Source organism: Paenibacillus foliorum, from assembly GCF_013141765.1.
GTDB lineage: Bacteria > Bacillota > Bacilli > Paenibacillales > NBRC-103111 > Paenibacillus_S > Paenibacillus_S foliorum.
The window spans coordinates 57,672-288,357 of sequence record NZ_WHOD01000055.1 but is presented as its reverse complement, the minus strand read 5'-3'; the positions used below and the strand labels follow the sequence as shown (position 1 = coordinate 288,357).

211 protein-coding genes, 3 pseudogenes, 2 riboswitches and 3 other annotated features (2 of these 219 only partly in view) are annotated in these 230,686 nt (G+C 42.6%); of the genes and pseudogenes, 42 read left to right on the top strand and 172 right to left on the bottom strand.

The window, feature by feature from the left end; translation table 11 throughout:
* Positions 1-1,677: the 3' portion of a cache domain-containing sensor histidine kinase gene (locus GC093_RS14530; RefSeq protein WP_171652584.1), read on the top strand. The gene continues 90 nt to the left of window position 1, outside the view; 1,677 of the gene's 1,767 nt are visible here — the last part of the coding sequence; its start codon lies off the left edge, out of view; it ends in the stop codon at positions 1,675-1,677.
* Complete coding sequence (locus GC093_RS14525; RefSeq protein WP_171652583.1) at positions 1,655-3,148, top strand: response regulator transcription factor; 1,494 nt, start codon at positions 1,655-1,657, stop codon at positions 3,146-3,148. The genes GC093_RS14530 and GC093_RS14525 overlap by 23 nt, the downstream gene beginning before the upstream one ends.
* Positions 3,149-3,260: 112 nt before the next feature.
* On the opposite strand, the gene GC093_RS14520 is transcribed toward GC093_RS14525, so the two are convergent.
* Together GC093_RS14520 and GC093_RS14515 are read right to left on the bottom strand one after the other, a co-directional pair.
* On the bottom strand, positions 3,261-3,410 hold the full coding sequence (locus tag GC093_RS14520) for a hypothetical protein (RefSeq protein ID WP_171652582.1): 150 nt from the start codon (positions 3,408-3,410) through the stop codon (positions 3,261-3,263).
* 76 nt (positions 3,411-3,486) lie between these two features.
* Positions 3,487-4,374 carry a LysR family transcriptional regulator gene (locus GC093_RS14515; RefSeq protein ID WP_171652581.1) on the bottom strand — a complete coding sequence of 296 codons (888 nt, stop codon included), beginning with the start codon at positions 4,372-4,374 and terminating at the stop codon, positions 3,487-3,489.
* 107 nt (positions 4,375-4,481) lie between these two features.
* On the opposite strand from GC093_RS14515, the gene GC093_RS14510 reads away from it, so the two are divergent.
* A complete protein-coding gene (locus tag GC093_RS14510) occupies positions 4,482-5,867 on the top strand; it encodes an MFS transporter (RefSeq protein WP_171652580.1) in 1,386 nt (461 codons plus the stop codon).
* Positions 5,868-5,907: 40 nt separating this feature from the next.
* On the opposite strand, the gene GC093_RS14505 is transcribed toward GC093_RS14510, so the two are convergent.
* Positions 5,908-6,471: an ATP-binding protein gene (locus GC093_RS14505; RefSeq protein WP_171652579.1), complete on the bottom strand. Its 564-nt coding sequence runs from the start codon at positions 6,469-6,471 to the stop codon at positions 5,908-5,910.
* A gap of 179 nt (positions 6,472-6,650) precedes the next feature.
* On the opposite strand from GC093_RS14505, the gene GC093_RS14500 reads away from it, so the two are divergent.
* Entirely contained in the window at positions 6,651-7,172 is a 522-nt protein-coding gene (locus GC093_RS14500) for a CBS domain-containing protein (protein WP_312886533.1), read from the top strand.
* Positions 7,173-7,287: 115 nt separating this feature from the next.
* Here GC093_RS14500 and GC093_RS14495 read toward each other — a convergent pair whose 3' ends face one another.
* The 14 genes from GC093_RS14495 to GC093_RS14425 form a co-directional block, all read right to left on the bottom strand.
* On the bottom strand, positions 7,288-8,151 hold the full coding sequence (locus GC093_RS14495; RefSeq protein ID WP_171652578.1) for a helix-turn-helix transcriptional regulator: 864 nt from the start codon (positions 8,149-8,151) through the stop codon (positions 7,288-7,290).
* A 98-nt stretch (positions 8,152-8,249) separates the two neighbouring features.
* Entirely contained in the window at positions 8,250-9,596 is a 1,347-nt protein-coding gene (locus GC093_RS14490; RefSeq protein ID WP_246314298.1) for an ABC transporter substrate-binding protein, read from the bottom strand.
* Between the two features lie 159 nt (positions 9,597-9,755).
* Complete coding sequence (locus GC093_RS14485) at positions 9,756-11,303, bottom strand: response regulator (protein ID WP_171652576.1); 1,548 nt, start codon at positions 11,301-11,303, stop codon at positions 9,756-9,758.
* Positions 11,300-12,988 carry a cache domain-containing sensor histidine kinase gene (locus GC093_RS14480; protein ID WP_171652575.1) on the bottom strand — a complete coding sequence of 563 codons (1,689 nt, stop codon included), beginning with the start codon at positions 12,986-12,988 and terminating at the stop codon, positions 11,300-11,302. Before GC093_RS14480 ends, GC093_RS14485 begins: the two co-directional genes overlap by 4 nt.
* Before the next feature lie 1,167 nt (positions 12,989-14,155).
* A complete protein-coding gene (locus GC093_RS14475) occupies positions 14,156-15,535 on the bottom strand; it encodes an NAD(P)-binding domain-containing protein (protein ID WP_171652668.1) in 1,380 nt (459 codons plus the stop codon).
* A gap of 113 nt (positions 15,536-15,648) precedes the next feature.
* On the bottom strand, positions 15,649-16,098 hold the full coding sequence (locus GC093_RS14470; protein WP_171652574.1) for a MarR family winged helix-turn-helix transcriptional regulator: 450 nt from the start codon (positions 16,096-16,098) through the stop codon (positions 15,649-15,651).
* Positions 16,099-16,203: 105 nt separating this feature from the next.
* Positions 16,204-16,647 (bottom strand): protein-tyrosine phosphatase family protein, encoded by a 444-nt coding sequence (locus tag GC093_RS14465; protein WP_171652573.1) that lies wholly within the window; start codon positions 16,645-16,647, stop codon positions 16,204-16,206.
* 3 nt (positions 16,648-16,650) lie between these two features.
* Complete coding sequence (locus GC093_RS14460) at positions 16,651-17,127, bottom strand: ArsI/CadI family heavy metal resistance metalloenzyme (RefSeq protein ID WP_171652572.1); 477 nt, start codon at positions 17,125-17,127, stop codon at positions 16,651-16,653.
* A 10-nt stretch (positions 17,128-17,137) separates the two neighbouring features.
* The gene (gene arsC, locus GC093_RS14455; protein WP_171652571.1) at positions 17,138-17,563 is read right to left on the bottom strand and encodes an arsenate reductase (thioredoxin); all 426 of its coding nucleotides are present in this window, start codon (positions 17,561-17,563) and stop codon (positions 17,138-17,140) included.
* A gap of 40 nt (positions 17,564-17,603) precedes the next feature.
* Entirely contained in the window at positions 17,604-19,016 is a 1,413-nt protein-coding gene (locus GC093_RS14450; protein WP_171652570.1) for an arsenic transporter, read from the bottom strand.
* Between the two features lie 13 nt (positions 19,017-19,029).
* Positions 19,030-19,341, bottom strand: a complete 312-nt coding sequence (locus GC093_RS14445; RefSeq protein WP_171652569.1) for an ArsR/SmtB family transcription factor — start codon at positions 19,339-19,341, stop codon at positions 19,030-19,032.
* Between the two features lie 577 nt (positions 19,342-19,918).
* Entirely contained in the window at positions 19,919-20,299 is a 381-nt protein-coding gene (locus GC093_RS14435; RefSeq protein WP_171652567.1) for a MerR family transcriptional regulator, read from the bottom strand.
* Positions 20,300-20,375: 76 nt separating this feature from the next.
* Positions 20,376-21,356 (bottom strand): aldo/keto reductase, encoded by a 981-nt coding sequence (locus GC093_RS14430; RefSeq protein WP_171652566.1) that lies wholly within the window; start codon positions 21,354-21,356, stop codon positions 20,376-20,378.
* 263 nt (positions 21,357-21,619) lie between these two features.
* Entirely contained in the window at positions 21,620-22,996 is a 1,377-nt protein-coding gene (locus GC093_RS14425) for an aminotransferase-like domain-containing protein (RefSeq protein ID WP_171652565.1), read from the bottom strand.
* A 200-nt stretch (positions 22,997-23,196) separates the two neighbouring features.
* Between GC093_RS14425 and GC093_RS14420 the strand changes: the two genes are divergently transcribed.
* Positions 23,197-24,063 carry a DMT family transporter gene (locus GC093_RS14420; protein ID WP_171652667.1) on the top strand — a complete coding sequence of 289 codons (867 nt, stop codon included), beginning with the start codon at positions 23,197-23,199 and terminating at the stop codon, positions 24,061-24,063.
* Between the two features lie 161 nt (positions 24,064-24,224).
* Positions 24,225-25,052: a helix-turn-helix domain-containing protein gene (locus GC093_RS14415; protein WP_216624630.1), complete on the top strand. Its 828-nt coding sequence runs from the start codon at positions 24,225-24,227 to the stop codon at positions 25,050-25,052.
* Here the strand turns inward: GC093_RS14415 and GC093_RS14410 are convergent.
* The 8 genes and pseudogenes from GC093_RS14410 to GC093_RS14375 form a co-directional block, all read right to left on the bottom strand.
* Complete coding sequence (locus tag GC093_RS14410) at positions 25,049-25,438, bottom strand: VOC family protein (RefSeq protein ID WP_171652564.1); 390 nt, start codon at positions 25,436-25,438, stop codon at positions 25,049-25,051. The two genes, GC093_RS14415 and GC093_RS14410, sit on opposite strands and share 4 nt — an antisense overlap.
* Before the next feature lie 472 nt (positions 25,439-25,910).
* A complete protein-coding gene (locus GC093_RS14405; protein WP_171652563.1) occupies positions 25,911-26,120 on the bottom strand; it encodes a hypothetical protein in 210 nt (69 codons plus the stop codon).
* 126 nt (positions 26,121-26,246) lie between these two features.
* A pseudogene (locus tag GC093_RS14400) lies at positions 26,247-26,417 on the bottom strand (GNAT family N-acetyltransferase); the annotation flags it as partial.
* A complete protein-coding gene (locus GC093_RS14395; RefSeq protein WP_312886532.1) occupies positions 26,418-26,954 on the bottom strand; it encodes a shikimate kinase in 537 nt (178 codons plus the stop codon).
* Positions 26,955-27,173: 219 nt separating this feature from the next.
* Positions 27,174-28,355 (bottom strand): CapA family protein, encoded by a 1,182-nt coding sequence (locus tag GC093_RS14390; protein ID WP_171652562.1) that lies wholly within the window; start codon positions 28,353-28,355, stop codon positions 27,174-27,176.
* Positions 28,356-28,539: 184 nt separating this feature from the next.
* Positions 28,540-28,896: a DUF6463 family protein gene (locus GC093_RS14385; RefSeq protein WP_171652561.1), complete on the bottom strand. Its 357-nt coding sequence runs from the start codon at positions 28,894-28,896 to the stop codon at positions 28,540-28,542.
* A 389-nt stretch (positions 28,897-29,285) separates the two neighbouring features.
* Complete coding sequence (locus tag GC093_RS14380) at positions 29,286-30,488, bottom strand: multidrug effflux MFS transporter (protein ID WP_171652560.1); 1,203 nt, start codon at positions 30,486-30,488, stop codon at positions 29,286-29,288.
* A gap of 392 nt (positions 30,489-30,880) precedes the next feature.
* Complete coding sequence (locus GC093_RS14375) at positions 30,881-31,534, bottom strand: FusB/FusC family EF-G-binding protein (protein WP_171652559.1); 654 nt, start codon at positions 31,532-31,534, stop codon at positions 30,881-30,883.
* 694 nt (positions 31,535-32,228) lie between these two features.
* Between GC093_RS14375 and GC093_RS14370 the strand changes: the two genes are divergently transcribed.
* A complete protein-coding gene (locus GC093_RS14370; RefSeq protein ID WP_171652558.1) occupies positions 32,229-33,569 on the top strand; it encodes an arsenic transporter in 1,341 nt (446 codons plus the stop codon).
* Positions 33,570-33,604: 35 nt separating this feature from the next.
* Positions 33,605-34,273, top strand: coding sequence for a YwrJ family protein (locus GC093_RS14365; RefSeq protein ID WP_171652557.1), 669 nt, complete (start codon positions 33,605-33,607; stop codon positions 34,271-34,273).
* A gap of 316 nt (positions 34,274-34,589) precedes the next feature.
* On the opposite strand, the gene GC093_RS14360 is transcribed toward GC093_RS14365, so the two are convergent.
* The 7 genes from GC093_RS14360 to GC093_RS14330 form a co-directional block, all read right to left on the bottom strand.
* The gene (locus tag GC093_RS14360) at positions 34,590-35,483 is read right to left on the bottom strand and encodes a DMT family transporter (RefSeq protein WP_171652556.1); all 894 of its coding nucleotides are present in this window, start codon (positions 35,481-35,483) and stop codon (positions 34,590-34,592) included.
* A 172-nt stretch (positions 35,484-35,655) separates the two neighbouring features.
* Entirely contained in the window at positions 35,656-36,780 is a 1,125-nt protein-coding gene (locus GC093_RS14355; RefSeq protein WP_171652555.1) for an NADH-dependent flavin oxidoreductase, read from the bottom strand.
* Positions 36,781-37,087: 307 nt separating this feature from the next.
* A complete protein-coding gene (locus GC093_RS14350) occupies positions 37,088-37,723 on the bottom strand; it encodes an FMN-dependent NADH-azoreductase (protein WP_171652554.1) in 636 nt (211 codons plus the stop codon).
* A 78-nt stretch (positions 37,724-37,801) separates the two neighbouring features.
* Positions 37,802-37,975: a hypothetical protein gene (locus GC093_RS14345; protein WP_171652553.1), complete on the bottom strand. Its 174-nt coding sequence runs from the start codon at positions 37,973-37,975 to the stop codon at positions 37,802-37,804.
* Positions 37,976-38,161: 186 nt separating this feature from the next.
* A complete protein-coding gene (locus GC093_RS14340) occupies positions 38,162-38,821 on the bottom strand; it encodes an alpha/beta hydrolase (protein WP_171652552.1) in 660 nt (219 codons plus the stop codon).
* Between the two features lie 29 nt (positions 38,822-38,850).
* Positions 38,851-39,876 carry a phosphotransferase gene (locus GC093_RS14335; RefSeq protein WP_171652551.1) on the bottom strand — a complete coding sequence of 342 codons (1,026 nt, stop codon included), beginning with the start codon at positions 39,874-39,876 and terminating at the stop codon, positions 38,851-38,853.
* 225 nt (positions 39,877-40,101) lie between these two features.
* Positions 40,102-42,051 carry a PAS domain S-box protein gene (locus GC093_RS14330; protein WP_171652550.1) on the bottom strand — a complete coding sequence of 650 codons (1,950 nt, stop codon included), beginning with the start codon at positions 42,049-42,051 and terminating at the stop codon, positions 40,102-40,104.
* A gap of 325 nt (positions 42,052-42,376) precedes the next feature.
* Between GC093_RS14330 and GC093_RS14325 the strand changes: the two are divergent.
* Positions 42,377-43,503: pseudogene (locus GC093_RS14325) on the top strand (L-dopachrome tautomerase-related protein).
* Positions 43,504-43,611: 108 nt separating this feature from the next.
* Here the strand turns inward: GC093_RS14325 and GC093_RS36405 are convergent.
* From GC093_RS36405 to GC093_RS14315, 3 genes are all read right to left on the bottom strand, one after another.
* On the bottom strand, positions 43,612-43,746 hold the full coding sequence (locus GC093_RS36405) for a hypothetical protein (RefSeq protein WP_281365239.1): 135 nt from the start codon (positions 43,744-43,746) through the stop codon (positions 43,612-43,614).
* Between the two features lie 140 nt (positions 43,747-43,886).
* A complete protein-coding gene (locus tag GC093_RS14320; RefSeq protein WP_171652549.1) occupies positions 43,887-44,753 on the bottom strand; it encodes an SDR family oxidoreductase in 867 nt (288 codons plus the stop codon).
* Between the two features lie 402 nt (positions 44,754-45,155).
* Positions 45,156-45,761: a histidine phosphatase family protein gene (locus GC093_RS14315; protein ID WP_171652548.1), complete on the bottom strand. Its 606-nt coding sequence runs from the start codon at positions 45,759-45,761 to the stop codon at positions 45,156-45,158.
* Between the two features lie 254 nt (positions 45,762-46,015).
* Here GC093_RS14315 and GC093_RS14310 point away from each other — a divergent pair, with 254 nt between their 5' ends.
* Positions 46,016-46,855 (top strand): metallophosphoesterase, encoded by an 840-nt coding sequence (locus GC093_RS14310; protein ID WP_171652547.1) that lies wholly within the window; start codon positions 46,016-46,018, stop codon positions 46,853-46,855.
* Positions 46,856-47,127: 272 nt separating this feature from the next.
* Here GC093_RS14310 and fsa read toward each other — a convergent pair whose 3' ends face one another.
* The 3 genes from fsa to zwf are packed head-to-tail and all read right to left on the bottom strand — an operon-like array spanning position 47,128 to position 51,315.
* Complete coding sequence (gene fsa / locus GC093_RS14305; protein ID WP_171652546.1) at positions 47,128-47,793, bottom strand: fructose-6-phosphate aldolase; 666 nt, start codon at positions 47,791-47,793, stop codon at positions 47,128-47,130.
* 20 nt (positions 47,794-47,813) lie between these two features.
* The gene (tkt, locus tag GC093_RS14300; protein ID WP_171652664.1) at positions 47,814-49,805 is read right to left on the bottom strand and encodes a transketolase; all 1,992 of its coding nucleotides are present in this window, start codon (positions 49,803-49,805) and stop codon (positions 47,814-47,816) included.
* Positions 49,789-51,315: a glucose-6-phosphate dehydrogenase gene (zwf, locus tag GC093_RS14295; RefSeq protein WP_171652545.1), complete on the bottom strand. Its 1,527-nt coding sequence runs from the start codon at positions 51,313-51,315 to the stop codon at positions 49,789-49,791. Before zwf ends, tkt begins: the two co-directional genes overlap by 17 nt.
* A gap of 189 nt (positions 51,316-51,504) precedes the next feature.
* On the opposite strand from zwf, the gene GC093_RS14290 reads away from it, so the two are divergent.
* Positions 51,505-52,383 carry a LysR family transcriptional regulator gene (locus GC093_RS14290; RefSeq protein ID WP_171652663.1) on the top strand — a complete coding sequence of 293 codons (879 nt, stop codon included), beginning with the start codon at positions 51,505-51,507 and terminating at the stop codon, positions 52,381-52,383.
* 111 nt (positions 52,384-52,494) lie between these two features.
* On the opposite strand, the gene GC093_RS14285 is transcribed toward GC093_RS14290, so the two are convergent.
* The gene (locus GC093_RS14285) at positions 52,495-53,973 is read right to left on the bottom strand and encodes an Lsa family ABC-F type ribosomal protection protein (RefSeq protein ID WP_171652544.1); all 1,479 of its coding nucleotides are present in this window, start codon (positions 53,971-53,973) and stop codon (positions 52,495-52,497) included.
* A gap of 1,011 nt (positions 53,974-54,984) precedes the next feature.
* Here GC093_RS14285 and GC093_RS14280 point away from each other — a divergent pair.
* Entirely contained in the window at positions 54,985-55,605 is a 621-nt protein-coding gene (locus GC093_RS14280; protein ID WP_171652543.1) for a GNAT family N-acetyltransferase, read from the top strand.
* A 247-nt stretch (positions 55,606-55,852) separates the two neighbouring features.
* Here GC093_RS14280 and GC093_RS14275 read toward each other — a convergent pair whose 3' ends face one another.
* From GC093_RS14275 to GC093_RS14215, 13 genes are all read right to left on the bottom strand, one after another.
* Positions 55,853-57,373, bottom strand: a complete 1,521-nt coding sequence (locus GC093_RS14275; protein WP_171652542.1) for an ABC transporter substrate-binding protein — start codon at positions 57,371-57,373, stop codon at positions 55,853-55,855.
* Positions 57,374-57,404: 31 nt separating this feature from the next.
* The gene (locus tag GC093_RS14270; protein ID WP_376768650.1) at positions 57,405-58,289 is read right to left on the bottom strand and encodes a carbohydrate ABC transporter permease; all 885 of its coding nucleotides are present in this window, start codon (positions 58,287-58,289) and stop codon (positions 57,405-57,407) included.
* 17 nt (positions 58,290-58,306) lie between these two features.
* Entirely contained in the window at positions 58,307-59,290 is a 984-nt protein-coding gene (locus GC093_RS14265) for an ABC transporter permease (protein ID WP_171652541.1), read from the bottom strand.
* Between the two features lie 192 nt (positions 59,291-59,482).
* Positions 59,483-61,855 carry a helix-turn-helix domain-containing protein gene (locus GC093_RS14260; protein WP_171652540.1) on the bottom strand — a complete coding sequence of 791 codons (2,373 nt, stop codon included), beginning with the start codon at positions 61,853-61,855 and terminating at the stop codon, positions 59,483-59,485.
* A gap of 156 nt (positions 61,856-62,011) precedes the next feature.
* Positions 62,012-62,860, bottom strand: coding sequence for an MBL fold metallo-hydrolase (locus GC093_RS14255; RefSeq protein WP_312886531.1), 849 nt, complete (start codon positions 62,858-62,860; stop codon positions 62,012-62,014).
* Positions 62,861-62,946: 86 nt separating this feature from the next.
* Positions 62,947-63,732 (bottom strand): SDR family NAD(P)-dependent oxidoreductase, encoded by a 786-nt coding sequence (locus GC093_RS14250; RefSeq protein WP_171652538.1) that lies wholly within the window; start codon positions 63,730-63,732, stop codon positions 62,947-62,949.
* Positions 63,733-63,796: 64 nt separating this feature from the next.
* Positions 63,797-64,567, bottom strand: coding sequence for an SDR family NAD(P)-dependent oxidoreductase (locus tag GC093_RS14245; RefSeq protein WP_171652537.1), 771 nt, complete (start codon positions 64,565-64,567; stop codon positions 63,797-63,799).
* A gap of 64 nt (positions 64,568-64,631) precedes the next feature.
* Positions 64,632-65,456 carry a sugar phosphate isomerase/epimerase family protein gene (locus GC093_RS14240; protein WP_171652536.1) on the bottom strand — a complete coding sequence of 275 codons (825 nt, stop codon included), beginning with the start codon at positions 65,454-65,456 and terminating at the stop codon, positions 64,632-64,634.
* 36 nt (positions 65,457-65,492) lie between these two features.
* Positions 65,493-66,548, bottom strand: coding sequence for an oxidoreductase (locus GC093_RS14235; RefSeq protein WP_171652535.1), 1,056 nt, complete (start codon positions 66,546-66,548; stop codon positions 65,493-65,495).
* A complete protein-coding gene (locus GC093_RS14230) occupies positions 66,545-67,294 on the bottom strand; it encodes a sugar phosphate isomerase/epimerase family protein (RefSeq protein WP_171652534.1) in 750 nt (249 codons plus the stop codon). Before GC093_RS14230 ends, GC093_RS14235 begins: the two co-directional genes overlap by 4 nt.
* Before the next feature lie 52 nt (positions 67,295-67,346).
* Entirely contained in the window at positions 67,347-68,456 is a 1,110-nt protein-coding gene (locus GC093_RS14225; RefSeq protein ID WP_171652533.1) for a Gfo/Idh/MocA family protein, read from the bottom strand.
* Positions 68,457-68,659: 203 nt separating this feature from the next.
* Complete coding sequence (locus GC093_RS14220; protein ID WP_171652532.1) at positions 68,660-69,610, bottom strand: phosphotransferase; 951 nt, start codon at positions 69,608-69,610, stop codon at positions 68,660-68,662.
* A 137-nt stretch (positions 69,611-69,747) separates the two neighbouring features.
* The gene (locus tag GC093_RS14215; RefSeq protein WP_171652531.1) at positions 69,748-70,293 is read right to left on the bottom strand and encodes a glutathione peroxidase; all 546 of its coding nucleotides are present in this window, start codon (positions 70,291-70,293) and stop codon (positions 69,748-69,750) included.
* 391 nt (positions 70,294-70,684) lie between these two features.
* Here GC093_RS14215 and GC093_RS14210 point away from each other — a divergent pair, with 391 nt between their 5' ends.
* Positions 70,685-71,905, top strand: a complete 1,221-nt coding sequence (locus GC093_RS14210) for a GNAT family N-acetyltransferase (RefSeq protein ID WP_171652530.1) — start codon at positions 70,685-70,687, stop codon at positions 71,903-71,905.
* Positions 71,906-72,103: 198 nt separating this feature from the next.
* On the opposite strand, the gene GC093_RS14205 is transcribed toward GC093_RS14210, so the two are convergent.
* Positions 72,104-72,670, bottom strand: coding sequence for a TetR/AcrR family transcriptional regulator (locus GC093_RS14205; protein WP_171652529.1), 567 nt, complete (start codon positions 72,668-72,670; stop codon positions 72,104-72,106).
* A 196-nt stretch (positions 72,671-72,866) separates the two neighbouring features.
* Between GC093_RS14205 and GC093_RS14200 the strand changes: the two genes are divergently transcribed.
* Positions 72,867-73,790, top strand: a complete 924-nt coding sequence (locus GC093_RS14200; RefSeq protein WP_246314295.1) for an ABC transporter substrate-binding protein — start codon at positions 72,867-72,869, stop codon at positions 73,788-73,790.
* A 222-nt stretch (positions 73,791-74,012) separates the two neighbouring features.
* Here the strand turns inward: GC093_RS14200 and GC093_RS14195 are convergent, their stop codons facing one another.
* The 9 genes from GC093_RS14195 to GC093_RS14155 all read right to left on the bottom strand — a co-directional run bounded on the left by GC093_RS14195 (position 74,013) and on the right by GC093_RS14155 (position 82,568).
* Complete coding sequence (locus GC093_RS14195) at positions 74,013-74,987, bottom strand: alpha/beta hydrolase (protein WP_171652528.1); 975 nt, start codon at positions 74,985-74,987, stop codon at positions 74,013-74,015.
* Positions 74,984-75,613: a TetR/AcrR family transcriptional regulator gene (locus GC093_RS14190; protein ID WP_171652527.1), complete on the bottom strand. Its 630-nt coding sequence runs from the start codon at positions 75,611-75,613 to the stop codon at positions 74,984-74,986. Before GC093_RS14190 ends, GC093_RS14195 begins: the two co-directional genes overlap by 4 nt.
* 103 nt (positions 75,614-75,716) lie before the next feature.
* Positions 75,717-75,815 (bottom strand): GntR family transcriptional regulator, encoded by a 99-nt coding sequence (locus GC093_RS36400; RefSeq protein ID WP_171652526.1) that lies wholly within the window; start codon positions 75,813-75,815, stop codon positions 75,717-75,719.
* 129 nt (positions 75,816-75,944) lie between these two features.
* Complete coding sequence (asd, locus tag GC093_RS14180) at positions 75,945-77,021, bottom strand: aspartate-semialdehyde dehydrogenase (protein ID WP_171652525.1); 1,077 nt, start codon at positions 77,019-77,021, stop codon at positions 75,945-75,947.
* Positions 77,022-77,105: 84 nt separating this feature from the next.
* Positions 77,106-77,368: a binding site (T-box leader), on the bottom strand.
* A gap of 96 nt (positions 77,369-77,464) precedes the next feature.
* Positions 77,465-78,391 carry a metallophosphoesterase family protein gene (locus GC093_RS14175; RefSeq protein WP_171652524.1) on the bottom strand — a complete coding sequence of 309 codons (927 nt, stop codon included), beginning with the start codon at positions 78,389-78,391 and terminating at the stop codon, positions 77,465-77,467.
* A gap of 21 nt (positions 78,392-78,412) precedes the next feature.
* The gene (locus GC093_RS14170) at positions 78,413-79,741 is read right to left on the bottom strand and encodes an ABC transporter substrate-binding protein (protein ID WP_171652523.1); all 1,329 of its coding nucleotides are present in this window, start codon (positions 79,739-79,741) and stop codon (positions 78,413-78,415) included.
* Positions 79,742-79,771: 30 nt separating this feature from the next.
* The gene (locus GC093_RS14165) at positions 79,772-80,605 is read right to left on the bottom strand and encodes a carbohydrate ABC transporter permease (protein ID WP_171652522.1); all 834 of its coding nucleotides are present in this window, start codon (positions 80,603-80,605) and stop codon (positions 79,772-79,774) included.
* A 19-nt stretch (positions 80,606-80,624) separates the two neighbouring features.
* The gene (locus GC093_RS14160) at positions 80,625-81,503 is read right to left on the bottom strand and encodes a carbohydrate ABC transporter permease (RefSeq protein WP_171652521.1); all 879 of its coding nucleotides are present in this window, start codon (positions 81,501-81,503) and stop codon (positions 80,625-80,627) included.
* Between the two features lie 39 nt (positions 81,504-81,542).
* A complete protein-coding gene (locus GC093_RS14155; protein ID WP_171652520.1) occupies positions 81,543-82,568 on the bottom strand; it encodes a tyrosine-protein phosphatase in 1,026 nt (341 codons plus the stop codon).
* 220 nt (positions 82,569-82,788) lie between these two features.
* Between GC093_RS14155 and GC093_RS14150 the strand changes: the two genes are divergently transcribed.
* Positions 82,789-83,445 carry a GntR family transcriptional regulator gene (locus GC093_RS14150; RefSeq protein WP_171652519.1) on the top strand — a complete coding sequence of 219 codons (657 nt, stop codon included), beginning with the start codon at positions 82,789-82,791 and terminating at the stop codon, positions 83,443-83,445.
* A 228-nt stretch (positions 83,446-83,673) separates the two neighbouring features.
* A complete protein-coding gene (locus GC093_RS14145; RefSeq protein ID WP_171652518.1) occupies positions 83,674-84,231 on the top strand; it encodes an NADPH-dependent FMN reductase in 558 nt (185 codons plus the stop codon).
* 187 nt (positions 84,232-84,418) lie between these two features.
* Here the strand turns inward: GC093_RS14145 and GC093_RS14140 are convergent, their stop codons facing one another.
* A complete protein-coding gene (locus tag GC093_RS14140) occupies positions 84,419-85,000 on the bottom strand; it encodes a TetR/AcrR family transcriptional regulator (RefSeq protein ID WP_171652517.1) in 582 nt (193 codons plus the stop codon).
* A gap of 258 nt (positions 85,001-85,258) precedes the next feature.
* Between GC093_RS14140 and GC093_RS14135 the strand changes: the two genes are divergently transcribed.
* Positions 85,259-86,518 (top strand): MFS transporter, encoded by a 1,260-nt coding sequence (locus GC093_RS14135; RefSeq protein ID WP_171652516.1) that lies wholly within the window; start codon positions 85,259-85,261, stop codon positions 86,516-86,518.
* Between the two features lie 50 nt (positions 86,519-86,568).
* On the opposite strand, the pseudogene GC093_RS14130 reads toward GC093_RS14135, so the two are convergent.
* The 3 genes and pseudogenes from GC093_RS14130 to GC093_RS14120 form a co-directional block, all read right to left on the bottom strand.
* A pseudogene (locus GC093_RS14130) lies at positions 86,569-86,769 on the bottom strand (GNAT family N-acetyltransferase); the annotation flags it as partial.
* 58 nt (positions 86,770-86,827) lie between these two features.
* The gene (locus GC093_RS14125) at positions 86,828-87,613 is read right to left on the bottom strand and encodes an arylamine N-acetyltransferase family protein (protein WP_171652515.1); all 786 of its coding nucleotides are present in this window, start codon (positions 87,611-87,613) and stop codon (positions 86,828-86,830) included.
* Between the two features lie 429 nt (positions 87,614-88,042).
* Complete coding sequence (locus tag GC093_RS14120) at positions 88,043-88,597, bottom strand: hypothetical protein (RefSeq protein WP_171652514.1); 555 nt, start codon at positions 88,595-88,597, stop codon at positions 88,043-88,045.
* Between the two features lie 167 nt (positions 88,598-88,764).
* On the opposite strand from GC093_RS14120, the gene shc reads away from it, so the two are divergent.
* Entirely contained in the window at positions 88,765-90,672 is a 1,908-nt protein-coding gene (gene shc, locus GC093_RS14115) for a squalene--hopene cyclase (RefSeq protein ID WP_171652513.1), read from the top strand.
* A 62-nt stretch (positions 90,673-90,734) separates the two neighbouring features.
* On the opposite strand, the gene GC093_RS14110 is transcribed toward shc, so the two are convergent.
* Positions 90,735-92,312 carry a type 2 periplasmic-binding domain-containing protein gene (locus GC093_RS14110; protein WP_171652512.1) on the bottom strand — a complete coding sequence of 526 codons (1,578 nt, stop codon included), beginning with the start codon at positions 92,310-92,312 and terminating at the stop codon, positions 90,735-90,737.
* A gap of 322 nt (positions 92,313-92,634) precedes the next feature.
* Between GC093_RS14110 and GC093_RS14105 the strand changes: the two genes are divergently transcribed.
* Entirely contained in the window at positions 92,635-93,486 is an 852-nt protein-coding gene (locus GC093_RS14105) for an AraC family transcriptional regulator (RefSeq protein ID WP_171652511.1), read from the top strand.
* Between the two features lie 140 nt (positions 93,487-93,626).
* On the opposite strand, the gene GC093_RS14100 is transcribed toward GC093_RS14105, so the two are convergent.
* The 5 genes from GC093_RS14100 to GC093_RS14080 form a co-directional block, all read right to left on the bottom strand.
* Positions 93,627-93,881 carry a dihydrofolate reductase family protein gene (locus GC093_RS14100; RefSeq protein ID WP_246314358.1) on the bottom strand — a complete coding sequence of 85 codons (255 nt, stop codon included), beginning with the start codon at positions 93,879-93,881 and terminating at the stop codon, positions 93,627-93,629.
* Between the two features lie 171 nt (positions 93,882-94,052).
* A complete protein-coding gene (locus GC093_RS14095) occupies positions 94,053-94,976 on the bottom strand; it encodes an aminoglycoside phosphotransferase family protein (RefSeq protein WP_171652509.1) in 924 nt (307 codons plus the stop codon).
* Positions 94,977-95,152: 176 nt separating this feature from the next.
* On the bottom strand, positions 95,153-95,923 hold the full coding sequence (locus tag GC093_RS14090; RefSeq protein WP_171652660.1) for a glycerophosphodiester phosphodiesterase family protein: 771 nt from the start codon (positions 95,921-95,923) through the stop codon (positions 95,153-95,155).
* Positions 95,924-96,092: 169 nt separating this feature from the next.
* A complete protein-coding gene (locus tag GC093_RS14085) occupies positions 96,093-97,187 on the bottom strand; it encodes an alcohol dehydrogenase catalytic domain-containing protein (RefSeq protein ID WP_171652508.1) in 1,095 nt (364 codons plus the stop codon).
* 86 nt (positions 97,188-97,273) lie between these two features.
* Positions 97,274-98,035: a DeoR/GlpR family DNA-binding transcription regulator gene (locus tag GC093_RS14080; RefSeq protein WP_171652507.1), complete on the bottom strand. Its 762-nt coding sequence runs from the start codon at positions 98,033-98,035 to the stop codon at positions 97,274-97,276.
* A gap of 215 nt (positions 98,036-98,250) precedes the next feature.
* Between GC093_RS14080 and GC093_RS14075 the strand changes: the two genes are divergently transcribed.
* On the top strand, positions 98,251-98,634 hold the full coding sequence (locus tag GC093_RS14075) for a DoxX family protein (RefSeq protein WP_171652506.1): 384 nt from the start codon (positions 98,251-98,253) through the stop codon (positions 98,632-98,634).
* An 89-nt stretch (positions 98,635-98,723) separates the two neighbouring features.
* Here GC093_RS14075 and GC093_RS14070 read toward each other — a convergent pair whose 3' ends face one another.
* The gene (locus GC093_RS14070; RefSeq protein WP_171652505.1) at positions 98,724-99,140 is read right to left on the bottom strand and encodes a VOC family protein; all 417 of its coding nucleotides are present in this window, start codon (positions 99,138-99,140) and stop codon (positions 98,724-98,726) included.
* Between the two features lie 404 nt (positions 99,141-99,544).
* Entirely contained in the window at positions 99,545-100,756 is a 1,212-nt protein-coding gene (locus GC093_RS14065) for a threonine synthase (protein WP_171652504.1), read from the bottom strand.
* Between the two features lie 180 nt (positions 100,757-100,936).
* Between GC093_RS14065 and panD the strand changes: the two genes are divergently transcribed.
* Together panD and GC093_RS14055 are read left to right on the top strand one after the other, a co-directional pair.
* Positions 100,937-101,350 carry an aspartate 1-decarboxylase gene (gene panD / locus GC093_RS14060; protein WP_171652503.1) on the top strand — a complete coding sequence of 138 codons (414 nt, stop codon included), beginning with the start codon at positions 100,937-100,939 and terminating at the stop codon, positions 101,348-101,350.
* Between the two features lie 54 nt (positions 101,351-101,404).
* Positions 101,405-102,148: a YheC/YheD family protein gene (locus GC093_RS14055; RefSeq protein ID WP_171652502.1), complete on the top strand. Its 744-nt coding sequence runs from the start codon at positions 101,405-101,407 to the stop codon at positions 102,146-102,148.
* A 44-nt stretch (positions 102,149-102,192) separates the two neighbouring features.
* Here GC093_RS14055 and GC093_RS14050 read toward each other — a convergent pair whose 3' ends face one another.
* Complete coding sequence (locus GC093_RS14050) at positions 102,193-102,843, bottom strand: phosphatase PAP2 family protein (protein WP_246314293.1); 651 nt, start codon at positions 102,841-102,843, stop codon at positions 102,193-102,195.
* Positions 102,844-103,129: 286 nt separating this feature from the next.
* Here GC093_RS14050 and GC093_RS14045 point away from each other — a divergent pair, with 286 nt between their 5' ends.
* A complete protein-coding gene (locus tag GC093_RS14045; protein ID WP_171652501.1) occupies positions 103,130-103,636 on the top strand; it encodes a C40 family peptidase in 507 nt (168 codons plus the stop codon).
* Between the two features lie 24 nt (positions 103,637-103,660).
* Here the strand turns inward: GC093_RS14045 and GC093_RS14040 are convergent, their stop codons facing one another.
* Positions 103,661-105,274 (bottom strand): sensor histidine kinase, encoded by a 1,614-nt coding sequence (locus GC093_RS14040; protein ID WP_216624628.1) that lies wholly within the window; start codon positions 105,272-105,274, stop codon positions 103,661-103,663.
* A 328-nt stretch (positions 105,275-105,602) separates the two neighbouring features.
* Here GC093_RS14040 and GC093_RS14035 point away from each other — a divergent pair, with 328 nt between their 5' ends.
* A complete protein-coding gene (locus GC093_RS14035) occupies positions 105,603-105,914 on the top strand; it encodes a hypothetical protein (RefSeq protein WP_171652499.1) in 312 nt (103 codons plus the stop codon).
* Positions 105,915-105,988: 74 nt separating this feature from the next.
* Here the strand turns inward: GC093_RS14035 and thrS are convergent, their stop codons facing one another.
* Positions 105,989-107,905, bottom strand: a complete 1,917-nt coding sequence (gene thrS, locus GC093_RS14030) for a threonine--tRNA ligase (RefSeq protein ID WP_171652498.1) — start codon at positions 107,903-107,905, stop codon at positions 105,989-105,991.
* A gap of 315 nt (positions 107,906-108,220) precedes the next feature.
* Positions 108,221-108,457 (bottom strand) — a binding site (T-box leader).
* A 205-nt stretch (positions 108,458-108,662) separates the two neighbouring features.
* Here thrS and GC093_RS14025 point away from each other — a divergent pair.
* Positions 108,663-109,856 carry an oxalate decarboxylase family bicupin gene (locus GC093_RS14025; protein WP_171652497.1) on the top strand — a complete coding sequence of 398 codons (1,194 nt, stop codon included), beginning with the start codon at positions 108,663-108,665 and terminating at the stop codon, positions 109,854-109,856.
* Between the two features lie 27 nt (positions 109,857-109,883).
* On the opposite strand, the gene GC093_RS14020 is transcribed toward GC093_RS14025, so the two are convergent.
* Complete coding sequence (locus GC093_RS14020; protein ID WP_171652496.1) at positions 109,884-110,861, bottom strand: aldo/keto reductase; 978 nt, start codon at positions 110,859-110,861, stop codon at positions 109,884-109,886.
* Positions 110,862-110,976: 115 nt separating this feature from the next.
* On the opposite strand from GC093_RS14020, the gene GC093_RS14015 reads away from it, so the two are divergent.
* Positions 110,977-111,213 carry a hypothetical protein gene (locus GC093_RS14015; RefSeq protein WP_171652495.1) on the top strand — a complete coding sequence of 79 codons (237 nt, stop codon included), beginning with the start codon at positions 110,977-110,979 and terminating at the stop codon, positions 111,211-111,213.
* A gap of 135 nt (positions 111,214-111,348) precedes the next feature.
* Here GC093_RS14015 and GC093_RS14010 read toward each other — a convergent pair whose 3' ends face one another.
* The 3 genes from GC093_RS14010 to GC093_RS14000 all read right to left on the bottom strand — a co-directional run bounded on the left by GC093_RS14010 (position 111,349) and on the right by GC093_RS14000 (position 115,697).
* Positions 111,349-111,783: a VOC family protein gene (locus GC093_RS14010; protein ID WP_312886529.1), complete on the bottom strand. Its 435-nt coding sequence runs from the start codon at positions 111,781-111,783 to the stop codon at positions 111,349-111,351.
* A gap of 76 nt (positions 111,784-111,859) precedes the next feature.
* Complete coding sequence (locus GC093_RS14005) at positions 111,860-112,030, bottom strand: hypothetical protein (RefSeq protein WP_171652494.1); 171 nt, start codon at positions 112,028-112,030, stop codon at positions 111,860-111,862.
* A gap of 105 nt (positions 112,031-112,135) precedes the next feature.
* Positions 112,136-112,280, bottom strand: a riboswitch (cyclic di-AMP (ydaO/yuaA leader).
* 87 nt (positions 112,281-112,367) lie between these two features.
* Complete coding sequence (locus tag GC093_RS14000) at positions 112,368-115,697, bottom strand: DEAD/DEAH box helicase (RefSeq protein WP_171652493.1); 3,330 nt, start codon at positions 115,695-115,697, stop codon at positions 112,368-112,370.
* Positions 115,698-116,065: 368 nt separating this feature from the next.
* Here GC093_RS14000 and GC093_RS13995 point away from each other — a divergent pair, with 368 nt between their 5' ends.
* Positions 116,066-116,314, top strand: coding sequence for a hypothetical protein (locus tag GC093_RS13995; protein WP_171652492.1), 249 nt, complete (start codon positions 116,066-116,068; stop codon positions 116,312-116,314).
* 131 nt (positions 116,315-116,445) lie between these two features.
* On the opposite strand, the gene GC093_RS13990 is transcribed toward GC093_RS13995, so the two are convergent.
* Complete coding sequence (locus GC093_RS13990; RefSeq protein WP_171652491.1) at positions 116,446-117,057, bottom strand: zinc dependent phospholipase C family protein; 612 nt, start codon at positions 117,055-117,057, stop codon at positions 116,446-116,448.
* A 352-nt stretch (positions 117,058-117,409) separates the two neighbouring features.
* Between GC093_RS13990 and GC093_RS13985 the strand changes: the two genes are divergently transcribed.
* Both GC093_RS13985 and greA read left to right on the top strand, forming a co-directional pair.
* Positions 117,410-117,829 carry a hypothetical protein gene (locus tag GC093_RS13985; RefSeq protein ID WP_171652490.1) on the top strand — a complete coding sequence of 140 codons (420 nt, stop codon included), beginning with the start codon at positions 117,410-117,412 and terminating at the stop codon, positions 117,827-117,829.
* A gap of 237 nt (positions 117,830-118,066) precedes the next feature.
* A complete protein-coding gene (gene greA / locus GC093_RS13980; protein ID WP_171652489.1) occupies positions 118,067-118,546 on the top strand; it encodes a transcription elongation factor GreA in 480 nt (159 codons plus the stop codon).
* A 96-nt stretch (positions 118,547-118,642) separates the two neighbouring features.
* Here greA and GC093_RS13975 read toward each other — a convergent pair whose 3' ends face one another.
* From GC093_RS13975 to GC093_RS13960, 4 genes are all read right to left on the bottom strand, one after another.
* On the bottom strand, positions 118,643-118,909 hold the full coding sequence (locus GC093_RS13975) for a hypothetical protein (protein WP_171652488.1): 267 nt from the start codon (positions 118,907-118,909) through the stop codon (positions 118,643-118,645).
* 179 nt (positions 118,910-119,088) lie between these two features.
* Positions 119,089-120,504 carry a HEAT repeat domain-containing protein gene (locus GC093_RS13970; protein ID WP_171652487.1) on the bottom strand — a complete coding sequence of 472 codons (1,416 nt, stop codon included), beginning with the start codon at positions 120,502-120,504 and terminating at the stop codon, positions 119,089-119,091.
* 241 nt (positions 120,505-120,745) lie between these two features.
* Complete coding sequence (locus GC093_RS13965) at positions 120,746-121,534, bottom strand: squalene/phytoene synthase family protein (protein ID WP_171652657.1); 789 nt, start codon at positions 121,532-121,534, stop codon at positions 120,746-120,748.
* Between the two features lie 337 nt (positions 121,535-121,871).
* Positions 121,872-122,201 carry an ArsR/SmtB family transcription factor gene (locus GC093_RS13960; protein WP_171652486.1) on the bottom strand — a complete coding sequence of 110 codons (330 nt, stop codon included), beginning with the start codon at positions 122,199-122,201 and terminating at the stop codon, positions 121,872-121,874.
* Positions 122,202-122,313: 112 nt separating this feature from the next.
* Here GC093_RS13960 and GC093_RS13955 point away from each other — a divergent pair, with 112 nt between their 5' ends.
* Positions 122,314-123,690: an MFS transporter gene (locus tag GC093_RS13955; RefSeq protein ID WP_171652485.1), complete on the top strand. Its 1,377-nt coding sequence runs from the start codon at positions 122,314-122,316 to the stop codon at positions 123,688-123,690.
* Between the two features lie 186 nt (positions 123,691-123,876).
* Positions 123,877-125,334: an amidase family protein gene (locus tag GC093_RS13950; protein WP_171652484.1), complete on the top strand. Its 1,458-nt coding sequence runs from the start codon at positions 123,877-123,879 to the stop codon at positions 125,332-125,334.
* A gap of 6 nt (positions 125,335-125,340) precedes the next feature.
* Here the strand turns inward: GC093_RS13950 and GC093_RS13945 are convergent, their stop codons facing one another.
* The 25 genes from GC093_RS13945 to GC093_RS13825 form a co-directional block, all read right to left on the bottom strand.
* Positions 125,341-125,745, bottom strand: coding sequence for a GNAT family N-acetyltransferase (locus GC093_RS13945; RefSeq protein WP_171652483.1), 405 nt, complete (start codon positions 125,743-125,745; stop codon positions 125,341-125,343).
* 36 nt (positions 125,746-125,781) lie between these two features.
* Positions 125,782-126,222: an NUDIX hydrolase gene (locus tag GC093_RS13940; protein ID WP_171652482.1), complete on the bottom strand. Its 441-nt coding sequence runs from the start codon at positions 126,220-126,222 to the stop codon at positions 125,782-125,784.
* Positions 126,223-126,250: 28 nt separating this feature from the next.
* On the bottom strand, positions 126,251-126,694 hold the full coding sequence (locus tag GC093_RS13935) for a GNAT family N-acetyltransferase (RefSeq protein WP_246314291.1): 444 nt from the start codon (positions 126,692-126,694) through the stop codon (positions 126,251-126,253).
* Between the two features lie 61 nt (positions 126,695-126,755).
* Positions 126,756-127,235 (bottom strand): NUDIX hydrolase, encoded by a 480-nt coding sequence (locus GC093_RS13930; RefSeq protein ID WP_171652480.1) that lies wholly within the window; start codon positions 127,233-127,235, stop codon positions 126,756-126,758.
* A 49-nt stretch (positions 127,236-127,284) separates the two neighbouring features.
* Positions 127,285-127,776 carry an NUDIX domain-containing protein gene (locus tag GC093_RS13925; protein WP_171652478.1) on the bottom strand — a complete coding sequence of 164 codons (492 nt, stop codon included), beginning with the start codon at positions 127,774-127,776 and terminating at the stop codon, positions 127,285-127,287.
* 47 nt (positions 127,777-127,823) lie between these two features.
* Positions 127,824-127,904: riboswitch (ZMP/ZTP riboswitch) on the bottom strand.
* A gap of 99 nt (positions 127,905-128,003) precedes the next feature.
* Entirely contained in the window at positions 128,004-128,381 is a 378-nt protein-coding gene (locus GC093_RS13920; protein ID WP_376768652.1) for a GNAT family N-acetyltransferase, read from the bottom strand.
* 63 nt (positions 128,382-128,444) lie between these two features.
* Entirely contained in the window at positions 128,445-129,251 is an 807-nt protein-coding gene (locus GC093_RS13915) for a GNAT family N-acetyltransferase (protein ID WP_171652474.1), read from the bottom strand.
* 13 nt (positions 129,252-129,264) lie between these two features.
* On the bottom strand, positions 129,265-131,154 hold the full coding sequence (locus tag GC093_RS13910) for an FAD-dependent oxidoreductase (protein ID WP_171652473.1): 1,890 nt from the start codon (positions 131,152-131,154) through the stop codon (positions 129,265-129,267).
* Between the two features lie 45 nt (positions 131,155-131,199).
* On the bottom strand, positions 131,200-131,790 hold the full coding sequence (locus tag GC093_RS13905) for a TVP38/TMEM64 family protein (RefSeq protein ID WP_171652471.1): 591 nt from the start codon (positions 131,788-131,790) through the stop codon (positions 131,200-131,202).
* Positions 131,791-132,037: 247 nt separating this feature from the next.
* Positions 132,038-132,535, bottom strand: a complete 498-nt coding sequence (locus GC093_RS13900) for a PCYCGC motif-containing (lipo)protein (protein WP_171652469.1) — start codon at positions 132,533-132,535, stop codon at positions 132,038-132,040.
* Positions 132,536-132,725: 190 nt separating this feature from the next.
* Entirely contained in the window at positions 132,726-134,219 is a 1,494-nt protein-coding gene (locus GC093_RS13895) for a response regulator (RefSeq protein ID WP_171652467.1), read from the bottom strand.
* Positions 134,216-135,949, bottom strand: coding sequence for a sensor histidine kinase (locus GC093_RS13890; protein WP_171652466.1), 1,734 nt, complete (start codon positions 135,947-135,949; stop codon positions 134,216-134,218). Before GC093_RS13890 ends, GC093_RS13895 begins: the two co-directional genes overlap by 4 nt.
* 132 nt (positions 135,950-136,081) lie before the next feature.
* A complete protein-coding gene (locus GC093_RS13885) occupies positions 136,082-136,903 on the bottom strand; it encodes a carbohydrate ABC transporter permease (RefSeq protein WP_171652465.1) in 822 nt (273 codons plus the stop codon).
* Positions 136,900-137,739 (bottom strand): carbohydrate ABC transporter permease, encoded by an 840-nt coding sequence (locus GC093_RS13880; protein ID WP_246314352.1) that lies wholly within the window; start codon positions 137,737-137,739, stop codon positions 136,900-136,902. Before GC093_RS13880 ends, GC093_RS13885 begins: the two co-directional genes overlap by 4 nt.
* 192 nt (positions 137,740-137,931) lie before the next feature.
* Complete coding sequence (locus GC093_RS13875) at positions 137,932-139,269, bottom strand: ABC transporter substrate-binding protein (protein WP_171652463.1); 1,338 nt, start codon at positions 139,267-139,269, stop codon at positions 137,932-137,934.
* 147 nt (positions 139,270-139,416) lie between these two features.
* Positions 139,417-139,863 carry an NUDIX hydrolase gene (locus GC093_RS13870; protein WP_171652462.1) on the bottom strand — a complete coding sequence of 149 codons (447 nt, stop codon included), beginning with the start codon at positions 139,861-139,863 and terminating at the stop codon, positions 139,417-139,419.
* A 351-nt stretch (positions 139,864-140,214) separates the two neighbouring features.
* Complete coding sequence (locus tag GC093_RS13865) at positions 140,215-141,369, bottom strand: serine hydrolase domain-containing protein (RefSeq protein ID WP_171652461.1); 1,155 nt, start codon at positions 141,367-141,369, stop codon at positions 140,215-140,217.
* Positions 141,370-141,429: 60 nt separating this feature from the next.
* On the bottom strand, positions 141,430-142,572 hold the full coding sequence (locus tag GC093_RS13860; protein ID WP_171652656.1) for a DNA alkylation repair protein: 1,143 nt from the start codon (positions 142,570-142,572) through the stop codon (positions 141,430-141,432).
* Between the two features lie 77 nt (positions 142,573-142,649).
* Complete coding sequence (locus GC093_RS13855; RefSeq protein ID WP_171652460.1) at positions 142,650-143,012, bottom strand: GIY-YIG nuclease family protein; 363 nt, start codon at positions 143,010-143,012, stop codon at positions 142,650-142,652.
* Positions 143,013-143,048: 36 nt separating this feature from the next.
* Positions 143,049-143,804 carry a DUF2087 domain-containing protein gene (locus tag GC093_RS13850; protein WP_171652459.1) on the bottom strand — a complete coding sequence of 252 codons (756 nt, stop codon included), beginning with the start codon at positions 143,802-143,804 and terminating at the stop codon, positions 143,049-143,051.
* Positions 143,805-143,964: 160 nt separating this feature from the next.
* Positions 143,965-144,360 (bottom strand): ArsR/SmtB family transcription factor, encoded by a 396-nt coding sequence (locus GC093_RS13845; RefSeq protein ID WP_376768649.1) that lies wholly within the window; start codon positions 144,358-144,360, stop codon positions 143,965-143,967.
* The gene (locus GC093_RS13840; RefSeq protein WP_312886528.1) at positions 144,329-145,603 is read right to left on the bottom strand and encodes an MFS transporter; all 1,275 of its coding nucleotides are present in this window, start codon (positions 145,601-145,603) and stop codon (positions 144,329-144,331) included. The genes GC093_RS13845 and GC093_RS13840 overlap by 32 nt, the downstream gene beginning before the upstream one ends.
* Positions 145,604-145,638: 35 nt before the next feature.
* Positions 145,639-145,935 carry a Rieske (2Fe-2S) protein gene (locus GC093_RS13835; protein WP_171652458.1) on the bottom strand — a complete coding sequence of 99 codons (297 nt, stop codon included), beginning with the start codon at positions 145,933-145,935 and terminating at the stop codon, positions 145,639-145,641.
* A gap of 127 nt (positions 145,936-146,062) precedes the next feature.
* Positions 146,063-147,199 (bottom strand): extracellular solute-binding protein, encoded by a 1,137-nt coding sequence (locus GC093_RS13830; protein WP_171652457.1) that lies wholly within the window; start codon positions 147,197-147,199, stop codon positions 146,063-146,065.
* On the bottom strand, positions 147,196-148,995 hold the full coding sequence (locus tag GC093_RS13825) for an RNA polymerase sigma factor (protein ID WP_171652456.1): 1,800 nt from the start codon (positions 148,993-148,995) through the stop codon (positions 147,196-147,198). The genes GC093_RS13830 and GC093_RS13825 overlap by 4 nt, the downstream gene beginning before the upstream one ends.
* A gap of 283 nt (positions 148,996-149,278) precedes the next feature.
* Here GC093_RS13825 and GC093_RS13820 point away from each other — a divergent pair, with 283 nt between their 5' ends.
* Complete coding sequence (locus tag GC093_RS13820; RefSeq protein ID WP_216624626.1) at positions 149,279-149,575, top strand: hypothetical protein; 297 nt, start codon at positions 149,279-149,281, stop codon at positions 149,573-149,575.
* A gap of 189 nt (positions 149,576-149,764) precedes the next feature.
* Here GC093_RS13820 and GC093_RS13815 read toward each other — a convergent pair whose 3' ends face one another.
* The 9 genes from GC093_RS13815 to GC093_RS13775 form a co-directional block, all read right to left on the bottom strand.
* Positions 149,765-152,425, bottom strand: a complete 2,661-nt coding sequence (locus GC093_RS13815; RefSeq protein ID WP_171652455.1) for a family 78 glycoside hydrolase catalytic domain — start codon at positions 152,423-152,425, stop codon at positions 149,765-149,767.
* 138 nt (positions 152,426-152,563) lie between these two features.
* The gene (gene glpK / locus GC093_RS13810) at positions 152,564-154,054 is read right to left on the bottom strand and encodes a glycerol kinase GlpK (protein ID WP_171652454.1); all 1,491 of its coding nucleotides are present in this window, start codon (positions 154,052-154,054) and stop codon (positions 152,564-152,566) included.
* Positions 154,055-154,066: 12 nt separating this feature from the next.
* Positions 154,067-155,005 carry a transketolase family protein gene (locus GC093_RS13805; protein ID WP_171652453.1) on the bottom strand — a complete coding sequence of 313 codons (939 nt, stop codon included), beginning with the start codon at positions 155,003-155,005 and terminating at the stop codon, positions 154,067-154,069.
* Positions 154,998-155,837, bottom strand: coding sequence for a transketolase (locus GC093_RS13800; protein WP_171652452.1), 840 nt, complete (start codon positions 155,835-155,837; stop codon positions 154,998-155,000). The genes GC093_RS13805 and GC093_RS13800 overlap by 8 nt, the downstream gene beginning before the upstream one ends.
* A gap of 55 nt (positions 155,838-155,892) precedes the next feature.
* Positions 155,893-157,332 carry an L-fucose/L-arabinose isomerase family protein gene (locus GC093_RS13795; RefSeq protein WP_171652451.1) on the bottom strand — a complete coding sequence of 480 codons (1,440 nt, stop codon included), beginning with the start codon at positions 157,330-157,332 and terminating at the stop codon, positions 155,893-155,895.
* 4 nt (positions 157,333-157,336) lie between these two features.
* A complete protein-coding gene (locus GC093_RS13790) occupies positions 157,337-158,827 on the bottom strand; it encodes a DUF5605 domain-containing protein (RefSeq protein ID WP_171652450.1) in 1,491 nt (496 codons plus the stop codon).
* A gap of 22 nt (positions 158,828-158,849) precedes the next feature.
* Positions 158,850-159,692, bottom strand: coding sequence for a carbohydrate ABC transporter permease (locus tag GC093_RS13785; protein WP_171652449.1), 843 nt, complete (start codon positions 159,690-159,692; stop codon positions 158,850-158,852).
* A 1-nt stretch (position 159,693) separates the two neighbouring features.
* Positions 159,694-160,605: a carbohydrate ABC transporter permease gene (locus GC093_RS13780; protein WP_171652652.1), complete on the bottom strand. Its 912-nt coding sequence runs from the start codon at positions 160,603-160,605 to the stop codon at positions 159,694-159,696.
* A gap of 64 nt (positions 160,606-160,669) precedes the next feature.
* Entirely contained in the window at positions 160,670-162,016 is a 1,347-nt protein-coding gene (locus tag GC093_RS13775; protein ID WP_171652448.1) for an ABC transporter substrate-binding protein, read from the bottom strand.
* Positions 162,017-162,459: 443 nt separating this feature from the next.
* Between GC093_RS13775 and GC093_RS13770 the strand changes: the two genes are divergently transcribed.
* Positions 162,460-163,524 (top strand): LacI family DNA-binding transcriptional regulator, encoded by a 1,065-nt coding sequence (locus tag GC093_RS13770; protein ID WP_171652447.1) that lies wholly within the window; start codon positions 162,460-162,462, stop codon positions 163,522-163,524.
* A 203-nt stretch (positions 163,525-163,727) separates the two neighbouring features.
* Here GC093_RS13770 and GC093_RS13765 read toward each other — a convergent pair whose 3' ends face one another.
* From GC093_RS13765 to ybiA, 36 genes are all read right to left on the bottom strand, one after another.
* Positions 163,728-164,426, bottom strand: coding sequence for a PIG-L deacetylase family protein (locus GC093_RS13765; RefSeq protein WP_171652446.1), 699 nt, complete (start codon positions 164,424-164,426; stop codon positions 163,728-163,730).
* 150 nt (positions 164,427-164,576) lie between these two features.
* Entirely contained in the window at positions 164,577-164,777 is a 201-nt protein-coding gene (locus tag GC093_RS13760; RefSeq protein WP_171652445.1) for a copper ion binding protein, read from the bottom strand.
* A 96-nt stretch (positions 164,778-164,873) separates the two neighbouring features.
* On the bottom strand, positions 164,874-166,016 hold the full coding sequence (locus tag GC093_RS13755) for a VanZ family protein (RefSeq protein WP_171652444.1): 1,143 nt from the start codon (positions 166,014-166,016) through the stop codon (positions 164,874-164,876).
* 357 nt (positions 166,017-166,373) lie between these two features.
* The gene (locus GC093_RS13750) at positions 166,374-166,559 is read right to left on the bottom strand and encodes a hypothetical protein (protein ID WP_216624625.1); all 186 of its coding nucleotides are present in this window, start codon (positions 166,557-166,559) and stop codon (positions 166,374-166,376) included.
* Positions 166,560-166,614: 55 nt separating this feature from the next.
* The gene (gene bioB, locus GC093_RS13745) at positions 166,615-167,613 is read right to left on the bottom strand and encodes a biotin synthase BioB (RefSeq protein ID WP_171652442.1); all 999 of its coding nucleotides are present in this window, start codon (positions 167,611-167,613) and stop codon (positions 166,615-166,617) included.
* Between the two features lie 1,008 nt (positions 167,614-168,621).
* Positions 168,622-169,794, bottom strand: a complete 1,173-nt coding sequence (locus GC093_RS13740) for an iron-containing alcohol dehydrogenase (RefSeq protein WP_171652441.1) — start codon at positions 169,792-169,794, stop codon at positions 168,622-168,624.
* Positions 169,795-169,816: 22 nt separating this feature from the next.
* On the bottom strand, positions 169,817-170,830 hold the full coding sequence (pdxA, locus tag GC093_RS13735) for a 4-hydroxythreonine-4-phosphate dehydrogenase PdxA (RefSeq protein ID WP_171652651.1): 1,014 nt from the start codon (positions 170,828-170,830) through the stop codon (positions 169,817-169,819).
* The gene (locus GC093_RS13730) at positions 170,830-172,158 is read right to left on the bottom strand and encodes a four-carbon acid sugar kinase family protein (protein ID WP_171652440.1); all 1,329 of its coding nucleotides are present in this window, start codon (positions 172,156-172,158) and stop codon (positions 170,830-170,832) included. The genes pdxA and GC093_RS13730 overlap by 1 nt, the downstream gene beginning before the upstream one ends.
* A 148-nt stretch (positions 172,159-172,306) precedes the next feature.
* Positions 172,307-174,124: a PrpR N-terminal domain-containing protein gene (locus GC093_RS13725; protein WP_216624623.1), complete on the bottom strand. Its 1,818-nt coding sequence runs from the start codon at positions 174,122-174,124 to the stop codon at positions 172,307-172,309.
* Between the two features lie 129 nt (positions 174,125-174,253).
* Positions 174,254-174,676 carry an SRPBCC domain-containing protein gene (locus GC093_RS13720; protein ID WP_171652438.1) on the bottom strand — a complete coding sequence of 141 codons (423 nt, stop codon included), beginning with the start codon at positions 174,674-174,676 and terminating at the stop codon, positions 174,254-174,256.
* Between the two features lie 22 nt (positions 174,677-174,698).
* A complete protein-coding gene (locus GC093_RS13715) occupies positions 174,699-176,414 on the bottom strand; it encodes an ABC transporter ATP-binding protein (protein WP_171652437.1) in 1,716 nt (571 codons plus the stop codon).
* A gap of 48 nt (positions 176,415-176,462) precedes the next feature.
* Positions 176,463-176,921, bottom strand: coding sequence for a GNAT family N-acetyltransferase (locus GC093_RS13710; RefSeq protein ID WP_171652436.1), 459 nt, complete (start codon positions 176,919-176,921; stop codon positions 176,463-176,465).
* On the bottom strand, positions 176,918-177,349 hold the full coding sequence (locus GC093_RS13705; protein WP_171652435.1) for an HIT family protein: 432 nt from the start codon (positions 177,347-177,349) through the stop codon (positions 176,918-176,920). The genes GC093_RS13710 and GC093_RS13705 overlap by 4 nt, the downstream gene beginning before the upstream one ends.
* A gap of 31 nt (positions 177,350-177,380) precedes the next feature.
* On the bottom strand, positions 177,381-177,923 hold the full coding sequence (locus GC093_RS13700; protein WP_171652434.1) for an HD domain-containing protein: 543 nt from the start codon (positions 177,921-177,923) through the stop codon (positions 177,381-177,383).
* Positions 177,924-177,996: 73 nt separating this feature from the next.
* Positions 177,997-179,628, bottom strand: a complete 1,632-nt coding sequence (gene metG / locus GC093_RS13695) for a methionine--tRNA ligase (RefSeq protein WP_246314289.1) — start codon at positions 179,626-179,628, stop codon at positions 177,997-177,999.
* 46 nt (positions 179,629-179,674) lie between these two features.
* Positions 179,675-179,935: a binding site (T-box leader), on the bottom strand.
* A 72-nt stretch (positions 179,936-180,007) separates the two neighbouring features.
* Complete coding sequence (locus GC093_RS13690; protein WP_171652432.1) at positions 180,008-182,434, bottom strand: beta-N-acetylhexosaminidase family protein; 2,427 nt, start codon at positions 182,432-182,434, stop codon at positions 180,008-180,010.
* 41 nt (positions 182,435-182,475) lie between these two features.
* Complete coding sequence (locus GC093_RS13685) at positions 182,476-183,288, bottom strand: HpcH/HpaI aldolase family protein (protein WP_171652431.1); 813 nt, start codon at positions 183,286-183,288, stop codon at positions 182,476-182,478.
* Between the two features lie 169 nt (positions 183,289-183,457).
* A complete protein-coding gene (locus GC093_RS13680; RefSeq protein ID WP_171652430.1) occupies positions 183,458-185,077 on the bottom strand; it encodes an extracellular solute-binding protein in 1,620 nt (539 codons plus the stop codon).
* A gap of 53 nt (positions 185,078-185,130) precedes the next feature.
* Positions 185,131-186,015, bottom strand: a complete 885-nt coding sequence (locus GC093_RS13675; protein ID WP_312886527.1) for a carbohydrate ABC transporter permease — start codon at positions 186,013-186,015, stop codon at positions 185,131-185,133.
* A 15-nt stretch (positions 186,016-186,030) separates the two neighbouring features.
* A complete protein-coding gene (locus tag GC093_RS13670; protein ID WP_171652429.1) occupies positions 186,031-186,933 on the bottom strand; it encodes an ABC transporter permease in 903 nt (300 codons plus the stop codon).
* 149 nt (positions 186,934-187,082) lie between these two features.
* Positions 187,083-189,116: a helix-turn-helix domain-containing protein gene (locus GC093_RS13665; protein ID WP_171652428.1), complete on the bottom strand. Its 2,034-nt coding sequence runs from the start codon at positions 189,114-189,116 to the stop codon at positions 187,083-187,085.
* A 188-nt stretch (positions 189,117-189,304) separates the two neighbouring features.
* A complete protein-coding gene (wrbA, locus tag GC093_RS13660) occupies positions 189,305-189,919 on the bottom strand; it encodes an NAD(P)H:quinone oxidoreductase (protein WP_171652427.1) in 615 nt (204 codons plus the stop codon).
* Positions 189,920-190,016: 97 nt separating this feature from the next.
* Positions 190,017-191,228 carry a niacin permease NiaP gene (locus GC093_RS13655; protein ID WP_171652426.1) on the bottom strand — a complete coding sequence of 404 codons (1,212 nt, stop codon included), beginning with the start codon at positions 191,226-191,228 and terminating at the stop codon, positions 190,017-190,019.
* 205 nt (positions 191,229-191,433) lie between these two features.
* Positions 191,434-192,294: an aldo/keto reductase gene (locus GC093_RS13650; protein ID WP_171652425.1), complete on the bottom strand. Its 861-nt coding sequence runs from the start codon at positions 192,292-192,294 to the stop codon at positions 191,434-191,436.
* Between the two features lie 144 nt (positions 192,295-192,438).
* Positions 192,439-193,191, bottom strand: coding sequence for a 3'-5' exonuclease (locus GC093_RS13645; protein ID WP_171652424.1), 753 nt, complete (start codon positions 193,189-193,191; stop codon positions 192,439-192,441).
* Between the two features lie 168 nt (positions 193,192-193,359).
* A complete protein-coding gene (locus tag GC093_RS13640; RefSeq protein ID WP_171652423.1) occupies positions 193,360-196,065 on the bottom strand; it encodes a DUF5054 domain-containing protein in 2,706 nt (901 codons plus the stop codon).
* 56 nt (positions 196,066-196,121) lie between these two features.
* Positions 196,122-196,952: an endonuclease/exonuclease/phosphatase family protein gene (locus GC093_RS13635; RefSeq protein ID WP_171652422.1), complete on the bottom strand. Its 831-nt coding sequence runs from the start codon at positions 196,950-196,952 to the stop codon at positions 196,122-196,124.
* A 26-nt stretch (positions 196,953-196,978) separates the two neighbouring features.
* Positions 196,979-198,265, bottom strand: coding sequence for a CehA/McbA family metallohydrolase (locus GC093_RS13630; RefSeq protein WP_171652421.1), 1,287 nt, complete (start codon positions 198,263-198,265; stop codon positions 196,979-196,981).
* 31 nt (positions 198,266-198,296) lie between these two features.
* Entirely contained in the window at positions 198,297-199,160 is an 864-nt protein-coding gene (locus GC093_RS13625; RefSeq protein WP_171652420.1) for a carbohydrate ABC transporter permease, read from the bottom strand.
* A 1-nt stretch (position 199,161) separates the two neighbouring features.
* Entirely contained in the window at positions 199,162-200,046 is an 885-nt protein-coding gene (locus GC093_RS13620; protein WP_171652419.1) for an ABC transporter permease subunit, read from the bottom strand.
* Positions 200,047-200,172: 126 nt separating this feature from the next.
* Positions 200,173-201,624: an extracellular solute-binding protein gene (locus tag GC093_RS13615; protein WP_171652418.1), complete on the bottom strand. Its 1,452-nt coding sequence runs from the start codon at positions 201,622-201,624 to the stop codon at positions 200,173-200,175.
* A 165-nt stretch (positions 201,625-201,789) separates the two neighbouring features.
* Complete coding sequence (locus tag GC093_RS13610) at positions 201,790-202,803, bottom strand: LacI family DNA-binding transcriptional regulator (protein WP_171652417.1); 1,014 nt, start codon at positions 202,801-202,803, stop codon at positions 201,790-201,792.
* Between the two features lie 342 nt (positions 202,804-203,145).
* Positions 203,146-203,496, bottom strand: coding sequence for a ribosomal maturation YjgA family protein (locus GC093_RS13605; protein ID WP_312886526.1), 351 nt, complete (start codon positions 203,494-203,496; stop codon positions 203,146-203,148).
* Between the two features lie 238 nt (positions 203,497-203,734).
* Positions 203,735-205,120, bottom strand: coding sequence for a protoporphyrinogen oxidase (locus GC093_RS13600; RefSeq protein ID WP_171652415.1), 1,386 nt, complete (start codon positions 205,118-205,120; stop codon positions 203,735-203,737).
* A 473-nt stretch (positions 205,121-205,593) separates the two neighbouring features.
* Complete coding sequence (locus GC093_RS13595) at positions 205,594-207,531, bottom strand: hypothetical protein (protein WP_246314280.1); 1,938 nt, start codon at positions 207,529-207,531, stop codon at positions 205,594-205,596.
* Between the two features lie 84 nt (positions 207,532-207,615).
* A complete protein-coding gene (ybiA, locus tag GC093_RS13590) occupies positions 207,616-208,359 on the bottom strand; it encodes a riboflavin biosynthesis intermediates N-glycosidase (RefSeq protein WP_246314278.1) in 744 nt (247 codons plus the stop codon).
* Positions 208,360-208,450: 91 nt separating this feature from the next.
* On the opposite strand from ybiA, the gene GC093_RS36390 reads away from it, so the two are divergent.
* A complete protein-coding gene (locus GC093_RS36390; protein ID WP_281365238.1) occupies positions 208,451-208,573 on the top strand; it encodes a hypothetical protein in 123 nt (40 codons plus the stop codon).
* Positions 208,574-208,921: 348 nt separating this feature from the next.
* Here the strand turns inward: GC093_RS36390 and GC093_RS13585 are convergent, their stop codons facing one another.
* Both GC093_RS13585 and GC093_RS13580 read right to left on the bottom strand, forming a co-directional pair.
* Positions 208,922-209,263 carry a DUF1801 domain-containing protein gene (locus GC093_RS13585; protein ID WP_171652414.1) on the bottom strand — a complete coding sequence of 114 codons (342 nt, stop codon included), beginning with the start codon at positions 209,261-209,263 and terminating at the stop codon, positions 208,922-208,924.
* Between the two features lie 66 nt (positions 209,264-209,329).
* Positions 209,330-210,265 (bottom strand): hypothetical protein, encoded by a 936-nt coding sequence (locus GC093_RS13580; protein WP_171652413.1) that lies wholly within the window; start codon positions 210,263-210,265, stop codon positions 209,330-209,332.
* Between the two features lie 847 nt (positions 210,266-211,112).
* Between GC093_RS13580 and GC093_RS13575 the strand changes: the two genes are divergently transcribed.
* The gene (locus GC093_RS13575) at positions 211,113-211,364 is read left to right on the top strand and encodes an NUDIX hydrolase (RefSeq protein ID WP_171652412.1); all 252 of its coding nucleotides are present in this window, start codon (positions 211,113-211,115) and stop codon (positions 211,362-211,364) included.
* Between the two features lie 424 nt (positions 211,365-211,788).
* Here GC093_RS13575 and GC093_RS13570 read toward each other — a convergent pair whose 3' ends face one another.
* Positions 211,789-212,229: a NucA/NucB deoxyribonuclease domain-containing protein gene (locus tag GC093_RS13570; protein WP_171652411.1), complete on the bottom strand. Its 441-nt coding sequence runs from the start codon at positions 212,227-212,229 to the stop codon at positions 211,789-211,791.
* 148 nt (positions 212,230-212,377) lie between these two features.
* Between GC093_RS13570 and GC093_RS13565 the strand changes: the two genes are divergently transcribed.
* A complete protein-coding gene (locus GC093_RS13565; RefSeq protein ID WP_171652410.1) occupies positions 212,378-212,668 on the top strand; it encodes a DUF3817 domain-containing protein in 291 nt (96 codons plus the stop codon).
* Between the two features lie 181 nt (positions 212,669-212,849).
* Here the strand turns inward: GC093_RS13565 and GC093_RS13560 are convergent, their stop codons facing one another.
* From GC093_RS13560 to GC093_RS13525, 8 genes are all read right to left on the bottom strand, one after another.
* The gene (locus GC093_RS13560; protein WP_171652409.1) at positions 212,850-213,788 is read right to left on the bottom strand and encodes an aldo/keto reductase; all 939 of its coding nucleotides are present in this window, start codon (positions 213,786-213,788) and stop codon (positions 212,850-212,852) included.
* 159 nt (positions 213,789-213,947) lie between these two features.
* A complete protein-coding gene (locus GC093_RS13555; protein ID WP_171652408.1) occupies positions 213,948-214,190 on the bottom strand; it encodes a hypothetical protein in 243 nt (80 codons plus the stop codon).
* A gap of 127 nt (positions 214,191-214,317) precedes the next feature.
* Entirely contained in the window at positions 214,318-214,575 is a 258-nt protein-coding gene (locus GC093_RS13550; RefSeq protein ID WP_171652407.1) for an HPr family phosphocarrier protein, read from the bottom strand.
* Between the two features lie 246 nt (positions 214,576-214,821).
* A complete protein-coding gene (locus GC093_RS13545) occupies positions 214,822-215,100 on the bottom strand; it encodes a hypothetical protein (RefSeq protein ID WP_312886534.1) in 279 nt (92 codons plus the stop codon).
* Between the two features lie 57 nt (positions 215,101-215,157).
* Complete coding sequence (locus tag GC093_RS13540) at positions 215,158-216,039, bottom strand: methyl-accepting chemotaxis protein (RefSeq protein ID WP_171652405.1); 882 nt, start codon at positions 216,037-216,039, stop codon at positions 215,158-215,160.
* Between the two features lie 109 nt (positions 216,040-216,148).
* Positions 216,149-217,474: a hypothetical protein gene (locus GC093_RS13535; RefSeq protein ID WP_171652404.1), complete on the bottom strand. Its 1,326-nt coding sequence runs from the start codon at positions 217,472-217,474 to the stop codon at positions 216,149-216,151.
* A complete protein-coding gene (locus tag GC093_RS13530) occupies positions 217,471-218,598 on the bottom strand; it encodes a DUF58 domain-containing protein (RefSeq protein WP_171652403.1) in 1,128 nt (375 codons plus the stop codon). Before GC093_RS13530 ends, GC093_RS13535 begins: the two co-directional genes overlap by 4 nt.
* Positions 218,599-218,609: 11 nt before the next feature.
* On the bottom strand, positions 218,610-219,572 hold the full coding sequence (locus GC093_RS13525; RefSeq protein ID WP_171652402.1) for an AAA family ATPase: 963 nt from the start codon (positions 219,570-219,572) through the stop codon (positions 218,610-218,612).
* Positions 219,573-219,820: 248 nt separating this feature from the next.
* On the opposite strand from GC093_RS13525, the gene xerS reads away from it, so the two are divergent.
* On the top strand, positions 219,821-220,900 hold the full coding sequence (gene xerS, locus GC093_RS13520) for a tyrosine recombinase XerS (RefSeq protein WP_171652401.1): 1,080 nt from the start codon (positions 219,821-219,823) through the stop codon (positions 220,898-220,900).
* A gap of 106 nt (positions 220,901-221,006) precedes the next feature.
* On the opposite strand, the gene GC093_RS13515 is transcribed toward xerS, so the two are convergent.
* On the bottom strand, positions 221,007-221,963 hold the full coding sequence (locus GC093_RS13515) for a DMT family transporter (protein WP_171652647.1): 957 nt from the start codon (positions 221,961-221,963) through the stop codon (positions 221,007-221,009).
* Between the two features lie 142 nt (positions 221,964-222,105).
* Between GC093_RS13515 and GC093_RS13510 the strand changes: the two genes are divergently transcribed.
* The 3 genes from GC093_RS13510 (at position 222,106) to GC093_RS13500 (ending at position 224,463) form a co-directional block, all read left to right on the top strand.
* Positions 222,106-223,470, top strand: coding sequence for an aminotransferase-like domain-containing protein (locus GC093_RS13510; protein ID WP_171652646.1), 1,365 nt, complete (start codon positions 222,106-222,108; stop codon positions 223,468-223,470).
* Between the two features lie 194 nt (positions 223,471-223,664).
* Complete coding sequence (locus GC093_RS13505) at positions 223,665-224,006, top strand: hypothetical protein (RefSeq protein WP_171652400.1); 342 nt, start codon at positions 223,665-223,667, stop codon at positions 224,004-224,006.
* Positions 223,996-224,463 carry a hypothetical protein gene (locus tag GC093_RS13500; RefSeq protein ID WP_171652399.1) on the top strand — a complete coding sequence of 156 codons (468 nt, stop codon included), beginning with the start codon at positions 223,996-223,998 and terminating at the stop codon, positions 224,461-224,463. The genes GC093_RS13505 and GC093_RS13500 overlap by 11 nt, the downstream gene beginning before the upstream one ends.
* A gap of 169 nt (positions 224,464-224,632) precedes the next feature.
* On the opposite strand, the gene GC093_RS13495 is transcribed toward GC093_RS13500, so the two are convergent.
* A complete protein-coding gene (locus tag GC093_RS13495; protein WP_171652398.1) occupies positions 224,633-225,196 on the bottom strand; it encodes an FAD-dependent oxidoreductase in 564 nt (187 codons plus the stop codon).
* A 251-nt stretch (positions 225,197-225,447) separates the two neighbouring features.
* On the opposite strand from GC093_RS13495, the gene GC093_RS13490 reads away from it, so the two are divergent.
* Positions 225,448-226,371, top strand: a complete 924-nt coding sequence (locus tag GC093_RS13490; protein ID WP_171652397.1) for a DMT family transporter — start codon at positions 225,448-225,450, stop codon at positions 226,369-226,371.
* Positions 226,372-226,458: 87 nt separating this feature from the next.
* Positions 226,459-226,944: a hypothetical protein gene (locus GC093_RS13485; RefSeq protein ID WP_171652396.1), complete on the top strand. Its 486-nt coding sequence runs from the start codon at positions 226,459-226,461 to the stop codon at positions 226,942-226,944.
* 245 nt (positions 226,945-227,189) lie between these two features.
* Here GC093_RS13485 and GC093_RS13480 read toward each other — a convergent pair whose 3' ends face one another.
* From GC093_RS13480 to GC093_RS13470, 3 genes are all read right to left on the bottom strand, one after another.
* Complete coding sequence (locus GC093_RS13480) at positions 227,190-228,356, bottom strand: iron-containing alcohol dehydrogenase (protein WP_171652395.1); 1,167 nt, start codon at positions 228,354-228,356, stop codon at positions 227,190-227,192.
* Positions 228,357-228,409: 53 nt separating this feature from the next.
* The gene (locus GC093_RS13475; protein WP_171652394.1) at positions 228,410-229,189 is read right to left on the bottom strand and encodes a metal-dependent hydrolase; all 780 of its coding nucleotides are present in this window, start codon (positions 229,187-229,189) and stop codon (positions 228,410-228,412) included.
* A 237-nt stretch (positions 229,190-229,426) separates the two neighbouring features.
* Positions 229,427-230,686 carry the 3' portion of a response regulator transcription factor gene (locus tag GC093_RS13470; RefSeq protein ID WP_171652393.1) on the bottom strand. 516 nt of this gene lie beyond the right edge of the window, so 1,260 of the gene's 1,776 nt are visible here — the last part of the coding sequence; its start codon lies off the right edge, out of view; its stop codon occupies positions 229,427-229,429.

The following is a 230,686-nucleotide window of genomic DNA, read 5'->3' as shown; positions in this document are numbered from 1 at the left end:
ACAACCTACATCATGGCCCGTGTATTTATCGATAGGAACAGCAATGATACCGGCATACTGATCGACAACACGCTGATTTCCTTGTCTCAGAGCTTATCTGGTTATCTTAATGAATTGGACCAGCTTACGCTTATTCCTTATTATAACGACGATTTCATCTATGCGCTTAAAGTAATGGCATCCGAGTCGTACGAGAGCATGAGTAAATATCAAGTCCTCAGCATAACCAACATGCTCGATTCACAGCTGCGGTTCGTTAGACATACACGCAAGGATATTATGAGCACCCTAATCGTCTCGGACAACAAACCCTTGTTTTATTCGACTAACAATCCGTTAAACGATGTTGTTTCCAACTATGAGTTTTTTGATACGAGCTGGTACCGTAAAGCGCTGCTGGCGGGTGGGAACGCAGTATTCATCAAACCTCATAAGCAGGACTATTTTACCCGCACGAAAAATGAAACGGTTTTTTCCGTTGCAAGGACGATCCGGGAAATCCCTTCCCAACGCCCGATCAGCGTCATTATCGCAGATGCCAACACCGTCGTTTTGCAAAAAATGTTCCAGGACATCGATTTCCATGTTCCTTCCCATATCGTACTTCTGGATCATGAACGAAATATCGTTTATGCAAATCATGAGGTGACCCCGGCACTTTTCAACCCGATGCCCGAAAATCGTTCAATTATACGTGACGGCAGCTCCTCTTATATGGTTGTAAGACGAACGGTCGCCCCTTACAATTGGGAGCTGATCGTGCTCCTTTCCTATTCGCATTTGGAGCAAAAGACGATGTGGGTGTATCTAAACTCCGCTTTGCTCTATATTATTTGTCTTGTCGTGGCTTTCTTGTTCTATCAGTGGCTGTCTCGCAAGGTGATGGGGCCGGTTAAGGAGATTATTAAAACTATGCGTAAGGTCGAACAAGGCGATTTTAGCGCCCGCTACCATTACCAAACAAAGGACGAATTCGATGTGATTGGCCGGTCGCTCAATACAATGGTTGAGGAATTAAAGCTGAAAATAGAGATGGAGTACGTGCTTGTACTAAAGCAGCGCAATTCCGAGTACAAAGCTCTCCAGTCCCAAATCCAGCCCCATTTTTTATTTAACATGCTGAACGGATTTATCGCACTTAACCAAATCGGCGAGCGGGAGCTGCTTGAGAAGTCCATTATCGATCTTACGGTGCTGCTGCGCTATATTCTTAATCAAACGGACATGACTACGCTCGAGGAGGAATTGCATCTGATCGAAAAATACGGCTCACTCCAGCAGCTCCGTTTCGGACAACGTCTGCAGGTCCATGTGTCGTGCGAGGACGGTATCCGCCCGTACAAGGTTCCCAAGCTGCTGCTCCAACCGTTGGTTGAAAACGCGATTATCCATGGCATTGAGCCGTTGAATTGTCCGTGCCGACTGACGGTTGCAGCAGATACCGTGCTAGAAGACGGTGTGTTGTTTGTGCGAATCCGCATCGAGGATGACGGAGCCGGTTTTGACACAACACAGGCGGAAGGACTGGGACAAATCGGCTTGGCCAATACACGTGAACGGCTGCTGCTCTGCTTTTCCGACAGCTTGTTTCAATTGGCGAGTTCATTAGGGTCGGGTACACGCATTGTCATTATGATACCGGAGGCTAATTTCCTTGAAAATAATAATAGCGGATGACGAGCATCTGATACGGCTGTCGATCCGGCACAATCTCGAAAAGCTAAATATCCGCGGTCTTCAGACTTACGAGGCTACTGACGGGTTAGAGCTGCTGCGCGAACTGGAGCAGTTGAAGCCTGATATTGCTTTTGTAGATATCAAAATGCCTCTTCTAAGCGGTCTGGACGCTATCGAAAAAGGCAAGCTGCTATCACCGCATACAGAATTCGTCATTTTGACCGGCTTCTCAGAATTCGACTATGCCCGTAAGGCCATCGCACTACGGGTCAATGAATATTTGTTGAAGCCTGTGAGCCTTGATCAATTCAAATCGGTTATGAATAACATAAGTGAGTTGTTTACCCGTAAAACCGCCGAAAGTAGTCGGTTGTTCGCTTTGCAAATTGCTGAAGCGGTTGCGGATAAGGCGTCTGTCGAGGATACCCATTTGCCTCCGGAGGGATTGAATTGCAAACTTCTCGCCGTATGCTTTGACAGCTTCAAAGATACGAATCTTACAGACGCTGAAGCCTGGCTCGATAATGCCCGAAAATGCATAGAGCCATACCTTAGCCGCCATTTCCGTATAACTATCTTAAAGCCGCGGGATAATGAACGGGTTCTAGTGTTCGGCATTGACAAAGACGAGCACAACAGCAATGCAAACCTGTTGTCTTGCCTTTCGGATATACGTCATATGACAAAGACGTGGCGCAAGGAAAAGGGGTCCGTAACTCTAGTAACGGGCAGTACTTTACCGTTCAGATTGTTCTTCACCTCATACACCGTGCTTCTGAAGGCAACTTGCTTGAGAGCTTTATTAGGAATTTCCGTCGATTACTCACAGTCATTCCTGCAATTCATAAGTGTTGATAAACCTCAATTTATGCAAGTTTGCGCCTTGCTTATTGAACTTCCCCGGTATCAGCAGACTCAACGCTATATCGATTTTACTACTGCCATCGAACAAATCATCGCACTGATAGAAGGTGAACGTCTCCATGAAAACATCCGGGTAATCCGCCCAGCAGCCATCTATATGCGCTGTGCCATAGGACTGGCCGTTGAACCCGATATTTCATATTCCCTCTTGAAAAACGAATTGCTTCTTTATTGTAAACGCATGTTAAGCTCCCGAACGGACCGGAGTCATATTATCCGTTCTGTCATTGCTTATGCCGATGCCCGTTACGCGGAAGAAATAAGTGTAGCCAAGGTGGCTGAACGCTTTGAAATCAGTCCCAATTATTTAAGTGCGCTATTTCACAAAGAAACAGGAAAAAGATTCGTCGAGTATGTGGCTCAGTTGAGGATGAAGGAAGCGCAGAGACTGCTGTCGGAGACTGATTTATCGGTCCATGAAATCACAAGAAAAGTCGGACTGTACAGCACAAGTCATTTCAGTAAATTATTCACCAAATATTACAAGGTTTCCCCTCAAGAATATAAGAGAAACACGAACCCTCAACCGTATGGCGAATTAGATTAATTATTTAAGGTCAATTTGAATTTCACGATGAAGAGTGGTTTAACGATACCTTGGAGGAAGAACAAGAGGAAGAAAACCATGAGGTGGAGAATCGGAAAATTTATTATGAATCTCAGCTGATGCTTGCTTTGACTGCGTGGATGCCCAGTGGGAACGTGGAAAAGCCGTTTAATGAGAACGAGCTTTCAGTTTTTCCATTATTATCGTTAAAAGTGTTTCCATCATTATCGATATCCAATATTTGGAGGTAATGAATCTCCAAGAACTTCCCTCCAAATATTTTTAATACACATAACTGCCAGTTTAGCAGAACGAGGCTGCCAATCCATGCCGGCAAATTAAATTGTCTGTTTGGATATCGCCCCAAAATATTCTAAAACGACCTCACGGAATTCCAGAGCAGCCCGCGAAATGTACCGACTCCTGTGCCATAATAAAGCTATCTCCCGTACCAATTCGTGATTCTCAACTTGGAGATATTTGATATGTTCCTGTGATAGCCTTGCCGTGCTTGGAATGAAAGCTATGCCAATTTCGGCTTCCACAAGAGTATTTAGCCTTGCAGGTTCATCACCCTCATATACATATCTAGGTACAAATCCAACTGATTTGCATATAGAGTCCACTAGATCGCGAGTACCGTAGCCTTTCTTTACACCGACAAACCATTCATCCCTTAGTTCTGTCAAGGATACACTACTTCGGTCTGCCAGACGATGCCCTTTTGGAACAGCTACAAGGATAGGGTCTATGAACACGATTTGACATTCAATGTCATCCCCTTGTATAGGAGGTGAGGACAAGCAGAAATCAACCTCTCCTCTATGAAGAAGCGTAACCATTTCCTGCGTGGTCAGCATTTGCACATGAAATTGGATATAGGGACGCCTTTTCCGAAACTCTCGAAGGATATTTGGTAACGTGCTTGCAGTGGTCACCGCCAATTCAAGCGTGCCATGTTCTGGGCTGGATAAATCGCTAAGCTCTTGCTTCCCCTGTTCCAATTCAAACAAAGCTCTTTCTGCACGTTGAAGGAATCTGTTTCCGAACTCATTCAATCGTAGCTTCCTCCCTATTCGATCGAATAGAGGGACCCCTAGATCCTCCTCCAAGCGTTGAATTGTTTTGCTTAGTGACGACTGAGTAACGTGCAGACTTCGTGCAGCTTCGGTCACATGTTCCAATCGAGCTACCGCGAGAAAATATTGTAGTTGAAGAAGTTCCATTTCGCACCCTCATTCCCTCAAGTCAATGAAATCATAACATAAAATGCGTTGGAATGAATAATTAATTTCAAGTACGATGAAATCAATACACTATAGGGGGACCACAAATGAATACTCGCAGCAGGTGGTTGATGATTTCCGTTGGCCTTGGGATACTATTGAATCCATTAAATTCCTCGATGGTTTCTGTTGCTATTCCAAGGCTGCAAAATGTGTTCCAACTTGACTTTACAGATGTTTCCTGGATTATTTTTTCTTTCTACATTGCCAGCGCTATCGCTCAACCTGTCATGGGAAGGGCCAGTGATGTATTCGGTCGCAGGAGGATATTTCTTACCGGGCTTGTTGTAGCCTTCGTTACATCATTATTAGCTCCACTATCACCAAGCTTTGGGTGGCTCATCGTGTTCCGCATTCTGCAATCCATCGGAACAAGCATGATGGTTGCGGTTGGAATGGCCATTGTACGAATTCATATTACGGAGAACCAAGCGACTGCGCTGTCTGTTTTATCCATATTCCTATCTGGAGCGGCAGCAATTGGACCCTTTATTGGCGGGGTCTTGATTCACTGGTGGGGTTGGCCAGCTATCTTTTTCGTCAATATTCCGTTCGTGGTGCTGAGCTTTCTATTATCTTGGAGGAATATTCCTAAGGACGAGCCGACAACATCCGTTACACGCAACATGTCCATTCGTAAATGGTTTGAATTGATTGATGCGTCAGGGATTCTGCTCTTCACAGTAGGTCTGGTTGCCCTACTCATTGGATTACTATCAGCAAAATCATCAGGGCATATCTCATCTGGGCATGTCATTGTCGCGCTGATAGGCCTCGTTGCAATGGGGGCTTTCGTACGACACGAGTTAAAGGTGACGTCACCCTTTATTCCTTTGCGCACATTTGCTAAATATCCTGCGATGACTTATGTCAATATCGAATTCTTGCTAGTTAACGTACTTTTTTACTCGCTCTTTTTTGGGCTTCCGTCCTACTTGCAAATGGTACGTCATGTCAGCGAATTCGATACAGGGATTCTCATGCTAAACTTAGGCTTGTGCTCGCTCGTTGCTTCTCCAATTGCAGGACGATGGATCGATAAATCAGGACCTCGACCAGCATTGCTAGTATCTGGAATACTGATGACACTTGGGTCTGTATGGATCGTGACATTGAATCAAACTTCACCAGTTGTCAGTGTGTGTTTGGCTTTAGCTGCATTCGGTATTAGCAATGGCTTGAACAATGTCGGGATGCAAGCGGCTTTGTTTAAAAGTTCTCCAAAAGAAATAATCGGTGTAGCATCTGGATTATTTAATACATCAAGATACTTGGGAACCATTCTCTCTTCATTGTTGATAGGCATTGTAATGGGAGGTAACTTCAGCTTCGGTGGATTTCGAGTTCTTGGGATTATCCTCACGGTAATTGCATTGTCCTTGGTATTTATGAGTTGGTGGCGCCGGGAGTCAGGGCAATTGGCAGAGTCTTAGGTCCACCATTTGTAGCAAACAAACTTCGTCGTGATCCGTATTATGCTAAACCTTGAGCAATATTGACGATTAATTCAATAACTGACTGAACATCATCAGCGCTTTTGATTACAAATAAGTGGTCAGCTTCTCCATCTGTTGGTGCTAACACTTCAATTTTATGAGAATCAGCTTGTTGTCGAATAAGTACTTCCTCAAAAGTAGAAGCACTCCTAAATACATTTGTGTTTCGCTGACTATTAGTAACTCTTGCTTGAAGAACACAATCTGGAATGTCAAAATTGACAAGGATGCTGATAAAGCTTTTATTTTCAAAATGTGAGAGTAGCTCCAGCCGACCTTTGCGAGAGCGATTTGAGTTGCAAAGAATTAGATGAAATTGGGTCTGATTAATAGCATAATCTACAATTGTTTGAGTAATGGCGTATTTAATAGTATTAGGTCCTTGTCTTGGTAGTAAAGTTTTGTAATACGTGTTGATGAAATCGGCATGGTTATCTTGGTCAATCACAAGTGAGTTGTGTAATTGTTGCTCTAATGCTTTAGCAAATGTAGTTTTCCCGCTGTGGGTTTTACCGACTGTAATGATCACTAACCTTTTCATCAAGGCAACTCCTCTTTCCAAGGTGGTTAAGGCTTTACAATAAATCTTACCATTAAATTCCTACTCTCATTACTAACTTTCACCTGATAACTTCATCATAATTACCTGATAATTAGCAACAACCACGAATAACTGCCAGTTAGCGAAAAGAGGTCAATCCCCTAAGAGGAATGACCTTTTTGTCTTTCGACAGAACTTTTAGCATCCATTATTCGATAATGTTAGGTGTGCCCCATTCACTTCCACATGCGCCCCGCGACGAAATGTGCTTTAATATACAAAAGGAGCGTGATTCAATGGACATCAAATCGTTTCTATATCCCAAGAACGAGGTCTCATACCTCATGACATCCTCTAATATGAAAGAAGCCATGGATAAATTAGAGGCGAGCCACTATACGGCCATTCCGATCTTGGACGAAAATGGCTTATATTTCGGAACGCTATCCGAGGGAGATTTGTTATGGAAGCTGAAAGCCACACCCGGCCTCGGCTTCGATATGATGCACGAAATTCCTGTCGTCTCCATCAAAAAACGGACGAAAGTCGAATGCGTCGCGATCAGCGCCGATTTGGACGATATGCTGGCGCTGGCGGCCGATCAGAACTTCGTTCCGGTCGTAGACGCCGATCGCGTCTTCCTAGGTATTATTCGCCGCAAGGATATAATCGAATACTATACCCGGAATATTGCTGATTAGTTGGAAAGACCTGATCTTGCGATCATGAAGGCTGCCGTTCGCCGGCAGCCTTATCTTTGTTCTTAATGTTATTGAGCTATCTATATTATCCCCATAATAGGGTATAAGTTAATTATCATCTACTTTGGTTTTTGCGATATTGGCTTGGCGTGATCCCCATTTTTTTTCGGAATAGCGCATGAAAAAATTTCATATCCAAGTAGCCTACTTGATTGGCAACCTGATAAATGGGTATATCCGTAGATATCAAAAGCTCGCAGCTCTTTTGAACCCTAATATTTTGCAAATACTGGGTAAAGGTTGAATCTGTCGTTCTCTTGAACAACCGTTGGAAATGACTCGAACTTAAATAGAAATTTTCGGCAACTTCTTGTACGGTAATGTTCTGGGTAGAGTTGCATTTGATGAATTGAATAATTTCTTCCATTTTATTAATTGTTGTGGGATTCTCTGAATTCATAGCAGCACGCTGAAGCATAACCAGTATTTGAACAAGACTCGAAACAAGCAAAGCTTCATATCCGGTGTAACGCTTCAAATATTCCGAATACATCTTTTGAACCATCTCAAAGAAAATATTGTGTCTATCCTCATAATGAAGCCAGCGATCCGTGCATTTATCAGGCTTGTAAACGATTTCAACCATTTTAGACCCAACCGGTAAAAGCGCTTTCCAATCTCTAAGGATTTCAGCGTTGAATAGACATTTGTATACAACGAGCGCATGATCTTGTCTTCGGGAATGAGGCCGATAAGTATGCGGAATCCCACTGGGAATGATAAACATATCCCCATGCTTAACTGGAATTACTTGATCCTCAATATGTAGATGACCTGAGCCTTCTACTACCAAGCTGATACTAGTAAATTCAAGTATTTGCTGAACATCTGTAAACGCTTTCTCATAACTGTTTAAACTAATAGTGATGTGGCCCTCATCGGAGGAAACCTCATTCATATGCTCTATTTTTTCGAACAAGTTCTATACACCTCACTCTCGTAAATCCGGCCAGCAGATTTCCCTATATTAACCTACTAGCCTTTATGTTATTTTCAGAGATTAGCAGGATGTTAACCTCAATCGTACTCGCTAATCCCACCTTCCTTCTGAGTTTTTGTTGCCTCTTCTATGTTCTTGTTCATGGATTCATTGGTCTTTCTTAATGCTGTTTGAGTGTCAATTGAATCCGATGAAATCATTCTCCACATCAGATACGTATCTTCGTTTATAAAGGTCAGGCCTGGCTTACGAGAAGGCGGCTTCGCACTATTCAGAGCAAATAATGATTGTATGTGCTTTCCTTGCCACTCTGGTACAGCTTGGCCAAAAGCTTGTTGAGCTGCAGTATCCTTGAGCGGAACCATGATCCCTTGCTTGGCTATCTCCACTTGAATCTCAGGAGATAACAGATAAGCGATAACCTGGAAAGCCAAGTCCTTATTATTGGATTGATTTGTGATAAACATGCCGTATGTATTTGGCTGAAATCTGGACTTCAGAGCTTCCGGAAAAATCGGAGCCGAAGCGAAATCGAAATTCAAGTTTTTGTTTTCGGTCACAAATTTCGTTACATTTTCCATCGAGTCTATGACCATTGCAACACGACCTCTGGAGAATTCATTCGTATTGACCAAGGGATTGCCTGGAATTTCGTAGAAACGTCTAAGATTATCAACAATTTTCGTCCATTTATCAGAAACCATGGAGGCTTGATTTTCGTTCGGATCAAGCCCTGGCTCCGACAGTTGATTGAATCGCAAGTAAGCGGCAGGATTCATTTGGAAGCCTCTATAGGGAATGTCTCCCTCTTGTCGGGTTAGCTTTTTGGCTAACTCGTAAGCATCGTCCCAAGTCATTCCATCTTTCGGATAATCTAATCCTGCCTTATCAAAAATCTCTTTATTGTAAACCATCACATATTCATTAGAATTATAGGGCAACGAGTATAGTTTACCGTCCGATGAGTTGATTGAATGCTGCATAAAGGCCGGATTCAACGTACTCGTATCGAAATTATACTTTTTGATTAAATCTGTCATATCAAATTCCATTTTGAACCTTCGTACCTGCCTGTATGTATTACGGCGAACATCGTCGAAGATAATATCAGGAATGGTACCGTTTGCAATCATGTCTTCATATCGTTTACCCGGATTATCCCAGGCAACATGCTTGATTTTGATATCCGGGAACTTCTTTTTTATAAATTGACCGATTTGCCTCTCAAAAATTTCTTTCTTTGCGAAATATGATGGCCAAGCTGTGAAGATGAACAATTCCTTATCTGGCGTCTGGGCTACAGCTTCAGAAGACGGTGTGCCTTCCGTAGTTCTGACCGATTCCCTATTCGTCTCGCCAAAACATCCCGCCAAGACAACTAACATGGAACCGATCAAACATGATTTCCTTATAACCTTCTTCAATTTTGGACCAGACCTCCTGTAGTTGAACACATACTCATCATAAACGCTGGTGAGCGTTGTGATAATTCTAATATTTTAAGAATAGTGGACAGTTTTAATATAGATTAACCTCTATATATAGCCTGATTGCGCTGTCTATAGGTCATAAAAGCTTTTCAGCTAACGATAAAGCCTTTGAAACTCTCCTGGCGTATGCCCCGTAGCCTCTTTAAACACACGCGAGAAATATTTTGCGTCCGAGTACCCTACTTGTTCCGCAATTTCAAACGCTTTCAGCTTATTCAAAATCAACAGCTCTTTTGCCTTCCTAATTCTCAATTCTTTGATAAATGATGTAAAAGAAATGCCCAGCTCTTTTTGAAATAATGAACTCAAATATTCTGGTGTTATGCAAAATAAATTCGCTAGCTCCTCCAGTGTAATCCCACTTTGATATTTATCCTGTATCATTTTCACCGCTTTATTGATTACAAGACTATGCGATTTAGGCAACGTTATAAATCCTTCAGCAATCTTGTCAGTGGTGTCCCGGAACACTTCCTTCAGCTCATAGGGCGTCTGCACAAGCGAAAGCCGATTATATATATCTTTCTGTTCTTTTGCAATTTTGACTTCCCCAAGGATAACTCCCGCCACGTACAGAATCGCAGCTGCAAACTGAATGCAAGCATCAATGACATGCTGCGGCTCGGCAGCCTCTCTTATGCAATACTCTACAAAGAGCTCCGCCTCTGATCTAAGCCTTGCCTGATCATGGCTTGATACCGCTTCTTTTATTCGCTGTTCCCACTCGGTTGAGTAATGAAAAGCTCCTCTTGTCACGTTGCTAATCATATGTTTATCCAAAGCTTTACGAGTACCGATAATCAGAGCCCACTTACGCATGGACCTGACATTAAGCATTTCGATTTTTAAATTTTTGATATGAGGAAGGATCGTCCAGGTAATGACGAAATCGTCCAACTGCAAGGAATAAAGCTTTGTAATCAGATGTTCCCACAGGCTGCTCATATTTGGCTTTGATGACTTCATATGGAGTAAAATATTGATTTCAAATAGCTCCGGAATTTCAACTAACGTAAAATCATTGATCCTGCTGTCCTGCCCTAAAATGTGATGAAGGGTGCTTTTTACTTCCAACAGCAATTCCTCGGAAGATTTGCCGATATAGACGGATGCGATATAGCGAGTCGAAGAATCGTCTTCTCCGATCCATTGTTTGACGTGCTCAGGTATACGTTCAACATCAACGTCCGCTTGTGTGAGCATGAGTTTGACCACTTGCTCGCGATCCATACTGCTTTCAGTTGCGGGTATTCCATTCTGCAGATCGTTGGTCATATCTTTCTCCGCATTCAGGAGCACTTGCTTTAAATCATCTGCTGTAATCGGTTTCAGTAAATACTCGATGACGAAACCGATCTGCAAGGCTTTTCGCGCGAATTCAAATTCGGAATAACCGCTTAAAATAACCGTTCTCGGTGTGATGCCTTCTTCCTTCAGAGCCTCCAACATTTCAATTCCACCCATTAAAGGCATTCTAATATCCGTAATGACCAGATCTGGCTTCATTTGTTTAATAGAGGCTATACCTTCCAGGCCATTCTCGCATTCTCCGACAACTTGGTACACATCGCTTAATTTGTGGATCAATCGAGAAATGCCTTTACGGATTCTGTCTTCATCTTCAACTACTATAATTCTCATGCATTTCCCTCCTTCAGCAGCGGTACAATGATACTGACTTTGGTGCCTTGACCCCGAGTGCTCTCAATTGTGCAATTCGCTTGATCTCCGTAATATAAATACAATCTCTCCATCACATTCCGTATTCCTATTCCAAAGCTTGTTCCCGATGTATCCTTGGTTGTGCTTTCCATCATACCTTTAACAACGGTTTCTTCCATACCGCAGCCGTTATCTTCTATTTCAATGCATAAGAAGCTTTCGTCCAAAATATAAAAGTGAATGTGCAGCTCGGCGCCAGCTTTCATTCCTGCGAAACCATGTATGATCGTATTTTCGACGAATGGCTGGAGTAACAGTTTATAGATTTTAGCCTTTTTCAGCTCTGGATCGATATGTATGTAGTATTGAAATGAGTCGTTAAATCGATTTTTTTGCAGAAACAAATATTGCTCCAACCACTCGAGCTCTTGAGCTAGCAGCACCATTTGATTGCTGTAGCTCACGCTATAACGCAGAATAAGGGCAAGCCCCTTTAACATCCGACTGATATCATGCTCTTCTTTGTCGATGGCCATCCAATTGATTGAATCCAATGTATTATATAAAAAATGCGGATTGATCTGAGCTTCTAAAGATCGGATTTCTGACTCCTTTTGTTTTTGAACAGCTATCTTCGTTTCTTCCATCAACTCATTGATAGTCGTCATCATCTTATTGTAACTAGAAGCAATAATTGAAATTTCATCGCTTGCATTATCCTCTAACTTTACTTTAAGGTTACCTTGCTCGGCTATCCGCATCGCATTCACAATTTTCCGTATGGATTGGGTAAGAAGGCCAGAGAAATATATAATGAGTAGAATCGAAAATGAAAACACTATAATTGCCATCCAAATATTAATTTTCTGCATGGAGTATATCTCCGAAAACATTTTCTCTTCGCTAGTTACATTTACAATAGTCCAACCTGTCTGCTCATTTGGGTAGTAGTTAATGATGGATGACTGTCCCATAACCACCGCCTGCTGGGGAAGATTTTCTAAAGATGAATTCTTTGTGTTCAATAGGTTGAGAAAGCTCGTCCCGATCTTTTCTTTCTCCGGGAATGTCACAATATTTCTAGTGCCATCTATTAAAAAGTTAATGCTTGTAATTCGGTCCGCTTGGTTATCCATTAACGAAATGCTGGATGCCTTAGAAAGAATGGATTCATCCAAATCCATGATGAGGTATCCCATTATTTCCAGTTGCCCTGACGATATGCCAAACACCTTTCTAGCGATATGAAATACGTTGTGCTCCTTAATATCGTCAGCCTTCACTTTTTCTGTTACGGTAATGAGAGGACCCTGTTGTAAGTTTTTCAACTTCAATAGGTACGGCGCAGCATCCCTATTTTGATTCCATGATGAACCAGTTTTTTTATCATAAGACACTAGAACTACTCCATTATTATCAAAAAAGGTAATGCCTTGAATCCCTTCCTTAGAGTTTGAATATCCGGAAAACACCTTTTGAACCACATCTGAGTGAATAAGCTTATCAAAATCAGAGCCGTGAAGCAGTTTATCGGTCGATTTGGCAAAGTCTGTATCAACAATTAATTGATATAAAGTATCATCATATTCGGATAAGCTTGCGTTGAGATTTTTATTCGTCTGGATCAAATTATAGTTAACCAATTCGTTTATTTTTGTTTTCATTGCTTTTGTTGAATTCCAATAAGTTATGTAATGCATGAAGATTGACGGCAAGAAAGCGACCAGCACAAAAGTAATAATTAACTTATTCTTGTAGTTTATCTTAGGTTTCTTAAAACCCAACATTCAATCACCCAATTTTGGTTTATTTTGTTCTATAATAAATCTTCTCCGATAATCTTGCTATAGAAATTACGTATATTTTAGTTTTCTAATATCCTGAGCCCTATTATTCCCTCTTCCTCAACAACCTCGAGATACAAATAATTAGCCTCCTTCGTTGCGTCATACATATAATGGGAAGCGAATATCCAACCAGCAGATAATCTGATACTAAAAAACGCGATTCACGCGGTGATTAATGAGATAAAGTTCTTGTCACTCGATATTTTTCCGCTACCGTCAAAAAGTCCCCGCCGTAAATTGGCGGGGACTTTTGATAAAAGCAGGACCAAACGTCCCTTTAACTTCCTTGCTGCTCATTCATAGCGGCCAGCTTTCTCTATCACTCCGAACGGGATAACGCCGACTCATGAGAATGATCGATGGACGCAGCTTGATGTTCTTAATCGCCCAGAGTTAAATCCTTAAAAGCGTTTTCGTTATGCATTCTGAGTTTGTCTGCTCAAAATTAAAAAAGCCTACTGTTGTAGGCTCTTTAAATGTTACGTATATAACAAAGTGATTACAAGCAGCTCATAAAGGACTAAGGTAAGAATAAGTTCGTCATTGTTGTGATAAGGATTAAAGAAAGCACGATTTGCCCCTTGATTTGGAACTGCTAAATACAATAAGCCCCTCTCGCACTTTACGATCCTCCCCATGAAAACTTGACCATCAATGGTCTCAATTCTTACAAAATGATTCGCATGATGTCTGCAAACATTGTGTAAATGGGTTCTAATGGATTTTAGAGTTTGGATTGAATTACTGTCTGCGTGATATAAGACTTTTTCTTGATGTAGTCCCATTTGATAACTCATTTTGTGGCTTCCTTCCATTGGAATTTATATATCATATGCCCAATATGTTTCTTTGCTCATTGGACAATATTAATTGGGCTTGACATACTAATTCCGATAAGTTTACTAATCAAAAGAACCTCCAATAATGGAGGCTCTTGGTAAACATTCACACGCTTAGTGACGTGAAAGAATTCAATCAATACCCCTAACCTACGCTGGGGGTACAACAACTTTCGGGGCTCTCCGAAGGTGAATTAGTTATACTACATACACCTGTTTCTGGTAAATCCAGTTCTACCTTCAAAGCTGCTTCATAATCCCCTGCCAAATAGGCAACTACGGATCTAACTTGTTCATAACCGGTTGCCATGAGGAAGGTTGGTGCGCGACCGTAGCTTTTCATTCCAACGATATAAAATCCCTTTTCTACATGACGTAGCTCTTTTTCACCATGTGGACGCACGGTACCGCAGCTATGAACATTGGGATCGATAAGTGGCGCTAACGTATCTACACTTTCCGTAGCTTGATCAATGCTTAAGCGCAGCTCCCTCAGGAAGGAGAAATCCGGCCGGCTTCCTGCATTTACAATAATTCCGTCCACTTCAGTTATATCCATAGCTGTCTGATTAAGCATTCCACTTATTGTAATTTTTGATTCTTTGGATTTTACTTGTTGGATTTTGAACGGAGTCATGATTTTGATTTGTTTCGAATCTACCAGATGATGAATGCGCGTTCCAAGCTCTCCTCGCGCTGCAAGCTGATCGTTCTCTTCCCCGCCGTATGCATCCTCCACTTTGTTTTTTCGCATAAGCCATATAATTTCCGTTTCTGGATAGGATTCCTTTAATTCCGCGAGCTCTAGTAGCGTATTTAAAGCCGAATGGCCTCCACCGACAACTGCAATACGCTTACCAATATACTTATCCCCGTCTTTCCCTTTTATATCAGGAATACCATAGAAGATATTGTTACTAAGTAATTGTTCTTCTTGCGTCCATACACCACTTGCATAAAGTGGATTGGAATGTCCCCAGGTTCCCGAAGCATCAATTACTGCTTTAGCCTCATAAACCTGAAGCATTCCATTAACTTCTGCATATAGCTCAAAAGGATTACTCTCGCGATTCGTAGATTTCATTTTATCCGTATCTTTTCTACTGACTGCTACTACTTTCGTGTTTAGAATAAGTCGAGATTCGATATCTGGCAGCTGTGAAAGTGGCAATAAATATCGCTCCAATAATTCATATCCTGTAGGCAGTTCATCAGGTTCAGGAGCTACCCCACCCTGGGAGGTTAATAATCTTTCGGCCGTTTTATCAACATTGTATTGCCATGGAGAGAATAAGCGAACATGGCCCCACTCTGAAACATTATGACCAACATGTTCACCTGACTCTAGTAGAATGAATTTCTCCCCTCTCTCCACTAAATGAGCTGCAGCCGCTAGACCGATTGGACCAGCTCCGATAATGACCACGGGCAAATGATTCAAGGTTCGTTGATCGTTTCCTGATTCTTCTTTTCTTATCGGTGATGCACAGCAAGATCCTGTTTGAGTGATTTCGATGTTTTTCATCATGGGTACAACCTCCTGTTATTTCATACGAAAAGAGTAAAAATAATATTATTTGAAAGAACCCTACTAGCAGCTTATTATAGTTGCAATTTACAAGTATTAAATGAAAAAAATTACCCCAGAGGGGTCGTGCAACATTGGCTGGATTTTGCCATAGCCTCATTCAAAAGTTGAATGGAGCGAATAACCGTTTCTTTTTCGAAGTCGTTCATGTGAGAAAAGACTTCATTTAAATAAGCATTCATTTGCTGGTCAATCGTCGCAGCCACATACTTACCTTCTGTTGTCAGCGAAAGAATATACACCCTACGGTCGTCGGGATCAGGAACTTTTTTTATTAAATTCATTTTGATTAACGACTGAACTTGCCGACTAAAGGTCGTAATATCTGTACCTAATGCGTCCGCTACCTGTTGGATGGAAGGTTTATGTTGATGGTCTATCTCATATAGAATATGGCTTTGAACTAAAGAAATATCGAAGCCTCCTGCAGAACAACAATTTTTATTCAGAAATCCAAAACGGCGTGTCATGATTTGAAATAGTTCGCGAACATTTTCCACTGTGGTTTCACCTCATACCTTAGTTATACAATATTTATTTGCAATTTGCAAGTGTATTGATCATAAAAAGAAAAACCACTCGGCTGAGTGGTTCCTTTGAGCAATTTATTTACCGGGATATAATTTATTCAGGGATTCTCTCTGAGATGGCTTAATATCAATGATGTTGCGAATGCTCTTTGCCTTGGCCTCGGCTTCATCGAGCTTGTCACTTAAGCCCAATGCAAGTAAGGTGCCTGCGGCTACCGTCCCAGTTCTGCCTTTTCCTCCACCACAATGAAAAGCAATTTTCTTGTTTTGCTGGTAAGCTTCGGTGACAGCCTCGATCGCTTGCTCAAAGGCTTTTTCTTGTGGCACGGCAGAGTTGTCCGCTAACGGGATTTGAATCCATTTCGCTTTCGCCTCCAGATACGCACATTCCGTTGCTTCGCCGCGAAGATCCACAATCACTTCGATACCTTCATTTTTCACCATCGATTCTACGTCAGCTGCCGAGCCCATGAAAATTTTATTCGGAATCAATGCGTGGTAGTTTTTTTCAGTCGACATGGACTACACTCCCTTCTTAAATGATCCAAATGTTATTGGTATCGGTATCGGTGCCGCTGGCGGCACGCAGCATAAGGACAAATCCCTGCCTTCTCCGGCTGATTCGAATTCAGAATCTTCTTTTGTGCAGAAAATTTCCCAAGCGTTTCCATCCGGGTCATACACCCAAACTTTATCCTGCACCGCATAGCAGCATGTCGTATTCATCTCGTCAATCAGCAGCAACCCGCTTTGACGTAGCCGCTCCCCCATCGCCAACACTTCTTCGGTGTCATTGACTTGGAATCCCAAGTGATTCAGCACGCCTTTTTGTTCAAACGGCCGGACATTGAGCGAAAAATGCAGCGCCGGATCTTCTAATTCAAATTTCGCGTAATTATCTTTAATCTTACTCGGTTCTGCTCCAAAAAAAGCACGATAAAAGTCAAGGGACTTGTTCAGATCCGTACAGTTTAATGCGACATGCATTCTTTTGATCATCGAATCCACCTCATTTCCCTTCTTGGACGAACTGCTCTATCCGGCTCTTGATCGAGTCGCGAACAGTGCGGAACTGGTGCATGATTTCGTCTTCCGTTCCGGTCGCCTTCGCCGGATCGTCAAACCCCCAATGCCATTTAGTTACATTTTTGTTGGAGATCACAGGACAATGCTCGTCGGCGTGACCGCATAGGGTAATGACATAATCGGTACGATTCAAAATGTCCGGATCGATCACATCGGAGGTGTTTTTGCTAATATCCACACCAGCTTCGTTCATGACTTGAACCGCACGCGGATTGAGTCCATGCGCTTCAAGCCCCGCACTTTTCACTTCGTATTTATCGCTGCCCAAAGCCTTTAAAAACCCATCTGCGATTTGGCTTCTGCAGGAATTTCCTGTGCACAAAAAGTAAATTAATGGTTTTTTCTCCATGATTAAAAAATCTCCTTTGTTAGTTCAAATATAGAATCAGTTAAGCACCTTGATGTCCTCTTTTTGTTTGTTTGCTGCCCAAAAATGACTTCATGATCATCGCAATCACTACAAGGACAACCACAATCACCGTAATACATAGCCATACATTCACCTGTAAAGTTTGAAGAACATACAGCCATACATAAAGACCGATAAGAGTAATGAACAATGTGGGAATAGTTAACAGGATACCGACTTTAAAATAATAGCCCCAGCTGATTTTCACGTTTTTCGTCGATAACACATGCAGCCAAAGAAGGGTTGCCAGGGACCCGATTGGGGTAATTTTCGGTCCTAAATCCGAACCGATCACATTGGCATAAATCAGCGCTTCACGAATAAATCCATCGGTCTGTGTTCCCCGGATGGCCAGTGCATCGATCATGACCGTCGGCATGTTATTCATAATGGACGACAGGATCGCTGCGATAAAGCCCATGCCTACCGTAGCCGCGAACAGTCCATTGTCTGCGACTGCTTGAATAATGCTGCCTAACGCATCGGTCAATCCGGCGTTCCTTAAGCCATAAACCACCACATACATGCCGATGGAGAAGATAACAACAGCCCAAGGAGCGCCCTTCACCAGGTTCCATGTATGAATGGCAGGGCTTTTTCTTGCGGCTAAAAGAAGTGCAATTGCCGTGATCCCGGCAATAATGGATACGGGTATCGAGAATAATTCACTAACGAAATAAGCGACAAGCAATGCCGCTAAAATGACCCAAGATAGTTTAAACAACCTCATATCCTTGATGGCTTCCCTCGGCGTTTTTAGTTGGGTAAGATTGTAGCTTTTCGGAATGCTTTTATGAAAATACAGATACAACACAATAAGGCTGGCAATGATGGAGAAAAAATTCGGAACCATCATACGGCTTGCGTATTCCGCAAAACCGATGTTGAAATAATCGGCCGATACAATGTTGACCAAGTTACTGACGACAAGCGGCAAAGAAGCCGTATCGGCAATGAATCCACTCGCCATAATAAATGGCAGGATCATCTTGTCATCAAATTTAAGCGCTCGGACCATGGCGAGCACAATCGGTGTAATGATCAACGCCGCGCCATCATTGGCAAACAGGGCAGCAACCGCCGATCCAAGCAGAATGATAAATACAAACATGAGCAGACCGTTTCCGCGTGCAAGCCGCGCCATATGTAAAGCCGCCCACTCAAAAAATCCGATTTCTTCCAGCACCAGGGAGATTAAAATAATGGCTACGAATGCCAAGGTTGCGTTCCACACGATGCCTGTTACAGTACCAACGTCTGCGAAGCTGACCACGCCGAAAGTTAAAGCGAGGATGGCTCCAGCACTTGCCGACCAGCCGATATTTAATCCTTTTGGTTGCCAAATGACAAACGTTAGAGTTACTAAAAAAATAAGGAACGCAGTAATAGCCATGTAATCCTCCACACTATTCACAGTCATTTTTTAACTGATCGATTTTTTCTTTTAAGGATGGGATATATCCTAATACTGCCTGAATGTACGGCTTGTCATCAATATTTAAGGAATAATATATCCATTGACCTTTACGCGTTTCGTTCACAAGTCCGGCTGATTTTAATTTGCGCAGATGCTGGCTTGCGTTGGGCTGTGACGTTTCCAATAAATCCACAATGTCACAAACGCAAAGAGCTCGCTCTTTCAATAAAGCCAGCATCGTGAGCCGAGTCTTGTCTCCGAGCAGTTTAAAATTTTCTGACATTTCATTGATTTGTTCCATATCAACCCTCCCTTGAATGCTATAGGACCTTATGCACTAGAATTCATTTTATCTCCAACAAAATCTCTAGCAAACGCTTCTTCAGCCATTTGACTTCTACACACATTATGAACACATAAGAAATACATACGCCAAGGCTTATCCATATACTCACCTCTCACCAAAACGAATTACTTAATAAATATATACGAATGCACTTATATAATCAATTAGTTATATTATTAAAAAATTGTAAACGATACATAGATTAAAGGCTAGCTGAACGACCACCAGGGGCATCCGTTACAACAAAAAGCCAAAAGAGGAGCTTCTTGATGCAAGCTCCTACCTTACATTCTATTTTAGACCTCATAGCAACTGACTGGATTTATAAGTTATGTTTTTTTAGTGGCTATTTATTGCAGGTTTTTTTATGCATTTCAAAAAATTCTGCTCGTTAGCTGACGGATGTTATCCATCAACTTTGAATGTTACTTGAACCGGCTTATATGTTAGCTCAAGAGAACTCTTGCTCTTTTCGTTTTTGCTACGTGGGTTATTCAACCATTCATCAAGAATCAGAACCAGACGTAAATTCTTACGATCTATTCAGTGTTTTTTCTTTTTCAACTATTGTCTGATCATATCTGGAAATTTTATAATCCAAGCGTTCCAACACTTTCTTCATATCTTCCATTCTTGTTATGAGCAGCTTACGCTGCTGGATTAGAAGTTCTTTTCTAGCTTCCATGGTTGCATCCCCGTGTTGAAACAACCCGACATATTCAATCAAAATTTCAACTGGAAGACCTACGCTTCGCATACATTTGATAAATTCAACCCACCTGCAGTCTTCTTCCGTATAATCCCTGATTCCGCTTTTATTGCGGTTCACCCGCGGAATAAGTCCGATTCGTTCATAATAGCGGAGTGTATCCTGTGACAAATCAAATTTTTCACTTACTTCTGCTATCAACATGAAGATTTCACCTCCCAAATTCAGATCAAGAACACCCCGGTGTAAATAGCTAGGGGCGTTCTTGTCGTTTCTTATATCAAACTGCACCAACTACCGGATGAGGAACATACGGATCTTCCAACGAGGCAACTTCTTCCGGTGATAACGTAATCGAAAGAGCATCTACCGCATCTTCGAGATGAGACAATTTCGTAGCGCCGATAATGGGAGCTGTTACTGGTTCTTTCTGTAACAACCAGGCAAGTGCAATTTGAGCGCGGGGAACACCATGTTTTTCTGCAATTGCTGCTACACGCTCCACAATCAATCGATCAGTATTAGCAGTCGCATCGTATTTGGATTTCTGAACTTGATCGGTTTCGGAACGATGCGTTGTTTCCGACCAATCACGCGTCAATCTTCCTGATGCGAGCGGGCTGTATGGAATCACACCGATTTTTTCTTCCTTACAAAGCGGCAGCATCTCCCTCTCCTCTTCACGGTATATGAGGTTTAAATGATTCTGCATCGACACAAACCTAGTCCATCCATTTTTCTCGGCTACATGTAATGCCTTTTGGAACTGCCATGCGTACATGGCTGAAGCACCAATGTATCTGGCCTTCCCAGCCTTAACAACATCATGCAATGCTTCCATCGTTTCTTCAATAGGAGTATTGTAATCCCAGCGGTGGATTTGATAAAGGTCTACATAATCTGTTCCCAATCTCTTAAGACTCTTATCAATTTCACTCATGATTGCCTTTCGGGAAAGACCAGCACCATTTGGACCTTGATGCATGCGGAAATGAACCTTTGTCGCGAGGACAATTTCATCACGATTAGCATGATCCTTTAAAATCCGTCCAACAATTTCCTCGCTTGTTCCGTCTGAATATACATTCGCCGTATCAAAAAAATTGATACCAAACTCCAGAGCTTTTTTTATAATAGGACGACTGCGCTCTTCATCAAGTACCCATGGATGAACCCACCGTTCTGCTACACCAAAGCTCATACAGCCAAGGCAAATCCGAGATACATCCAAGCCAGTATTTCCAAGTTTCACATATTCCATTTGATTGTTCCTCACTTTCCAATATATATTGTTTCCTTTAAATGAAGTTTACACCTTGGAGTTAACTCCAAGTCAAGCGATTTTGTTATGCAGTTCGTGTTTAATTATCCTGCTCGTTTGGTGAGTATAAAACTGCTGATTGTTGCCGGCAGCCTCGTCCTGTGTTTGTTGAGCATTCGTTCTTTCATGGTAGTTCAACGGTGAACTGCCGTTCTTGGTGATCATTGAGATCTCGTTTCCCGTTTTTTTTGTTGTTTTTCTACTCATAATCGAAAGAATGGCTTAGGGGAGCTGCTTGTATATTGGGCGCGCTCAAATTCTTCGGCAATGATGCGGATGCCCTCTTCAATAACTTGCTCATCGGTCCGAATGATGCTAAGGCGCAGCAAGTTAAGCTTGGGGAAAGATGAAAGGAATTGCTTATCGGTTGCCAGTACATCAACGCCACGATTTTCCAATCGCTTGACCAAATCTTCTGTATCAATGGATTCCGGAAGGTGTATTGAAGCAAAGAGCCCCCCGCAAATTCGGGTGGTATATAAGCACTCTTTGGGCAATAGTCGCTTTGAAATTTCCCCTAGATGTTTAATGCGGTGATTGTACATGGATTTCATTTGCTTCGCATGATGAGCATACATCCCGGACTTCATATAAATCTCGAGTACACCTTGAGAAAGCACCGAGGTGCTCAGATCCGCCGCATGTTTATGCCATTGGAGCAAAGGAATTAACGATGTTGGTACTGCGGCCGCGGCAATCCTTAATCCAGGCAACATCACTTTGGAAAAGCTTCTGAGATAAATGACATGACTAGCGCCATTATAAGCGTGAATAGGATCTGCTTTACTGTCTGTTTCCAAATCAGCAAGATAATCATCCTCAACTATGTAAACGTCATTGGCTTTGGCGAGTTCTGCAAGTCGCTGCTTGTCTTCCGCTGTGTAAGAAGTGCCTAACGGATTATGGAAGCGCGGAATTGTATAAAAAAACTTGATCATATTACTTTGAAAATAGCGCTCCAAAGCTACCCAATCAATCCCGTCAGGAGTTCTTTCGATGCCGATTACGGTTTGTCTTTGTGTATTAAGCGCAGCCAGCATTCCCCAGTACGTTGGTTGCTCGACCAGTATGTTTGTTTTTCCGTTTGGAAAAGGCATCCCGGCTAGAAGATGAAGAGCTTGCTGGGCGCCAGAAAATATAAAAACTTGCTGAGCCGAAGGAAAAACCTGTTGCTGCTGAAAAAGCTTCACGATCTCCTGGCGAAGAGAAAGCAAACCCTGTGGATCGGGATAAGTGAATATCGACGTCTCAAATAATTCCATCGCTTTGTTCAAGCATTGACGAAAGTCGATTTGCGGTATCGATGCGGGATCGGGAGCCGCTGATGCAAAATCGATTCGTTTTGTTTGCAGCAGAGGAAGAAGCGCTTCTTTGGCTACGACAAAATAACCACTCTTCGGACGTGAATAAATGAGATATTGATTTTCGAGTTCCTGATAAACACCAATAATTGTGTTGAGACTGCAACCGAACCTTTGGCTCTGCATACGGATGGAAGGCAGCTTCTGACCGGGTTTGATGAGACCATTGACTATGTCCGAACGGATGATTTGCTGAATGGATTCCTTTTTATTTTTCATAAATATGCCTCCAACTTGAATAACTTGATCATCTATCTGTACCCTTACAGATACACAATTGATCAATATACACAGTATTTTGTATCTACTATAATACAAAGAATCATACAGAAGTGCATTTAATAAATATTTTCGTACCTTGACATCTCAACGTGTCGAGTGCATTTTTGTATAAAAAATTTTTTTTTGAGGTGATTGTAATGAACAAAACGACAAGCGGCTGGATCAATGGTTTCCTGGGCGTGCTCATCTTCAGTGGCTCGCTACCCGCAACACGGTTGGCTGTGATGGATTTTGATCCGTTATTCCTCACCGTATGCCGTGCCGCTATTGCTGGGGTGTTAGCTGGAGTGCTTCTCCTCATCTTCCGGCAACAACGGCCTGTCCGAAGCGACATCATTCCGCTATTGTTAGTTGCACTCTGCGTGGTAGTAGGTTTCCCACTGCTGACAGCCTTGGCGCTTCAGTATGTCACATCCGCGCATGCAATTATCTACATTGGGCTTCTACCGCTTTCGACAGCGATCTTCGGCGTACTGCGGGGCGGTGAACGCCCGCGACTAACTTTTTGGATCTTATCAGCTCTAGGCAGCTCCCTTGTAGCAGGATTCGCCCTAACACAAGGGGCTACATCTTCGCCGGTCGGTGATGCGTTAATGCTGGCTTCTATCATCGTGTGCGGTTACGGTTATGCGGAAGGGGCACGACTCTCACGGAGGCTAGGGGGCTGGCAGGTGATCTCTTGGGCGCTCGTTCTCTCTCTTCCCGTTATGTCGCTGCTCTCGTTTTATTACATGCCGATTTCGTGGGCGGGTATCAGTGGTTCCGCACTCTTGAGCCTTGCTTATGTCTCCCTGTTCAGCATGCTCATCGGCTTTGTGTTCTGGTATCGTGGTCTTGCCCAGGGAGGTATAGCAGCGGTTGGGCAGTTACAACTCCTCCAGCCTTTCTTCGGCCTGCTACTTTCGGCTCTCGTTCTGCACGAGTCAATTGGTTGGCCTATCTTTATAGTAAATATCGGTGTCGTACTGTGCGTGGCGATCGCACGGCGATTTGCAGCAAAATAGTTTTCAACGTCAACTCCGATATCGCTATTAACGCCAACAGGCTGTCAAGAAACCTCGACAGCCATTTTTTATGTTTAATATATTTATTACGGCACTTCTCTAAGGCTATGTTATAATATTCGTACTAATACTCCTAAAACTGTTCTGCACTGGAGTGACCTATGATGCAATCGAAACTAGGCAAACCCATTGGACTATTAAATGTAAATATGGATTATCCTAAATTTTCAGTTTCCCGGTACTTACCCTCCGCCGATCTCAGCCATTTCATTGAGCATTACTGGGTTGTCTGCTGGGATCTTCGAGGGCAGGAACCGCACCTTCAGGAGACCTTGCCTCATCCTTCCGTTCATCTTGTGTTTGAAAGAGACAACTCGCGAATTGTGGGAGTTGTTAAAGGTAGATTTTCTGTGCTTCTTCAGGAACAAGGAGCCGTTTTCGGCGTCAAATTCCGGCCTGGAGCCTATTATCCCTTCCTGAAAAATTCCGTTTCAACCATAACGGACCGTACAATACCCTTCCTTGAAGCCTTCGGAATGAGCAGCCAAACGTTGGAACAACGGCTTTTTTCCATGGATACCGCAGAACAGATGATTCCTCTTGCAGAATCTTTTATTCGGGAACGGCTCCCTGAACCAGACACCAATGTCGAATTCATTAATACCATCGTTCAAAGCATTATCTCCGATAGAAGTATCGTTAAAGTTGATGACATTGTGCGCCGCTTTCCTATTCACAAAAGGCAGTTTCAAAACTTATTCCGTCAGTATGTGGGGGTCAGTCCCAAATGGATCATTCAACGCTACCGACTTCACGAAGCGGTAGAAAAAATGGCCGACGGCGATATTCCCGACTGGTCAAGGCTTGCTTTGGATCTCGGCTATTACGATCAAGCACATTTTATTAAGGATTTCAAATCAATCGTAGGTAAATCCCCAGAAACCTACACGAAATTGTTAAATGAACTAAACTCGGGCCACGACCGTTAAAGCGGGTGTTTATATAGTTCGATCACGTTTCCATCGGGATCGCGTAAATGGGCAACTCTGGCATTCCACGCCTGCCGATCATGAGGTTCGTTAAGGAGTACTACCCCTTTATCCTTCAAGCGGGCGCAAACCTCATCGACTTCATCCACTGCAAATGTAAGTAAGAATTTCGATTGTGGTTCTGCGCCGGTTGGAAGATACTCTTCCTCGATTACTTCAGCCATATTTTGACGCGAGAAAATTTCGATTTTGGTTTCGCCGGTATTAAAAGATGCGAACTGCATCTCCTCTGCGAAAAATCCCAGTGGAAACTCCATCACGTCTCTGTAAAATGCTACACTTTTATGAATATCCTTCACCAACAGTCTGATTTGCGACAATTTCATTTGTTCCACTACCTCCCTATACAAATATTGGCCAACCTGATAGTTCAAAGGTCTCCTAAACCCAATATAGCAAAATCACGGAAACTAGTATTGTAAAAACACGATAATAAATTGCCGCTACTTGTGGTATGGTTCAGCGCGTGTGATCATAAACTATTCTGCCCTTTCGTATAATGAGGGTGCCATCTTGGCGGGAGCCAGCTTGCAATGGTCAGAAAAATTTATTCCTGGTTTAGGATTTTATTTACCAACTATTACAAACACATTTCTTCTGGTGCCTTCATTAGACTGCCGTTCATCGGACCCGTTAAATCATTTTATTTTTTTACACCAATGTGTAAAAAGAAAACCACAAAACGACGATTAGTCGAATTGTGGTTAATAAGTTCTTACCGTGGGAGCTTCACTTCGAGCTTCGGATGCTTCTTAGGTGTACTTTTGCAGCACTCTCACTTGGGGGTGCATAAAGTGTTTAGGAAGTCGTGTCTTTACTATCTGATACTTTAGCCTGCAAATGCTCTAGTTGGGCTTTGTATAGCTCTTCTTTTGCTTCCTGAACGTCTTGCTCTCGATTGACATTACTATGTGTGGCTTCATTCAGCGTGTGGAGTGCATGATTCAGAGAATTTTGGGCTTGTGTCCTTTTACTTTGGTCTTGTTGGTTCGATTGTTGGTCAGTCATTGAGTGTTCCTCCTTAAAATTTTACAGCAAAGTTAATATGGTCAGAATGTTCATTTGTAATTCATATTATTTGGCTTTTATGCCGAATTGTTTATTAAGTGTAGCTGCTCTATATGCATTAAACGTCTCTGTCATCAGACGCACGATGCAATAGCAGTCGTCTGCGACTGACGGGAGATCGTATCCGGTGATTCCACATGTCAGCATAACAAATCCGACAGGCTGCTCATCCGCGTAAATGGCAAACGGAAATGGATGTCCCCCATTGGTTGCAAGGACATAACACGAAGCCACGTTTTACTTTCCGTTAGTTGAATTATCGCAATCACTTTCTTGTATTTTCTCAATAATTTCACTAACACATTGTTCTATATCCTTATTTGAGCAATCAAGAGTTTTATCACTATACTTAATATACAGAGGGACTCTTTCCTCATAAACGTCTTCAAGACTATTCCCTTTTTTTATTACAATGCCTCTGGTTGTTATGTTTATTAGTCTTCTTTTAATTTCTTCATATGGGACATGTAAATAAATAATCTGTCCACCCTGTTTAAGGACATTCATAGCTTTTTCTGAGTATATAACACTTCCACCAGTAGATATAATGCAATTTTTTAGTTGCAATTCAGACACAATTTTTTCTTCGACTTCCATAAATTTTTCGATACCATCATTATCAATTATATCTTGTAACAACCTACCTTCATGTTGTTGAATAACATTATCTGTATCCACGTAATCCATGCCTAAAGCTTTTGCAAGCCATACACCTAAAGTACTTTTACCAGCTCCAGACATACCTATAAGAACTATATTCATATTCTTCCTCACTTTTGTGATGCCTCCATTTTTCCCTTTAATTAATTCGAACTAAATTGCCCTTTAGCATAATGGGACTACCTATTTTTCGCGGCAGTCTTGTTCACGAAACTATTTTACCAGTATATAATAGTTACGTATGTAATTCAGAATATTCTCATAGCAGGATGTGATCCTTGAATAGATTTATATCTTCGATAAATTCATTTACCAGTTTATAACATTTCAGTATCATTTTGGATTCCTTTGATTGACGATATTTCCGGCTTCATCGATCGCTACGTCATAGGATATCGACATGAGGTAATGATACCTGTCCACCTTCGCTTGTTCATCCACTTTGATTATCTGGTCATTTTTTATGAAATAAGGAGAAAAGGACATCTTGATTTCTTTTCCTTTAAACGTCATATGTAAGATACCGGTCTCCGCATCATGCCCTCGGACATAGGAAGGAAATAAGAAGTTTCCGAGTGAATATGCCACGGGCTTCTCGTTATAATACTCAAAGCCTTGGAGCCAGTGTGGGTGCGACCCTACTATCGAATCTGCGCCTGCCTCAACCATTTGCTTCACATATTCTTTCTGATATTTCGCAGGAGTATTGGTTTTCTCCACGCCCCAGTGCAAGTACACAATCAAATAATCCGCATCTTCCTTTTGCTCAGTTATGGTGGAAATCACTTTATCTAATTGATAACCGGATGCCATTCCTGGTCTATTCTCACGGGCGTACCATTCTTCCGAGGGTAAGAAGCGGGAGAACGCGAGAAAACGAAACTTTTTACCTTTAATAATGACCTCTTTAGAAGAGTATGCAGCATGGGCATCCACCCCCGCGCCAACATAAGGTATGCCCTTCTCATCCAACGCTTTCATTGTATCCATTAAACCTTCGACTTTGTAATCTAAGACATGATTATTCGCAATGCTAACCAAATCAAAGCCCGCGACCTTTATACCATCCAATGTGTTTGCATCACTTTTTATGTAGAACAGTTGGCCTGGGAATTTATCCGTTCGGTCGGTGATGGCTGTCTCTAAATTCATGAAGGCAAAATCCGCTTTTAAAATCTCATGTTTGACTTGTTCAAATGGATAATGTACTCCGTGTTTCTGGAGGGTATCCCGAATGGACCAGTCGAACATGACATCACCGGCAAAGGCAATATCTATAGCGGGCTCTTCATACGAAGCAGTAGAAGGCTCTACATCTTCAGGTGAATCTGATGGTTTATTCACTTCAGTCAAGATAGAGCTTGGAAGAGGGAACGGAGATTGCTCTAAAGTAGATGGTTTAGCCGGTTCAACCGCTGTTGTTTTGCTTAAGGAAATAGCATCAGGCTGATTACAACCTCCCATGAGTGTAAAAACAAGGGGAATAAATAAGTAACAAACTGAACGACCAAACAACAAAACCCCTCATCCCATATGTGTGATAGGGAATTTATATTCGCCGCCTCCTAATAAATCACTAAAATTTCCTTTATATGATTACAAAATTCTTGATAAATAGGCTCAATTATCCTTGATTCATTAATTCTGACCAAAAGAAAAACCGCTTTCTCATTAGGCGATTACTTCTGAACTATAGATCTTACCTGCGTATGATAACGACTGCTTGCGGAATGACGAGCCAGAAGCCGGATACCGGCATAAAAAATACACCAATCAAGCTAAGTACTAACAGGTGAACGCCGACGAATTTGGGTACATCCGTCCCCTTGACCCGAATAAGCCAGTTCATTAAACGGGCAAGCATAAACAAAAGAAGACCAAACGATAAAAACCAGAAAGCGGCAGCTCTGTTGGCGTGAAGTTGGGGCTCAATCGCGTTTATAAAACCGTCACTCGCTATATCAGCGATCTGCTTCCAGTAAACGACAATTCCAACTACCGTATGTAACGCAGCTGTCCAAGCGAGCATCTCACCACTATATTTTTTTAATTTCACCTTATTCGTTGCTCCTCTGTTAATACAATGTAATGTTCACACCAGGGAAATAGGAATAATTACTTGAATTATAACATCGCGCAATGGTATAAATTTAGACATTAAGCCTTTAAAATAAGTCAAATATCGCATATGGTGGGTTAATTAATGTTACCTTTTTACGAGATACAAGCTAAGGATTTGAGGTTAACGGGTTTGACAGCCAACGCACATTTAATCGCATTTTCCATGCCAAATACGAGATGTCCCCAAGAGACTTCAAGACTAATTTTCGTAAATATATCCAATGAATCTTATTTATAAAATAATCTTATTGTCAAAAAATCAAAACCAGTCGGTCACTAAGCTAAAGTGCCAGACTGGTTTTCCATTTACCACATGCTACTAATTTAAGCTTCTCCACTTTGGCTTCTTCTTACTAGAAAGAAGTAAGCCAGCATGGCTGCGGAGCTCGTCAATAAAATAATTACGCCCAGAGGCACGGCAGTATCTTCACCCGCGATGCCGACTAGCGGAGAGACGACCGCTCCAAGCAAGAAGGGAATGACACCAAGTAGCGCAGCAGCGCTGCCTGCCATGTGCCCCTGGCTCTCCATTGCAAGCGGAAATGCTGCCGTTGATGTAATCCCGATTGCCGCTACGAAGAAAAACAGCGGAATTACCAATGCAAAAAGCGGTCCATGGACGATGGCTACCACTAAGACAGCGACGCTAGCAAAACAGGCAAGCCATAGGCCGAACAACAAAAAGGCGTGTTCGGATACGCGATGTGCCATCCGCCCGACCAGTTGGGAGCCGATGATCAGGCTGATGCCGTTCGATCCGAACAAAAGAGCGAATACGGTCGGCGAAGCCCCGTAAATATTTTGATAAATAAAGGGCGTTCCCGAAACATACGCGAAGACCCCCGCGATCATAATGCCCTGAGCCAGCATGTAGCCGACAAACTGGCGATCTCGCAAGAGCGATCCGTAGTTCCGCAGCTGCTGCACGAAATTACTGGGCCGGCGGCGATCAGATGGCAGAGTCTCCTGTAGCCTCCATTTTGTCATCGTCAATAGATAGATTCCCAGCAGTGCCAGCGCGATAAATACGCCGATCCAAGTAGTGAAAGAGAGAATCCCACTACCGGTAACCGGTGCCACCAGCGGACCCAAATTTCCGACAAGCAAGAGCAACGAGAAAAATTTTGTAAGCTCGTGACCGCTGAACAGGTCGCGTGCGATCGCGCGGGAAATGACAATGCCTGCCGAAGCGGCAAAACCCTGCACGAACCGGAATGCTATCAATAGCCCGATATTCGGCGAGAATGCACAAGCTAACGAGGCGGCGACATAAACGGCCATGGAAATAAGCAGCGGATTGCGTCTACCGTAGACGTCGCTCAGCGAACCCATGACGAGCTGGCCGATGCCGAGTCCGAGTAAACAAGCGGTCAGACTGAGCTGCACCAGCGAAGCTGTCGTATCGAATTGCTTTACAATCTCCGGGAACGCTGGTAAATACATATCGATAGTAAAAGGCCCGAGTGTCGAAAATAAACCGAGCAGCAAAGCTAGTCTAAACACATGCTGATTGTTCTTGTTGGTCATAATAAAGGGAATCTCCTATTCTTCATTCCATATCCAAGACTCTTGATCTCTATTTGTTGCTTTCGAATATGCACAAGATCCGGAAGTCGGCTTGTGCGTTTCGAAGCAGAGAGTCTGCTTTTCATCCTATCACAACTGTACGGATTCCGACAACAAAATTAGTGTGCGAACTGAATCCTAATATACGTTTATCCGCATTATCCATCATCCATATATCTATTAAATTTCATACAAAAAGCTCCAAATTCATCTATTTGTCCTAGATTTACTTGAATTGGGAGGTTTTAATATTAATGGTTATTTATTTGGCCATTCTTTGGTTTTCTAGGCTCGGAGCGGATAAAAAAAGAGGCGGCCAGAGCCGCCCCTTGATTTGCGTTGTGATCACGATTCTACCCTATAACCGAGTGAATAAATTTTTCCAACGAAGAAGCATCGGTCATGTTCTTGTTGCACTCATGGCCGTTCATGCATAAATAGTTGCCGACCGACTTGTAATAGTCAGACGAAGCATGTGCCGGCCTTTTTTTGGATATCGCCGAAAATAAGGCCAGCTCTTCGTATCTGTTGCATACGAAGCAATAGCTTTTCTTATTGATCGCAGTATATCTTCCTTCTACGCCGACGAATTGTCCCCCCAAATGATACACTATGAACATTTTATTGGTCGATATATCAGTCCAGCTCAGAAAGGAAACATAGCGAAAGTCGATCTGTGCGAGATCGGGCAGCTTCAGCTTCTTGTTTTTCGGGAAAAGCTTCCGGATCTGATTCTCGGTAATTTGCGGAAATTCGATCAGATTCGGCTCGAGCGCCTGCAAATATTTTTGAAAATCGTCTGACGTTTTCAAACCCGAATTCGGCTCCAACATCGTTTTCTGGTTGTCCGTTATCTCGGGAAACAGCTCCGCCACCTTGGTTTGTGCGCTGAAGCGGACGGATTCCAATATTTTTGGATCACTAACCGTTCGTAGAGCATGAAGCACGGAGTCTGCCTGGTTTTTGATAAGGTTATATTGATGGTTTCTAATAAATGGTTCGCACATGGACGTCAGCCCCTTATTTTTATTTTGGAAAGAAAATAAGGTGCAAAGCCAATATTAGAAACGATAGATGCTTATTCGGGCGATGTTTGCGAATCCTAGTCCAGCCCATACAAAGTATCGCCTCCAATTCAGGCTTTGCATGAGGCTTTGCCAATCCGGCAATCTCTGATTGCCATGAGTATCACATCCCGTTCTCAGTAATGTGAATATTATACCCGAACCGATGGACAAAATAAAGACAGCCACTGGGGATGGGAATTTTTTATATAATGTATATAAGTATCTCGCGAAAGAGACTCTTCATCGCACGAGCACCTAAAGGAACTCTGGGTTCTCCAACTTGTTAGAGGACGTAATCCATTAAGTTTATATGCGGCGCTCAGGGATCAATAGACCGATAGTATTTGAAACGAGTTTTCCTAAATTAGGAAACTCGTCTTTTTTTGTTTGAATGTTAGATGAAAAGAAAGGATAGGTCATTATACCAGGTTAATAGTGGAAAATTATAGAATTGGTTAGTCGGCTAGTCCCCTCTATGTTATTTAAACATATTATGCAAATGACACTATAAGTCATCTATAAGGGGAGGAAAAACAACTATGAAACCTAACCCGTAAGCAGTTCGTTCCGCTCACTAGAGAGATAGTAGAGATGATATTTAGGATCTTACTTTATCGAAAAGAGGTTGAATTAAATGCTGCAAGATTTCATGATTCCTATCACCATTCTGTCGTTTCTATGTACCATTACTTTTATTTTCTTGCATCCGAATATAAATGAATCTATTCCAGCAACAGTTGGCGCCCTATTGGTCCTCCTTAGCGGAAGTGTTACTTTATCTGATTTGGGTAAAATAACTGAAACCATAGGTGGAGCAGCCGTAACCATTATGGCAACGATTGTTATGGCCATTGTTTTGGAAAGTTTTGGATTCTTCAATTGGTCTGCTGAGAAACTTCTGGAACGGGCAAGAGGTTCAGGGATACGCCTTTTCTGGTACACAAACTTATTTTGTTTTCTGATGACCCTTTTTGTTAACAACGACGGAAGTATATTAATAACAACACCGATCTTACTCATGCTGCTTCATAAATTAGGTTTAAAAAACCATCAAAAAATTCCTTATCTACTATCCGGTGCTTTAATTGCAACAGCTTCTAGCGCACCTATTGGCGTAAGTAATATTGTAAATTTAATTGCATTAAAAATTGTTAATATGGACCTCTATATGCACACAGCGATGATGTTTGTTCCTGCTTCACTTGGTCTTGTAATCCTTACACTCCTTTTATATATCAGTTTTTATCGCGTAATACCTCGTAAACTACCAACAATTAATGCGGAATCCATAAATCAAACACATCCGCTGAAAGAAGTTTTGTCACCCATTCCGAGAGAGAATCAAGCCAAATTTATGCGGAATATCTTAATCTTTGTATTCAGCGTTCGTGTAAGTCTATTTGTTGCCTCTTTCATTCATTTTCCAGTTCCGTTGATGGCTGTTATCGGTTCTGCATTCCTGCTGGGATGGCGTTGGTATTATTTGAGAATTACACCTGCAGATATGATTAGAAAAACACCTTGGTATATACTCATCTTTGCCTTCAGTATGTATGTGATTATATACGGTTTGCATAATATCGGATTAACCCAAATGCTCATCCATATTATGCAACCTCTCATTTCTGGCAGTCTACTTCATGCAAGTGTAATGATGGGTATTCTGGTTTCTATTTTATCAAATTTATTTAACAATCATCCTGCTTTGATGGTAGGAACGTTAACCTTGACGAACATGGGTCTTGATCCTCTTACCTTAAAAATTTCTTATCTGGCAAGTGTAATTGGTAGTGATATCGGCTCCCTTCTTTTACCAATTGGAACACTTGCGACCTTGATGTGGATGCACATTATCAAAAAAGGAAAGGTGAAATTGAGCTGGCTCCAATACTTGAAGGTGACTTCTACGGTCATCCCAATCACTGTTATTTTCACGTTAGTCATTCTAGCGTTTTGGGTATCATGGATTTTTTAACTTGGTAGATATAATCATAACTGGAGGTTTTTTATATGCGTGCGCTTCAACAATTTGTTGGTCAACATGTGATCGTTGATATTTCAGGAAATAATATTTGTAAAGGTAAATTAATCGATTTAGGGTTGGATATTATGGTCATTGTCAACGAACAACAGTTTTATTATATCCCCTTAGTCAACGTGCAGAATGTAAAATTGAATTCAGAGTCTAGTACGGAACCAGAAAATAGATCTGATGCAACGCCAATCGATTATCAAGCCGATAGTCTCTCATTTCGGAAGATATTAAATGCTGCAAAAGGACAATTTGTAGAAATTTATGTAACTGGCAATAAAACGATCCATGGTTATTTAACCAGTATTATGAATGATTATTTCGTCTTCTACTCTCCTGTCTATAAAGCCATGTTTGTCTCTATGAACCACTTAAAATGGTTAATCCCGTATCACTCAAATCACACACCCTATTCGCTTAATAACCAATCACTTCCTTTGAGTCCTATCAATATAACTTTATCAAGAACTTTTGAAGAACAGTGTAAAAAGCTTGAAGGAAAAATAGTTGTTTTTGATCTTGGAGATAACACGAAAAAAATAGGCTTCCTTCAGAAAGTGGATAGTGATTTCATAGAGCTAATAAATGCCAATGGAGATAAAGTATTTTGGAATCTTCAGCATTTAAAAACGGTATATACAACATGATTGTTGAAGTATCTTTCTTTGAAATAAAAAAAACGACCTTCAATGGGAAGGTCGATCGAAAAAAGGTTGAATAATGCAATAATGCACATTTCATATTATGAAACTATGGACTTAAAAGTTTGGGTGTCTAACTAGACGTAAAAAAGGTGGCTTTTGTTTCCTTTTTTACGTCTAGTTAGACATTGCTACATACACTCTCCCACTAGGAATGCTTCCCGCTAGCTGAGAGAAGTGCTAACATATGAAAGCTACCCCTTCCAAATAGTCAGGACGCAAAAAACTGGAGCTTGTAAGCTCCAGTCGCAGTACAACACTATTATTTGTTCTTTAAATAGAGCTTATTTGGTGTCCGGTTTACGAAATAAATACTGATCAGAATCAATACCAAACCGGACAGAAGCGTAAAGGTCAACGGTTCATGAAGAAATAGGCTGCCAATCAGGATGGCCACAATCGGAATAAGAAAGGTGTACGAAGCGACCTTACTGGCCTCTCCGGAATCAATCAGCTTATAGAACACAAGCCAGCCGATCGCGATGACAAACAACGAAATAAACAACAGACACAGGACAAAAACCGGCTTCCAGACGATAGCGGACCAGCTCTCCACACTAGAACCCACGAGCGACATAAACAGTCCACCGGCAATCAGTTGAAACGTCACGAGCCAGATCGGATCCACGCGCGTACTCTTTTTTTTCACATAAACCGTTCCTATCGCCCAACTGAGCGCTGAGCCTAAGGCAAGCACAATTCCCGTCATCGAAATATGACCCGATAAACCGCCTGAGGATATAATACCGACGCCGGAAAAACCGAGGATGAGTCCTACTATTTTCAAGCCGTACATCGACTCCCCAAGCCATATCCATGAAAAAATGCCTACCAGCACAGGCTGCAGAAACACGATCGCTGAGAACAGTCCTGCCGGCAAATAATTCAGACCGATCGTCTGCAGACCATAATACAACACCACATTAAATAGAGCGGACAGCAAATAAATGCTCCATGTTTCTTTAAAATGCAACTGTTTATATCTCGGCAGGGCGACAACCAACAAAAAAAGGCCGCCTAGTAAAGTTCGGAGTCCCGAAAAGAGCACCGGTGGCGTGTAGGTCAGCGCAATTTTGGATAAAGGCCAATTCACTCCCCAGACAGTGACTAGAAAGATGGTTAAAATAATCGTTTGCGTCCGCGACAGTTTCCCCAAGATGGTTTCTCTCCTTAAGAAACGAATGTTTCTCTCTATAATTAAAAAAAGCTTCTGATCGAAGCCGCATTGCATCATTATATCAAAATCCGGATTGAAGTCCTTTAAAAGTAACAAAATAAGCTAAGTCGGGCTATATGCAGCTCCCTTAGCTTATTCGCTCCTGATTAGCTTATACGACTGGAAACCAGCCTGGGGTATGGATGATAGCCTGCCACAGAGGATCCGGAATGACTAGACGCTCCTGATCATCTTTCGTTAGCGTAGTTTTGATTTCTGATTCACGTCCATCCGCTACTTTCTTGACCCAGTCCGGTTCTATGATGAGTTCGCGGCCCAGCGCAATCAGAGGAACGCCCGTTTGCATGGCTTTCATTGCATCATCTGCCGTGTGAATCGAGCCTACGCCCATCACCGGTACCCGTTGTCCGACACGTTCTTGAATCCACTCGATACGGGTTTTGCTGTCGTCAACACCGCGTCGTCTCGGATTGGACCAAAAATCCATCAACGATACGTGGATGTAGTCGAGATTTTGCTCCGCTAAAGCATCCACCAGCTTTAATGTATCGTCCAAATCAATTCCCGGCGTTTCAACCTCTTCCGGAGAGAACCGGTAGCCAACAACAAACGGTTGTTTAGCGTGTTCTTTCACAACCCGTTTAACTTCTTCAACAACGGCTAAAGGAAAGGCCATCCGTTTTTCCAAGCTGCCGCCCCAGCGGTCTTCACGGCGGTTAGAATGCGGCGAGAAAAACTGCTGAATCAGGTAACCGTTCGCGCCATGGATTTCAACGCCATCATATCCAGCTTCAATCGCCCGTCTTGTCGTTTCCCCGAAATCATGGATGATCGCTTCAATCTCCTGCTCCGTCAACGCTCTTGGAAGGATACTTCCTTCCTTTTCAGCAGCAATGGCGCTTGCGCTCACGACATCGCCGTTGGGCACTAGAGTTTCCGGCGCCATACGGCCGGCATGAAATATTTGCAGAACCGCTTTTGCTCCTTGTTCCTTGATCGTTGCAGCCAAACGCTGCAAGCTTGGAATCATTTCATCACTGTCGCCCGCGAATTCACCGGGAAATCCTTTGCCGTTCGGGGTAACAAAGGTGCAAGCCGTAATGACCATGCCTACACCACTCGATCTGCGTGCATAGTACTTCAATTCTGAATCCGTAACCGTTCCATCTTCGTTTGAAGAAAAGTTGGTCATCGGAGCCATCACGATTCGGTTTTTCAGCTGAACCCCGCTTCGCAAGCTAAACGTATCAAAAAAAGGATTGTATTTGTCATTCATGAATGTATTCCTCCAAAGTCAATAATTGTGCAAGTCCTTATAAAACCATACCTTAAAATGCGCCGTTCAAATGAATTCAATCACACTACGTTTAACTGGAAGAAACTAATCTATAATCTTTTTAGTAACAGTTACTCCAAAAAAATAATCAACGCATTGCTTGAATACTGTAATTATAATGATAACAGTTTGAAAAATCAACCTCTTTTTTTCAAGCTTCTCATAAAGGTCGCTTAGGCGACATCCTATCAACAACAAAAGACCAGGTGTTGGTAACGACCTGATCATTTCCATTTAAACCTGACTATTAGAAACGCTTTGCCGCCTCTTTTGCTTTTGCGATGGCTTTTTCTTTAATGGATTCCGCTTGGTCGGGCTTAGCCGCCATGCCTTCAACAAAGATGCCTTCAAAGGAAGGAACACCGTGGAATTGCATGATTTTATTTAAGTAGCTGTGACCACTTTCAAAACCGGCAGCAGGTCCCTCGGAGTAAACTCCGCCGCTGGCTTGAATATGAATGGCCTTTTTATCCGTAAGTAAACCGACAGGCCCGCTTTCCGTATATTTGAACGTTTTACCGGCAATGCAGATCGCATCAATATATGCTTTTAAAATCGGTGGAAACGAAAAATTCCACATGGGAGAAACGAAAACATATTTATCTGCAGCCACGTATTGATCCACAATCTCATTCAGTCTTCCGATTTTGGTTTTCTCCGGCGCCGAAAGCTGATCGAACGAAGTACCCGATCTCAGTTTTCCCCACCCGCTAAACACATCTGCATCAATATGAGGAATATCCTGCTTGTACAAATCCAGCGTAATGACTTCATCCTGCTGATTAGCTTCACGGTAAGCTTCAATGAATTGTTTTCCTACCGCCATACTGAACGACGTTTGATGATCATGAGGATGTGATGTGATGTAAAGTACAGTAGCCATTCGTCGGTAACTTCCCTTCTGTATCCATGATGTTCAATCTATTTATCAGCTTCTCGAAAAAATAAACAAGCCCTCGGTTCAGGCATTACTATGATCCCCGAAAGGATTCATACTTATGAAACGGCGCCATTCGTCCTTATTAACCGGTACTTCTTGAGGCCCTGCCTGCATACCCTCTGCGATTTCTTCCGCAAACTCGGCATGGGTGGAGCCGTCGAAATATTGGGGAACATCATTTTCACGCTTCTGCATATGTCTTCACCTCCTTGCATAACTCAAGTACGCTAAGCTATATCATTTACATAAAAATTTATGATCATTCCTACAGATGAGTATGCGGCAATCGATTTTTATATTTGGCTCTAATCGAAATAGTTTAAAACAAATAAAGCTGCAGGAATACCGGATCATCTACGGCATTACTGCAGCTTCCCTCTTTTATTTTCCTTCCTGACGAAGGCCAGCGTCCTCATACAGCCAGTTCACGAAATCGCTTTGGTTTTCCTGCGACACCCCATGATCCGTCGGATAGGTGTGAAAGGTAACGTGTGGCGTCCTGCTTTGCATATAAGCCGCCGTTTCTTTTCCGATCCGAATCGGAAATACCGAATCATACTCTCCATGGGAAACGAACACGGACACATTTTGTATGCTTTGCAGCGGGTACTCGGTCTTCACAAAATCTGGAACGTATCCGTTTAGAGCGACAATCCCTTTGATTTGCTCTCCCATGATAAGAGCCAGCGTCACGGAAAGAATGGCCCCTTGGCTGAAACCGAGCAAATAACGCCGCAACGGATCAATCGGGTATTTATCCGTTGCGTATCGAATCATATCTTCTAGCTGCTGTATGGCCTTGTCAAACAGCTCACGAATCGGATTTCCAAGACTCTTCAGTTCATAATATTGAAATCCTGTACCTAATCGAAGATCTCCCCGAATGGCGATAATGATAAAATCATGGAGAAGCGGCTCTACCAAAGAAAGCATATTTTTTTCATTTGATCCTTTACCATGAAGCGTGAAAATGGCCGGGTAGTTCTTCTTAGGGTCGAAGTCAGGTGGCATGTGAATTTCATAAACATAAGACGGCTGCATATTTATTCTCCTTCAAGTTGACGTTATGGCTATTTTGCTCTGTTCCTATTTGATTCATTTAAGTGAACTAGAGGGGGTTGTGGCAGATTAAGTACTTTCGCAGCCCATTCAAGTGCCGGTCCTAGCTGCAAACACTGGACTTTTCTGAGCCTAGGGAGAGCTGGTATAGGTGGTTTCCCCGCTCGGCTAGCGAAGAATCCAGCTATAGCAGCTGCAGCGGCTCGTTCGGCATATGCAGGAAATCTTACGCCCTCACCATCCATAACCTCTTTGTATACAGGCAGAAGAAAATCTGCTGTGGGTCCTCCTTCTGCCGTCACACTCGGAAAGAAGAACAGAACATCGAGTATTAATGGACCTCTACACACTGAAGCCCAGTCAAATAAAACGAGCTTACCATCCTTGAATCGAAGATTGTCCGAACGTATATCTTTATGAATCAAACCCCAAGGCTGATTAGGGTTTATCAATTCTGACTCAGCAGTAATAAGTCTATCCAGCGCATCATTAAGCCAAGCCTCAGCTCGGCTTCTCTCCTGTCGGAACAGTCCTAAGAAGTAGTCTGCTTCGACGGGATTATTTCGAATAGTCTGCCAGTTGTCAGTTAAACCTTTAGTCTGTATCTGTTCAACCTCCCCCTCCTCGGCCATACCACGCAGATGAAATTGTGCAATATCATGGACAGCCTGAACGGCTAGTTTATCGGTCCAGGGCGGGACCTTAATGACTTTTCTTAAGTCCTCTAGCAAAAGGAGGTGCCAATCGTTAACTATAACTGACCCCAAATATGCTGGTGATAGGGGACGGATCGCATTAATATTTCGATACGCCGATTCTTCCAGTGGAATAGCTTTCCTAATTTCTAAGTTTGCCCCCTTTCCAGCCCCCTTAGCAAAAATAGTCCGGCCGTCTTCAAGATAGAGGCGAAAAGTAGCACTAGGCCCGTATCCACCAAAAACGCGATTTGCTTTGCGTATCGGGGAGCCTACTAGCGATTCGATCTCCTTTCTCAATTCGATTGATGTATCCGTCCAAAATGGTTTAGGTTCACGCAAAGAACCCACCTCTTCCTAAGATGTTTTTGGAAAATCAGGGTGCAATCCGATCGTTTATCAGATTAGAAAATGCGGAGGTGTATATTGCTAATCTGACCACTCGCTGAGCAAAATGAGCAGTCTGCCGTGGTGGCACCTGCTCATTTCAACTCCTTATAGCGCTATCTTCTTGTCCTCTTACATGTTTGTTGTGGTGCCATCTTTCCGATGACTGAACTTCTCCAACTAATTGTTTCTTAGTTTGAACTTATCTATTATTCCTGATATTGCATGAATACTCACAGGCTTGCTTACATATTCATCCATACCTTCGGCTATATATTTCTGGCAATCGCCTTTAATGGCATGTGCAGTCACCGCCACGATATACGGCCTTTTCTTATTAGAACTAGTAGCTGCAATCTCCTTAATGGCCTTAGTGGCTTCTAATCCATCCATCCAAGGCATTTGAATATCCATAAAAATAATATCATATGGATACTGCTTAACCGCCTCTAAGGCGTCTTTTCCATTGTGGACTAAGGTAGCTGTATAACCAAGCTTCTCAACCATTTTCTTCAATACAACTTGATTCACTTCATTATCTTCCGCTATCAGAATTTTTACGGAGTGTTCTGCAGGGTTTTCCATGGAATTATCCTGCTGGATCGACATATCAAATTGCATTGATTCTAAGTGAGGTTGTATTTGAAAGTTAGCTGTAAATAGAAAGGTTGATCCCGTATGGTCTGTTGAGGATTCATGCCAAATTTCGCCGTCCATTAGATGAACAAGCTTTTTGCAAATAGCTAATCCTAATCCGGTTCCTTCCGTCTTACGTGTCATAAAATGATCCACCTGATAAAAGGGTTCAAATAAGTGGATAACCTTTTCTTTAGGCACACCGATCCCTGTATCTTTGATCCCAAACTTAAGACGTACCGTATCTAGTTCTTGCGAGATGTTCTCCACTGAGATCGCAATCGCTCCATTAGGTGTAAATTTTATGGCATTGCTAAGTAAATTCATTAGCACTTGTCTCAGCTTAGTAGCATCGCCATGAACTATGTTTGGAACATAAGGACAGACCGATGTGGTAATCTCCAAATTTTTCTCAAGAGCTTTTGACATAAACATATATAGTGATTCTGATAAAATAGCCCTCACGTTAAATGGTTCTTCAATTAATTCGGTCTTTCCTGATTCAATTTTGGAAAAGTCTAAAATATCGTTGATAATCGTAAGCAGCGTATCGCCGCTTTGTTTAATAACTTGTACGTATTCAATCTGCTCTTTATCTAAATTCGTTTCTAAAAGTACATCTGTCATTCCAATTACGCCGTTCATAGGGGTTCGAATCTCATGGCTCATCATGGCTAAAAAATCGCTTTTAGCTTTATTCGTCTTTTCAGCGGCTTCTTTCTCAATAATCAGCTTCTTCTGTTCAGTCATGTCCTTCGCGATAATGTAAAAACCTACAATCTTGGCTTGTATAATAATAGGAGCTAAAGTAACGAGGACTTCAACCGTACAACCATCCTTATGTTTGATATCATTTATATCTTTTTCAATTCGTTCAATAGTTGTATGATCTTTTAAGGTTAAAAGCAATTTGGCAAGATTGTTTTCCCCAATTAATTTGGAAATAGTCCCTCCGATCATTTCTTCAATGGTATATCCGGTTAGATGCTGAGCCATATTATTCCCATTTATAATTATGCCGTCCAGTCCAAAAGAGATGATGGCATCATGATTGTATTTTTTTAACGAAGTATAACGTTCTATACTTTCCTGAAGTTTTAGCTCTGCAAGCTTATTTTTTGTTACATCTATAATTTGTGTAATGAAGTACAGAGGTTGTCCATCGTTTTCATCACGGACTAGTGAAACATGTAATGAAGTCCATACTATATGGCCATTTTTATGAAAGTATCGTTTTTCTATTTCAAAAAAGGAAATAGCTCCATCCAATAAGTCTCTTATTAATCGCTCGGTATTGCCTACATCGTCAGGATGACTGAATTCATCTGCCGTTAATATCAAGAATTCTTCTTCTGAATATCCAAGAATATTACACACCGTAGGATTAACATGGGTCCATTTTTGTTCCAACGATATTAAGGCTATACCAATTGGGGAATTTCTATAAATATGTTCAAATAAAGTTTGGGAATTGTACACCTTAAACTCCTGCAACCTTAACTCCTCCTCGTCATCCCATCTTTCGATTTTCAATAGGCGCATAGGCTTTCGTATACTCTTACTCTAGTTTAACATAAAAACTATGTAATTTATTAACAATTGATATTACTGGTGCCTTTCCCTGAAAAATGCTTCTATACTGGAATCGTCACCTACTATCGCTATAGGCATATATTTATTAGATCATTATGATCACTTGTAGCTAATTAGCGGGAGGAAGTATATGCAATATTTGTATGGTCAAGCTTAGTGTCAGCAATCTCCTTACCAGCTGGAGAATCACATTACAAAAGCTGCCTGCCGAATCGGACACTATCAAATGATCTTTCATTGGAACCGATTGGACTGGAACTTTCCAGACCTCAACATGAAGCAAAATTTTGAAACGAACCAATATTGGAAAAAGGCAATGCCTGCCGGAGTAAAAGTAGACCAGCAAGGCCATTATTATGTCTCGGTGCCTCGCTGGGCTGAGGGTATTCCTTCCACCATGAATCGAATCGTTATTAAAGACGGGAACCCATTACTGGAAGCTTTCCCGAGTTGGGAATGGAATCAAGCGGGGAAAGTAAATGTTCTCCAATCCGTTTTAGGATATGAAATCGATGAATATAACCGGATGTGGTTGCTGGATCAAGGAAAGATAAACTACGCCCCTTCCCCGGAAGGGTATCAGAAGCTGATCGTCTGGGATTTGAATACCAATCGCATGATGACTCCATTGTTATTCCAAATGAGATTGCACCGTATCGGGCCTCTTTTTTAAATGATGTGGTTGTGGATAATAAGAACGGTTTTGTCTATATTACCGATTCTGGTTGCGGTTGGTCGGATTACCCGATTGACGGCGGAATTATTGTGTACAACATGAGAACGAGGACACTCCGGCGGGTACTTGATCGCCATTTCAGTACACAGGATTTTCCAGATTTTCAATTCGATATTGGCAATAAGCCGGTATTCAGAAATAAGCCCATTCGTATTGGAGCCGATGGCATCGCTTTATCCGCTGATCGCTCTACCTTATATTATTGCCCGGTATCAGGGCGTAATCTCTACGCGATAAATACTTCGTTGTTAAGGAATTTTAATATGCCCCCGGAGGAAATTAAGCAGGCTGTTAGGGCCGTCGGCAGTAAGCGCACGACAACCGATGGAATGCACGCGGATAATAAGGGGAATGTTTTTTACACTATGCTCGAAGGCAAAGGTGTGGGCTTCCATAGACCATTCGAAAATACATTCCGTGATTTTATATCTGATGATCGGATGCTTTGGGTGGACGGGGTCGCATTTGATCAACAGGGATCTATTTACTTTAACAACAACCGGCTTCACGAGATGTTTGGGGACTACGAGATCGATTGGACTTATCCCTACAATCTAATTATTTGGAAAGCGTTTGTTGGACACGGAGTAAAGTCGTATTTATACGCAGACTCATAGCCTATGGGTGACAATCTCTAAATTAAGCATAGAAGAATAGGCTTGAAACAAAATGGCCCCGCAGATGACATGATCGTCTTGCGGAGCTATTTTTGTTCGCACGTAAGGTTACGGCTTAACAATATCAACGACAATTTCGTAGGAACGAAGGCGTGCCTTATGGTCAAACACCTGGGCGATGACCATCATTTCGTCGGCCTGACGAAGACAATTACTGTAATGAAATCTATGCCCTTGACTCATTGTAAGAATCCCATTGATCTATTCATATTAAAGTAACATTCCAGTTCACCGGGCTTTCTATTCTCACATAAAAAAGTGGCTGTCCCTCTGGTCACTTTAGACCTTCTGGGACAACCTCTTTGATTGTTTCGCGAGCTAAATTAAGACTGAATTTCGTTTACGATTTGACGGAGAGCCTCTTCAATAGGCGTAGTCGGACGTCCTAGCAACTTCTGAAAATCATTACTCTCGACTTCCAATGCTCCATCGCGAATCGCACTCTGAATCCCAACCAGAATCGGAACGACCGGTTCTGGTACGCCTGCGCTGCTCATGATGCTGGCATAAGTAGCGTCATCCACTTGTTGAACCGGAACTTCCCGGTCCAAGACGCCGGCAAGGATCGATACCAACTCTTCTTGCGTTATAGGCTTACCGGACAGCTCATAAACGGTATTCTCGTGGCCTTCGCCACCCAGAACCGCTGCAGCTGCTTGTGCATAATCGCGGCGGGTCGCCCAACCTACTTTGCCGGGTCCGGCAGACGTCAACCAAGTCGCTCCTCCAAGGACCGCTTGAATGCTTCCGGTCTCGTTCTCCAAGTACCAGTTGTTGCGCAGGAAGGAATAAGGAATCCCCGTGGTTTTAATGGCTTCCTCAGTGGCACGATGCACCGGTGCAAGAAAAATCGGATTTTCGCTTGCATTTCCTAGGCTGGTATACGCAATAAAACCGACTTTAGCGCGCTGAGCTGCTGCTACGGCAGTGGCATGCTGGCGAATCCGAGTTTCGTTATCGCCGTCCGTGGACACAATCAAGATGCGGTCGATACCCGTGAACGCTTTGTCTAGCGTTTCCGGTTGGTCAAAATCCCCATGTCGTACGTCCACGCCACGGGCACGAAGGCTCTCCGCTTTCTCTGGGTTGCGTACGCTGACGGCCAGATTCTCGGCTGGCACGGTTTCTAATAAAGTCTCTATTACAATCGATCCAAATTTCCCTGTTACGCCTGTCACCAAAATTTTCATCGTAATAATTCCTCCAATTTGTTTAATTTATTATTACCATGTCGTTATAACCACTTCGGTTACAACAACGGCATAAAAAAGCTCTATGAGCTTATTACTACCAATGAAATCGCCGGTACAATCTTTGGAGCTAATGCCGACTAGAGAAAGGATGTGACGGCAATGGAATATCTGCTACTAATCGGCTTCACTTAGTACCATCACCGTTGTAACCATTGTAGTTACTACAGATCAAAATGTCAACACATAACCCGCAGGAAATTAATTAATACGAAGTGCTTATCCCGAATTAATTAACATCAACTCAAAATTCTTTTATAGGTTATGAAACAAGCCTCTAAGATAGGTATGTCATTCGGCAGCACTTTTTTACAATGTTTCTTGTTAACTTACTAAGCATCCTTAAGATTTTAAATGTTCTACTGATGCAAAGACATCTAATTTGTAATTTCCGCTTTCATAAATTAGCTTTGTTATCGAGCACTCACGAACCAGGTCGCTTTGTACTGCAACAAAATTAGGGTGCCATACATTTAGTTGGTTCTCGGTAAATGTATTAACCAGAAAATCAGTTATTAAACCTCCATGAGTAACTATTACAATGTTACTTTCATGCGGATGTTTCTTTGCCATTTCTAATAATAATGAGGATAAGCGTGCACCTGCCTGCTTCGCAGAATCACCTACGGGTGGTATAAAGTCGGGATCACGTGTACATCGCTCCCACATCGTGACAAATTCATCAAATGTTTGTTCAGGTAAATCCCCCCAGTTAGCACGTTCACGCAAACGACTATCCTCTGAAATAGCTGATTTCGTTTTTAATGCAATACATTCGGCGGTTTCTTTCGCCCTTCGGAGTGGACTCGTGACTATGGTTGTTATTGGTAAGTTACAAAAACTTTGAGCTGTCGATTGTGCTTGTAATATACCTTTTGGGGTAATTGAGACATCTCCAATCGCCCTTACTTTTATAGCATGCCTTACAAGAAAGAATGTTGTGCTCATTCTACATGCCTCCTTTTGTTTTTTCAAAATCAATTCGATAAACATCTAATTATACATTGATCTAAATTATATTTTACTGCTCTCTCTACAGCATAAGCTACAGGTAGTTTTATTATAATAATTTTGTCGTAGGTTCTTCTCTATTTAGGTTTACGGACCGTTAATTGGCCAATTACCCTATACATAACAAGATGTGTTGAATATAAATGTTAATACAATCAACGCTTCCAAAAATGGTAAAAGGGTGAACTAAGATGAAAAAAATTGTCGCGCACAAAATGACCAAAAGACTCAAACCCCGCACTAAAATCCAACCAGGACGCATACGGGCGGCTATTGACCAAGTAATCCGATTTGCTGTTGTTGGCGATAGTCATGTTGGGTACGGGAATAGCATAAACACATTTAAAAGCCTATTGCCCAAAGTTGTAAGCAGCGGTAATAAAAAGTTTGTTATTTTTGGCGGAGATAATGCTCAAGCGGGAGCTAACCACGGAAAATTCGCCCAACAGCGCTATAAGGATTTCAAGACTACGGTTGATGCAGTTTTGCGAACAAAAAACATCCCTTATAAGGCGTCTATCGGAAATTGGGAAACAACCACACGAGGTTTATTTAGACAAAATTTAGGCAGTGTTGCGGGACAAATGAATTTTCCGGGTACCCAAGGGAAGGTGCAATACGTCTGGTTAGATAATGCTCCTGGCCAATTCAGTACCGAGAGTATAAATCTTTTAAATAAATTAGATGCCAACCATTACTATATTATTGATTTTCATTGGCCGCTGAATGTTAAAGGGATTACCATCACCGATCCTTCCCATGTTCTGAGTCTTGCTGAAACAAATAAATTTTTTAAAGCTATCCCGTCTGCAGCTAGAGATAATGTATTAGCTATTTTCACACACCATGCACATAAATTTTATCAGAAAAATACGAACATCTATCCTGGTTTTACGAAAACGAAATTTTTTGTATGCGGATGTTCCGGGGATTATAAATGCAACCCGACTGGCGGGCGTGGTTATTACGATGCCACCTTAACCATCCACAATAATCAATACTCGGTAAAGGCTCTCGCAGTACACCAATGAAATAATCGTGCGCGGCTGCAAAGTAATGCTACTTGAAAACAGAAAGACGGTACTGCAGGAGCTATTTAACGATTCAGATGATAACAATGGCTACAATAAGTAGAATTTATTATGGAGACTTGGAAACGTATAGGTGAAGGCACTTATTCTCTTTTCCACCGGAGGTTGTCAATAGTAATAAAACAAACAGGCAGTCTTGGACGCGTTAATATCCTAGACTGCCTTTATATTATATTTTTGAAAATTTGTATATCGTGGTTAAATTGCTACTATTATTGGACTGCTTTTTTCCAATCGGCAGCGAATTTTTCCATGCCTTGATCTGTTAATGGATGCTTAGACATTTGTTCGATAACTTGAAATGGAATCGTCGCAATATGTGCTCCTGCCATCGCTACACGAGTCACGTGATCCGGATGACGGACAGATGCTGCGATAATTTGAGCGTCCAGGTTATGAACACGGAACAGCTCTGCAATTTTGGCTACTAACAGAACTCCATCTTCGGAAATATCGTCCAAGCGGCCAAGGAATGGAGAAACATAAGTTGCACCAGCACGTGCTGCTAGCAAAGCTTGGTTGACGGTAAAGATCAAAGTAACGTTTGTTTTAACACCTTTTTTCGTCAAGTAGCGGCATGCTTCTAGACCTGCTAAGGTCATTGGAAGCTTGATCGTGATGTTTTTGTCTCCTCCGTTGATTTTGATTAACTCATCAGCTTGTGCGATCATGTCTTCTGCTGTTTCAGCCTCTGGAGTAACCTCAGCAGATACTGATTCAACATCTGGAACAGCTTGCAAGATTTCAGCAATACGGTCTTCAAACTTCACGCCTTCTTTGGCAACCAGGGAAGGGTTTGTAGTTACACCAGACAGAAGTCCAACTTTATACGCCTTTTTAATATCCACAAGATTAGCCGTATCGATAAAAAATTTCATGATTGTATTCCTCCATTTTTTTAATTAGTAAGTAATTCTTTAGACTGTTGAACCACATTGCTTATTGAAAAACCAAAGTATTCCATTACCTCATTACCGGGTCCAGAAGCGCCGAATGTATCAATAGACAAAACCTTGCCGTTTGGACCTGTGTAACGTTCCCATCCTAACGAAATGCCAGCTTCAATAGCTATCCGCTTCGAGATGGAAGACGAAAGAACAGTCTCCTTATACGCTTCGGATTGACGATCAAATAACTCTCTGCTTGGCATGGCAACCACACGTACGGAGATGTTATCCCGCTCAAGCTCCTCTTTGGCTCGCACAGCTAGAGAAACCTCAGATCCGGTTCCGATAAGGATGATATCCGGTTTATTGTTGGTTTCCGTCAAGACATAAGCTCCCTTGGTTACCCCTTCAACATTGGCCTTAGTCGCTTCATAAACAGGCAGGTTTTGTCTACTAAGCACAAGGGCTACCGGACCTTCTTTTTGCTGCAAGGCATATGCCCAAGCGCTTGCCGTTTCATTCGCATCAGATGGTCGAATTACCGTAAGTCCTGGGATTGTTCGAAGTGCAGCCAGATGCTCGATCGGCTCATGAGTGGGTCCATCTTCTCCAACGGCAATTGAATCATGGGTGAACACATAAATAACAGGCAACTTTTGGAGAGCAGCCAAACGTATAGAAGGTCGCAAATAATCGCTGAATACGAAGAAGGTGCTCACAAATGGCTTTACACCTCCATGTAATGCCATGCCGTTACCAGCCGCACCCATCGCATGCTCACGGACGCCAAAATATATATTACGTCCAGAATAGGATCCAACGGCAAATACTTGCTCACCTTTTATAGTGGTCATCGTGGAATGCGATAAGTCTGCACTGCCTCCAAAAATAGAAGGAACTGATTTAATAAAGTGATTGATTGCCTCACCACTTGCTACACGGGTTGAAATAGATTTGGAAGAATCAAACGTAAGTACGTCTTCAGTATCAATCACGACAGAACCATCGATGACTTGCGTAAGCTCCTTGCCTAGCGAAGGATAATGTGCAGTATAGGAAGCTACTAATTGGTTCCATTCTTCTTCTTTTGCCGCACCTTTAATTTTAAGCTGGTTAAAGTGAGCTTTGACATCTTCTGGAACTGTGAATTCTTCCTCATACTGCCAACCATAGGCATCTTTTGTTGCCTTTGCCTCTTCTTTGCCAAGCGGATTTCCGTGTGCTTTGTTAGTTCCTGCTACCTTACTGCCATACCCAATGATCGTCCGTATTTCGATAAGCGTTGGTTGCGAGTGGTTATTCTTAGCTGCTTGGATCGCTTCAGCAATTTGCGAAACGTCGTTACCATCCTCAACTCTTAGATATTCCCAATGAGCCGATTCTGCTCTTTTTTGGATATTTTCGCCAAAAGAAAGGTTTAATTCCCCATCCAATGAGATGTCATTAGAATCATACAATACGATCAATTTGTCAAGTTTCATATGTCCCGCCATTGACATGGCCTCGTAAGAGATCCCTTCCATTAAACATCCGTCTCCAACAAGCGCATACGTATAATGATCGATAACCGGGAAATTGCTTTGATTGAATTTTGAAGCCAGATGAGCTTCAGCCATAGCCATTCCAACAGCCATGGCAATCCCTTGTCCCAAAGGCCCTGTTGTTGCATCTACACCATCCGTGTGACCAAATTCAGGGTGCCCAGGTGTTTTGCTATTAAGTTTGCGGAACTGCTTTAAATCATCAATTGATACCTGATACCCTGACAAATGCAGGAGACTATAGAGTAAAGCCGAACCGTGACCTGCAGAAAGCACGAAACGATCGCGGTTAAACCACTTCGCATGGCCTGGATTATGATTTAACAATTTGGCCCAAAGGGCATATGCCATCGGCGCAGCTCCCATTGGGAGTCCTGGATGACCTGAATTTGCGCTGTTTATTGCATCAATAGACAAGGTTCGAATGGTATCTATGGCTAACTGTTCAATCGTTTGTGTGATAGGCATATTTTTCTCCTTTTATAGTTTCTACTTCTTGTTCAGGTTTGGAATCAAACCACCAATGATAACCGTCTTTAGCCAGTAACTCATCGGATTCGGCTGGTCCGTAGGTGCCCGCCTGATAGTGATGGAGTGGAACTAGATTCTCCTCAAAAGCATGTAAGATGGGTTGAACCCATTTCCATGACAATTCAACCTCATCCCAATGCGCGAAGAACGTCGGATCTCCATGCAAAGCATCGTAAAGCAAATTTTCGTAAGCCTCAGGCATATCTTGACGACTCGTATGAAAGTCGATATGAATGGGCTTGAACTCACCTTTATGCTGAGGATCTCTCGTATTTAATTGCAACGTGATACCTTCATTAGGACTAATTTCAAACACCAAAAGATTAGGTATATTACTTTCATTGTTTGCTGAGGATTGCTGCTTTAACGGTTCTTTGAACTCAATAACGATTCGTGTAGATTTCTCCTTCATTCTTTTACCTGTTCGGATATAAAAAGGTACTTCGCGCCAAAATGCTGCATCTATTCGCAATTTAGCAGCGATAAACGTATCATTCATGGATGTTTCAGCAATATTGGGCTCAGAAGTATAACCGATTACTGGATTCCCTTGTATGGTCCCTGCTTTGTACTGGCCACGGACTACATTGGAAATTACATCTTGCTTTTGCAGAGGTTCGAGTGATTCCATAACCTTCTTCTTTTTAAGTCGCACCTCTTCAGAGGTACTGTTCTTCGGAAGATGAATGGCCAGCATCATAAGCAATTGCAGCATATGATTTTGGAACATGTCCCTTACAGCACCCACTTGATCGTAATAACCTGCTCTTTCTTCAACACCAACGGTTTCGTTTGCCGTTATCTGTACATTGGCAATGTAACGATTGGTCCATAATGCATCAAGGACTGAATTATTCTGCTGCAGAATTCCAAGCTCCTGCACCATCGGTTTCCCAAGATAATGATCAATTCGAAAAATTTCTTCTTCCGCAAAGGCTTTGCTGAGCTTTTGATTTAAATCCCGAGCAGACTGTAAATCATGACCGAAGGGCTTTTCTATCAATAAACGCTTCCAGCCTTTCGCAGAGCCCAGCCCACTTTCTTTGATATTGGATGCTATGACGTCAAAGTATTCAGGTCCAACGGATAAATAGAATATTCGATTCGGTGGTAGTGCCAACTCATCTTCTCGCTGTTCAATCCGTTGCAGCAGCCTTTGATAATCCTCTTTATGGCCTATATTTAAAACATTGTAATGGAATGAGCTTATGAAGTTTTTAATTAACACAGGATCGTTTGCTTCACGTCTGGAATAATCATGAAGAGATTGCTCGACTCTTGCCTGAAACTCTTCATCAGACAGCTCTCTCCTTCCCAGCCCTATTACAGAAAATGATTGCGGCAGCTTCTGATCAACAAACAAATTATACAAGGCAGGATAAATTTTTCTTTTAGCTAAATCCCCTGTCGCTCCAAATAAAACAAATGATGTAGGCTCCATTTGCATTTCTCCTTCCAGCCTAGCTTCTTAACTAACTCTCATGATCAAAGGTAAGCAATCAAAGCCTAAAATCGACATATTTCGCATCCCTGAACTGAAAGTCTGGCATCTCTTTCTTAGTTCAACTATAATACAAATATCAATCATACATGTAATTAATATATTTTACAGGAGCTATAGACCGTGTCTATGATCAATTATGAGCTATATAAGGTTTTTTATTGGGCTGCGAAGACTGGCAGCTTAACTCAGGCCGCCAAAGCCTTGTACCTCACCCAACCGAGCGTCAGCCACGCTATCAAGCAGCTTGAAGACAGCTTTGGCATCACCTTGTTTTACCGGAATTCCAAAGGAGTTTCTCTTACGCAAGAGGGCACCATACTCTATTCCTATATCGAGCAGTCTCACATCTTAATTTCGTTAGCAGAAAAGAAAATGGCCGAACTTAAAAATCTGGACAGCGGCGAGCTGAAAATCGGCGGAAGTGATTCGTTGTTTAAGCATTATTTGCTGCCTTTCTTAGAAGAATTTCATCAACAGCATCCTGATGTAGGCCTTTCTCTGATTCATGGAACTACGCCTGAAATCATTACTTTCTTAAAGGAAGGCAGAGTCGACCTGGGCGTGGTTCGTATGCCAATTATCGATTCTCAACTCGAAGTGAGGGAAGGTATTCAGCTGCAAGATTGCTTTGTAGCGGGGGCGCGTTATGCTGCCGAGCTTAAGGACAAGGTGCTATCGCTGAAGCTGCTGCTTCAGTACCCTATCATTCTGTTCTCAAGGAATAGCCGCGCACGAATGGCCATTACGGAACTATTTCAAGACTACGGCTATGAACTCAAGCCTGAGATTGAAGTTGGAAGCGTGGATCTTCTCATCGAGTTTGCACGGAAAGGTCTCGGAATCTCTTACGTAACTAGAGAGTTCGTTTCTCAAGAGCTCGAAGATGGCTCCCTATTTGAAATTCAATTAGATGTGCAGCTGCCGCCGTCTCAAGTCGGGATTATGATCATGCGTAACACGCCACTTTCAAGTGCGGCAAGTAAGTTCATTGAGCGTATTAGATAGGAAAAAAGACATTAAAAATCGGATCAAGCTTGTGTCGCGAGCTGTACACATAAACTTGATCCGATAAAGGATTGTTTGCAGTTCATTTCTGCCTTCCATTACGAAATATCATCAGAGTTCAATGAACTTTGTAGCAATATTTTTGCAAAATTCACTATCATGCTCCACAAAAAGAATGGTTGGTGAGTATTCAAGTAGTAAGTCTTCAATTTGCATGCGAGAAATAATATCAATAAAATTAAGCGGTTCATCCCAAATATGCAAATGAACTTTCTCACAAAGACTTTTTGCAATCAGCACTTTCTTCTTTTGGCCGCCGCTAAAAGAAGAAATATCCTTTTCAAATTGAACTCTAGAAAAATCAAGTTTTCTTAAAATAGATTTAAAAAGGCTTTCATCAATCCCATTGTCTCTAGCGTAATCCGTTAAATTGCCTTTTAAATGTGAGGTGTCCTGTGAAACATAGGATATTTTAAGCTGACTTCCCTTTCTGAAAGTGCCAGTATAGTTTATATTCTCACCGCAAATAAGCTTGATAACACTTGATTTTCCTGAGCCGTTTTTACCTGAAAGCGCAATTCGCTCACCTTGCTCAATAATAAAACTTACATCTGTGCAAACCATCTTGTCACCGTAATAAATTGAAACATTTTCAAGCTCAGCTAGTTGGCTTTTATGAAAAGCAAGCTGTGAGATCTTTAAGCTATCAGAGCTTTCAATATTTTTAAGGAGCTTAGACCTTTCATCAATAGCAGATTGCTGTCTTTGTTCAATCACTTTAGAGCGTTTCATCATTTTAGCAGCCTTGTGACCAACATACCCTTTATCTACTTTGGAACCGGAATTTCTTGTGCCGTTTTTAGTTTTTTCCACTTCGTGTGACCAGTTGCTCGTTTGTTTAGCAGAATCGGACAAGCGTTTAATATCTTTTCTTAGCTTTTCGTTCTCTGCAAGCTCATAGTTATCTTGTCTCTTTTTATTTTCCCACCAATCGGAGAAATTACCTTTTTGAATTTCAACATTGGTCATATTAATTGAAAGTATATGATCTACGCAATTATCAAGAAATGATCTGTCGTGAGAGACCAGAATAAACCCGCTTTTGGTCTTGAGATAATCACTGACAATTTTTCGTCCATTCATGTCAAGATGATTGGTTGGTTCATCAATTAACAGAAAACTATTTTCCTTAAGAAACAATGTAGCCAGTAACACCTTCGTTTGCTCTCCGTTCGACAATGAATCAAAGGGCCGATACAAAACATCCTCAGAAACCTTAAGCAACGAAAGTTCACGCAGTAATTTCCAGTGAAGATAGTCTGGTACAATGTCGTTGATTACATCGAGTGTATTATTATCCTTGTTTTCGACATGAAAAGGGAAATATTCAAAACTGACATTAGCAGAAATATTTCCACTGTATTCATATTTACCAAGCAATAAGTTGAGAAATGTTGTCTTACCTCTGCCGTTCCTTCCTGTAAACCCCAATTTCCAATCGGTATCTATTTGAAAACTTACGTTTTCAAATATGTTATCGTAACTGCCATCATAGGCAAACGTCAGATTTGTAACATTTATTAAAGACATGAGATTATCCTCCTATACGAAAAAATCGCTTTTATAGTGGCTAAACCTCAAAATCAGTGCTAGCCCCTCTCTCGATTATCTGCCTGCACAGAAGCCTGCAAACATACAGTTATTTTCGATTAAAATATGCTGTTGAGATGAAAAACTGCAAAAAATACAGCAATTTTCATGTAAAATGATCCGATTTCAACTAAGTATGAAAATAGATGTAAATTTGCAGGAATTTATGACGGCTGCCGATAAAACCTCCAAAAGGCTGTATAAATGCAGGTTTAGGGAGTAAGCACTGGCTTTGAAAATTGTTTTGTATGTTATATGCTGATTCTAGGACCTTCTCAATACCCCTTTTCTCACTTCCATTAAAATTGTAATTAGATAATAAACATAAGTCATTATCTAAATGTGCGTGAAAGAACTCCGCGAATGAACTCTTTTCTCCAACCAAAGTGTCCGTAATCATTCACACTATTTCCGGGTATCTCTTCGACAATCATTAAGGAGAGCCCTACTAAATCGTTTTTATGTTCAAAATAGATGACTTTAGGAACACAAAGACCCTGTTTTCATTCAAATGAGGATTCTTTCCTCTATTATGGTTTACCTCATTTTACAACATTTATTCTTTCGTAAAATATGACAGTCTTATTATAGCTAAACTATCCTGACCGCTCGTATCAATGATCAATTCGCTAAAGCTCCTCGTCATCATTTAATCTAGAATTAATTTTTACACGGGAATCCATACAGGTTCTTGTGTTCGTATGGCAACTATGTTCTATTGTCGCTACTGCATTGTCGCTACTGCAAAATCCCTACTGACACCCCATACCCTATTTAGGAAGTTAAGTGAAAGGATTGAATGACTCCTATCAAGTTACTATGTAAATATCCAATTCGCACAGTAAGTGGCCTAGTAAAAAATTAGTAAATTGGTACTTTTCAATTGTCAATTTCCCTTGTATCCTAATTTACTAGTTACATGTACATGGACAACAAAAGGAGACAAAGGCAATGAAAGTTGAATCCGTTATATTGCAAGGAGTAAGGATAACCCTTATTCCCATGGAAGCTTCTCATATCACCTCGCTTTATGAAGCGCTGAACGATCCAGAAATATGGACGTATTCCCCTCCCGGCATGCGAAGTGTAGACGATATGAAAACTTATGTGGAGACTGCTTTAGAAGAACGAGTCAGAGGAGTTGCTATGCCTTTTGTCATTCTTGATATGGAAACAGATCGTCTAGTAGGGACGACTAGATTTGCTGACATTTCCACCCATCATAGACATCTCGAAATCGGTTGGACTGCTCTTGCCCGAGAAGTGTGGAGAACCCGCGTAAACACCGAGTGCAAATATTTGCTGCTGAAACATTGTTTTGAGACTTTAGGTACAGTTCGTGTACAGCTTAAAGCCGATTCCCGCAACACCCGTTCATTAAGGGCGATTGAGCGCATTGGCGCTATTTCGGAAGGAATACTTCGTAGTCATCGAATTTTGAGCGATGGCTACATCAGAGATTCAGCTTACTATAGCTTTATAGTATCAGATTGGCCGGATGTAAAAATGAGGCTAGAAAGCATGCTTGCTGGGTCAGATAGCCATACGGAAGGTGTGAACCTGAGGCCGTAAGGAAGTTGAGTACCGCTAGCCAGCGACTTTGGTAACTATCGGTGCTTGAAGGGCGATGAACTGAAAGCACCGACGACACACCTCTGATGTTAAGTCTCCACACTTCTGGGGATATAAAGTTAGTCCGGCTCATCTCTTGCATGAGCTAAAATCCCTTATGACATAACTAAAAAAAGCCGCATTTAAGCGGCTTTTAATATGAAGTAACCATAGTAGTATACTTCTGCTTCTGTCCTGGATCAGCAGCCTATTTCCCCTGTTTGGCCTTCCATGCGTCCAGCTGCTTCTGCACTTCGGCCATCACTTTAGGCTGGCCCGCCTTTTTGTATTTCTCGATAAATTCGTTGTATTTTTGCGCAGGGTCGACGGTACCCGTACTTAACGACGGCAAATATTCATCCTCCACCGCTTTCATGTTGGCGATTTCGGTCTTTACCGGATCGAGATTAAAGACGAAGCCCGTCAGGACAGAAGGATTTGCCGATTCATTGAGCTTTTGAGTTTCCTCCCATGTTCCTGAAGGCTGCCCTTCCTGCAAATACGAGTTAAAGACGTTGCCGAACACCCATGATTGGTTCGGGGCATAGCCGCCATTCGGAATACTTTTTACATGATCTGCATCAACTTTGTTGTAATGCTTGCCATCGATTCCATAGCTGATCAGGTTGAACAGCTCCTTATCCGAATTCAACAACTCCAGAAACATCATGGCTCGATCGGGATTTTTCGAGTTGCGGCTAATTCCCATCGCGGAAGACAAATTGATCGCCGGCAGCGTTACACCCGATGTATACAAGGCTATAACATCGTTGCCGCCCATCGTCACCCTTTCCTCGCCTTCCCGTCCCGGCTTGAGTACGTTATGGAAGATTGCGGCGACTTTTCCTGTCATTTGCAGCTCAGTAATCGATTTAGAGGTAGCTGCGTCCTGATTGATGTAACCTTTTTTAAACCAGTCATGCAGCTTGGGCAGCAGATCTTTGTATTCAGGCGTTTCGTAGGTCGGTACCAGCTTCAGCGATTTGTCTCCTCTGTATATCGATACCCCTGACGTAACGCCTTCCAAAATCGGATTTAACATCCCACCGGTCGCGCCAAGCCGGCTTATACCGTATGGAATAACATCCTTTTCACCCGCCTTCAGCTTGGCAAAAAACGACTCCATATCGAAAGGATTTTTAATATCCGCCGGATTCAAACCGTATTTATCGGCATACCGCTTTTGCACCAGAAAGCCCGATCTTTCCGTCACTGTCTGGTAGCTGAGCACGGCATATGTTTTTCCGTCGATTTTTGAGAAGTTCCATACCGATTCTGGACGGCTCTTTTTTAGCTTGGGCGCATTTTTGTCAATCAGGTCGTCCAGCTGCAAGAAAGCGCCTTTGGCCACGTTTTGGTCCATTTTGAAGTTCCAGTGCGACGTCCAGATTATATCCATCGGTTCATTGGCCGCTACCATCGTATTCATCTTTTGCTCATAACTGCCGATGTCGATCGGACCCATCTTGATCGTCGCGTTCAGCTTCTCTTTGGTTATTTTGTTTACCGCTTCTTCGATCGTTTTTTGGTCCTGCTGCATTTTGTTCATCGGATAGTACCAGATCAGCTCCACCGGCTTCAAATCAGGCTTGCCATTATCGGCCGGTTTCCCCGGCTGTGCTTCCGGCTTGGCTGCTCCACCACCGCCGCTGCATGCGCTCAACATCGCCGCACAGAGCAAGCCGGCCATTGTAACCCTCAATCGATTTCCATTTGATAGCGCTGTCATTTTTGTCGAAACCTCCGCCCTTATTATAGAATTAACCCTTTAACGAGCCTACCGTCAATCCTCTCACAAAATATTTTTGGAAAAACGGAAAAATAAAAAGCATCGGCCCTGCTCCTAAAATGGCCATCGCCATTCGCGCCGACAAATTCGGGAACTGTGACATATCGATGGTCATTGTGGACATAAATTCAGTATTCGATCGCAAAAACTCAATTGAGTTCATAACTCTGTACAGCAGCAGCTGCAAAGGCACCAGCTTCTCCGCATCGATAAACAGCAGCCCCAGCCACCAATCGTTCCAATAAGTGAATGAAATAAACAGTCCTACAGTCGCCAATGCCGGCGTGGACAGCGGCAATATGAGGGTAAAGAAGATCCGAAACTCGCTCGCTCCGTCCATTTTGGCCGATTCGATAATCTCCAGCGGGATTTTTTCGAGAAAGCCTTTCATCACCATCACTAGAAACGGGCTGATCAAATAAGGCAGAATAAGCGCACCGAGCGTGTCTTTGAGATGCAAATACTGCGTCACCAAAATGTAGAAGGGTACGAGTCCGCCGTTAAACAGCATCGTGAAAAATACGAAAAGCGTTGTTATCCGTCTGTAGCGGTAATCGGGCCGCGAGATCGTATAGGCCAGCATGGTGGTCAACAGCAGTCCGCAAGCGGTTCCAAGAACGGTAACTAGAATTGTGATGCCGTAAGCATTGAGCAAAATGCCAGGCGCTTCAAACAGTGTGTTGTAGGCACTAAGACTGAATTTGCTTGGTATAAACCGGTAGCCTTCGGAGCTGAGGGTCAGTTCATTAGTAAACGATACAGAGATGATAAGTAGTAGAGGAAGCAGCATAACCAGGGTAAGCGCGATAAAATAAGCATGAATCAGCCACTGCAGCGGCGAAATTTTGGAAAGCACGGTAGCTTACCCCCTTCCTACCATAAGGCGTTTTCGTGGTTGATTTTTTTGATGATAGCATTGGTGCAGAGCACTAGTACAAGCCCGACAACCGATTGGTAGAGTCCGACCGCCGTCGACATGCCCAGGTCGCCCACAACCTTCAACGAACGGAACACATACGTATCGATGACATCCGTGGAGGAGTAAATCATGCCTGAGTTGTTCGGAATAAAGTAAAACAGTCCAAAATCGGCGCGGAATATTTTGCCGATATCCAATATGAATAAAATCAGGATAAGTGGCGTGAGCAGCGGTATAGTAATTCGTGTAACCACCTGCCATCGTCCGGCGCCGTCGATTTTCGCGGCCTCATAATAGCTGGAGTCCAGTCCGATAATGCCGGCATAGTAGATCAGCGTGGCAAAACCAACATTTTTCCATAAATGCACCAGGTTCAAAATGACCGGCCAATACTGCGCCTCTTGATACCATTTGACCGGATCCATACCATACTGAATTAACCATTGATTAATAAATCCTTTCTCATGATCGAGAAAAGCGAGCGCAATATAACCTACAACTACCCACGATAGAAAATGGGGCAGAAACAAGGCTGTCTGGTATACTTTCATGAACCGTTTGGTTACCTCGTTCAAGGCGATAGCAAGAGCCAAGGCGATAACCGTTGTCAGCAAAATAAAGCCCACATTGTATAAAATCGTATTTCTCGTAATCCTGAACGCATCCTCAGAGGTGAAAAAAAACTCAAAGTTTTTGAAGCCAATCCAGTTGCTGCCAAGAATACCTTTGTCATAGCGAAAATCTTTAAATGCCAAAATCAAACCGATCAACGGCAAATAAGAAAAAATAAGCTTGAACAAAACCCCCGGAAGCGATAGAGCCAGCAGCTCCCGGTTTTTTTTGAATGCTCCGCGCTTTCCCGGTGCTTTGCCCGTATAAAGAGCCGAGGCCGCAGTGCTTGACTGGCTGACGGATGGAGCCGTGTTCTCCGGGTTCAATCGTTTCACCTCTTTTCCATAAATTTGATTCTTTCGAGCATGGAGTGCCTCCCCCGCTTCTCCAACATAATACGGTATTAGGTCAGCGGGCTACTGCCAGTTGTATAGATTTATGCAAGAGCCTATACCATTTTTAAACTTTACTGCCTAGTGAATACATGGCTGCGAGTCACGGCTCTGATATGAGAACTTTCAGTTGAAATCCAGCAGCTGCTTGACCCGGTATTCCTTTGGCGTGACGCCGAATTTCTTTTTAAACTGCCGAAAATACGAGCTTTGATTGCTGAAGCCAACCCGATCCATAATGTCGGTGATGTTATATTGCTCTTTGCCGAGCATCTCCAGTGTGATGTTTAACCGAACCCCGTTGATATAGTCCGCCACAGACATGCCGACACAGCTTCTAAACATCCGCCCCAAGTAAACAGGCGACATTTTGACCATCGAGGCAATCTGCTGCAGATTTAAGTTTTTGTCCGCATAATGTTCTTCAATAATTTCCTTTATCGCATCGATCAAAATTGCATTCTTATTTTCTTCGCACTGCTTCATCTGCTCAAGAAGGCGCTCTATGAGCGAATCGAAGGCTTCTCTGATCTCGTCCAGCTGTTCCATTTCCATAATTGTCCTGTTAAATTCCTGCAAATCGAGGTCAATCGGGATGAGCCTGTGCTGATTCATTTCACGCATCGTGTTTGATACAATTAAGGAAAGCCGCAGCATATTGAACAGCACGTGATCTGCATGTAACCCAGCGATACAACCGAATATCCGGTCCAGTACCGCGGCTATTTGCTGCCGGTTGCCCGCCTTGAGCTCCTCAATAAATTTCTCCTCCACCTTCTCCGGCAGGTGCAGCTCCCGGTTGTTCAAATTGTGCTTCACCCGATCCGTCGTAATAATCTGGCCGGTTCCGCAAACCATCCGGTATCGGACAAGACTTAATGATGCCCCATAGTACCGGGTAATGTCCTCATAGCATGGAATCGGATCACTTAGCGCCACAGTGGAGGAAATCCGATAAAACGCCAGAATCGTATCCTGAATTTCCTGCAGTCGGATAGCTGCCGTCTTCAGAATGGTATCCCAGTCAGAGTCATCGACCGAAATGAGCACCGCCAAATGGTCGCCGCGCATATCGACAGTCTCGTTACAGAATGATTTGTCCATAATCTCTTTAGTGATGTTTCTAATAGCGAACTTGTAAAGTCTGAGGTCGGCTTGCTTCGCCTTATGCGACAGTGCCGAATAATGTTCGATGTGGAGAACAGCCAGCAGATAGGGGCCGTCTGTCTTTAATTGAAGATGGTTCTGATCGATGCATTCCCTCATCTCCGATGATGTAATCGAGGTGCTGTCCATAATCAGCTTACGCACGTAATAATGCTTCACTAATGACATTTTGGCATGCGAATCGCGCTCGATTCCCCGCATTTTTTCCAGCACATGCGTATAGACCGAAGACATGTACAGCAGTTCGTCCTTTTCACTGAACGACGCCTTGTCCTCACGTCGCGTATTTTTGCGGAATTGCTCCATCATCGTTTCGATAGGGCGGTACAGCTTATGAGAAATGAACAGCGAAAGGAGTGCCGCAAGCGGTAGGAACAGTAACGTTACGACAATCGATGTATTGCGCATCCGGTCCAGCTTGCCGATAATGTGCTCGTAAGGCTGTACGATAACCAGCTTCCACTGATAGGTGTCGAAATTCAAGTGGGTGACAATTGTTTTTTCACCGTTAAACGTACCGATGAAGGTGGATGAGACATTGTTCGATAGACGGTTCCCGCCTCGCTTATCGTCCAAAGCCGCAGAGAGTGCATTGCTGTAGCTCTTCGGTTCACGGTTCGGAGTAAAAATATTACCGCTTTCATCCATTATGAAAATATGGTTTCCCGGCTCGGTGCCAACCCCGTTTACAGTCTTCATATTGTCGAACAGCCATTCTGTCTTTACATTCAAAATTAACGCATTATCCATTACGCCTTGATCGGAATCTTGACTGATCTTCTCGTCGTAAATAAAAAAAGAAAATGCGTTGATTTCATTACGATCATCAGTTCCCCGGCTCATGCGCATAGGAATTAGTTTCAGCTTGGGGACTTCGCTTGTGGAACCGATATAATCTTTCAGCAACAGCACGTCGGGGTCGGTATTTGCGGCCAAGCCGGATGCCGTAGAGTAATAACAGCCGCATTTACCGTTATAGATGACGATCGATTTCAGGAAGGTTGTGGAATCTACGATTTTCTCCAGCCGGCGCAGTTTGTTAACCACGTCGAACGTTTCTATTTCGTTATGGGTCATTAAGGGCAGGATTTGGTTGTCGGAGTAGGTTGACGTTGCCAAGTTTTTAACCAGTTCGTTCATGTACTGAATATTGAAATTCATTTGAGTCAACACTTTTTTGTTCGCATCTTCCTGCATATCAAGCAAGACGGATTCTGAGTTATAGTAAAACGCAAACGAAAAAAAAGCCATGAACATAATCATCAATAAGGTGATGGAAAGCAGCATTCGTTGAAAATATTTCCGCGACTTGTACAGTTGAAAAAATTTCATTTTGCTCACCCCACATTCAAAGCATCCTTTGATGCTTGAAAGGACTGCCTCAAGCAGTTTAACTTACCGCTTATGACAGCCCCGACTGTTAATCGATGTTCAAGCATATTGCAAATTGACATTATTGAATTAGCATTCCGATAATACTCATCCGTCCTACTTCGTTAATGCTGCAGCGGAAACATAAACGAATCGTTCAAATCTGGCCAGAACATGGAATTTCTGTTCTGGATAATGTTCATATAAATAATCGACGAAATACCCGGGCTTCTCGCTGTTTCCCGCAAACATATCGTAGTGCAGCGGAATCACCGTCTCTATTTCCGCCGCAACCGCCAGCTCGGCAGCTTCCCGGTAGTTCATGTTGCCAACCAGCCCTCTAGCCCACCTAAACGCATCGCGTCCGTTAATTGGCAGCATGCCGAGATCGATATGTTCGGCCTTCAGGCTGTCGATCAGACCGGGATAAATAACCGTATCCCCGGCATGATACAGGGTGACGCCGTTAAGCTCCAATAAGTATCCTACATACCGATGATCACGTGCCGGGTCGTAGTCCAACTCCTCATGCGCGGCCGGCACCGGCTTGATCCTGACGCCGTCGCCTTCCCACCATTGACCAGTTGCAGCATCCAGCAGCTTCCCAGGTGATACACCCAAATCCAGCATTTGACTACGGCAAAAACCTGGAGCAATAAATAGGGTGCCGTTGTCTTTTTGAGCCAGCACGCTGATTGTAGATGGGTCCAAGTGGTCGCTATGCTCATGCGTAATTAAGCAATAAGCTGCGTTAGTTACATCCTCCGGCCGAAATGGCGCTTGGAATACTCTGGCCTTCTGGGCTGCCAAATAAGGGTCAATATAAATGATCGTATTCCCACCCTTGATGACGACGCTCTCCTGGCCAAGAAACCAAATTGCCAGCATGCCATATGGCATATGCGTTTTATCCATTTCACGAATCATTGCGTCACTGGTGCGTCTCTTGTCAGTTTGCTTGTTCACGGTTATATCTCCTTCCATTTATAACTGTCTTGACTTATTCGACGATCGTCATTTAGAGTCCTTCCAATAAAAATAGATATAACCATTTAATTCCAACAAACGATCGTTTCGCCTGTCAATATATCGGATTGCGGTCCACATAAGAACAATACGATTTTCGACATATCCTCTGACTTAGCAATCCGCTGTAACCTGGACCGTCCTTCTTCACTGGCCACGGTTCTCGTCGCCAAAAAACGGGCTGTATAGGTCGGAGCTGGAGAAATGCAGTTGACATTGACGTCAAATGGCCTAAGCTGTTCGGCAAGGCAGCGTGTATAATGGGTAATTCCCGATTTCGCCGCTGCGTATATCATTCCTCCGCGAACGGGCATATGTGCGGCGGTAGAACCGACATTGACGATTTTGCCGGAGTGGCGCTCGCGCATATGCAGCCCTGCAAATTTACACGCGAACATGGTGGATAGCAGGTTGCGGTCCACAACAGCTCGAATATCTTCTACGGAAATGTCCAGTGCATCGTTCGGCTCCGGGCGCGGCGTATGAAGTCCGATGTCCCCGCCGGCGTTGTTGATCAAGATATCAATCGAGCCGAGAGTTTCGATTGACTGGCGGATTAGCGCTTCCACCTGATCCGGATCCCCCATATCCGCTGCAATAAATTTAGTTCTAACGCCATTCGCAGAAGCGATTTCATCTGCTACAGCGCTGCCCGAGGCCGCTTCGTTGAATCGCGCCGCTGCTTCTTCATTGATATCATGGATAATGACATTGGCTCCCGCACGAGCCAGTGTTTCGGCATATTGTCTTCCGAGCCCCCTGCTGGAACCTGTTACAATTGCATTTTTCCCTCTTAAATCTATAGCTGTCATATTCATCACCTCATCGGATTATAGGTATTACTCGCGGTTGCGATCCTGTATTATGCTTTACCATTCATAACCCTAGTCCTCCATTGATGTGCAGCTCAGTACCGGTTATTTGGCTGGCTTCTTCGGATAGCAGGAAGACCGTTCCATGAGCTATATCTTCCGGCGTCTGCATACGGCCGCTTGGGATGTACGACTCAGCTCTTTTTCGCAATTCATCGGGACTTAAACCTCTGTTCTGATGCAGCTCAATTTCTCCTTCGGAGGCTACCCAGCCGACTGTAATCCAGTTGGACCTGATACGATCTCTTCCATAATGACCTGCGATATGACGGTTTAAAGTCAGCATCGCTCCCTTTGAGCACGAATAAGCGGCCAGTTCCTTCCCACCTTTGTAGCCGTTCGTGGAGCCTATTTGGACGATGGAGCCGCCCCCTGTCTTCAGCATGGACTGAATCGCGTACATCGAACAGAAAAAAGAGCCTTTGATGTTGACTGCAAAAATGGAGTCGAACATCTCCTCTGGAGTATCGGTCATCGTTCCGCGCGGAAATATGCCTGCATTGTTGACAAGACCGTCAACCCTTCCGAATCGGGCCTCCGTTTCATCGATCAGCTGCTTGCAAGCCGGCTCCCTGCTGATATCTCCTTTTATAAAAAGGGCCTCCGTCCCGTATTTCTCCTGGATGTTATGAACAACCCGCTCACCGTCGCGCTCATTTCTTCCATTAATCACGACCCGTGCCCCTTCGCTGGCCGCCATCAACGCAATGCCTGCTCCGATTCCTTTGGTTCCTCCCGTAACGACTATAACCTTTCCTGCTAATCGGTTAGCCATCGACTTCATGCCCCTCTCCTGCATTTATAATGCGTGTTCAGATGGTGACTTCTTGAACAACCTCTTACAAACGGTACGTATTGAAGATCGACTCCAAACCTGACTTGGCGACTTCAAGGGCACTCTTCTCACCGTAACTTTCGATAAACAATTCCAGTGACAAATATCCGTTATAGCCGATATCGTGCAATGAGGTTGCAAGCTGACGTGACGGAGCGCTGCCTTCGCCTGGAAATACACGGTCACGATCAACAATCGTCTCTCTTGACCGCTCGGCAGGGTAATCGTTCACGTGCACAATGCCGATTCGCTCCCCGTTCAAATACTGCAGACCGTTCATATTGCTGCCCCCGGTATACATATGAAACGGATCGACGAGAAGCCTGGCGTCAGGCACACCGCTTGCCATAGCCACATATACAGCTTCACTAAGTGTGGAGAGCGTCTTGGCCCTCCCCCAAAATTCCACGTAAGGCTCAATCCCAATTCGTATCGCTATATCCGAAAGCTCCGCATAATGTGCCGCCATCCGCTCCAACGAAACAGCCCCAACGTTCCCAAACGGGGGTGCCGCCACAGCCGTGCAGCCCAATTCTGCAAGCATGATCATCTCGCGCTCCGCCTGCTTAAGACCCTTCGCTCGTTCAGAATCATCCGCATCCGCCCATTTAAAAAACGCAATCGCATTAACAACCGGGATGCCGACGTCAGCAATATACCGCTTCAGCTCTTGGAGCATCCCTCCGTTGGACAGATAGGTATCCACATCACGGATCCAAATTTCAATGCCTTCATAGCCGGCCTCCGCGGCAATTCGTACTTGCTGCTTGATATCTAGCTTGAAAGGGAATAAGGTCGAAGTATTCAATGCCGGTTTAAATGGAAACATCGGACTAGTCCTTTCTATTCTCGAAATACATACTATTTATAGCTCAACCTGTATCGTCTTTTGTTTCCGACTGCTTTGCAGTGCCAGCTCTATCAGGCGAATAGCTGATCGCGCTTGCTCCGGCTTTACCTCGAGCTCGCTAATCCCCCTGATATGATCCGCGATATTTTGATAATAGGACGTATAAGAGCCTTGAAGTGTCTCGATGCGACCTTCCACATGAAGGCCTCCTATGTACGTATTCAGCTTGCCCCATAGCTCCGCTGGCTCCATCCCCCAGCCTGACGACGCAGGCGTCAATCCCCGCTTTAATGCTTCCTCCTGCGGATCGATGCCGTATTTGATGAAAGAACCTTTCGTTCCATGTAGAATATAGCGCGGGCTCGGCTCGCGAACAAGCTGCGACGATTGCAGGTTCACCTTCAGCCCGCTTTCGTAGCCAAGCGTCACATCGAAATAATCGTCCGCCAAGGAGCTTTCCCGCTGAATCCGGATGTCTGCGCGGATCGTCTGCGGGAGCCCAAATAAGCAAAGCGCTTGATCAAGAAAATGCACACCGAGATCATAAAACACACCTGCTCCTTGTGAGTCGCTGTTTCGCCATTTGCCCATCGCTGCAATCGGATTGTAGCGGTCCCAATGAAACTCGCATTCGGTCACATTACCGAGGAGCTCCTGCTTAAGCAGCTCGTGGATAGTCAGAAAATCACCGTCCCAGCGGCGGTTATGGAATACGCTCAATACTTTGGCTTGTTCTTTCGCCAGAGCGATCAACTCATCGGCTTCGGCCGAAGTGGTAGTAAACGGCTTCTCTACAATAACGTGCTTTCCCGCCAGAAGCGCGTCCTTCACAAACAGATAATGATCGGTGCTTGGTGTCGTGACTACGACCAAGTCAATGATGTCATCCTTATATAAATCCCGGACATCGGAAACCACCTTGACCCACGGGTACCGTTCTTTGGAATTGGTTGTATGGCGCTCCACCACTGCTGCCAGCATCAAATCGGGCACGCATGTAATGACCGGCGCATGGAAGGTCCGGCCAGAGAAGCCGTATCCGATCAATCCGACCCGAATGTGTTCGTTCATTCAACAACACCCATTTTTCTTAAATTTGTGAAGCTGATTTCCAGACTTTCGAAGGGCGATCGGCGGGAGCCATCCTGCTCGACCACCAGCCAGTTTGTACCGATTTCCTTCGCCGCCTTAACGATGTCGGGGAAGTCAAGGACACCTTCTCCGATTTCCGCGAAAAACTGCTCCTCGCCTGGCTCCATATCCTTGATGTGGAGGAGCGGACACCGATTCGACAGCTTACGCAGGTAATCCGCCGGATCTTCGCCGCCTCTCTTTACCCAGTATGTATCCAATTCCATCTTGACCAGCTCGGGGTCGGTTTCGCGAAGTAAAATATCGTATGCATATTCACCGTCATATCTCGTAAACTCCCAATTATGGTTATGATACAAAAATTGGATGCCCCGTTGTCTGCAGCTTTCACCGATTCGATTGAAAAGTGCCGCAGACTCGATGACCGCTTGCTTCGAGTCAAATCTGGAGGAATGCGCGATCCAGCCCCCGCCCACTTCCTGCAAATAATCGATTAACGCGTCAAGACCGTCGGTCAGCACATCGATTCTTGCGTGCGCACTGATGACCTGAAGTCCCAGTCTTTCCAAATGGCCTTTCTGCTGACCGATCGTCATGCCTTCTGGGGGCGGCCCCAATTCAATTCCGTGATAACCGATCTCCGCCACCTTTTCCAATGAACCCAAGTAATCCTGCTTCATTTCTTCGCGTATCGTATACGGCTGTACAGCAACCGGAAATTTCATGATCTCGCACATCCATTCATTATTATGATTTAGTGAATTCAGATAGCTTGGTCTACGTATCCAGCAGATTGTGTTTCAAACTGAGCGGTAATGGTGATGGGCGGTCGCAAGTAGCCTTAACAGTGACATGCCTTCCTGTTTCCGCAGATTCATGGATTCCAATCATTACGTCGAGCACATGCCGAGCCAAAATACCGCTAGCGCGATGAGCTCGTCCTGAGCGAATCGCATAAGCCATATCGGCAACACCGATGCCTCTACTGTTTTCGGTAAATCCATGTGAATACGGAAACTCCTTGACTTCACCGTTTTGCTGCTTGATCATTAGTGGGCCGCTGAAATTGTTCGGGTCGGGGACGTACAGGATGCCTTCCGTTCCGTAAACTTCCATACGCGGCGTATATTTGAAGCCCTCCTTCGCAGCCTGCAGCCCTGCAATGACACCATTGTCAAATTGGAGTGAGGCCGCTATGTTCGTCGGCGCTTCTATTGGTACGGTTTTGCCATAGTGTGGGGATGCCGGATTGTCGATTGTAATCTGGTGCTTCAGTTGAGCCGCGAATCCGCTGACACTACTGATAGGACCGAGCAGAAATACCATGGCTGTAAGGTAATATGGTCCCATATCGAACAATGGGTCACCGCCCAATCGAAGGAAGTTTTGAAAGTTTGGATGCAGGCCGCCGGATCCTCCGCCCATAAAAATTGTCCCATTTGCGGCATACGGGGTGCCTATCCAACCATCATCAATCAGCTTCCTGCATGTTTGCAGACCTCCTCCGAGAAATGTATCCGGAGCGCACCCGACACGAAGACCTTTGGCTTCGGCTAGGGCAAGCACTTGGTCCGCTTCTTCCCGATTTAAGGCAAACGGTTTTTCCGTATACACATGCTTACCGGATTCAAGCGCTTTCATATTGATCTGCGCATGAACCTTGGGGGCGGTCAAGTTGATAACGATTTCAATTTCTGAATCAGCTAGCAGCTCCTCAACCGAACAAGCCCTCGGGACCCCAAATTCGTCGGCCTGTTTGCGTGCCAGCTCAGGGACTATATCCGCGCATGCGACTACCTCCAAAATGTCAAACGTTTGTGTGCAGTTTTTCAAATAAATGCCACTGATTTGGCCACAGCCGATCAAGCCTACCTTCACTTTATTCATTCCAATGATCGCTTCCTTTCTGACATTAGTCTATTAGAATAAATACATCGTTATGAACGAACATTTGCAGCAGTCAGCACATCTGCCCACTTCTTCAGCCTAATACAACCGGTATTCCCGTGACTACTGTCAGTTGTATAGTTTGGTGCAATTACAAGTATCATTTTTAAACATTACTGTCTGTTCTCTTCCCAATTCACCTGCTACTTTATTTTCTGGCGAATGTTAAATAACGACTCTAACGCTGACATTCTTTTTTTGACTTTGCTCATGTTAAGAACTCCATTGTGAGTATCGTTCAATATAGGTCCCATAATTCTAAACATACAGGCTTTTAACAAATAAAGAAAAAGACCTTCGTAAATTTCCTGAGGTACATCCTCATTGAAATAGATCTTAAGAGTTGAACGGATTCTATCTAATGAAGTTGATTCTGAAAAATCCCACAAACAGGTCCAATATAAGAACTGAGATAATGAATACAATTCATTTTCGTACTCTGGTGTGAAATCAATGATGGTTTGTATTTTATTATTACAAAAGACGATATTCCCAGGTCCCAAATCGGAATGTATTAGTTGTTTATTATTTCGGTTAAAATAGTCAGCATGATCCGATAAAACTTTTTTTGCATTCTTCAATAAGAATTTGGACTTCTCTTCAAGCTCAAACTCATTCAGTATCTCTTCGACCTTATGACAAATGAACACGACTGACTTAACCTTATCCCAATTGTTGACTTCTTCTATCTCGTTTGCTTCAAAAGGAACTTCTCGAAGGATTTGATTATACTTATATAGATACTTAATAATCGAGATAAATTGCTCATCGTTATACTCTTCTAAAGCCTCGCCCGGGACATATTCGATTAAAGAGTAACCAGTTTTGGACATTAACTCATTTTCCCTTGTGGGAATAAGCCTTCCTTGAAGCAGTCCTTGGTTGTTTAAAACATTTTGTACCTTATGATATGTTTTTAGAAAGTCTAACCTTTCAACTTGTTTCAAAACATAGCTGGTTTCAGCCGTAACTATCTGATAGCAAGGGCTGCTTTTTGACATGTCTTGCAGCTCTAAGATTTCACAAACATCATATTCATTTTTTAATATTTCTTGGATGGACATGTAATTTTCAACTCCCTCTGTATTAGTCATCTAATTAATGATTCGTGGGCATCAGCATTTTCTCCTTCGTTTACTGCTCTACTCTTTACTTCAATGAAGATCAGAAAAGAGCCGCATATGGCGGCTCCTCAGTAAAACATCATGCCTAAAAGGGAAAAACTGAAACCTCACAACAGTGATTCGATGGCAGAATCTATGTCAAAGGGTTCCACCGTTGATTCAAATCTTTCTTTTACATGACCATCACGCTCGATTAGAAACTTGGAGAAATTCCACTTCACCCCGTCACCAGCGTATATTTCAGGATACTTTTCCTGCAGAAAATCCTCCATCCATTGACCGTCCTTGGTCTGGATATCGAAGCCTTGAAACGGTGCTTGCTGAGTTAGATATTGAAATAAAGGATGAGGAGATGAACCTATTACTTCCGTTTTCTCAAATAATGGGAACGTAACTCCATGGTTAATATCGCAAAATACTTGTACTTCCGAGTTGCTACCCGGCTCTTTCTCGTTGAATTGGTTGCAAGGAAATGCAAGAATTTCAAATCCCTGTTCCCGTCGCCGTTCATAAAGCTTCTGCAGATCAGCGAATTGACGAGAAAAGCTACATTTGCTTGCTGTATTTACGATTAGGAGAACTTTTCCCCTATAGTCTGACAATTTGACCTGCTTCCCGTTAATCAAGGTTGCTTGAAAATCGTAAATTGACATGTTAATATTCCTCCTTTGTATTTAACTATTGTATTTTCTTCAATAACTCCTACTTTTGACGCCATGTTTAGTTGTTCCATACATCTTATATCCAAACTATCTATAGGTCTAATATATTATATGAATGACCTTTATAGGTAAACATAATAAAATTCTCGCATGATTGATACATAGTTAGAAAAAAATTGGGGGAGACGTGGAAACTTCCGCATATGGAACACCAGTCGGAAATCAGTTTCTCTTCTTGGAAAAGTTATTGTTTGTTTTACAGTCAACTCAATAGTCAATAATGATAAATATGGAGCGACAAACGTTCCCTACTGTTTCATTCATAAAATCGTTTCGTTCTACTAAATAATAACGGGTAAGATAAGATATGGAGGAAAAAGCAGTGAGCAGGCAGAAGCTTCAAGACAGATTGAAAATGAAGAAAGTCGAGCCTAGGCATGGAGAGCAATTCAACGATCTGCTTCGCTATGTATTCCAAGTGACGAATCACGATCTGCATACGTTTGGATGGGAAAACCGCGAGATTGCAAAGGCCAAGCTTCCCGTACTGAAACAGGCCGATGTACTAGGCTGGTTCGATAACGATAAGTTGATTTCCCAGTTGGCGGTGTATCCGTTCCAGGTTAATATTTTTGGGGAGATCTATGATATGGGCGGCTTAACCGGTGTCGGAACCTACCCCGAATATGCCAATCTAGGATTGATGAGTCAATTGATGCGCCAGGCACTCGCAAATATGCGCGAACGGCAACAGTCGATCTCTTATCTGTATCCATATTCTATTCCGTTCTACCGCCGCAAAGGCTGGGAAATCATTTCTGATAAGATCTCATTCGAGGTTAAGGATACGCAGCTGCCAAAGCTGAAGACAGTGCCCGGCAATGTGGAACGCCTGTCAATCGATCACCCGGATATTCGCGATGTGTACCGCCGCTTCGCTCAGTGTCATCATGGTGCAATGCTGAGGAGCGAGTTGGCATGGGAGGAATATTTGCGCTGGGATTTAGATGATCTGACCGTAGCGGTCTACTATGATGAGGATCAGCAGCCGCAGGGCTACCTGCTCTATTGGATTGCGGAGGAAGTCCTCCATATGAAGATAATGGTGTATCTAGATGGTGAGGCGCGAGCGGGGCTGTGGAATTTCATTAGCGCTCATTTCTCGATGATAACGCGTGTCAAAGGCCATATTTACACGACAGAGCCTCTTGCCTTCTTACTGGAAGACAGTGATATCAAGGAGACGATCTCACCCTACTATATGGCGCGGATCGTCGATATTCACCGCTTCGTGAAGCAGTATCCATTCCTGCCACAAAACGCAGAATGCCAATTGACCTTCACACTTCACGATCCAATGCTGGAGTGGAATCAGGGCAAATTCACGCTGAAGGTGGATGAGCAGGGTCGAGGGCAATTGATGGAGGGCGGCGGTAATCCGGAGGCGGCCTTCGATATACAGACGCTGACGACGATGCTGATGGGTTATAAGCGTCCAGCATATTTGGCACGGGCAGGTCGTTTTCAAGCACGGCGAGCTACGATCGAGCTGCTGGAAAATCTGATAGAACGCCAGACACCGTATTTCTCTGATTACTTTTGATACATGCTATGGTGGCCCACTCTTTTCCCTAAGGAAAAAATGCTTAATTTTGACAAGCTATTAGCTAGCATAGAATAAAGAGGCTGCCGATAGTTCCCGCGGCAACCTCTACTCCTTGAAGGGTCTTAATAAGTCCTTGCGACTCTTTTTTTGTCCTTACACAAAAAACAACGCCCTTTGTTAACTTCAGGTTCTTTTTCACAAATACGATCGTATCGAAGCGGTCAAGTCGCTAACCATTCCTCCGATCTCTTCAGGTGTCATTTGAAAATCGTTTAGCGTCCATTCAATTAACATCAAATGTACGGTCGCGGATAACGATTTATGAGCATACAATCTGTATGTATCGTCTGCGCTTTCCTTGCGATCTTTCTTTATATGGACGAACAGCTCATCGAAGGAATCACTAATGCTTTTATGAATGAGCTGCCTGATCTTCCGATCTTTTGTAACAATATTATGGATCAGTGAGGAAGGAATATTACTTCTCCAATTGCGAAACAGTGCTACGAGTATTTCTTCATTAATCACAGAGGTCTCCTCAAGATCTTGCCATAAACCTTTCATGAGTTCTTCCAAATAGTTCAGTAAAATCTCATCCTTACCTTGGAAATTACGATAAAAGGTTTGTCTTGCAAGCCCCGCCCTATCCGCGATTTCGGTTATTGATATGTGTGAATACTCTTTCTTCTCCATTATTTGAAATAACGCCGTTCTTATCCATTCTTGTGATTGTAAAGCTAGTTTGCCTGACTGCTCAGCCAAAGTGTGACACATCCTCTTATCTGTCTATTTTCGAGAAAATCGCCTCAACAAGCATTGCATGGAAAAAGCTTTTATATTAGTATAACAAACATAGCTTTTATTGATAATGATAATCATTTTTGAATCTAGGGAATTGAAAGGGGAACTACTGTTGTTAAGATCAAAAATAGGAATGGCCTTAACCTTACTAATCATCATGTCTTTATTCATCTCGGCTTGTGGTAGTCAAAATACAGGGAAGAAAACCGAGGAGAAGAGCGTTGATGCTCCCGCTCGAATTATCAAACATGCTATGGGTTCAACTACAATTACTGGAACGCCTCAACGCATCGTGGTTTTGACTAATCAAGGCACTGAATCATTGTTAGAGTTAGGCATTAAACCTGTCGCTGCAGTTAAATCTTGGATTGGTGAGCCGTGGTTTGATCATATCAAGGATAAAATGACCGGTGTACAAGTAATCGGCAACGAGACGCAGCCTAATCTTGAGCTCATTGCCAGCTTGAAACCGGATCTCATATTAGGTACCAAGGTTAGACAGGAGAAAGTGTATCCGCAGCTGTCCAGCATTGCGCCTACTGTATTTACAGAGAATCTTGGCGACAGTATGCTGGAAAATTTCAAATTGTATGCTCAAGCTCTCAACAAAGAATCCGAAGGAGCAGCTGCTCTGGAAAACTACAACCAAGCCATTCAACAAACCAAGGCAGCTCTCGGTGATAAAACCAAATTGCGTATTTCATTGGCTCGATTCCAGCCTGGGAAAGTGCGTGTATACTACAAAAATAATTTTGCAGGTGTCATCCTTGATCAGATAGGATTTGCTCGCCCGGAGGCACAAAATAAGAACGATTTCTCCGCTGATGTTGCAATGGAACAAATAACTGTGCTTGATGGAGATGTATTTTTCTATTTCACTTCCGACCGCGAAGGTGAAACCGGTGCAACTAAAACGACCGATGAATGGCTTAAAAGCCCTCTAGGACAAAACCTGAATGTGGTAAAAAAACAACGGGCCTTTAACGTGAACGAACCGATATGGAACACATCAGGCGGTATCATTGCTGCAAAGCTGCTAATTGAGGACATTAAAGTTCGGTTCGATAAATTGAGTTTATAATATGGCTTTCATCTGGTTCATCGCTATTGGTAAAGTGTTGGAGAAACACGTCTATTTGTCGATCCTGAATAACCTAGAAAATGATTAATCAGCAGGTGTGATGTATTTTCATTTAAAACGCAAATAAAAGCTGTAGTGGTTTTCTACACTACAGGCTAAAAATGCTTGATATTATTGGGTATTTTTACTTCGTCAGGACTAGTTGGCTCTCTTGGATTGAATTTATTTTCCTACATACTCATCCAAAAAGCGATCTACTCTTTGGAAATATTCAGTGGGGTAATGGTTGATGGCATCGATATGCTCCGTATTTAGAGGGTACCATACTTCTGCACTTGCATTATCTCTTAAGGACTCGTAAATAATTTCTGTATTTTTATAACTAATTTGCTGATCTCCAGTACCATGAATGAGCATAACTGGCTTGTCTTGCATCTTTTTTACCGCATCCATAGGAGATATGGAATCAAGATCAACCTTAAAGACCCAATTTGCCATCCATGTCGATGTATAACTGAATGGAAACGCAGGTAAACCTGAAAAGAAGGGCAAACCCTCTCTCAGAAATAGACCAGCATTACGAAAAGGACTATCCGCAATTACGGCTTTGATGTCATCACTTTCACTTGCGGCTAGCAAAGAAGTAACAGCACCCATTGAAAAGCCGATAACTCCAATGTTATCACCCGTATGGTCTCTGGATTTTAAATAGCTTACAGCTCCTAGCAAATCGTATTTTTCATTGAGGCCCAGTGTAATCAAATCACCATCGGATTTTCCTTGCGAGCTGAGGTCAAATGCCAATATATTGTAGCCTTTCGGAACCAAATGCTCTATTAACTTTTGGGTCCGCCCTTTGACTAAACGATTGCTCGTATATCCATGGACGACAATAATCGTCTTATTACTTTCTTTACCAGAAAGACTACTTGTAGGAAAGAAGGAACCTCTAATCGTATTATTATTTTTCAAACCCTTGAACTCGACCTCTTCGTAGGGAGTTTTATCGATATTCAATTCGTAGCTGACATTAGTGTCTCTAGGATGGTGCAACAAGGTGTCTATTACTTTATAAGATATAAAAAATACAAGAGCCATCACAAGCAAAAGCACGATTCCTAGGCTCCATATAATTTTCTTCCGTTTTTTCACACGAACATTAAATGTCAGATCGGGTTGTAATGATGTTTGACTCATTCAGACTCCTCCAGTTTTTCTTTGGGTTGTATGGGTGCGAACAAATAAAAGGCATGCCCCTTCAGATTTTCCCACTCGGGATGATGAATAATACTTTCTCCAAGAGTTAAGCCCACTCCATTTAACAAAGAGATATAGGCACGAGAGATCATTGCTGGAGAAAAGCTTTTGTTGAATTCTCCCATTAACTGTCCTTTGGTATAGACGCGTTCGATCGCATCTGTCATTACCTTTATACTTTCAAGGACCTTCTGTGTAAGTTCAGGGAATCTTATTCGTTGTCCTAAGACAGATTGAACAAGCCGCAATTCATTTGTATAGAAGTAGATATGGTTGAATTGTTCTTCGACCATGTTCTGAATTAATACGCCAGGCGCCCCCTCTTGTTGTAGACAAGCAAGCGATTTCACCTGAATATCAGCAAGCGGCTCAAGGACAGCGGCGTAGTATAAAGCTTCTTTGCTAGGGAAATATTGAAAAATGGTTCCAGGAGTCACTCCCACACTCTGCGCAATGATAGCCGTTGTGGTATTAGAATATCCACTTTCTGCGAACAGGACAACAGCTTCTTTTAGGATACTTTTACGCCGCTCCAGTCTTTTTTCTTCATTGATGGGTCTTGCCAAATGTATTCCCCTCTCTTTAAACTAAACTTTAATTAATTAAATGATCATTCATTTAATTAATAATATATCTTTAATTACGACTTATAGCAAGAGTGAATTTATTTTACTTACGAGCACTTACACCATATTGTGCCGCTAATTCCATTTCCGTTGGCAATTTGGAACCTGGAAGGAAATCACCAGCTTCAATCCTATGTAACAATCACAAATTAGCAGTTATTATCTCCGGCATAATAAAAAACCACTCCCTGACAACTGTCAATGGAGTGGTCTTAAAAACTTTGCTAAGGAACCGGGCCTTTTTATGATTTAAATAACATAACCGATTGTGTTACTTGTGCAGTAAACCCCGTGCTAGCATTGACTCGGCGAGCAGAACTGCACCTTTTCCTGCACCCATCTTCGTATTGTGTGAGACCAATACATATTTTAACCCGCCAAGTACAGGCTCCTCTTCCAGTCTTCCCATACTTGTTGTCATCCCGCCTCCGAGCTCACGATCCAAGCGAGGTTGAGGGCGAAAAGGGTCATCAAAGATATGAATCATACGTTCAGGAGCTGAATGTAAACTATTATAGTCGTCGAAGGGATTATAACTATTTATTGCCTCTTTAATTTCAGATAAACTAGCTTGTTTCTTCAGACCGACAAACACGGATTCCGTGTGTCCATCCAACACATTCGCTCTCGTACATATACAATTTACGTTAATCTCAGCCGGAATAACGCTCTCACTAGAATATTCGCCGAGTATTTTTAAAAGTTCCTTTCTTACCTTCCCCTCTTCGTTCGGGATGTAAGGGATTATATTATCTAAAATATCTAATGAACGCGTCCCGGGACTTCTTCCAGCTCCGCTTAGCGATTGCATGGAAACCATCAGAACATTTTGAATTCCAAAATGCTCATGCAATGGTTTTAAAGTTATCGCCAGTCCGGTGACCGTACAATTGGGAACAGGTAGAACGAAGCCTTTCCAGCCGCGTTCTCGCTGCTGTTTGCGAATTAATTCCGCGTGATCATCATTAACTCCTGTAATGAGAAGTGGAGTGTCATCGAAGTAACGAAATGCAGATGCTGTCGAAAAAGTTGGAGTCGTTTGTGCAAACCAAGGCTCTAGCTCTTTTGCAAGATCGGATTCAATCGCTGTGAAAATAACATCAACAGAGTCGGGTCGGAATTCCTTGGAGGATACTACCGGAACTTCCAACATGTCTTCAGGAACAGGTGTACTCTGTGTCCATCTCGATGATCCATTAGATTCCAATAAGGCTTCTTTGTAAGTTTCCAAAGTTCTTGATGTAACCATAATGACAACTTCAAAGTTCGGATGATTCGATAATGCCTGCACGAACTGCTGTCCGGCCATTCCCGTTGCTCCAACGACTGCCGCTTTTAACCTAGACATATTGCTCACTCCTTGTGTGGTATGAATAAACTTTCCGTATATCGATCATACAAATAAAAAAAATCCCACCCCCAAGACTATAGTCTCAGGGACGAGATTTGTATGCTCGTGGTACCACCCGGATTCGCAAATATGTCGCCATATCAGCCTCTTCGAGTACGGCATCTTTATACAAAGATGTTTATACTCTAGCTCTATAACAGGAGCTCCTGTTACACCATCCCCTCTTGGGTTCCGATGTACTGCTCAGAGGCTTTCTTCAATAAAAAATTCTTCACTCCTTTTCAGCAACGCCGGAGCTCTCTGTGGAAGAATGCTTTACTTACTTTTCTCATCGTCGCATTTCGAAATATTGCAAACAGTATACTAAATAATTGAAATAGAGTAAAGATATTTTTGACACTAGTGCACGTAGAATTAATTTATACGTTACAGCCAAAGAGCTAATCTAACACCATAGCACCTTCCAACTTAATGGCCGTAAAGCTAGGCAAGCCATTCTTCACCGCTACCCAAATAATGTGATGAAATTCATCCAGTCCCGCTTTATGCTTGTTTGCGCCAGTTCTCCCCATTTGGATATGTTGATTGTCAGCTATATGCTTAACTTCCAGCTTATGAAAATGACCTGCAAGCATAGTATAAGGCCTTGAATTCAAGGCTCGGACCAATCGTTCGAATACGGCATCGTCCGTTTTCCATATTGGCCGATGTGTCAGGACAAAGGTCCAATCCGCATCCTGATGCTCATTCAGCATTTTTTCGATGAAGGCAAACTGCTCCTCCCCGATACAAGGATCCGGTAGATGCGTGCTTGGTTCTTCTGATTGTTGCTTGGCAATGGTAGACAGCAGCGCTTGGATAACTTCTTCGGCCTTTTCCGGGTAGCGCTTGCTAAGCATTTCCGTCTCGCGAAATGCGAGTTCAAGCTCTTGCGAAAGAATATGCTGCGGTTCTTCCGTATTCAGAGCCAAAAACAAAACATTTCCATAACGAAAAGCATAGTAATCGATTCCCTTCCGTTCCTGCCAAACCTGTTTCATAACCTCACTGCTATAATCATGATTGCCGGCAATTGGCAAGAACGGTATCCCTGTACTTTTGATATGGGATTCAAGCTCCTCCCATTCCCGATGAGCACCTTCTGCCTGCTGCCAGTATCCTTCGATCAAATCGCCAACAGAAACGATAAAATCTGGATTCAATTGCTTTACCAACCGAAGCGCTCCTTCAAATACACCTTCTATCGCAAAGCCACTACGGTCACCCATGATGGCAAAGTGGAAATCATTCGCAGACGTCTGTGGTAAATCCCCTATCCATGGCCGCTTGTTTGTTTTGAAAAGCAGTTCGTCATAGAATGTATTCATACTTTAGCTCCCTTTTTCCAGTTATTTTTGGCCATCCAGCAGCTGCTGAACCTGTTTCGCTGCCGATTTTACAGCATCTTCCGGCGCAATCGATGGATCCAACAAAGCTTTCTTGATTTCATCCTGAATTTTAATCGATATTTCTTTGTATCCTCTCATCGTTGGCCTTGCGCGAGCGAAATCAAGCTGGTCGTACGCAACACGATATTGTGGTATTTTATCCCATAGCTGCTTCATTCGATCGCTTTCTTTTGCTTCCTTCGTTACTGGTATATACCCCGTTAATTCGCTCAATTGAGCGACATTTTCCTTTTGCGCAAGCCATTTAATAAAAGCTACAGCAGCCTTTTTTTCTTGTACGGATGACTTCGCAAGAACTGTCAGGTTAGAGCCGGTTGTACTTGCCGCATACTGCTTCCCTGCTGGCAAAAAGCCGACGCCTAGCTCGAATTTATCCTTAGTTCCCTCAAGCATAGTTGGCAATGTCGCCGATGTAGTTAAAATGATCGCGGCTTTTTGAGATACGAAGTCGTTAATCGCTGATAAATGCGCGTTGGAATCCTGACCGGAAGGTATTTTCATGGAGCCTTCCTTCATCATGTCTTGGTACAGCTTGACAGTCGCATATCCCGCTTCGTTATCGAAAGCGACCTTCTTTTCATCGGCAGAGAACATCTCTCCTTTTTGCTGAAACACACCGTCTTCAAAGAAAATGACGTCAATAGGCATCTCAAAGCCGACAACCGATTTGTTTTTATCCGTCGTTTTTAATGCGAACGATTTTAGCTCCTCCCAATTTTTCGGTCCTACGTCCGGAAGGCCGGCATCACGCAGCATATTTTTGTTGTAGTACATGACGAATGTGCTTCGATAAAATGGTATTCCTAGCAATTGATCCTTAATTAAGGCATTATTCAGCATTCCTGGATGAAAGGCAGCTATTTCTTCTTTCGAAAAATAGTTTTTCAAATCGTCCAGAGCACGAGATAAACCGAACTCCGACGTTTGTGTTGTAGCAAGCATTGCAATGGCTGGCTGATTCCCCGCTAGAATGGCAGCTTGGAGCTTGGTGGCAAGGGCGCTTCCATCCCCTAGGTTTACTCCGGTTACTTCAATTGCGGATTGACTGGCATTAAATTTGCTTATCATGTCTTCAGTTGCCTTGCTTAGGTGAGCGGCTTGAGCATACCAATATTCGATTTTCGTCTTAGTTGCAGCAGCGTTTTCTGATTTCGTACCTCCCGAGCCTGCTTCACCTGCAGCGTTATCCGTCTTGGTGTTTCCCCCACATCCTGCAATCCATAACATTGTCATGCATAAGACAATTAAAATAAATGAAAGCTTCCTCATCAAATTCTCTCCTTTAATTGAGTCAATTATCTATTTGATGCCGCTGTAAGTAAAAGCGGACTTGATGTGTTTACTCGCGAACAAATAGATTATAACTATCGGCGTTACAAGAATAACGTTACCAGCCATCAACAATTGCCAATGCGTTCCTTCGGTATTGGTCAATTTAATCATTCCGACTGTCAGAGTATGCAGCTTCTCGCTACTCGTCATGATTAGTACCCAGAATAAATCGTTCCAATGCGTAATAAATAGCAGTAAAGTGACAGTAACAATGATTTGCTTGATCAATGGCAGCATCATACTCCATATGAGTCTTACTTCAGACAGTTGCTCCAGCTTCGCCGCATCGATAATGTCATCCGGTAATTGCTTAAATGATTCGGTTAGCAGGAAAATCGCAAATGGCGAAACCATATAGGGGATTGTTAATGCTGCATAAGTATTGATCCACCCCAATTCACTAAGCAGCAAGTAGATTGGAATAATCACAACCTGCATCGGTAGCATCATACCGGAAAGAATCAGACCGTACGTAATCTTAGATCCCATGAACCGTTTCCGTGAGAACGCATAAGCTGCTGGTATTGCGACAACCAATTGGAGTGCGGTAGTTAAGATGGCAACGAGAAAGCTGTTAAATACATAACGGGGAAACGGCCCCGTTTTCCATACTTCCAGATAGTTCTCAAACTTCAATTGCTTCGGGAAAAACGTTGGCGGAAAAGCCAATGTTTCCGGCAGTGTTTTGAGTGAGGTAACAATCATCCAATAAAACGGGAACAAATAGATCAGTCCTATCGCAAGCAGCAAGAATAACCCTGCCGTTCTAGGGATGGTTTCACCCATTAAGCGTTTGTTCATTTTTTGATCCGCCTTTAGTTTAATGGTAATGAATTCGGGAACGAAGTATCAAGAAATTCGCGATAGTGACTATGGACACGATCACAAAAAGGATAACGGCCCCAGTCGAGGCTTCACCAAATTTATAAAACTCAAATCCCGATTGGTAAATCCAGTAGACTAATACATTTGAAGAGTTGGAAGGCCCGCCGCTTGTCAAAACTTTAACGGAATCGAATACTTGAAATGAAGCGATGATATTCACTGTCAGCATAAAAAAGAGTGTTGGCGATAAAAGTGGAATGAAGATTTGGGTAACCATTGTAATCGGATTCGCATTATCCATCCGTGCAGCTTCTATCACGGGCACTGGAATGGCGTGCATACCCGCGATTATCAGCAATATGTTAAAGCCGAGGCTTTTCCATATGGCTACCAAAATCAGCGACATCAATGAGGTGGCCGGACTATCGATCCACATTAGCTTAGGTAAGTGAAGCGATTGAAGCACCATGTTCAAAAGCCCGTAATCCTTGTCCATCATCCACATCCATAATAAAGATACAGAAACTAACGGGATGATATGGGGCGAAAACACCGCTGATTGAACAAATTGATGGAGCCTTCCTGGACGGTTTAATACAACAGCAAGCACAAGCGATAAACAGCAGGATATAGAGACTGTAAAAAATGAATAAATCACCGAATTTCGTAAAACCTGCAAAAAATCCTTTGAATGACCCAATTCTAAATAGTTTTGTATATTAACAAACTCCCATGTATTGCTTAACAGATCGACTTTGTAAAGGCTAAGGTAAAATAGATAGATAACAGGATATACGGTAAATACAAGGCAACCGATAAACGCAGGTAAGATGCACAGATAGGGTAAATAGGCGAGACGATGACTCCGCTGCATGAATTCCTTCTCTCCTTTGACATAAGAGTAATAAGCCTATTAAATGTCGGTTAGCAGCATGTCTTGTAGCTGTTTCCGATGAATAGGTGTTAAGCCGACCGCTACCTCTAAATACAGCTCTATACTCCCATAACGCAATTGGATTTCATCAAACGCTGCTTGTAGATATTCCTGTCTAGCTTGCATCATAGCCCACAAAACATCCCAATCTTCATCATTCGTAAGCTTCGGTCTAATGGAGGCAAGGATTTTACGGTCAGTCTCTTCTCTCAACGTATTGGTAAGCAGGTAGTCTTCCATGATGGTTTGTTTTGAAACACCCAGAGCTAACAGAAGAATCGCTGATCCAAAACCGGTGCGGTCTTTTCCAGCGGCACAATGCTGTACCATGGGCAAGTTACCGGGCGTTAACAGAAGATTGAACAAGGTCGTAAATGACTTAGCAAAATCAGAAACATACCGCTGATTGGCTAAAGTCAACATCTCACCTGAAGGTCCGAGTAAATGAAGCATATTCTTGTCAATCATATCCATATAATTCATTCGTGAACGATGCCTCGACGATTCCACTTCAATAGGAATCCCAATTTGCCTCGCATTTCCTATGGAAGGGTTTGGCTTCAACTCCGCTTCGTATTCAGCACGATAATCGCAAATCAACTTTAGTCCGCAGTTTTGCAAGTAACGTCGGTCAGATTCAGTTAAACCAATCAGCTCTTCCGAGCGATATAACAATCCCCATTTAATATAACGTCCATCGACCGTTTCATACCCACCCATATCTCGAAAATTTACCGAGCCTTCGAGCGGCAATCTCCTCTCGGCTGCTAGTCGAGTTCCACCGTGTTCTGATTTCAGTACATAATAAGTTCTTAGTCCCGGATTCGGGTCGTCGAATGACAGGGATGAAATACCGACACCCGTTTCGGCCAGTTGAACTTTCGTATCAAGTGGGGACAACCCTATGAATACTTTTACTTTTCCTAATGCTTCATCCTTGTTCCATTGAATGTGAATTCGGTTGCCAATACGGTTCACTGCTATCTTGGATAATTGAATCTTCATTTCTGTTTGTTGAACCCCTCTCCTATGTATCCATTAGTGTATACAATAAAGTGTACAATTGATTTGTTAAATAGATATCATCTTTACATGAAGAATTTATTAACGAAAAATGCCGAAGCACCTGTGATCAGCAAGTGGATGCGTTTCGTTTTGTTATTGCAACCTTGTGCCAATCCGTGTAGAATTCAATTGAAATAACGTTGAAGGGAACATTTTGAGAATGCCCAAATTATCCTTAGAATCCATTGCCTATACAAATATTCGAGAAAAAATTATCTCCTGCGAGTATTTGCCTGGAACGGTTTTATCCGAAAACGAACTTGCCATTGAATTTAATATGAGCCGCACTCCGATTCGGTCCGCACTTTCGCATTTGGAATCGGAAGGATTTATTGTTTCATTCAACAAACGGGGCATCTTGGTGAAGGATATCTCACATAAAGAACTTATACACATTTATGAATCGATATTGGCCCTGCAGCTGTACGTTCTGGATCAAGCCGAATTGCGTGAATACTCATTTGATACGGAGAAATTGAAAACGTATCTGGATATTCAATTAGAAGCCAGTCAAAAAAACGATTATAAGGTATACATCGAAAATTCCGTTTTGTTTAGACGAACGGTCATTTCTGCAGCCAACAACGATACGATGCTGAAGATGATCGATTCCTACAAAGACAAAGTGATTATGAAATCATTGCTCCATTGGAAGCAAACGCCTCATCTCCAGCATTACTCTGCCAATCGGATCAACGAGTCGGTATACGAATCGATTATCAAAGGCAATTATGGGGATGCCAAAAAGTCTCTGATCGAAGCCTTTGAAAGGATCCTATATCGGACTGCGATGGATGTTCCAGGGTTTGATAGCTAGGGAAATACGAATAAAAAAGACCTTCAAATTCACACCATCATAGTGGAATTTGAAGGTCTTTTTTATTCTCCCAATATTGATGCTACGCACACCCCTCCTCTGCCCTTAAGCAGCACCGGAAACTTTTGTTTTAACGGTAAATTAATTTGAATGAAATGGATCGTGCTGTTATAATTTTCCAGGTATAGCTATAGGAAAAATACTATCAACATAATGGAGGATACTATTATGCTAAAAATCGCAATCATAATTGGCAGCACGCGTCCAGGACGAAGAGGCGAAGCAATTGCTCGATGGGTACACCAGATCGCACAAAAACGCAGTGATGCTGTATACGAACTGGTGGATATTGCAGATTTCAATTTGCCACTATATGATGAACCCAATCCGCCTGTATTAGGTAAATATACAAAACAGCACACACTCGCTTGGTCGGAAGCCATTAAATCATTCGATGGTTATATTTTCGTAACACCTGAGTATAATCATGCCATTTCCGGGGCGCTCAAAAACGCAATTGACTTTCTTTTTAACGAATGGAAAGATAAGGCCGCAGGCATCGTCAGCTACGGTGGTGGCACGGGCGGGGCTCGAGCAGCAGAAAACCTGAGACTCATCTTAGGTGAGCTGCATATTGCTGACGTACGTGCTCAGGTCACCCTCTCCATCTTTACGGATTTCGAAAACTATAGCATTCTAAAGCCCGCACCACGTCAGGAAGCCACCGCCAACACAATGTTCGATCAAGTCATCGCCTGGAGCGGCGCATTAAAATCGTTGCGATAACACTTCAGTCAAGTGACATCCTTGGATTAATACGAACCATTTCGCGAACCAGAAATCCATATTTATACCAATCATACACAAACTTGCCTTAAAGCAAACGGCAGTCTAAACCCAATGGGTCTAGCTGCCGTTTTGGTATTTTTTCTATTTTACGAACCATTCGGCTACCAAAACGGTCACCTCGATTCTACTTAAGCAAGGTAAGTATGACTTTTACAGAATTATCTACAAATGATCGTTCAGGACGAGATTTCATCATCACGGTAAGCCCTATTAATGATACGACTAAAGTCTGTGCTAATTTTTTTGTGTTTACAAGGGTACTAAGCTCACCTGAGCGCAAACCTCGTTCAATCGTTTCTTGGAATAGTACCGAAAGGTACATCTGATGTTCCCTCGTAAGGATTTCAAATTTCTCATCATGGGGTGAAAGTTCTACCATTGTATTGATGCAAAAGCATCCTCGGTTTTGATTTTTTTCATATTCTTTGGCCACTATATTTTCAAAAAAGGCACGGAATGCTTCTTTAACCGAAGAATGGTTTTGAAGACTAGCGCGAACATAGGCAGCATGGGATTGTGTATATTTACGCAATGCAGCTTCAAATAGTTCTTTCTTATCTCCAAAAGCTGAATATATGCTAGGTCGCTGTATGCCCATTCTTGATGTCAAATCACTTAAAGAGGTAGATTCGAAGCCCTTTTCCCAAAATAATTGCATAGCTGCATCTAATGCCTTTTCCTCATCAAATTCACGTAGTCGAACCATAACAACCCTCTTTTCATATCGAACGGTATGTTATGATTTTACTACTTGAAGATTATTATGTCAATATGATTTCATTTCCACAGCCCAATCAACGGAATGAATGGCATAAGTAAGACCTTTTTATTTTCCATCAACTTAAATATTAAACTATTGGGTAAATTATTGACAGTTCCTATTTTTTAGAGGTATATTGATCAGGCATCATATTGTACCATTCGGTATGTTATTAAATTTGATTAAGGAGGTGTTCTCTGTCATATGGGGAAGTTCGTTGATAAACCGATAAATATCACTGAGGATTACGCCAGCATAGAAGTTGAAACGAAACAAGAAAAGCAAATAGCACCAGAATCGCCCTCTTTAATATCTCGAAAAGTGGCACTTTTATTTGCGATCGCATGCGGACTGGCTGTCGCTAACATCTATTACGCACAGCCATTGTTGGACGCTCTTTCGAACGAGTTCAGTATTACTCATTCATCCGTTGGCATTATTATTACTATTACTCAAGCTTGCTACGCATTGGGACTGCTGCTGTTAGTGCCGCTCGGCGATTTGGTAAATCGACGTTTGTTAATCGTTGGGCAAATGCTATTATCCGTTATGGCTCTGATTGTGGTTGGTACTGCCCCTACCAGTACGATATTGTTCATAGGCATAGCTGCCGTTGGGCTTCTCGCAGTTGTGACACAAGCACTCGTAGCGTTCGCGGCGACTATGGCTGCTTCAACAGATCGTGGACGTGTCATCGGTATGGTGACAAGCGGAATAGTCATTGGGATTCTACTTGCGCGTACTTTTGCTGGCATATTGACCGATTTAGCTGGATGGCGTTCCGTTTATCTTGTATCCGCAGTATTGACGCTAATCATGGCAGGCGCTTTATTTCGAGTGCTGCCGCATGATGAGCGTGAAAGGGAATCACTATCCTACCTACAGTTACTTCGTTCGGTTTTTACACTGTTTGTACAAGAGCGAATTCTGCGCATACGGGCTGCATTAGCTATGATGATTTTTGCTGCTTTCAGCATATTATGGACTTCCCTCGTGCTACCTCTCAGTGCCCCACCACTTTCTCTTTCGCATACTGCTATTGGGGCGTTTGGTCTTGCTGGTGTTACTGGAGCGTTAGCGGCAGCACGAGCAGGTAGATATGCTGATCGAGGCTTAGGGCAGAGGACCACTGGCGTTGCATTAATTCTGTTGTTTGTTTCGTGGTTGCCAATTAGTTACTCGCAGTATTCGCTTCTCAATTTGATTGTTGGCATTGTTCTCCTTGACCTTGCTGTACAAGCCGTGCATGTCACCAACCAGAGCATGATCTTTACTGTGCGGCCTGAGGCACGCAGCAGGCTTACCGCCGGTTATATGGTTTTCTATTCCATTGGCAGTGCCTTCGGATCAATCGCATCTACCAGTATCTATCATTACTCAGGTTGGTATGGAGTGTGCTTGTTAGGGGCAAGTGTCAGTGCTTTGGCTCTTCTATTTTGGTTATTGACCCGTAACGGGGAATAACATGATCGATCAACGAGCAGCTATCTTTTTTAACGCATTTTATCGAATAATTACTTATTATTAAGCTCTAAATGAAGTAAAGGAAAGGGTCGTCCTGAGCCATCTAGTTCTGATCTCCCTTTCTGAACAAAACCATATCTTCTATAGAAAGCGTAGGCTCCCTCGTTTTGCTCATTGACATCAACTCTGAGATGACTACCTTTTATTTGTTCAACATGCTGTATCAATCGACTACCAATACAAAAGCCGTTTTATTATAATAAATCATTCTAGCTTTGCTCATCCGTATACATGCTCTTCATCTGCCCACTATAGCACATGAAAACCAAAATGCTCTTTTGCAAGCTCTTTGAATTTAATGTTGTCAATCTGTTCCTTTTTCGAGTTTCCATTAGTCCAGTGTGTGAAAGAAGTATCAGTTAGTGTTATATTCCCATCGCTTTTAACTTGAGTAATTAGGGGGATTTTGTTAAATCGCGAATCTTTGTGCTCAACGATGAGTCCCTGGACCTCATTCAATTCAGATAAATTTTCTAATGTTCGTTTAGTATTAAAAGCATAGCCTATATTCCAATCTGTATCCTTATATTTTAGTTTCAATTCAAGCAGATAATCCCCAAAATCACTTTCCAGTGCTTTGACTCGAAATTCACCATTCATTGAGGAGGTTATTTCTCCATTAAGCGGAACAGGTTTTAGTGGCAAGTTTCCTCCAAATCCAGTATCAATCAAATACGTTTGATCTTCATGCTGCAAAAGAATAGCTACATGAGTTCTCCTAAGTCTCGACCACTCCTTCGTTGCTTTATTGTATACATCCCCTCGCACCAACACGGCATTAAACCCATTTTCAACTAAGAAAAAATAAAGCAGAGGGTTCAAATGATAGCATAAACCACCTTCATGGTTTACAAGAATTTTGTTAATCAAATTCTCTTTTGTAATAGCTCTTGTATTATTTGAAAGGATGCTTAAATTCTCAAAAGGAATCGTTGTAGCAACTTTTTCTAGAATGGTATCTAGGGCTTCAAATGTAAGTTTCTCATTCTCTGGAATGCCCATTCTTCTACGAAATAACCCATTCAATTGATTCATTTTATAAAATCTCCCTTTCCATGGTTTTGACTCCATATGCAATTCAGACGGTTAAGATCTGAAATCAGTGATTGACGAAATTATTCGATTTCGGCTCCTTTTACTTAACTCAGCGCTTGATCAAACCTTATGCACAGCAATGGCAGAGGACAAGAAATTACTAAGAAGCTGTTGCTTACCATCAAAAACCTGCAGCTATACAGCCTTTTGGCCATTTTATTGACAGTCTTGATGAATTCATGCAAATGTGCAGTTCTTTTATCGTTCTTGTCTTAAACAGGACGGCTTGGCATAAAATTGCTGTACTTTTGCAGTTTTTCCTCTCTCAAGCAAATTTCAGCAGATAATAACTGCATGTTTGCAGGATTATGCAGGCTGGCTGATGATCGAGGGAAGATAACCACTAATTTTGAGGTCGTTTTACTTACATTAAATTGGCAATTCTCTCCGTAAATCTTTAATATATGTATAGACATTACCTATGGATTTAAGAATAAATAATTGCTGTAGTTTCTCTGTTATAACCTCCATTTCCTCTTGCTTATCACTTATTTGTTCCAGATAATTGTCCTTGTAATCAATATTAAAATCATCCTCAGTCTCATACCAATCGAACCCTTCAAGCACATACAATTCCTTCAATTTAAGAAATAAGGACAGAAATTCAATAATATTCCGAGCTACTAACTTTACAGGTTTCTCTGAATCCATGGGTTGCACAAAAATTATAGGTGCTTCATCAAGACGACTTGTTGAATGGTTGGATAGGAAAAATGCAAAATGATCTCCCCCCATACCCGTCGCGGCAAACACAATTGAACCCAGCGGAGTACAATCATAACGGTACTCTTCTTCCTCGTTCAGATCTATCAGAGAGATTCCTAAATAATTGTCAAGATCATTTCCATAATCTTCTTTCAATGAAAGGTTAAGTGAGACTAATTTTTGCAGCGTTTCTGAGGTTTTATAATGATGTTTAGTCATTGTTTACACTCCTTTGTAAGAGTTAATAATTCAGAAAGTTTGAATAGTGTCTTCATCACATATATTACCATTATTCGGAAATATTTTGTCGGGTATGGATGTGCAAAACGGTTCATATCATGTAGGGATGCGTTTATTTTGTTCGAAAATGGCAGGTGATTCAGATAATGAGTGTATGGAGCGAGACGAATGAAGAAGTACGACGCCTGACAGAAAGACTCCAAAACTTGCAGCAGGAGGATGGATCTTGGCGATTTTGTTTTGATAATGGAACTTTGACCGACGCCTATATGATCATCGTCCTTCGGATTTTGGAGCTGCCTCATGAAACATTGATTCGGCAATTACATGATCGAATTGCTTCAAAACAGCAGAACAATGGCGCCTGGAAGGTTTATCCTGATGAGGATGAAGGTAATTTATCAGCTAGTGTGGACGCTTATTATGCGTTGTTGTATTCGGGCTACAGCAAAAAAACAGACGAGGCGATGAAAAAAGCAGCGCATTTCATAACTTCTAAGGGTGGACTCAATCAGGTAAAGACCATGCTGTCCCAAGTATTCTTGGCGGCCACCGGTCAGCATCCATGGCCCACCTCTCTGAGCATCCCCCTTGAATTCCTTCTTCTCCCCCCCTCCTTTCTCATCAGCTTCTATGATTTCTCTGGGTTTGCGCGAGTGCATCTAGTTCCTATATTGCTCATGGCGAGCCGCCAGTTTACGATAGAAACAACCGCCACACCGGATCTGTCGGACCTACATAGTGGTGACAGAATTATCGAAACTGAAGAAGAAGCAGAAGCTCAGCGTTCTGCTTCACACAACTTTCAAAGGCTGTTGGATGAGATTCAAAGCGGTGTAAAGCTGCTTTCAAGCCTCCCTGGGCATGTTCACGAAAATGCTGTGGTTCGGGCAGAACAGTACATGCTCGAGCGAATCGAACCTGACGGAACCTTATACAGCTATGCGACTAGCACGCTGCTGATGATTATGGCGTTATTGGCGCTTGGCTATGATAAACGTCACCCGATTATTAAAGCAGCAGTGCATGGTCTTTCATCCATGCTTTGGAGTTCAAATGGAAAGATTCATCTTCAAAATTCTCCATCCACAATCTGGGATACCGCCTTAGTGTCTGATGCTTTACAAAAAGCAGGAGTTTCGCCTGAGAATACAACGATTCGTAAATCAGTCGCCTATCTGATTGCAAAGCAGCAACACAAGCTGGGAGATTGGAGCCGGCGTATTCCCAATCCGATTCCTGGTGGTTGGGGTTTCTCTGAGTCTAATACGATCAATCCCGATGTGGATGACTCCACTGCAGCGCTAAGAGCGATTCGTCAAACAGCATGGCGTGAACCTGTTTATCGAGATGCCTGGAACCGCGGACTCAATTGGGTATTGTCTATGCAAAACAAAGACGGAGGCTGGGCCGCTTTCGAGAAAGATGTCAACAACGAGCTGCTTACGCTGCTTCCTATCGAAGGCGCGCGTGAGGCAGCGATTGACCCCTCCACGGCCGACCTTACAGGTAGAACGTTGGAGTTTCTCGGGAATACGGCCGGTCTTGGCAAGAGCCATGCTTTCATTCGGAGGGGGACCGACTGGTTAATAGGGAACCAGGAAAAGGATGGCTCTTGGTACGGTCGTTGGGGTATTTGCTACATATATGGCACATGGGCTGCCTTAACGGGCATGATGGCCGTCGGGAATAGCCCTGAGCATCCAGCTGTGAATAATGCTGTCCGTTGGCTTCTTAGCATCCAAAACGCTGATGGAGGCTGGGGTGAATCCTGCACCAGCGACCGCAAGAATCGATATGTGCCGCTTGGTGCAAGCACTCCTTCGCATACTGCGTGGGCGATGGATGCCCTTATCGCCGTGCATGTTAAACCTCAACCCGCCATGGAGAAGGGTATTCGACAATTAATCGCTCAGTTGCATAAGGAGGATTGGACGACTCGATATCCTACGGGCGCTGGACTGCCTGGGAGTTTTTACACCGATTACCATAGTTACAGGTATATATGGCCTCTTTTAACGCTTAATCATTATATTAAAAAATACGATAGCTGATGAGTTTGGATAAACATCCATAATTGAAAAGGAGCTTGCCAAGTGGCAAGCTCCCCCTATCCTTATTTCCACTTCTGTGCCTCTGGTCCTCTCAGCTTAATACCATTTTTCTTCTGGTAGAGATCATTAGCTTCCTTCAATGCATCGTTACCACCCTTGGACTTCCACTCTTCAATGACTTTCGGCCAATCAGAAATTGGTTCTTTGCCATACACCATTTTGACCATGTGACTGAGCAGAACTGGTGGAGCAGTATCCGATAATGGCGTGATGTCGGGATTTTTTTGCATAGCTTGAAGAGCTGGATCGAACTCGATACCGCCGCGTCCTTCGTTAGGTAAAATAGTCTCGAAAGTTTGGAGCAAAGCCTTGCCTTCTGGTGTGGCGCTCAAAATTTGCTTTCGATACGCATCATCCTTTACCATATGCAGGAATCCACTCAAGTAACGCTGTTCGGAAACCTCGGCGTCAGTTTTCGGATTAATTGGCAAGGTCAAGTCAAACCACTTGTCAGCCTCCTCAGTGACTTGCCATTCGAAGAACTTAAGGATACCCGGGATTTTGTCTTTATTCACCTTAGAGTTGATGAAGTAAGCACGGCCTCCGGATGAGTACAAATATCCGCCGCCTTTTCCGTCAGAACCGACTGGAGAAGGAATGATCTTAATCTTCCCATCGGGAACCAATTGCTTCAATTGAGTTTCCCACTGCAATAGCTCCTGCGCATTCATTTCCCACATACCTGCTTTACCAGACAAAATAATATTTTTGAAGTTCGTCGGGTTAATCGTCACGAATTCTTTGTTGATCAAGCCTTCATCAAACATCGTTTTGTAGGTCTGCAGCGCCTTCTGCATGTTCTCATTATCAAAAAACTTCGGCTGTACAGTTCCATTGACCACCTCAAATTGGCTAAGGTACGGGTATACATCATAAGCACCGAAGAAAATATCAGCGTATTTAAAATCCTGACGGCCCATAAAAGGATGTTCCACGCCAATTTTTTTAAAGGCACGCAGCATCTCTAGGTATTCATCAACCGTTTTAGGATCCTTTGTAATGCCAGCTTTCTTCATCAAGTCTTCACGTACCCAAGTCGCTCTACGAGAAGGCTGTGAAATAAACTCAGGAATCGCATAAATCTTGCCGTTTAGCGTTACTTCGTCCCAAGCTGCTTGCGGGATTGTCTTCAGCAGATTTGGAGCATGCTGCTTGAGCAGATCGTTAAGCTCTAGGAATACCCCTGCTTGCACAGATCCGGCTAGTTCTTTGCCGCTTGTGCCCGCGCCAGCTTGAACGACATCGGCTATGTCACCTGTTGCGAACATTTGGACCATTTTCTTCTCAAATTCTGCGTGAGGGACAAGCGTTATGTCAAGGTCTGTGTTGGTCTTTTTCTCAAGCTCTTTAACCCATTTGTCGTCATTCAGGTTAGCGGACTTTTCTACGTAATCAAAATTGAGGGTGCGCAAAGAGATGCTGAATTTGGTCGGTCCTTGCTGGACATTTGCGGCTTTTGCAGTGTCGTTCCCAGATTTCGCCGTCTCAACGGATTTACCGTTGTCACCATTAGTGCAGCCTGTCGCCACAACGGTCATTGCTACTACCAATGTACCTGACATCCACTTCCACTTTTCCATAGTACTCCTCATCCCCTCATCATTTATGAATCGAAAGCGATATTCAATTAAGCGCTTTCATTTCACTCCTAAAGTCGTAACAAATACTGTGTTGGTAATAACGCAGGCAATATTGTAAGCGCTACCAACATATTCGCCTTCATCTTATCGTTATTCGACATACCCCACTATGGAATCCCTTTAGATTCTGTAGTGTTTTTTTTAGGTTTTTTCTTTTTAAATTATCGACACCTGACTATATCTCTGTCACCTGAGACTGTTAAAAAATAGGACTATGTTGTTATAATATGAACAGGGATATGTCACCTGGGAGGTTTGGACAATGCCGATTTCAGATAATATTTTGCGAAACAACCAAATAACTGTAAAATTCCGCCACATTTCTACCCACAACTTCACTGATTTTTACCATTATCACCGAGGTATTGAAATATTATTTGTTCATCAAGGCAAAGGGCATTTGGTATTGAATCGAAAAGTGTATACGTTGGAGGCAGGCTGCATTCATTTGATCCAGCCCTTTCAGCTTCATCGCGTGCATTTTGAGGTAAGTGAGAATTGTCCCTATGAGCGTTCGGTTATAACCTTTGAGCCAACCTCGTTTCTTACTTTTTTCAAAGGATTTCCATCGATCCTTCATTTTTATGAGCATATGTGGAAAGATGAACTGTCCAATCAGGTGTTTCATATGAGCAACGATTCTGTTTATATCTTATCGATACTCGAACGCTTGAATAAAAAGCTTTCTGAACGGCATGGAGAAGATCACATCGAAGCCGCACTGATGATCGTTGCAGTATTCGATTATCTGCATTCATTGAATGAAGTCAGCACGCATCAAGCTGTTCCACGGCCCGAACGTTATGCGGAAAAAATTATGCAGTGGGTTGAGGATCATTATACGGAACCGTTTAATCTGGACGAACTGGCCAAGGAGCTGCACATTTCAAGGCATCATGTTTCTCATCTGTTTCAGACCGAGACCGGGAGCAGCATTAGCGATTATGTAATTGCACGAAGAATCAGACAAGCATGTTGGCTGCTGAAAACTGAATCATTATCCATAGAGTTTATTGGTTTGAGTGTAGGAATCCCCCACTTTTCATACTTTTGCCGTCTTTTCAAAAGGATTACAGGCCTTACTCCGAAGCAATACCGAAATAGCTCCATTTAATGATGGAATGTGTCATTTGAATAACGGGTAGATATGCAATAATCAGAACTAGTAACGTTATCGAGTGCAAAAAACAACAACAGCTGCCAGAAAAAGGATCATGCTTAGAGCTTGCCGATTGAAATACAGACCTCCTCTCTTTACCCTGGCTGGTACGTTACCCCTACCACCCCATTACTGTAGATTTCCGAGTCTACGAGTTTGAGATTCACTTGATTAATCTCGTCGAAGAGGTGCATTCCTGAGCCGACCACTACCAGACAAATATTAAGACGGAGCTCATCAAGCAGTCCTTCACGTAGTAATGAACGAACTAACCTGGGGCTGCCTGGAATCTGAATGTTTTTGCCTGACTTCTGCTTAACAAAGAACAGCTGGAGCTGATAAGTGATCATTTTCGTCAAAATACTGAGATCCATGATCACATTGGGTTATTCAATACGAATAAACGGATGACACTGACATACGGGGAACAATACGGCATTCAAATTCGGAGCAAGCCGGGATTGGGGACGGTTATAGACCTGAACATCCCTTTTTAGACCAAGAAACTTCCCTTACAATTGTCATATCTTAAACCACTTAGGTTTTTCATGTTCAAAATAACTATGGTCATCTAATACCCTATTAATTTTATCCATCATAATAGCTGTCTCTTCAGGCTTCACTTTTAGTATCCATACAACAGATGAAATGATACACATCGCAAGATAGAGCGAATATAGCTTCCAGAATAATTCAGTTGGATCTTGATTATCATGATAACCCATTATCTGACCTATTGAAAAAGGAATGCTCACTTCCGCACTAAACATCCCGACCTTTAAAAACTCGTGTACGGGGTCTCCCCAATCATATCTATTAAAATCAATAACTCCAGACAACTCTTTATCTTTAATAATGAGATTTCCTACATGAAAATCATCGTGCTGAAATAGATTGGGTCTATTTTTCATAAGTTGAAGGTTATCGTCAATAAAAGACATGATTCTAAAATCATTCTTAACCCTAACATCCATTTTGTAATACTCTTCGATATATCGTTTATGCTTTTTCGCCTTCCTGTCATACCAAGAAGAAATAGGATCCTGAGCCTTATATTGATGTATCTTAAGCAATTCAATCCCAGCTTCAAGCCCAATATTGTATTGTTCATTACTTGAATATATAGGAAGTTCTTCTGATGCATCGTTTCCTTCGATAAATGTCAATAGCATATATCCAACACCATGTTCTCGGATGCTTCCCATATGTAAGGGGCGCGAGCACTTCACCTTATATTCCTTCATTTTCATTAAGGCATCATATTCAAATTGTTTCTCTTGATAATGTTTACTATTAAAAGATCTCAGAAGATAGGTTTGATTATCTTTAACAACCTTATACTTTTTATCGCTTGAATATCCCTTATCTATGGGGACAATTTGAACATTGCCTTGAAGAAATGGAATATGCTCTCTAAAAATGTGGGTATTATCGATAGGTTCCATCCAAATAAACACCTGCTTTGTTGTAGAATTTGTATAAGCTACATTGTAATACTACCAAGTTTTTACAACAAAACACAACATCAAGTTGTAACACCTGATGTTGTGTTTTTCAGTTGTCCTATGCATTTATTAGCAACCAGATGTTACCAAGTAAATCAATGCGATAAACTCATGCTTCACCTTCCATTCTGTTCGATTTGATACCTAATTTCTTGAGCAGGCCTCGGGTTGTTGCAGGTCATTAAAGTAGCGCCACATCCAAGCGCATAATATACTTGCTGATCAACGTCCGGGCAATAACACCAAGGCAGGATGTCCTTATCCCGAAAGTCCTGAACCAGCTCCGGTGTCAACAGCTTCATACTGATTCCAACAGCCCACATCTTAGAATAGGTCCCATCAGGGCCGGAATCAAAATTATACATCAGCTCTGCCGGGAAACCCTGTGTCTTTAATTGATAAGTATCATAAATATAGGCGATAATTACGGCATCAAAGCTGGTGAATACACAACGTGGAAGATAGCCGAATTCGTCAAGCATGGCTACCGCCTTATCCACAACCCATTTTGCATTAGGGCTCGGTTTAATTTCTACATTTAAGAGTATCTCGGGATAGGAGGCAATCAGGCTGCATAACTCATCTAAGGTGGGGATTTTCAATCCCTCAAAAACGGGGCCAAACCAAGCTCCCGCATCCAATTGTTTAAGCTCAGCCAAAGTATAGTCCATCACTTTACCGGAACCGTTCGTCGTACGCTCCAACGTTTCATCATGTATGACCATGACCACGCCATCCTTGGACAGCCGAAGATCGAGCTCCAGCATATCTACCTTTGATTCCATAGCCTTTTGAAAGGCAAGCAGTGTGTTTTCCGGATAATCGCATTTCAAGCCTCTATGTGCTGCCACAACGATGGAGTTATTATTTTCAAGACGTCCAATCATATAAATCAACCTTCCTTTCCACCTATTTTTTATAATCGGCTCGCTACATATTTTTGTTGTCATACATAATGGCTTCTGACTGCGATAACATTTCCGTTCAGCTATACAATTTACGATTATTAACAATTGAATGGTTTTATGATACAATCCTTTTACGACTTGCACTGTGTCACCAGTGAAAGTCCAGGATTGTTTTTTTCCAGTCCCTGTGAGTCATGGCAGATTCCATAGCGCCAGCGAGGTCTTCTGCCGTGCTCACCACTGTGTATGTCTCGGGTAGCAATTTTCTTAATGTGTCCTGACAATCTGTGCTTTCCATAACCTTCAACACTTGTTGGAAATCCTTTGCCGAGCTGCGGCTGCTTCCATGGAGTGTAATCCCCTTCTCCAACACATCACGCGTATTGATCGGTACAAGCTCCTCACTAACTCCCATTGCAATGAGATGGCCTCCGGGTTTTAGAATATCAATTCCTTGATTAATTGCACTCTCGCTAAATCGCCCACCTGTACATTCCACCACAATGTCAACTTTCTCACTGGATAAGAAATCATAGTTCTGTACCATTTCAGTCGTTGCAAATGTGAACTGATCCAGCTTCTCTCTTATTGCACCGAAGACAATTAAGCGCTCCCTGCCAATTTTATATGCGTGATGCAGCATGGCTGCGGTCAAATATCCTACGGGGCCATCGCCAAATACTGCGACCCGAGAACGATCCAACAAATGACTTACTCCCCTTATTGCTCTGTACGAAACACTGCATAATTCTGCTAACACGGCTATCTCATCGGGTATGGATATAGGAATCGGAATTGCACACTCGTCAGGAAGCACCAATCTGCTTTGAGCTATCCCATCGGTACCGCTCCCCAAAAACTCAGAGTGATAACAATAGTTATCTTCAATCTCATTTCTGCAAGCCGGACAACAAAGCTCTGGTTCTATTCCCCTAAGACGGTAGCCAGGTAAATTCGGAACGATGAGCACTCGCTGCCCTTCGGACAGCTTAGATGAATTACTTTCGACTACGGTTCCGATTCCCTCATGTAATAAGGCCATCGGTAGTTTTCTAGCTAATACCTCTGGTTTTCTCTGACCGCTGAAGTAACGCAGATCAGCATGGCAGATACTGGCAATACTTGGCTCTACTGCAACTTCATTCTTCCGAAGTTCCCTAGTGACTTCCAACTCTTGAATTTCACTCGGCTTAATCAGGCGTAAAGTACGTGATTTTACTGTGCCGGTTCTACTTCTGTCCACTAATAAGAACACCTCCGTTAATAATTTTCAGTATCTATATGAAATTTCAAGGATGCAGGAAGCAGCCATGAAAATATCATCGCGTATTAAACAAGAATTACGTTCAAACCGGAATCCTGAAATTGATTTTTATCGAATTCGGTAATCTCCTTAGCCGTAATCAAAGTTTGAATGGCTGAATTTGGGGCAACCGTATGAAGAGACAACTTGCCGATTTTTGTGTCATCAGCTACAACAATCACTTCCTGTGCCGCATTAATCATACCCTGCTTTGCGAGCACTAGCTGTGCTTCTGGATGCATCAATCCATGTATAGGATGAATCGCAGGTGTACCAATAAAAGCTTTGGACACATGAAGAGAACGAAGCACTTGATCCGTAAACATCCCATTAAGCATAAAGCTTGAAGGATACAGATCTCCTCCAGTTACTGTAACCCTCACGCCAGGAGCATCTCTCAATTCCGCAGCTATATTAATATCATTCGTTACAACAGTAATGTTCGAATGATGTATCAAATTCTTCGCAATGTGAAGTGTAGTAGTACCAGAATCAATAATGATATGATCTCCGTTTTCCACCATACTTGCAGCCATCTTCCCTATACGCATCTTTTGTTCAAGCTGCACATTGTACCTGTCATTAAAAGAAGGCTCATTATGGGTCAATTGCTCCACTATGACTCCACCATGAGTTCTCTTTAGCAAGCCTTCTTGTTCAACCTCCGCTAAATCCCTGCGGATTGTTGCTTCGTGAACATCAAATTCCAAGGCTAGTGCTGCCACAGAAGCCACACGATGCTGTCTTACATATTCTACGATTCTCATTTTTCTTTCAGCAGCTAACATGGTTACGCTCCCTCTCAAAGAAACACGGTTTTGCACTTAAATGTTCATTATTGTTTATATTTGCTCTTTTAAATTATCACTGGTAAACATTTCTGTCAATGCCATTTATTAATTTTAGAAAAGCAATTCAGAAGAAATCCCAACATCTGTTATATGCTAGTATAGATCTATGATAATTTGAAATAGAATCATAAACAAATGATAGGAGATCAGACATGAAAACCAGTAGAATGAAAACTATCGCATACTGGGTAACCACCCTATTGGGCCCTGCGAGTTTTGTCATCGGCGGTTTCCTCTTCTTCACCCACGGGGAGCAGCAGGTAGAAGTAATGACTCACCTCGGCTATCCGACTTACCTCCTCACTATTCTAGGTTTGTGGAAGCTTCTTGGGGTGATAGCCATTGTCATACCGCGCTTTCCGCGCATAAAGGAGTGGGCCTATGCGGGATTTTTCTTTGAACTCACCGGCGCAGCTGCATCACACGCTTTCTCGGGAGATAGTCTAGCTCTAATCGCCCAGCCGGTTGTATTCCTTGCTTTGGTCATCGCATCGTGGGCCTTGCGTCCGCCCAGCCGCAAGCTATCGAGCGATTGAATTTTAGTTTCAGCAAACGTTCTCATAGTTCAATAACCAAATAAAACCATCGCAAATTATGCGATGGTTTTATTTGGTTAACGTGGAGATTAATTTTGATTAACTGCACTTTCATCCATATAAATGATTTCCCAGAGATGACCGTCAATATCTTGAAAACTCCATGAATACATAAATCCATGGTCCATAGGTTCATTGGAAGGCGTCCCTCCAGCTGCTAGAGCTTTGTTTACAATCTCATCAACTTTTTCCCTGCTTTCAGCAGATAAAGCTACAATAGCTTCTGTGCTTTTTGTTGCATCAACAATCTCTTTCTTGGTAAAAGTTTTAAAAAATTCTTCAACTAGCAACATGACAAATATATGTTCACTGATTACCATACATGTTGCATTTTCATCGGTAAATTGAGCGTTGAATTCAAATCCTATTTTTGTAAAAAAGTCGATCGTATTGTTCAGATCTTTAACCGGTAAATTAACAAAAATTTTATCAGCACGAACAGCCATTATAGTACACCCCATCTTTTAATAGTTAACTTCTACACCTCCTATAATAGCATACAACATGGGCTATAATTTCTTCTCGATTGCTGTTTTGGTTAAGCTCGGCAAATGATTTAAGTGAGCTAATCATCAACTAATGTCGACTGCACCTGTTCTTTTTCGGAACAATTGAAACAAATTATTGATTTATCTTCTAAGACTATACCGTTAAGAAATCCATCATCGCACATAATTGATTTGTTACATTGTTTACAATAACCAACAAGTTCCTGCAATTGCTCTACCTCCGAGGTTAATCTGCTAACCTATGTTTATCTTTAACTTGTAAGCGAGCTACATACCAACCTAGCGCCGGGTTCTAACTTACTTTATATCGATATTAAAAATTTGTACATATCAACACATCTTTAGGATGGTTTAAGGGTTACCCAGTCCTGATACGATTTCACAATAGGCAATTTGCTTTGGCTGCTGCCGTGCACATATTTCATCGCATGGGAAGTATTAAATAAAACAACCTCATCTTGTCGACTAATCCACCCTTGATCGAGCAAACGAATTAACCCTGCCCATGTGGCCGCTCCCTCTGGTGATGAAGATATCCCTTGTTTGCCCAAAATTAACTGTGCTTGCCGTATTTCTTCCTGAGAAACAGCCAAAGCGGTGCCGCTTGATTGACGTATAATCGAAACAAGGAGTTGTCCATCGGGTGGCTGAGGCACTCTCATACCCGTCGGACTTGAACTCACTTCTTCGCTTTGGGGAGAAAATAGATCATTATTCCTAAGTGCATCGACTAACGGCTGGCAGCCTGTCTCTTGTATGCTGACTATGCGGGGAAGATCTCCTTGAATAAAACCTAATTGCTTCAACTCCTGAAAGGCCTTCCACACACCGATAACTCCAGATCCGCCCCCAGTAGGGTAAATAATGACATCAGGCAGCTTCCAATGTAACTGCTCCGCTATTTCCAGTCCCATAGTCTTCTTTCCTTCAGCTCTCCCCGGCTCTTTCAAGGTACCTACATTATACCAATTTTGTTCTTGCTCTCCTTCTCTAATCAATTTACCGGCATCCTGAATTAATCCATCAATTAAGCATGTATGGGCTCCATAATGAATGCATTCCTCTATAATCAGACTTGGACAATCCTTGGGGAGAAAAACATACGCTTCCATTCCAGCGTAGCCCGCATATGCGGCTAATGCTGAGGCTGCATTACCATTAGAGTTGACTGCTACCTTGCGGATTCCATATTCATTGGCAATCGAGAGAGCGACTGAAAATCCCCTAGCCTTAAAGCTACCCGTCGGATTCTGTTCTTCCCGCTTCACCCAAAGCCTTTTAAGAGGAAACGCTTGTTCAGCTCTTGTTAGAGAAATTAGGGGGGTAAAGCCTTCTCCCATAGACACAATATGTTCTTTGCTTTGCACAGGCAATAGCTCGGCATATCGCCACAACGATGTTGCGCGATCTCTTAAGTTTTCCTTAATTAAGGTATGTTTAACAAGCTCCAAATCATATTCCACCTGCAAAGTCCCTCCGCATGGGCATGATCCTGATTTTATGTTAAAAGGAGTTGGTTTGCCACATTTTCTGCACCCTAACCAAAATCTCATGAGCTGTACGCCCTCCTGTCGTCAGGTTTCTTTTACAGCATATGAGGTTTTACTTATCCCGATAGGGGCATCTATAGGAAGCCTTTGTTAATTTACACGAATGCCCAAACATTATTAATTTTTACTCATAAGGTGAAAGAGAGTCTTTATTTCAAATCAAGAAAAGAGGGATGATCCCCCATGCAAAGATTGATGTGTAAAGGCAAAATTCACAGAGGAACAGTAACTGAAGCGAACTTGGAGTATGTGGGTAGTATTACAATAGACTCGCTCCTTTTGGAAGCAGCTAATATTCACCCCTATGAAATGGTTCAAGTCACGAGCTTGCGTAACGCAACCCGTTGGAAGACTTATGCACTACCAGGACAACAAGGCTCCGGGAAAATATGCTTAAATGGCCCGCCTGCTCATTTATTTCAACCTGGAGATTTGGTTATTATTCTGAGTCTCGGGTTATTCAACGAAGCAGAGTTGAAAACTCTGGCTCCAAAAGTCGTTTTTGTGGATAAGGATAATCAGATTACTAGCTGCGAAGAGCATCCTCTGTTTAATGAAGCCAGTGAGTTGAATTGGCATGACTTACAGCCGCGGTGAAGGTACATGAATCCACGTATATCACGAATTCGACGCAAAGGGGAATAATGAATAATGGCTTACAATTTAGACAAATGGACGAAACATAAAATCATGAGCGGCTCCTCTGAGCTTGTGTCTGCTCTTCCTGTCACACGTATATTGGGTTATAAATCATTTGCTGCTCTTTTAGAAAAGTATAGGAAGATAATTGTCAAACCATCTGGCGCTTATGGGGGATTAGGAGTTATCCAAGTTTCTTCAATAGGAGATGGACAATATGAAGTGCATTACGGGCAAAACAAAAAAAAGATCACCGGAATCCAGTCAACCTACAGCTTCGTTCGAAGTAAATATAAACCTACATTGAAAGTAGTTCAACAAAAGATCGCTTTGGCTCAGGTAAAAGGAAAGCCGTTTGACGTTCGAGTGATGGTGCAAAGAACGAACAAGTCAAACTGGACTGTCACGGGTAAGTTGGCAAAAATTGCTGGAGCTGGTTTCATTATTACCAATACGGCCCGCAGTAAAGGCAAGGTCGTTCCCATTGCGTCAGCCATCCGGAATTCAACTATTTCTGGCATCTCTGAAGAAATAGTACTACGCGGAATAGACCGAATTGCTCTAAAAGCGGTAAAACAGCTGCATTCCTCATATCGATGGATCCGTATCGTTGGTATGGATATTGGTTTGGACAGCCATGGTAAAGTATGGATTATTGAAGCGAACTTCGAACCGTCCAAATCACTTTTCTTAAAATTAAAAGACAAGTCGACATACAGGAAAATTATGGATTTTGCCAGAAAGCGTGTAAAATAAGAACAACTAGGCCGAAGCTCCATGCTAATCTAGGCTCTTCGGCTTTATTCTTTACTAGGTTGTTTTGACTGCCCAAATCTTTGAAAAAACCAGATAGAAATCGCTAACCAAAAGCCGCTTGCTAAATATCCACCTACCACATCACTAGGATAATGAACTCCCAGATAGATCCTACTTATCCCGATCGCAACAATCATCAAACTACTTATAATAATAAGAACTACTCTATTTATCGCAGGAGAGGTGTGACGCCATAGTAAAAAAGCTGTCACGCCATATAAAGTAAAAGCTCCCATAGAATGACCGCTGGGAAAGCTATACCCTGCTTCCTCTACAATTTGATGAATGGTTGGACGAGCCCGCTGAAATACAGTTTTAAGAGCTTTATTCAGTAAGCCGGAGCCAATGTTAACCCCAATGAATAAAACAAGCTCCCTCCGATGCCCTAAACCTTTATATAAATAAACAGCAATAATTATAACAAGAATCGCAACCACATTACCTGAACCAATGAATGAAAAGAACTTCATTATGTTCGTCAACAATGGCGCTTCTAAATTTTGAACAAATTGGATGATGGATCGATCAAAATTATCGATTGTAGTTTTTTGAATAAACATGGCCATAATGCCAAAGCCTATTGCGCAAATTAAGCTAATAATGAAAGCCAGTACTAATTGCAGCTTAAGATTCAACCAGAAGTCCTCCCTTGCTCCTATCGTTTATAAATGAGAATAATTTCTTTATTAGTATGCCTCTTTTTCCATAAAATCATGATAGCCTTATGGTATGAGCACGACTTTATAGCTCTTCCATGTCAAGGCTATTTACATTAGATATTTCTAATGAATTTCTAATAACAGCTGCTTAGGTCAACCGGTGTAAAGGTTTTATCCCAACCAGGTAAATCGTGGATGTTTTTCTTATGGTATGGTGTTATTAGGCAAACGCCTAAACCAGACAAACCCATAGGAGGAAGCTATGAACAACACGAAGAAAAACCATTTTGGTAAAACACTAGTGGGAATCACTCTCAGCCTATCGGTTGCTTTTTCGGGAAGTATGCTGGTAGCACCTCAATCTGCTCACGCAGCTACCGTATCCGGTACCTCTGTAGCAAACAAGGTAATTGCAACAGGAAAACATTTTCTTGGAGTCCGTTATCAATTTGGAGCTTCATCAGGAAAAACGAATGCTTTTGATTGCTCATCATTCACCCAATACGTTTTTAAGCAAAATGGAATTAGCCTTCCACGCTCGTCCAGACAGCAAGCCAAAGTCGGCACTGCTGTATCTAAAAGTAAACTGCAACCTGGCGATTTAGTTTTCTCAGACACAAACCATGATGGAGTCATTAACCATGTAGGTATTTATATGGGCAATGGAAAAGTTCTTCATACCTATAAAGTCGGAGTTGGAGTTACGATTTCCAATTTTTCTGGCAGCGCTTGGGATCGGACTTTCGTCACAGCTCGCCGCGTCATTTAACACGGCAGGGACAATACCCTATGATCAAAACAAGGAGAGGGTAATCACAAATTCAGTGATGCCCTTACTGCTTTTCACTTGAATCGTGCCTTTATAGCGAATAATAAGCTGCTTCACTATATGGAGCCCTAATCCGCTATTCCTACCGTTAGTTTTACTAGAGAACCCGGATTCAAAAATATGTTCAAGCCATTTCTCTGGAATAGTCGGACCTGTATTTCTTATTGTGAAACGAAATTGGTTGTTGACTACATCACCTATAACTTTGACATTGCGATCCTCTGCCTTGAGCTCCATCGTAGCATCGAAAGCATTATCTATTAAATTACTAAGAATTTTCACGACATCTGTAGCTTTAATCGGACTTAGCTTTAATTGATCCATATGTTTAAATTCATATTCACACAGAATGTGCAGAGATTCAGCTTGTGTTAATTTGGCCTGCATTAAGGCAATAAGAGCTGGGTCATTAATATTTATTAAATCATTAATTATCCGTATTTCTCCCACAAGAGAATTCGTATATTTTTGTAAGTCATCATAACGTTTGAGAGTTAGAAAGGCATGAATGGTTTGAATATGATTGATAAAATCATGCCTTTGCTCTCTAACGGATTGAAACAACATCTCTATATTTCCAACATAGGCATCTTGAACATTCAGAAGAGCAAGCTTCTTATTTCGTTTGAAAATCCATAAAATAGAACCCATAATTGCTAGAGCCACCAATGTACAGACGCCCATAAACCATACCGTATTCATTAATTGCTTATTAAGAAGCTTATTAATTTCAGTATAGTCTGATGTGATTTGGATTAAGGGTACACTGCCAGAGGGGTTATATTTCAAATAATCCGTTGGAATAGGAGCAAAGCTTTTCATTACAGATTTCCCATTAACCTCAGCTATATAGAAAACCATTTCATCGTTCACCATAGACAACGAAGCATATTCTTTCTCACGAGGGTCACGTAATTGATAAGATCCAAAAAACACTTCTCTTTCTGAGAACCAGCTGCTCGGAGTCGGATTATTGCCTGGGAGAACGCGACCAAGAAATGTATTAGAGTTTAAGATGGACACTTCTAGAATCGTAGGGCTATTGCCCTTCATCAATCTTTGAATAGCTTCTTCTATTCTTGTTATTTCTTGATAGTCTTGAAAATTCTTTTTATGTAAAAAGGGATTAATTATATAATTGGTAGTACCATCGTAATAGTACCCCCACTTATTAATTTCACTCTGGTTTGTAGTTGAAGTATCGATAGGACAGCTCCAATAATTTGGCAAGGTTTGACCCATGCCCACATTAACTTCCTGCAGCTTGAACAATTGGTGAAAAGCAACATATATCGTATCCCAGCCTTTGGAGCTTACGTTGATCTCTTTGGGATCCGATGATCTTACTCCGATAATATCGTCATTGGTTTTAGCAAAAAGCGTAATCTCATCGACCCCAAGCTCCTTGGCTAATTTCTTAAGTTCATTATTATCGATGTTATTGTAATCAGGATCTAACTTATTTTTTGCTGCAATCGCTACAGTCCGAAGATTCAGCCCAATTAACTCCTCGAAAACTTTTTCACGATCTACAGTCTGTTCAATGTTCGAGTTAATACTGTTGTATAGAAGGTTCATGACTCCCTTCTGATTGTCTATGAGCAGTTCTTTATAATGCATATAATAGGATGTATTCAATAAAATTAATATGATTATAAACAATAGAGATGTTTTTAGAGGTATATGTTTTAATAAACCCACAGTATCACCTTCGCTTCATTCTCATTCTTACCTTCATTATAACAAGGAAATAAAATAATTGTAATATTTTGTCGAAAATAAGCGCGTTATACTAAGAAATTATTAAGTGCGAAAGACCTAATTCGGCTAATTATCAGACTTATTATGCAAAATACTGTTATAATATAGCCTAGTAAAATCACCAAATTAAATACGGAGGTTTAGAATGAATGCGAAGGTTGAACAGACGTTTATCACCACTTTAAGAAACTGGAAGTCTATGTCGGGAGCGGATAATGCTGATGCGGAGGAAGCTGCAAATGCATTTGAGGCCTCATTTTATATATTCATTGATGCTGTCCGTGAGTGGTTTCATGAGTTAGATCCACAGCCACAAACACTGGAGATCTTTTTAGAATTACCCCTGATCAAAGATATTATCGACAGGCTTCCAGGGCCATTGTATCTGAATTTCGAGACCGAAGCAGAGCTGATCCTTGAAAATAAGCATAGAATCGATGACGAAAAGTATGACTAATAGGTTCGCTGTCGGGTTATAAAAGAGAAGCTCCCAAACTCCTTGGTTTGGGAGCTTCTCTGCTTATCAGCGTCTTAATGCGATTTGTCTCGAACTTCACGGGCGATTTGCTCCGTTATCTGAGATAAGCTTTTCGAACCAAGATCACCTTCTCCCCGCTTACGGACAGCTACCTCGTTTGCATTTTTTTCATTCTCGCCTACCACAAGCATGTAAGGTACTTTTTTAAGCTGTGCCTCGCGAATTTTGTAGCCAAGCTTCTCGTTTCTTACGTCTAACTCCACACGGATTCCTGCATCCTCTAATGATTTTTTGACTTGAAGCGCGTAGTCGATATAGTGATCAGATACCGGTACAATTTTCGCTTGCACCGGTGCAAGCCAGATCGGGAAAGCTCCACTGTAATGCTCAGTTAAAATACCTATAAAACGGTCTATTGACCCATAGGCCGCACGATGAATGACGACAGGACGGTGCTTCTGGTTATCTTCTCCAATGTAAGAAAGGTCAAACTTTTCAGGCATTTGAAAATCAAGCTGGATCGTAGCACACTGCCAACTGCGTTTGAGTGCATCAAGTATATGGAAATCGATTTTCGGTCCGTAAAAGGCCCCATCTCCTTCATTGATGCGATATTCAATCCCCCGGTTATCCAGCACACTCTGAAGTGCCGCTTCTGCTTGATCCCAAAGCTCTTCAGAGCCCATCGAATCTTCGGGGCGTGTAGACAGCTCGATTTTATAATCAAACCCAAAAACACGGTAAATCTGATCAATAAAAGCAATTACACGACCGATCTCTTCTTCAATCTGATCAGGTCTTGCAAATATATGAGCATCGTCCTGACAGAAGGTACGTACGCGCATCATCCCGTTTAAAGCACCCGAAAATTCATGACGGTGCACTTGGCCAAATTCGGCTATCCGAATGGGAAGCTCACGATAGGAGTGGAGTGTATTTTTGAAAATAAGCATATGCCCGGGACAATTCATTGGTTTAAGAGCATACTTGATATCATCCACTTCAGTAAAGTACATATTTTCATGATAATGATCCCAATGTCCGGACTGTTCCCATACCCTCTGGTTCATCATAAGTGGTGTGCGTACTTCTTGGTAGCCTTGCTTAACCTGTATTTCGCGAGAAAAGTTCTCTAGCTCTGTACGTATTGACATCCCTTTGGGCAGGTAGAACGGCATTCCAGGAGCTTCTTCTGAAAACATAAACAACCCAAGCTCTTTACCCAGTTTACGATGATCACGTTTCTTGGCTTCCTCAATTAATAATAAATGTTCGTCAAGCTGAGCCTTCTTAGGGAAGGAAGTTCCGTAGATACGCTGCAGCATTGGATTATTTGAATTACCGCGCCAATACGCACCAGCTACATTCAAAAGCTTGAAGGCCTTGATTCTACCTGTTGATGGAAGATGTGGCCCACGACATAGATCGAAGAACTCTCCCTGATCATATATCGTAATTACTGCATTCTCCGGCAGATCATGGATTAGCTCCAGCTTAAGTGTGTCACCCAGCTGCTCAAATGTCTTGATGGCCTCTTCACGGCTTACCACACGTCGTTCAATGGGACTGTTCTCTTGAACAATCCTTTCCATTTCTATTTCAATTGCAGCTAAGTCCTCAGTTGATAAAGGCTTTTCAATATCGATATCGTAGTAAAATCCATCTTCAATGACAGGGCCTATACCGAGTTTGACGGCTCTCTGCCCATAAATGCGCTTAATTGCCTGTGCCATCAAATGCGCTGTACTATGACGATAAATTTCAAGCCCCTCTTTACTTTCAAGAGTTACAATTTCAACTTCACAATTCTCCTCAATTCTCCGGCTTAGATCGACCATTTGGCCATTGATTTTCCCAGCGACCGCGTTTTTCTTCAATCCAGTACTAATGGATTCCGCCACCTGTTCAATAGTCGTACCTGAATCATAACTCCGTATAGATCCGTCAGGCAGCTTCACTTTAATTTCCATGTCCATTCCTCCATAATTTTATTTTTTGCAAACACAAAAAGCACAGTTCCTCCCAAGGGACGAATGTGCTCGTGGTTCCACCCTAATTATGACCCCCTAAATGCTGGGTCCTCATTAATTTCTGTAACGGGAAATCCCGGCGAAGTTTACTCTCATAACGATTTCAATATCGCAGCTGCAAGGGGGTAAATGCCTAACGATCTCTGAAGGGGCTTTCAGCCGGTGACCCCTCTCTCTGTGCGAAACCTATTTGGATTCATGTCCTTGGTTATAGCTTTTTAAAGTATGAATAGACGCAAAAAACACACTAGTCCGAAAAGGGACGAGTGCGCTCGTGGTTCCACCCTGATTATAACCTGCTATTTAAAAAATAACAGATCCTCATTAGTTTTCTGTAACGGGAATGCCCGGCGAAATTTACTCTCATGACGATTTCAATATCGCAGCTACAAGGGGGTAAATGTCTTACAATTTCCGAAGGGGTTTTCAGCCGGTGGCCCCTCTCTCTGTACGGTATCTATAAGTATTCATGTCCTTGATTTGAGCCTTTATTTGTAGATCATAATAACTAATTGAACCATACTTGTCAAGACATGATATGGCCAAGTGGATTATTCGTGAGCCTGTTTTTTTAACCTCTTGATATCTTTTCGTTAACCCTTGTCTAAATTCGAAGCATACCCGTTAAAAAAAAGGCATAAAATTCTTGAATGAGTAAAATCCCCTATTAATTTAAAATAGTGAAAGGAGTTTTCGGATGGAAAATCCTAAGCAGAATCAAATCAATGAATCAGGCGTGCCGCAACCCATAAGAAGCGATGGGACAGGTGCAACCGATTACGGACCTCGCGACGTTATGAGGGATATAGAGAACCCTGATATGCTGGTGCCACCTGTCACGGATGCAGGATTAATCCCGAATCTTAAATTCTCATTCTCGGACAGTCACATGCAGCTTAATCACGGGGGTTGGTCTCGGGAGATCACATCGCGGGAGCTGCCGATCGCAACCACACTTGCAGGCGTAAATATGCGCTTAACACCTGGAGGTGTACGTGAGCTTCATTGGCATCAGCAAGCAGAATGGTCTTATATGTTATTAGGACACGCCCGCATTACTTCTGTAGATCAGAATGGACGAAATTTCATTGCTGATGTAGGACCTGGCGACTTGTGGTATTTTCCCCCTGGACTTCCACATTCCATACAAGGCTTGGAGGATGGCTGCGAATTTTTGCTTGTATTCGATGATGGAAGCTTCTCTGATCTTAATACCTTATCTATATCTGATTGGTTTGCACATACGCCCAAGGATGTGCTTTCAGCTAATTTCGGTGTACCTACGAGTGCCTTTGAGCATATTCCATCCGAGCAGGTTTATATATATCAGGATACAGTGCCTGGTCCACTAGAAAGTCAATTCGTCGAATCTCCATATGGCACGATTCCCCAGAGCTTTAAGTATCAGCTGCTGGCACAGAGCCCCCTTAAAACCCCTGGTGGAAGCGTGCGGATAGTGGATTCCTCCAACTTCCCCATTTCTAAAACTATCGCAGCAGCTCTCGTTGAAATCGAACCTGGTGGTATGAGAGAACTGCATTGGCACCCTAATAACGATGAATGGCAATATTACCTCACCGGCCAAGGCCGTATGACGGTTTTTGCCGGCAATGGCGTAGCAAGGACTTTCGATTACAGAGCCGGAGATGTTGGCTACGTACCCTTCGCATTTGGACACTATATTCAAAATACTGGCAAGCAATCTCTGTGGTTCCTTGAAATGTTCAAAAGTGACCGATTCGTTGATGTATCACTCAATCAGTGGATGGCTCTAACGCCTTCTGCTCTGGTTCAAGACAATCTTCATGTTGGCCCTGAACTTATAAATGCGCTGCGCAAGGAAAAATGGCCTGTAGTCAAATACCCTGGGTTTTCCTACTACCCCAAATAATATTACTTTGTATGATGACTTTTGGTGCTACAAACTAAATGCCTGCTCTAGCTTAAGTACTAGCTCCTCAGACAATTTCCAACCCGTTGCTCCCGCATTTTCTATAATTTGTTCCGGCCGCGTTGCACCAATGATGGCTGAAGAAACAGCAGGTCGGTTAATTAGCCAATTCAAGCTAACCTGGGATGGTGTTTTTCCAAGCTCTTGAGCTACGTTTCTTAGAACCGAGAGCGCATGTTGAACCCGTTCAACTTGTGATTTCATTCGGATTGCTCTTTCAAGCGTTAATGGATTATTATCACCGACACGGCTATCCGATGGTATTCCTTGATCGTATTTCCCAGTTAATATGCCACCTTCCAAAGGACTGTAAATAATCATTCCGATCCCTTGATCCACGCATAGTGGTTGAAGCTCTTTCTCCACCTCACGGCTAATTAAATTATATTTAGGTTGAGCGGAGCTGAAGCTGACTAGGTTTTTTACATCACTAATCCATAAAGATTTGGTGAGCAGCCAAGCAGGGAAATTAGAGCTGCCAATATATCTAACCTTCCCCTGACGAATAAGATCATCAAAGGCACGAAGAGTTTCCTCTAAAGGAGTTTCCCAGTCAACATCATGCGCTTGCAGTAAATCGATATAGTCCGTATCAAGACGCCTTAAAATATTATCAACCTCTTGCATAATATGTATACGGGATAAGCCCTCGTCATTAGGGCGGTTACCTACTCTTTTCATCAATTTTGTAGCGACCACAAAATCAGAACGTCTGCCTTTCATCGCGCGTCCTTGAATCTCTTCAGCCTCTCCGCCTGTATACCGGTTAGCATTATCGATTAGATTGATACCTATATCATAGGCTTGGTGAATGAGTCGAATCGAATCCTCAGGTGAAACTCTACCCGGAATACCAAAAGCAGGGTTCGAACTGCCGAAATTCCAGCAGCCTAAGCTAATTTTCGAAATTTTCAAACCACTTTTACCCAATTTACCGTATTCCATCCTTACCCTCTCCATTCACAATAAAAATTTAGTTGGTTTTATTCGTTGAAAGTGTATACCTGTAAGATATTTTACAAATCCTTTCAAAGAGGACTTATTAGAAAGGTGTGATGACATGGCAAAACAAGATGCATCTAATCAAGATCAAGTTCAGCAGCAAATTCAGCAGGCCGCACAAGAAGCACAGCAGCTTGCTGAACAAACCGACAAAATAGCCCAACAAGTCAACGAGCAACAATTACAGCAAATCCAACAACAAGTAGATGAAAGCTCTCAACAGCTCCAAGAGCTTCAGCAAACTTTGCAAGACTCAGAAAATTCAGGAGATCAGCAGCAGCAGCAACAACAATAATCAAGCATAGATTGAAAGACCAGTCTTATGATTGGTCTTTTCGTCTATAGAATTAATCTAGACAGAAGGAATAACAATGTTGAAAATATAGTTATTTTATAGTAATTCAATTGTAATCTTCCCTTTGTATTAGTTCTAGCACTTGCAAATCATTAACATATTCCCATCGGGATCTTTAAAATTAAACCAATGTCCATGCTCAATATCACTAATCATTTCAACCCCTTGATCCTTCATGAAATTAAACGATTCTTGTATATTATCCGTATTAAAATGAAACATTGGTGTTCTAAAATACGAATCCTTCGTATAGATTTTGCTGTCTAATACAAGATTCAGCCCGTTATTATCCATTGGGATACAACAAAGATGACCCGCAATGATATCAAAGTTGGGTTCAAGACCAAGTATTAAGCAATACCAATTTTTTGCTTTTTCGATGTCACATACAGGTATAAAAATAGCTCCAACTTTACTCATTATACGCTGTGGCTCCAACATCATCCCTCCCAATATGCCATTATGTGTAAAATTCGCTCTAGAATCTAGCTTTTCCTCTTTTTTTCTCAACAAAAAAGGGACTAACTGTAATGAAACAGTTGTCCCTAACACTTGTTTGTATCAAGTTGCGTTGATTTAGTAATAATTAATCAGGCACTATGAAGTAGTTTTTACCAAATAAATCGACTACCTCTTCAGACTTTAATTTATTGCCACCATTCCGATGAGCCAGATACTGAATGAATTCATAAGCTGTTCTTTGATCAAGTTCGTTTAATCCATCCAACAAGTTAAATATTTTTTCTTTGCTGACCATAAATAAATCCTCCTCTCAAATTAAAAAAAGTAGAGATGGAAAGATTTTTTTGCTCCATATAACACAGTAAACACAAGGCTAGACCTTGTGCTTAAAAAGCAAATCTATCCTTCCCACTTCCGCTTACGAGGTTAGCTGTCGGATTTGGGCGGTGAGAATTCGCCCTACAACGTAGAAGATATACGTTGATTCACCCCAATAGATTTGGTTCCCCCGTTTTTCTAAAAAGAAAACTCAGCGTGCTAAAGTGATATTAAGTTGTACTATATTCTAACCCCTAAACATCCTTCTTGTAAAGTCCATTTTTTACCAATAAAGAGCTTGACAGACGTATTTACTAAATCATTAAGATCTCTCGGATCTCATGCTCTGTTAGAGCAGATAATGCCTCTTGTCCCGGCTGAATCACTTCATCGATCAGGTTTTTCTTTTTCTGCTGGAGCTCGTACATTTTGTCCTCAACGGTGCCTTGAGATACCAGTCGAATTACTTGCACTACGTTCTTCTGCCCTATTCGGTGTGCACGATCGGCTGCCTGCTGCTCTACTGCTGGGTTCCACCATAGGTCATACAAGATAACCGTATCCGCACCGGTTAGGTTCAATCCGGTACCGCCGGCCTTAAGTGAGATGAGGAATAATTCGCGCTCACCTTCATTAAATCTATTGCACAGCTCAACACGCTCAGAAGTTGGGGTTTTACCATCCAAGTAAAAGTGAGGCACCCCTTGATAGCCGAGCTCCCGTCCAATCAGTCCTAACATCTCAGTGAATTGTGAGAATATCAGCATCCGCTTACCTGCACTCCGGCATTCCTCTACAATTTCCAATAGCTGCTCGAATTTAGCCGAGCTTCCTGCATAGTCTTCAACGAACAACGCTGGATGGCAGCACAGCTGGCGAAGTCGGGTCAAGCCGGCTAATATTTTGATCCGGTTTTTCTGAAAGCTTTCTTCGTTCAGATGCTTCAAAGTTTCCTTCTGTAGTTTGGCCAAGTAGGCCAAATACAGCTTCTTCTGATCAGGCAGCAGCTCAGAGGCTTGCAGCGACTCGATCTTATCCGGCAGCTCCTTCAACACTTCAGTCTTCAATCGACGCAGCAGAAACGGACGTATACGCTTCGCAACGATTTCGCGAGACAGCTCATTGAATTCCTTTCTCCTTGGAAACAACTCTGGAAAGACCGCATCGAAGATGGACCATAATTCCTCCAGCCTATTTTCTACAGGAGTCCCTGTGAGGGCAAATCGATACTGTGCCTGTAGCTCTTTCACCGCATGTGCGGTCTGAGTAGCATGGTTCTTAAATACCTGTGCCTCATCCAAGATAAGCGTATGGAACGATTGATTGACATACAGATCGATATCCCTGCGTAATAACGGATAAGAAGTGATAACGACGTCAACCTGGGATAGGTTCTTCAGAACTCCGCTGCGCTCCGTTCTGCTGCCGTCGGCGATGACAGACCGAATCTCTGGTGCGAATTTCTTTAGCTCGTTCCTCCAGTTATAAACAAGAGAAGCGGGAGAAACAATTATCGCAGGCTGTTCCCGATTTCTAATCTCGGGAAGCACTGAGACGATAAAAGCGATGCTTTGCAGTGTCTTCCCAAGGCCCATATCATCTGCCAGAATACCGCCAAAATGGTAATGCGCCAGTGTCTTCATCCATTGGAAGCCATACTTCTGATAGTCCCGTAAAACAGAAGTCAGACTTTCGGGAACGACGAAATCCAGATTGTCGGGGTTACGCATATTTTCCAAGAGCCTTCGGTATGATTTTCCTAATTTAACCGCATTGCCTTGTCTTTGAGAATCTAACAGATGTAGGCCGCGGATTACCGGAAGATGGAATATCGTTCCTTTAATATCGTCCTTGCTAATGCCCATTTCATTCATGAAGCTGATAATTTCTTGAAACTCCGTACTTTCCAGCGGTAATAACGCCCCGTTAGGCATCCGATGATAATTGCGCTTCTCCTCAAGCGATTTCAATAAATTGCGAATTTCCGATTCTGGAATCCCCTCCATATCGAACTGGCATTCCAACCAATCGGTTCGTTCATCCACATCAACAGATATCTTCGGTGGAGTATTTCCCGTATAAAGCCTTGCTTTAACGGCAGAGGTGGCGTATACCTTCAGAAGCTTCTCTAGCTGAGGAACGATATGATAGAGGAAATCGTATTCCGCTTCCTCGTCTTCCATGAAGTATCCGCCTTCTGTTTTGGCAAAGAGGCTTTGCTCCATGAGGTCCATGATTTGTCTCTCCTGCTCACCATCCCGCATGAGGATGCGATCATTGCCCCGCTTTTGACTGGTTCCTTCTAAAGGATTAATTACAATATCACCATATTGAAACTCTAATCCAGCAAGCAATCGATCCCTTACCCTATCTAAATACAGCATCGCCTTTAAAGGTGTATGCTCAATTCGTTCAGAGACAGATTGAGCAATGCTCACACTACCCAGCTTCATCAGGCCAGGGACTACCTTTTCCATAAAAGGCTCCATTTGTTCCTGCGGTATCTGAATTAGATGCTTGCGGGAAGATTCAAGCATTTGCTTAAGCTCCGTTAAACGTTTGCATTGATCAGGCTGAAGCTTCAACAACTTCCCTTCAAAAAGAGCTATCCCATAAGCTTCCATTACAATAATCTGTTCCAAGCCCTGAATGTCCAATTGATAGCCATCGGAATGTGCGGCTTGGTCAAACTTAAAGAAGAGAGGGATCGACTCATCGGATAGATGGATTCCATCGAAGGAACGGTCTCCCTGCATTAGCTGCACCGACGGAGCCTTGATAAGCAAAGGAAGTAGAGCTTCCCAAGAAACGGCTGGAATTAGAAGCATTCGATCGCCGCTCAGACTGTTACTGTTAATGGAATAATGGCTCGAGGTTTCGCGATACATCTGTTCATTATTATAAATTTGGGATAATTGCCGAATTACTGCATCATTTTCCTTTTGAAAACTGTGGAGCTCTGGATCATAAGTGAAATTTTTGGAAAACACATAGGATTCTCTATGTTCGATTCGATCGAGAAACTCTCTTATTTTCTGTACAATATAGAGTCGCTTCTGGCCGACCTTCATTTCAATGCCGAACAGGTACTTCCTATATCCGTAGGGAAATGTTCTACAGATGAACTCCACTTCAAGAGGAGTTCTAGCATCGAATAGAGCTCGGGTGCTGCTTGTACGATGCGGCTTGTGATCAAACAGCTCTAGCATTCCGTTGGTTAGTTGAACATCCCCTGCCGAATCAGAAGCTCGTCCGGCTCTGGAAACAAACCGGGGTTCAACATGCCCGGATCGATTGGGGTACTCGTCTTCTGGCTGCAGCAGTGAAGCATATGAACGAACCGGCATTTCCCCTTCCTGCTGTATATCATGGATATTCAGTAAGACAGCGGCGATATGTTTACAATACTTGTCACTTGAAAAAAATGCAGGACAAGTACATTCCGCATCCACATCACCGTTTCGATCAATTTCCGTTGTAATGTGATAGCTGCTGCCCCCTTTGATTACGGCTTCATAGAGTGAGGGATTAGGGTCACTATTTATAAAAGTTACTTTTTTAGCGTGATAATAAGCTTCTCCTTGTTCATAAGAACTCGGACCACATAACAACTTAATGACCCGCTTGGTCAACTGAAAGCTCATTGCCTTTATATCCTTCCTTTGATTCCATCCATTGTATATACCGGATTAGTTTTATTTCCTATGATAACAGAATTAATAATAAATAAAAGAAACGAACTTGAACACAAAACAATTTATAATGAAGCTCCATAAAGAAAATGTATCAGGGTATGAATATTCATCACCATCTATTCATACCTTTTATGGTAATGACAACCATGCTGGTATTTCCAATGCTTTTGTTTCATAAATAACCTTCATGGTTAATAATTACCAGCTAGATAATTTACCATAATTTGAAAGTACATAACAATAAAATAATAAGGATGTGGTATTAAATGAATTTATTAAAAACGAAATTTTCTGCACTAATGGTATGTTCAGCCTTAATGCTTACAAGCGTGGCTGGCGTCGCGGCGGCAGCTGATCCAGCAACCCCGTCGACCCCAACTTCCACTGTAAAAACTCCACCCCTAATCTTCTGGTCCATAGCTCAAACGATGGTTAATGGTACATATGTTCCTGGTAATTATGTAGTAAATAAAGATTCAAAAGTTGCCTTTATTCCGGGTGGAGTAGGTCTGGTTGTAGTCGATAAGTCAGTCGCCTTGCCCGTAGGATCCTATTACGTAAAATAAAAGTAAGCCGCATCACTCATAGTTATGAAGCCGATGTGCATCTAAGGATCCCAACCGGATCTCATAGATGCACATTTTATTTGACGTTGGTCTATGCCGTTGATGGGTTCTTTCTTTTCGAATTGCTCCCATCATTGTAACTTTTTAAACAGCTCTTTAAGCTCATCAGCTGTATTTGCTATAAAATTTTCTACAACATTCTCCGTAAGATAGTTTATTGGAATATGCGGTTCATTACTTGGTTCATCAAACCAATCAAAAACCTGCCTCCTCCACTTTTGAAGTTCATTTGTAGTGTAGAGGTTGGTTAATTCATATAAAGGTGCTCGTACTACTTTTTCAATGACACTGTCTCTCCATGGCACTGTCCGAAATATATTAAAATCATTCTGGTTCTCTTCATCCCACAATAATTTATTGATGGATTCAGGATACACTTCTTCAGAAATAGCTTTCTTAGTATTTCCCCAATTAATGTCTGCGACGACATGACTTATATAACCCAAGAGAAACGGTTTAAAGTTTTGATCAGTGCATAATTTACTGTGTGATTCGTAGAACGTAAAGAAATCCTCTGTTTGGCCAGTTGTTTTATTTAATAAATGCGATTTAGATTTACTTACTTTACCGCGTTCTCTTATCATTACAGCGTCCGGTGCTATACTTCCCAGCAGAAAACTTGGATTTACTTGGGTACCAAATACCCGGATTGCTATCGAGAAATGGATCATAGACCATGGCAAAACTATCACATCCTTTGGTTGTTATCAGATATCAAATGAGGACTGAATGATTGACTACCCTAATAGTAATCGTAAGACGTGGAATATGTAAAATATGTAAAATTGAATAAACCAATCTAATTTTGATATAATTAAAACAAATGTCATACCACTTATAGATGAATCAATCTACAATTGAGAGGGATAATATTCTGAACATTTTCTAATAAACTAGACTTGAGACGGGGGAGAAACACTGCTTGAGTCTAAAGCCAGGCGTAAAAGCTTGTGTTAGACTGAATATATCAATCACTATCAATCTAGTTTCCGCATATTGGGTATGCATTATTTATAAGAAAAGAGGAAGTTCTCGATGAATCCCAAACGAATTCTAATGATTAGCACCATGACACTCAGCATCACCATTATTGGAGGGTTGTGGAACGAGGAAGCGAGAGCCAAAGCTTCTCACGGCCAACCGGAAAACTTTGAAGCTCAGAGCGTGCAAGTTGCAGCTAAAGATGAATTCTTACAAGTGCTCGGTGCTTCTTCGGATGAGGATGTTTATAATTCCCTGTTGGAAGGCAAATCACTGGCGGATATAGCTGATAAGAATAACGAAGATGTAAAGCACATTATTAATTTACAAATCGCTGAATTGACCAAACAATTGGACTCACGATTCGCAAATGGAAGTATATCTCCAACCGAATATCAGTTACAAAAACAAGAATTTGCAGACATCATTAAGAAAAGCGTATTTGGAGAAGCGAATACATATCCAACGGTTTGAGTCATCTTGGCTCATTCCATTTCTGTATTTCTTAAAACCATATGTATGTGATCTTCCCAGCTACCATTGATCTTTAAATACTTCAATGCTGAACCCTCATTATAAAAGCCATGGTTCGGGTCTATAACTTATATGTTGTTTAAAATAAATGTCCTTTTCGCATGATTCCCTGTTATAGTGTAGAATAGATTAATAAATGTTGCATAATAATCGTACTGATACTTAGGAGTTGTAGAAATGTCAAAGGATGAAATTGTTTTAACACAAGAGGGATTAACTAAATTAGAGCTTGAATTAGAAGATCTTAAAACAGTAAAACGCAAAGAAATAGCCGCTCGTATTAAGACAGCGATTAGTTATGGCGATTTGAAAGAAAATAGTGAATACCATTCTGCCAAAAATGATCAGTCTTTTATGGAAACCAGAATTCTTATACTAGAAAAGATGTTAAATAAGGTTCGTGTTGCTGATCTGGATAGTTTAGATTTATCAACCGTCAAAGTTGGATCCGTTGTTATCCTAAACGACATAGAAGTATCAGAGAAGGTCGAATATAGAATCGTAGGTGCGGCTGAAGCAGATGTTATGGAAAATAAAATATCGTACGAAAGTCCTCTTGGGAAGTCTCTTATGGGAAAATCAGTTGGCAATATCATAAGTGTAAACGCACCTGTTGGGACGATCAAATATGAGTTACTTGAAATAAAGGCGATGTAAATTTTTTATCATTTAATTAAAAAGAGAAGCCAATGAGTTGGCTTCCCTCTATATTTTTTAATCTGTACTCCGCTTTATCTGCTTATGCAAGTAATTTTAGCTTTCATCTTCAACTTTATTTTCGTCAATCTTAGTATCTTTGCGAATCACTCGAGCGGGTCGGACTACCCAGTTTTCCCGATTCATCCGTCCTACTCGATTTATCGGATTATCTGTATCCACGATATGGCTTACAGTGGAAGCTTCCCCTGTTTGCTGAAGATTATTCTCCTTAGTGCTTGCCGCTGCTTTACTTTTACTACCTCCTGGCGGTCCGCCCCCTCCATTCCGTTTTCCTTTGTTCCATACTCTTCCTTTACTCATCTTAACACTCCATTATTATGTTTATTTGTATGTCCGAACTCTGAAGCGGCAACTAATTTACATATAAAATATCATCTAACCATATCACACTAATGTTAAGGTTTCCAGAACCTAAAAAAAACCTCATCCTATGCAAATCGCAAAGGAATGAGGTCAAATGCATTAAAAGTTAAAGCAGCTTAAGGATAGAATGTGCTTTGAGGAGTGGTCGTTGGGCACCAGCGTGAATTTAACAAGAACTCGATGAGCACCTTTTTAGCTGAGTCTGTACCAATGTAGTGCAGCGCTTCTGCAGCATGTCCACGAACATAACGGTTGTCGTCCTCTAGTGAAATTTCGAGTGCCGGCACTGCTGCATCAGCAGCTGCCCCCATACGGCACAACGAAAGTCCAGCTATGAAACGGACCTGCACATCCTCGTCCTTAAGGCATCGGATGAGTCCCTCAACAACTTGATCTGTCGGAGCTCCGATTAAGGCTATAGCCTCTGCAACCGTTTGTCGAATGACAACATTCGTTGATGGGTCAAGCAGCTCTAGCAGCTTAGGAACAGCAGAAGTTGCGAAATGCCTAAGCTCGCCTAGTGCAAAAACTGCATGAACCACGGTTTCAACACGATCCTCAGCGAGTGCAGCTTCCAGACCAGCCACAGCCCCTGAGCCTGCTGCTGCTAACCCGTAAGCTGATGTGCGTGATACCTTCACGTTATCGTGTCGAAGTCCTTGTAACAGCGCTTGTATACCCGCTTCTCCCATTGTTGCAAGGTTGTACGCGGCATTCAAGGTGTTAGGCTCAAAAGCATCTTCGAGCTGCGCCGCGGCTTCTTGTACATGAGACGTTACATCCTTCTCGCTATCTGCCAAACTGCCTACCTGACCAGAAAGCCAGTTCCATGTTTCCTTCCACATGGTTTCATGCTCGTTAATTTTGGTACTGAAGGATGCCGGTTGTTTCCATTCCGGTTCCAAGCAATCCCAGCTAGGAGCTGTAGGTGCTTCTGTACGCATGAATTCGAATTTCAGCATATATCTGGGTTGACCCAGTACATTCGGTGTCGAGCGATGCCAGATGTCATAATGAATCAATGCGAAGGTACCTGCATTTCCGCTGGCAACCGCTTCTCCTTCCGCATCATCTGAAACGAATGTTCTGCTTTCATAATTTTGTGTGCCTGGCATAACGCCTGTTGGTCCGAGTTCTACCGGCGTATCTTGTGGGAAATACATAATCATGGCCCACCAAGGGTGATGGTTGCGCATCTTTTTATAACCCCAATAGCTGTCTTTGTGCCACCCTCCTGCTGTAGGAGACGCATTAAAATGACCATGTCTATGGGTATGCATTAAATAGTTGGGTCCGAGAACACTAGTCAACGCACCGGTTATAATTGGATTATCAAAAACCTTTTGCAAATCTCTAATGCGTGGCAGTAGATTATTGCCTGGGTTACCTTCTTGTTCGTACACTTGATTCAATTGTTCCATAAGCTTTTGATGAAATTCATTCGAGAAATCAGTTTTAAGAATTAAAAATCCTTCTGCTACAAACTTCCTCATTTGCTCATCATTTAATAATACTGGAACTTCACGACCCATGTCTCTACCTCCTAATGTGATCTTGATTCAAATTATAATAATTCAGGAGGTTTGAGCATATACAGAATGCTAATTCAAGTTTGCACAAAAGTAAGGTGTTTCGATCAAACATTATATTTATATAAAAATAACCCATACCGGAGTAGGTAATGGGTTATCTGGGAGGTACGAATACTTTTTATATTAAGGGCTGTTATATGAGATACAAAATCAGGTTTGTTCCTGTTATCGGGTACTAATTTTAATCTTCGCCTGTAATTCTGCTTACAATTTGAAGCACTGCTTCTCTATTGAGCTTACTTTCACCGTTTGACAAAGCAAATAATGTACCATGTGCCAACGCCAAAGGAATGCTGCAGAAATCAAGGATTGGACCGGGTTTAATATCAGCTATGTATTCGTTAGCCATTTCTAGGTTACGGGTGGTGTAGGCAAACATATCTTCAATCCCCCAATGAGGCGGGAAGAAATCGACTCCTCTTGTTGAATCCTCAATACGGTTACGAACAATATTTACAGCTTGAAGGCCACGACCAAAAGCCACCGCCTTAACTCGATCCGTTTCTGTACCATCAAACCACTTCCACAGGTCTGACAGCAGTTCTCCCACAGCACCAGCAACGCAATAAGTATAATAATCAAGATCCTCTTCCGTATTAATCTTCCACTCTCTCTCTACCCATTCAGCCATCTGTTCAGCCATAATCGCTGTGCTCTGAATGACACGAGGAGCAATTGAAGTCGGACAAAGATTTACCCAATCATTAAGGCGTACAGTTACCTCACAAAGCGTATCTTGGTAAGGCTGAAAAAGCGTACGCAGCTCTGCTTCTCTTGACGGCACTTGGATGAGCTTGCTTACTCCTAATAACAGCTTGGCCTTTACCTCTGGCGGTAGATCAGTGTGGTCTTCGATCTCATCAATAGCTCGCATACAAAGATACGCAGAGGCCACAGCTTCCTTAATTCCGGGTACCAAACGACTAATCGGAATTAAGAAAGTCCTACTTGTCTCCGCCAACATATCCATTGCGTCGCTCAATAAATCATTTGTCTTATTCACCAAAAGCCCTCCAACATAAATCGATTCTCTTTTGAATAGATACTTATCATCATCGTAAAACAGGAATTATTTTATTAGTTCTTTTCTTATTTTACTGTCCTCTACTGCAATATGCAAAAAAAATAAAGAAAAAAAGCAATCTAGTATAACATATTCTCCAATATAAGCATTTCTTAACGATTTATACCTTGTTTATGGCAAAAAAGGATAGGTTGATCGTTCATTTATAATATGTATTAAAGTTAATATTTACACATTTATACAGTACAACAAACCGCCAGATAGCGACGGTTTGCCATTTAAACTATGAAGAAAGAGTTGATTCATCTGAAGAGGCATACGCTTGTAAAACCGCCATTAGCAATCCGGGGAAACGTGACTCTAAATCATCAATTCGAATAGAAAGGAATCGCTGGGTACCTTGAATTCTGACTCTGAAAATACCGGCTTCCCTAAGTGTACGCAAGTGATGAGATACGGTCGATTTGACGACAGGAACTTGTAATTCACCACATGCTCGCTCTCCCGCTTTATAGAGTTCAGCGACAAGATGCAAGCGAATGGGATCACTCAAGGCATAAAGTACGGAGGACAAGTGGATATCTGCTTGATCTGGATGGTGCAGGACTTTCATGAAAGTGCCTCCTTCATACGATAAAGCTTATGATTGCATTTTATCATATTGGATGTTATATTTCTATTGTTCGATTATAATCGAACAATAGAAATAAAGTGAGGTGTAATTTATGTCAAAGCTCGATAATCAGAAATCAGACCGTATAGCAGAGCCAATCACTTTGCGCGAAGGAAGAGTCGCCATCCTTCTAGGAATCTCCATTGTGCTGGTTATCATGAATACGATGATGTTCAATCTGGCGCTTCCAGAAGTATCTCGTGCTTTCAGTATGTCAGCTTCTTCTGCATCATGGGTCGTTACAGGCTACTCCATTGTATTTGCGATCTCATCCATAACTTACAGCCGTCTGTCCGATTTCGTTCCCATTCGACGGCTATTCATCATTGGGATTCTTTCGCTTGGCATCGCCGCTATTGCTGGATTCTTCAGCAACAGCTTCATTCCCTTGCTGATTGCCCGTATTCTGCAAGCATCAGGGGCTGGCTCCATTCCTGCTTTATCCCTTGTGCTAATCACTCGTTATGTCCCGCTGGAGAGGCGGGGTAAAGCAATGGCAACAGTCATGTCCGCGGCTTCACTAGGGTTAGGTCTTGGGCCTGTTGTCGGTGGGGCTATTGTTGAGTACCTAGGCTGGCATTTTTTATTTGCTGTAACGGCTGTCACTCTGCTATTGGTGCCTTTCTATACATCACTTATTCCCAAAGAAACCCCTGCCAAAGGATCTTTCGACGCTCTTGGTGCCCTATTAGCCGGTATCGGAACAACGGGGATACTTCTGTTTTTGACGAATCAATACTGGATTGCACTTGCTGCTGGGATACTAACTCTTATCCTGTTTGCAATTAGGATTCACCGAGCAGCGGATCCATTCGTGCAGCCAGCCCTGTTCCGCAACCGTCCTTATTTAATGCTGGGCTCAGTTGGGATTGCTGCCTATTTGTGCAGCTTCGCAACGTTATTCCTAATGCCTCAAATTCTAGTGCATCAGTACAACTTGAGCGCAAGTGTATCTGGACTTATCATATTCCCCGGATCCTTACTAGCAATGTTTGTCTCTGGTCAAGTAGGCAGAACTATCGATCGATATGGCAATGGTTCTATCATTCGTTACATTCCTCTGCTCGTACTCGCGTCCGTCACCTTGTTTGCCTTGTTTGCCGGTACTTCATATATAGCTATTCTGTTCATTTATATGCTGTTAAGTGTTGGCTTTACTTTTCTGACGAGCAGCATTTCTAATGAAATGTCCCGCATATTGCCCAGGGCCCAAATCGGCTCAGGATTAGGACTATTCCAGCTGCTGCAGTTCTTCAGTGGGGCATTCGGAGTTGCAGCAACAGCCAGCGCCCTAGTCTGGCAGCAAAAGCTGCCCCTCTCGGAAGCTTATGCGAATATTTATTGGGGGCTGTCGATCATTGTTATGGCTTCAATTGGATGCTCCCATATCTATCTCCGTTATACTTCAAGGTCGATTCAGCAAGCTTAGAATGCATACAAAGAGTCCTCTCTTCCTTTTATCCAGCTAACCTGGTTGCTTTCTTTAAGTGATAAACCTAGATTCTACTAATTTATTTTTTCGATGAAGAAGATTCATGTCATGTAAAAATTAGGAGATCCGTTTATACTTAAGTAGATCAGATGATAAGCTGGATATAAAGGGAGAGGGAATAATATGAGTTTTGAAATAGTAGAAGCAACAATCCCTAACATTCAGGCAGCACTTGATTCAGGCGAAATTACTTCTAAAGGTCTAGTCCTTATATATCTCAATAGAATAGCAAGTATGGACAAATTAGGTCTCACCATCAATTCAATCCTCGAAATTAATCCAGATGCCTTATTTATCGCTGATTCCTTAGATGTAGAACGGGCTGCTCAAGGTCCCAGAGGACCGATGCATGGAATTCCTATTTTGCTGAAGGACAACATTAATACCGCTGACAAAATGCACACCAGTGCAGGATCACTCGCTCTTGCCAACTCTTACGCAGGAAAAGATGCATTTATTGTGCAAAGGCTCCGCGATGCCGGCGCGATTATTCTAGGAAAAGCCAATATGACAGAATTTGCTAACTTTATGACCCAAAATATGCCCTCCGGATACAGCTCACGCGGGGGACAGGTTTTGAATCCCTACAATATCTCAACACCGACGGGTGGCTCCAGTGCAGGGTCTGGTGTTGCTGTTGCTTGTAACTTTTGTACCGTCTCTGTTGGCACAGAAACTTCGGGCTCTATTCTAAACCCAGGGAACCTAAGCTCTACTATTGGCATTAAGCCTACGGTTGGATTAATCAGCCGCACAGGAATACTGCCACTCTCTAATAGTCAAGATACGGCAGGACCTATGGCTCGAACCGTTACTGATGCGGTTTTACTGTTGAATGTTCTTGTAGGGATGGATGCAAGCGACCCTGCAATGGGTACCAGCTTAGGGAGACAGTGCGAAGATTACACGGAGTTTTTGAACAAAGATGGGTTAAACGGAGCAAGAATAGGGATTCCAAGGGATTATTACTTCGAAGAATTAACAGATGAGCAGCTCACCCTCTTTAATCATTCCGTTGACATCATGAGGCAGCATGGCGCAGTCATTATTGATCCTGCTGATATCAAAACGGCACGAGAAATTAAATATTCCTCCGTGGTACTCAACGAATTTAAAGCATCTCTTAATGCCTATCTATCACAATTGGGCCCTGACGCGCCTGTTCGCACTCTAAAAGACATCATAGAATTTAATAATAAGCACCCTATGGAGACTTTAAAGTACGGACAAACCTTACTTATCCAAGCCGAATACAACACCTCAGGGACATTAACCGAACCCAATTATATTCAAGATCGCGCTTTGGATTTAAAGCTGTGTCAGCAGGAAGGAATCGATGCTGTTATGAAGGAGTTCAACCTCGATGCGCTTCTCTTTCCAGCTGATTTTGGATCAAGAATTACTTCAAGAGCCGGGTATCCATCGATCGTTGTACCCGCTGGTTACACTGCGGCAGGCGTACCGTTTGGTGTTACCTTCTCAGCTCAAGCCTACTGTGAACCGATGCTCATTAAGCTTGCATATTCATTCGAACAGCACACCCAATTTCGCAAAGCACCTTCATTAAAAAGCTTCGTGTAAGTTAATCTAATTAATCATTCGTTTTATTACAAAGGCTTTGTCCGCTCTTTCAAACCCAATCTTCTCATAAAATCCTACTGCTTTGGGCGCCGAGGTTAGGATATACTGTATTTCTTCATCTCCTAGTCGGTCCCTTAGCATTTTAATTAATTGTTTTCCAATCCCTAGTCCTTGATAGCTTTTATCTACAGCAATATCAGAAATATAGCAGCAATAAGAATAATCTGTAATAGCTCTTAAGAATCCAACTATTTTATCACCATCTCTTGCTGTAATTATTTCATCCGCATGATCTATCATCTTCTGAATTCGAACAGTGTCTCCAACAGGTCTCCTGATACCGGATTTAATATATACCTCTTGCACATCCTTAACGCTACAGCATTCATTGAATCTATATTCTAGTTCCATAATTCACCCCACATTATACTTTGCATTCGGGTCCCTCTATTCCTTTAAGTGACCCGATAAAATACCTGCTTTCCTTATGATCGCAATCCTTTCTTCTCGTCCTTCAATTTTTTGTATCATGTCTATTGCCGTTTCGAAATTCGTTATGATATAACCCGTTGTTTCGTATTGTTTGGGCATATCAATAAAACGCATAACTTTAGTTAGAACATATACTCTATAGGAGTCAAACTCTTCCCAATACCAGCTAGCAAAAGGAATTACTTCATCTGCCAGCTCAATTCCCGCTTCTTCCATAGCCTCTCGGTTCAATGCTTCAACTAATGATTCATTCTCTTCCAGCCTTCCTCCAATGGTCGTTAATACTTGTTCCTCCCTATCCCAAACCATTACTAAGTTTCCATTATCTAAAATAGGTACGCAATGCACACCACTAATTGGTTTATCGATCGGTATTTCAAGGATAAATGTCAGCAACTTCGACCTACCTCCTATTGATAGCTTATTAAAGTGTCAAATAGTAATGATAAAATGCTTGATCCTTCTCATATCCATTTCGTTCATACAATTGTTGAGCTCTTACATTATCCTGTGCTGTTGCTAACTCTATGCCCTTGGCAGAGCAAGCTCCAGCATATTTCTTGGCTTCATCTAATAATTGTTGAGCTACCCCTTTCCCCCTATATTCTTCTGCAACATATAAATCATTGAGTATCCATGAGCGTTGGAGTGAGATAGACGAATATGAAGGATATAACTGCATAAAGCCTACCGCTTTTTGGTTAGTTCTATCTTTTATAATAAAAATGATGGACTCCCTAGCAACTAATCTGTCAAATAAAAACGCCCTCGCGCTTACCACATCGGATTCTTGTCCATAAAATACTCTATATTGATCAAACAATGGCGCGGCATCCTCAACATCGTGAACAGTTGCTTGAACAAGCATGAAGTTATTAATCATTCTGGATAAATTCCTCTCTTACAATTGATTTTCAGTTATTCTTTATTTAGTTTCTAATATGTAGATAGTGATTGATAATTCCTTGTGTTAGCCAATCAAATTGATCCACATTTTCTTGAAACATTTGTTCTAATTCCTTAACTTCGATCCATCGGTGTCCGTATGCTTCATCACTGCTGTATGCTTCGTAATCTTCAACTTCACATCTAAAAATAAATCCAATTGAATCAATCGGCCCTTTCGTAGTTTGATATACAAAATAAGGGCTTAACGTTTCTAATTCTATCTGATTATTAATGTGAATTTGTTTATTCGTATTATCGATTATGTATTTCACCTTCAATCCGGTTTCCTCAAACACTTCTCTAACTAATGCCTGCTCAATGGATTCATATTCTTCAAGTCGTCCACCCGGAAATTCAAGTGCTTTGGCTTCATTGGGTTTATTTCTAACCTGCATTAAAACTTCCACTTGATCGTTATCATTATTTGTTCTTTCGATTATAGCGCGAGCATTTACATACATGGCAAGACCTCCCTAATATTAGCTTCGTCCCCAAAAACCGTGATCACAGTTAAAAACTAGTACTTTTACAAAACTCTACTTTTTGATGTACAAAATATTCTTTATAGAAATCATGTAGTGATCTAGGAAACTTATACGGTCTCATAGATTCGTCATCTCGGTTTACGGTCTCTTTAATTTTATCAATGGGCAACCATTCAATCCCGATCTGTCCGACATCTGCTTGAATGCTCTGCAAGTCAGTAACCATGGGTTCAATACTACATAGATAAATAAAATCAATACAATGAACTTCCTTCATTATAAAGGAGTATTCGTGGTTGTTAGATAGGTATTCTCTAATACAAATCAATTCGCTTTCTACAATATTAACCCCTAGCTCTTCTAAGCATTCACGTTTTAAAGCTTGCTCCAAGGTTTCATTAGGCTCTTGGGCACCGCCAGGAAGCGCATAATAGATACCAATCCCTGGTCTCTCTTTCTTTATGGAAAGTAATTGATCGTCCTGGATTATCAAAGCTCTGACTGTATTTCTAATCATCTAATCATCTCCCCAAAAATAATAAAAAGCATTTGATCAATGACCAAATACTTTGCCCAGGCGAACGGCTATATCCTATATGTGCTCCCTCGTAGTCTTCTACGTTATCGCCAGTTACACATACCCATATATTTACTTATAATCATATCTGAATATTTCGAAAAATCAATATTTTTCTATATGTAAAACACGAAGTCTATTCTTTCAATCTGTCCTTATGTATTGTCCTATGTATTAGATGAGTACAATAAAATGCCGTCTCTCTTCATCCAGCCTGACTTGTTCCAGAAATGATTTCCAATTTCATTGTCTTCGATCACCATGATATGGCATTTGTCAATTCCTTTTAATCTAAGCTTATCTAAACTGCTAGCTACTAATTGCTTACCAATTGAATGACCGCGATATTCCAGATCTACAGCAACATGATAAATGTAACCCCTTCGTCCGTCATGCCCACATAGGATGGTGCCAACCACTCGTTCCTTATCTACACATACAAAACTCATTCCGGCATTTCTGATTAAATAATTATGGATAGACTCCCTTGAATCAGCATTGCTTAGTGCCATTCCCTCTGTTCGTTTCCATAATTCTATTGACATTTCGTAATCGTCTATCGTCATTTCTCTTAATAAATACATGTGGAAGCTCCATTCTGTTCTTGTTTATCCCTTTATCCAAGTCGCTCTCGTATAGCCGAGCCTCATACCTGACCTCTCCATATTCCTGAAGCTAGTAGAAGCATACGCCGCTTGACTAATGATAAACTTGCAGTTGTTCCTGCTTGCTTCCGTAATTCTTCTCTCTAGCAATGCTTTTTGCACACCTTTATTTCTGTACTCATGCAAGGTTGTAGCAAAGGTTAGAGAGGCTAGTCCATCATTCATGTACATGACCCCAACACCTGCGGGAGTGCCTTCAACTAACGCAACAAAAAACCTCCAGCCTTCTCTATTAAGAAGAACCCTATTATTATCTGCTACATAGCTCATCCCTGAAAGTGATAATCCAGTTCCAAGGCAATGGATTTCGGCATACAAATTAATTTCATCTGCTTCTAGTTCGCGAATTGTGATTGGACCGTCAGACATACTCATTTCGAAGGGGTGTCCGTATAACGTAGCGTGAAAATCAGATTGATAGAAAGCTCTCTCGAACAGGACCTTCATTAGTTCTTTTTTGGCCTTGGTTGGGATAATTTCGAATTGTAATCGACTGCCTCTGCTCCTATAAAATTCAATGATTTCATCCAAAACATGAAGATCGTCCAAACTAATCCCTTTCACCGTATTAAACTGAGGCCAGGGCATCTCTTTACTGAAAAATGCTGTTGCACCGCCGAACTTCATAATCTCAATACCCATTGGATTGCCAGGACGCTCTCTAATTGCATGCATTCGATCAACCATATAATCGATTTCTGTTTGTTCCATGGTTTCAGCAAACTCATAGCTTTGTATTTGAAATGACATAGGTTAGCCCCTTTTAATTGTAATCTGAATGATGTATCTTTTGTGCAATAACCACCCGCTCTGCTTCACTCCATTGCCAATGGTAGCCTAGTGCCTTCACAGCTGTTTCCCAATCCACCATAACAAAATTATTCAATACATGGACTGGAGGCGACTCAATGGTTTCCTTCTCTCCTCTAAGGGTATAGGTAATTCGTTTGTTTTCGGCGTCATATCGCACATTTTGGGCTCCCAGCATTTCAAAAGTTTGATTTAGTGGCACCCAAGGTAACCCTTGAATAACAATTGGCTTGATTCCGTTGAAGGATAACTCTCGACCATCGGCAACAATACGGATAAAAGGCAAATGCTTAGCCACTGAATTCCCAGCTAAAAGCGTCAGAACTCCCTGATCCAGATCCGTCTTTTCCTGCTCGGAAAGATGAGTGATTTTATTGGCAGACTCCCGCGGCTGAAGCTTGATGTGATATTTTTTATCCATATAACGATGAAGTCTATCTAATTCTTCCTTGCTTGCACTCCTTAAGCTCCTTCCCTGCATTTGCGCCATAAGCACTCCTATAGATTCGGCAGCAACTGCACCATTGGGTTGGATCCGCGTACTTCCATAAGCAACTGCTGTTGAGCCAACCAATTTCCCCGCTGTTACGACATTATCGGTGCCTTGCAATAAATAGCTGCGCAGAGGGATGCCATATTTATCTGGCCGTCCAATTGCAAGGCCCTCCCTGTTGGATCGAGATCCCTGAATGTCCAGAAAATATCCGCCTATGCTGACATTATCCCAAAACATCTTACCACTCATCAGGTCAGACGCCTGCATCACATACTCGGTGGGATAATGATTATACTCCCGGATATACAAATAGTTAGGGTCCCCATTAAGCTCTAAGCCTTCAAATCCGATGATTTGTTTACGCAAATGGTCTCTAATAGAAGCCATTTCCTCCTTGGCCAGCTTCATTCCCCTGTCTATGGTTTCTCCTCTGCTCGGATCTACCCCATACACCTGAAGCGCATTAATGATAATCTCACCATTGCCTTGATTTAAGATATTGAGTCCACGCAGATTAAGCCATTCCTTATTTATCAACTTGTAAGCTGAAACTACAGGAGGAAAGCCGTACGAGATATTCGAATCCACATACGTTTCCGGTCCGTACATATGAGACCGCTCCACCTTATCCATTTTCCAAAAGTGACTGTAAAATTTATGCCAATCGACTCCCTTGAACCTCATTATGTAGGTGGCGCTCATATATTCCTTCTCCTTAGCGCCGTAAAGCGCTTCCAATCCTTGGAGCGGCTCCACGTTCAGCTTTCGAATCAGAGCGGCATCATCGGAATTGTCAACCACATAATGAGGATATACGGTTCTCGTTTTTCCAAACCGATTTACATATTGGATGGAAACAACCTCGCCTCCGACAGTATGTACGTTCTTTAATTCAACCTTTTTTTCAAGCGGGATTCGATCGATCAAATGATGAAAATATTGGGCAAACTGCGGCTTATTCCGAATCGCTCCCGTTTCATATTGATGAAACAGCTCCTTCATGCCACCTTGTACTAATGAATTGCCCTGATCATCATAGGTTCCATCCAAGTAGAGCATCTCACCTTGAAGAAGCTGTCCTCCCAAGTTATTTTTAGGTTCTAGAATGAGGACATTAAGCCCTTCCTGCTTCGCTTTTTGGGCCAAATACATCCCTTCTAGCTCTGTACCGATTACAACGACATCCGGATCACCAGAAAAATTGGGATATAATGTAAAACTTCCGTTGCTGTCACGATGAAGCCCATAATAACCAAACACACCTACAGTAACTGCTGAGGCAGCAAGAAGTGTGCTGGTTAATAAAATGCTATTTAGCGTTCTGGGTATCCATTTGTTTATCTTCACTTCTGCTCACCGTTCATTCTCCTGATTTTTGGCCATGCCTTGTTTTTATCTCGTATATCTCGATTCCAGCTTACGGCCCATGTACCAAATAGATACTAGGAGAATGACGATAGCGATCATTTTCCACGGTTGGTTGAATAGGTTGCCAAGATCATGTCCCGCAATCGATACAATGAGGATCATAACAGCCTTTCCCATGGAGGTAGCGATCAGAAAAACACTCTTAGGCAGCTTAGATATGCCAGCTACGATATTCACGAATGCAGAGGGGGTAAACGGGAAGCAAGCTAACACAAAAATCGGCGTGAACCCATGCTGCTCTACCCAAACAATGAACTTCTGTGACTTAGGATGTTTACGTTCAATATAGCCGCGGAAGCGTCCTCCGAATTTTCGAAAAAACAGAAACACACACGTTGCGCCACTAACAACGCCGATCCAAGAGAACAAAGCGCCTTCCCACATGCCATAAGCATTCACATTTGCAATGATGATTGCGATTAAAGGTAATATGGGTACAAATGATTCGATAAACGTTGCGAGAATACCCGGAACTGGGCCGAGTGCTTCGTACCGGAATAAAATAAGTTCAATGTCCTCCCATGTCAATCCGGCTAGCTTGTCTATCCAGCTCATTTGTATTTGGCACCTTTCTTATTTAACTCTTTGTATTTTATGATTCGAGCTGCCTAGTCATAGTAAAAGCATATTCAGGCTCACGATTAATCATGTTCTCACAAGCTGAATTAGTAATACGTACAATATCGTGCCTGGTTGCTAGGTTCATGACTTTTTTTTGAGCGAATGGCCAACTGCTTTATTATCGCTTAATTATATTTCCTTATGTTCAATTGTTCTCCAAATGAAATCATTTAAAACCATTTTATAGAGGCATTGGCGTAGGGGTTGGTTTTGCAAAGCCACTTTTGTATTTGCCATCGATATAGGTACGGATATCCTTATCGGCTAAACCGTCTTTCTTGAGCTTGGCCGATTCTAAAGCAATATTAAGACATACTCCGCATCTTGTGCCATGATCATCCCATACAACGGACCCATCTTTATTAATCTCTTTAATAAAACAATTTTTATTGCTTTGGTGGCCGACGCTTTCCCCGCAACCGCAGTAGCAAGGCATCCACTGCAGCAGGTCTGCGTTGGCAGCAGCTATCTGATAAATCATACGAATCTCTTCGCGTTGGTTGGTCAAAAATTTAGGTAAAACTTCCAGGGAAGTTGTTTTCTCCTGTAAGTCCTTCTCTACATGCGCCGCTGCTTCATGACCTTCATGTTCTTTGCTTGTAGTCTCTTTATTGGAGCTACAGGCTACTAATGCCGCCAAGGAAACTCCAATAATTAATGACTTTGATAACAGCTTCATAACTCACCTCAAATAAATAATAGTTAATAGTTGTATTATATAACTCTTAGCCTATTATTTCATCTTTCGCTATTGAAGAGGTTATTTCTTTGACAAGTCTTTGAATTCAAATAAAGGATACTTAATTCTGTTAATAATTTCTAACAGAATAGCATCCCCATTTCATTATTTATGATTGTATCAGCGATATTTAGCTAAACCGTTTCTTGTATTCAGAAGGATAGCAGCCGACAAATTCGGTAAACAGCTTCGTGAAATGCCTTGTGCTGTAATAACCTACCCTTTCTGCTGCCTGCTGCACCTGTACGCTAGGCATAGCCAGCCATTCCTTAGCCCGGATCATCCGATATTCGGTTAAATATTTCATGAACGTCTTTCCGATCCGCTTATGGAAGAGCGTGCTTAAGTAATTGTGAGTGACATCTAATTGTTCGGCTATCTGCGAAATGCTGATGTCTTGGTCATAATTTTGTTCTATAAAAGCAATGGTAGCTTGAACCAAGCAGGTGGCGTTGTCGGCTCCTTGGTGTTTGGATAATAGCTCTTCCCCTTTTTTAATAAGAGGCTCATACCAGTCTGGAAAAGGCTGATGGGCATCCATATGACAACCTAGAGCTACGTTCAAAAAACGGCTTAGTTGGGCTTTATACGATGAATTGAATCCCTCTTTGAGACTTAAGATATGCATTTTGAACACAGCCAAAGCTTTCATGTAATCCGTGTGAGCATGTTTGCTGTAAAAATGCTGCAGCTCCAGAGTCTTTCGAGCTAGCTCGGTTAAAGCGACCTTGGGTTTCCATTCCTTTAAACGACTGAGCTCCAAAGTGTTTCCATGTTCATATAAGCAGCGAAGCGCTGAGATCTCATGAAGAGAAACCCACTGCCTCTGTAAATCAGCAATGCTGCTGCAAGGCTCCAGGATAACTGATGTGACGGCATAATGCTCCGTTTGGAAGAGCTGAATCTGTTCATTGATTTTGTTAATCATGTTAACAGATTCCAAAGCACCTCTTCCATAATTAACCGGATCCCAAGAGCAAATAAGCGCCAGTTCACCTTGTGGAAGAACTAATTTAGCCTTGCGAAGCCCGCCATGGACAAATTCATCTGACATGTCACGAATCTTCAAACATAATTCCCGCTGCCTCTCTCCTCTGTACGATTCCTCTAAACAGCTGTCCGTATAAAATACGATGGATCGAAAGCAAACCTCGGAGATCACGGCTTCAGGCGATTCAGACTCAGGTGTAGTCATTCCAAGCAATAGAGAATGCATTGTAGACTCAAACTGCCTACTAAGCAGAATCTGCTGCTCCTTTACACGTTTGCTTACTTTAATCAACGAGGCCTCCAGATCATCCGGACTTACAGGCTTTAATAGATAGTCCTCTGCACCTAGCTTTAGAGCTTCTTGGGCAAAGCTGAAATCGGAATATCCGCTGATCACAATGAAAGAAGTTTTGGGAGACATAGTATGTGCTTGTTGAATCGCCTGTAGACCGTTCATTAACGGCATACGAATATCGATAAGTACGACTTCTGGCGCCTCACTTTTCAACAATTCCAGCAGCTCCAGCCCGTTCGTCGCCTCACCCACAACTGCCCAAGTGGAACCCATGTCTTCGATCATACTCTGCAAACTCAAGCGAACTAACACTTCATCATCAGCAATGACAATTCTCATAGTCTCACTTCCCGTAATGGTATGGTGATCGTAACATGGGTACCTTGGTTTATTTCACTCCATATGTGAAAAGTCGCATGCTCGTAGGCCAGCTGAAGCCGGTTTCTTACATTCGCGAGACCAACTGCTATGGATTCATCTACTCTATGTGAAGCGAATCCCGCTCCGTCATCCTTAATAGTAATAATCAACGCTTCAATATCCTGCGCGTGATCTACGATGCATGACATTACTAGCGTACAAGGGCGATTTAAAGGCTCAACCCCATGAATGATAGCGTTTTCAACGAGTGGCTGAAGCAGCAATTTAGGAAGCAGATAGTTGTTTGTAGCCGGATCCGTATAGATATCCAACGTCAATCGGTCTTGAAAACGAAGCTGTTGGAGCTCACCATATTTCTTTAAAAATAGCATTTCTTCAGCTACGGTTGACCAGTCATTATGCTCTAATATATATCTCAGCATGCCGCTGAGTGATAATATCGATTTCTCTAATAAACGCCGGTCCCCCATGCGATTTAATCCAATAAAGCCATTTAGTGTATTATATAAAAAATGGGGTTGAATCTGCGACTGCAATGCCCTGTATTCGGCATCACGTTGGTTTAAAACCGCTTTGTACTCACTATCGATTAATTCTTTGAGCTGGTCGATCATCGTATTGAGCGCTTTTCCAAGCTCAGCAACCTCGTCCTTTCCCCGAACAGCAAAACGGGTATGAAGCTCTCCCTTTTGCACCCTTTTCATAACAAAGGTCATTTCTCTAAAGGGCTTAACAATCCATCGGGATAAGGTAAAAAAGACGAGCAGTGTCAGAACAATTCCGCCCCCAGCGAGCAGCAATCCGACCATATAGATGCCCTCAAGCTTAGCTTTGAGCTCTGAGTTGTCGAGTAGTACAACAATATTCCAATTGGCTTGCGTGACATTCTTGGATACGACCACATAATCATCGATCGTTTGACCATTGGGTGCAGGGAAAATCAGCTTTTGCTGAAGCTCCAGCGGCAGGCTGGCTGTGGAATAAATCAAATGATGCTGCTCATCAAATATGGCTACGATCGAGTTCACATTAAATCTGATGTCATTGGCGATTTTTTCGAGAATAATGGTATCCGCATCGGCCTTCATCACGGCTAACGGCTGTTTGGAATCGGGGTCTTTAATCAATCTGGCAACGGAAAAAACCTGTGTGATAGTGGGCTTTTTTAAGTAGTCTTGCGCGTGGGCGCTTATAAAGCTTACCTTGCCATCAGCCTCTACAGCTTGCTTGTACCAGCCCTGTTCTGTAAATGGGTAATTGTCCACGGGTTCATTTTTGAAAGCAGAGGTTACATATACAGAACCGTCATAGGAAAGCAAAATCGTACCCAAAATGTCATTACGGGGGTTTTTCAAAAAGTTGGGCAATGTCACGTTCAGCGCTTTATCCGTTAAAAATTGTGAATAAGCATCGGTTGTCTCATATTGCCCATTTGCTTTTACCTTTAAGGCGCGCATAACCTCTTCACTCCAGTAAGGAGTAACCGTAAGCCGTTCCAAATCCTCCAGATACGTTTCGATATTATGTGTCAATGAAGTTAAGCTGCTCTCGGTCAGTGTTGTCGTGTCTGTGGTAATGAGCCTTTGATAATAGGAAGGCATAACAAAAACGATAATAAATAGAGGCACGATGAGCGTCAGAAAGAACAAGATCGACAGTCTCATTCGTAGAGAATAGGATAGTTTCATCGGAAGTCACCTTCTCTATAAGCTGGCGTCGTATCACCGGTATAACCACTTCTAACGAAGCAGTGAATTGGGTTGTCTCCCCCGTGCAAATCATACCTCTATTATAATATAACTTGGTAAAATGTGGTATCCTCAAGCCTTAATGGCTCCTGCTGCCATACCTTCAATAAAGTACTTTTGCAAAAAGAGGTAAACTAGCGTAATCGGCAATGCTGCCATTAAAGACCCCGCAGCAACCCAGCCTACATTGTTATTGAACTGGCCGAAAAATGCGGATAACGCAACGGTAATTGTGTGAACCTCGGTCTTTTGCAGAAAAAATACAGAAAATTGGTAGTCATTCCAAACCGCCACTCCAGAAAGAATAACAACTGTAGCTGTAGCCGGCTTTAATAACGGTAAAATAATGCGGAAGAAAAGCCCGAGCCGCGATGATCCATCCATCATAGCCGCTTCGTCAAGCTCTCTTGGTATTGTGCTTATAAAGCCCGTGTATAAGAAGATTGTAATCGGAAGATTAAACGTAACATGGAGCAGCACGATTCCCCAGAGGGTGTTAAGCGCACCTAAATCCACATATACCTTGTACAAAGGCACGAGAATAGTCAACGGTGGCACAATAAGTGCAGAAATAAATACGGTGTACATCAACTTATTCCATGTTGTTCTGTATCTGGCCAGAGGGTAAGCGGAAACTGCTCCTAGTACAATAACCAGTATGACTGAAGCAAGCGTAATAAAAATATTGTTCTTGAATGAAGTGCTCAAACGGGCCTGATCCCAAGCATTCATGAAATTGTCCAGATAAAGATAACCAGGTAAGATCCATTTGGAGCTGGGATCGTCGATTGCTTTTAATGAAGTGGTGATCAGGATATAAAAAGGGATGATATGAATGATCGCAATTATAATAGAAATAACAACCGGCCATTTGGGATGACGATTACGGTTCAATGCGCCACTTCCTTCCGCCGCAACAAATACAAGGAGGTTATACTAATCACGGAGATAATTACAAACATCAGGTTCCCTAGCGCCGCAGCATATCCCGCGTCCTGTCTGGCAAAGTAAAGCTGGTACATCAAGGTAGATAACGACGCAGAAGCATACCCTGGCCCCCCACCCGTCAATGATGTAATGACATCGAACAGCTTAAGGCCTCCTATTAAATTCAACACAATATTTATCGTTACGGAAGGCGCGAGCAAGGGCCAAGTAACATGCAGGAATTGGGAAAACTTACTTGCACCGTCAATTTGCGCCGCTTCATAATAGTCCTTCGGAATGACCTGCAGCCCTGCCAAGTATATGATCATCGCAATCCCCAGGTACTGGTAAGTGTTCACTAGCGTTATTAGCCATACATTGATTTCCGGACTGGCAAGTAAGTTAACAGGCTCATCTCTGAATAAAAGGATAATATCGTTTAAAGCACCACCGTAATATTGAAAAATAAAATACCAAATATATCCCATAATCAACGGACTAATGATAACCGGCAAATAAATAATGGTTCTTGTGATCCCCTTGCTACGAAAGCTTTGATTCAAGAGCAGTGCATAGAGCAAGCCCATCAAATTCTGAAGAACCGTACTTCCTATACCATAGATAAAGGTGTTTTGGATAACGTTCAAGATTTGCGGGTCCGAGAACATTCTTCTGTAATTATCCCATTGCACCCATGAGTAGTCTTGATTGTATCCATCCCAATTCGTATAGGAGATCTTAATCCCCTCTACAAAAGGAAAGAAAATAAAGATGACGAATAGCACTAAGGCAGGAATATACATCACATTCAAAATGGCTGGTGAGTTGAGAAGCTTGCGTATGGCGGTATGCTTTGGATGCTGATGCGTTTTCTGGTAAAGCTTCGTTTTTTTGGGGGTGGTGTAAGGCATATCCTTCCTCCATTCTCTGGGATAAGGTAACCTATATCGAAGAAAGGGGGATAACACGAAACGGTTTATCCCCCTTGCGAGCATCTATTTTTTACGCAGCCGTTCCACTTCTTGCTTCATGATTTGAGAGAATTGTTGAGTTGTAATCCTCCCTGCAATCAGCTCGGTACCTTGTTTGCACATAACGTCCCACATCCCATTCGGCAAGTAGACGCGGTCGAAATACGGGAACACTCGGATACTTTCGTATTTTTTGTAATAATCCGAGAACTCATGATTGGAGCTTATGCCCTTGAGGCCGGGGGGCAGCTTGGTTGCATTTGCGATCTTCTCCATGCTTTCTTTCTTGGCAAAATAGGCGATAAGCTTCTTCGCTTCAGGTAAGTGCTTCGAATCTTTCCAGGCTCCCATTGTATAACGCTCACCTCCGGAGAAGTTGGGTTCATCCCCGGCTACCATAGAGGGAACTGGCATATAGCCGATCTTAAGGTTTGGCGTGATTTTGTGTACTTCGTCTGCAAAGGAAGGACTGCCGAGCGCAAATGCCAATTTACCGTTCGCAAACATTTTCGGCAAATCACTGTATTTGGCTGTTAATGCATCCTTGTTGATCAATCCCTTTTTCTGCAAGTCAAGCATTTTCTGGGCAAGATCTCCCCACTTATTCCAATCAAACGTGTTATTCAGAAAGGCTTCCGCTTGATTATCCTTTGGACTGATGAACAGAGATGTGGCGAAGATATCCAGGTAGCTTCCGAACATCCAGGAGTCAATACCTGAGAAATAGAATGGAACGATATCTCCCTTGCTTTCATTCTTGATCTTTTCGGCTGCTGCAATTAGTGCGTCATAAGTTTTTGGAGGTTCAATATTATATTTCGCAAGGATATCCTCACTATAGGTGATACCATCCTTGGCTTCGCTCATGACAAGAGCATGGACCTTTCCATCTTTATCCGTCACGACATTTTTAATCGTATCAGTCTGCTGTGATGCCCAGCTTTCGTCGCGCAGATCGGCCAAATATTTGCCATAGCGGATTTGTGCCCAGCCATGGGTATCGAATACGTCAGGCATATCGTTCGCTGCCATCTTGACCTTCAGTATGTTCTCATATTCAGAACCTGGAAACTGAAGCTCAACATCTACGCCTGCGTTTTCTTTCTTGAAGCCCTCGACTACCTCTTTGTACACGTTTTGGATTGGCGGATCATTAACAGTACTGTAAACGGTGATCTTCATCTTCGCTGCAACTGTTGCAGGAGCGGGTGCCGGAGCAGGGCTGGTTGTGTCCTTTTTCTCTGGAGGTGCGGGATTGGCAGGCGCAGGTGTGGTAGTCGTACCTGTACGACTGGAACAACCGGATACTATGAGCAGCGCCATGAGGAGAAACGAGAGTGAGTTGATATACCACCTTTTCATTTACATATTCCTCCCATAATGTTTTATAAAGCGCTTGCCAATTAACCGGAAAAGTCTGGATGATTGCGCTTACATTAAAATCATAGCCGAAATTACTGTATTTTCATATACAGTAAAACTACACTCGGCGCGCTCATTTTTAATGTGTTACAGTCCGATATTGCTTTTAAGTCCCTTATAGGTTCCGCTTTCCGGGAAGTCATGTCTAAGAATATGAACAAATGTGTCTGAAAATCCCAATTCACCTAATTGCTCAAAAGGGACCATGCGAACATCTGTAATCGGATTTTTATCGAATTCGTTAGTTGGCAGGGTAAGCTCCCCTTCCATTCGCTCCATTAAGAACGAAATATGGATTAATGAAGGATTGGCCTGTGGAACGTCGCAAAGATAGAGCAGCCTGACAACTCTAGTATGTAATCCCGTCTCTTCCAGCAGTTCTCTCACTATTGAGTCTTCCAACGTCTCCCCTTGCTCTACCCGACCGCCTGGCAATGACCAAGCTCTGGAATTCGATACCTGTTGTTTCACTAGCAGAATTTGTTCGTTCTCAATTAATATTCCAGTTACACGTACCTGCAGCAAATCATTCATTTTCATTCTCCTCACGAATTAGTTAATCTAGCTTTAGTTTACATTACAATTGGGTATTTTCTACAATAAAAAATGATCCTGCAAGGTATGCAATACCTTGAGGATCAACTAACCTGTTTTTATCTGTGATGTCATAATTACTGAGAAACAGGAGATGAAGTTGTCAAAACGATGCAAATTAATTAAAAATTATAGTCTGCAGCGCATCGAAACCCAGTATTTCCCGATGAGCTGTCCGGTGTATTGGCCGTTCTGGCAGCAGCACGACGGTTTATTTTCCATAAAGAACGTCCTCCACAAGTTAGGCTAACTTAGATCGCTACGCATGTCACTATTTATTCAACCGATTATCTATTCTATCGATCCATAGATGACGGCACGCATTCGTGGGTGAATATAAGGCTCGAGACTTGGCAGCATCTGCTGCATATAAACGACGGTTAGTTGCTCCTTCGGATCGATCAATACCCACGATCCGGCTAAACCGGCCCAGCCAAATTCGCCTAGAGATCCATTGATGCCTCCATCTGCAGGATCCGTCATGACACGGACACCCAAACCATAGCCATAGCCTTTCTGTTGTGGCCAATTGTAATCTTTGATCTGCTGTGGCCCCAAATGATTTGTTGCCATTAATTGCACCGTCTTCCGGCTAAGAATCTGCACTCCATCCAACTCTCCACCTCTCGCCAGTGCCTGCGCAAAACGACTGTAATCACCGACCGTTGACAGAAGGCCTCCTCCGCCACTCTCATAGTTACAGCCTGGCTGATAAGGGACATCCATATTGATATTAGGGGTCAGCACGCCGTCTTCTGTACGATCATACATCTTACAAAGTCTTTCACGTTTATCTTCGGAGATGTGGAAAGAGGTATCGGTCATCCCCAATGGTTCGAAAATTTCCTTACTCAGAAATTCACCGAATGTTTCACCAGACAGCACCTCAATCAAAGCTGCAAGGACATCATGACTTGTACCATACTTCCAATGTGTACCGGGATCGAATGCAAGTGGATTGGTAGCAAGCGCTTTGGACAAAGCTCGGATATCCATCGTTTTAGCAGCATTCTCCATAACTATACGAGTCAACCGTTCCGTTTCTGTACTGTCCCCGCCGTATGTAAGCCCCGAAGACATGGTGAACAAATCCTTGATCCGAATGGAAGCAGTTGCCGGGGATGTCGATCTTACACCGAATTCATTATACCTGTAAACCATAGGATTTTTGAACTCCGGCAAATAATCCTCGAGCGGATCGTTTAGAAGAAAAAGTCCCCTCTCATACAGCATTAACGCCGCTACGCATGTAACCACTTTGGTCATAGAATAAATTCGGTAGATGGTATCAGGTTGAAGCTTTGTTTTCTTTTCTAAATCCAGATACCCAAAGCTTTCCTGATACATTAATTCTCCATTTCTGACAATAGTGCAAGCACATCCGGCAGGTCCTTTTTCCACCCATCCCTTAAGCAGCGGAGTTAACCGTTCTTGTAAATATTTCATTAGCCTTCTCATCTCCTTTCATAAATTAATTATACATACTCTTGTTTATGTGTATACCGCTTACAATCCCAATCGCTCAAATTGTTCGAGGGGAGCATCATTTCCAACAAGGTTAATAACACTATTCGCAACCTCTTGCCCATTCACCACCAAGGCAATCTTATGCTCGCCTGGATAATGACGGCGTGTAGTCAGATTGGCCCAGCTGTGGTTACGAGTGCCATTAAGCCTTGTTCCGCCTGGTACGGTTTTGTCAGATAAGAGGAATAATTTGCGTGATGCAGATCCATTGCTCTTCACGAAGTCGATTCCGTATTCAATCCGAACTCGTACCGGTTCGCCTTCACGGGTCCGAAGCTCATACCTCAGCTCACATTTCTCACCAATTGACAGCTCAACAGGCTCAATGGATAAAGAAGCGGATGTTACAAGAGGTGTCTCTACTGCAGATTCTGCATAACCGAATAAGGCAAGAATTTCAGGGTTAGCTTTTCTAATCAAGGATCGGCACGCATGCCGCACGATCCAATCCGTGTCCGGGTGTGTGCCTTTCCATCTACGAGCGGTATCAAGGACAAGAGAAGGATGATCCTTGGTAATATCATTCAGATTGTTAGCTACGCTTTTGCGTACATACAAAGACGGGTCTTCCTTCAACTGCTCCAGCAATGGAAAAATAGGAGAAGGATCTCGCTTGAACATTGGAAGCGCCTGTCCCCACGGTAGCCGCGGCCGGCTGCCTTCACTTGCAAGCCGCCTCACATGCTCACTCGGATTCTTAGACCATTCCAGCATCTGAAGCATCATTCGCTCTGGATCGCGCAGAAGGAATGGCCTTACAGCAAATTCAGCAGATGACCTTCGTGTAAACCGTTCCAATGCTTTCATGGAAAGCGCCCAGTGCTTATCCTCCTGACCGTATACCTCGATAAAATCAGGAAAGAACAAGTACGGAAAGCCGATACAGTCCTCATCAATTTTAAACAATACTTCTAACGCATCTTCGTACCGAGCAGGCAAATATTCCCCGAGAGTTTGAGAGATTCGACGCATACGGGCTTTTAGTTCTAGATTTTCCCAGCTCTCGTCCATCACCTTGCTGATGAATCCCTCCGTGTCAAAAGCGGAATAAACCTTATAAACTTTTTGTCCGAAGAGTCGCAGGAAATCCTCATTATACATAGCTTTCAATGGCTCCGCCACCGTTAATCTCCTCTTTTCGACTAATTTCATTGATTATACAGAATCTATCTTTAAACACATCCAACTTATTATTAATATCATTTATTATTAATGTTATTTATTTTATTGTAGCCCCTATTATCAAAGGGTTGAAGATCATGGAGCCACTTTTCTTCTAATTTCTTCAATTCATCCTTCTCGTCAAAATATCCCTCTTTTTTAACAAGAACCTCTAATACTTCAATTACAAAAGCAGCTTCACCAAATTCATTCCATTCTTTTTGGAGCTGTAGATTACGGTGTGAGCCCAATTTCAGCATGAGAGTTTTTCCATTCAAGGATTTTAAATTATTCGTGCTAGCAATAAGAATCTTTTGATTGATGATATTTTTTATCTGATAAATTCCAGCTTCTGTTTTGAGTTCTTTATATTGCTGTACGAGTTCTTTTCTGCGATCCATGAGCATCCTCTCCTTACGTATTTTTCGATTATTCGATTATTCCTTAATCCAATATTCGCTACCGTCAGACTTTCGATCCATGAAGCCATATTCGATCAAATATCTTCTCAGCGTGACATAATCTGGATATACTACCTTTAAAATGTGATTGATCTCTTTCTCGGTATAGATTTGCTCACTGTTGAAGCGTTTGGCAATTTCCCGTAGCACCACAAGCTTATGCTTTTCCTTCTTGGAGAAGGCTTTAATGGGTCCGTCTGTGCCCTCAGGAAAATATTTCTTCAGAATGGTTTCATTTTCTTCCTGAGTAATATTGTACCTCTCATCTACCATCTTTGCTGATTTATGAAGCTCCACGAAGGCAGGCGCATAACTATCCTTTTCCTTTAACAATTCCATCATGGCTAAGAATACCTTAGACTGCCGTTCCTTCTCCTTTAAGGCAAATCGATGATTTCGAATTGTAGACGCGCTGCCAATCCCCATTTCCTTCTGAACCTCTTGGTCACTTTTCCCCTGATGAAACAGCCTCAGAAGATTATTTTGATGATCGGTAAGACCCGTCAGCTTTTTATCAAGCTGTATCAAATACTCAAACACAGATTGGTGAGACTTCTCAATGTGAACACGCATAAATCTCCCAGCCTCGTATAAAATACCATCGTCAGGGTAAATGATCCCTTTCTCAAGCTTTTTCCCGCATAATAAGCAGACAACCTGCTCCCCTTCTTCACAGTAGCCGTTTTTCAGCTCTTCAAGGGTCGCATTCCAAAAACGTTCTGAAACTTCCATTTAACAAACACATCCTTGTAATGTTTACTTTATACCAGACATATTACATCTCTGTTTATAAAAAGTCAATCTGCGACAAGATATTTGTACACAACAAAAAAAGACAGAGATACTTGCTCTGCCTTCCCTCAGCACTTCTTGTTGGATTGAAAAACAACTGTTATACGTGCTTGATATGCTGCAGCATTTGGACAAAAATTTGCTCGATATGCTCGTCATCTAGAGAATAAAATACCGTCTTACCTACCTTACGGCGCTTAACAATTCGCAAATTACGCAAATACCTTAGTTGATGGGAAATAGCCGATTGTCCCATATCCAGAACGACAGTCAAATCATGTACACAAAGCTCTGTTTGCAATAAGGTATAGATGATTTTTACACGTGTTGGGTCCCCGAGCGCTTTGAATACATCAGCTAAACCCGCCGCTGTCGTTTCGGGTATTAAATTTTGCTTTAAAGTGACAACATTAACCGTACCTTCGCAGGTCTCATCACATTGATCTTGTAGCACCTTTTCCAACTCAAGCACCGCCTTCTCTATGTACCGTTGCATCAAGTCCGTTATTCCGACTATTATAACTGCTTTTCCGTTCCTTCATTCGGTGCCATCCCCAAACAGTAAATGCTATTAGAACCATACTCCCCCCTACAGCACTCACACCATTCCAGTGCCATAAGCTCCAAGCATAGCTGCCAAGCGCAGACCCTACTGCTCCGAACAAAAAGGTAGACACCATATAAACGGTATTTAGCCTGCCGCGTGCCTCTGGAGCCAAGCTGTAAATCCGTGATTGGTTAGCAATTTGTCCCCCCTGCACTCCCAGATCCAGTAAAAGCACACCGATAACTAAACCCCATAAGTGGTTGCCAAACAGCCAAAAAAACACAAAAGCGAGTAATGTAATAACGATAGAACAGCCTACAATGTATTTGGTATTATAACGATCTGACAAGCGTCCTGCAATTGGAGCAGCGAGAGCGCCGGCCACCCCTATTAGCCCGAACAAGCCCGCAATTTCACTGCCATAATTATACGGAGCCCCTTCTATGTAAAAAACAAGAGTGGTCCAAAAAGCGCTGAAGCTGCCGAACATCATTGCAGCAATTAGAGATGCTTCACGAAGCGTCCGATGCTCGATAATTAGCTGTCCTATGGATAACATCAACTGACGGTATGATATTTTGGACTCTGGGTAGCTTTTAGGCAAGTATACTCTTAATATTACTGCCAGAAGCAGCATCATCACGGCAGCAATTCCAAACATCGTCCGCCATCCTAAAGCTCCGCCAACTATTCCAGAAACAGTTCTAGCCAACAGGATGCCTATTAATAAACCACTCATAACTGTGCCTATTACTTTGCCTCTTTCTGAGGGGGCGGCAAGCTGTGCGGCAAGAGGAACCATCATCTGCGGTATAACCGTTGTAACTCCAACGAGCAGGCTGGCAATACTAATCCAAATTAAGGATTGCGCTGTAGCAATTCCTACTAGAGAAACGGATACGGCAATGAGCAGGATACATAGCAACTGTCTCCTTTCCCGCATATCACCTAATGGGACAAATAAGAACAAGCCGACTGCATATCCGATCTGAGTTAGCATAGAAATGATTCCAATCTGATTCGCATTCACTTGAAAGGTTCGCCCAATATCCGCAAGAAGCGGTTGATTATAATAAAGATTCGCGACTGTCATACCGCATGCAATAGCCATTAGTAAAATGATGCCTTTAGATAAGCTCTGCCTTTGCCCAACTTGTCTGTGAAGACTGCTCTCTGCTAATTTACTGCTCACGCAACTTCCTCCAGTTGATTCATTTGAGTAAAATTTTAATCATTAAACTGAACAAATAATTGCCCGTCTCTAGCTAAAACGGAATGTTCAGCTAATCGTTTGCTAGGTACATTTATACAAGCTCCAGTATGCCTGTCAAAACACCAACCATGCATGAAGCAGACCAATTCTCCGTCTTCAAATTCAACTAATCCGCCTGCATGTGGACAAACTTGAGATACCAGACGATAGGTATTCCCATCCTTCAATAAATAATAGGACCTCCGCTCGATCTGAATCTCTCTCGGCAGCTCAGTCCAGTTTTCTACTAATCCAAGCGAGATTTCTTTCATCCCCTATAACCTCCAATTAGTGAAATGGCAGTTAACTGCCAGAAATTGTCTTAACCAGAATAGCAAGTTTACATTAATATAGCCAGTGTTTTCTTTTATGAAAACACTGGCTAGTTTAATTATTTCCCTATGCGAATCGAGTCCATGACTTCATTAGGTGACGGACATCTGCACCCTCATTAATCATTCTATGGATGTCCTCATTAATAAGCTGACGAGACGTGTTCCACTTTTCACTCAAATAAAACCCGCTAGGCTGCACAATCTCAAGCTCCATCAAATACCGCTTCCAAAGTCGATGCGAGTTCATTCCACTGCGTTCTGCAAGTGTTCGAGTAATTGGTAAATTCCATGGCATGAGGAAGCTCTCTTGACGTTCCAGAATATAATGTCGTATAAATTCCCAAGCCAAGCGGGGGTGCTTGGATTTCGTTGTAACCCCACATCCACCCATGTAAATCATGTTTGCTTCTTCGCCACCCTGCATTCGCGGCAAGCCTACTATTTCAAATTGCTCTTCCCGGCCCTTCTCACAAATACCTCCTACAAACCAAGTAAATCCGAATATCATAGCAAAACCATCGGCTAGCTGCCCTGCTTTGAATGGTTCTCCAGGCTTTCGAGTAACCTGATGAATGCGGTACATATCGATGATTTTTCTGAATGCATCCATTGTGTTCTCTGAGTCTACGTAACCTCGTGCTGTAGAACCATCTGGGGAGAGATATCTTCCTCCATTACGCATTACGAACGGTTCGAAATTTTCAATGTCCGCACCAGTAGCAAATCCAAACTGATGAGCAACACCATCCTCATTGCGAAGCGTTAACCTTTGCGCTAGCCCAATCATGTCATCCCAAGTCCAATCTTCTGTTGGGTAAGCTAAGCCCTGTCGATCGAACATAGCCTTATTAATTAATATTAAAGGAAGCGAAACATCCATTGGAAGTCCAGGTAATGTACCATCCCTGCCAACTACCCTTATGATACCTGGATATAAATCTTCTTCCAGTCCCTCTATTTCTTTGATAAATGGTATTAAGTCAATAAAAACACCCTCTTGATTGAACAATCCCCAACCTCCCGAATCCATGATGTCCGGCGGATGGTCAGACTTAAACTCTCGCATAGACTCAAAGTTGTCGGATGCCTGTTCTACAACAATCCGGACATTGGGATTGGCTGCTTCGAAGGATTCCTTTGCTTGCAATAGATGATGCATTTGCTGAAATTGCGTAAGCAATCGAATCTCGGTCATACTCATTTTGATCTCCCCTGATCCCATAAGATTAAAGCCTTCTCTAAGTAACCAATAGCGGCTGTTTCGAACTCTTTTGCCAGACGCAAATAATTGCTGCAAATCTCCATTGTCTCTTGTGAGAGCACCTCGGTAGTACGAATAAACGGAACGTGCCCACTCACCATTTCGAGAGCCTCCGCTGTCTGCTCGTAAGCTTCGGATGAGAGTAGAATAAGCCTCATTGCTTCCCCTGTCTGAGGCACACTGCGTAAATACTGCGCCGCATGTCGCTTAGCTTCAGAATAGACAGCTGCAAGCTGCCCCATTCCATAGCGGTTAGCTGTAATCGAGCGGTTGCTTAAGAATCCAATCCAGCGGTCATAAGCTGCTAAACCCGATGTATAACTTAAATACATGGTCATAGGAGAATATCGGCAGCCCGTCCTTGCGTAGCTAACTGCAAATTCCAGAATTTTTCTAGCCTGCTGCTGACTCGAAATACTGAAAACGGTTGATTCAGCTCCCTTGCTGTCGATTCCCGCCAGGAACCGCAGCGGATTCCCCGCAATTTCTTCATACGGTAATGCCTTACCATCCGGTCTCATAGCATCAGTCATATAAACGATACGTTGCTCATCATCATATCCGTAGAGAAGCGACCATTCATGGACATAAGGTATATTGGCAAGTGTATCAAAATATAGAACAGGTTTTCCATTGTCTATATATTTACGAATAAACGGAAGTATCGCTTCTTCAATAGGTAACACGACGGGAAAGCGTTCGGACGCCGCTAAAAGTGGAACCGGCGCATCAGGCAACTGACCGCATAGAATACTTACATCGTATCCCAAATCGTTCATGAACTGCTTGAGGGTATTTCTCCAATCAAAGATGTAAATCCCATCTGCGAAGGTTGTTCTATCCGAAATTTTCATACGGAAAGCAAATCCGGATATACCCATTAATTCCGATATAGGCCGGTTATCACCTAATGCTGCCAGCATATGGCCGACACGGTCAACTAGAGTTGTTTTCACAGCTTGATGCTTCAGCCATATTGGCAATTGCAGCACATTTTGTTTGACCATCCCGCTCCCTCCTTTATCTTGCTCATGACCACCCATAAAGACTCGAATGTGCTCCTTACGAAGCTTTTTACGGGAACGATGGATATAGGTATATACAGAGCCAATAGTAGTGTTGTACAATTCTGCAATCTCATCAGGAGCAAGCTGCCTGAAGAAATGAGCTTCAAATATATTCCTCTCCTTACGGTTCAAACAATGTAATAGTGTATGGATCGTCCCGAACAATTCTTTACGAAGCAAATGTTCCATCGGATCCTTTTGCATGTCTGCCGCTTCTGATGCTGAACGGGTTAAATGATGCAAGATGCTATCCAAATTATCCCAATCCATTGAGCCGCTAGTTCCTGAAGGACGTGTATTCCGCAAGCTCGTTATGGGCTGCTCCCTCTTATAAGGGCCGCCTCTCCTGAGACGCATGTTCGCCTGATTCTGCACAATGCGATGCAACCACGGCAAGAATCGACTAGTATCCGCTAATGATCCCAAATGAAGAAACGCGCGAATTAACGCATCTTGTACGATGTCATCAGCTAAGTAGGGGTCGCGTGTCATTCTCTCAGCCCAGCTTCTTGCTTTATCCTGGTAAGTGTGGATTAGCTGCCCAAAAGCTTCCGTATCCCCTTGCTGCGCACGCTCCACTAACTCTTGATCATGATCTTGCCATTTGGCACCTCCATCGTCTTGTGATGAGGCAGGTTCCGTTCTTTGCACATAGTCATTTACTTTCATTCTTCTCCTCCTACGACTTCTCGCCTGCCTATATGAGATAAGATGCCATGAGTGATAAAAATTTGAACAAATAATATCAACAAATTTGCATGAAACCTTACACTTTTATGAAAATTTACCATATAGAACGAAAAACTGACACTCTTTCATAGCGATATCCTATTAGCACCTAACTCTATTGAATAAATTGATAGAATATTCAGCCAAACTCTTGACTACGAACAAATGTTTGCTATAATAGATTTATAGAACAATTGTTCCTATATTGAGAGGGGTGTAGACGATGAAGGTGAAGAATGTTAGATTTATTGAACGCGATTATTATAAAAATTTGATGGTAACGAACAGCGAATTTATTACAGACTGTCAAATTGAGAAAATTCTTGATACAGCTGACAGCTATTGGCTTGATTTAACCTTTAAATGTTTTGATAACGGGTCGATGATCATCATAGATAACCACACCGAACTACAAGTCTCTCTTCATGATCTTAAAGGGGCCGCCTATGATTTCTATGTTAAACAAAGAATTAGAATGATCAGAGAAAACCTGGAAGCCAAGATTCTGCAAAGCGCCTAATTTTATTATCGATTCTGCTGTCAGTCATACTTGGGCTGCTGCAACTTATATAAACGGCATAGAACCGCCCTATTGCTATAATTAACAATAGAGCGGTTCTATGTTGTTATCACCATTATTTCATTTGAATGAAATCGAAATCTATAGAACACGGTCACAGCCACTAAGTATAAACCGTTATTCCATAGGCTAGGTTACCTTCATGACTTTCTCTATTTGACTAATGAATTCGTAATTTCCCGATCCGATCTGATAAGTATGTTTACCATTTTCCATACCCATTTTTACCGCTTCATCAGGAACACGAACACTTGTTCCATCCATGTGAATCGTTGCCGTTGTATTCACTGGAATAGATACTTGGAGAGAGAAAAGTCCATCATTAAGCTGCCATGAGGAAGAAATTAGACCATAACCGCTCTCTACATTTGCCTTTACATAAGTCAGCTTGCCTCCAGGACGCGGATGTATGACTATGTGCTTGAATCCTGGCTGCTCCGAATCAACATCGATGCCTGCCATATATCGATACATCCATTCGCCGACGGATCCAAGCGAATAGTGATTGAACGAATTCATACCCGGGTTTTGAAAGCCTGCCTCCTCCGTCCAGCCATCCCATCTTTCCCAGATCGTAGTCGCGCCTTGCTTTACTGAATACAGCCATGAAGGGAATGTGTCTTGATGCAGGAGTGAGTAAGCCAGCTCCTCTAGCCCATTCTCCGTCAAGACTGGAAGTAAATACCCTACTCCCAAGAATCCGGTAGACAAATGATTTCCATTCTGCTGAATAAGCTCTTCGAGACGTTTAGCGGCAAGCGGCTTCATTTCTTCAGACAACAGCCCGAAATATAAAGCCAGAACATATACGGTCTGAGTATCCCCCTGGATGATACCCTTCTCATCCATATAGGTACGGACAAAGGCTGTGCGGATTTCTTCGAATAATGCACTATATTCAATTACATCATCTGCATATCCCAGAACTTTAGCAATTCGAACAAATATAGCGGTACTGTAAGCAAAATACGCCGTGGCCAGAACATCTTTTGGTGTATCTGCATTTATGGACAACCAATCTCCATAGTTGGCATAATCAGGACGAATCCTATCCGTACTATTAGCCTTTAAATATTCCACCCACCGCTTCATCGCATCGTAGTTGGTTTCAAGTATTGTCCTATCCTCATACATCAAGTAAAGCGTCCAAGGTATGATAACTCCTGCATCCCCCCAACCTGCATTATCAGGCGCAAACCATTTGACGACCTTTTGCTTAAATTCAAACCATCCTGCGTCAGGCGCTACATCAGGGAACGCGCCATCCGGCGTTTGGCCGTCCGTCATGTCTTCCATGAATTTGGCAAAAAAGCGCGACACATCCATATTATACGAGGCCGTACGAATAAATATTTGAGCATCACCGGTCCAACCAAGCCGCTCATCACGCTGTGGACAATCTGTAGGGACGCTCAAATAATTTCCGCGCTGTCCCCAACGGATGTTGCTGATAAGACGATTAACCATGTCGTCCGAGGTTTCCAGTGATCCAGTACTAGGAGTGTCAGAGTGTACAACCCGACCCGTAACGCTTCCTAAGGTCAGTTCACTGTCAAGTAAGCCCTCTACTTCTACATACCGGAAGCCGTGAAATGTGAAATGCGGCTCGAAGGTTTCTATTCCTTCTCCTTTTAATATGTAAATATCCTTTTGATCTGCTCTGCGTAAATTTTCGATGTATAGTGTATCTTCATCTTGGAGCATCTCAGCATGGCTAACCGTTATTTGCGTACCCGTCAGCCCCTGTACCTGCAGCTTTACCCAACCTACCATATTTTGCCCCATATCGAATAGATAGGTTCCTTGTTTGGTCATCCACATTTTTACAGGATTAATCGATTCCGTAATCCTTATAGGAGGATCAATCTGGGAGACTAGCTTACCGACATACCTTTCGAATCGGTACACTTTCTGCCAATCACTTTCATTAAAGCCAGTTCGATCCCAATCCGGCGTTTCTTTGCGAGCATCATAAGACTCACCTTTTAGCATATCCGAATATTGAATAGGCCCGGTATTCATGGTCCATGTTTCATCTGTAACTATGTGATGGTTAGAGCCATCTTCAAATTGAATATGAAGCTGCAAAAGCAATGCAGGACTCGTACCGTATATTTCTCTCCCCATCATCCCAACTTGACCCGCATACCATCCTGTACCTAGAATGGCGCCTATAGCATTCCCGCCCACTTGTATAGAAGCAGTAATATCAAACGTTTGGTATTGAGTCCTTACAGCATAGTCAGTCCAGCCTGGGGCAAAGTATTCGTCACCTACCCGACTGCCGTTTAAATGTAATTCATAGACGCCTAATGCTGTACCATATAGAGTGGCTCGTTTAACTGGACGGTCTATCACAAATTCTTTACGTAGGTACAAGCTAGGAGGAAATTCGATTTCCGGGTCCAACGACTGACCGATCCATTCCCCTTTCCAATCGTTCTGGTCAAGTATCCCCATGGTCCACTGCCCAATAGAACTCCATTCAGAAGCTGCTCCCGTTTCGTCCCATACTTTGACCTTCCAATAGTAACGAAGTTCAGCTTGCAAGGGATTTCCTTGATATATAACCTGTACGGAACGGTCAGATACCACCTCTCCACTATCCCAGTACTCCCCAATATCCTGCTGAAGCAGATCCGTATTGGAGGCTACTAGAATTCGATAAGCGCTTTGCCGTTGTGATTGCAGTTCTGAATCCAATAACCAACTGAATCGAGGCTGTTCGGTATCCAGTCCTATCGGTTGATCCAGGGATTCAACACGCAGCCTTTTTATAACAATACTCATGACTTATCCTCCAGTGCATCATAATTGAATTCAAGGGTTGACGTGCCCTCAAGGTTTTTATAATCTCCTGTTTTTCGATAAATTCGATGGCCAACGAAAGCAAGTAAATCGTACTACACGCTATGTCAAATTATTGCATCAGGAAATGATAGTCTGAACGGCCTTCTTCCATCCCTCATAATAGTCATCGATTATTGTGGCATCCGCCTGACAGCTATAAATGGTTTCAGATGAAAAAAGATCGTATAGTTCTTCTAAGTTATTCCACGTTCCAACACAGAGTCCTCCCAATAGTGCCGAGCCTACAGCAGATAACTCAGAAATAGCGGGTTTAACAACGTTAATTTGCAGCATATCCGATTGATATTGCATTAAAAATCGATTTTCAGATGCCCCGCCATCCACGCGCAATCCTTGAATACGGATACCTGATTCGGCTTCCATTAATTCTACCGTATCACGCACCTGATAGGTTATACTTTCCAGCGCTGCTCGGATAATATGCCTTTTATCACTGCTTCGGCTCATACCAATAATCGCTGCCTTGGCATTAGGTTCCCAATAGGGTGCACCGAGACCGACAAAGGCAGGAATCAAATAGACGCCTTCGTTATCGGTTAGAGAAGCTGCTTGCACTTCTGCTTCCGAATAGTCATTGAATAGGCCCATTTGATCGCGTACCCACTTCAAACAATCACCTGTACAGTGAATAATTCCTTCAAGCGCATAATCTACTTTGCCATCGATTCCCCACGCAATAGCGGTAACTAATCCATTAACCGGCTGTGCTGCTCTGCTCCCAATGTTCATCATTACGGAAGTGCCGGTGCCGTAGGTTGCTTTCGCCATTCCCGGGCGATGGCACAACTGTCCAAACAGCGCCGCTTGGGAGTCCCCAATAACCCCTGAGATGGGGATTCGCTCCGAAAACAAGGCGGGCTCATTGGTATAGCCGAATAGGTCATTGCTCGATTTGACCTCCGGCAAGGCTACACGACCCACGCCGAACATCTCGATTAATTCCGAATCCCACTGTAAAGTGTGAATATTAAACAGTGATGTCCGGCTTGCATTCGTATAATCGGTAGCATGAACGGCTCCGCCCGTCAGCTTCCAGATCAACCAGCTATCTATCGTACCTGCGAGTAGTTGACCTTTGACACCATTATGCAAAGCATTGGTATCAGCGTGATCTAGAATCCAGCGAATTTTACTCGCGGAGAAATACGGGTCCAGCACTAATCCCGTTTTAGCTTTCACCCCGGCTTCATGCCCCTTAGCCTTCAGGTCTGCACATTGCTCACTTGTTCTGCGGCATTGCCATACAATGGCATTGTAAACGGGTTGCCCGGTTTCTTTGTCCCAGACAACAGCCGTTTCCCGCTGATTTGTAATGGTAATGACCGCTACTTGCCTCGGGGTCGTACCCGTAGTATGTAGCACCTCTTGAATCACTTGGACAACATTACAATAGATAACTATCGGATCATGCTCCACCCACCCTGGTTTCGGATAAATTTGAGGATGCTCAATAGAGCAGCGACCCTTTATTTGCCCTAGTTTGTCAATTAATAAGGCCTTGGTACCCGAAGTACTCTGATCCACTGCCAAAATATAGCTGGTTTCCATATCGGTTACTCCTCACGATGGCCTTATCATAATATGGGCAATGGAGCGTATATTTTCTACGCTTAATCCATAGTGATTAAATACCTCAGTTGAATTTCCAGTAATAGCCGGTTCATCAGGAATACCTATGATACGCATTGGAACCGGATGGTTTTGGATAATTACCTCAGCTACGGCAGCTCCAAGCCCCCCATGGATGCTGTGCTCTTCCACGGTAATGACATGGCTGGTTTCAACAGCAGCACGAATAATCGCCTCGTTGTCCAACGGCTTGATCGTATGCATGTTGAGCACTCTGCAGCGAATACCATCCTGCTCCAGAGCATCTGCCGTATCGAGCGCGACTCGAACCGTTTCCCCTGCGGCTATAATCGTGAGGTCAGTTCCCTCACGTAAAGTCACCGCTTTTCCGATTTCGAACGGATAATCATCTGACGGATATACGTCTCTCACCGGATTTCGACCGATTCTTACGTATACGCCACCTTCATGCTCTACCAGTGCTTCCGTCATCCGTTTCGTTTCATGCCGGTCTGCCGGCAAAATAACCGTCAACCCGGGAATCGCTCTTGTAACCGCTATGTCCTGTAGGGAATGATGAGACATGCCCAATGCACCGTAGCTTACTCCTCCACTGATACCAACCAGCTTCACATTGGTAGCTGAATAAGCCACATCTACCTTCACTTGCTCTATGGCCCGCATACTCAGAAAGCAAGCGGGTGAAGTAACCCACGGCTTTTTCCCACAAGAAGCCAAGCCAGCTGCAATACCAACAATATTTTGTTCAGCAATACCTGTTTCAACAAATTGGTCTGGTAGCTCTTTAACGAAGGGTAGCATGGATGCCGAGCCTCTCGAATCACTGGCTAACACCAGAATACTGCTGTCTTCTTTAGCTAAATCCAACAGTGTATCGCAAAGAACTTGACGGTTGGCGATTTTATTCATGGATGACCACCTGCGCTTCCTTCGATAATTGTTCAATGGCTTGAGCTAGCTCTGCATCGCTTGGTACATGATGGTGCCAATGCGGAACATTCTCTGCGAAGGAAACCCCCTTGCCCTTTGTTGTATAGGCCATTAACAAAGTCGGCTTGCCGGATGACTCTGGTGCAGCATGAAGTGCAGCTGATAATTCAGCAACATCATTACCGTTCACCGGAACGACATGCCATCCGAAGCTGCTCCACTTATCTTCCAAGGGCTCCAGCCCCATTACATCCTCGGTGCTGCCGCTTATTTGCAGCTTGTTGCGGTCAATGATGCCAACAACATTGTCCAGCTTGTAATGGGAGGCAGCCATTGCCGCTTCCCATATAGACCCCTCCGCTTGCTCTCCATCACCCATTAATGTAAATACGCGATAGCTTCTGCCATCCATCTTACCTGCCAATCCCATACCTACAGCCACAGAAAGACCATGACCAAGAGCACCTGTATTCATTTCGACACCAGGTATTTTATTATTGGGGTGGCCTATTAAGCGGGAACCGAATTGACTGAACGTCTGCAGCTCCTCTTTCGGAAAGAAGCCCTTGTCAGCCAAGATACAATATAAAGATTCCACCGCATGACCCTTGCTCGCAATAAATCGATCCCGGTCCCCCCACTTCGGATTGGTCACATCCAGCTTCATCACATCATAGTACAGCGTAGTCAGTATATCGGCATTGCTTAGTGAAGAGCCCGTATGCCCCGTCTTCGCATGATGTATCATTCGCAATAAATCGATTCTTATTTGAGCGGCCTTTCGTTTAAGCTCATTAGTATGTGTGTTCATCCCTGTTTCCTCCTATTCTAAATGCTCTAATGTCAGAGCTTCTCTCTAGTGTGCATTAACGCTGCCAATCCTTGCCCCGAAGCCAAGCTTGGATTTCACTTTCCGATGGATCTACCGGATCGGGTTTAAGCCCTGGAATGTAAGTACAGGCTTCATATAATGCAGGAATGACATCCTGATGAATACCAACGGAATGATGCACATAAGGCCCTTTCACCAGCTTTTCTTCCCATAACGGCCAATCGTTAACTTCAACCCACACATAGGAGCCTCTTGTATAAGGTCCTTGTATTCCTTTAGCACGGCCTAGAAAAATCGAATATTCACCATGATCGCCATCAAAGCGGGCAAGTGTCATCTCACCACCGCGTATCTCACCTTCATGAGTCCCTGGTGAATGATCATCGAACAGGAAATGCTTACGCAGCTGAGGCTTTTCCTCTACGCTCAAAGAAACCGGGAAATTTCCACAATGGAACAACAGTTCGCCGTTCGGATTATCCGGATGACGAATAGTCAAATCGGCGAAGAAAGTTGGCTTCGTATTCAGTGACGCAGCCTGCACCATGATCGATGTGATAGCTCCGTGAATATCCGTTTCACAAGTAACCGGAATCTGCTCATCCGTCAGAATTGCGTTAGCTAAGCATGGCATGATACCCATCGCATCTTGCAGCGAAGACCAGCATTGAATCGCAATAGCGGTACTGGCCGTCTTAGCGGCATATTGCTTCATCGCGACTTTAAGTGCCGCAATTTTGTTAACAGCTTCTTCCCCGACCTCTGAATAATCCAAATGCTCCTTTATATAGCTAACAGCTTCATCAAACTCGGGTCCGCCTTTGGCCCCAACCTTTTTGGCTGCCGTCTTGATATCTTCCAATGTAATCGGGTAGATTTCGATACCGAACTTTTCCAGAAGCTCTCCTTCATTACACATCATGGTCCAAAAGGAAGAAGGTCTAGGAGCAATTTGCAAAATGCGCAGTCTGCGGAATTCCTTCACCACATTCGCAGCCGCTACAAAGTTACGGAAGCCTCGTTCAAACACGGGATCATCCACCCGACTATTGGTGATATAAGTGAACGGCACGTTAAATCGGCGCAGCACCTTGCCTGTCGCGAACAATCCGCACTGCGTATCGCGCAAGCGCATACCATCCTCAAGCGGTGCTTCATCGCGTGGACCCCACAGAAGAACCGGCTTTCCTAGCGCTTTGGCGACACGGCCGACCATATCCTCTGTACCGAAATTACAGTGCGGGAAGAAGACCGCATCCACCTCATGATGCTGAAAATGCTTTACAATTTCTTCTGCATTGTAGAGGTCATCATATAATAACCCCTCATTATTCAAGCCTTCCAAATCAACGATCTCAATGTCGAGTCCGAAGCTATCCATTTTCTCTCGAATCAGCACCTTATACTTAAATGCATCCTCTGCGCTAAAAACAAATCTTCTAGTCGGCGCATAGCCGAGCTTTAACTTTCCCATCGTTTTATACCTCCCCTTTTTCTATTACACATGCTCTTATTGCAATATAAGGCGTTCCGGGCATGTCAATCCGCGTCATACCGCTAAAGGTTCCTTCCAACGTAGTAACCGTCATACGCCAAGTATCGATCACATCAATCTTAAAGCTGCGGTCGCTCGGCAGCGGAAGCTCGCGGTAAGCTGGACGATGGATCCCGAAATATTGCAGGTAATACTCTCCCTCGACTCCAATCGTTGGAGCATCCCGCAGCCTGTCGATCGATTCCATGCAAGCTGGGGCTTCATTAAGAATTTGCTGCAAGAAAGCAATTCTTGCTGGGCTCTCCCCATACAGCTGCCCTCCCTTGGACCACCAAACTACCTCTTCCGCATGCAAAAAGGTTTCGCCATGCCCAACATATCCGCCACGGGTAAACCCATCCCAGAAACGCGCGGTCATATCCTCACCTGTAATATTTCCCCAACGCTGCGGCAAATTGCCTTCATAGCAGCATTCATCAACTACAACAGGCTTGCCATATAGCTTGCGCCATGCGTTCGTTGGGGTTAGCTCCCAATACTGCATGCTCACATGCGTTACCCATGGTTTTGTGTGATCGTAGACGATCAGCGTTGTAGGGTCATACATTTTCGTTCCATTATGTATCGATCTCAGGTGCTGGTAAGGGTCGCTTTCCTGTACGATGCGAAATGACCTATCCCAGTCATCCATTGTTTTCTCCGTCATAAAATCAAATTCATTAGCCAGGGACCACCAAATATTACGGAAGGCCCCAAGTCGGGCAATGATATAGCGCAAATAGTAAGCATCCGTCTTGGCATCCATACGGTCAAAGCCCCATCGGCCTTTATCGTAAGGATGAAAAAGGATTAAATCGGCTTCGATCCCGAGCTTTTGCAGCTCCATAATCTTTTGCTCCAGATTGGCAAAGTAATCGGGATTAAAGCGAGTCCAATCGAAGCCTTCTACACTAGAACCAACGAATGGAAAAAAATCCGGCTCATTCAGATTGAAGCTGTAATTTTTAGGAAATACACACATCCGGATTTTATTAAATGGCGAGACGCTTAAGGTTTGCAAGGTTTGCTGCTGAAGCTCCTCATCCTGATGAGTCCATGCATAACAAGTAGTTCCGAAAGGCCGGTAGGCCTTCCCATCCTCATATACGAAGTGAGAAACATCCCTAATCCGCACCGGACCGTGATTCTCGGAAGAAGCGGGAATACAGGAGAAGCTTCCTGCTGCTCCATCAAGCTCAGCAGAATTGCTGCTGACTGAATAGGTCCATGTTCCTTCAGTGTCAGGCATGAAACGAATCTTAAACACACCATTTCCATCATAGAAACCTTCTGCTTTAACAATCCGGTGTTTATGCTGAAACTTTGCTTCCAATTGGATGTCCAAGAACGGATTGCCTTCACCAGATCCGCTTAGAGACAGTTCAAATAATCCCCAACGCTCTACTTCCTTAAAATTCTGTATGGCTTCTCTCATTGAAATCGCTCCTTTTCTGTATCTATCCTTTTATTCCTGAGGTCGAAATTCCTTCGACAAAATATTTCTGGCAGCTGAAGAAAATAACTAAGCTTGGTATTAGTGACAGGACGGACATCGCAAACATAACGCCCCAGGCAGAATCGCCTGATGAATCCATAAACAATCTTAACCCGAGTGGAATCGTATAAAGCTTGGCTGTATTGATGTAAAGCAATTGACTGAAGAAGTCATCCCAAGTCCAGATAAAGGTGAATATAGCCGTCGTAATGAGGGCCGGAACTGCCAACGGCAGAATGATCCGCCAGTAAATCTGTGCTTTGCCGCAGCCGTCAATTGTTGCCGATTCATCTAGCTCTTTAGGCAATCCTCGAATAAACTGGACCATTAGAAAGATGAAGAACGCGTCCGTGGCAAGCCACTTCGGTATAGTCAACGGATAATAAGTATCGATCCAATTCAATTGTTTAAACAAAATGTACTGAGGTATGATCGTCACATGATGAGGCAGCATAATCGTTACTAGCATGAGAGCAAACCAAACCTTTTTCCAAGAAAAATCCAACCGACCGAATGAGTAGGCAGCCATAGAGCATGACAACAGGTTCCCAGCAACACAAAGTGCAGAAACGATGAAGGAATTCGTGAAAAAGGTTGAGAACTTTACTCGTGCGATGCCCGACCAGCCTTTCAAATAGTTATCCAGCGTCACTTCCTTGGGCCATAGGCTCAAATCACTGAAGATCAGATTAGATGGTTTAAAGGAGCTGGAAACTAACCACATAATAGGATAAAGCATAAACATCCCTACTCCGAGGATTAAGATATGAAGCAGCAGCCGGTTGAATCCTTTAGCCTGTGCCATCTCACTTCCCCCCGTCCGCATAGTGCACCCAATATCTGGATGAACCGAAAATTATGGCGGTAAATATACCTATAATGACCAGCAGTACCCATGCCATCGCTGATGCATAGCCCATCTCATAGAAAGAGAAGCCTTTCATATACAGATACAAGGTGTAGAACAGCGTAGAATCCATAGGACCTCCCGTGCCTCCGCTAATTATGAAGGATTGAGTAAATGCCTGGAACGCGCCTATTAGTTGTATAACTAAATTAAAGAAAATAACAGGTGTTAGCAACGGAATCGTAATGTGGAAAAATTGCTTCATTTTGCTGGCTCCGTCCACTTGAGATGCCTCATAATAATCCTGTGGAATTTGTTTAAGCCCCGCTAAAAAAATGATCATAGACGAGCCGAACTGCCATACGGACAGAGCCACAATAGAATATAAAGCATAGTCAGGATTAGCAATCCAGTCCGGAGCTTGAATGCCGAAATTGAGCAGAAACTGGTTTACTACACCTGATCCGCCAAAAATCTTTCGCCACAATACAGCAATAGCCACACTGCCACCAAGAAGTGTTGGGAGATAATAAAGCGTCCTGTAAAGACTTATTCCACGCAACCCCCTATTCATGAGAGTAGCAATGATCAGTGCGGCCGTCAGCTTCAAAGGCACCGAGGTAAAGACATAAATAATGGTCACTTTTAAAGAAGCAAAAAATCTAGGGTCCCCAGTAAACATAGTTTTATAGTTTTCAAATCCGATATACTTCGGTGGCGAGATAACGTCGAACTTCGTTAATGAATAGTAGAATGAATTGATCATTGGACCGATCGTCAGGGCAAGCAGACCAATAAACCAAGGCAATAGAAATAAGTAAGCAACCGCATTTTTCTTCCAAAGTTTGGTCAAATAAATGCCTACCGTCATTCTGGATCTACGCTTGTTCTCCAAAGCAATTCGGTTCATAAGCACAACCCTTTCTGTTGTCGACTTACTTTTTAACAACCTTCTCAGCGGCAGACAACAGCTCTTGGGCAGCGTTAGGAATGGTTTCTTTGCCAAAGAGAATCTTCTGGCTTAAATTAACAATGCTTGTTTCAAATTCTTTGCCGTTAGGAATTTCCCGGTCCAGCACTCGTGAGTTTTTGGCTGCCAAGTCGATATAGTCATATACTTTCTTATCAACTGGCGTCGCTTTCGCCTTCAACGCTTCACGAACCTTGGAGGAACCTGGTACGCCGCGTTCGCTTCCTAGAATCATCGTAGCTTCCGGGTCGTTAACCATAAAGCTGATAAACATAGCGGCTTCCTTCGGATTTTTCGTTTTGGCATTTACCGACATGAATTGGCTCGGCTGCAGCCACAGACCTTGTGCTGCACCTACTCCTCCGTTTGGTGGAAGCACAATGTTAATTTCGTCCTTCATGCTTTTTTGGTACGCATTAACTTGGTTGGACCAGATCAAGTGCATGACTGTTTTTCCTTCAACGAATGTGGAGTTATCCGGGTTTTCCGTATAAGCGGTAGTAATTTCCGCCGGAGGCGTGCTGCCCTGCTTGCGGTAGCTATCCCACGTGGTAAACCATTTGGCGATCTCTTCTTTGCCGAGTCCAACCTTGCCGTCCTTATAAAGTGTTTTATTGCTTTGCCGTGCCATATAATTCAAATACAAAGGAACTTTCGATTCATCTACTGCGCCATAAAAGCCTTTGCCCAATGCCTTTGTTAAGTCCTGCGCATACTTACCGAACTCATCCCAGGTCCAATTGCCTGTCGGAGGCTGCAGACCCGATTTTTTAATCAACTCCGTATTATAAGCAATACCAAATGCATTAGAGCCTAAGTTAATTCCATACAATTTCCCATCCATAGCTCCAGACTCGACAGTTGCTTTATCGAAATCCGTTACATTAATTTCTTTGCCAAGGTAAGGGTTAATATCCAAAAGCGCATTTCGTGCTACATAGTCGGGGTAGTTGTTACCCAACTGGATTAAGTCAGGTGCGTTCCCTCCGGCGATCTGTGTATTTAATTTGTCCCAATACCCATCACTACCTAAGTATTCTCCATTAATTTTGATATTCGGGTTCTGCTTCTCAAACAGCTCGATGACCTTGAGGGTAGCGTCGTGCCGCACCTGCGATCCCCACCATGTCATACGAAGCTCGACCTTCTGATTGCTTGATGTTGATGTATTAGTTGGTGCTGCTGCTCCGCCAGGCGCAGGTGTGCTTGCAGTAGGTGATGAAGACCCGCCTCCACCCGGCGTACAAGCTGCCAGCATGGATGCAAAAGTTGCAAATGTAACGAGCAAGGACCAGTTCTTGTTCATTTTCATAGCAAAACCCTCCTTCAATTTTGTTTACTAAACTTGTTTACTTGTCATTGTTTTTCTGACGTAAATTTGTAAACGCTATCACAACCTACCGAAGCAACCTCCTCTTACAATAAAAAAGCCCATCTCATAACTAAATTAACTGTTTTATGGTGCAATCACTTTTAGAGTTAGGCGTAATGCCCGTTTAAATCATATCATCACATTTCTGAAAACGTCAATAAGTTTAGTAAATTAATTTATATAAAATCTATTTTCCAACTAAACAAATCCACTTAACTTAATCATTAATCTAAAATATACAAGGTCATTTAACTCATACCATCAACTAAATGGGTGTATTCAATCATTTCGGTTCTATCAGCTTGAATAATGGACCATGCCATAGTAAACTAAACATGTTTAGTTGATTTATATTGTTTTGGGCAAAGGAGTGGAGTTGCTTCATGAAGATGGAGGATATTGCAAGGATAGCCAATGTTTCCAAATCAGCTGTTTCCTTGGCGCTTAGCGGCAAACCAGGTATTAGCGAGGAAACCCGCTTTAAAATATTAAAGATTGTTAAGGAAAGCGGTTATTTACCAAGATCGATGATCAAAGCCGATAAAGTATACGGTTTGACTAAAACACTTCGTTTCGTCGCTTGCACCAATTCAGGGATCGTACTTGAGCAATATTACAAACAGCCTTTTTTCATGGAGTTAATTCATGATATTGAAGAACAATGTCGTTCCCGCGGCTACTCACTTTTCTTCTCCTCTATCCAAACGGACAATCTTGAGGATGCCATCGAAACTATGGAAACTGAGCATGAATCTAATGGGATTATATTGCTTGGCACGAACCTCACCCAAGAGCAAATCCGGCTAATTGCACAAAAGCAGATCAATTTGGTCGTCCTGGATACTTGTCTGGAAACATTCAACGCCAATTTCATTGTTATGAACAACGTAATGGGCGCCTATCAAGCAGGACGTCACCTGCTCGACCTTGGACATCGGCAGATTGGATATGTACAGTCGAATTCTCGCATGTACAATTTCAACTCCCGCAAGAAAGGCTTTCTGCAAGCCTTAGCTGAGGAACAGTTATCGGTGGATGACGAGCATTTCTTCTCGGTTTCTCCGACAGTTGTGTCTTCCCAAGATGAATTTATACAGAAAATAAAGGCCTTGAAAACTCCTATGCCAACCGCCCTCTTCTGCGAATGTGACTATATAGCTATTAGCACTATCAAATCGTTGAATGAGCTAGGAATCCGTGTTCCTCAGGATATCTCAATAATTGGATTCGATAACATCCAGGAATCAACAATCATAACACCGGAATTGACCACCGTTCACGTAGAAAAGGGCAAAATAGCCGAGCTAGCGGTTACGAAGTTATTCGATATGATCGAGAACGGGGATTCGGTTAAAATGAAGTCGTTCATCGACACTCAATTGGTTGTCCGACAATCCTGCAGAGCTGTAGGTGCCGCTGAAGCTCAACCTTCATTGTTGAGTTATTGAACATCCGAATTTCATTCTTATCATGCGTGGTTGAAATGAAGAAAAAGCTTGACGGACTTGATATCCGCCAAGCTTTTTCTTCATTAACAATTTAGGTTGTTTCACAGTGAACCCGTCGGTCGAGCGTCCACCACCAAACCTCATCGGTTCCCATACTGACACCGGCTTTACATAAACACTTTACTCATTGCCGGCTTTCTCTCTCAATTTAAGTCATCCAACACGGATAATTCCTGTTTTTGCGGCCAAAGCACACCTCTTTCCCAACACAATACAAATGATTCGTATCTTCGGTTTTCAGGAAATGAAGATAAATCACCAAAATAACGTTCGATAGCCAATAGTTGCGAAGCATGCGCCCGCAGTGCATTTGCTTTCATTTCCCACTGAGGCTTTGTGTCGATGATAATAGAAGGCTCGTGTCCTTGCTGAAGCAAAGTATTGGACATGCAATAATATAGCTTTTGCACAGAAGGACATTTGCCGCTGAGTACCGCTGCTGTAGTCACTTTGGAAATGGACATATGATCGGGATGAAAGTTACCACCATCCTCTGGAAAGCTGAAAACAATTTGGAGCTGATGCTTATTAATAAACTCGGCCACTTGTTCTATAAAGAGGATCTCATCCACTTGATTCAATTTACCATCCGGATGACCCAAATGCTCTATATCCGTCAATCCCAATATTTCAGCAGCTTGTTGCATTTCATGAACACGTAATGATGCAAGCTCCTCATTCGACAAGTGAGCGACATGACCGTTTTTCTTACCCGCATCACCTTTGGTCGCAAGCAGAAGAACCGGCCGCTCTCCTTTATCGACAAGCTGTCTTATCAAACAAGCACTTAGAAAGGTTTCATCATCTGGATGTGCGTATATAAAGCCGATAGTATGTGTCAATGGTTTTCGTCTCCTTACAAGGTTTTCCTTATGTTAGCATAACGTTAATAGATATCATACCATTCTCCACCCCAAGCAGTGTCAGAAAAAGCTGACCTTCAAAGAAAGTCAACTTAAACAGTGATAGATTATATTTACTCCATTAAAAATTTATTTAATATCATAACCTTGATCCTCGATTGCTTCTTTAATAGTTTCCAGCGATAGCTTACTTTCATCAAAGGCAACTGAGACCGAATTACGGGAAAGATCTACCTTGGCGGAAGCTCCTGCTTTTTTAACAGCTCCTTCCACTGACAGCACACAATGGCTGCAAGTCATCCCTACTACTTTTAGAGTTATATTCTGCACGATGGATTCCTCCTTTTAGTTCGCAATAACCACACTAACTACGTACACTTTACCTGATAGTAATCCATGTTCTATAATCCATTAATATTATCCAGTTCATGTGTCTATGCCAAGGTTTCGAACGACAGCCGTTTCGCTAAGCCTCTCATAAAAAAAACGCCTTTTTCTCTGAAAAACAACCACCACAAAATGCGATACAAACACAAGCTGCATTATAGTAAAGCATATAAATAAAGTGTAGGCTACATAACGATTCTGATCCATTTCGGTTATTACCACGCTTAGAATAAGATAGCTGAGTCCACCATACCCATAAAACAGCGAACCATTGCGAATAATAATCTCTTTGAACCGTAAACGCGGCTGATTACCAGCGATCCGAAGTCGCAACAACCATAATCCAAACGTGCACCCATTCGTTATATAGGGTAATGCAATAGAGTAACCCAGGATCACCACAAACATTGTAAGCGGATATTCCAGAAGCATAGCCATCTTGCCCAGTTTAAATTGGTTTGGTATGGATATACCCGCAACGATCCACATAATCAACCATCCGTCGATTAAAAAAGCAAGCATACGATGAATGTACCCGACAGGCTTGATTCCCCAATCGATATGTTGATCCAGTGCTTCTTTCCGAGGAAAAAGGAACAGCAGCACAGGAGCTATCCAATAACCGGCAAGCACGCCCGACGTATTCAATAGCAAATCGTTCACATCAAAAATCCGATAAGGGCAGTTATATATACCATATAGACCCGTAAGCTGAGTGACTTCAAAAAACAAAGAAACTAGGAATCCTGCGCCTAGAGCAACAAGCCATTTTCTTCTAAAATAATAACGAATGTACACACCTAGCGGCAGAAGCAGGATAAAGTTAAACACAACCTGCTGAAAGGCCCTTTCATGTAATACCTTCGAATAAGTAGAAGGGTCCTCCCAGACGACTTGGGTCTCTTTCATAAAATCAAATACAAAAGTAAATAAAAGCAGCGTGTAATATTTCGTTCCAGGCAATTGCTGTGAGCACGTATCTCTCGTTTCAGGCAAAGGTAAAATAACTAAATAGTAGGCTGTTAGCATAAATAAAACAAAAGAATACATAAGGATCATCCTGAATACATTCACGTAAGCGTAGCGCCAATAATTATATATTAAGGAAGGGATTGTCAACAGCAGCGCAATTAAAGGAAACGTAATCAACGCGGCTTTGATGGGAAGCAGATGAGATCCCAAGACATGCTCCCTCCTCATTATGGTAGTTAAGGTACTTCTTAAGTATTTCATCTTTTTATGGGAATTATCAAAATGCCGATATAGGTATCAGAGTCGTTCGTTAAATCAGACCAAATATAAAGAAAAACCGCCATGGATTCATCCTGACGGTATTATTATGTGCGTACATATATGTTTGTGCAAAATTCATCATTTCACGGAACTACGATGCTTTATTTTGCCTCCTACCTGCCGAAATGACTACATTTCATCCTAATAGAGCATCGTACTTCCGTTTCACTTAAATGAACACGCGTGCACTTCAAAATAGCGTACCTCATTTCCTCTACCTGTCAATATTTGATACTACGTGAAGCTCTATTCAGAGAACTTAGCTTCAATCCTAAGGCTACCCCCTTCGCGCATCACTTCAAGTATGTCAGGCTGATGGGTGAATCCAATGTAGTTATTGGATGACATGTTGAGCAGCTTTCGTTCCCCGCGCACCATATCGCCAGGAGATCCGAAGACCGAGCCACTTGAAGCCAAGAGACACTCCAACATAGGATCAGCCCACTATTCAAGTTCTTTTTCCATCCAGTTCATGCTCGATACCGCCTTAAAGGGCATTTAATTCAATCTCAAAACCCAAATCCTCAATAATTTGATGATCAGCCGATACGTCTTGGCCTGCTGTCGTTAAATAATCACCTACAAAAAGCGAATTTGCGGCGAACAGCGACAAAGGCTGAAGTGTACGGAGGTTAACCTCACGGCCGCCCGCCACACGGATTTCTTTAGACGGACATACGAAACGAAACAAAGCTACTACCTTCAATGCTTTCATAGATGATGTGCGGCCTGCATGCTCCAGAGGTGTTCCTGGTATCGCATTCAGGAAATTGATCGGGATCGAATCGCTATCTAGTTCACGGAGAGAAAAAGCCATTTCAACAATCTCTTGATTCGTTTCGCCCATGCCAATAATGACACCTGAGCAAGGGGACATGCCGTGTGACTTTACCTTTTCCACAGTTTCAACACGTTGATCGTATGTATGGGTCGTCGTGATGGAGGGATAGTTGGCTTTGCTGGTGTTCAAATTGTGGTTATATCGATGGACGCCAGCTTCAGCAAGACGTTCAGCTTGATCGTCCTTGAGAATGCCTAGACATGCGCAAATTTTTAGTGGCATTGTTTTACGGATTTCTCTAACCGCGTCCACCACTTGATCCAGCTCCTTATCTGTCGGACCCTTCCCGGCCGCAACAATGCAGTAGGTTCCGGCTTTACGTGCCATCGCTTCTCGTGCGCCTGAAAGCAACGTGTCTTTATCCAACAGGGTATATTTTTTTACCGGTGCCGTCGAAATGATCGATTGGGAGCAGTATCCGCAGTCCTCAGGACACAAGCCGCTTTTGGCGTTAATGATCATGTTCAACTTCACTTTTCTACCGTAAAAATGTTTTCTCACCTCAAACGCAGCCTGCATGATCAGCAGTACCTCATCATTGTCGGCTTCGAGCACAGCGAGCCCTTCCTCTAATGTTAAACATTCTCCACGTAATGCTTTTTGGGCAAGCGATTGCCACTCCATCTCCGCTGCAATTGTTTTCATCTCAATCATCCTCCCATAGGTTGCACTGCAAACGCCTCTTTGTCAGGCACGAAGTGTATTGTTTTTCATACGGTTTGCATCAACGTCTCAGAAGTCGCTTCGGGTGCAAACAAGGAAACTAACCAAGGACCTCAATAATCATTTAATTGTAAACTTAAATAACATAAATTAGGTTAACAATAATATTTGGTAATTCTAGCAGACCTGAACGCCTCTGTAAAGACAATACAAATAAAAATTTTGAGATAAAACATCAAAGAACCCTTCTGTACGGGTCACAGAAGGGTCAATCCACAAGGATCACCCTTGATAGCTCTGGATTTTGTCGTGTTTAGGGTCACTCATCCGACTATCCCTGCCAATTTTGTGCACCATGCCTCGTGCATTTGTCTACAGATTCCTTCAGTTTCACCTCACTGAATCCTTGCTCGACCGACCGCCATGCAACGCCGCAACGCTCTCCCGGGATTCATGTTCGTGACTTCCAACATAAAAATGACACCCTAGCAGGACGTACACAATAACAAAGTAGAGGCTAGAAAAGACCGCTATTTTTATAAAATTTTCTTCTTTCAAGAAGATAAACGTTTGTTTAGTCCAAGGGGATTAGTGCGTTTGTCAAGGTTGAGCGAAGCAAAGTATAAACTTATCTTGCCTATTCAACTCAAAAAAGGGCCTCTCGGCCCTTCTTCTAAATTTGTTTTTGAAGTTTATTGTACATGCGCAGCTGATCCACTAACTACAATCTGGGTGCCAAACACTACAAACCATTAGGATGTTGCCATCCAAATCTTCGAAATTAAACCAGTGTCCATGCTCTATCCCTGTTATAATTTCCACCTTCTGCGATTTCATAAATTCATAGGCTTCAATTATATTATCCGTATTAAAATGAAACATCGGGGTCTTAAAAACATTATTTTCCGAATAAATTTTGCTATGCCAATTTGATTCTTGATCGGACTTGACAATGCAACCCCCACCTTCTGTTTCGTGTTCACTCCACGATCAGAGCGCCACCAATAATTTCCTATACAGAATGCTAATATCATCCATTCCGAGCGCCTTGGGATTGTTATTTAAGAGACGGGTTACTTTAGAAGCAGCGAGTGTCAGAGAATCAATATGCTCCTCTTGTACACCATAATCCCGCAAGTTCTGCGGAATATTCAACACACGCGTCCATTCGGCGATACGTTCAATAACAGCTTCAGCCGCCCTGGAGCTAGAAGGCTCCAAAACCTCAGGCAGCTTCATCACCGAAGCAACAACTGCCAGACGGTCTTGAATGGCATCCATATTATATTCCATAACATGAGTTAACAGCATCGAGTTCGCTACTCCATGCGCAATACCGAACTTGCCACCCAATGGATAAGCAAGCGCATGTACAGCAGCGGTTCCCGAGGAGGACAAAGCCATCCCTCCATACATCGATCCTAACAGCATCCTCTCTCGGGCTACTACCGAGTCCCCATTCTGATAAGCCTCAACAAGGCTGTCAGATATAAGCCGAATAGATTCAAGAGCAAACATATCGCTTATCGGATTAGCTTTATTCGAAATATAAGATTCAAGTGCATGCGTGTAGGCGTCCATGCCGGTAGCAGCAGTTATCGAAGGAGGTAGACTTAACGTCAACAAAGGGTCCAACAGTACAAGCTGAGGATACAGATGCCTACTGACTACCGCCAGCTTCAACTCCTCCTCAGGTAATGTGACAATGGCATTAGGCGTAACCTCGGAGCCTGTACCCGATGTTGTAGGAATGAGCACCATTGGGATTCCGGCTTGGCGAACCAAGTCCGTCCCTAACATTTCGCGAATTCCCATGGGGTTAGTGAACATTACGGAGAGCAATTTAGTTGCATCCAGCACACTGCCCCCGCCGACACCGATCAGTACGTCGAAGCTTTCTTGTGACAATAGATTATAAATTTCAGTCAATTGAGCTTCCGTTGGCTCTGGCTTAATTCCTGCAAATAACTGACAGCTAATCCCTACTTGAAGCAAATTACTTTTGAGCGTATCGAGAAAACCTGATTTCTGGATAGACGGCTGGGAGATGATTAGTGCCGACCTAACGGAACCGAAAGTTGTGCTTATATAAGCTGCTGTCTGCTCTGCCGAATGGCTGCCGGCTACAATTTTTCCAGCAGTCTGAAATTGATAAGTATTCATAAGCTTTCACACCTCATTTTTATTAAAGCGAGCTGCCTGCACTTGCTTTAGGCGCCATCTCTGCCGCTACCCGAATTGCCGTTAACAAACTTTGTTCGTCCGCTTTATTGAGCCCTGCTATATCGAAGGCGGTTCCATGATCTACGGATGTACGGATAACGCCCCCTTTAAGCCCTGCTGTAATGTTAACTCCAGATTCAATACCAAGCACCTTCACCGGTGCATGCCCTTGATCGTGATAACATGCCACAACCATGTCAAAGTCTCCGCGAGCAGCGCGGTAGAACAAAGTATCTGCTGGATAAGGACCGGTCACGCAAATCCCCTCAGCTTCTGCACGTTTAATGCCGGGAACAAGCTTCTCTTCTTCTTCGCCATTTCCGAACAACCCATTTTCGCCTGCATGCGGGTTAATACCACAAACAGCAATACGTGGTGCGGACATGCCTGCTCGGACTAATGTATCATGGGCAAGCTTTACGACCTTATAGGTTCTTTCCGGATTAATCATCTCGATAGCCTTCAACAACCCGACATGAGTGGTCAAATGAATGACCTTCAAATTTGGTGTATACAGCATCATCGAATAATCCTCTGTGTCCGTTAAGCTTGCCAGTATCTCCGTATGGCCTGGATATATATGGCCGCCCTTATGCAGCGCTTCCTTGTTTAATGGAGCGGTGCATATCGCATCAATCTGACTCCCCAAGGCTAGCTCAATTGCTTTAGCCAAGTAGTGAAAAGCAGCATTGCCAGCTGCAGCCTGTACCTGTCCAAACACTAAATCCGATGGCAACAGATCCAAATCAAGGACCTCAATAACGCCGTACTCGTAATGCGCATCCGAAACGTTATCAACGATCTTTACAGCAGCACTGCTATTGACGATATGAACAGCTCTCTCTATCATTTTTGCGTCGCCGATAACGATAGGTTTACAAATATCATATAAGGACTGATTCTGCAGCGCTTTCACAATAATTTCAGGACCAACACCCGCCCCGTCTCCCATAGTAATTCCAATGATAGGTTTAATCATCTTATTGTTGCCTCCTGTCGTAATCGTTCAATTGCCCGAAACAGCACCTGCTCGGTTCCGAATCCACCTGATTTGGTTATTGCATTAACACTCGATTTCTCCCCAATCAGCAGCCCTATGGGCACACCGCTTTCTATCTCGTCCAGAAGATCAAAGCGTGAGGCTTCCCAATGCAAGCATACCTGCTTAGCTGTATCCCCTCCGGTCATGATAACCCCTTGCAAGGAGTAATGATTCATTAGATAAACAGCAGCTTCACCCAGCGTATCAGCTATCCGCTGACTAACTGCTGTAGGGTTAAGCCCAACACGAATACCTGCCTCGTTTGCCTCGTCAATGTCAGTCTTATCTCCTGAACTGAATATCACTACATCCAGCCCTTGCTGTAAAGCTTGCTCCGCCTCCCTGCAAACTCGGTCAAGCTCCAACCCTTTCATCGTGCTCCCCTCAACTGCTGTATGCGACTGAAGCTTAACCGCCTTGACGGAATCATGATGATTCAGTAAGAAATCCAACTGCTTCCTAGACTGTTCATTTACACTACCAATAACTAGAAGTACCGATTGTTTGGGAATCGTAGCAAGCTCATCATTTTGCTCTAAGCAAATTGCAGGAACATCAGATTTGGATAACGGCACATAGTTGGCCAAACCAGCTGAACCGGCCCATACTACGTTAAATTGAGTTTGCTCCAAGCAGCTTGCTATAGTCTTCAAATCAGCATCTGAAGTAGTATCGAATACTACATACCGAATTTGCTGATTATGAAACAGATTTAGCTTCTGCTGTATATAAGCGATACCCTTCGATATATCCATGTAACCGATATGTCCAATTGTCCGGCCAGTTTGTGAACGGAGCAGCGATGGAATATGGGATTCCCTTACTGGTGTTTTTGGATCAATTCCGGCAGCGGTCTCATGAACTGGCTTACCATTTACATAAAGAATACCATCTCTCACCAACCGTCCGCTTTGCGGAAAGGCAGGTGCAATCCCGATGAAATCAGGAGCAAGTGCATCATAAACAGCATCCAGCTCTGGGCCTATGTTACCTCTCATCGTTGAATCCATCTTTTTATAAATAACCTTGCAGCCACTCTGTTTGATGTATTCGGAAGCTGCGCGGACCTGCATGTACGCTTCTTCTTGACTAGATGCTCTGCTATCTGTATCAATGACAACAGCTTCAAGCATTTCTCTGTCATTAATGGAGGCATCGCTACCCAACTTGAGAAGTACGGAAGTCCTCAAACCGCGGCGAGCCAATTGCACCCCTGTATCATTGGCGCCAGTTAAATCATCGGCAATTATTGCAATTTCCAACATTCCACCTCACCATCTAACTTTTCTTTATTCTATATATTCTAATTTAGTATAAGATACATCATTATGCAACAATTAATTTTTAATTTATTCAAATCACTAAATAATGTTGCATAATGGAACAATCAATCCGTTTATTTGCAAAAATCTATGACTCATTTTGCTTCAGTTTCCTCCACAGCGTAGATCGATTAATTCCCAGCCGTTTGGCTGCCTTGGATTGATTCATTTCCTCTTCTTCCATAACAGCAAGAATGACATCTCTCTCAATCTCCTCAAGAGTCTGATTGAGATTGATTGTGCTGGTGCTGATGTTCACTTGTGCGTCAGCGTAATTTTTAGCATGGTTAAGTTTCTTTTGAGCTATCAGCAGATCTAAAGTAGCATCATCGATGAATTCGCCATCTGAGGTTTGTACGAGCCAATCAACCGTTTCTTTAAGTTCAATGAAATTTCCTGCCCATGGCTGCTGTAGAAGCGCATCCAGCACAGAAGCCCGCATACCGACAATCTGCTTCCCCGTCGTTTCATTTGCTTTGGCTATAAATGACCTGAGCAACGCTTCCAGTTTCTCGCGTCTTTCACGAAGTGGAGGAAAGAATACAACGTTGCTTTTAATCAACTCATGTAAGCCTGCCTCCAAGCTTCCTTCTTCATATAAGATGGCCGGATTTAGATCGAAGGATAAAATCACCTGTGCACGTGAAGCTGTTATCCAAGCTGTCAACGATTTTTGATGAACCGCATCTATCTTTTCAATCCCCTTGAGGTAAAGTACGGTCGCTTCATCCATCTGCAGCAATATATTTTGAAGTCCATCAACGGAACGCTTGCCCGATTTCAATAATTCAACTTCAATGAAGAGCCTGTGCCCGGAGGCGGACTGTTCGTTCTGTATCCGAGTTACACTCCATTGCCGCTTCCCCGTTCCCTTCTCCCCGTACAAGGCTATTGGAAAATCACCGCTTCTTGTTCCGATTCCTTCAGAATCTCCATTCACAACATTATCACGCGATAATAGGAGCGGATAACTAAGCATTTCTCCCATTGAAAAGCTTACTCTCAGTTCACTTTCCATAGAGGATAGAGCGTCCATTTTCATATAATACAAACCGGATTCTTGTGTGTACGGCCCTGCACTCAGGATAAAAGGATGTAAAGGCTCGCAAACCGTAATGACCTGATCAAACACCACTCCTTTCTTCAAACAATGAAGTAAACGAGTAATGTTAGAATTCCGTTCTGGAAGCTCTCCTTTTGAAGGATCGAGGGATATACCCCATTGCGAACAGAAGGTATCATTTCCATATTGAAAATGGTTATTTTCGTCAAAGACAGCAAAACCCGTGTCCAGTTTATTCAGCAATTGTTCATATAGCGTGCATTTCTGCTGATACCTTGCAGCGATTACCTGCATATACCGAGCCTGAGCAAAAGCCTCCAGCACCGATTCCTTTCCCGAAGTTATCAGCACACCTTCAAGACCCATATCCTGCGCCATCCTTACGGTAACCGTATCCCCCAAAACCATGCTGATACCCGATTCCTTGGCTCTAGCCAAAGCGCTTCCGACTTCGTTCTCATGTTCGATTACGGTATGTGGAATCTCAATATCCATAATCCGCGACACCGCAACAAAACCATCGATAACATTAGGAAAACCAATCATCTCCACTTTGGATTGGGAACCCTTCACCAGTGTAATAATCCGCATGATATCATAACCGGAAACTTGAATATCAATAACAGGAATACTGACATGCTGACGCAAAAGCCTAGCAGTTCCACCACGGCTAATAATGACATCGTATTGGCCCTCTTCGATCTGTGCTACCATCGGCAGCACCTCGGATAGATCGCCTTGCAGCATAGTAATGCGGAAATCATGTAATTCTTCCTTTAAACTTGTCGTTAGTTCTAATAAACCCTTATAGGGCGCTATTACTAGTGCTTGTATAATCATCATTCATACCTCGTTGCAATTTGATACACCTATTATAAAGATATGCTCATAAAAATAAAAGCACCTTCCTAATGAAGGCACTTTGCAACAACATGATTCAATATATAGTACTCCATTCAAGGTGCTATCCATTTATACACTGGACTCTGAGATTTGCATAATAACATGCTCCCAACGGGCTTTCATTTCCTCTCTAACTGCTGCATTTTCAAGCTTCTCCTGATGAAAGCTAAGAGTCGTCTTGATGGGGCTGGTGGAAATAAGTCTAATTTGTAATGTAGACGGCTGGGACCATCCAGCTTTGTGCCAAGTCAAGCGCAGCTGTTCATATGGTTTAACAACCCGCAGCTCACCGGATGTCCCCTCCTCTGTTAAATACTTCTCGCCTCTTTGAAGTTTCATCGATGAGATGCTGCCTAACCATAGTTGGAGTCCGTCTAACGATGAGATTAACTCCCACGCGCGTTCTTTAGAAATGGGAAGGGGCCTTCTAACTCCAATTTGATAGCCTACAGACGCAGTAAGGCCAACCGGTTTCGGTTCCTGGTTTATCATCCATCCACTCTCCAATCTTGTATTAAGATCCGAATTGGGCTTTGTGCAATCGACTGTATACCCCTCCAGCGGCAATTAGCTCCTGATGTCTTCCCTGCTCGGTCACACCTTTTTCCGTAACGACCACAATCCGATCCGCATTCTTAATAGTTGCCAGCCTGTGGGCAATAACGAGTGTAGTTCTACCTGCTGAAAGCTCGGCGAGTGATTGTTGAATCGCAGCTTCTGTCTCTGTATCAAGTGCTGAGGTTGCTTCGTCGAGAATTAAAATCGGTGGATTTTTCAGAAACATCCGCGCAATCGCCAAGCGTTGCTTCTGACCTCCTGAGAGCTTAACCCCTCGCTCCCCGATAACCGTTTCCATACCTTGAGGCAGCTGCTTAATGAAGTCCTCTAGTTGTGCTCTTTTTGCTGCTTCCCAGATTTCTGAGTCGGTTGCTTTTAGCTTGCCATATGAGATATTTTCTTTAATTGTACCTGAGAATAGAAACACATCCTGTTGAACAATCCCGATCTGTTTGCGCAGCGAGTTTAAGGTCATGTCTCGAATGTCGATGCCATCTATCAGGATGCTTCCACTGTTAACCTCATAAAACCGGGGCAATAAGCTGCATATGGTAGTTTTACCTGCACCTGAGGGTCCGACGAAAGCTATTGTTTCTCCTGCACGAATGGAAAGATCACTATTGCTTATTATTTTTTTATCATCTTCGTAACCAAAGGTAACCGAGCTGAACCGAATATCCCCATTTAATTTCTTCACATCAATTGCATTAGGAGAATCTGCTATATCCGGTTCCGTATGCAGGATCTCGACATACCTTTTGAAGCCGGCAATACCTTTGGGATAACTCTCAATAACAGCATTGATTTTCTCTATCGGACGGAAAAATACATTGGACAGAAGCAGAAAACCAACAAAGCCCCCGTAGCTCAGCTCTCCTCGGATGACAAACCACGTACCACAGATCATCACAAACATGGAAACCAAGCGCATCATCATATAGCTAACGGACATACTTTTAGCCATAATCTTGTATGCAAGCAGCTTCGTTTCTCGAAACCGCTTATTATTGACTGCAAACAATTCCTTCTCATACTCTTCATTGGCAAAAGATTGCACTACGCGAATACCTCCGACATTGTCCTCAACACGCGCGTTAAAATCCGCGACATCCCCGAACAAACGGCGGTAAGTAGTAGTCATTTTACGACTGAAGAAAATGGCCAGCCAAGCCATAAATGGAATGATCAGGAAAGTCAGAATAGCCAGCTTCCAATTGATGAAGAGCATTAAGATAAAAGCTCCAACCAGCGTCATAATCGCAATAAAAATATCCTCAGGTCCATGATGAGCAATTTCGCCGATTTCATTGAGATCATTCGTGATTCTCGAAATCAAATGACCCGTTTTATTGTTATCGAAGAAACGGAACGAAAGCTTCTGAATATGCTCGAACAATTTCTTGCGCATATCCGTCTCAATGTTTATGCCCAGCATGTGTCCCCAATAAGTAACAACAAACTGCAGCACCGTATTCAGAACATAAACCCCAAGCAATCCCACGCATGCCCATATTATCAATCCCCAATCTTTACCGGGCAGCAGCTTATCGACAAATTGATGGACAGCAAGCGGAAATCCGAGCTCCAAAAGTCCAGCAACTACAGCACAAGTGAAATCTAGAAAAAACAGCTTTTTATAAGGACGGTAGTAGGAGAAAAATAATTTAAGCAAACCTAATCACTCATTCCGTATTGAAATTGAACTGATTGAAACCTTTGATCATAGCCTCTTTTCAAAACATAGACTCATTTCTCCATCCACATAAGGGCCAAACTTTTCTATCGACAAGTAACCGTGCTTTTGATACAGCTGCACCGACTCCGGTTGTTCGGTTCCTGTTTCCAAACGAATCATTTCAAAATGCAAGAGACGGGCCTCATTCTCCAGAAAACTCAGCATACGGCTAGCAATTCCCATCTTTCTATAAGTCCGGTCGACAAAAAAACGTTTTAATTCGGTACAGCTCGCATCCAATGGCCTGATTGCCCCACAACCTACCGCCCTGTTATTTCTATAAACTACAATAAAAACAACATCGTTAATACTAGGGTCTTCAAAATCAATTCCATGAACCTCTTCGGCAGGGTATCTCTCTAATAATTCTTCGTCTAATTGATGAATCAACTGCAGCAGGTCTGGATAATCCGGTTTCACTATCTTGATTTCAATATCATTCATTCAGGCTGCCCCTTCTTAGTTAGTTCTTTAACAATTAATAGCTTCGTTTCAGCAAGGCGTTCCTTCGCATTATGCGTTTCTGAAGGTTCAATCCAAGCAAATCCATCACCTTCATATCTCGGGAATACATGCATATGATAATGGCGTAAATCGTTAAATATGCCTCCATTTTGAATCATGGTTATCCCGTCAGGAGAAAATACTCGCTTCAGGATTGTTGACATTTCCGAGGAAACGTTCATGATAGCGGCTCCAGTTAGCCCGTCCAGCTCATCTGGATCCAAATAATGCTTCTTAGGCAAGATTAATAGATGCCCTTCATTGAAAGGGTCAATATCCAGCAGACAGGTTACAAGTTCATCCTCATATACGATTTCTGAGCTCTCTTGGCCATTAGCTAACCTACAGCCTAAACAAGTTAAGGACATTAAGAATCCTCCCTTCCCCAATTTTTTTTTTTCAACCACCATTTAATCCCGCACGCAAATCTCTAATAAAATCAGATGCAAATTGCTGCATTTCCCTGTATTGAGGCTGGGCTTCAGCTAAGTAGCATGCACCTTTTCCGAGAACATAGGTTTCGAAATATTCCAATGTTTGCTCTAGGCTCTGGCCTCTCGCAGTTCCCGTACATAAGGATTTTACTATTAGATAGGTTTTACCGCCTTCAATCATATGAGCATCATGTAGTAATTTGCCTTCAATTGATTCGGGAACTTCATCCTTCTGAGACTCCCAAGAAACCTTGACAATCTTCTCAATATAAGGCTCCTTTAATCCTTGTTGCCGCAAATATTCCCTAATCAGCTGCTCTTCCATATAGATAAAGCCGTGAAAATAACAACCATACCTAATTAAATCATGATCCGTTATTTCGGGGTAATGTATTAATAGGCGTTGAGCGGAATTAATCATTCTGTCGATATGTGACAGGTCATGCATAACATCCTTTTTTTCGTAAAAAGGCTTAACGAACTCGATAAGATTAACGATGTTAATCATTATAAAGACACCCCCTAATCATTCCTTTCAATGATTATATCTGGAATCGCATTTTTTGGAAATAAAAATACAGTTATTGACCGGACTCACTGCTCAACTTGTTAACTTCCGCTTGAATTTTGCTAATATCGATTCTTTCAAACAAAACCTGTAGAGATTGGATTTTTTGAAGTGGCAGAATCTCCATATAGCCCCAGCTTGATTGTGATATGTTCAAGAAGGATCGGATCCTTTGACATGAAAATGGTAGAAATGGAGAAAGTAAAACGGATAAGTTAGCTATAATCTGAACGCAAGTAAATAAAGTCTCCTTACACTCCTGCGGATTTTCTTTATAATCAACCCACGGTCTTCTTTCATCAAAATATTTGTTAGAGCTTCGGATAAACGTAAATATCGTTTCTAGCGCATCTTTCATTTTCCCTGATTCAATTCGATTTCCCACAAGCTCATACAATTCAATAATTTTTAATCGGATAACTTGATTCATTTGAGCCTCAGGGACCGCACCCTCAAAGGACTTTACAATGAACATCAGATTTCTGTTGACAAAATTTCCGAATGCCCCAAGCAGTTCACTATTATGACTATAAATAAATTCTCTCCAGGAGAAATCGGTATCCCTGTTTTCAGGGGAATTCGTTGTTAAAAAATACCGAATGGAATCTGGATTGTAATTTTCCAATAGATATGGAACCCACACGGCCCAATTCCTACTAGTCGAAAACTTCTTGCCCTCTAAGGTTAAATATTCTCCAGAGATTATTCTATCCGGTAAGTGAAGATTCCCCGAGCCAAGCAATATCGCAGGCAGTATCAAGGTATGAAATGGAATGTTATCTTTACCGTGCACATAATAGGCAATGGTATGTTCAGACCAGAAATGCTCCCAGCTGCAGCGGTTGGCATCTGCCCACTTCATGCTGGCAGACAAATACCCACTGACCGCTTCAATCCAAACATAAATCTTTTTGCCTTCAAACCCTTCAATAGGTACTTCCACTCCCCACGGTAAATCCCTCGTTGCAGCCCGGTCATGCAGTCCTTCGTTTAAGTAGCGTCGAGTTAAGTGAAGCGCATTTTCCCTCCAGCCCGAAGCCTGGTCCAGATAACGTTCTAGCTCCCCTTGAAATTTGGATAGGGCAAGGAAATAATGATCCGAGAATCGAGTGGTCGGACTGCTTTTACACAGCTTGCACTTCTTATCAATCAGTTCAACCGGATCCAGCAATGAGGAGCAAAAGTCACATTGATCTCCACGAGCATTCTGTCCGCAATGAGGACATACTCCTTCCACATATCGATCCGGCAGGAACTGGTCACACTTCAAACAATAGGTTTGTTCAACAGCTTTCTTATAAATGTAGCCATTATTCGATAGTTGAAGAAACAATTGCTGAACGACCTCATGATGGAAGGAATCATCTGTCCTTGTGTACAGGTCATAAGAAAAACCGAGCTTCTCGAAGCAATCAACAAATTCCTTATGATACCGATCTGCTATAACCTTGGGTGAAACCCCTTCCTGGTTTGCTTGAATGGAGATCGGTGTTCCATGACAATCACTACCTGAAACATACAATACATCCTCACCTTTTAACCTGAAATACCTGGCCAAAATATCTCCAGGCAATAAGCTTGCTACGCGACCTAAATGTAACGAACCATTGGCATAAGGCCAAGCTCCACCAATAAAAATGCTCATTTGATTAACCTCCTTTTGTTCAAAACACAAAAAAACTCTCATCCTCATAAAGGACGAGAGTTATACTCACGTGTTACCACCTAATTTTATCAATACCTCGCAGCATTGACCTCTTCAGGTACGACACAATTACGCGCTTATACCCTAGCACTATAACGGGTGCACCCGATACAATCTACTACCTAATGAGGGTTCGATGTACAGCTCAGAGACCATGTTCATTAGACGTTTCTTTACTCCTTTTCAGCTGCCGGAGCTCTCTGTACAAAGAAATAATCCAATTACTCTTTCTCATCGTTGCTTTTAATCCTATACCTATATTATCCAATTATAGTCAGTATGCACCAATTCCGCAATCGGTATAACGGAAATAATTAATTCATGACGCTCCATCAGCTAATCCATTGCGCATGATCCATACCTCGGAAACATTCAACCGTTTGAACCCGCTAACCCTGTTAAAAGTGAGAACCAGGTTTCCATTAGCCAAAGCCTCCTGAGGGATCGGTGATTCTATTTGAGTGCACTGTCCTTGCTTGATTAATATGTTCTCGTGTAGTACTCGACCTCCCTGCGCCGTCAGCGTAACATGATAATCCCGTGATAATTCACTCGCAGTATCCCCTACATAAGTAACCTTCACGGTGTAAGCTGAAGCGGGGTCTAAATGTTCGTATTGAAGAGATAATTGGGTATCAGCTAACGTGTTGGCATGGCGCGTTGAAGCTATAGGTGGAATGGCACTCTCATCAAATGTCCGTTCCGATTGCAATAAATAAATGCCGGGAGCCATTCGCGGGGATTCGAGATAACCTGGATCTTTCTCCCAGCCCTTGCCCTTAGCAACCCTCTGCCAGCCCTTGTAGGAGCCTAAATTATCATAATAACCGCCAGGTCCCGGATTGGTGCGATTCAATATTTCATAAATAGCATTCAGCCTATCCTTCTCATTATCTAGTTTTCTGATGACGGAACTTTGAGCAGACAACCATCTTGAATCGTTCAACGGAAAGTCAATAGCATCCATAAAAGCACCGCGGCCTAACGCTATGGCTTTATGCTTGATAACGGATAACTGCGCTCCGATATTACTGAACAGCTCATCAGCCAATTCCCAGCAACGCTGCTTGAGTGTTTGAGAGACTGGACTTGTCTTCGCTCTTAATAAGATAGCTTCTGACTTCTCCAGCGCGGCAAGTGAGCCAGTGGAAGAGGCCGATTTCAATGCATCCATCGCCTCCATCTCCAGCTCCGTTTCGTAAATGAAGCGGCGTTTTATGTAGGCATCATAATAAGCTCGCAGAAGCCCCATTTGAAAACGGTAATTATTCAAAACTTCGGGAGGAGCTGCCTGTTCCATCATTCTCCATTGATATAAAGTTCGATCTATTCCTTCATTAACGGCTACAGGACCTTCCCAGTTTCTTTCGAGAGCTAACAAGCCCTGTGCAACTCCCTCTGAGAAAGCATCGCCAATAAATAAGCGGGCAAAATCACGCAGTGTTTCTATAGCCTCCGTCTTCGAATCCCAGTCCTGATCGCTCCATATAAATTTATTCACGTCATCGTTGATGCCTTCGGAGTATGAAATATTACCGATAGCATACGATTCCAGCAAATTATGAATATGCTTCTCTGCTAGCGGCCGAGGGTTGATGCTCTCGCGGCCCAAGGTCAGTGCAAACGCAAGGTCCCAGTTAACAACCGGATATTGACAATGGAAATTATGAGTAATATCTTCATAACGGCGAATCGGATATTTCTCTGGGATGCGGCGGCGCAAATCCGGTAATGTAATATCCACATGCGGGCCAAAAACTAATCCTCCCAGCCATTCCGGTTCTTTGTCCACGTTGGCAAGGAAGCCTTCCAGCCATTTAGCGGGCTCATGCGACATTACCTGCGGTGAAATCCATAATTTGGCCTTAGGATGATATTTCTGTAGCAATTCCGCCACTTGCTCTGCCCATACGAATAAGAGATCCGGCTCCAGCTCCCCCGGGTCGCTCCCCGGCATAAACACTGCATGAATATGCGGAACCTTGCTGAATATTTCCTCCCGTTCCAGCAATTCCTCGCAAATCGTTGCCGGATCGGCATAGTTATTAGCCATATTAGGATACCAGACCCAAGTATCCAGTCCGTATGAATCGATGATTTCCGATAATCGGATCATCATGTCCAACGGATCCTCCTGCATCAGCGGTCCCGTCGCATCGTCATCGGTCCGCGGAGGCATAATTTCAATGCTATTGGCACCGAATATCGCAAGCTCCCGGATATATTGCTCAAATTGGCCCACAGACCAAGCATCATAGGCATTCGTTTTGGGACGGTAGCCTAATTGATGCCCTCGGCATGATTGCTTGGGTGTACTGGATATGGATAAGTTCGCAGGTACTTTTATCGACTGCTTCATCAAGCTCGATTTGCGCAAAAATCTGCCAATCCCGTAAAGCATACCTCTTGAATCGGCACCTACGATTAAAACAACCGATCTCTCGCCTTTTGCACCAAGCAGCCTGTACCCTTCTTTCCCGGGATTGGCCAACGTCTGGAGGGCATCCCAGTCCTTAACTATACCTTGCAAGGAAGCTTCTGTCCCCGCCACAATAATAGGTTGATGACCATCTGGCCACTCATGGGTAACCGTTAAAGTTATACCGGTTCTTTTCTCTGTTTCTTCCATTAGCAAGGTTATTGCTTTTGCTTCTGCTCCCTTAAGCCCTACCGGTATTAAAAGTACAGCGTCTGAAAAGTCCCATGGAGCCACTCTTTTACTTGCTGTCTCTTGATTCGGTTTCATTGCGCATCCTCCTGTTATATCTGTATAAGTGAAGGTTAATATTAGATATGGATCCTGTTAGCGGAATCTATCGTTTTATCCCCAAGTCCTTCTTTGATGATCTGAAGATCGCGAGACATACTCTCCATAAAGGCTGTCATATCTGAAGCATGAATGAACAGGTTCATCCCTTCCTTGCCCCATCCGATCTCCTGATCGACTCCGAAAAAATAATGGATGCCTGCGGCAACACCGGCTGCACGAGCTTTCTTAATAATCGTTTCTACAGCCTGCATGAACAAGTGATGACGATATTGCTCGGGAACGCCAAGGCTGCAGGAAAGATCATGCGGACCGATAAGTACAGCATCCAGGCCGGGTACAGCAAGAATTTCGTCAAGCGCATCCAACGCAGGCTGGCTTTCAATGTTCACAATCAGTATATGCTCCCGGTTATACTCCTTTAAATATTCAGCGAGCTGTGGTTCAGCTGTTTCTGTGCCTTCCAGCAGCTTCTGCAATTTCTGTCCTTTAAGCGGCCGCATTTTAACAGCCCCCCGCAGAGCCTGCACCTGTTCCACGGTTTCCACATATGGAGCTACAATACCTGAGGCACCTGCATCCAATGCGATGGTTGCTTGATGAGGGTCCGGATACGGTATCCGGACGATCGGAGCCATCCCAAGCGCTTCATACGTCCGGCACATCCATGAGAGCTGGTCCCTGTCGATAGACATATGCTCGGTATCGAGGAACACAAAATCCAAGTCCAGCTTTTTCACCTCTGCCGGCCAACGGGGAGACGTTGATATGATCAACGTCCCGTAAGCCCTGCCCCCATCTTTCAATCTGGCCAATAAATCCGTACTATTCATCGTTCCATCCCCTTTAGAGGCAGTTCAAAAAAAGCAGCTTTTGAACTTTCCTTATTAGATTTTTACTTTGAAGACTGCTTTTTGTGGCGAACTTCCCGTTGATGCCGTAATAGAGCGGGGCATTGCTAATATGATCGATTATCATCCGGTCTCACCTCAATTCTGTTGATTATTTCAAGCGAGCGTTAGCATCATTGTAAATTTTCTCGATTTCCAATGCTCCTTTGCTTTCCAGCTGTTTGGCAAAATCATCATATTCGCTCAGCTTCCTTGTTCCCATGATGAACTTATCCATTTCCTGCTGTACCAGTGTATCCACCTGGGTTTTTAACTGCTTCAATTTGTCCATCTCTTCTTTATTGAAAGGTGGATCCATTATATTTTGAAAAAAGCCTTTATCCTGATCCATCAATTTACTCCACTTATCCAATTCCGGAGGCGAAATAGCAATCAGCGGTTTTTCATCCACATAGGTAGCGAAGGCTAACAGTCCGGTACCCAGAGCCGATTGCATGGCATGGAACGGATCTTTTTTATCGTTAAATTTTTGCAGGACACTATCCAGAACGACAGGTTTGCCATTGTCCATCTTGTAATGCTCGCCTTCAATACCGAAATTAGTTGCCATAACCCCCTCGTCGCTGTACATCCAATCCATGAATTTGACAACAGCCTTTGGATCCTTCACTTTGGAGCTGATAGCAAACATATGCCACCAGTCCTTCGGATATTCGTAGTTACGAGTCTGTCCTTTACCGTTCTTGAGAATCCGGATTTGTTCGAATTTGGCCTGAGGATCCTTAGCCTGCAGCGCCTTAGTAAAAGTGAGCCCGAATGTGTTGTTATCATAATAGAAAAGTGACTTTCCAGAGCTTAATTTCTCCTGCCACGTTTGGCCTGTATTGACGGCATAATCCGGATCCAGCAGCTTCTCGCTGTACAGCTTGTTCAGATAGGTCAAGACCGGTTTGAAATCGGCGGAATGAGCCGGCCCGTATACGTACTTGCCTCCATTTACGTCAGGATCATAGTAAGTCGGATACCCCGAGCCAAGCGTATAAGCCATGTAAGGTAAAAAGTTCGCAATTCCGTTGCGGAATGTAATCGGATATGTTTCGGGATAAGCTTCCTTGAATTTTTTCAGCACCTGGTACAGCTCTTCGAATGTAGTCGGAGCCTGCAAATTGAGCTTTTTAAGCAGATCGTCACGAATGAGCGGCAGCTGCCCGTAACGAACCTTCCATTTCCCCATAACTGGGAAGCCGTAAAGTTTTCCGTCCACCATCAATTTCTTGATTTCAGGATTTTCTTCCATCACCTTCTTAAAGTTCGGAGCAACGTCCAGATGATCCGTTACAGCAACAAACATGCCCGCTTTGGCTAAAGGTGCCGCGTCTAAGAAATTTGTTTTGGGGATACGGATAATTTCCGGAATATTGTTAGTTGCGAGCAAGGTTTGTACCTTTTCCCCGTAATTCGTATCAGGAGAAGGCTGAAGCTCGATTTTGACATTCGTCTTCTTAAATATTTCTTGTATGGATGGAGAATCCGTTACGATAGGCTGGGACGCACCATCTGGCAGCATTTCCTTTAATGTCATCGGCTGATCAAACAGCTTGCCGCCCGGACTTTTGGCATCAGCGCTTTTTTGACCTTGCCCTTCCACTTTTGGTGTTCCCCCCGAAGCTGGAGCCGTGATAGTGCCTTGTGTGCTGCAGCCAATCAACGCTGTACCTGTTAACACCATACTTGAAATCAAGGAAATGACTTTTTTCTGTTTACTAGCCATAGCTATTCACTCCGTTTCCTATTTTCCATTCGCAATTGAAACACCAAACACAGCTATCCTTTTAAAGAACCCACCATAACCCCTTTTACAAAATATTTCTGGATGAACGGATAGATGGCCAATATCGGAAAGATCGTAATAATGATGACCGCATATTTGATATTCTCAGCAGAGACCAGCACGGTCATATCGGATCCGCTTGCAGCCATGCTCTGATTGCCCATCTGTCCGGCTACGACAATTTTGCGCATAATAATCTGTACGGGAAACAGCTTTGGGTCGTTTAAATAGATCATCGCCGGGAAAAAGCTGTTCCAATGCCACACGGCATAAAACATTGTCATAGTAGCCAATACAGGCATGGAAAGCGGCAGAACAATACGCAAGAAAATGTGCACGTCATTAGCTCCATCGATGAAAGCGGATTCATGAAGTTCATTGGGAATCCCTGAGAAAAAGGTTCGCATCATAATCATATACCATACATTAATCGCCGGAGGCAGCAGGATTGCCCACATCGAATCTAGCAAACCTAGATTGTTAACAACCAAATAATTCGGAATGATGCCACCGTGAAAGAACATCGTTAAGATGATCAGAAAGGTAAACACCGATTTGCCATACAGCTTATTTCTGGATAACGGATACGCGCACAGGGCTGTTAAACCGACATTAATACAAGTACCTAGCAGCGTATACACAAATGTGTTCCCATAGGAGCGAATGATCGCAGGATCCTCTAGGACTGTTTTATAAGCTTCCCAATTGAATCCGGCAGGAAAAAACTTCACATCCCCCCGAGACACCAACAGTCCATCGCTCACAGATATAATAGCCATATAATAAATTGGGTATAAGGTCACAATTACAAGCACCGATAAGAGCAAATAATTGTACCCGTCAAAAAGCCAGGGGCCGATGCCTTTGTTAGTTCTCACAACTCACACTCATTTCTACCATAAGCTGGTTTGGCTAACTTTTCTCGCAATGTAGTTCGCCGTAACAACAAAGCATAAAACAAGGATCGATTGGAAAAATTCAACGGCTGTAGCGAAGCTGAAATCACTGCCAACAAGACCTCTACGGTAAACAAAGGTGGAAATAACATCTGCGGTCTCATAAGTAGGCCCTGTGTACAACAACAGAATTTTTTCATAACCGATTGACATGATGTTCCCTAAATTCAATAAGAACATGATAGTAATCACGGGTGCTATACCGGGCAGAGTTACATGCAGCATCTGCTTCCAACGGTTAGCACCGTCCATGGTCGCCGCCTCATATAGCTGCGGATCAATGGAGGTAAGCGCGGCCAAATAAATAATAGCGCCCCACCCCACCCCTTGCCATATCTCAGAGCTTACATAGATCGTCCTAAACCAACCCGGCTGCATCAAAAACTGGATAGGCTCATAACCAAGACCGGCAATGATGCGGTTAATCAAGCCTTCATTGGTTAAGAAATTAATAATCATCCCACAGATGACGACTGTCGATAGAAAATGCGGCAAATAGCTGACCGTCTGCACAAATTTCTTAAACAGCTTGCTTTTCATTTCATTCAATAAAAGTGCTAAAAGAACAGGAGCCGGAAAAAAGAAAACGATTAAGTAAATGTTCATTAGCACAGTATTACGCACCAGAGTCCAGAAATAAGGATCCGATAAAAATTGCTGAAAATATTTGATGCCCGCCCATTCGCTTCTCCATATTCCTTGAAATACATTGTACTCTTTAAATGCTATTAACAGCCCGAACAATGGACCGTATTTAAAGATTACAAAGTACAACATGGGAAGAATCAACATCAGATAAAGGTACTTGCTCTGCTGAATTAGTTTTTTTCTTTCGCCCATAAATCCGGTCTGTTTAATACTAGGACCTCCTTTCTCTTAAGCTGCCTTATTTGTACCACGGCAGATACTTCAGTTTAAACGTCCATTCCTCGCTTCGTTTGTTCCATTTTGGGAACGTTCGGCAATTGTTTCAGCTTTCCTCCCTTGTTTCATTCTTCCGCTTCCGGCTTGTAGCCCTTATTTTTCCTGAATTCATTGGGAGGTAGGCCTTCAAATTTCTTGAACAATCGAATAAACGTCGTCCTACTGTAAATTCCCACTTGTTCCGAAATGTCACTAATGTTCCGGTCTGTGTTCATCAATATTTCCTTCGCTTTCATAATTCTGATCATGCTTATGTAGTCGGTCAAATTTATGCCTTTCTTTTCTTTGAAAACCTTCGATATATACTTGGAGGAGACCCCCATTTGCTCCGCTATTTTTTCCAAATAAAGATCTTGACCATAATGCTCTTCAATATAAGTTACTATGGTCGAGACCAGCTGATCCGTTTTATAGGAATAGATATTTCTTTCTTTGGACATATCCGTCAGCTCTGTAATAAGAAAATCCTGCCGGGTGTCCGCATGCTCCAAGGAGGTTACCGCATCCTTATAGGACTTCGAAATTCCACTTATACCCGCGTAGATTTTACCGATACCTATATGAATGCTGCAGTATCTGGAATCTTGCCGAAAGGTTTGCACAATGCCCAGCATGGCTCCTCTCAACTCATTCAACCCTTCGTTCTCATTGATATTGACTAGACAGACGAATACATTTTGTTTCGATTCAAGAATATAGGCCGGCACATATTGGGCGACAAAGCCGTCGATGATTTTTTTGATTTTATTAATAATGAGCAGCCTTTCCACATCCTGAATCTCTTCATAAAATGCGGGCTTATAAGAGAAAACAACTTTACAGCATACGAACGACTCCTCATTAAACTGTAGCTCCTCCTTTAACAGCTTCTCCAGCTCTTGCTCATTCACCGGCTTAGTCCCTGAGACAGCATTGAGCAACACATAGTCGATATAGTCCGTCGAAAAGCTATCCAGCTTCTGTTTAAATATGTTGTTTTTTTCGATGATTTGATGAATCCCCATCCCGATCCACTCGAGCTCATTCCCTTTCTTTAACGGCCTGGATGTGTAATCGCTTTCATCTCCATCTTGCATTAAAATATCTCGTATTTTTTGAATAGGACTGTACAGATTATAGGCAAAAACAAACGACAAAACACAACCCACCATCAGTAAAATGATACAAATAGAAGCGACTGTCGCAAAAATTTGAGTCGATTGTTTCGTAAATTCCGTGTAAGGGGTAACCGCATAATAGGTCCAGCCATAGGTACCGGACTTAACGCTTGTTAAAACAAATTTGTGGCCATCGATAAGTAGCTCCCCGCTGCTGATCTGCTCCCTTGTAAAGCCATCCTCGCCTAACCAGCTGTTTGGAGGGATAAGATCTTTAGAGCTGGACCAAATGATTTCCTTGCTGCTATCGAAAATAAGGTAATTAGTCGACGAATAACCGCCGTTTTTTTGGATCGTATTGGCTATTCTTTCAACCGATACGGTCATAACCATGGCCGCTTGATGGCCGTTTACGGTTTTTGCAAACACAAAGGGTATGGCGGTTTTTTCCACTGAATTAGTAACCGTAACTTTAGAAGGTTTCAATTGCTCCAAATATTTATCTGTATTGATTTTACTTCTCCAGAAGCTTTGATCATAAGCGGTAAACTGATAAATATTGTTAAAAAAATAATTAAAATTTTCCAAACCATCCTTCGTGTATACCTTCTCATCGTCAACAAAAACAAAAATGTTATCAATCAACTCACCGATGTTATTGGAAATACGGGCTAGTGTATAAGGAATATTCGGCAAATTCACTCTATCTGCGGGGTCGTAGAGTCTATAGGGGAGTAAATAAGACATGACGTTTTTATCCGAATAAAAGCTGAGGCTGCTCCTTTGAGCCGTTTGTAGATATACGTCAATAAATTCCGCAGAGGCTTCTAAATTGAGTTGAATTTTTTGCTTAAAATCTTTTTTGGCCGTGTCATGAAAATGAATATACAAAAACGCGCCGATAATAAGAATCGGTAAAAGAAAGGATAAGAAATACAGTAATATACGGAGGAACAATCTATTTTTTAGAGGGATATAAGAGCTTAGTTGAAATGATCTCATAAGGCATACAGTCCTTTCATCTGGCTAGAGCTGTGTCAGATCCCGATATTTACAATTTTGCAGCCTTAGTATAATGCATTGATCTTTATTTGGATATCACCAAATCGTCGTATTATGAACCGTTTTCACACCTACAACAAAAAAAGAGAAGATACCTGAAAGGTCTTCTCTCATTTCTTTATAAGTGGTTATCCTTCAAGCCCTTTTTTCACCCATCCAGCTACGGTTACCGTCCTCTTGGCCTGATGGACTACTGCATCCTTTACCTGCTCACGCATAGTCCCGTTTTGTTCAACGGTTACGCTTGTTCCGTATGGATTCCCTCCGGCCGCATAGATAACGGGATCGGTGTACCCAGGCGCCGCGATTATTGCTCCCCAATGATAAAAAGTCGTATTAAGTGCAAGTATCGTTGCCTCTTGTCCACCGTGTGGGTTGCCTGCACTGGCCATTGAGCTTACTACTTTGTTTACTAATTTGCCTTGAGCCCAGAGGCCGCCCGTAATGTCTATAAATTGCTTCATCTGAGAAGGCATATTGCCAAATCGAGTCGGAACGCTGAAAATAATGGCATCTGCCCATTCCAGGTCGGCTGGTGATGCTACCGGCACATCCTTGGCTGCTTCCACATGTGCCTTCCAAGCTAGGTTACTGTCAATCGCAGCTTGAGGCGCAAGCTCTTGAGCTTTCACCACTTTTACCTCTGCTCCTGCTGCTTTGGCACCTTCTGCTGCCCACTGTGCCAATTGATAGTTGGTTCCTGTTGAACTGTAATAAACAATGGCTAGTTTTACATTAGACATAGTTAATCTCCTCTATTTAATAATCTTAAGATGTTTGTCAGAGCATCCGAATTATTATTTGATTAAATTTAACTATGTATACTGTCGATTTGCTATTTTAAACTATGTCTATCCCTTTGGTCTCTTTGCCTAGAAATAGCACTGCAAGTGCCCCAATAACGATCGCCACGAAAAATATGATAAATATAGAATTGATTCCGGTTTCCCGGGCTACCAGCATACCTACAAGGTAAGGACCGATTACTCCGCCAAGGCGCCCGAAGGAAGCCGAAAGCCCTACACCGGTAGAACGTACCGCGGTTGGGTATAACTCCGGTGTATAGGCATACATAGCTCCCCATGCACCGAGGTTAAAGAAAGAGAGGCTAATTCCGGAAGCAATCAGCATCCCTACCGTTTCCGCATTGCCGAACCAGATCGCACTTAATGCTGTCAGCAGTAAATACGTAACGAGCACAAATTTTCGTCCGAATTTCTCAATAAAGTAAGCAGCTGTGAAATATCCAGGGAGCTGTGCCAGCGTCATAATCAGTACGTATTGAAAGCTTTTTACAAGGGTGAAGCCCTTCAGCACCATAACTGTCGGCAGCCATAAGAACATACCGTAATAGGAAAACACAACGGTGAACCATAAAATCCATAGTGTAATCGTGGACTTGCGGTATTTGACAGACCACACGGAGGCTGCGCGTTCTCTGAATGTCAGCTTTATGCGTGACTGCTCTATAAAGCGGGGCGAATCCTGAATAGTTTTTCTAAGGTATAAAGCGTACAGGGCTGGTAACGCGCCAATAACAAAGGCAGTTCTCCAGCCATATGCTGGAATGATGAAATAAGCTATCAATGCCGCCAAGATCCATCCTGCTGCCCAGAAGCTTTCAAGCAGCACAACAGCGCGCCCTCGCTCCTCAATAGGTACCGACTCCGAAACAAGTGTAGAGGCGACAGGCAGCTCACCTCCAAGACCGAATCCGGTGAAGAAACGCAGCACACATAATACACCGAAGCTTGCAGCCAGTGCAGATAGTCCACTTGAAGCCGAAAAAATAAGAAGCGTCCAGAGCAATACGGACCGGCGACCATAGCGATCCGCTAACGAACCCGCCACTACCGCCCCAACAGCCATTCCAACCGAGTTAATCGCAGTCAACAGACCTATCTGCTGCGCCCCCAATTTCCATTCTACAGCTAGAGCCGCAACAATGAATGAGATAATTCCCACATCCATTGCATCGAAAAGCCAACTAAGGCCAACACTGACTAGTAATTTACGTTGCTTCGGTCTATGTAATAAAGCTGCCTTATTCATAATAAGTCTCACTCCCCGAAAATTCCGTTTTATTCAACACTTCGGCTTTAGAATAGTATGGATGAGCTTACTCTCTATTATCCTATTGTATATCAAAAAAAAAAGGATTAATTCTGCCCGGAGGCACAGAAAATAAGGAGCATCCGGCTTTATAATGCCGCTGCTCCTCAAGGTAATAATTCAATACTAACCAACTAACTACTAACTATCGAACTGACCATTCCTCTTTGTTATTCCAGTCCTTCGCTTTCCAACGCAATATTTCTGGAGTACACATAGGCATCATTTCCTTCAGAAAGGACAGCAATTCCACATCTGACATCGGCTTGAAATTTCGAGCTACGGCCAGATTCTTTTCCAATTCTTCCATTGACGAAATCCCAACAATGGAGGTGGAAACGGGTAAGCTGAATGTATATCTTAGTGCTTGCTCGTACCAATCAGATAACCGCCCTAGCCCAAGCAGCTTCATACCGATTACAGCTACGCCTTTCTCATTGGCCTTGGGTAGAAATTCATGCGCAAAGCTGTATATGAAATGATCCGCTGCCGATAAGGCTACAAGTGCACTATCGAACGGAAATCGGTTAATCGCTTCCAATTGAACTTGAGGATTAAGATGCCCGCTAATACTTAAGTACTTAATAACACCCTGCTCTTTAGCTTCAATCAGCGCTTTAAGCGCCCCATCTTCAGCAAATATTTGATCCAATTCGTCCATCGTACCTACTGCGTGAAGTCTCCATTCTTCTACATGATCTGTTTGAAGCCGTTTAAGACTCTCTTCGAGCTTTCTCCAAGATCCGTCCCTAGTGCGTTCACCGGTTTTTGTAGCAATCCACACCTGATCACGCCGATCACCGAATGACTTGCCAAGACGTTCCTCCGATTGACCTTTGGAATAGGTCGGTGCGGTGTCAAAATAGGTGATACCTTCATCAATCGCTCGGTTCACAATCTGTATGGCCTCGTCTTCTGTACAGTTATGCTCATCGACAATCCGTTGAGCGCCGAAGCTGAGGATCGGGAATTCATAACCGGTTTTACCAAATTGACGTTTTTCCATAAAACATGTATCCCTCCCATTAATCGAATTAGCGAGTTGTGTGATGTCTACAGCGAGTTAACCCTTATTATAACCCATTCGAGGTGGAATATTAAGCCAATCTTTAGGAGTCAACTAGAAAAAAAGCCGCAGCCCCTAATCCTATTAGGCAAGCTGCAGCTTATTGTATTTACGTCCAAACTTTTGGGAACCATACTTGTGAAATAATGCTTCAACCATGGCAATCTCTGAGACTGTCAAATTCATCACTCTAAAGTAAGCTTTAGTTTTTTCATTATTGGTAAATTGTTCCCAAGTCAGCTTATTTCCTATTTTAACAGCATGATCATGTGAAAGAGCAATCCACTTCTTTATGCCGCCTGTACATATTTTGAATTCATTGGGTGCAAAATATTGCTCTGAAGTTACTACTTCAGGCCGCAGCTTTACAAGCTGTGCAGCGTTTAATGCATCGTCTAGTGCAGAATGATGTTGGCCGATAGGCGTTAATTGGTGAGCTTCTAAGGCTTGCTGTAAGCCCCCTTCAAAAAACTGTGTTAGATCAATCAGCTGACCCAACCATTCATTATTAATTTTGTTCACCTTGCAATCTACGAATAAATTGAAGAAATCACTGCCGCCCCATGCAAACATCTTATAATCTTCCCCACAAAATGATATAAACCGGCTAATCACTTCTTGGTAAGACGGACTTGCATATAATGTCTCTTTCTCAATGCCGCAAAATTTCAAAGCAAACCGATTTAGCTCAAAATTGGGATTTACGTAGCTTTGGAACGTATCAACAATATTTAAATGACGGTCCAGCTTTACTGCACCTATTTCAATAATTTCCATTGGATAAATATCATAATGCTTTCTTCCATTGAACTCTAGATCTATCACTATATAGTTCATAACTATCAACCTCCACTACTACAACAATACCATGTACAGCAGGAATTTCAATAGAGCTTTTCATTACCAGTCCATTCAGTACCAAATTTATTGCGAAAAAACCCTTGGCCTGCTTGCTTTGCAAGCCCAGACAAGGGTTTCTTAAGAGATTTAGGTAATATAAGAAAATTAACGAATTCGGAAAGTGTGTATTTCAAAGGGTTGTGTTTGAAAGCGAAATTGATTCACGTTGTCAGCTCCACTTTCGATTAAGGAACATACATTTTCTTTGATCTTATATTCTAGCAAATCCGTTTTAAGCACTTCACTAGCTTGTAAAGCAATATGAACCGTTACCTCACGGCTCTGGCCTATCCATTCGCGCAGACGTAGTATATAACCATCTCCATCCTCTGCTGGCTTGAAGCTTGTTACCGCCATACCATCCAGTCCATTAGGCAACAAATCAGCAATTGCGGATTGCGAATGTTCCTCGCCAACTAGTATTCCAGATACAGGAGTCATCGTTTCTTGGGCTTGCTTCCATACCGAGCCTTCTGCCCAGTCACCTTTATGCGGAATAAGTCTGTAACGATAAGACAAGCTTCCGCCAACCCATTGCGGGAAATTGGTACCCCACCAATTGTTGAACAAATTGAAGTTGATCTCAGGCTTCTCAGGCTTGTAATCAGGTTCAAAATCCCACATTCCGTTACGTCCAATGGAAAATAATGGGGTATCTAACGGAATGATCGCCATTCCCACATTTCCATCCGATACATCCACGAAGTTTTCACAGCAATGCAGCAGTGTATTGGATGATCGAACGATATCCGTGCAAGGATCGATAACGCTTCCCAGTTTATTGATTCGATAGCTTGGATTATCCAGCTTTAATGGAAACAGTAGGTGCCCGGATTCCGCCATAGGGGTTTCCTCTTTACCTGTAAACCGCCATTCCAAATCAATATTAGGCGAATCCTCCATTAGAGTAATACTCCAAACCGTCTCGTTAGCATTGCCATACTCACTAACTGACGATGTATCACTTGAGGCGCTACACACCAACCGAACAAAATCCGACTCTTCAATCAGACGAATCTCACTAAGCTCGGTGGTAAACGATAGCCGTTTCTGCTGTTCAGGATATTCTGTCTTACCGAAGTCATGAACGCCCCAATCATAAAACCGGTACGCATATTTCTTGATGTAGCGGGTTATTTCTTCACTTGAATAAATATTGTATTCATACTGTCCGAAGCCGAATTCAGAGGTTTCTTCCACCCATTCCTTCTGCAGCTTCTTGTCGTAAAGACTAGTGATCCATCCCGTCCGATTATCTAGCTTCACCCTGACGAAAGAGTTTTCTAACACAGACTCCTGATGGTTAACATAACCTTTCAGTTCGGTTGCATGTGTATCTACAGAAGTAGCCGCAACCTCAACAGCTGAACCTTTATATGCAGCTTGGAGCTCTACTTGATTAATGCAAGCAATCGTCTTATAGCCCAAGGCTGGGAGCTGCTTCACTTCTACGATAATGCCGGAATTGGTAAAGCTCCAGATAAGCTGCTCACCGTTCGCGCAGTCGATAAAGACTTCATCGGAGCCTAGGCTTTCTATGTCCTCCAGAAGGACGAACGCATCACGCTGCCAACCCAAATAATTATAGATTCGATACGTTTTCTTATCCTTTGACGGCGTCACATTTACCCTTCCAGTAAGCATCCCAACCGCAGCATCAAGTGAGGTTTCGGCTTTATTTAAATAATTGATCTGTTCCTGCCAGGAATGCTCCATCTTGAGGTACCGTTCACTGCTCTTATCCTTAAGAAACGACTTCTTATCGTATGTTCTAGGGAACAAGAAGCTTTTGCAATCCATCCCCCATGTATGCTCACCGAACAAAAGAGTATACTCATAGCTCTCATCAATTTTACTCTTGATCTGCTGTGTAAGGCCTGTAGCCCCGCCGATATCGCTTGTCTCGCCGGAGAGCATGCCGAGCGCCAGTGCGCTTTCAGCCGCCGCGATGCGGCTCCTCAGCTCCCGCACGCGGGAAACCTCGCGCGGCGCCGTGCCTACGCCGTGAATCCAGGCATCCGCCAAATCCCCGCGGATTACAGGCAAATCTGGATTTCTTGACAAGAAATCCACAGCGAAATCACTCAAGCTGCCGATGTGCAGCTCGGCCTGCAGACCGCTCTCAGCAATCGAAGCTTTCATTTCTTCGATTACTGTCGCCTCATGCGGCCCATGATTGTCGCTTGTATGAATCAAAGCGAGCCATACCGGATGAGTCCACTCCTCCGGTGGCAGGATGCCGGTGCCATAGGCGCCTTTGGAATAAAAGGTTAGCAGCCGCTCCCCATCCGGCCCTTCCCAGAAAAATACCGGCGGCACATCGGGAGGCGTTGAGAAGCCATTGCAGCCCAGATGCAAAATCTCTACACCTGCTTTTTTCAATAAGGAAGGAACGATCCAGGTGTGCCCTGGGACATCTGTCATTTTCGCATCCTTGGGACGGTACCCAAACTTCTCGCTCAAACTACGAGAAACATACATGCCTCGAATCCACTCCTCCAAGCCGCAAAACTCGGTATGAGTTGTATAAGGAAGCATGTGCCATATTAATTGGCCATCTTCCAGGAATTTCAAAGCGCTTGCTTTATCCGATTCGTCACTGCCCTGCAACGATTGCAGCAAGGGCCATGCCGACATCGTCCAAACATACTTTTCGTTCGGATCGTTATCCTTGGTTTTATCGCAAATAGCAATGACTTCTTTCAACATCTCGGTTTTGTACTTATGAACTACATCGGATGCCAAACCCGTGAAACCGATATCAAAATGTGTTTTAAAAACCACATATATTTTTTCCAAACGATCGTTCATGGGCCCTGTCTCCTTTTCTCTACTTAGAACCGAACCATCTACTGTCATTCGTCGGTCTAATTGTCTGCTAGTACCTGCTGCTTGAAGACATCATCATTAATTTGAATGGATGTCACAATAGGGTAATGATCAGATGGATAACCTCCATCAATTTCTCTGCGATCAACCTGCGTTTCCAGAACTTCAATTTCGGGAGACACAAAAATATAGTCAATTGGCTCCCCTGTATCACCGCCTTTAAATTCGTGAGCAGTTAATCCGATAGTACCCGGAAGCGCTGTGTAAGCATCCTTTAGCCAAGTCTGGCGGCCCTGATAGTCCGTTTCCCCTCGCAGAAAGCGGATTGGAAAATGATCGGGATGACTGTTCAGATCACCCGTCAGGATAACCGGCAAGCCAAACTCTGTTCGATGTGATCGGATAGTATCCCATATGAGTACAGAACCCAAATCTCTAGCGGTCTGCCCAAAATGATCCAAGTGCGTATTATAGACGAGAAACTCCTTGCCGCTTATAAGATGCTTAAAGTGGACCCAGGTGCATATTCTCGGCAGCATACTGTCCCAGCTTTTGGAGCCTACTTCATAGGGAGTTTCCGACAGCCAGAATTGGCCATGATGCAGGACTGCAAGCTCTGCTTTTTTGTAAAAAACAGCACAATGCTCATTCTCGTGCTCGCCCATTCGCCCATTACCTACCCAAGCATACTCCTCTAGCCTCTCGTTAAGACCCGTTAACATGATGTGATAGCCTTCCTGAGTACCGATAATAAGTGGTTGATGCTCTTGAATAATACGTGCAACCCGATATATTCGGTTGGTCCAAATGTTATCCCCGTCATTCGGCGTGTTGTATCGTAAATTATACGACATTACAGTAATTTTCATTTGAAATCACCTCAGAAATTAGTAATTTAATCCAAATAAATGGGATTCGTCAAGGTCGCCATCAATAAACAGTCCGTCTCTTTAAAGTACCTCCATACCTCTGCTCTCACAAACTTTATATGGCCTGCCTCAAAACTAAGCTCCGCTATTCCATTCTCGTTATCTGAAACTATCACTTCCTGCTCAACCCCTCTATTGCTGATCAGCTTCAACCTGTCCCCCGTTATTAGCTTCTCTGCCTGAAGTCGAATGGTTCTATTACGCTCCTCATTTGGTACAACCTCGCCGATCTTATAGGACCCGCATTCCAGCTCTACAAAGGGTCCCTCAGGAGAGTAGCTGATTGACACATGTCCCTTATCAATACCATTCAGAATGCCTTCTATGGTCTTAGTAGAAGCCAGCACCCAAGTGCAGGGCATCGCATGCTTCACATACGGATCCGGTCTGTGGACATCGCTTCCTCCTATGGCCGTCAATCGTCTGCCGGTTACGAGCTGCTGCTGCCACCAGTTTAAGGTCCGCTCATTTCTGTCTGTCCAAGGGCCATTCCATACCTCAACCCAATCATGATCGACTTGAAAGTCCCATTCCCATGGACAAAAATCACAATGAGGATGATTCAGCACGATCTTAGCTCCGCGTTCTCTAGCCATGCTCAATCTTTTGTTAACATCGTCTTGATTAGAAACACGAAAATCATCTAAAGGATCTGTAACCCCAAGAAAATTGCTGTGTCCAAAGTTTGTTGTAAATTCATAGCCAGGAATCATAACTACACTTGTATTTCTAGGAAAGGATTGATTTTGGCTGGAAGTATTATGATCGGTCATTGCAATGAAATCACAGCCAAGCTGCTCCATGATTGCTGCATTTTCCTCCAAGGTATACGATCCGTCACTATTGATGCTATGGGTATGCAAATCGCCTTTAAGCCAGCGTTCCGTAGCATAAGTAAACTCTATTGTTACTTTTACCGTGCAGCCATCCTCAGGTATTTTATAAGCATTATGCAGAACAGCCCAGTTACCAGCACTTAATGGACCCGACAAGTAACCAGGGGTTGCTTTTTCCAGTCCTAAGCTAAAATGAGTGCGCGCACCACCGCTCCAGCCTCTAACTCTATGAGAATCACGAATCCCCAGATCGATAATAGCGATTGAATTCTCTTTGGCTTCCACTATGTAACTAACTTGTATTTCCTCTACGTGGCTCGGCATCTCAAAAGGAAGCTCCACATAGGTGCTTTGCAACGCATGTTCTATAAAAAGTGAGAAAGTGGCTGTTGTACGTTTCGGCTCAACCCTTTTCATAAATCAGGCCTCCATTTGGAAAATAATGACACTACTCCTTGTTTGCTCCTATCATGATGCCTTTGACGAAATACTTTTGAACATAAGGATAAATAATAATGAGCGGAACTAAGGCAATAACAATCCCTGCCATACGAACATTCGTAGTGATGATAAAGTTACTGGAGGTAGAATCCGTGTCGATAATTAGCGATTTCAGAGCAATCTGTAAGGTATACTTGGAATGATCACTGATGTATAGAAGCGCTGGGGTAAATTGATTCCAACGACTTACAAATTCAAATAAGGTGACGGTGGCTAAACCTGCCTTTGCTAACGGCAAATACATGGTGAAGAATATCCGCATATCTCCTGCTCCATCCATCCGCGCAGATTCCGACATTTCAATAGGTACCGTTGCAAAAAAGTTGCGCATTAATAACACACTGAAGCCCGACACAAGACCTGAAATAATAAGGGCTGACAGAGTATTCAATAAGCCAAGCTCTTTGTTCACCACATAGAGCGGTATCATAATCGCTTCGCCCGGAACCATCATCGTGATTAGAATTAGCGATACCATCAGCTTTTTCCCTGGAAGCAGCGGTTGAACCAGCACATATCCCGCCATCGCACACAGCAGCACGTGACCGATCGTACCCACCACTGTAACAATTACATTATTGGTAAAGGGTAAATACAGCTGCATACGGTTCCAAACCGTGCTGAAGCCCTCTATGCTAAATTCCTTCGGCCATAAAACGATTCCTGGCTGCATGGAAGCAAAATTCGTGGAAAACGCTAACGCAAAGGTATTCATGAAGGGAATAATCATGGTTGAAACCAGTACCAGTAGGAACAATATATTGAAAGCGTCGAATACGCGGCTAGACAAACTTGTATACTGATTCTTCATCCTATTTGTCTCCCCCATCGTCATAACGGATAAGCGCTCTGGTTACAAAAGTAAGGATTAGCGTTGCAAAAATGACCAAAAATCCGGAAGCAGTTGCAAGTCCAATTTTGAATTCAAGAATCCCCTTCTGGTACGTGTACATCATGATTACATCTATCTTCTTGGCGATGGCTCCGTTTCTCATGACAAAAATCTGATCGAACATACGAAGAATACTTAATACATTTAACATAATAACAACCTTCATTGTTGAAACAAGAGAAGGAAGCGTCACAAATCGCACCAGCTGCCAACGATTGGCTCCATCTATTCTTGCCGCTTCATATAGCGAAGGGTTGACCGAAACGATTGCAGCCAAGTACAAAATACACGTAAAGCCCATCTCTTTCCATACTGAAGTGAATACCATAATCCCTCGAGCGTAGATGGTGCTGGACATAAAGCTAATTGGTTTTCCCGCCCCTAGCGCCAACAAGAGCTGATTCACAATCCCTGTGTCAGGTGAGAGCATCATAATCCACATCCCGCCTACAACAACCCATGAGAATAAATGAGGAAGGTAAACGACCATTTGCGTTACTTTTTTAAACCAGGTAGAAAAAATTTCACTTAAGGATAACGCCAGAACGATAGGCATAATAAATCCAACAACTAACGAGCTGCAGCCGATAATAAGCGTATTCTGAAGAGCGTCCCAGAAGGAGCTGTCCATAAGCACTTCTTTGTAATTGTCAAAGCCTACGAATGGCCGGTTTCCAATCAAGCGGAAGTTTTGAAAGCTGATAATAAATCCTCTTACAAGAGGATAATACGAGAAAAGTAAGAAATAACCGAGAATGGGAACCATCATTATATACAAAGTTTTATATTTCCAGACGGCTTTCAAGCGACAGCCACCACCTTATCCGATCGAAGTTGATTGATAAGGGAGTACAACGAGCATACTCCCTCTCTTATGCTGATAAGAAAACAGAATTCCATTTACTATCGGTTCACCTAATAATTCATGCTATTAATCAATTAATTGTTTGGCTTTTAATTGCTCACGCATTTTCTTGACAGCTTCAGCAGCAGGCATTTCTCCAAGTATCGCTTTAAACGAAAACTCATTAATAATTTTTTCTGCGTCAGCCCATTTTGGAGGAGTCAATTCCAGCGTCGCATATTTGATTACGAGCTCCTGAGCTTCTTTAACACCAGGCAGCAAGCCGAATGGCGGTTGAACCTTTTTGTTATACCAGAACGGTACGCCATGATCCATCGCATGCTCCTTACCTGCTTTTGTCAGCTCATATTTGCCGTTGGCTTCTGTATAATCATTCTCTTTGATACCGAGGCTGCCCAGAATAATTCCATCCTTGGAGTGCCACCATTCGATGAATTCGAACGCTGTTTTGGGATGCTCTGCATTAACAGGAATTACCCATACATCCGGATCTCCGCGGCGCAGCATATACTTGCCATCGGGACCTGAAGCACCCGGTAGGCCCTTTGCTTCAAAGGTTGTTTTCGGGTCCTGCTCTAATCTCGTATTATTCAACATACCCACCCAAGCATCCCAATAAGTGATCATGCCTACACGGTCCGTAAGGAACAAGTTACGCATTTTACCCGTATCATTAGTTGCAAAGTTCGGATCTAGGATGCCTTCTTTGTACAATTTGTTAAGGAACTCATAGACAGGAATCGCAGCATCTGTTGAATAAGGAACATCCTTCTTGCCATCCTTCTCTACATACCGCTGTTTCAGGCCCGCTGAACTGAAAAATCCTTGCAGCTCATACATGCCGGCCGTTGATAAACCATAGGTATCTTTCTTACCATTGCCATCAGGATCCTGCTCAGTGAAGGCCTTGAGTACTTTGTAGTAATCATCCAATGTTTTCGGCTCCGGCAGATTCAACTTCTTCAACCAGTCATTCCGTACAGTCGGCATAGTTCCGCCTTGGAATTTAGTAAACACGCCGAATATTTTGCCATCCTTCGTCTTAACCTGATCCCATTCCTGTGTCGGCAGAACATCAGGATCCTGCAGTACTTTGGAAGCCTTAACTTGATCTGTCAGAGGAGTCAATACACCTTGATCGACTAGAAGGTTCATTCTTTCTTTACTTACTTGCAGCAGGTCGAACTTTTCACCGGATGAAATAGCGGCCATCAGCTTTTGATCGTAATCGGATGCGGGCTTATCCAGCTTGGCTTTAATGCCGGTTAACCGCTCTATTTCTTTCTCGAAAAGCGTATTTTCGTCAGGATTTTTACCGCCGATTACTGATGACATCATACGTAGTGCTCTATCTTCCTTCTTGGCATCCGTCTTAGGCTGAGGGGTCGTGGTGTTATTGTTTGTGGTTCCTGTATTATTGGCCGTGGGTGCAGAATCGCCGCCGGAACAGCCTGCAAGTGCGCCACCAAGAAGCATGAATGCTACCATCGAACTAACCGCTTTAGTTTTCTTAATCATGTTAACCTCCCAATGTTAATTTCTCTTGGACAGAATACTTTTGTACCAGCACATTCTGTTATATGGCTAATGATAAACTAATAACCCAATTCAACCTGAGACACCACCGCCTTTACAATACGTTAATAAAGCGCTTTCATAGAACATCCACCTCAATATGAGGCTTTAGATCAACTTGCGGCATGATTCGCGGATCACCAGTCTTGCTTCAATAATCCTTTGCTGCACGACGCTGAGGTCATTCATTTTTTGTATAAGTATTTGCGCTGCTTCCGCACCAAGCCGTTCGGCTGATAACTCAACTGAGGTCAGCTTGGGCGTAATCTCCTGCGCTAACGTCGCATCGTTACTTAATGCAATCACCGAAAGATCACCAGGGATATCGATACCAAGCTCTCTGGCTGCACGCAGCACACCTAGAGCAACGCGGTCAGTGTCTGTGATTACGGCAGTAAACTCATGTTTGCCATAGATAGCTTTTAGTGCGCTGTAACCATAATCCGTTGCATGACTATGATGCTTTCTTGAATAATTCACCACATGTACGCTGCTGAGCGGCTTTCCATGCCGAGTGATTGCTTCATACAATCCGTTCTGCCTATCCGTAGAAACAGTCATATCATCTGCAGCATTAAGAAATAGGATGGATGAATGGCCGTTCTGTAATAAATACTCTCCAACCTGAAAGCTGACATTGGTATTATCATTATCCACATAACAGACGGACGCATCCTCAGGATCGGGCCTACCAATTAGTACCAATGGAATGTTCATTTGATTATATCTATCTATTCGGGGATCATGCTTTCTTGGATTCAGCATAATAACACCGTCAATAGGATCGATTGAAAATTGGGTCGGATCATCATGCTCAGGCAATGAATCAAGCAGTACCCGGTATCCTTGCTTCGAGCACTCTCTAATAACGCCGTTTATCATTTGGATCTCGAAGCCCGACATCGTGCTTTCTTTGGAAATGGGCATCTTGAGTCCAACAATCATCGTTTTCTTAATAGCTAAGCTTCTTGCTACATGATTAGGAAAATACCCCATGTCTTTAGCTACCTCAAGCACTCTTTCCGTTACTTGCTTGCTGATTGGTCGTTTCTTGCTGAATACACTGGAGACCGTTCCTTTAGAAACACCAGCTACCTTAGCTACATCATCAATTGTTGCCACACGATCCCCCCTTCAATTATTTGTTAAGAAATCATTAAACCGGTTTAATGATTTTCCCAATAAAAACCAGTTCCTACAACTGGTTTCATTCATCGATTTAACGAATCGTTAAACCGGTTTAACTGGTTTACATTTCCTATTATACATACGTATTATTATTCTTACAACCCATTTTTGTAAACTCTGCGTAAATTTTTGGTAAAGCGCTTAATCGCACATTATAAAAGAGAATGTCGATAATTGTAAACGCTGTATAAATTGTTCTTTCCCTTCATGCACTCTGTATTGTTTACACCTTTCCTATCCAATCGGAATACCGTTAGAACTACTTATCTGATTAAGTTAAACAATACGTTTATACCCATATTTATCAATCAAAAATGATAGGATAATACCAACGGTGTACCTAATTAAATCCACTATTAAAAATCCCCTTCCCAAAACCAAAGAACCTAATAAAGTACTCCTAATTCCATTTATCCACTCTGCTTGATATAGCTGACTGCATTCTATTGCAAAACAAAAAAGGATACTCATTCCAAATGCCAAAGACAATTTCTTATCCACCATCAAAAAACGAAAGCCATAATAGATCATACTAGCCCATAGTCCGTCTCCAAAATGTCTTGTAACAAATACAGGCAACAGATCCGAAAATGCTCTTGAACTAAGTCCCAATACGATCGTAATCAAAACTGCAATAAGATATACAATCCTGTCTCTCAATACTATCATTCCTAACTTTTAAGGGAATTCACTACATTAACAGCCACAGACAAAACATAAAAAGGCTGGGCAGAAAAAACCCCTCTGCACAACCCCTCTTTTCGTTCTTTCCATCATTTTCTGACGTTTGAGCTGCTCTTTCATAAAAATATGAACTGATGAAACATTTGCTCATATTGTTTATGTTTAGGAAAGCAGTTGTTGATTATAAACATTCAACAATCCTTTGGGCGGTCTGCTCACCGTTCATGATACAATCCGGAATACCAACACCATAATAGGAGCACCCAGCTAAAATTACGTCGGGATAGCTCTCGGCTAATTTATTTTCCAACGATTTAACGATATGAGGATGCTTCAAATGATAATTGGGCATCGTTTCATGCCATTTGGTAACTTCGAATGAAACCGGCATAACAGTTATTCCAAGGCTGTCTTCCATATCTTTTCGCGCAACCAGCATTAACTCTTCTTCTGTCATTTGCTGGAGGTTTTCATAATCGCGACATGTGCTCTTATAAAAGAGCCTTACCAGTAGCTGCTTTTGCTCCGAGGTGTGATCCCATTTGCGGCTGGTCCACGTACAGGCGTTGCAATTAAGATCACTGCCTTCTGAGACAATAAAGCCTGTCCCATCCTTAGGCAGCTCGCTATCTGGAATGTCATAACCCAGATAAATGCTAATCAGAGAGCTATTTTTCAACTGGTTAAAATCCTCATCCAGCCTCTCATCGCGGAGAAGTTGCTGTGCCACAGGATGCAGCGTGCTGAGTACGATGAAATTCGCTTCCAACTCTTCTTTGTTGGACAAAGAAACGATATACCGGTCCTGCCGCTTCTCAATTTTTTCAGCCTGCACACCTTTATATATATCGACATCGGTTAACCGCTCCTCCAATCTGTCGATTAAGCCAGATACACCCTGCTTGAACGACAAGAATTTCTTGTCACCATTTCCTTGAATTCGTTTTTTGTTCTCGGCCAATCCCCGGATGATGCTGCCGTACTCATTTTTATAATCCAGTAAGTAAGGAATCGTCGATGCTATCGTCAGATCCTGCAATTGACCGGAATATACACCGGACAGGACTGGAGATATTTGTTTCTCCACCAGCTCTTCACCTAGAAAATGCTTCAGAAATGCCCCTATGGAATCTTCCTTCGTAAAGGTTTCATTCGGTGTGTAAAAGTCTTTTAAGGCTTCTACCTTCCCCTGCGCCGAAACCAAGTCGGTCGTTGCTAACGATTCCAGGCTCATCGGTATGCCGAACAGCGCATCCTTCGGAATTTGTTTCAATTCACCTTCTGTATAAATAAAAGAAACTCCTGTTGCGTTATATACAACATTCTCCTGTAAGCCTAGCTCTTCTAAGAATGGAGCCACATTCGTTTTACGCACAACAATCGAATCCGCTCCGGTCTCCATTATAAATTCACCCTCATGAACGGTTCTAATTTTACCGCCTAAGGTATCATTCGCTTCCACCAGTACGATTCTTGCATCCTGATTTTGTGATTTTATCATCTTCTGAAGATAGTAAGCTGTCGATAACCCAGTAATTCCCCCGCCAATAATCACTATTGTTTTCAAAGAGATCCCACCTGCCTTGCCTAATTTATTATTAAACTTACAGTATTACCTTTGGCACTTTAATAACAGCGGATGTCACTATTTTATTATACGTCCATTTTCCTGCTATAGCCATTTTTCTGGACCTAATACAAGAATGTAAAAGAAAATAGTCATACATCCGACAATTTTGATGCAGTATCCTCAGGTACTTCCTAATACCAGTTTAACAAGAGAGTTTTTCTTAGTCTGTGATTTACATCATTATTCGCCACTCTTCGTTACCAATCTGTCCGTGGGTATGTATTCGCATATGAAATAATTAATTATTGTTTCTATTTATAGATTGAATACACCAAAAAACCTCCTTTCGGAGGTTCATCGATAATCTATAGGCAAGTGGAAAGAAGATCGCCTAGATTTACTGGACTTTTCAATGGAAAACCCATTTTAGCGAGCATCACCCAGTCAGGCAACCTATTTTAACCACAGACTTACATCTTTCTCATTTCTAAAAATGTACAAAAGTCATCGTTTATCTTGATTACTGAAAGAATAAATAATCGCAAAAATATCATGTAATTCTGGTTGTGAATCTTTTCGTCATCGCCACTTTTGGGTTGTGAATGACTGTATTTGTTTCTTAAGTCTAGTCCATTGTTAAATTGAGACTTGTTCAGAGTATAGTTGATATAATCTTGTTCGGGTCTTGAAAATAAGGTGCTTTCAAGTTCAATTACGTTCTTCTTCTCAAGATCATCTAATATCTTTCTTTCCGACTCCGAGTATTTCCAGTAACTGATTACTTCATTAAAATATAAATCATAAAGGATCATAACAAGAAACACATTGTCAAATATAAGATTCTCTTCTGCATCTATAGATAAATATTTGTTGTCTATAAGCCAATTAATTCTCGGGACATGGTATTCAGGATAGTCTTTTAGTTTTAATTTCTCATTGCGTATCAACTCAAAAAAGTTGTCATATGATTTTTCTAAATATTCGTTATAACCCAAACTGCTTTGATCTGAAAAAAGAAGAAAAGTTGCAGTCTTAAACTCTTCTCCTATACCATAGGTATATTTTCTTTTTACTAGTGAAGGGATGTTGCTATATATAAGATGTTCAGAGCGTATCTCAAGCAATTCAAAATCAATATGTCCTTCTTCAACATATAATGAGAATTGTTTAAGAACTGACTCCAATGCAGGCATAATATTTGTGCATTTTTCAAGAAAAGTAGAGTGGGCTGAAGGCATAGTTACTTGGAAGTTACGAGTATCAAATTCGATTGCGAGATAATCTTGAAAAAACCATTCAATTACTTCTTCTAATCGAATACCTAAACTAAATAGTTGATTGGAATATCCTACCATTTGAAGTAATGAGAGGGCATTCTTGTGGTCGAAAGCTACTCCTTTTGTGTAAGCATGTTGAGAGGTTGTAAATATAAAACGCTCAAACACACCCATTTCATTATATTTGTTGACCAATGTACATCTCATTTGAAGGTCAACAAAATCAAATAAATGTATAAAATTATTCAAAAGTGTTGGGTATTCCTGATTCTCTTCAATCCATTTTGCACTATAAGTGGCGGTTATTGAAAGATCGTCTCTAATTAAAGTACCTTCTTCACTCTGAGATTTGGAGAAGATAACTGCTGTTTCCATAATCATCCCAGAATTCTCTGTGAAGAATTTGCTTTCTTGATCTTCAGCCTTTCTTTTTGCTTTCAATAAGGTTCTCGGAGTAATTTCAATTTTATCTTTACTACTTTGTATATTGGCAATAAGTCGTAAATAATTTAAATTAGGATCTTCACTATCTATGTAATTATTAATAATAATTTCTTTATCAGAGCTACTTAATTCTTTTGGGAAATATATCGGATCTTTTTCACGAATATGCTTTAGTTCAAATTTATCCAAAAGCAGCTGGGCTGATGAGTTATTATTAAGCATATACTCCCTAATGATCCTACCAAAATGTTCAGTTATATTCTTGAACTTCAGCAAATCGTATAACGATACTTTTGATGTATTCAACATCTCCCTGAATTTTTCTTCAGTTATTACTTCATATACTTTGAATTTATCGATTAATTCCCAAAAATCACTCTTATAATAAAAAACATCAACATCAAAATAGAGTGCAATAATGTTATCGTCAGTAATTGATTTAAAAAATCTAGCTACAATCCCCAAAAATCTTTTTACTATATGCTGGTAATGGTTTACATCATCAGCATTCCAATCTGCTAGGAAAATTTTATTATCGAAATACTTTTTAACATTATATAGTTCAATTATGTCGTTAATATCCTGTACTTCTTTTCCTGCTTCGTGTTCTTTAATGAGACTTTCACATTTTTTTAGATTCTGGCCATTCGTCATATCGTTTATTGAATAAAACTTTACCTTTTCCATTTTTTCATCTCCAGTGTTGAACGCCTTACTTTACCTCAAATAAACCGCTCATTACATTTATGTGGCCAGTAATCATCTCAATTTTTATTTCTCATCTTGAATTCTATTCTTATGTGCCTCTCTAACTTTACTAGCCTCAACCCATTGTTCTGGTGGGGTAAAGTATTCATCATACTCTTTTATAGCTTCTGGCAACTGTTTCTTTCTCCATTCCCATAAGTACATTAAATAATCTTCACCTGCTCCCATTCTCCAGCCAATACTAAATGGATGAATATCGGGAAAAGCAACCCATTGTGGTAAGAAAAACTCAGGTGCATATCCGTCTAATCCGTTTCTTATTTCCATTAGCAATTTGCCTAACATATTTTGACCTTGACCGTTACCACCGTCTCCCCAGTAGGCATCATTTGTCGTATGTTCAACTATTGTACAATCCCCTGTAGAAAGAAGAATGGACTTTATTCTGGGATGTTGTTCAACTTTAGCAATTAGTGCTTCTCGCATGATTTGAACCTTGCAATCTTCCCAATCTTTGCGAAGAGGCTTATTTCTATCCCGCCCTAATCTTGTAGCTTCCATAGGTGTGATAGCAAGTCGAACTTCTTCCTCATATTCAGTTCCAACAAATTTTTGGGCTTGAAAATAATGCTCTGTAGTTACCCATTCTTTGTTAATCAGCGTTACTGGATACTTTGCAAAATTCGAAAAACAACCGTATGGTTTATTAGTTTCGTAAAACCTAATAAACCGTTCCTCGGGTTTAAGTTTTTTCATTTTCTTTCTATTTTCTTCAATCATTTTTTGTATGTTATCTGGGATATTCAAAATTATCCTACCTCTCTGATATAGATCGAAATTCCAGTGTCCACGCTCATTGACTTTAAGGGTGTATTAAATCTATTGCTAACCCTAGATTATGTCTATTAACTGTATTATTCCATTCCAGCAGAAGGCAATAGATACCGAGCAGTTTAAGGCAGCATATGACAGTATACTGGCTGAACAAATTCGATTGACAGCAAGCAAAGTTGAACTTTAAACCTGATTGAATCAAAGAAAGTCACATAACGCTACTTACAGGATTTTCAGTTCCAAGTAAGTAAGATAGCGAAGCTAGACATTGAAAATGAGCAAGTGCTTAAACATATCATCCACATGCTGATTCATAAGATTGAAGTACATGCGAATGATATCACCCGCCCACTTCTTTTGGGGCATAAATCAAGCGAGGGAAATCATTCCCCCGCCCCCGCCCATTTAAGTAACACTCAACACTCCACATGAGCGCGAGTGCCGTTGCTGCTGAACAGGAAGGAAGTGTTGGGGTAGTTGCTTACTCATGCGGGAGAAACGCAAACACCATGGGATACAGTCGATTGCTGGACGATCAGAGGGCTGCGACTGCCTGGCTTAACAGTGACGACAGTTGATCCATATCAACGGCTTGCCCTTGCCGCAGCTTTATGGTTTTTCTTTCCGGAGGACCGTCGAACATACCTTCCGGTAATGCAAGCTCATTTGCGTTAAAGATCGTAAAGCTAACCGCGTCTTTGGACGTGGAGATAACGGCGGCGTACTTCCCATTCTTCAAAAAATGGGGCTTCTTGTACTGGATGCGCTCCTGTACGTCCGGAATCGCCTGGTAAACCACCTCACGAAGACGGGAACTAAGCTCCCCCTGCCAAGGCTCTTTTAACGCTTCAATAAAATCCGTCACTTCCTGATTCATCTTATTTCCTCCTAAATAGTTCTATTAGACTTGCAAAACTCATACTTTATATGTACTAGCATAATCCTAACTAGCCGTTGATTCAGACTCAAACTGAACAACCGTATCAAGCTCGTCAAACCTTATTTTCAGCTTTTCAAGTTGCATTTTGGCTTTATTAATTTCAGTATTAATCTCAGAAAATAGCGATTCACTTTGATTAGGATTGGAAACTAGTGCTTCCTCATATAAGGAGATAAGTAGCTCTTCGTTTTTGATCGCTTCTTTTAAGTCTTCTTTGGTCTGTGACTTAATTTTGGCTATCATATCGGCGGTTGACGGTGGATGAAGAAGCTCAGCTTGCTTAAGCTCCAATCGGGCTATATCTTCCTCCACCTTTTTCAAAGTTTCAGCAGGATACTTATGTTCTTTATAATACTCAAGTGTTTTCTTAGAAATCATTAGCCCAGAATCAACTGCCATCCAATTAAAGGCATCCACATTCACCCTTTTATTTTCCAATAAATAGTTTTTCAGTTTCTCATGTTCTGAGGCTATCATTTGATAAAATTCTTCACTAGTGATATATGATAGCTCATCGAGGTCATTTTTCTTCTTCTTCTCTGGATCAATTTCTTTGACACTTTCCAAAGCTTTTGTTGCTCTAATTCTTTTATATGATTCTACAAAACCTTTTGCAAATTCCATCTGTTGATCCATCGTTTTTACTTTATCCTGGATTTCTTCTTCTGTAAAAAAGTATGGTTCCCCCTTAATTTTTTTGGATATCGATATCTTTTTATCATCGAACGCAACCTTTAATCCCAACGGTTCTGTAAGCTTAAGGGTTGGCACGTAATTAGTTCCATCCACCGTAATACTCAGTCCAATAACTTCACCTTCAAGTTCAACAACACTCATACTTTCAACCACTTTCCCAGTTAGTGGCTCAATGGCGGCTGACGCATTAAAAGCAAGCATTAATCCCCCACCTATTAGGATACCGACAATTAAATTCCTCATGCTTGTTCATCCTTTTGATTTATTTGTCATTTATGATAGATGGCTCAACATCAAAATCGGTGCCCTGACCTTCTCACGATCATTTACCTGCACAAAATCCTGCAAACTTACAGTTATTTTCAGCTGAAATTTACTATAGAGTGGAAAAAGCTGCGAAAGTACAGCCATTTTCATGTAGAATGGTCCGATTAAGCAATGCATGCACAGAAAGATGCACATTTACATGATTTCATGAACACTGTTGATAAAACATCAAAAAGGATGTACAGATGCAGGTTTTGCGAGTAGGCAGTAGCTTCGAATAATGTCTATATGCTGCCAATGCCGTTCGAAAAGTCTTATTAAGCGATGAGTTAGGTATGGATCTGAAATCGAATGGCTTCGTCAAGCGATGATTTCGATACTGGTACTGAGCCTTATAAATAGCCAATTATTTTATTGAATAGGATGAACTCAAGAAAAATGATAATAATACACGAAAAAATATACATTTGTAATTTAAACGTGCTCATTTTATCTTCCCAATATTCCCCCCTAAAAAATGAAATGAAATTTGGAGTAAAAGAATATCTCACTGATTCATCAAATTCATCTGCATCATAAAAAAACAATCTATAAAGAAGTTTGTATACGGGATAATTAATGATAAGCAAAATAATGACAATTAAAATTTCCCAATCCATCCCACTACCCCCAATCTTATTTATTTGACGAGAGGAGAAAACAGATAGTTGCAAATTTTGCCGCAACTTTCTTCCACTATTTTCCGTACAAATGATGAAGTGTTTAAGATTTAGGCACGCAGAAATTAGTAATAACCGATGAAATATGATGGAGAGTGATCCGTATGTCTAATAAGTTATTAGGAGCGGCAGCGGTAATACTAGATTCTGAAGGGTATGTTCTTTTGGTAAAACATAGCTATGGAAAATATAATTGGGAACTGCCTGGAGGATTATCCGAAAAAAATGAATCCGCAGAGGAAACTGCCCAGAGGGAAGTACTAGAGGAAACAGGCATAGATGTGGCTGTGGAGCAACTAACTGGGATATACTACGATCCTAATAATGATATGCATCCATTTTGTTTTCATTTGTAAAGAAACCAATGATCACCCCCCTCAACCCTGTTCATTGGAGATACTAGAATGTAAATACTACCCCATTGATGACCTGCCTCGCCCCATTAGTGATTTCACTACTCAGCGAATAATTGATGCGTTACAGCCTGACAATAATAAATTATTCCATGTTATCGGACCGAGAAAATGGATAGAGTAAACACATCATCTAAGTGTAGCAATCAAATCATTATTAAATGAATAAAGAGGGGGTAAGTCCCCACTCTTTCCGCCAAACACCTCCGTTTCAACTGCCTCTATAAATCTTCAGTAATCTACTGTGCTTGCTTATCTCCAAGCTCCACTATCTGTTTCATTGAAGTCTCTTATATACTTCTATTTCCCCGGACTTTTTCATATTAATAGTTCTCCTCTTAAGAGATTATAATATCTGAAACAAAAATTAGTTGACTACTATCTTAATCCTTGTCCCATCAGGATACTTCTCAAGTTGGTTACTAACCCAAGATCCAGCTCCTCTATTATCTGAAGGATTTATATGCTTAATATCGGCACCTTTTCCACCCTCGACACACATTGCCATAGGAAACTCATCACGGTCTAGATTAGGCTTTGTAGGAATGCCTTTAAGCGATTCTTTTCGATTTTCTTCAGCCCCCTTTCGATCAATTGTACATATGGAGGGCTCTCCTTGTTCTATAGCTTCCCTGATGTGCGCAGCTGTTTCTGGATAACGAACGGATGGAAAGACTATGGTATATACAGCTTCAGTATCATCATTCTGAGTACTTGCTGGGATTGGAAATAGTTCAGGTTTAAAAAAATATAATAGTGCGATAAGGCTCAAAATGACTAAGCTAACTAACATTGATTTATTTTTCATCTGTAAATGCCCTTAATATGAATTTTTATTTGTATTGTGAACATTGGAATCGTGAACCTTTTTCGAACAAATCCTTCTTCCTGTATGGAAAATTGATTTTATCATATATACTAAGCTAGTCGATATTTATTAGAAGAGGTGTGAACGGATGTTAAAAACTGCGCTTGGACGTTTTCGTCTTATAGGTCTGTATGAAGGAATTTCTTTCCTTGTTCTTCTTGGAATTGCCATGCCGTTAAAATATTACGCAGATTTTCCTTTGCCTGTTAAGATAGTCGGAATGCTGCATGGCTTGTTATTTGTTCTTTATCTTCTCACCCTTGCTCATGTGACTCTTACTAACCGCTGGTCCTTTATTCGTGTTATAGGCGCTCTTGTTGCTTCTCTTCTGCCTTTCGGCACTTTTGTGCTCGATGCAAGACTTCGCCGCCAGCCTTAAACGGCCATCATGTGTCTCTTAAAAGGGCCAGTACCAAATTTCAAACAAACAAGCCTCTAAAACCACGGATAAAGTGGGATTGGAGGCTTCTTTTTCTATGGACTCAACACTCTAAATGGGGCGTGATAGATCCTAAGAAGTCTTCGTCTTTTGGGACAGCACCAGCAATCGATTTTAGTAATTATTTCGCAGCCTTCCAAGCGGAAGGATGTTCCTCACTGACAAGCTCCAGGTTTGCTGCGCTGGCATTCGCTTCTACTTGCTCTGGGCTTTTGCAGCCAGGAATGACCGTGGCAACCGCAGCATGCTGCAAGCACCAAGCCAAGGCCCATTCGGCCATATTAACGCCTTCCGGCAGCTCATTCTGCTGGATCTCCTGTACTTTTTGCAGCTTCAATGCTGTAGCTTCCTTATCATGCCTAGAACGGACATCATTATCGGCAAATTGAGCCCCTGGCTTATATTTACCGCTTAAATAGCCACTTGCAAGAGGAACTCTGGCAAGCACTCCCAAGTCCTGCCGTTCGCATGAAGGAAAGACGCGATTCTCAGGTGTTTGATCCAGCCGATTGTACACCACTTGGATCGTTTTGGCATTAATACTGGATGCTGCATCAGTCTGATGAAGATTATCATTACTGCCGATGGAGATGCCTAGGTGTCTTATTTTGCCGGCTTGCACCTGTTTGTCCAATGTTGTCCACAGCTCATCATTGTCAAACTCTTCATTGGACCCTGAGTGGAATTGATATAAATCTACATAATCCGTTTGCAACGCAGATAAAGAGGCATCAAGCTGCTTAAGAACCTCTTGCGCTGACCAATCATTTCTTAATGGGTTGTTCCGATCGGAATGGTTATGTCCAAACTTCGTCGCTATAACCCAACCCGTTCTGCTTTTACGACGAGCTATATAGTCCCCAATAAAGCTTTCGGATAGATGATGACCATAGCATTCTGCTGTATCAATCAAGTTAATCCCGACATCCGAGGCTTTATCAAGAATGGCATCCACCTCGTCCTGAGTGAAATCCTTACCCCATGCTCCACCGAACTGCCACGTTCCTACTCCAACTACCGATACCTTTAGCTCCGTTTTCCCAAGTCTACGGTATTTCATGAATTGTCAGCTCCTTAGCCCAGCATTTGGAATTCTCTTTCCTATTTAATTATAAAAGAGTTTCCAAAAGTCAACAAGAAATGAAAAAAAAGTACGCTAGTTAAGTTCGAGTAACTAACAGAAGACCAGGTAAGAGATGAAGGCTGGTGAGTGTATTGTTTATAGACTAATCGTTACATCCAGCGGCACTATATTTTGGTTCAATTTTTCTTTGCACCATTTTAATTGAACCTGCATCTTAGTCTCAGATTCATCTCTTCTCGGAGTTTCAAAGTCTTCCTTATTGATAAGGTAAGCTTCTTGTAAATTATCTGTGTATTCGACCTTATAAACATGCTTAACCACAAACTTGAAGTCCTTCACATACCTGCCCGTATCTGCGTTCTTAAATGAAATTTTCATCGCTGCCACTCCCTGTCTAAAGATTTATAGAGCAAAAAAAGCCTGAATGCTCAGGCTTCCACATGTATCTTCAAATCGACCCCGATCGAAGTTTTATTAGGACTGCAGCACGCGAGAGACTAACCTCTTAAGATTTGTTTTCCAACAGGTCGCACATGGTGTCAATAGCTTCTTTCTCATCTCTGCCCCTGGTTTGTAAGGTGATTTTAGTTCCAGATCGTAATGGGATCATCATCATGCCTAGAATGCTTTTCACATCCAATTGTAAATCGTCATGATCAAACTTAATTTTGATATCGGAGCTGAATTTCGCTGCTTGATAAGCAACCTCCTGCAAGTATTGAGGCTGCAAGTCATTGCAAATTTGAATCTCATGTACTCTCATCTGTATGCCTCCGTTCGTTCGTAACTTCATGTAGAAAATCAAGAATATCCTCAGCCGCTTATCCACATGTTACAACAGATTTCGTCAGATGAGAAGTACAAGAAAACGCTATCAATTATTATTATTTTTTCTAAATTAAATTATCCGCGCCTCCCGATTCTTTTGCGAAAAGCTTTCTCACCAAATGTTCAACTCCAGCTACAAAAAAATCCCCTAAGCCGTCTGGCACAAGGGAATCTTTAGCTGTTACTCTTCTTCTTGCAGCTTGCTTTTTGCAGCCTCAATCAGCTGCTCATATATTTCATCATCCTCTTCAAGCAGTTCTTCTAACGCTTCAATCTCTTCTTCTCCGCCTGAATCCTTCAAGAAATTCAAGCTATAGCTCCACTCTTTATTGTTTTTTTTCCTGTATAGGGTAATCTCATAGGGCTGCTTATGGTTCTCAACACTAAATTCTACTTTGCCAATGTAGCCGTCTTCCTTACTGTGTGTCATGCTGGCTTCCAAAATGGTAATCAACAACATCATCCTTCTTTCGTTTACTAATTCGATACCAATCAAAAAAACTGTATCATCTAGATCTTATGCCAAAGAGTTCGCTATACCTGTTAACCGCTCAGCTAGGCCTGTAACTTTACCTACTGAAGCAACCATTTGCTGAGTAGCATCAGCCTGCTCGTTACTCTTGCTTGCACTGTCCTGTGAGGCTGCAGTTACCGCGTCCATCTTGATGCTGATCTGCTCCGTTAACTCAGCGATTTTCTCAGCATTTTGTTTAGATACGGCGGACAGCTTGCGAATTTCTTCAGCTATAATCCCGAATCCCCTACCATGTTCGCCACTTCGTGCTGCTTCTATCGCTGCATTCAGTCCTAAAATATGGGTCTGACTGGCTACGTTACGAATAAATTGTAACATTTCGCTGATGTTTTTGGAAATATCCTGTACCTCTTGAATTTGTCCTGCCAAATGTTTCTCATTGGTATCGATCTCTTGAGCTGAAGCAGCTATATGTGTAATGCTTACTGTCAATCCTTGCGCATTCTCATGAAGCAGCTTGGAAACTTCCTGCAGATCATATCCAATCCTCTGCGCCAGTTCTTTGTTTAACCCGCGGATGCGTGTTGAAAGTCCCTTCATCACCCGCCAAGCAAGAACACTATCCTCTTGCATCAGCTTACGAAAAGATTCTTGTTGAAGCACAACAAGTGTGCATGCCTGGGAAGCTACAACCGTCCCGCTCCTGGGCATCTCCTCCAATAGAGACATCTCCCCGAAAAAATCACCTTTACCTAGCTTAGCAATGGGAATGCTTCTGCCATCTTGCTCCAAAAAAATTTCTACTTCCCCGTTGAGTACAACATACATGTCTACGCCTGGCTCACCTGAACGAACAATAATTTCTCCAGGCTGCTTGGTTACTATTTGACCAACTTCAATCAGCAACTCTTCGTTCAAATCCATGTTTTATCCCTCTACGGTTTCAGATTCTAATCTCTATCACCACTCCACTATACAGAATTCGATTTCCACACTCATAATCCTTTTGAATGGTAAATGAAACGCATTTATTTTAAGATTGCTTATTTCTGTCAACAGCCTGCTTGAGATGGATAATTTCCGAGTCCTCCGCAAGCTTATCGCCATAACGCGCCTGTTCATACAAGGAGATTAACGATTCTGGTGATTGTAGCTTATTATTGGCCCAGCGCTGTATATCCTTCGTCGTTTCCTTCGGTGTCAAAAAACGTTGTGGAAGATAGCCTTCTTCAACTGATTTTCGAATCCAATTTCTGTATAAATAGCGGACACGTTCACGGTTATCCTTCATATCTTCCCATTTCTCACGTGGTTCCGATTTACGGGGCAGCCATCCCTTCATTCGAGCCGTTAGTTGATCACGCAGTGCCTGCCAATCCATCAAGCTTTCGACATTATCCTCATATCCGCCGACGCCTTTGCGAATTTCCTTTCGTGACAGAATATCCATCATCTTTAAGTACAATGTTTTCATAAGCTTAGAAAGCCTTTTGGCAACCCAATAGAGCATGATAAGCAGCAGTACAACGATGGCCACCTCTACCAAAATCATAAATATCTTCTCCAGCCATACAAGCCAAGGCGCAGCTTCACCAGCTTCTCCTAACCCTCCAAAGTCCTTCGGGGCTTGTTCAACCTTATCTGCAGGTGGAGGCTCAGGATTTCGGGAAAGCAGCTCCCGCAGCCATGCCAGCAGCTGCTCCTTCAGCCATAAAACGGCTTGCTGCAGCTTACGGAACCCTACAACAATAAGAATCAATCCTAATACTATAAGCACCAGGACACGGTTCTGCCAAACTACAGCTGCTGCAAGCACAGGCTCCTTATCCCCAGATAACGTCTCTTGCTTCATATTCGATTGATTCGTCATTAACAATGTGATCGCAAGCGATGCCAGACCACCCCATAACAATAAGGATGAATAGGGTTGAAGTATCGGGACAAACGACCATACCAAAGAACAGATAAAATAAACTACAAGACCAATCCCATAGAAGGATACTGGAAATACTACATCCCAGGGCACTGTAACGAACCTTACCCCTCGGGCTACAAGCAATGCGGCAATTGGCATGCCCAAGTAAAATCCGTACGATGTACCAAAAATCAAATATGCTGCTAAGGCACCCATAATGATTATGAAAAAAAACAGCTGATATCTTTTCCGCAATGACAGCAGGCTTCCGCCTGTGTAGCCAACTGCATAGCTAAACATCAATGAAAGAACCCACAACCACATACTGACATCATTAGGCAATAGGTACACCGCCAACATAAGCAGTAGCGGAAGCCCCAATAGCAGCTCCACGGTTCCCTTCAAAACACTACTACCCATACCTTTCCAGAACGTTAACTTCATGCTCCGGCACCTGCCTGTTCCACTGAGGCTGAATGGTCTTCTTCCTTCTGAAGAGGAAATACTTGTACACCATTCCCATTGTAACCAAGCTGCTCAATCGTCCTTTGCATCTTATCGCTCACATAAGACGTAATAATCACTAGATCCATTCGTGAGGAACCTAGGTTTTGGGCAGCGAATTGCTCCAGTAAATCATCGAAAGATATACTTCGGGCTACCACCAGCCTTGCCATCGTTTCCAAGAGGAAGGTCATCTGCTCAGGACCACTTCTCGGTTCTACCAGAACCGGTTGCTTAGGTATGTCTATGAGATAAGCATTTGAACCAAAACCTGCTTCCATGCCTTGCCCAATGGCATATTGCGCGAATGTAGCTGCGTATGAAACGCCTTGTTCGAACAGCTCTTCATCATTCACCTGATTCCACATCTTCTCGTGATCTTCCACATTGAGCAGAATCATCAGACGATGATCCGCCGTAAAATCATGTTGATGAACCTGAAGCCTGCCGCTGCGTGCAGTCGCCTTCCAATTGATTCCATTCAACGGATCACCATAACGGTACTCTCGGACGCCTGATATCATGAAGGGATCCTCTACAATCCAACGGCGCACCGTCATATCCCCTTGCCAGCTATGGGAAGGAATCGCTATATGCTTTAGCTCAGCTATCTTCGGATACACCAGCAGCTCGACATCCAGCGTTAATCGTAACGTATTTCGATACAGCCCCAGTAAATCACCGAACGTTAATGAAGCTGTATTCAGCCTATAGCAGCCTCGTATTGTACATTCAATCCGATGCTTTCTAGTAATTTGCGTAAATGGCATTAAACTGAACAAGCTTTTGTGGTTTTGAAACATGGCTCCGTCATTGATATCGAGACCCACTTGGCTCTGAAATTTAAGGCTGGCATGAATTAGAGATTCAAGTCGCAGCCATGGCACCGGAATGAGATTACGATTAGCAATCCGTTCCACTAGCTCCACTTCCTCGCCTTGAAAGCATGCCGTTTTACTGAAATAACGCTTATAGGTTAGCCCATGTTGCCCCAAATAACGAAACAGTACGGCTTGTATGACAATAATAATGAATGCTACAAAAAGAAACCAATGGATCGCCATTCGTCCACATCCTATCTGGAAAGCAGGTTTTCTTCAGCGGGTACTGTAACCTCACGCAGCACCGAAGCAACTACCGCTTCCGCCGCTTCATTACGGGAACGGTAAGAACCCTTAACGATAATTCGATGAGCCAAAACGGATGGAGCCATTGCTTTAACGTCATCGGGAGTTACAAAGTCCCTTCCGCGCAGCACCGCATGCACTTGAGCCGCCTTCAGCAAAGCTTGGCTGCCGCGTGGGCTGACTCCTGTTGCCACATCCGCATGTGAGCGTGTCTTCTCAACAATTGCGAGCAAATAGGAGAGCAAGTCATCGCTGACTGTAACTTTAGCATAATGCTTCTGAGCTACGGCAATTTCCTCTGCATCAGCTACACTCGAAATCTCATCCAACGGGTTTTGTTCCTTAAACCTCTTCAATATATCCATACCTTCTTCAGTGCTCGGATACCCCATATTCACTTTGAATAAAAACCGATCCAGCTGCGCCTCCGGCAAAGGAAACGTTCCTTGATTCTCAACCGGATTCTGAGTTGCGATCACTAAGAACGGGCGCTGCAGCAGGCGCGTCTCTCCATCTATGCTGACCTGCCTCTCTTCCATACACTCCAGCAGGCTGGACTGCGTTCGCGGGGTTGCTCTATTGATCTCGTCAGCCAGAAGAAGATTCGTAAACAACGGTCCAGGACGGAATTCGAATTCGGACAGCTTTTGATTATAAAAGTTAATTCCGCTCAAATCGGACGGGAGTAAGTCCGGCGTAAACTGAATCCGTTTGAAGCTCCCATTTATTGACTTGGACATAGCCTTCGCCAGCAACGTCTTTCCGGTACCCGGAACATCCTCCAGTAATACGTGACCTGACGCAATAATAGCAATTAACAGCTTATCGATCACATCGTCTTTTCCTACTACCACCTTGTTGACATTACTTTTAATCTTCTGTGCCAGTTCTTTAATTTGTGTAAGCTGCATGCTGGTTCCTCCGTCTATCCATTTTTGAGTGAATGATTACTATCCTACAATCAATGGTTACCATTTTCATCCACTTTTGAAAACAGCTCCACTAGGTTTCGTTGCAATCGTTTTCATTCAACTTTACCACAGCACACAGCCAAAAAGCTACGCGAGCCCCAAACGATTGCTTTCAATAAGCGAACAGCTGTACTATACTTATTTCAACAGCGCGTTGCGTAGACCAACTTCCACAGAGGTGTATACCTATGAATATAATAAAAGTGAAAGACCGCCAAGAGCTGGATAAGAAAATTCCATCTATGCCGTGGTATGTAGAAAAATTTATTAATTTTAAGCTGCCTGATCTCTCTCCATCATCATTATTGGAATATGTGCGCGATTATGAAACCTTTTTCTCCTGGATGCTTGCCGAAGGGTTAGCAGAAGCGGAGTCTATGAGACTCATACCCATTGAAGCATTGGAGAAGCTGCACATGGAAAGTGTGGACAATTTCCGGATGTATCTAATGACGCGAACCGAAAATACCAACAGCCGAACAACGATCTCCCGCAAGCTGTCCTCTCTTCGTTCCTTGTTTCATTACCTAAGTCAAATCGCGGAGGATGAAGAATTCTATCCCCTGTTGAAAAGAAATGTTATGGCTAAGGTACAGATCAAGCGTACGAACAAGCCCAAAGATACAGCTGCCAAGCTGGAGGGCAAACTGCTGCAGGAAGAAGAAATCCTGGAATTTCTCGAATATATTCAAACCGGTTACGGGCAAGAGGTTGTCAATAACAAGCAAGCTCTATACTCCTTTGAAAGAAATAAAGTGAGAGATTCCTGTATCGTCAGCCTTATTCTCAATTCCGGTTTGCGCGTGTCGGAAGTCTTCAATCTTAATGTCGATGATATCGATATCAAAAAACGATTGACACATGTTTATCGAAAAGGTAAAAACGACGATTCTTTCAAAACGCCGGTTTATTTCCGCCAGGAAGCCATTGAAGCTTTGAAAAATTATATGGAGCTGCGCCAGTCCCAGTATAAAGCTCCTCGTAGAGAAAAAGCCCTCTTCCTCGCCATTGCTAACGGTAAAAAAGAGGGAGAACGTATGACTAAGCGAGCTATTCAGGAAATGGTGATCAAATACGCCAAACGATTCGGCAAGCCTTTCCTATCCGTTCACAAGCTGCGCCATTCGTTCGCCACCGACTATTATATGCGTAACGATCTATACAAAACTCAGGAGCAGTTGGGCCATGCGTCACCGGAAACTACGCAAATCTATGCTCATTTGACCGATAAAACGATGGCTGAAGCAATCGACAACCAGAAAGATTAATCTATCCAACATTTCGGCTTGATAAGCTGGAATGTTTTTTTCAATTGTATTTCCCCCGATTCAACCTTCACAATATTGCGATTATCCTTTAAGGGTAGCTCAAAGCTCAACCATTAATCTTTACATCAGCCTGCCTGCGATTAGCTCTTGAGAAACGGCTGTTGGTACCTGCCACTCCAGCTATAATCATTACTGCTCCAATCAGATGATAGTACTCCAGAGCCTCTTGCAAAAATATATATCCGCCTGCAATGGTGATTAACGTAGCGATATGGTTGAACACGCTAATCTTGGTAGCTTCTATCTGTGACAAAGCATAATTCGATAGCAAGGAAGAAGCGAGTGATGAACATATACCTAAGTACAGAATGGATACAACAAACGACGGACTTGTAAAAGGCTCAAAATACAGGTTCAAGGTGCCTGCCGATAGATGCCGAATAACAGATAAGCTATTGAAGATAATAAATCCGAAAGCTGTCATGAGATAGGTGATTTCCAAAACATTGCCCAGCTGTGCCTTTTTTCTGGTCAGTACTGTATATCCGGCTAATGAAATAGATGTTAGAAACATGAGTACCGTTCCCGGTACATTGGCCGATTCAAACCGGACCCCTTTCATGAGCACCATATAAATGACTCCTGCAACGGCGAACAATACAAAAAGCTTTTGACTACGGCTCGAGTGCTCCTTAAGAAAGTAAGACGCTGCTATCATCGTAAAGACAGGTACGGTAGCTTGTATGATCCCTGCTTCTGAAGAGGAAATATAGAATAAACCAAACGTTTGAAAAGTGAAAAACAAAACCGGATACAATAAAGCCAATGGAAGAATCGGTAATATAGCTTTTGGCTTTATGTTTATCCTTACCCACCCCATTAAGACAGGAATCGAAGCTGCCACGAACGAAACATTAAAACGATGTGCAAGGATGTCAATAGGATGAGCAGACACCAATGCTAACTTCACAAAAATGAATGAAAAGCCAATGCATAGAGCATATAATCCAGCAGCAAGATACGCATTCTGAACTTGCTTATTTGATTTTAATTTGAGTTCTATTTGGATTACCCCCCACTATCGCATGCATGCAATGCTATTAACCAACCGGAAGTTGTAAGCTCATAGTAACCTGTAGATCAGTGTGATACAATGTTTAAAAAAGTCATCTGTACCGGTACAGATAGACGGCAGAGGTGAATTCGTGCATAAGTATTTACAGATATTAAACGGACTTGAGAGTCTGATCCATAGCCGCCCCTACAAAGAAGGAGAAAAGCTTCCTTCCATAAGAGCATTGTCTGACCAATACAGCTGCAGCAAAAGCACTATTATTCGTGCACTGAACGAGTTGGAAAAACAGCATCTGATTTATTCGGTTCCAAAGAGCGGCTATTACGTAGTCAAAAGAACAAACCTTCTAGAAGAGAATGATTCAAGTATCATCGATTTTGCCACATACGCTCCTGACCCTGACGTGTTCCCCTATTTGGATTTTCAGCACTGCATTAATAAAGCGATAGATACATATAAGAACGAGCTGTTTGTTTACGGGACACCCAAGGGGCTACCCTCTCTCATTCAAACGGTGAAAGGTCAGTTGGCCAATCATCAAATCTTTGCAGATCAACGCAATATTATCGTTACCTCTGGTATCCAACAGGCGCTGTCGTTGTTGACGGCCATTCCTTTTCCAAATGGAAAATCAAAGATATTGATTGAACAGCCCGGCTATCACTTATTCATCGAGCATTTGGAAACGCGCCAAATTCCTGTCTTAGGCATCCAAAGAACTGCTGCAGGAATTGATTTAGACGAGCTGGAGCATCTATTTCGTACAGAGTCTATTAAATTCTTTTACACGATGCCAAGGTTCCACAACCCTTTAGGCAGTTCTTTCACTCAGCAGGAAAAAAAGAAAATTGTAGAGCTGGCAAAAGCTTATGATGTCTACATTGTCGAGGACGACTATTTAGCTGATTTCGAGCAAGACAGTAAGGCTGATCCTCTATATGCCTACGATGACTCGTCACATGTTATCTATCTCAAAAGTTATTCCAAAATTATATTTCCTGGCCTGCGTATAGGAATAGCGGTGATCCCTGATGCTCTGATGGAATTGTTCAACCGTTACAAACGTCTGCTCGACATCGATAGCTCTATGCTCTCGCAAGCAGCTTTAGATATTTATTTAAAAAGCGGCATGTTTGAACGCCACAAACAGAAAATCCGTTCTTCTTATTCTCGAAGATCTCAATTATTGAATGATGCTCTGCAGCAGCACTCAGCGCTTAATGGGGAATTATTTGCTTATCCTTCTCCTAAACAGCCGTGTATTCATGCTCATATCGTACTGGACAGCAGAGTTTCAATCCCACAGCTTATTAACAATCTTCATAGAAAATCAATTCTACTTGAATCCGTCCATAAAAATTATTTATCCTCATTTCCTAAATTACCTATTCTGAAGGTCACCGCTTCCAATGCCAAGGATAAAGATATTAAACCGGGTATTTTACAATTGGTTGATGAAATGAAAAAGGTTTATTTGACGAAGACCTCACTATGAAGGGGAGATCGGTAGCCGTTCTCCCCTTTCATTGTAATTTATATATGCTTACAGTTAGATAAGGTCTAATTGATCTAGATACCCAGGGTTATTCCCAGGTATCCCCTCAAAATTGTCGAACCTTCTCGAATAATGTAGGATGTCCTGCTATTCCGACTCAATAAATGATTACTAGCGACGGAGGTGCACACAGTTTGAGTAGTACAAAACATGGTTGGCAAAATAAACTCGAGCAATGGAAATACAGAGCAAAGCAACAGATCTTCGGCACTGAGGACATTGAGGAAAGCGCTGAACCCATTGAACTTAGCGCTGTCATGCTAGAGAAATGCAAGATAATGGCCGAGGCCGAACAGACTACCGTGAATGATGTGGTTCAACAAATACTAGAACACTATTGGCTACAGCGCAGCAATGAACTTTCCACTCCTATATCGAGGGAACACATAGATCGAAACCCCATATTTCTGTTGGATGCGCTAGCCCACCGAAATTTCAAACCGTTCGGAGTTGGGGAGAGTCACTATGATCAATGATGAACAACTGAATTATCAGCAAGCAGTGTTTGTAGATCAAACGGCCTTTACTTCCTTTATGGACCCGCAGTCTCCTTATTATTCAAAAGCAAAATCCATATTTCTAGATCTTGATGATTTAGAACGTACTTTGGTTACATCGAATTATGTCATGTTTGACACCCACCAATGGCTCAGAAATAACTTTGGCTTTGAACATGCGCAATACTTTCTGGATACCATGGAAACAGCCGCCGCTCAATCTAAGCTGGTTATTATCTCAGGTAGATCGGAGTTCGAGAATGAGTCCAAACGTCTCATTGTCGATTGTCCGGATTTACAGCTATCGCTTAGTGAAGCTGTTACTGCTGTAATCATGATCACCTATCAGATCAAACGTATATTCACTTTCAATCCAAGCTATGCATTCCTGCCAAAGCTGGATTCGGGGATCAAAGTGCTGCCAAGCATCTGGTAGTGGCATCCACTCTGCTTTCAGTATCAAAAAGAGGTTGTCTATAAGATCATTTCTGATCTCATGAGACAACCTCTTTTTGTATCGCATCAACCTTCTTAAGCAATTATGCTGCCTAAAAGGACAGAATAACCGTTTATCCATATATACTTAATCCATTGCTGAATTCATATTATTGCTTAATCATGTCGTGATCAACATAACGTTCGCCATTCAATTCACTGATGACATTAATTGCTACTTTCGCACCGTCTCCTGATGTGATGATCGTATGCACGCTCACTCCAGCAGCCGTTCCAGCAGCCCAAATGCCCTCAACCGATGTTTTGCCTTCAGCCGTTACATCGAACACCGTTTTAATACGCGGCTCGGTTGCTGGTTTGGTCTTAATTCCGAGCTGTTCAGCCAAATCGGTCATTACGCCTGTAGCTAGAATGACATGTGTACCCTCATAGCTCCCTGCTTCTGTCGAAATGGTGAAGCCCTCAGAACCCTTGGCAATTTGTACTGCCTTGCTTTGAACCAGCTCTGCTCCAAACTTGACTGCCTGCTTCTTGCCAATCTCTACAAGATCAGGACCGCTAATTTCCAATACTCCATAATGATTCTCTACCCATGCCCGTTTCGTAATGCTTTGGTCGCTATCAATAACCAATGTTTTCTTACCAGCCTTGGCTGCAAACAATGCAGCGCTTGCTCCTGCTGGACCTGCTCCAATCACAACAATATCGTACATTTGGGAAATCTCCTCTCAGTATTGGAATCAAATGTTTGTAAGCTTGTCTACTCTATCAATGCTACACAAAATGGTTAAAGATGTCAAAATAGACGGGTTAATCTAGTATAGATCGGGGCACTTCAATTTCATAGCCATTTATTTAATGATATAAATTTTTAACCATTTTAATTTAACATCATCTTGTAACATGCACGTATCCCATGTAAACTGAGGTCACTTGACCTTATGATAAAGGAGTACGATTTTGTATGCTTTGGCGTTCCCCCTACATCCTTTTGATACTGGCCACCTGCCTATGGGGAGGGAATTTTGTCGTAGGCAAAGTATTAGTCGCTGAAATCCCCCCTATCTTATTAGCGACCATCCGATGGTGCATAGCTCTTCTCGTCATGCTACCGTTCGTCGGCCGTGATATGTGGAAGCAGCGCTCGCTTATGATCGCCAAGTGGAAGCCGCTTTTATTCCTATCGCTGACTGGAGTCGCCGGCTTCAATACATTAACCTACATAGCGGTTCAATATACAGGATCCATTAATGCTGCACTTATGAATTCGGCTACACCTGTTCTTATTGTACTAATTTCTGCTATTGTACTGCGCGAGCCATTCACGATTGCCGTACTGCCTTCAATAGCGCTCTCGCTTGTTGGCGTTCTATGGATCATTAGCCGCGGCAGTTGGGATGCTATTGTTAGCTTATCGTTTAATAAAGGCGACATGTGGATGATAGCCGCAATAATTTGTTGGGCGTTGTATTCGGTTTGGATGAAAAAAGCTGCTGGCCATTTCCCGTCTCAGGCCTTATTCTTTTGGCAAATAGTCGTTTCTGTGATCGTATTGATTCCTTCATCTATAATCGAGTATGCAGTTCGGCAGCCAGTTCTCCATGGATCAATCAGTCTCATATTAGGCTTATTGTACTTAGGCATTTTTGCATCTTTGATAGCATTTACAGCTTGGAATAAGGCGATTGCATTGATCGGACCTTCCCGTTGTGCCGGATTTCTGAATTTGATTGTTGTGTTCAGTGCTATCTTTGCTACCGCATTTACAGGCGAACATTTACATCTGTACCATTGGATTGGAGCGGCGCTTGTGCTAGCGGGAGTATACTTAACCAACCGGATACAGAAGTCTGCTCAGAGGAATAATACAGTTGGTCAAAAACAATAGCCAAGCTGCTTTTTAAAATTAAACATTTATGTTAAATTAAAGAAAATCCAATCATTTTCACTTTTTTCAAGGGGATGAGTCCTAATAATGAATGAACATGCATTGAAGCAGTTAGTTCAAGCCAAATCCGAACAAGAGCTTGCAGAACTACAAGTCTCTATTCAGAATGGAGGTTACTCAGCTTTTCATCAGCTTCTAGAGGGCTTTAAGCAGCAGATCAAGGAAATGAACGACACGCAGGTCCAACAGGTCTTAGAATGGATACAAACAGCTGAGCGGCTATTTCCCGATCCCGGTCTGTTCAGCCCGTCGTGGCTGCATATTTGGAAAGAGCTATCTGAGATGGTTTCGATAAAGACTCAATTAATGCAAGCGGTTCCAGTCGAAGAACGAAATGGTGAATGGCAGGTCATTCTGGATAATCCGCATACGATTCAAGAGGTTGTCTGCCACCCGAGCCTTACCTTTGACCATGCTGCTTACTTGTTCAGCTATTTCCGCCCTGGTCTTGAGAAAAATGAGTATATTCGTTTACAAAAAATCCAAAACAAGTTCATAGAAGTGGGATCATAAGCAATATTTATGTGTCCTTGGTACTAGGTATAGTCGCGCCGTTCGACCCTCTCGACACAATAGTAATTTTAACTACCAAGCATCCGTGTGAAAATGTCGAACCGATTCCGTTTTTAGCGAGTTATGCGCTTGCCCGGGAAATGATTGAAATTTCCCACGTTATTGCAGCAGATTCAACCCTAATAAAGAGCCCTGCTACGTATAGCAGGGCTCTTTATTAGGCAAGGTGAATAAGGAAATTTTGCTTACAAGCTCATCTCTAGAATTTGGCGAACGTCACTTTCGTAAAGGGGCTTGAAAGAACCTACAGGTCCGAATCGGACCGTTTCCTTGGCCATCCGGTCTAACTCCTTGGCATCGATGTTCAAGTCACTTAAGCGACTTGGTGCCCCGATTCTAGTAAAGTATTCACGCGTTGCCTGAATACCCGCCAATGCAATCTCATTGTCCGACTTGCCGTTCGGATCTATCTGCCACACCCTTACAGCATATTGAACAAAACGGTCGATTCGCTCTTGATACACATATTTCATCCAATTCGGAAATAAAACGGATAACCCCTCTGCATGGGCGATATCATAAATAGCGCTGACCTCATGCTCGATCATATGTGTCGCCCAATCATTTTGCATACCAATACTGATCATGCCACCGTTTAAAGCATATGTGCCACAAAGCATTATATTGGCGCGAGCAGCATAATCGCTAGGATATTGTAACGCTTGCTCTCCATTTTCAATGACGGTTTGCAGAATGGATTCACACAAACGCTCCTGCAATGGAGTACCCGTCGTTGGACTGAAGTATTGTTCAAATACGTGAGACATCATATCAACGATGCCATTAACGGTCTGGTTTGCGGGAACTGAATAGGTCAGAGTAGGATCGAGAATGCTGAACTTCGGATAAGCATGAATACTACCGAACGATTTCTTCAGATTTTCCTCCCAATTCGTAATTACTGAGTTACCATTCATTTCGGAGCCTGTGGCCGATAGCGTCAAAACAGTACCGAGCGGTAGCGCGGATTGAATTTGTGCTTTTCTTATGCAGAAATCCCATACATCACCATCGTAAGGCACTCCAGCCGCTACTGCTTTGGCTGCGTCAAGTACGCTTCCTCCGCCTACTGCCAATATAAAATCAACTCCTTGCTGACGGCATATGTCGATACCCTTCTTTACCGTAGTAACACGCGGGTTAGGCTCTACGCCTGCCAGCTCATGTACCTCAGCTTGGATTTGTTCTAATTGTTGTAAAACACGGTCATATAAACCTGATGATTTAATGCTTCCACCGCCATAGACCAAGAGCACCTTTTTACCATAAACGGAAATTTCTTGTCCTAATTGGCTCAGCTTGTCAGGGCCAAACAGTAATTTAGTCGGGTTTTGAAATTCAAATGAATTCATTGTAAAGTCGTGCCTCCATTCATATAGTTAGCTATTGTTACTTGCAATTAGACTTAAATGTTCAACATAGCGCTTACTCTGTTCTTAAAATGTGTAAATAAGCTAAACATAGTTTCTCCCATCGGTTCAATAAAAGCATGCCATATTAAAACAAACGTCAATGTTATGCAAATACTTTCCACGAGAAAACCGCTGAATTTGCCTGTGCTCATTAATGGCAGGCGGAATTTCCATTTGAACGGAGGCAGCGGTTGAATGCCATGCTTAGTCAGCACATCGCACATTAAATGCAGGGTGTAAGCCATTACGCCAGATGTCCAGAGCGGCTCCCCCAGCCTAAGAGATGCGAAATACAGCACAGCTCCCCAGATAATTATCCCATATATGGAATGGGTTAATCCACGGTGCGGAAGTACAGCACACACCATTAGCAGAGCTCCTATCGTTCCCCACCAGGGTCCGGCAGATGCACCGAGATAGAGCATAAGTCCCCCTAGGATAACCATTAGCAGTTGCCGAAACAGCCTTTGGTGGATAAGGCATGCGCCAATCATGAGCATTCCGATTCCATAGCTGAAGGGCACATAAAACGATTTAAAGTAGCAGTATATCATAAATCCAATACCTGCTGCGACTAACGCAAGCTTAATCTTCTTCAGCATCGTCTTCGGCATGGTCTTTTGCATAAGCAAACTATTCGGTTCATCAATATCCGGCAGTAGAGAGCTTACTATAGCAACGAGAGCCGCTGGCAATGTGATATTCTGTCCTATTAAGCTCATTACAGACAACGTTACACCCGAGCCTACAATTAAATGGGTTCTTCCCGTCATGAGCTCGCTTTTCTTCCTTTCGTGAACCTATGATGTTATATAGGGGTTATACACCTAATCATAACATGCTCTTGATAAAAATGCGAACAAGCATTCTATGATTAATAGGACTAGCGAGCTGTATTCTAACTCCCTTATCCGATTTTTTTCCGGGAAATTAATGTCCATGCACAACAAATAAACAGCTCCAGTAAAAATGCATACGGGAACTGTTTATGTTAGTAACTAATCTGCGCATTACAGTGTGGGAGGCAATCCATTAACAAATGGAATCGTAACGGCGTTCTGATCGCGATATTCTTGAGGTGTCATGCCGTAATGCTTTTTGAAAACATGGTTAAATGAATGCGCCCGCTGATAACCGAGCTTTTCTGCGATTTCATATATTTTATCATGGCTGTTTTTAAGTAAATAGGCCGCTTTCTCCATTCGCAAATGGAATACATAGTCGGTAATATTTCGTTTGGTTTCAAGCTTGTATATTTTGGACAAATAGACTGGATGCAAATAGACATGGTCGGCAATTGCCTGCAAAGATACGTCTCCGCTTAGATGAAGCTCTACGAACTGTTGAACTCGATGAACGACAGAAGCGCGGGAGTCCTTTACCTCCTTATCCATATCGGCCTTTAACAGTCCAAGCACACGAAAGCTCCATTCCCTAAGCAAGCCAATAGATCGGAAGGGCACGCCTTCCGTCAGCTTTAAATAATCCTCCCCGATTAAATCTGAAAGCTGGCGACCGTTTTTATGAGTAATATAAGAAAAAGCCGACGATACTGCATAAAACACTTCCAAGACATGCTCTTGGGATTTAGCCCACTCTTCATTTATTTCTTCATAAACGGCTCGCAGCTTATCTTCGACTTCGGCCCATCTCCCTGCCTCCAGCAGCTGGGTTAAGGAAGGCAACTCATAAAGACGCTGCAAAGTCCGGTACGATTCCGCAGCAGGCTCCTCTTGTGTAGTCATAAAGATATCATGCTCGCTGCCAATCCGTTTACGGAACAACGACAAGGCTTGATTGTAGATCGATGAAACATCGCTCGGAAAGGAGCCCCACCCACTGACAAGAACGGATACCTTACCTTTCAAAAAGGTGTTGACCGCCTTTTGCAGCTCGCTTGCTGTACGCTCTAAATGCTGCTGCCGCTCTTCTAGCTCACTTGATGCACATAAGTCGTCTTTAGGCGATGGTTTTCCGTCTTCTTCCAAGTGCATGCTATCTTTATTCATGCCCAATACAGCATCATCGACGCTTTGGATTTCGTTATGCTCAGCACCGGATGCCCCCTTCCACTTCAGCATAAAAACTAAATAGTCGTGGGCGTCCTTACAGTGCCATAGCTCATATTGTGGAGCGAATAGCTCCTCAGCTATGTTACCAACCGCATATTCGAAAAGCGACAAACTATGTGCATCATAGTGTAAGAAATGCTCCTCCATTCGCACCAGCACTAAGGCAATAACACCGTTATTAAAGATCGGAACGTTCAG

Excerpts from the sequence above, each read along its gene's own strand:
- GC093_RS14515 (WP_171652581.1), bottom strand. The coding sequence starts at position 4,374 with ATGGAACTTCTTCAACTACAATATTTTCTCGCGGTAGCTCGATTGGAA.
- GC093_RS14510 (WP_171652580.1), top strand. The coding sequence starts at position 4,482 with ATGAATACTCGCAGCAGGTGGTTGATGATTTCCGTTGGCCTTGGGATA.
- GC093_RS14505 (WP_171652579.1), bottom strand. The coding sequence starts at position 6,471 with ATGAAAAGGTTAGTGATCATTACAGTCGGTAAAACCCACAGCGGGAAA.
- GC093_RS14485 (WP_171652576.1), bottom strand. The coding sequence starts at position 11,303 with ATGAGAATTATAGTAGTTGAAGATGAAGACAGAATCCGTAAAGGCATT.
- GC093_RS14480 (WP_171652575.1), bottom strand. The coding sequence starts at position 12,988 with ATGAAAACAAAAATAAACGAATTGGTTAACTATAATTTGATCCAGACG.
- GC093_RS14475 (WP_171652668.1), bottom strand. The coding sequence starts at position 15,535 with ATGAAAAACATCGAAATCACTCAAACAGGATCTTGCTGTGCATCACCG.
- GC093_RS14465 (WP_171652573.1), bottom strand. The coding sequence starts at position 16,647 with ATGTCGACTGAAAAAAACTACCACGCATTGATTCCGAATAAAATTTTC.
- GC093_RS14460 (WP_171652572.1), bottom strand. The coding sequence starts at position 17,127 with ATGATCAAAAGAATGCATGTCGCATTAAACTGTACGGATCTGAACAAG.
- arsC (WP_171652571.1), bottom strand. The coding sequence starts at position 17,563 with ATGGAGAAAAAACCATTAATTTACTTTTTGTGCACAGGAAATTCCTGC.
- GC093_RS14450 (WP_171652570.1), bottom strand. The coding sequence starts at position 19,016 with ATGGCTATTACTGCGTTCCTTATTTTTTTAGTAACTCTAACGTTTGTC.
- GC093_RS14445 (WP_171652569.1), bottom strand. The coding sequence starts at position 19,341 with ATGGAACAAATCAATGAAATGTCAGAAAATTTTAAACTGCTCGGAGAC.
- GC093_RS14435 (WP_171652567.1), bottom strand. The coding sequence starts at position 20,299 with ATGTTGATAGCAGAAGTAAGTGAAAAATTTGATTTGTCACAGGATACA.
- GC093_RS14430 (WP_171652566.1), bottom strand. The coding sequence starts at position 21,356 with ATGGAATATGTGAAACTTGGAAATACTGGCTTGGATGTATCTCGGATT.
- GC093_RS14425 (WP_171652565.1), bottom strand. The coding sequence starts at position 22,996 with ATGAAAAATAAAAAGGAATCCATTCAGCAAATCATCCGTTCGGACATA.
- GC093_RS14420 (WP_171652667.1), top strand. The coding sequence starts at position 23,197 with ATGAACAAAACGACAAGCGGCTGGATCAATGGTTTCCTGGGCGTGCTC.
- GC093_RS14415 (WP_216624630.1), top strand. The coding sequence starts at position 24,225 with ATGATGCAATCGAAACTAGGCAAACCCATTGGACTATTAAATGTAAAT.
- GC093_RS14410 (WP_171652564.1), bottom strand. The coding sequence starts at position 25,438 with ATGAAATTGTCGCAAATCAGACTGTTGGTGAAGGATATTCATAAAAGT.
- GC093_RS14405 (WP_171652563.1), bottom strand. The coding sequence starts at position 26,120 with ATGACTGACCAACAATCGAACCAACAAGACCAAAGTAAAAGGACACAA.
- GC093_RS14380 (WP_171652560.1), bottom strand. The coding sequence starts at position 30,488 with ATGACCAACAAGAACAATCAGCATGTGTTTAGACTAGCTTTGCTGCTC.
- GC093_RS14375 (WP_171652559.1), bottom strand. The coding sequence starts at position 31,534 with ATGTGCGAACCATTTATTAGAAACCATCAATATAACCTTATCAAAAAC.
- GC093_RS14370 (WP_171652558.1), top strand. The coding sequence starts at position 32,229 with ATGCTGCAAGATTTCATGATTCCTATCACCATTCTGTCGTTTCTATGT.
- GC093_RS14365 (WP_171652557.1), top strand. The coding sequence starts at position 33,605 with ATGCGTGCGCTTCAACAATTTGTTGGTCAACATGTGATCGTTGATATT.
- GC093_RS14355 (WP_171652555.1), bottom strand. The coding sequence starts at position 36,780 with ATGAATGACAAATACAATCCTTTTTTTGATACGTTTAGCTTGCGAAGC.
- GC093_RS14350 (WP_171652554.1), bottom strand. The coding sequence starts at position 37,723 with ATGGCTACTGTACTTTACATCACATCACATCCTCATGATCATCAAACG.
- GC093_RS14345 (WP_171652553.1), bottom strand. The coding sequence starts at position 37,975 with ATGCAGAAGCGTGAAAATGATGTTCCCCAATATTTCGACGGCTCCACC.
- GC093_RS14340 (WP_171652552.1), bottom strand. The coding sequence starts at position 38,821 with ATGCAGCCGTCTTATGTTTATGAAATTCACATGCCACCTGACTTCGAC.
- GC093_RS36405 (WP_281365239.1), bottom strand. The coding sequence starts at position 43,746 with ATGAGTCAAGGGCATAGATTTCATTACAGTAATTGTCTTCGTCAGGCC.
- GC093_RS14320 (WP_171652549.1), bottom strand. The coding sequence starts at position 44,753 with ATGAAAATTTTGGTGACAGGCGTAACAGGGAAATTTGGATCGATTGTA.
- GC093_RS14315 (WP_171652548.1), bottom strand. The coding sequence starts at position 45,761 with ATGAGCACAACATTCTTTCTTGTAAGGCATGCTATAAAAGTAAGGGCG.
- GC093_RS14310 (WP_171652547.1), top strand. The coding sequence starts at position 46,016 with ATGAAAAAAATTGTCGCGCACAAAATGACCAAAAGACTCAAACCCCGC.
- fsa (WP_171652546.1), bottom strand. The coding sequence starts at position 47,793 with ATGAAATTTTTTATCGATACGGCTAATCTTGTGGATATTAAAAAGGCG.
- zwf (WP_171652545.1), bottom strand. The coding sequence starts at position 51,315 with ATGGAGCCTACATCATTTGTTTTATTTGGAGCGACAGGGGATTTAGCT.
- GC093_RS14290 (WP_171652663.1), top strand. The coding sequence starts at position 51,505 with ATGATCAATTATGAGCTATATAAGGTTTTTTATTGGGCTGCGAAGACT.
- GC093_RS14285 (WP_171652544.1), bottom strand. The coding sequence starts at position 53,973 with ATGTCTTTAATAAATGTTACAAATCTGACGTTTGCCTATGATGGCAGT.
- GC093_RS14280 (WP_171652543.1), top strand. The coding sequence starts at position 54,985 with ATGAAAGTTGAATCCGTTATATTGCAAGGAGTAAGGATAACCCTTATT.
- GC093_RS14275 (WP_171652542.1), bottom strand. The coding sequence starts at position 57,373 with ATGACAGCGCTATCAAATGGAAATCGATTGAGGGTTACAATGGCCGGC.
- GC093_RS14260 (WP_171652540.1), bottom strand. The coding sequence starts at position 61,855 with ATGAAATTTTTTCAACTGTACAAGTCGCGGAAATATTTTCAACGAATG.
- GC093_RS14250 (WP_171652538.1), bottom strand. The coding sequence starts at position 63,732 with ATGACAGCTATAGATTTAAGAGGGAAAAATGCAATTGTAACAGGTTCC.
- GC093_RS14245 (WP_171652537.1), bottom strand. The coding sequence starts at position 64,567 with ATGGCTAACCGATTAGCAGGAAAGGTTATAGTCGTTACGGGAGGAACC.
- GC093_RS14240 (WP_171652536.1), bottom strand. The coding sequence starts at position 65,456 with ATGTTTCCATTTAAACCGGCATTGAATACTTCGACCTTATTCCCTTTC.
- GC093_RS14235 (WP_171652535.1), bottom strand. The coding sequence starts at position 66,548 with ATGAACGAACACATTCGGGTCGGATTGATCGGATACGGCTTCTCTGGC.
- GC093_RS14230 (WP_171652534.1), bottom strand. The coding sequence starts at position 67,294 with ATGAAATTTCCGGTTGCTGTACAGCCGTATACGATACGCGAAGAAATG.
- GC093_RS14225 (WP_171652533.1), bottom strand. The coding sequence starts at position 68,456 with ATGAATAAAGTGAAGGTAGGCTTGATCGGCTGTGGCCAAATCAGTGGC.
- GC093_RS14220 (WP_171652532.1), bottom strand. The coding sequence starts at position 69,610 with ATGACTAATACAGAGGGAGTTGAAAATTACATGTCCATCCAAGAAATA.
- GC093_RS14215 (WP_171652531.1), bottom strand. The coding sequence starts at position 70,293 with ATGTCAATTTACGATTTTCAAGCAACCTTGATTAACGGGAAGCAGGTC.
- GC093_RS14200 (WP_246314295.1), top strand. The coding sequence starts at position 72,867 with ATGTCTTTATTCATCTCGGCTTGTGGTAGTCAAAATACAGGGAAGAAA.
- GC093_RS14195 (WP_171652528.1), bottom strand. The coding sequence starts at position 74,987 with ATGAGTCAAACATCATTACAACCCGATCTGACATTTAATGTTCGTGTG.
- asd (WP_171652525.1), bottom strand. The coding sequence starts at position 77,021 with ATGTCTAGGTTAAAAGCGGCAGTCGTTGGAGCAACGGGAATGGCCGGA.
- GC093_RS14175 (WP_171652524.1), bottom strand. The coding sequence starts at position 78,391 with ATGAATACATTCTATGACGAACTGCTTTTCAAAACAAACAAGCGGCCA.
- GC093_RS14170 (WP_171652523.1), bottom strand. The coding sequence starts at position 79,741 with ATGAGGAAGCTTTCATTTATTTTAATTGTCTTATGCATGACAATGTTA.
- GC093_RS14165 (WP_171652522.1), bottom strand. The coding sequence starts at position 80,605 with ATGAACAAACGCTTAATGGGTGAAACCATCCCTAGAACGGCAGGGTTA.
- GC093_RS14160 (WP_171652521.1), bottom strand. The coding sequence starts at position 81,503 with ATGCAGCGGAGTCATCGTCTCGCCTATTTACCCTATCTGTGCATCTTA.
- GC093_RS14155 (WP_171652520.1), bottom strand. The coding sequence starts at position 82,568 with ATGAAGATTCAATTATCCAAGATAGCAGTGAACCGTATTGGCAACCGA.
- GC093_RS14150 (WP_171652519.1), top strand. The coding sequence starts at position 82,789 with ATGCCCAAATTATCCTTAGAATCCATTGCCTATACAAATATTCGAGAA.
- GC093_RS14145 (WP_171652518.1), top strand. The coding sequence starts at position 83,674 with ATGCTAAAAATCGCAATCATAATTGGCAGCACGCGTCCAGGACGAAGA.
- GC093_RS14140 (WP_171652517.1), bottom strand. The coding sequence starts at position 85,000 with ATGGTTCGACTACGTGAATTTGATGAGGAAAAGGCATTAGATGCAGCT.
- GC093_RS14135 (WP_171652516.1), top strand. The coding sequence starts at position 85,259 with ATGGGGAAGTTCGTTGATAAACCGATAAATATCACTGAGGATTACGCC.
- GC093_RS14125 (WP_171652515.1), bottom strand. The coding sequence starts at position 87,613 with ATGAATCAATTGAATGGGTTATTTCGTAGAAGAATGGGCATTCCAGAG.
- GC093_RS14120 (WP_171652514.1), bottom strand. The coding sequence starts at position 88,597 with ATGACTAAACATCATTATAAAACCTCAGAAACGCTGCAAAAATTAGTC.
- shc (WP_171652513.1), top strand. The coding sequence starts at position 88,765 with ATGAGTGTATGGAGCGAGACGAATGAAGAAGTACGACGCCTGACAGAA.
- GC093_RS14110 (WP_171652512.1), bottom strand. The coding sequence starts at position 92,312 with ATGGAAAAGTGGAAGTGGATGTCAGGTACATTGGTAGTAGCAATGACC.
- GC093_RS14105 (WP_171652511.1), top strand. The coding sequence starts at position 92,635 with ATGCCGATTTCAGATAATATTTTGCGAAACAACCAAATAACTGTAAAA.
- GC093_RS14100 (WP_246314358.1), bottom strand. The coding sequence starts at position 93,881 with ATGATCACTTATCAGCTCCAGCTGTTCTTTGTTAAGCAGAAGTCAGGC.
- GC093_RS14095 (WP_171652509.1), bottom strand. The coding sequence starts at position 94,976 with ATGGAACCTATCGATAATACCCACATTTTTAGAGAGCATATTCCATTT.
- GC093_RS14090 (WP_171652660.1), bottom strand. The coding sequence starts at position 95,923 with ATGATTGGACGTCTTGAAAATAATAACTCCATCGTTGTGGCAGCACAT.
- GC093_RS14080 (WP_171652507.1), bottom strand. The coding sequence starts at position 98,035 with ATGTTAGCTGCTGAAAGAAAAATGAGAATCGTAGAATATGTAAGACAG.
- GC093_RS14075 (WP_171652506.1), top strand. The coding sequence starts at position 98,251 with ATGAAAACCAGTAGAATGAAAACTATCGCATACTGGGTAACCACCCTA.
- GC093_RS14070 (WP_171652505.1), bottom strand. The coding sequence starts at position 99,140 with ATGGCTGTTCGTGCTGATAAAATTTTTGTTAATTTACCGGTTAAAGAT.
- GC093_RS14065 (WP_171652504.1), bottom strand. The coding sequence starts at position 100,756 with ATGAGATTTTGGTTAGGGTGCAGAAAATGTGGCAAACCAACTCCTTTT.
- panD (WP_171652503.1), top strand. The coding sequence starts at position 100,937 with ATGCAAAGATTGATGTGTAAAGGCAAAATTCACAGAGGAACAGTAACT.
- GC093_RS14055 (WP_171652502.1), top strand. The coding sequence starts at position 101,405 with ATGGCTTACAATTTAGACAAATGGACGAAACATAAAATCATGAGCGGC.
- GC093_RS14045 (WP_171652501.1), top strand. The coding sequence starts at position 103,130 with ATGAACAACACGAAGAAAAACCATTTTGGTAAAACACTAGTGGGAATC.
- GC093_RS14040 (WP_216624628.1), bottom strand. The coding sequence starts at position 105,274 with ATGAACCTTCTATACAACAGTATTAACTCGAACATTGAACAGACTGTA.
- GC093_RS14035 (WP_171652499.1), top strand. The coding sequence starts at position 105,603 with ATGAATGCGAAGGTTGAACAGACGTTTATCACCACTTTAAGAAACTGG.
- thrS (WP_171652498.1), bottom strand. The coding sequence starts at position 107,905 with ATGGAAATTAAAGTGAAGCTGCCTGACGGATCTATACGGAGTTATGAT.
- GC093_RS14025 (WP_171652497.1), top strand. The coding sequence starts at position 108,663 with ATGGAAAATCCTAAGCAGAATCAAATCAATGAATCAGGCGTGCCGCAA.
- GC093_RS14020 (WP_171652496.1), bottom strand. The coding sequence starts at position 110,861 with ATGGAATACGGTAAATTGGGTAAAAGTGGTTTGAAAATTTCGAAAATT.
- GC093_RS14015 (WP_171652495.1), top strand. The coding sequence starts at position 110,977 with ATGGCAAAACAAGATGCATCTAATCAAGATCAAGTTCAGCAGCAAATT.
- GC093_RS14005 (WP_171652494.1), bottom strand. The coding sequence starts at position 112,030 with ATGGTCAGCAAAGAAAAAATATTTAACTTGTTGGATGGATTAAACGAA.
- GC093_RS14000 (WP_171652493.1), bottom strand. The coding sequence starts at position 115,697 with ATGAGCTTTCAGTTGACCAAGCGGGTCATTAAGTTGTTATGTGGTCCG.
- GC093_RS13995 (WP_171652492.1), top strand. The coding sequence starts at position 116,066 with ATGCTTACAAGCGTGGCTGGCGTCGCGGCGGCAGCTGATCCAGCAACC.
- GC093_RS13985 (WP_171652490.1), top strand. The coding sequence starts at position 117,410 with ATGAATCCCAAACGAATTCTAATGATTAGCACCATGACACTCAGCATC.
- greA (WP_171652489.1), top strand. The coding sequence starts at position 118,067 with ATGTCAAAGGATGAAATTGTTTTAACACAAGAGGGATTAACTAAATTA.
- GC093_RS13975 (WP_171652488.1), bottom strand. The coding sequence starts at position 118,909 with ATGAGTAAAGGAAGAGTATGGAACAAAGGAAAACGGAATGGAGGGGGC.
- GC093_RS13970 (WP_171652487.1), bottom strand. The coding sequence starts at position 120,504 with ATGGGTCGTGAAGTTCCAGTATTATTAAATGATGAGCAAATGAGGAAG.
- GC093_RS13965 (WP_171652657.1), bottom strand. The coding sequence starts at position 121,534 with ATGGATATGTTGGCGGAGACAAGTAGGACTTTCTTAATTCCGATTAGT.
- GC093_RS13960 (WP_171652486.1), bottom strand. The coding sequence starts at position 122,201 with ATGAAAGTCCTGCACCATCCAGATCAAGCAGATATCCACTTGTCCTCC.
- GC093_RS13955 (WP_171652485.1), top strand. The coding sequence starts at position 122,314 with ATGTCAAAGCTCGATAATCAGAAATCAGACCGTATAGCAGAGCCAATC.
- GC093_RS13950 (WP_171652484.1), top strand. The coding sequence starts at position 123,877 with ATGAGTTTTGAAATAGTAGAAGCAACAATCCCTAACATTCAGGCAGCA.
- GC093_RS13945 (WP_171652483.1), bottom strand. The coding sequence starts at position 125,745 with ATGGAACTAGAATATAGATTCAATGAATGCTGTAGCGTTAAGGATGTG.
- GC093_RS13935 (WP_246314291.1), bottom strand. The coding sequence starts at position 126,694 with ATGCTTGTTCAAGCAACTGTTCACGATGTTGAGGATGCCGCGCCATTG.
- GC093_RS13930 (WP_171652480.1), bottom strand. The coding sequence starts at position 127,235 with ATGTATGTAAATGCTCGCGCTATAATCGAAAGAACAAATAATGATAAC.
- GC093_RS13925 (WP_171652478.1), bottom strand. The coding sequence starts at position 127,776 with ATGATTAGAAATACAGTCAGAGCTTTGATAATCCAGGACGATCAATTA.
- GC093_RS13920 (WP_376768652.1), bottom strand. The coding sequence starts at position 128,381 with ATGTCAATAGAATTATGGAAACGAACAGAGGGAATGGCACTAAGCAAT.
- GC093_RS13915 (WP_171652474.1), bottom strand. The coding sequence starts at position 129,251 with ATGTCATTTCAAATACAAAGCTATGAGTTTGCTGAAACCATGGAACAA.
- GC093_RS13905 (WP_171652471.1), bottom strand. The coding sequence starts at position 131,790 with ATGAGCTGGATAGACAAGCTAGCCGGATTGACATGGGAGGACATTGAA.
- GC093_RS13900 (WP_171652469.1), bottom strand. The coding sequence starts at position 132,535 with ATGAAGCTGTTATCAAAGTCATTAATTATTGGAGTTTCCTTGGCGGCA.
- GC093_RS13895 (WP_171652467.1), bottom strand. The coding sequence starts at position 134,219 with ATGAGAATTGTCATTGCTGATGATGAAGTGTTAGTTCGCTTGAGTTTG.
- GC093_RS13890 (WP_171652466.1), bottom strand. The coding sequence starts at position 135,949 with ATGAAACTATCCTATTCTCTACGAATGAGACTGTCGATCTTGTTCTTT.
- GC093_RS13880 (WP_246314352.1), bottom strand. The coding sequence starts at position 137,739 with ATGTATATTCCTGCCTTAGTGCTATTCGTCATCTTTATTTTCTTTCCT.
- GC093_RS13875 (WP_171652463.1), bottom strand. The coding sequence starts at position 139,269 with ATGAAAAGGTGGTATATCAACTCACTCTCGTTTCTCCTCATGGCGCTG.
- GC093_RS13870 (WP_171652462.1), bottom strand. The coding sequence starts at position 139,863 with ATGAATGATTTGCTGCAGGTACGTGTAACTGGAATATTAATTGAGAAC.
- GC093_RS13865 (WP_171652461.1), bottom strand. The coding sequence starts at position 141,369 with ATGAAATATTTACAAGAACGGTTAACTCCGCTGCTTAAGGGATGGGTG.
- GC093_RS13855 (WP_171652460.1), bottom strand. The coding sequence starts at position 143,012 with ATGGATCGCAGAAAAGAACTCGTACAGCAATATAAAGAACTCAAAACA.
- GC093_RS13850 (WP_171652459.1), bottom strand. The coding sequence starts at position 143,804 with ATGGAAGTTTCAGAACGTTTTTGGAATGCGACCCTTGAAGAGCTGAAA.
- GC093_RS13845 (WP_376768649.1), bottom strand. The coding sequence starts at position 144,360 with ATGCAACGGTACATAGAGAAGGCGGTGCTTGAGTTGGAAAAGGTGCTA.
- GC093_RS13835 (WP_171652458.1), bottom strand. The coding sequence starts at position 145,935 with ATGAAAGAAATCTCGCTTGGATTAGTAGAAAACTGGACTGAGCTGCCG.
- GC093_RS13830 (WP_171652457.1), bottom strand. The coding sequence starts at position 147,199 with ATGAGTATGACCGAGATTCGATTGCTTACGCAATTTCAGCAAATGCAT.
- GC093_RS13825 (WP_171652456.1), bottom strand. The coding sequence starts at position 148,995 with ATGAAAGTAAATGACTATGTGCAAAGAACGGAACCTGCCTCATCACAA.
- GC093_RS13820 (WP_216624626.1), top strand. The coding sequence starts at position 149,279 with ATGAAGGTGAAGAATGTTAGATTTATTGAACGCGATTATTATAAAAAT.
- GC093_RS13815 (WP_171652455.1), bottom strand. The coding sequence starts at position 152,425 with ATGAGTATTGTTATAAAAAGGCTGCGTGTTGAATCCCTGGATCAACCG.
- glpK (WP_171652454.1), bottom strand. The coding sequence starts at position 154,054 with ATGGAAACCAGCTATATTTTGGCAGTGGATCAGAGTACTTCGGGTACC.
- GC093_RS13805 (WP_171652453.1), bottom strand. The coding sequence starts at position 155,005 with ATGAATAAAATCGCCAACCGTCAAGTTCTTTGCGATACACTGTTGGAT.
- GC093_RS13800 (WP_171652452.1), bottom strand. The coding sequence starts at position 155,837 with ATGAACACACATACTAATGAGCTTAAACGAAAGGCCGCTCAAATAAGA.
- GC093_RS13795 (WP_171652451.1), bottom strand. The coding sequence starts at position 157,332 with ATGGGAAAGTTAAAGCTCGGCTATGCGCCGACTAGAAGATTTGTTTTT.
- GC093_RS13790 (WP_171652450.1), bottom strand. The coding sequence starts at position 158,827 with ATGAGAGAAGCCATACAGAATTTTAAGGAAGTAGAGCGTTGGGGATTA.
- GC093_RS13785 (WP_171652449.1), bottom strand. The coding sequence starts at position 159,692 with ATGGCACAGGCTAAAGGATTCAACCGGCTGCTGCTTCATATCTTAATC.
- GC093_RS13780 (WP_171652652.1), bottom strand. The coding sequence starts at position 160,605 with ATGACGGTAGGCATTTATTTGACCAAACTTTGGAAGAAAAATGCGGTT.
- GC093_RS13775 (WP_171652448.1), bottom strand. The coding sequence starts at position 162,016 with ATGAAAATGAACAAGAACTGGTCCTTGCTCGTTACATTTGCAACTTTT.
- GC093_RS13770 (WP_171652447.1), top strand. The coding sequence starts at position 162,460 with ATGAAGATGGAGGATATTGCAAGGATAGCCAATGTTTCCAAATCAGCT.
- GC093_RS13750 (WP_216624625.1), bottom strand. The coding sequence starts at position 166,559 with ATGTTGGAGTGTCTCTTGGCTTCAAGTGGCTCGGTCTTCGGATCTCCT.
- bioB (WP_171652442.1), bottom strand. The coding sequence starts at position 167,613 with ATGAAAACAATTGCAGCGGAGATGGAGTGGCAATCGCTTGCCCAAAAA.
- GC093_RS13740 (WP_171652441.1), bottom strand. The coding sequence starts at position 169,794 with ATGAATACTTATCAATTTCAGACTGCTGGAAAAATTGTAGCCGGCAGC.
- GC093_RS13725 (WP_216624623.1), bottom strand. The coding sequence starts at position 174,124 with ATGATGATTATACAAGCACTAGTAATAGCGCCCTATAAGGGTTTATTA.
- GC093_RS13720 (WP_171652438.1), bottom strand. The coding sequence starts at position 174,676 with ATGATAAACCAGGAACCGAAACCGGTTGGCCTTACTGCGTCTGTAGGC.
- GC093_RS13710 (WP_171652436.1), bottom strand. The coding sequence starts at position 176,921 with ATGAATGATATTGAAATCAAGATAGTGAAACCGGATTATCCAGACCTG.
- GC093_RS13705 (WP_171652435.1), bottom strand. The coding sequence starts at position 177,349 with ATGTCCTTAACTTGTTTAGGCTGTAGGTTAGCTAATGGCCAAGAGAGC.
- GC093_RS13700 (WP_171652434.1), bottom strand. The coding sequence starts at position 177,923 with ATGATTAACATCGTTAATCTTATCGAGTTCGTTAAGCCTTTTTACGAA.
- metG (WP_246314289.1), bottom strand. The coding sequence starts at position 179,628 with ATGAGCATTTTTATTGGTGGAGCTTGGCCTTATGCCAATGGTTCGTTA.
- GC093_RS13690 (WP_171652432.1), bottom strand. The coding sequence starts at position 182,434 with ATGAAACCGAATCAAGAGACAGCAAGTAAAAGAGTGGCTCCATGGGAC.
- GC093_RS13685 (WP_171652431.1), bottom strand. The coding sequence starts at position 183,288 with ATGAATAGTACGGATTTATTGGCCAGATTGAAAGATGGGGGCAGGGCT.
- GC093_RS13680 (WP_171652430.1), bottom strand. The coding sequence starts at position 185,077 with ATGGCTAGTAAACAGAAAAAAGTCATTTCCTTGATTTCAAGTATGGTG.
- GC093_RS13670 (WP_171652429.1), bottom strand. The coding sequence starts at position 186,933 with ATGGGCGAAAGAAAAAAACTAATTCAGCAGAGCAAGTACCTTTATCTG.
- GC093_RS13665 (WP_171652428.1), bottom strand. The coding sequence starts at position 189,116 with ATGAGATCATTTCAACTAAGCTCTTATATCCCTCTAAAAAATAGATTG.
- wrbA (WP_171652427.1), bottom strand. The coding sequence starts at position 189,919 with ATGTCTAATGTAAAACTAGCCATTGTTTATTACAGTTCAACAGGAACC.
- GC093_RS13655 (WP_171652426.1), bottom strand. The coding sequence starts at position 191,228 with ATGAATAAGGCAGCTTTATTACATAGACCGAAGCAACGTAAATTACTA.
- GC093_RS13650 (WP_171652425.1), bottom strand. The coding sequence starts at position 192,294 with ATGGAAAAACGTCAATTTGGTAAAACCGGTTATGAATTCCCGATCCTC.
- GC093_RS13645 (WP_171652424.1), bottom strand. The coding sequence starts at position 193,191 with ATGAACTATATAGTGATAGATCTAGAGTTCAATGGAAGAAAGCATTAT.
- GC093_RS13640 (WP_171652423.1), bottom strand. The coding sequence starts at position 196,065 with ATGAACGATCGTTTGGAAAAAATATATGTGGTTTTTAAAACACATTTT.
- GC093_RS13635 (WP_171652422.1), bottom strand. The coding sequence starts at position 196,952 with ATGAAAATTACTGTAATGTCGTATAATTTACGATACAACACGCCGAAT.
- GC093_RS13630 (WP_171652421.1), bottom strand. The coding sequence starts at position 198,265 with ATGAAAAGGGTTGAGCCGAAACGTACAACAGCCACTTTCTCACTTTTT.
- GC093_RS13625 (WP_171652420.1), bottom strand. The coding sequence starts at position 199,160 with ATGAAGAATCAGTATACAAGTTTGTCTAGCCGCGTATTCGACGCTTTC.
- GC093_RS13615 (WP_171652418.1), bottom strand. The coding sequence starts at position 201,624 with ATGATTAAGAAAACTAAAGCGGTTAGTTCGATGGTAGCATTCATGCTT.
- GC093_RS13595 (WP_246314280.1), bottom strand. The coding sequence starts at position 207,531 with ATGGAAAAGGTAAAGTTTTATTCAATAAACGATATGACGAATGGCCAG.
- GC093_RS36390 (WP_281365238.1), top strand. The coding sequence starts at position 208,451 with ATGTCTATTAACTGTATTATTCCATTCCAGCAGAAGGCAATAGATACC.
- GC093_RS13585 (WP_171652414.1), bottom strand. The coding sequence starts at position 209,263 with ATGAATCAGGAAGTGACGGATTTTATTGAAGCGTTAAAAGAGCCTTGG.
- GC093_RS13580 (WP_171652413.1), bottom strand. The coding sequence starts at position 210,265 with ATGAGGAATTTAATTGTCGGTATCCTAATAGGTGGGGGATTAATGCTT.
- GC093_RS13575 (WP_171652412.1), top strand. The coding sequence starts at position 211,113 with ATGTCTAATAAGTTATTAGGAGCGGCAGCGGTAATACTAGATTCTGAA.
- GC093_RS13570 (WP_171652411.1), bottom strand. The coding sequence starts at position 212,229 with ATGAAAAATAAATCAATGTTAGTTAGCTTAGTCATTTTGAGCCTTATC.
- GC093_RS13565 (WP_171652410.1), top strand. The coding sequence starts at position 212,378 with ATGTTAAAAACTGCGCTTGGACGTTTTCGTCTTATAGGTCTGTATGAA.
- GC093_RS13560 (WP_171652409.1), bottom strand. The coding sequence starts at position 213,788 with ATGAAATACCGTAGACTTGGGAAAACGGAGCTAAAGGTATCGGTAGTT.
- GC093_RS13555 (WP_171652408.1), bottom strand. The coding sequence starts at position 214,190 with ATGAAAATTTCATTTAAGAACGCAGATACGGGCAGGTATGTGAAGGAC.
- GC093_RS13550 (WP_171652407.1), bottom strand. The coding sequence starts at position 214,575 with ATGAGAGTACATGAGATTCAAATTTGCAATGACTTGCAGCCTCAATAC.
- GC093_RS13545 (WP_312886534.1), bottom strand. The coding sequence starts at position 215,100 with ATGTTGTTGATTACCATTTTGGAAGCCAGCATGACACACAGTAAGGAA.
- GC093_RS13540 (WP_171652405.1), bottom strand. The coding sequence starts at position 216,039 with ATGGATTTGAACGAAGAGTTGCTGATTGAAGTTGGTCAAATAGTAACC.
- GC093_RS13535 (WP_171652404.1), bottom strand. The coding sequence starts at position 217,474 with ATGAAGTTAACGTTCTGGAAAGGTATGGGTAGTAGTGTTTTGAAGGGA.
- GC093_RS13530 (WP_171652403.1), bottom strand. The coding sequence starts at position 218,598 with ATGGCGATCCATTGGTTTCTTTTTGTAGCATTCATTATTATTGTCATA.
- GC093_RS13525 (WP_171652402.1), bottom strand. The coding sequence starts at position 219,572 with ATGCAGCTTACACAAATTAAAGAACTGGCACAGAAGATTAAAAGTAAT.
- xerS (WP_171652401.1), top strand. The coding sequence starts at position 219,821 with ATGAATATAATAAAAGTGAAAGACCGCCAAGAGCTGGATAAGAAAATT.
- GC093_RS13500 (WP_171652399.1), top strand. The coding sequence starts at position 223,996 with ATGATCAATGATGAACAACTGAATTATCAGCAAGCAGTGTTTGTAGAT.
- GC093_RS13495 (WP_171652398.1), bottom strand. The coding sequence starts at position 225,196 with ATGTACGATATTGTTGTGATTGGAGCAGGTCCAGCAGGAGCAAGCGCT.
- GC093_RS13490 (WP_171652397.1), top strand. The coding sequence starts at position 225,448 with ATGCTTTGGCGTTCCCCCTACATCCTTTTGATACTGGCCACCTGCCTA.
- GC093_RS13485 (WP_171652396.1), top strand. The coding sequence starts at position 226,459 with ATGAATGAACATGCATTGAAGCAGTTAGTTCAAGCCAAATCCGAACAA.
- GC093_RS13480 (WP_171652395.1), bottom strand. The coding sequence starts at position 228,356 with ATGAATTCATTTGAATTTCAAAACCCGACTAAATTACTGTTTGGCCCT.
- GC093_RS13475 (WP_171652394.1), bottom strand. The coding sequence starts at position 229,189 with ATGACGGGAAGAACCCATTTAATTGTAGGCTCGGGTGTAACGTTGTCT.